Here is a 224,247-nt window from a genome sequence, read left to right on the forward strand (position 1 = left end):
CGATTGCCTATTTGTTTAACGAAAACGATGTCGCGTTGCCTGATTTAGGCGGCATCCAGAAAACGCTGGATAAGCGGATGCGTCACCGCCGTGCGTTGATGCGCATGCTGTTTGAGCATCACGAGACAGAACGTCTGGTTGTCTGCCTTGATCCTGCGAGCATTGAGTTACTGGACGACTTTTATGCCGATCGAAGCACCACAAAGCTGCTTGAGTTGGAGTGTGAATTTAGTGACGATTATCTGCGTGGTCATGCGCAGCGCGTAGGGCTTGCGGGTGCGGATACGTCTGATGACACAATGAAAACTTTGTTGCCGACGATCCGCTATGATGTGACGTTTGAAAGCGAACAGATCAACGACCGCGGCTATCCCAATCACTTCAAGTTTGCCCAAGATCATTCAACGCAGAAAAATGCGGATGCGCTTGCAGCGTTCTTAGGTATACCTATGGCTGACGCTGCGAAAATTGCCGAAACTGAACATTTGTTCGTTGATTAGGTCGCGGCTTAGACTGGCAAACAATGAGGTGCACCGATGGCTTATGTGTATGACGATCAAAATATCTTCGCCAAGATTTTGCGCGGAGAAATCCCGAACACAACTGTCCATGAGACCGAACATACCTTGGCGTTTCGGGATGTTGCGCCCCAAGCCCCCGAGCACGTGCTGATTATCCCCAAAGGGGCTTATGTGACTTACGATCACTTTGCTTCTGAGGCGTCAGATGCTGAAATTGTTGATTTCACACGCGCAGTTGCTGATGTGTGCAATGCATTGGGTGTGTGCCCGGGCTCTGCTGGTTCTGGCTATCGTTTGGTTTCAAACGCTGGACAGGACGGCAATCAAGAAGTCCCGCACATGCACGTTCATGTGGTGGCAGGGCGCGGGCTTGGCGGGCTTTTGCCGCAGGCCTAAGCGCTTTTGGTGAGGGCCAAAAACACTTCTTCTAAGTCCGCTTCTTCGGTGCGCACGTCTGCGATTTTGACGCCCGCCGCGCGCACCGCATCAAGGACTGCATCGGCTGGTGTGATTTTGCGGTTGTAACTGAACGCGATCTGGCCGCCGTCGCGTACGCTCATCTCTACGCCCTGTGGCAGATCAATCGTACTTGGATCACCCTCAGACGGTGTAATCAAAAGCGTTTTTGCATCGACCCGTCCCAATAGGTTTTGCGTGGTGTCCTGCGCAACTTTCTCGCCGTGGTTGATGATGGCGATTTCGTCACACATTTCTTCAGCTTCTTCGAGGTAGTGCGTAGTCAGGATAATCGTCATGCCCTGTTCATTCAGCTTACGCACATTCTCCCAAAGCATATTACGCAGCTCAATATCAACGCCTGCTGTTGGCTCGTCCAGAACCAGCACGTTGGGCGCGTGAACCAATGCTTTACCAAGCAACAGCCGTCGGCGCATGCCACCAGAAAGCGAACGCGCGTAGGCATCGCCTTTGTCTGCAAGGCCGATGATATCAAGGATCTGATCCGTGCGCCGCTCGGCCTTTGGGACGCCGTAAAGCCCTGCCTGCATTTCCATTGCGCCGCGAGGTGTAAAGAATGGATCGAGGTTAAGCTCTTGGGGCATCACACCAATGCTGGCGCGCGATTGCCTTGGGTTGATGTCTTGATCAAACCCCCAAATCTTTACGTTACCTGATGATTTAAGCACCAAGCCCGCTAGAATATTGATGAGAGTCGACTTGCCAGCACCGTTTGGCCCCAAAAGCCCAAAGATGGAGCCCTTAGGGATGGTTAGGTCGATGCCTTTCAAGGCCTCATGCCCGCTGGCATAGGTCTTGCGCAGTCCGGTGATTTCTATGGCGGATTGGTCCATGTCGGTCTTGCCCCTGCGCGTGTCATGTATATCTTAGGGTCAGACTTAGAGCGGGCGACGCCCCGCGACAACCAAGGACATTGCATCATGGCAACACAAGCCCCTGAAACACGTATCGTCGAGCAATACCGCGTGGCCTGTGATGGCGGTGAGGGCGCGCTTGGCCACCCTCGCGTTTGGCTGCAAATCCCGCAAGAGCACGGTTGGGTTGAATGCCCCTACTGTGACTGCAAAATGATCCATCAGGATCACCAAGACAAAGCGTAAACCACCGCTGCGGCGCTGTGATCTTTTGGTGGCGCTTACTTAATCTGGAGCGACCCCTATGACTTTTGGACCCGGCTGCCATCTGCACCTTATCGACGGATCCGCATTTATCTTCCGTGCCTATCACGCGTTGCCACCGCTGACCCGCAAGTCAGACGGGCTGCCGATTGGTGCAGTATCGGGCTTTTGCAACATGTTGCAGCGGTACGTTGAGGGCAACACGGGCAGTGATGTAACCCATTTGGCCGTCATCTTTGACAAGGGCAGTCATACGTTCCGCAACGATATGTATGATCTTTACAAGGCCAATCGCGATGCGATGCCCGAGGACCTACGTCCACAAATTCCACTAACCCGCAAAGCGACCGAAGCGTTTAACATCGCGTGCAAAGAGCAGGCTGGCTATGAGGCGGATGATATCATCGCAACGCTTGCGCGCATGGCGCGTGAAGCGGGTGGGCGCTGCACGATCATTTCAAGCGATAAAGATCTGATGCAGCTTGTCGGTGGCGGTGTTGAGATGTTCGACGCCATGAAAAACAATCTGATTGATAGCGAAGGGGTTGAGGCAAAGTTTGGTGTTGGCCCGGAGCGTGTTGTGGATGTGCAGGCGCTTGCGGGCGATAGCGTTGATAACGTGCCGGGCGCGCCGGGTATTGGCGTGAAAACTGCTGCGTTGTTGATCAATGAGTATGGCGATCTTGAAACGTTGCTGGACCGCGCGTCTGAGATTAAACAGCCCAAACGCCGTGAAACGCTGATTAATCACCGCGAACAAATTGAGCTGTCAAAACGCCTTGTGACCCTCGATGATCAGACGCCGTTGGATTATGGCCTTGATGATTTGGAAGTTCGCGACCCTGATCCGGAACAGCTTCTGGCCTTCTTGGCTGAGATGGAGTTCCGCACCCTGACGCGGCGCATTGCTGATACTTTGGGCGCAGAGGCTCCCACCATTGAAGATACGCCTGCGGCCAGTGCAGATGCGCCCGAAGCCGAAGCGGTGCCTTTTGATGCAGCCGCTTATGAATGGGTGAAAACCCCAGAGGCCCTTCAGTTGTGGATCGACCGTATTTATGCCCGTGGCTATGTGGCAGTGGATACGGAGACAACTGGCCTGAACGAGATGATTGCCGATCTGGTGGGCGTTTCTTTATGCGTGGATGCGGGCAAGGCCTGCTATATTCCGCTGACCCATAAAGGTGGCGATGCGGATGATTTGTTTGGGGATGATACGCTGGCCGAGGGGCAAATGGATTTTGCCACTTGCTTGAATATGCTCAAGCCAATGCTTGAAGACCCGAGCATCTTGAAAATCGGCCAGAACATGAAATACGATGCTAAGATTTTTGCTAATGAAGGCATCGCCGTGCACCCGATTGATGACACGATGTTGATGTCTTACGCCATGAACGCCGGTTTGCATAACCACGGTATGGATGCGCTGTCGGATCGGTATTTGAGCCATACACCAATCCCAATTAAGCCGCTTTTGGGCACAGGTAAATCAGCGCGCACCTTTGACCGCGTCCCTGTTGAGGAGGCGGTGCCTTATGCGGCAGAGGATGCGGATATTACGCTTCGCCTGTGGCAGTACTTCAAGCCACGGTTGCACCGCAGCCAAGTCACCAAAGTCTATGAAACGCTTGAGCGTCCCTTGGTGCCTGTGTTGGCCCAGATGGAGCGGACAGGTGTGCAAGTTGACCGCGATACTCTGAGCCGGATGTCGAACGCCTTTGCCCAGAAAATGGCAGGGCTTGAGGACGAAATTCACCAGCTGGCAGGACGTAGCTTTAACGTAGGCTCCCCTAAACAACTTGGGGAAATCCTATTTGATGAGATGGGTATCGAGGGTGGCAAGAAGGGCAAAACTGGTGCGTATGCAACGGGTGCGGAAGTGCTTGAGGACCTTGCAACAGAGCATGACCTGCCGGCCCGTGTTTTGGATTGGCGGCAGTTGAGCAAGCTGAAATCGACCTACACAGACGCGCTGCAAGATCACATCAATCCACATACGGGCCGCGTTCACACAAGCTATTCAATCGCTGGTGCCAATACTGGCCGCCTTGCCTCTACAGATCCGAATTTGCAAAACATTCCAATTCGTTCTGAAGAGGGCCGCCGCATTCGTGAGGCGTTTGTAGCCCCTGAAGGTAAAGTGCTTGTGGCGTTGGATTACAGTCAGATTGAGCTGCGGATATTGGCCCATATGGCTGATATTGCGGAGCTAAAGCAGGCATTTAAGGACGGTTTGGATATTCACGCGCTAACTGCATCCGAGATGTTCGATGTCCCCCTTGATGAGATGACACCTGACGTGCGCCGCCAGGCAAAGGCCATCAATTTCGGAGTGATCTACGGCATTAGTGGCTTTGGTCTTGCGCGCAACCTGCGCATTCCGCGTGCTGAGGCGCAGGGCTTTATTGACCGGTATTTTGAGCGGTTCCCCGGCATCAAAGATTACATGACCGAGACGAAAGCCTTTGCAAAAGAGCACCTGTACGTTGAGACGCTTTTCGGACGTAAAATCAACACGCCAGAGATTGCCGCCAAAGGTCCGCGGGCTGGCTTTGCGCAACGAGCCGCCATCAACGCCCCCATTCAGGGCACTGCGGCGGATGTCATTCGTCGCGCGATGATCCGGATGCCGGAAGCCATTGCTGATTTGCCTGCCAAAATGCTTCTGCAGGTACATGACGAGCTGTTGTTCGAAGTAGATGCGGACGCCGCTGACGCACTAACGGCTGTGGCCAAAGAGGTGATGGAAAACGCGGCCAACCCAGCGGTACACCTTGATGTGCCGTTGATTGTTGATGCGGGTCGCGGAGCAAACTGGGCTGAGGCGCACTAGCGCGGCTCAGGCCTCCAAATCAGCCGAGCGGATGAGTGGAAAGAAACTTCCCTGAGAGGTGACACCAAACCATTTTGCGCCGTCGTGGTCTTGGTGGTGCCCGATATCAGCAAGCCGGTAGAATGACTTGCGATCAATCAACGCCTCAAGATTGCTTCGTACCAAAATATAGGGTGAGGGTTCGCCTGCATCGCTATAACTGACGCGAATGGGGTGATCTGGGCCAGCTACGACCACATCACCTACGTTCGTGTGAAACGTCAGCCCGCGTTGCGTTTCGTCAAAATCAATTGCCACAAACGGCGCGTCCACCACCCGAAGACCTACTTTTTCGACTGGCGTGACCAAAAAGTATTTGTCGCCCTCGCGTTTCAAAATCGTTGAAAACAATCGCACGAGCGGTTGCCTGCCGATGGGGGTGCCTTGGTAAAACCATGTGCCATCGCGTTTGATTTCCATGTCTAAATCGCCACAAAAGGGCGGATTCCACAGATGAACCGGCGGTAAACCTTTGCCTTTTTGTGCGGCTTGCGCGGATGCAGCGATGCCTTCTGCGGACGGGGGCACATTGATGTGATCGCTCATTGTTTTGTCATTTGCCCTTTGCGTTTTACATGGTTTGATAACGATATATGCGGTTAAGGGGATTTGTCATGGCCGAAGCAGAAATGGTGGCGCAAATAGATGCGCTGGGCGTGAAACTGGCGGCGGCCAAAACGAGCATTACCAAACGGTTTATCGGCCAAGAGCGTGTAGTCGAGCTGTGTCTCGCGGCGCTATTATCTGGCGGCCATGGCCTGTTGGTTGGTCTGCCGGGGTTGGGCAAAACGCGGCTTGTTGATACGCTCGGTACTGTCATGGGGCTTGATCAGCGCCGTGTGCAATTTACACCTGATCTGATGCCCGCCGACATTATTGGGTCCGAAATTCTTGATGATGTCGATGGAAAGCGCGCGTTCCGATTCATCGAAGGCCCTATTTTTTGCCAGCTTTTGATGGCGGACGAGATCAACCGCGCCAGCCCGCGCACTCAATCGGCCTTGCTGCAAGCCATGCAGGAACGTGAAGTCAGTGTGGCTGGTGAACAGCGCGCTTTGGGTGATCCGTTCCACGTGTTGGCCACGCAAAACCCTATTGAGCAGGAAGGTACATACCCGTTGCCAGAGGCCCAGCTGGACCGTTTTTTGGTGCAAATTGACGTGAAAAACCCGGATCGCAGCACGGAACGTGACATCCTGTTGGCAACAACAGGCGCCGAAGATGCGGTGTCTGAGCAGGTTTTTGACGCCACAGAGTTACGCGATGCCCAACGGCTCGTGCGCCGAATGCCTGTGGGCGATGCTGTGGTTGACGCGATTTTAGATTTAGTGCGTGCATGCCGACCTGACGAAGCCACAGCCTCAGAACAAGTCCGCGAAGCCGTTGCATGGGGGCCGGGTCCGCGTGCGGCACAGGCCTTGATGTTGACCGTTCGGGCGCGCGCACTGCTTGAGGGTCGCTTAGCGCCGTCCCTTGAAGACGTGGCCGCTATGGCCGTGCCGGTAATTAAGCATCGTATGGCGCTGTCATTCGCGGCGCGTGCGCAAGGCGTAGATCTTGAGGCGCTGATCTCATCTGTCGCTGCTGATTTGGGTGCGGGATCAAAAGCTGCGTAATGGTGGCATCGGCTCTCTCCATACGGCTAGGCGCCGAGAGTGAGGCAAGCAAGCTGCCTGCGTTGCAGGTGGCAGCAGAGCAGCTGGCCTCAACGGTGATGATGGGCGTGCATGGACGGCGCAGGGCCGGCATGGGCGAAGAGTTTTGGCAATATCGCCACCACCGCGCCGGAGATGAGCCGCGCATGATTGACTGGCGACGTTCGGCAAAATCCCCCGACATGCGATTTGTCCGCGAGTTGGAATGGCAAACGGCGCAGAATGTTTCAATGTGGGTCGACCCTGCGGCCTCCATGCGCTTTGCAAGCAAAGGTAATCCAACCAAATCAGAACGTGCACAGCTTTTGGGGCTTGCCTTGGCGGTCATTATGTTGCGTGGCGGAGAACGGATTGGGCTGATGGATGGTGACACTGTTCCGCGCGCCGGGATGGGGCAGTTGACGCGTGTTGCTGCGGCACTGTCGAAGGCCGAGATTGATGCGGACTTTTCTGCGCCTGATGCGCATCAGTTGGCAGCGCATTCAACGGCCGTTTTCATAAGTGATTTTCTGGGTGATCTTGCTGCGATTGAAGCCGCTGTTTCGGAAGCTGCCTCGCGCGGGGTGCGCGGTGTTTTGATCCAAACGCTGGACCCGCAAGAAGAAGTTTTTCCCTTTAAGGGGCGCACTATTTTTGAGAGTATTACCGGTGCGCTAAGCCACGAAACCAAGCGCGCGGGTGATCTGAGGGACCGCTATCTGGAACGACTTGCCGCGCGCAAAGCGGCCCTTTCGGGATTGGTAAGAGCGACAGGTTGGCAGTTTCACACGCACCACACGGATCAATCGCCGCAACAGGCGTTGCTTTGGGCTTATCAAGCCTTGGGCAGAACTTAGATGCCGGCTCTGTTCAACATCGCATTCGGTGCGCCATGGTTGTTGCTGGGTTTGCTGGTCCTGCCGGTTCTATGGTTTTTGCTGCGCGCCGTGCCGCCTGCGCCAATCAAACGCCGGTTTCCTGCAGTGTCACTCCTGCTTGGGCTTGAGGATACAGAGGTTGAGGCCGACAAAACGCCATGGTGGCTGATGTTGCTTCGAATGTTGGCCGTTGTGGCGGTAATTATCGGCTTTGCTGGCCCCGTTTTGAACCCTTCAGCGGATACGCAAAATACTAAGGGGCCTTTGGTCATTGTTATTGATGGCACTTGGGCCAGCGCACAAAATTGGCCAGCGCAACTGGACAGAATTGACAGTGCGTTAGAGGCAGCTTCCCGCCAAGGTCGGCGCGCTGCAGTAGTCCGTTTAACTGACCCTGCGGTTGGTCTTGAGTTTGCAGCGGCGGATGTTTGGCGCAGCCGTCTTGCGGGGCTTGGTCCCCAAGCTTGGGCGGCCATAAGCGGTCTCGATTGGGTGACGGATGTGCCTGACGGTGCGCAAGTTTTGTGGATGAGTGACGGCTTGGCGCGTGAGGGGCGTTTGCCTTTACTTGCAACACTTCAAGCCAATTCAAAGGTCACAATATTTGAGGAAAGCGCCCCGATTTTCGGCCTTACGCCCGCGGTTTTGCAAGATGGCGTTGTCATAGTTGAAGCACTGCGCAACAGATCCGGCACAGCACAAGACATAATCGTAAACGCGGTTGGTCGCGATCCTGCAGGCATTGCGCGCGTCCTAACGCAGGTGCCTCTCTCTTTTGCGGCCTCAGAAATGAGCGCGCAGGCAGAGATAGTCCTACCGGCTGAGCTGCGTAATCGTGTGAGCCGCTTTGAAATTGAAGGCATCGCAACCGCTGGTGCGGTCACCCTTTCTGATGACGGGCTACGGCGGCGTGAAATTGCGCTGATTGACGGGCGCAGTGCCGGTGAGGGCGCACAACTACTGTCTCAGCTTTATTATTTGGAACGTGCGCTGCGTCCTACTGCGGACCTTATCCAAGGCGCATTGCCGGATGCGTTGTTGGCTAATCCTGATGTGATTGTTTTAGCTGATGTGGCTAATTTAACCCAAGCAGAGACACAGGGGTTGACGGATTGGGTTGAAAGCGGCGGGCTGCTGTTGCGATTTTCTGGGCCGCGCCTTGCGGCCAGTGATGTGGCGCGAGGCGCACAAGACCCCCTTATGCCCGTACGCTTGCGGTCTGGTGGGCGTTCAGTTGGCGGTGCGATGTCGTGGGGCGAGCCGAAATCGCTCGCGCCATTTGCTGCTGATACACCGTTTTATGGCCTCGATGTTCCTGCGGATGTTGCGATCAACAGCCAGCTTGTTGCAGAGCCTGATCCGGATTTGGCACAGCGCGTTCTGGCTGAACTGAGCGATGGTACGCCGCTGGTCACACGCAAGGCACTTGGACAGGGGCAGGTTGTCTTGTTCCACATCACTGCAAACGCCGAGTGGTCTAACCTTCCGTTATCTGGCTTGTTTGTGCAGATGCTGGAACGGCTTTCAATCAGCGCACGCGGACAAGGTGATGCGGCGGGTGATTTGCAGGGAACCACTTGGCAGTTAACGGCAGAACTCGGCGCGGATGGGCGGCTTGAAGCCGTGAACACGCAAGCGGGCCTAAGCGGCGAGCAAGTTGAATTAGTCCTCACTGATGGTGGCGTGAATGATCAAGTGCGTCCCGGGATTTACGCCAGCGATGCGCGCAGTCTGGCGCTTAATGTGTTAGGCAGTGATGCGCGCCTTGCAGCGCCTGATTGGCCAAGCAGTGTCGTGGTTGAGGGGCTTAGCCTACCCGCAGAACAACCGCTAAAAGGCTGGCTTTTGAGCGCCGCTTTGGCATTTCTGTCAGTCGACATTATCGCATCCCTTTGGCTTGCGGGGCGTCTTTTGGGACCAAGCGTCGCGGCAGTTTTCCTCGGGGCTCTTTTGCCCACTTTATTTATCGATCCGGCCTATGCGCAGGGTGGGCAGCCCAATGATATCCGCGCGATTGAGGCGACGGCAGAGGTCTCGCTTACTCATGTTTTGACGGGTGATGCGCGTGTGGATGAAATGGCGCTTGCGGGTCTGCGCGGGCTCTCGGATGTGCTTTTTCGGCGCACATCGGTTGAGCCAACGGTGCCCACATCCATTGATTTGGAAACTGATGAGCTTGCGTTTTTTCCGTTTCTCTACTGGCCAATTACCGCGAACCAGCCCCTGCCGTCGGCGGATGCTTACGCCAAGCTGAACAACTATTTGCGCACTGGCGGTATGATCCTTTTTGACACGCGGGACGGCAGCACAGCCTCGTTCGGTGCAAACAGCCCCGAAGGAAAACGCCTGCAGTTGATTGCGGCACCGCTTGATATTCCCGCGCTGGAGCCGCTTCCGCGCGGGCATGTTCTAACGCGGTCGTTTTATTTGCTGCAGGACTTTCCCGGACGTCATACCAGTCGTGATGTGTGGGTGGAGGTGTCGCGCAGTGATGTTGGCGACGGTACTGATTTATTCGCTCAAAACCGCAATGACGGTGTGAGCCCCGTGGTGATCGGCGGCAATGACTGGGCGGCGGCGTGGGCTGTAAGTCCGTCTGGTGGACCTATGGCGCCAATCGGTCGTGGGCGTGCAGGGGAGCGGCAACGCGAGATTGCTTACCGGTTTGGGGTGAACCTGATCATGTATGTTTTGACGGGCAATTATAAGGCGGACCAAGTGCATGTTCCCGCCTTGCTTGAACGGTTGGGGCAGTGACGCGGTGAATGAGGTGTTGATCAATCCGTTGGTACCGTTGCCCGTCATTTTGTTGGCGGGTGCGATCTGTGCCCTGTTATTGGCGTTCGCGTTGTGGCGCGGGCTTTCGGGTGTTTGGTTGCGGGCCTTGGCTGCGGCTTGCGTATTGTCAGCACTGACCAACCCTTCGCTGCAACGTGAAACTCGTGAGCCGTTGAATGACATTGTGATCGTCGCGCTTGATCAGTCTGCCAGCCAAGATATTGCTGATCGTTCCACACAAGCGACGCAGGCACTTGATGCAATTGTGACGGCTGTGCAGGCGCGGCCAAACACGGACTTACGCGTGATAGATGTGCCAGACAGTGCCGATGATCAGGGCACTAAATTGATGAGCAGCTTGTCGCAAGTCCTTGCCGAAGAGCCCCGTGCACGTGTTGCTGGAATTGTGGCGATTACAGATGGTGTGGTTCATGATCTATCCGCCACCCCAGATTTTCCGGCACCGTTTCATGTCTTTTTGACAGGACGCGCCCAAGATTGGGACAGGAAGCTGACGGTCCAAGACGCCCCTGCTTTTGCGATTTTGGGCGAAGAGGTTTTGCTGGGTTTGCGTTTGGACGATGTGGGTGCTGTCCCGAGTACGTTGGCCAATGGTAGGGCGGTTTTGGACATTTCGATTGACGGTGGCGCGCCCCGTCGCTTTGAGGTCCCAGTGGGTGAAGACCTGCAACTGCCGGTGACGCTGCCTCACGGGGGTATGAATGTGCTGCAGTTTTCAACGCCGGAATTGGATGGTGAGCTAACAGCCCGCAACAACACGTCAGTCGTTCAGATCAACGGTGTGCGGGACCGTTTGCGCGTGTTGTTGGTCAGCGGAGAACCCCACGCCGGCGAGCGGACTTGGCGCAACCTTTTGAAGTCCGACAGCAGCGTGGATTTAGTTCACTTCACAATCCTTCGTCCCCTTGAAAAGCAAGACGGCGTGCCCATTGACGAGTTGTCGTTGATTGCTTTCCCGACGCGCGAGCTTTTCTTGGAAAAGATCGATGAGTTCGATTTGATTATCTTTGATCGATACAAACGGCGGGGCATTTTGCCCACGGCCTATATCGATAGCATCCGCACCTACGTTGAGCAGGGCGGTGCGGTTTTGATTGCAGCGGGTCCTGACTTTGCTTCGGCAGATTCTATTTACCGTTCTCCGCTGGCCGATGTTTTGCCTGCGCGGCCCACAGCGCGGGTGATTGAACAGGGATATTTACCGAAGGTTTCAGAGCTTGGCGCAAAGCATCCGGTCACCCGCGGGTTAACTGGTGCAAATAAGGGCGAGCAGCCACCTACTTGGGGGCGTTGGTTCCGACAAATAGAGGTTGAGGCTGAGCGGGGACAAGTTGTGATGACAGGCGTGGATGATCAGCCACTTCTGGTGCTGGACCGCGCGGGTGAGGGGCGTGTGGCGCAGCTTGCATCAGATCAGGCATGGCTGTGGGATCGTGGTTTTGAAGGTGGTGGTCCGCAGCTTGAACTGTTGCGACGCCTTGCGCACTGGATGATGAAAGAGCCCGAGCTTGAGGAAGAAACGCTTACCGCCGAACAAGATGGGGATATGCTTGTCATCACTCGGCGTACTTTGTCTGATGACGTGTCCGATGTAGTTGTAACGACGCCCGATGGTGCGGAGCAAACGATTACCCTGAGCGAGGTTGCACCGGGGCAATTTGAGGCGGTGCTTGAGGCGGATGAAATGGGTCTTTACCGCCTGAGTGATGGTAAAATTGACGCTGTGAAAGCGATTGGCCCCGCCGCGCCGCGAGAATTTGCTGATACTATTGCCATCCCTGACTCATTGGCCCCCGCCGTGGAGAAAACGCAGGGCGGTATTGTCCCTATAATCGATGGTGTGCCGCGTTTGCGGGACGTGCGTGTGGGCCGGCCGGCATCCGGTCGGGGATGGATCGGTCTAACACCGCGAGGAGTGTATCAAACGACGGACGTGGTCCTAACGTCGCTGGTCCCTGCGTGGCTGTTTTTGCTTCTTGCGGCAGGGCTAAGTGTTGCAGCTTGGTTGCGGGAAGGACGGCGCGCCTAGAGCCGCAAGGCTTAGAAAGGTTTGACCACGACCAGCCACAAAACACCAATTGCGCCGAAGACGCTCACTTCATTGAAAACTCGTAGCCAGCGGTCAGAACGTGGGAATTGGCCTTGCTTGGCAGCTGAAACCATCTTGCCGGTGTAAGCGTAATGAGCAGCTAGGCACGCCACAACAACCAGTTTCCACCAAACCCATTGCGGGAAGCCCCAAAGGCTTGCCAGCCAGATACCAGTGAAGATTGCGATCACTGCAAGGCCTGCGGAAAAACGATACAGTCGGTACGTTAGATCGCCTAAATCACCGTTAACACCGTGTTTATCAAAGTCGCGCTTCCAATAGATGAGCGCGCGGGGAACGGCGAAGATGGACGTCATCCAGCCCATAACGCACAGAATATGTATGATTTTGATCCAGTCCATACGCCTTGGGTGAACCTTGCTGCGGCGTTTTGCAAGATGGGAATCCTTGCCTCAGCGTGAAATTGGTTATATTCTCTTACCAATCGTATCAAGCTGGAGCGTTTATCATGGAAATGCCTGTCCCGAATACTGCTGTGTTGTCTAAAAAAGCAGCTGTTGTGCGTCGGTTGAGCGAGGTTTTGCCCTCGGACGCGGTGATCCATGAAGAGCGCGAGGTGAAGGCGTATGAATGCGATGCGCTCACCGCTTACAAGTGCCCACCGCTTGCCGCAGTATTGCCAAGCACAACTGAACAGGTCGCGGCGGTTTTGAAAATTTGCCACGAAGAAAACGTCCCCGTGGTGCCGCGCGGCTCTGGCACGTCGCTTGCTGGTGGTGCTTTGCCCACTGCGGATTGTGTGATCCTTGGGGTGTCGCGCATGAATGAAGTTCTTGAGACGAACTACGATGACCGCTACGTGCGGGTCCAATCTGGCCGAACTAATTTGAGTGTGACCGGGGCCGTTGAAGAGAACGATTTCTTTTACGCACCTGATCCCTCCAGCCAGCTTGCATGCGCGATTGCTGGTAACATCGCTATGAACTCGGGCGGTGCGCATTGTCTGAAATATGGTGTGACGACCAACAATTTGATGGGCGTCAAGATGGTCACGATGGAGGGTGAAATCCTCGAGATCGGAGGTGCGCATCTGGATGCTGCAGGGCTTGATCTGCTTGGGCTTATTTGTGGGTCGGAAGGTCAGCTTGGTGTTGTCACCGAAGCGACCCTGCGGATTTTGCGTAAACCCGAAGGCGCGCGCCCGGTGTTGGTGGCCTTTAACGATAATGAAGTCGCTGGCGCCTGTGTCGCAGACATTATCAAGGCGGGCGTTCTGCCCGTGGCGATTGAATTTATGGACCGGCTTTGCATCGAGACAACAGAAAATTTTGCCCAAGCTGGCTACCCTGATTGTAATGCGCTGTTGATCATTGAGGTCGAAGGGTCTGACGCCGAGATTGATATGCAGCTTGATCTGATTGCCAAGATCGCAGCCAAGCACGATCCAATTGAAGTGCGCCAAAGCAAAAGCGCCGAAGAAAGTGCCGCGATTTGGTTGGGTAGAAAATCTGCGTTTGGCGCGATTGGCCAGATTAGCGATTACATGTGTCTTGACGGAACAATCCCTGTTTCTGCGCTGCCCCAAGTGCTTGGTCGGATTGGTGAGTTGTCAGAGCAATATGGCTTGCAGGTTGGCAATGTGTTCCATGCAGGCGACGGCAATATGCACCCGCTGATCCTTTATAATGCGAACAAAGACGGTGATTTGGAGCTGTGCGAGCAGATGGGCGCAGATATTTTGCGTTTGTGTGTCGAAGTGGGAGGGTGCCTGACGGGTGAGCATGGTGTCGGCATTGAGAAGCGCGATTTGATGGTCGATCAATACGCCCCTGATGATCTGGACATTCAGATGTCAGTCAAAGATGTGTTTGACCCCAAGTGGCTTTTGAACCCTGCAAAAGTGTTCCCGCTTGCCTCATCTGATGCGCGCCGCGTGAGTAGTATCGCGGCGGAATAAGCGCCTCTTTTTGGATATTTAGAAACAAAAGAAGTTATCATGAGACCTGAAACTGAAGCGGCGTTAGCCGAAAATATTGCGGCTGCTCGTGGTCCATTGCGTATTGTTGGCGGTGGCACCCGCGATATTGGCGCCCCTGTCGCGGGGGAGTTGGTTGAGACAGCTGGCATGTCGGGGATCACGCTTTATGAGCCCGGTGCGCTGACGCTTGTGGCCAAAGCTGGAACGCCTTTGTCAGAGATTGAGGCGGCAGTTGCCGTGGAAAACCAACGCCTTGCATTTGAACCGATGGATCACCGCGGCCTGCTTGGCACATCTGGCACATCGACGATTGGTGGTTGTGTTGCTGCAAACGTAAGTGGCCCGCGCCGCATCTCGGTGGGTGCCTGCCGCGATCATATGCTGGGCGTGCGTATGGTTGATGGGGCTGGCCGCATTTTGAAAAATGGTGGCCGTGTGATGAAGAATGTCACAGGGTACGATCTTGTGAAATTGATGTCCGGCAGCTTTGGAACTTTGGGTGTTCTGACGGAGGTGTCGCTTAAGGTCCTTCCCGTTGCGCAGACCCAAGCCACAATCATTTTGCATGATGTAGATGCAGTGCGCGCAGTTGAGGCTCTGTCCGCCGGTCTGGGCAGCCCCTATGAAGTTACAGGCGCCGCCTATGATCCAGCGCTGCGTGAGGCTTACCTGCGCATCGAAGGATTTGAATACAGCGTGACGTATCGCACTGGTGAATTGAAAAAGGTGCTGGCTGGTTTTGGTGAGATGAGCGTTTCCGATGACGTGACCTTGTGGGAAGGCATTCGGGATGTGTCCGTGTTCCACGGTAAAGAAGGCGATGTTTGGCGTATTTCTGTCCGTCCTTCTGACGCGCCTGCAGTCTTGGAAGCGGCTGGTGCGGATGCAGCGTTGTTGGATTGGGGTGGCGGTTTGATTTGGCTGCGCGTTGCAGAGGGGCGTGACGTGCGCACCGCGTTACAGGGTATTGCGGGCCACGCCACGTTGGTGCGCGCCTCTGCGCAAACGCGTGCATCCTTGCCTGTGTTCCATCCGGAAGTTGCAGAAGTGCGCCGCTTGAGTGACGCGTTGCGGGCCAAATTTGACCCACGCGGCATTTTGAATACAGGATTGATGGGGTAGGCCATGCGTACTGAATTTACCGAAGAACAATTGTTGGATCCGGCCACGGCACGCTCGAACAAGATCCTACGAACTTGTGTGCACTGCGGCTTTTGTACTGCGACGTGCCCTACGTATCAGGTTTTGGGGGATGAATTGGACAGCCCTCGCGGGCGGATTTACCTGATCAAAGATATGCTGGAAAATAATCGTGCGCCTGACCCAGATACGGTCAAGCACGTTGATCGATGCTTGTCATGTTTGGCATGTATGTCGACCTGTCCTAGCGGTGTGCATTACATGCATTTGGTTGACCATGCGCGCGAGTACATCGAACAGAATTATAAACGCCGTTGGGATGATCGCGTGTTGCGGTGGGTGCTGTCGAAAATATTGCCTTATCCCATGCGTTTTCGGTGGGCGCTTGCAGGTGCAAAATTAGGGCGTCCGTTCGCAAAGTTGATGCCTGATGCGCGGCTTCGGGCGATGCTTGAGATGGCGCCTAAAACGATACCGCCGGTTAGCCGCAACGATGATCCGCAAACATTTGCGCCGAAAGCCGAAAAGAAAATGCGCGTGGCATTGATGACGGGCTGTGCGCAAAAGGCGCTTAACACTGACATTAACGACGCCACTATCCGGCTTTTGACCCGACTGGGGTGCGAGGTGGTTGTGGCCGAGGGTGTGGGTTGTTGTGGGGCGCTGACCCATCACATGGGCAAAACGTCTGAAAGTCATTCGGCGGCGGGTGCCAACATCAAAGCGTGGATGAAGCATGTAAATGGTGATGGTCTTGATGCTGTTGTCATCAACACAAGTGGATGCGGCACCACGATCAAAGATTACGGCCATATGTTTGAGGGCACTGATCTTGCGAGTGATGCCAAAACAATCGCAGGCCTTGCGATGGATGTATCTGAGGTTTTGATGAAGCTTGATATGCCACCGCTGCCTGAACAAAACATGACTGTGGCGTATCACGCAGCTTGCTCGTTGCAGCATGGCCAACAGATCAAGACGTTTCCCAAAGACCTTTTGCGAAACGCGGGTTTTGACGTTGTGGAACCGGCGGATAGCCATCTGTGTTGTGGGTCTGCGGGGACGTACAACTTGATGCAGCCTGCCATTTCAAAGCAACTTAAGGACCGGAAAGTAAGAACCCTTGAGGCCAAGAACCCAGATGTGATTGCGGCTGGTAACATCGGCTGCATGATGCAAATTGGCTCTGCCGCAAGTGTGCCAATTGTTCATACAGTTGAGCTGTTGGATTGGGCAACAGGTGGTCCTTTGCCTCCTGCGTTTGAGCGCGACGCGAGTGCGCCGCAGGTTCCTATCTTGCGTTAGGTGCTAAAGGCGGCCAAAGTTTAGCTTCAAACTTTGGTAGAAAAATCTATGCGCTTTGCCTTTCTCTTGGTGTCGTTTTTTCTTTCGCCGACGTTTTTGTTGGCGGAAGACACGCGGCTTAGCCAGTTTCAAACAGGTGATGACAACCGTGGTTTTGAAGGTGTGGGTCAGCTCGATATTGCTGGGACGGGCTTTTGCACTGGTGCGCTTATCACGCCGCAGGTGGTGCTGACCGCTGCGCATTGTTTGTTTGACAAAAACAGCGGCACGCGGATTGATCATCGTACGATCCGGTTTCTGGCAGGGCTGCGCAATGGGCGCGCGCAGAGTTACCGTCAGGTCACACGCGCTGTTGTCGCCGAAGGGTATGATTATTCCAACGCCACTCCTACGACACGCATCCGCATGGACATTGCTTTGTTGGAACTTGAGCGACCGATCCGTGACACAAGAGTGAAACCTTTTTTGACGGACCGTTTGCCCAAGCGGGGGGATAATGTTGGTGTTGTTTCATACGCACATGACCGTGCAAGTGCCGCCTCAATCCAAGAGGTATGTGCAGTTTTGGGCAAGCAAGCCGGTGCGCTTGTGCTTTCCTGTGAGGTGGATTTCGGCAGTTCAGGAGCGCCGATTTTTCAGTTTCAAAATGGTGTCGCAAAGATTGTTTCTGTTGTGTCTGCTAAGGCGGAAATGGATGGGCAGGGCGTTTCTTTGGGGGCAAACCTTCAACAAAACCTGGAAGGTCTTGCCAGCCGTCTGAACGCAGGCGAAGGGCAATGGAAGGGGCAATCCGGTGCGCGCAGCAAAACAATTTTAAGTGGCCAACGGTCCGAGACTGGCGCGAAGTTTATCAAACCCTAACTGCGTACGATCTGAGGGGCTTGAAACGCTGCAAAGCCGTTCCCAACTATATTTCACGGTCGCCAACACTGGGGCCGTCGAACTATTGGACCATGCCCAATCGGGATGGCCGCACACCTATCGCTTCTAGGAGGATACCCATGCGAACTCTTGATATGTCACCGCTTTACCGCGCCACTGTTGGCTTTGATCAGATTGCTGATTTGATGGACCGTGTCATGACGAATGACGCAGGCACACAAAGCTACCCACCCTATAACATTGAGAAAACCGACGAAGATGGATACCGGATTTCCATCGCAGTTGCAGGCTTTTCTGAAGATGATCTTGAGGTCGAGGTAAAGGAAAATGCTCTGCACATCACCGCCAGCAAACCCCAAGAAACCGCAAAGCGCACCTATCTGCATCGCGGGATTGCGACCCGTGCGTTTTCGCGGCGGTTCCATCTGGCAGATCATGTCCGTGTAACAGGTGCGGTTCACAAGGACGGCATGCTGCACATTGATTTGCTGCGCGAAGTGCCCGAAGCGTTGAAACCGCGCCAAATCCCCATTCAAAGCCAGCCGCCGGTTACGTCTAACGTGGTGGACGCGAAGGCTGTAAATTAAACCACGCTATCAATCCCGCTGAACAATAAAAAAGGCGCGGCATTTATATGTGCCGCGCCTTCGTTTTGCCTGTCATGTCGTCGGTTAGACGGACATGCACATGTATTTCAGCTCAAGATATTCTTCGATGCCGTGGTGGCTGCCTTCGCGGCCAAGGCCGGATTGCTTGATGCCACCAAAGGGGGCGTTCTCGGTGCTGATGATGCCTGTGTTGATGCCAACGATGCCGTATTCCAGCGCCTCTGCTACTTTGTAAACGCGGCTCAGGTCTTTGGCGTAGAAGTAGCAGGCAAGACCAAAGATCGTATCGTTTGCCATCTCAATCACCTCATCTTCGTTCTCAAATTTGAACAAAGGTGCCATCGGCCCAAAGGTTTCTTCTTGGCTGACTTTCATCTCTTGGGTCACGTCGGTCAAAATGGTGGGCGCAAAAAACAGCGGTCCAGTGTTGTCACGTGAGCCGCCCATCAGCACTGACGCGCCTTTGGATGTGGCATCTGCGATATGATCTTCAACTTTTTCAACGGCTTTGGGCGAAATCAACGGGCCAAGATCTGCGCCGTCAAAACCACTACCGATTTTCAATTTTGCCACTGCTGCTGCAAATTTCTGGGCAAAGGCGTCATAGACGCCGGCCTGCACATAAATGCGATTTGCACAGACGCATGTCTGGCCGTTGTTGCGGAATTTGCACGCAATCGCGCCAATCACAGCTTCATCCAAATCGGCGTCATCAAACACGATGAACGGTGCGTTTCCACCCAGCTCCATAGAGCACTTCATCACTTGATCGGCGGCCTGAGATAGCAAAATGCGCCCCACAGCGGTTGAACCGGTGAATGTCAATTTGCGTACAGTCAGATTTTCGCAGAACTCTTTGCCCGTTGATGAGGCGTCAGATGTGGTCACCACTTGGAACAAGCCTGCAGGCAGTCCGGCACGGGTGGCCAATTCACCGATAGCCAAGGCAGACAGCGGTGTAAGCTCGGACGGACGGGCTACAAATGCGCAGCCTGCTGCCAACGCAGGCGCTGCTTTGCGGGTGATCATTGCATTGGGGAAGTTCCACGGGGTGATCGATGCGGCAACGCCGATGGGTTGTTTGATCACTGTGATGCGCTTGTCCGCTTGGTGTCCGGGGATTGTCTCACCGTAGATGCGTTTGGCTTGCTCTGCGAAGAATTCCACAAATGAAGCACCATATCCGATCTCGCCGCGTGCCTCGGCAAGTGGTTTGCCCATTTCTGCGGTAAGAATGATTGCGAGGTCTTCTTGCGCGGCCATCATCAAATCAAACCATTTCCGCAGGACCTGCGAGCGTTCCTTGGCGGCCAGTTTTGCCCATGCCTTTTGTGCGCTTTGTGCGTGCTCAATTGCGGCTGCAACTTGGGCGCGCGACAGATCTGCGACTTGGGCCACCACATCCCCCGTGGCAGGGTCGGTCACATCAAACGTGCCTTCATCGCCATCCACCCATTCGCCGTTAACATAGGCTTGGGTGCGCAATAAAGCGGTGTCATTCAGGCGTGAAATCAGGTCTTGTGTCCCCATTGGGAAAACTCCTCGTTCGTTTTTCTTGTTTGATGACATGGCGCGCGTAACCTGTCTAGCAACCATGGGTGTGCGTGAAGAAGGTATAAGGACATGACGGTAAACAGCGCGCGATATCTTTGGAGATGGATGAGGTCGTCAGGCTTGGTGCGCAAGGTACTCATGCAATGAGTTTGGGAGTGCTGTATTGGCTGGGTGCCGCGGTGCTGGCCGCATATGTCGGTTGGAAAAGTCTTGCGGATGATGTCACCCAACTTCGCAGTGTTGTGCAGACGTTAGGTGTCACACTTTTGTGGCTGGCAGGGTGGCAAACCCTTCTTGCCCTGGCCTACCTTGGATTGCGGACGCAGGGCGCAGTTTTGTATGAGCTTCAAGTTGTCCTCTTGTTGAGTGCCACTGCGGCAATTATCTGGGTGCCAGTAGGCGTGATCGCATATCTCGGACGCGCGCTGCGCGAACGGCGGTAACAGAAAAAGGGCGGATTGAACGATGTGGCGTATTTTAGTCTTGTTTCTTCTGGTGCTGAGCGCGCTGTATGTGTGTCTGTTGATGTATTTTCGCACAGCACACCGCGAACGGCTGATCGCCAGATGGGCCTCCGAATTACGGGTAGGTGACCGCGACGCCTTCATCAATGAAGAGATGACCGGCTATATGAAGTCGCTCAAGCTGTGGTTGGCCGTGGTGATCTACATCGTCCCAATTGGTGTCGGTGCGACGCTGATTTACGTCCAGAACTTTATGTAGAAAAGAGCCTGTCCGATGCGTTTCATTAAGTGGTCGATCATTACCGTATTTTGGCTGAGCGTCGGCTCGGTTCTGTATTACAGTCTGCCACAGCGCGACATCGTTCAGATCAAAGGGACCGAGATTTTGCGCGCTGATTTGTCCGGCTGGAACCGCGTGTTCTATGCGCAATCCGACAGCGGCAATGACGCGACCCTGCAAAACCGTGATTTGCGGTTGATCAACACGCGCACGGCCCGCGAGCGGCCTTATGTATTTCGTAACGAAGATACGGGCTTTGGCTGGCCATTTTATTTCAAACTCGACAGCTCAAACCTACAGGCTGAAGCCCAGTCTGTTGAACGTGATGAGTGGTACGCTGTTACCCATTACGGTTTGCGCAGCGAGTTTCTTTCGATCTATCCAAACGCGATCAGTATCAAGCGTGTCACAGGGCCGGATGTCCAGCTTATCCCGTGGTTCAACATCGTTTTTCTGACCATACTCGCAGCGGTCTTTTGGGCCGTTTGGGTGCGGTGGCGTAGGTTCCGCGTTGCCAAGATTGATCCCCTCTGGGACGAGGTCGATGAAAGCCTTGATGGAACACGCACGCGCATTCGTGGCTGGCTTGGTCGTTAAACCAAGCCGCTTTATTCGCCGTAGGGCACCCAGATATTTTTCACTTGGGTGGCATGCGCCAGCATTTGTTTCGTCTGGTCACGGCTCCAGTCTGTTTCTAGCCCGTTGTTGACCCATGTGCGTTTTAGATTGCCCACGGACGCGATTTCGACAGCCTTAGATACATCTGCACTGCCGAAACTCCAACAGGCCTCAATGCTCATGTGACCTGCAAGATGTGGCGCCAGTTCACTATGCGAGCCGGTTAAAATATTCACGACGCCCGCAGGGATGTCTGACGTTTCCAACACTTGGATCAGATCTGTTGCGGCCAATGGAAAAGGCTCTGAGGCGCACAAGATAATGCGGTTCCCCATCGCCAATGCAGGGGCCAGCGTGCTGATCAGACCCAACAGAGGTGCCTCATTGGGCGCGATAATCCCGATGGTGCCGATTGGTTCGTGCATTGCCATTGCCACGCCGCGCATGGGTACATCATGGATATTGCCGTCGTATTTATCTGCCCAAGCTGCCGCACTAAACAGGCGATCAAGGGACGCTGCGACTTCGGTGGCTCCGCCTTTGCCGCCCTGCATGGCGTCAAGGCGCGCGGCAAATTCATCGCTGCGCGCTGCCAAGTTCTCGGCAAGATAGTATAGAATTTGCGCGCGCAGGTGGCCTGTTGTTGCGGACCATGATTTTGCGGCTTGGGTGGCTTCGGCGGCGTTGCGAATATCTTTGCGGCTTGCCAAGCTGACATGCCCCAAAAGGTCGCCCTTTTTGCCAAAAATAGCCTTTGAATATCCGCTGTCTGGACGTGCGTGTTTGCCGCCGATGTAAAGCTTGGCCGTACGGTCTATCGCGTCAGCGGGGGCTGCATCACCGGTATAGGCGGTCAGGGTGCCAAGCGGTTTGCGTACAGTTTTCGGCTTTGTGTAAGCGCTGAGCCCTTCCCATCCGCCTTCGCGCCCAAAGCCGCTTTCGCGTACGCCGCCAAAGCCGCTGGCTGCGTCCATCATGTTCGTGCCGTTGATCCAGACGATGCCGCTGACAAGCTTGGGGGCGATGTCTAGTGCGAGGTTGATGTTCTCTGACCACACCGAGGCGGCCAAGCCGTAACGGGTATTGTTAGCAACCTCCACAGCCTCTGCGGGGGTGCGGAATGTCGTTGCGCACAGCACAGGGCCAAAAATTTCCCGCTGCATCAAATCATCTGCCGGATGCAGGCCCGTGATGAGTGTTGGGGGGTAAAAGCACCCGTCGGGGGCTGATGTTTGGAACAGTTCACCATCTTCGTTGGAAGCCACAAGTGACGTGATTGTCTCAAGCTGCACTGGATCAACGATTGCACCCACGTCGATTGATTTATCAAGAGGATCGCCCACGCGGAGCGCTTTCATGCGGGTTTTGAGGCGTGCATAAACATCATCTGCGATGCCTTCTTGAACCAACAGGCGCGAGCCTGCGCAGCACACTTGGCCTTGGTTGAACCAAATCGCATCGACCAGCCCTTCAACAGCGCTGTCGATATCGGCGTCGTCGAAAATAATGTAAGGGGACTTGCCCCCCAACTCGAGGGTCAAGGCTTTGCCGGTGCCTGATGTGGCCTCGCGGATGATCCGCCCAACTTGGGTTGAGCCAGTGAATGCAATTTTGTCTACGTCCGCCGCCACGATCATTTCGCCTACCGCGGCATCACCAGTCACAATGTTCACAACGCCCTTGGGAACGCCGGCTTGTTGACAGATTTGGGCAAACAACAATGCGGTGAGCGATGTGTATTCTGCAGGCTTCAGCACAACTGTGTTGCCCATTGCCAGTGCCGGCGCGATCTTCCAGGCCAACATCAATAGCGGAAAGTTCCACGGGATGATCTGACCGCAAACACCAAGTGCTTCTGCGTCAGGCAACTCGCTGCGCATCAGTTGCGCCATGCCCGCGTGGTAATAGAAATGGCGCTGCGCCAAGGGCACATCAATGTCGCGGCTCTCGCGGATTGGTTTGCCATTATCGAGCGTTTCAAGAACAGCAAAAAGACGGCTGTGTTTTTGTAAAAGGCGTGCAATCGCATAAAGCACTTTTGCACGAGGGTGACCGTCTTTGGCCCATTTTGGTTGCGCCTTGCGGGCGGCTTTCACGGCGGCATCTACATCTGATTGATGAGCCTGACTGATCTTTGCGAGTGCCTCGCCGGTAGCGGGGTTGTTGCTTACAAAGCCATTGCTATGCGTGGTGAACGCCCCGTCAATGAAATGTCCGAATGCCGCGTTATGTTTGGCCAGCCACGCCATGGCTTCTGATGTGCTTTCAGGCGCGGTTCCGTAATCCATCGTTTCGAAAATGTCTTTTACTGTCATAAGTTATCCAATCGGATGGCGGTGGGTGGCGGAGTAGCGCCCCGTTAGATGATGTTCGAGTTGGCGCTCGATGTCGCCAAGAAGAGAGGAAGCCCCAAAGCGGAACAGATCGGGCTGTAGCCAGCGGTCACCAAGTTCCTCTTTGATCATCGCAAGATAGGTGATTGCATCCTTGGCCTTTGAAATACCGCCTGCAGGTTTGTAGCCCACCATGAGGCCCGTTCTGGCGTGATAGGCCCGAATTGCCCGCAGCATCGTCAGGGTCACTGGTAGGGTCGCATTAACCGGCTCTTTGCCGGTGGATGTCTTGATGAAGTCAGAGCCTGCCATCATGCACACCAAACTGGCGCGGGCAACATTGCGTAACGTGCCCAACTCGCCTGTTGCAAGAATGGCTTTCATGTGGGCTGGCCCACAAGCTTCACGCATGGCCTTTGTCTCATCATAAAGCGCCTGCCAGTTGCCTGTAAGGGCGTGACGGCGCGAGATGACGATATCGATTTCACAGGCCCCCGCCTTTACGCTTTCGCGGATTTCTTCAAGCCTTAGGTGCAGTGGGGATAGGCCCGCTGGAAAGCCAGTTGAAACAGCCGCCACTGGAATGCCAGTGCCTTCAAGGGCTTTCACGGCGGTTTGAATCATGTCGTGGTACACACATACTGCGCCCGTCGTCAGGTTTGGCAGGCCGAAAATATCTAATGTTTGGGATGCAACGGGCTGTTTGGCCTTGGCGCACAGCCTGCGAACGCGCCCCTGCGTATCATCACCGGATAGGGTGGTCAGATCGATGCATGAAACTGCTTTCAGCAACCAAGCGGCTTGATGGTCTTTCTTGACCGAACGCCGCGCGGGAAGCGTTTTGGCGCGTCGCTCAATCGCTGAGGTGTTGGCCTGAACGCTTGCGACCCAATCAAGATCAAGTGGGATGCCATCGTTGCGCGGCAGCGTGACAGAGGGAAGTTGAGACAAGGTTTGCATAAATTTACGATGACGCCTTTGCCGAATTGGTGCAAGATTTGCCTCACCGATACACCCAAAGTGAAACGGTGCAAAGCGCGGCGATTACTGGCTGTGCGACAAATCCTAGCCAAAAGGGTTCGGGGGCGCTAAGAGCTTGCCAAACCCAAGCTGGAGACGCTGCCCAATGTCATTTGATCGCTCACTGAAAATCGCCCCGTCCATTTTGTCTGCGGATTTTGCCAATTTTGGTGCAGAGTGTGAGGCCGTTGAGGCGCAAGGCGCTGATTGGGTTCATGTGGATGTAATGGACGGTCATTTCGTGCCTAACATCACTTTTGGTCCCAGCACCTGCAAAGCGATCCGTCCGCACATCAAAGGCGTGATGGACGTACACTTGATGATTGCGCCGGTTGATCCCTACATCGAAGCATTTGCCGAAAGCGGCGCAGATTTCATCACGGCCCACGTTGAGGCCGGCCCGCATATCCACCGGACTTTGCAGGCGATCCGTGGTGCGGGTGCCAAAGCGGGCGTTGCGTTGAACCCCGCGACCCCTGCCAGTGCGGTAGAAGAGTTGCTCGATATGGTTGATTTGGTCTGTGTTATGACCGTGAACCCGGGTTTTGGAGGGCAGTCGTTTATCGACATGACCGCAAAAGTTGCCAAGCTGCGCGCAATGATCGGTGACCGCCCAATTCATATCGAAATCGACGGCGGCGTGACCCCTGCTACGGCACCTCTGGTTGCCAATGCTGGGGCTGATGTGTTGGTGGCGGGTTCTGCAGTTTTCCGTGGTGGATCAGTTTCAAACCCCGCACCTTACGGCGAAAACATTCGTGCGATCCGAGACGCCTGCGCCTAAGCCTCAGTGCTGGGTGTCTTGACGCTCGACAGTGAAGAAAAAGTCGTCTGGATGGTCTTGAAAAACCACGTCATTAGGCACGGTTTCAGGGCCGCCTAGAAACACGTTGGCCCCGAAGTGTCTGTGCAGCCGGCCCAGACGTTCCATGCGTGGGCTGGTGATTTCGGTGTAGAACTTTTCGAAAGTATCCGACTTTCGGAGCGCTTTAATTTTGTCGCGGTGCGCATGAACGCATGCGACGTGCTGCGCCGAAATTTCGGGGTCCGACAGCATCTGCGCAAGCTCCGCTTTGAGGCGGGGCACCATGCGCAGGATTGAGGTGTCTTCCTCTTCGTTGTTATTCATTCGGAACCAATAGGCGAGGCCCTGATCGCGATCGACATGATTGACGCGGCCGCGGTCGCGTTTGACCAAAAAGCTTTCAGCGGATCGCACCGCATAGTGGTTCAAGGATACCAGATCATACCCATAGGTATCGGACGTTGAGCGCCATGCGTTGCGAAAACTGTCCTGTGGCATCGGGCGGCCCGAGCCGTTCACCCACCGCAAATTGTCTTTGAGTTGTGGCCGCAATCCTTTGGGGCGGTGAACACCAAGCTTTTTGAAAATACCGTCTTGGCGAAAAAGGGTTTTGAATCCCCACGCTTGGTGCGGTTTATTGGCAAATTCGCGCGCACATCTGGTGTAGTTTTCGGTAAGTAGATGATCCTCAAATTCATGGATTTCAGCGTTGCCAAACAAGCGCCATGTCATGCTGATCATGTTCGCATCAGGCACCGCGTCAAACAACGCGCCAAGTGTGCCGTCACCGGTGTGAACACAAATGAACTCGTCCACATCCATTGATACGGCCCACGCAGAGTTTTGAACAATCGCTTCTTTTTCCGATGCAGCAAGGGCCGCGTGCTGTGGCTTTAGATCAGTGCCCTTGAACGGATTTTCGCGGTGCTGCAGATAGCCCTTTGCTTGGAGCAGATCCAGAAATGTGTCCGTTCCATCATCACAATTGTTGGTGTAGACAATGAAATTCTCAACGCCGATTGCGCGGTGATAAGCGATCCATTCAAGAATAAATGGCCCTTCGTTTTTCATGCAGGTTACGATCACCGTAGATCGATCGTTCGGATCCCTCTTACGCAGTTTTTCGGCAGGGACGCGGACAGGGGACGCCCCCCAAGCCTGCCGTGATAAAGCCAATAAATGTGGGTCTTCAACCAGCGAGGTTTTGGGCACGATCGCGCTGATGTTTTGGTGACGATGGCGCATATTCATGCAATTGTAATAGAGCATCGCCTGCGCGGGGTCTGCATCTGCGCCGACAACGCGGATCATCCGCCAGACTGTATCGGGACCGGTTATTGATGGCGCGACACACCAGCGTTTCTTGGCTTTGTTGGTATCAAATTGCACGCAGGTATGATCGCTAAAATGGGGGGCGTTGCCCTGGCGAACCCGCCACGGAAAACATCGCCGCCCCGCCAAGGTAATGACACCACCTTGCGCTGATACGGTCGCGTCGAAAATGTTCTTGCCATCAACGGGCGCTAGCAGATCGCAAACTTCAATGTTTGCGACAGCCCGTGCATTGGCCAGAAAGCGTATCTTGGCTATTTCATAGATCAACAGCTCTCCAAGTGGGCTATCCCAAGGCGACGGCGGCGGAACTTTCATCCGGTCTTTGCCAGGGGCCGTTGGCGCGCAATAAGGGTGAGTTTCTGACGGCAGGGTCGCGTCACCCAAAGGCAGCGGGCTGCGTAGGATCACAATGCGGATCAAACCCACTACTGAGCGCAAAGCGTCATCAAGAAGTGGGTCATTGGGCGCGCGGTCAACGATCAGGGCCGCTTGTGCGCCGTGGTGTTCATGGTGATAGGTAAGCCAGTCGACTACGTCTTGCGGGCTTTCGCCGTTGCGTACTGAAAGCAATGTATTGAGGCCATCAAAGAGATCAGTTTCAACTTTAGATGGCGTGAAACGTGGTGAGCCCAACAGGGGTAGGGTGTTGCTATAGCTGGTGCCGCGCACCAACAGCCCTTCGCCTATGCTGCGCACTTCGTCGATAGGATACTCAGGCGTTGAAATCACGGTTTCCACGTTGGTGCCGCGGGCGAGATACGTGCGAGAAACACCATCGTCGATCACTTGATCCAACACGCGAACAGTCCCGCTTGGTATAGGAACATCCGTCACGGGTAGGGTGCGAAACAGAAGGTCAGTCATTTTGATAGGCCTGCTGTAAACGGTGTAAATGGGCTTGTGCCATTTCGGCCGTCGGTGCTGATGAACTGCCCGCAAGCATCAACTGCCAATATCGTTGCACTGCGTCCGCGTCCTGCATCAATTTCTCAAAAGTACGCCGGTGCCAATTTTGTGCACGCGTCTCTATGTTCGAAATCTCTGGGGTCTCAATTGCGCTTCTGTCTGGAGGCGGAAGTGGATCATGGGTTTCGTCGTTCCAATTGCGGCTGACCCAATAACCAACATCAATATCACGCTCCATCTTGTTTGGCAGGCCGCGTTGCGCCTTGAGCATGAACTCTGCGGTTGAGCGAATTGAATAATGGTTCAGTTGCACAAGCGGGCGCGGGCAATCGTTGCCGAATAAATTGATCCTTCCGTTTGATGTTACGAATTGATTGGGCAACGGGTTTAGGCCGTTGTCTACCCATGTCGCAGTCTTGTTTTTGATCGGTTTGGGCCGGTGGATGCCCGCCTCACGAAAAGCACTGCGCCGGAAGAGAGTTTTGAAAAAATGTGCAAGAGGTAGCGCGATGTCGCGCGGTGCGGATTGCGTAAAGCGGGTCGTTACCGGTTCAAACGATATGTCGTGCCGCCCTGCGTTTCCAAACAGGCGCCAAGGCATGGCGATTGCGTCCGCACCGTCTGCGCGTTGGATCAAATCCCGCAGGTTTGTGACCCCTTTGGAAAGGCAGACATACTCATCAACGTCGATGAACATGATCCAGTCGGCAGCATGATACGCAGGGTCCTGTGCGGCGGTTTTCAGCGCTTGCCATTGAAGTGTTCGCACGCCCTCGTGTGTTTGTCGGTGATGGGTCAGCCAATCCTGAGTGGCACATGCATCAAGAAGCTGATCCGTGCCATCGTCGCAATCGTTTGAGAACGCCAGAACGTGGTCAATCCCAATGGCGCGCAGATGTGCCAGCCAGTCAACAAGGTACGGCCCCTCGTTCTTGACGCATGTAATTGCGAGTATGTTCATAGAATGCCTTCGTGGCTTGCTGCTCGTTACTGCCATGATGATAGCGAACCTTGCTGCAAAACGACAACCTTTGTTCCTTAAAATGCCAGCTAAATGCCTTGCTTTGGTAACAAACAGTTGGTGAAGTGGCGGTAGTTGATGAGTACCCACGTATGAAAAGCGCCACAGGGGCGCTGGCTTCAGTGGGCGAGGTGGTGTGATGTCCAAACTTCCTAAAATAGCCAGCCTGTGGATTGGCGGCCGTCTTTCATGGCTTGAACAGCTGTGCCTGAAAAGCTTTGCAGATGCGGGGCATGAGACTACTTTATATAGTTACAGCCCCATTGAGAACGTGCCCGACGGTGTGAAGGCTGCCGATGCGGAAGAAATTTTCCCGGCTGAGCCGATGTACCGCCATGCGCGCACAGGATCCCCCGCGATCCATGCGGATTTGTGGCGGCTGAATATGATTAAGCAAACCGGTCAAGTGTGGGTTGACGCGGATATGTATTGCTGGCGTCCTTTTGACATTGCGGGCGGGCATATTTTTGGCTGGGAGAAGCCCAATCTTGTGTGCAACGCGGTGTTGGGCCTGCCGCAAGACAGCCCCGCGCTTGATCTGATGTTGGCGTTTTTCAAAGATGAATATGCGATTGGTCCGTGGCTTAAGCCGTGGCAGCAAAAAGAGTTGCAGGCAGAAAAAGATGCGGGCCGACCTGTTCATATGACAGAACAAAATTGGGGCTTTACCGGACCTGCGGCAGTGACATATTTCCTCAACCAGACCGGTGAAATTGACAAAGCCCAGCCTGAGACAGGCTTTTATCCAATCAGTTTTCCGGATCGAAATCATATGATCATGTCGCGGTTCAATATTGAAGAGCGTCTCACAGAAGGTACTTACGGGGTGCACTTTTGGGCCCGCCGTATGAAGCCACGGCTTGAGGAAAAAGAGGGTGGCATTCCCCGCAGGGGAAGCTTTATGGCGGGTTTGATCGACAAGCATGCGATCAAACCGGATGACGCGCCAATCCCAACGAAGATTGTGACTGCACCGGCCATCGCGAGCGACCCTGATGGATGTGCACAGATTGCTTTGGCTGCACTTGCCAAAGATGCCTCAATCGATGCGCTAAGTCGTAAATACCGCGTTGAAAAGTCCTTCATCAAAGAATGCCGAGACACGCTTGTGCGCGGCGCGCCATCACTTTTCAAAACGGGATCGTGATAATGGCGGATGATTTGAAGCCGCCGCAAGAACCTGAAGTAAGCAAAGGTGATTGGCGCGCAGAGCTGGCGCGTGTGGGTGAGCAACGTGGTTTTTACGAAGAGATCGGTGCTGAGCATACCAGCCTGTTTGTTCGTGGCGAAGGTGCAGGGGCCAAGACGTTAATCGTTACTTTCGAAAACCTTGACCATGTATTTGAAGGCGCCGATGACCGCATGCCATGGGGCTATGATTTTGTGACATCACGGGGGTGGTCGATGCTTGGGATGATGGCCCATAGTTGGACATGGTACCGCGATGAGCATGTGTTTGACTTCTTTGACCGACTTCAGGCCGAAGGCTTTTTCGAACAGTTCGATAATGTCGTGTTTTACGGCGCATCCATGGGGGCCTATGCTGCATCGGTGTTTTGCGCGGCCGCGCCGGGCTCAACAGCGATTTTGCTCAGCCCACAAGCAACGCTGTCGCGCGATGTTGCGCCGTGGGAAACGCGGTACCGTAAAGCATGGGCACGCAGCTATTCCGGGCGGTACGCCTATGGTCCGGATCAAGTAGAAAATGCGAACCGTGTGCATCTTTTTTATGACCCCCGAGAACCGCTTGATGCGATGCATGCGGCACTTTTTCAGGGGCGCAACATCACCAAGTACCACTGTCGGTTCATGGGTCATCGTATCGCGTCACTTTGGATGCGGATGGGTGTTTTGAAGCAGGTTGTGATGGGCTGTGTAGACGGCACGATGAACCGGCAAATGTTTTATAAATTGATGCGCGCCCGCCTGCTGACTGTGCGGTACCAACAAGAGATGCTGCGGCGTTTGCAAAAGCTTGACCGGCCTTGGCTCATCGCAAATTACACCCGTGCAGTGCTTAATACCCGCAGAGGCCCCAAGTTTCGCCGCGCGCTTGCAAAGGCCGAAGCGCAGCTGACTGCCCAAAAACAAGGCAAATAATCCTGCTTTACGCTTTGGTCCAAAAAGCTTGGACCTATCGTAAGCTTGCCTGTTGCCAAATGCGGGCAAACAAGTTTCACTCTTACTTCGTCGTCATTGACATGACCGTTTTTGGGAGGAAACAAGATGAATAAATTACTACAACGTACCGCGATCGCAGCCCTGTCACTGGCATTTGCTGGTGAGGCTCTTGCGACTGAATGGAATGTCTCGCTGTGGGGTAAACGCCGCGCCTTTACCGAGCATGTCGAAAAGCTTGCTGAATTAGTAAGCGAGAAAACCGGCGGTGAGTTTACACTCAACATCAGCTACGGTGGCTTGTCTAAGAACCGCGAAAACCTTGACGGCATCAGCATCGGTGCATTCGAAATGGCGCAATTCTGTGCCGGCTATCACCGCGATAAAAACCCATCGATCACTGTTTTGGAATTGCCGTTTCTGGGCGTAAGTAGCCTTGAGCAAGAGCGCGAAATTTCGCAAGCGCTCTATCAACAGCCTGCGGTCCAAGAGGATTTGGCCCGTTGGAATGCGACCCTTTTGATGCCCTCGCCACTGCCACAGTACAACATTGTGGGTGTCGGTGATGCGCCAACAACACTTGCGGCCTATGAAGGTCTGAGTGTTCGCGCCACGGGCGGGATCGGCAAAGCCATGGAAGCCGTTGGTGCTGTGCCCACATCTATGTCAGCGACCGAAGTGCGTCAGGCCATGGACAGCGGCGTCGTCAAGGCGGTCAGCTTTGCGCCCCACGCGCATATGTCATTTGGCACCATTGAAAACGCCAAGTGGTGGACCACAAACCTGAACCCCGGCACAGTTAACTGCCCAGTGGTTGCAAATACCGATGCGCTGAATGATTTGTCTGATGCGCACCGCGCGGCACTTTTGGGCTCGATCGACGAGGCGCTTGATCACTACATCGCCACATACAACGGTGCGACAATGGACGCTTGGGGTCCTGCCTTGGATGAGCGCGGCATCGAGCGCGTGACCTATTCCGACAGCGAATTGGCGGCGTTCAAAGACAAAGTGGCAGGCCCCGCGGCGGCAGCTTGGGTTGCGGATAACACCGCCAAAGGCTTGCCCGCGCAGGAGTTGCTCGACTTTGTGTCAGGCATGATTTCAAGCGGTAGCTAAGCGCGAAGTATGAGCTAAGCACCTCGCGCAGAATACCCGCGCGGGGTGCATTTTTGCCGGACATTACAGCTGGCAGTTATTTCAAGAATTTTATCCGCTGAGGGAGATACCGATGGCTGGCGCAGCAAATGTGACAACCGACACTTCCGTTTTGAGCCGCCTTGATCAGCAGCTTTTGAAAGTTGAGCGGGTCTTGGCCTTGTGCAGCGGTCTGGCCGTATTTGGCCTTATGGTGCTGGCTGTTGTTTCGGTCAGCGGACGGAATTTCTTCAATGCGCCCGTACCGGGCTACGTTGATTATATTGAGCAAGCCATGCCGCTAATCGCGTTCATGGGGGTCGCCTACACACAGCGCGACGGCGGCCACATCCGGATGGATATGTTGGTCGGCGCGTTGAAGGGGCGGCTTCTTTATGCGGTTGAGTTAATCACGACGCTACTGATTTTTATCCTGATGGTCCTGTTGGTTTGGGGCACTTGGGCGCACTTCCAACGCAGTTTTGATTTCGGATCCCCGATGTGGAGCCGCGACAGCTCAATGGATATTGCGCTCCCTATTTGGCCTGCGAAACTTTTGGCGCCGGTTGCCTTTTCGGTTCTGTCAGTGCGTTTGGCGCTTCAGGTGTGGGGGTATGGCCGCGCGGTTGTGACAGGGCACGCGGTGGCGGTGCCACTTCCGATTGATGCGGCGACGGCTGCCGCACTTGAAGCAAAAGCCGTTGAGGCGAACGACCGTAAGGAGGCCGCACATGGAATCGATTGAGATCGGCCTTTGGGTCACGGGTGCAATGCTGGTGGTGGTACTGCTTGGCATGCGGGTTGCGTTTGCTGCTGCCATGGCGGGCATGGTTGGGCTTGTTTGGATATTCTGGGCCAAGAAAGGCATGGCGCCAGATCAATTCATGTGGGCGTTGCAGGTTGCTGCCAAAACTGCGGGTCAAGTGCCGCATTCAAAAGTCAGCTCGCAGGCGCTTAGCCTCATTCCTACATTCATCATGATTGGCTATTTGGCGTATCACGCAGGCCTTACCAAGGCGCTTTTTGAGGCAGCCAAGCGGTGGATCGCATGGGTGCCCGGTGGCCTAGCCGTGTCCACCATCTTTGCCACAGCTGGCTTTGCTGCCGTATCTGGTGCGTCGGTTGCGACTGCGGCGGTTTTTGCGCGGATCGCCATCCCAGAAATGCTCAAAATCGGTTATGACAAACGTTTTGCTGCTGGTGTGGTGGCTGCGGGTGGCACGTTGGCCAGCCTCATTCCGCCTTCCGCCATTTTGGTGATTTACGCGATTATTGTTGAACAGGACGTAGGTAAGTTGTTACTTGCAGGCTTTATCCCCGGCGTCTTTAGCGCGATTGTATATGCTATTTTGATCATCGGTATGGCGCTAACGATCAAAGGGTTCGGCCCGCCAGTACGCGGCTTTACGTGGGGCCAGCGTTTTGCGTCATTGCCACCGGCCTTGCCGATTATCTTCGTCGTCGTGATCATCATTATGTTCGTCTACAACCCGTTCGGCGGCGATGCTTGGGGGACGCCAACCGAAGGCGGTGCAATTGGCGCGTTTGTTGTGTTCCTCATGGCCGTTTATCGCGGGATGCGCTGGCCCGAGTTGAAGGCGGCGCTGTTGGAAACGGCAAAGCTGAGCGTGATGATCTTTACCATTATTTGGGGCGTTTTGATCTATGTCCGCTTTCTTGGGTTTGCGGATTTGCCCGGCGCGTTTGCGGACTGGATTACCAGTTTGCCTTACGAGCCGATGGCGATTTTGATCTGTATTTTGCTGGCCTATGCGGTGTTGGGCATGTTCATGGATGCGATCGGGATGCTTTTGTTGACGCTGCCCGTTGTTTATCCAGCTGTGATGGCCCTGAACGGCGGCGAAGCGGTTTCTGCAGCTGACAGTGCGTTTGGCATGTCTGGGCCGATGTGCGCGATTTGGTTCGGAATTTTGGTGGTGAAAATGGCCGAATTTTGCCTGATCACGCCGCCCATTGGTTTGAACTGCTTTGTGGTTGCGGGAGTGCGTGACGACATCAGCGTGCAAGATGTTTTCAAGGGCGTTACCCCGTTCTTCATCGCTGATGCCATCACAATTGGCTTGCTGGTCACCTTCCCGTGGATTGTGCTGTGGCTGCCTTCATTGGCATAGGGTCACGGGGCAAATGCCTTAGAGCCCTTCGCTAATTTGAAGTGCCTTCAAAGCAGCTCGCCATTGCATCCGCGATGTTGGCGATAAGGTCCGTATAGGCCATTTCAGGTGTGCCGAGCGGATCAGCTGTAGCAAAGCGTACCTCAAGCCCTTCCGTGGCCACGCCAAGCAAACGCGTATCTGCTGCGGGTTCCGCGAAGGTGCATGTGACGTTTGCTTCGGTGAGTGTTGCACGCAGGCTCGCAATATGTGCGGGACTTGGGCTTTGCGCATCGGTCAGGGTGATTGCTCCGGCGGGTTCAAGGCCAAACCGAGTTTCAAAATACGCAAATGCGTCGTGCAAAACAGCGTAAGGTGCGTCTTTGTGCGGGGCCATTCTGAAGTCAATTGCTGACATGGTTTGCACTATTTCAGCCGCCGTCGTTGCCGCGTTTTGCTCGTAAGTTGCTTGGTTTTCGGGATCCACCTTCGACAGAGCCGCCGCAATTACATCTAACCACGCAATGGCATTGCTTGGGTCAAGCCACGCGTGTGGGTCAACAAGATTGCCCTGTGCATCTGTGTGATTGTGCTCGTCATGGCCATGGTCGTCTTGTTCTTTTTCGTGCTCATGCTCGTCGTGATCGTGGTCTTTATGTTCATCATGGCCATGGTCGTCATGTTCTTCCTCATGATCGTGCTCGTCATGGGCATGCTCTTTTTCGTGCTCATGATCATCATGTTCGTCGTGTTTGTCCGCGCCGTGATCATGATGCTCGTGCCCAAGATCACGCGGCTCGATCAGTTTTGTCGCTTCCGCATTCAAAAGGGATACATGCTCTGCGTTTTTGCTGAGTGTCTCAAGGGGTGCCTCTAGCCACGGGGTAAGTGCACCGCCGATCCAGAACACTACATCCGCATCGCGTAATGCGCGGGCATCGGACGGGCGCAGGGCGTAATCATGTGGCGATGCGCCGGGTTTGATCAAGTTGCGCGGTGTGCCCAAATCACCCATCACATGTGCGGCAAGGCTTGCGACAGGGGCGATGTCGGTGACCACGTTTGGCGTTTGTGCAGCAGCAGGAAGCGCTGCCAGTGTGGTGGTTGTCAGCAGGGCTGTGAAACGGGAAGAAAACATGAGAAGGACCTTGGGAGTGTTATAATATCACGCGGGTTGATATATGTTATAGTATATCATAACAAGTCCAAAATGCGTCGGACTTTGCGGCGTGTTGCAGGAGGTGCGCTGATGCAGCCAATCGGATTTAAATCCCATGATCACGGAACGTGCATCGCGCACAGCGTGACATCTGTGCAAAAGCAATGCGCTGAGCGGGGCCTTCAACTCACGCCCGTACGTCAACGTGTGCTGGAAATCTTGTTGGCAAAACATCAAGCCATGGGCGCATATGATATTCTCGCCGTTCTCAAAGCTGAAGGTTTTAGTGCGCAGCCACCAGTTGCGTATCGCGCGCTCGACTTTCTTGTAGGCAATGGCTTTGCTCATAAGATCGAACGATTAAACGCGTTTGTCGCCTGTTCGCACCCGTCGTCCGAACATGTTCCGGCATTTTTGATTTGCCGTGTTTGCGAAAACGTCGCCGAAGGAATTGCGAACTTGTCCGAGGATACCGTTGCGGCATCTGCAAGAGATGCTGGATTTATCATTGAACGCGCAGTAGTCGAGGCCGAAGGCGTTTGCCCAAACTGTGACGGAGCGCAACCGTGAAGACTTTGCTTGAAGCCCGCGATGTAGATGTTCGCATCGGCGCATTACGCGTTCTGGACCGTGTGAACTTTCGTCTTGAGGCGGGCGAAATCGTCACAATTGTAGGACCCAACGGCTCTGGCAAGTCGACATTTCTGCGCACACTGATTGGGGCGCATCAGCCGACGTCTGGCACAGTTACCCGCGCTGATGGCTTGCGCATCGGCTATATCCCGCAAAAACTACAGATCGACAGCACGCTGCCCATCACCGTTGCGCGATTCTTGAACCTGCCTTCGCGGGTTGGGGCCACCAAAGTGCGTGAAGCACTGGCTCAGGCGGGTGTGAGCGATTTGGCACAACGGCCGATGGTGGGTTTGTCCGGCGGTCAGTTTCAACGGGTCTTGTTGGCGCGTGCGCTTTTGGCGTCACCTGACGTGTTGGTCCTTGATGAGGCAACTCAGGGGCTTGATCAAACGGGGTCGGCGTCATTCTACCGCCAGATTGAAGAGGTGCGTCAAACCCTCGGATGCGCTGTGTTGATGGTCAGCCATGAGTTGCATGTTGTCATGGCCGCCTCGGACCGCGTGATTTGCCTGAATGGCCATGTGTGTTGCGAAGGCGCACCAGAACACGTGGCCTCAGCGCCAGAATACCGCGCACTTTTCGGCACAGGCACCCAAGGTGCACTGGCTCTTTATCGCCACGATCATGACCACGCGCATGATGAGGCCGGAAACTGTGTTCACGACCATCACGAGGCCCAGGGATGAGCTACCTAGATGACTTTTTGGTTCGCGCAGCACTTGCTGGGATTGGTGTTGCGCTGGCGGCAGGGCCGCTTGGATGTTTTGTCGTATGGCGCCGCATGGCCTACATTGGTGACGCGACAGCGCATGCAGCCATCCTTGGGGTGGCGCTTGCACTTGCGTTGAGTATTTCGGTCTCTGCTGGGATCATGGTGGTTTGCCTTCTCATGGCCACAGCTGTTTCAGGGATGAGCGGCAGAGGGCTGTCTGGGGATGCGCTTCTTGGCGTGATGGCCCACGGCACTTTGGCGTTCGGGTTGGTTGGGGTGTCGTTCCTGCAAGGTAATCGCATTGATCTGAACAGCTATCTTTTCGGTGATATTCTTGCTGTCAGCCCAACTGATCTTGGAGTGATTTGGGGTGGCGTGCTTATCATCTTGGGACTGCTCTGGTGGCGCTGGTCCGCGCTGCTGACATCAACCATGAGCGAAGATTTGGCGTTTGCGGCGGGTATCAATCCGCGCCGCGAGCAGTTTGTTTTGACGGTCGCCTTGGCATTAGTTGTAGCGGTGGCAATCAAAGTTGTCGGCGCGCTGTTGATTGCGGCCTTGCTCATCATTCCGGCGGCAACCGCACGTGCACTTGCCCGTAGTCCGGAAACCATGGCCGTTTTGGCGGCCTTAATTGGGGCGGCAAGCGCGCTTGGTGGTTTGGGGGCTGCGTTCGCTTTTGATACACCAACGGGTCCAACCATCGTCAGCCTTGCTGCGGTCTTCTTTAGCGTGTCGGCGATGACCCGTTTGGCATGGGGCGTGCGGGGGACTTAGTCGTCCCAGCTGATGTCAAACTTTGTGACGACTTGTGCAATTTGATCAGTCGTAAGGCCGTTTGGGTGCATGCCGCGCGTCATCATCGCAAGCCGCGCGCCGTCTTCCAATTCTTCGATCGCGTTGCAGGCCGCTTCAACGTCTTTGCCAGCCACCACAGGGCCGTGATTGGCCAGCATGACTGCACTTCGCTTGCCTGCTAAGCTGCGCACCGCTTCGCCCATGGCGGGATCGCCGGGAAGGAAAAATGGTAAAAGTTTGACGCGGCCCAGTTTCATAATACCGTAGGGCGTCAGTGGTGGGATGAAATTATCTGTGTCTGCGTCAGGCATCATCGAAAGGGCGACGGAATGGCATGAATGCAAATGCACCACGGCGCCTGCAGTGCTGCGCGTGTCATAAAATGCAGTATGCAAAGGCATTTCTTTGGTGGGGCTGTCACCGCCAACATGGTGCCCGTTCACGTCGAAACGGCTAAGCCGTGCGGGATCAAGGCGACCAAAACTTGTACCCGTGGGAGACACCAAAAGGCCACCGTCTTCGGTACGCGCAGAAATATTGCCGGTGCTGCCATGCGTCAGACCGCGATCAAAGAGCGATTTAGCGAGCATGCAGATTTGCTCTCTGAGGTGGGTGTCACTCATGCCGAGCCACCCAAGACGCCCGCCGCTTTTTCAAAGAAATCAGGTGCACCAAAATTGCCGGACTTAAGCGCGAGCGTCAGGTCTTTGCTGGTGCGCAATGCGGGTACACCGGGGTCAATTTCAGGGCCGATTTCAAGCTGGGCAAGCTTTAGGCCTTCTACAACCGCGCCTGATGTCTCACCGCCCGCGGTTAACAAGCGGGTCACACCGCCCGCAACCAGCATGGCCGCAACATCAGAAAAGAGCGTTTCAATGGCCTGCGATGACTGCTCAAGGCCATATTCACTTTGGACCGACTTAATGACCTCAGGATCAGCCGAACTGTACGCGAGCGGGATGCCATCAGCCTGCAGCGCCCATGACGTGATGTCTTGGGCGGTTTGGCGGCCCTCGATCACATCGGCAGCAATAATCTCAAGGCTGGGGTGTTTTTCTTTGTGGCGTGCCACTTGCTCGCGGGTCGCGACCGAGCATGATCCAGACAGGGCCACACATTTGCCGTCCTGACCGGCCCAGTTGGGGCGGCTTGGGCTGCAGCCAAAATTCGCAGGTAGACCAAGCGCCACGCCAGACCCACCCGTAACTAGCGGCAGATCGGCGGCAGCTTTGCCGATGGCCATTAGATCTTCGTCGCGGATTGCATCAACAATGATGTGGGTTTTCCCAAGGGCGTGCTGCGCGTCAAGCTCGGCTGAAATCGCGTCAGCGCCCGCGAACACTGTTGGCGCTACAACATGCCCGACCGAATGGTGAGTTTGCAAGCCCAACCAACGGCGCAGATCAGGGTCAGTCATTGGCGTGAGAGGGTGATGGCGCATGCCACTATCACTTAGTAGCTGATCTTGGACAAACAGATGCCCCTGATAAACTGAGCGGCCCGTTGTTGGAAAAGCAGGGCAGGCGATCACGCGTGTGGCGTTAAGCCGCGCGGCTAGTGCATCCATGACAGGACCAATGTTACCGTCGGGCGTGCTGTCAAACGTTGAGCAATATTTGAAAAATATCTGCGTGCAACCTTGGGCCAACAACCAATCAAGCGCCGCAAGAGACTGCTCAACAGCTTGGGCCACGAGAACGGATCGTGACTTAAGCGCAACCACACCGGCCTCAACATCAACAGATGCAGGGCCAGATGGAACCCCAGTGTATTGCGTAACGCGCATCCCGCCTTTGGCCAGCGTGTTTGCGAGGTCACTTGATCCAGTAAAATCATCACCAATACAGCCGAGTTTCATGCGCTATCCGCCTGTTCATGTCGTTGACGTAAGGGATAGCGGCTGGTCCGACAGATTGTCTAGGGGTATGTCCCAACACCCTTCGCTGTGAGCGGCAGGCTCTCTTCCGATATGCCTGATTGTATTGCGTTTGACGGAAATAGCAGTATCAGGTATGCACGAAACAATCGAGTAGACCGCATGAGCCAAAACGCCGACGAAAGCCTGCCGACACAAATGGTGGGACCCGCCAGAGATTGGCTTAAAACCTTGGGCAAATACCGCGAACCGGATACGTGGCGCAGCAGCTTTGAAATTGCTGTGACGCTTTGCCCGTTTGTGGTCCTGTGGGCCTGTGCGTGGTGGGCGTTGTCGGTGTCTTGGATCTTGGCGCTTTTCCTTTCGGTCATCAATGCCGCGTTCCTTTTGCGCCTTTTTTGTATCCAGCATGATTGTGGCCACGGTGCGTTTTTCAAAAACCGCGCGGTCAGTGATTGGGTCGGACGCGGTTTGGGTGTTTTGACCCTTACACCCTACGATGTCTGGCGTCGCTCGCATGCAATTCATCACGGCGCTGCTGGTGACTTGGGCCGGCGCGGTATTGGTGATGTGCAAACGCTGACCGTGTCAGAATATCGCGCTTTGTCGTGGGGTGGGCGGTTAAAGTATCGGGCCTACCGAAATCCGATCGTGATGTTTGGTTTGGGGCCTGGCTATTTGTTTTTGCTCCAAAACCGTCTGCCTTTGGGCTTTATGTCACAAGCGCGCTTTTGGGTAAGCGCCATGCTGACAAATGTTGTTATTCTCTGTGCGCTTGGCGCGATCGTTTACTTCAAGGGTCTGCAGCCAATTTTGTTGATCTTTATGCCAACCACATTGGTGGCGGCGACCATTGGTGTTTGGTTGTTTTACGTGCAGCATCAATTTGAGAACACGTATTGGGAAGAAACACCCGACTGGGATTTGCATGACGCAGCTTTTCATGGAAGCTCGCACTATGTGCTGCCGCCTGTGCTGCAATGGCTCACCGCAAATATCGGGATTCATCACATTCACCATCTTTACAGCCGCATTCCATTCTACCGGTTGCCGCAAGTGTTGGTCGACTGCCCTGCTCTTGGGACTATGAACCGGCTGACCATACGCGAGAGCTTTGCCCAAGCGCGGCTGCATCTGTGGGATGAGGAAAGAAAACGTTTGGTCGCATTTTCTCAAATTAGAACACCTGCAACCAGCGCTGTGCCAAGCTAAGCCATTTTTCTCACACTTGCAGGGCGCGCGGCGCAGGCTACCTACGGTCGACACGATCCAAATTGTATCACCGGCTCATGGCCGCTGGAGTAAGAAAACATGATTATTCTTGATGGCGGCATGGGGCAGGAACTTGTCAAACGTGCCGGGCGGGCAACAGACCTGTGGTCGATGCAGGCGCTGTTGGATGCGCCGCAGACGGTTCGTGAGGTGCATGACGAGTATTTTGCTGCCGGAGCGTCAATTGCTACGACGAATACCTATTCAATACTGCCAGATCGGTTGTTGTCCAAAGGGTTGGGGGATCAATTGACCCCTATGACCAAAACGGCCTGCGAAATGGCTGTGGCTGCACGTGATGCGCACGGATCGGGACTGGTTGCGGGGTCGTTGGGGCCGCAAGGGTTTTCATACCAACCGGACCAATGCCCACCTGCGGAACAGGCGGCCGAGGTTTATGCGGACCTTGCGAGATTGCACGCAAATTATGTGGACTTTCATTTGCTGGAAACGATGTCCTCTGTCGATCAGGCACGCGGCGGGTTGATGGGGGCACAGGTCACTGGGCTGCCTGTTTGGGTCGCGTTCTCAGTCAGTGACGATGACGGCCGTTTGCTGCGCTCTGGAGAGCCTTTGGCAGATGTGTTGCCACTTCTCAAAGAGTATCGCCCCGACGCGGTCTTGATCAATTGCTCATCACCCGAGGCGGTTTCAGACGGTCTGAGCAGTTTGGTAGGTCATGATTTCAAAGTTGGAGCCTACGCAAATGGGTTCACCAAAATTCATGCAGACTTCAATTCGATCAACGCAACAGTTGATTTGTTGGAAGCGCGCACGGATCTGGGGCCAGATGCGTATTTGACGTTTGCAAAAGGTTGGGCCGCAACCGGCGCATCAATCATCGGCGGTTGTTGTGAAGTAGGGCCAAAGCATATCGAGGCACTGGCGGAGTATTTCGCATAAGTGCGGGAACCTTGGCACATTTACGCCAAGGCTGGATTTAATGGTCGAAATGCGGCCCTAGGCGTAGGCCGCGTCAACGATGAACTCGACCTTTAGCTCAGGACGCGCAAGCTTGGCTTCCCCGCACGCGCGTGTAGGTGCATGGCCGGCGGGGACCCAAGCGTTCCATACTTCGTTGAGGCCTGCGAAATCACTCATGTCGGCCAGCCAGATCGTGACACGCAGCATGTCGTTGCGCGATGAACCCGCCTTGATCAACAGCGCGTCGATTTTCTCTAGGCACGCGCGTACTTGCTCTTGGATTGTGTCACCCTCGGCAACCTGACCGGTTAGATACGCCACGCCGTTGTGCTTCACGATTTTGGACGAGCGTTCGCCTGTTTCAATGCGTTCAATCATGGTGGGGCTCCTATGGCAGCAGTGTCTATCGTTCAGGGCATATAATGCGCTTTGGTCAGTGGGGTACAGAGGGGAAGCTGGCGGGGTATAAGTTGGCCTGCCACGACATGTTTGGTCAACACGTTGATTGCCGACCTCATTAGTTACTAGGCTGAAGCTAGACTAGTTTATGGTCGGCTCAAAAGCCGCGCGCAGTATCATAAAAAGGAAATGGTGGACCCTAGCGGGATCGAACCGCTGACCTCCTGCATGCCATGCAGGCGCTCTCCCAGCTGAGCTAAGGGCCCTTTGGTGCGGCTAAGTAGCCGCGTGGTGAGGGGAGTTCAAGAGAAAAACACCCCCCACATTCGCTAATTAATTGTCGTCGTCGCCTTCGGCAGCAACATCGGCGATTTCGTCCAAAGAAACGTTATCTTCGTCGTCATCATCGTCGAGCACATCATCACCCAGATCGACTTCGAGATCATCCTCATCATCGAGTACGAGCTCTTCGCCGTCTGCTTCTGTATCTTCAGCTTTTGCGGCTGCTGGATCAGCTTTGTCGGCGACCATTGTGCGGTTCTTGTTGACATCAACGGTAACTTCTTCACCCGTGTATGGGCTCACGATTGGCGTACGGCCAAGATCGTAGAAGCGTTTACCGGTGGTTGGGCAAAGGCGTTTGACGCCCCATTCGTCCTTAGGCATATCGGATCCCTTGGGTAATCGAGGGTTGAAACTATCTCACAGGCACGCCCTAATGGCATCGCTTGCGATGTGTATCGCTGGCAGGTGCCACACTCAGGCGGCTCTGTCAAAGTGATTCCGTCGCAATGTAGCTAGGATGGGCAGAATTCAGGCAATGACGACACTTGTTTTGGAAGGTGATCCTGTTGTGCGGGTCCATTTGCGGCGCTCTGCGCAGGCACGGCGGCTGTCACTTCGGGTCTCTCGATTGGATGGTAAGGTAAGCCTGACAGTGCCGACACGCGCGCCTGAGCGTGAAGCACTGGCCTTTCTGCGCGAAAAAGAACGCTGGTTGCGGCATCAATTGGCGGACCAACCGGTTGAGCAAATTGTTGGGATGGGTGCGCAAGTCCCGCTTGGCGGTCAACTATTTGAGATCGTTCAGGGGCAGGGCCGTAGGATTAGTATTCAGGGTACCCAATTGCAGGTGCCTGGACGCGCCGAAACGGCCGGTGCGCGTGTGCAGGGGTATCTCAAGGCGCAGGCGCGGCTGGTCCTGCACCGCGAAGTTGAGCAATTTGCGACCGCCTTAGGTAAGCCGTTTGGCCGCATCACGTTGCGCGATACCAGATCACGTTGGGGATCATGCTCGTCCACTGGGAATTTGAATTTCAGTTGGCGCTTGGTTATGGCACCGCCGAATGTGTTGTCATACGTGGCAGCCCATGAAGTGGCGCATCTTGCACAGATGAACCATTCCGAGCGTTTCTGGCGGGTTTGCGAAGAACTCTTCGGTCCCTACAAGGCTGAACGCGCATGGTTGCGGACCGAGGGGTCCGCATTGCACCGATACCGATTTGGATGATTGACGAAGGCTGACTTTGTGATCACAAATAACACATGTTGATACAAACCCGGCAAGATGCCTCCCCCACTGCGGCCCATGACCGTCTCTACCGCTCGCTGAGAACGCGCATCATGCATGGTGAGTTGTTGCCAGGCCAAGCGTTGACCCTGCGCGGGGTTGGCAAGGAATACGAGATGTCGATGACGCCCGTGCGTGAGGCAATGCGCCGTTTGGTAGCGGAAGGCGCGTTGTCTTTGTCATCGTCAGGTCGGATCACCACGCCAGAGTTAAGCAATGAGCGGATTGAGGAGCTTGCAGCCATTCGTGCACTGTTGGAGCCAGAGTTAGCCAGCCGTGCACTGCCGCGGGCGCATATGGCGCTTATTGAGCGGCTTGAGGCGATCAATGGACAGATTGATCAGGTGATCGCTCGTTCGGATGCGGTGGGGTATCTCAAGCACAACCTTGAATTTCATCGCACGCTTTACCTGCGCGCCCAAGCCCCTGCGATGCTCGCATTGGCTGAAACGGTTTGGCTGCAATTAGGGCCGACAATGCGCAAGCTTTATGGCCGGTTGCGCCGTACAGAAAGCCCGCGCAATCACAGGCTTATTCTGGCAGCCCTAAAAGCCGGTGATGACCCGGGCCTGCGTATTGCGCTTCGCTCGGATGTTACAAGCGGTTTGCGGATGCTCAAGCAATAGGTCTAAGAACAAAAAAGCGGGCCCCAGAAGACGCCCGCTTTTCCAAACTAATATATGCCGCAGGATTAGGCGTGGATTGCGCCGTCACCACAAGCTAGTGCCGCTTCGCGCACAGCTTCAGAGTAGGTGGGGTGTGCGTGGCAGGTACGTGCAAGGTCTTCTGCAGCCGCACCAAATTCCATGGCTACGCAAATTTCGTGCAACAAATCACCAGCCATTGGCCCAATGATGTGCGCGCCCAAAATGCGATCTGTTTGTGCATCAGCCAGAATTTTCACAAAGCCATCGGCTGCAAAGTTTGCTTTTGCACGACCGTTGCCCATGAAGCTGAACTTGCCCGCTTTGTAGCTGCGACCTTGCTCCTTCAGGCTCTCTTCGGTTTCGCCGACTGAAGCCACTTCAGGGTGAGTGTAAATCACACCTGGGATGACGTTGTAGTTCACGTGCGGGTGCTGACCGGCAAGCCCTTCTGCGACTGCCATGCCTTCATCTTCCGCTTTGTGCGCAAGCATCGGGCCTTCGATGGCGTCACCAATTGCATAGATGCCTGCGACATTGGTGGCGTAGTTAGCGTTCGTTTTGATCTGGCCACGGTCACTCATTTCAACGCCGAGCGCTTCCAGCCCCAAACCATCGGTGAACGGCTTACGGCCCGTTGCCACAAGTACCGTATCCGCGTCGATCGTTGTTTCGCTGTCGTCTTTGCGGGATTTGTAGGTGACTTTCGCCTTGTTGCCTTTGACCTCAACACCTTGAACGGCAGCACCCAGTGTGAAGGAGATGCCCTGCTTGGTCAGCAGTTTTTGGAAGGTGCGCTGGACCTCGGCGTCCATGCCGGGTGTGATGACGTCAAGGAACTCAACAACTTCAACTTCTGCGCCAAGGCGGGCGTAGACAGAGCCCAGCTCAAGCCCGATGACACCTGCGCCAATCACAACAAGCTTTTTCGGGATTTTGGGCAGTTCAAGCGCGCCAGTGCTGTCGACAACGATCTTTTGGTCAACTTCGATACCGGGCAGGGCCGATGGTACGGAGCCTGACGCGATGATGATATTTTTGGCGCTATGCACCTCGTCACCAACTTTTACCTGACCGGCTGCAGGAATGCTGCCCCAGCCTTTGAGCCAATCGATTTTGTTCTTTTTGAACAAGAACTCGATGCCTTTGGTGTTGGTTTCGATTGTGTCGCTTTTGTAGGACTGCATCTGCTTCCAATCAACGGAAGGTGCTTTGCCCTTAAGGCCCATAGCCGCAAAGTTGTGCTCTGCTTCGTGCAGCATATGTGACGCGTGCAGCAGGGCCTTTGACGGGATGCAGCCAACGTTGAGGCACGTGCCGCCAAGCGTATCGCGGCCTTCAACAACAGCAGTTTTGAGGCCCAATTGGGCACAGCGGATTGCACAGACATAGCCGCCGGGGCCGCTGCCGATTACGATGACGTCATAGTTGGCCATGGGGGTCTCCTTGGTATTAAATGAGGGCAGCGATTAGCATCGCAACAGTTGCGCCAAAACCAACCACCCAGATGTAGCTGCGCCACGGCACAAGGCCCTGAACATAGGCAGGCACATAGAGCAGGCGAGCGATCAGATAGATGTGCGCGCAGGCTTCTGTGAATGGGCTAGATTGATCCGAGAGCGTCACCACAACCACAGCGATGGTGAACATGATCAACCCTTCGAAGTGGTTGTTCATGGCGCGTTGCAGACGCCCTGCGGTGCCTTGCAGTTCAACTTTCTTGTCGCGCGGTGACATGGCGGCTTTTGTGCCGACCTGCATTTGCGCTGTGATTGAATAGAGCGTGAACTGAACAACCTGCAAAAGGGCCGCGAGGGTGAGGACGTAAATCTCTGTAGTCATTTTAGCGTGCCTTTAATTGCAGCAAGTGTCGAAGCGGCCCGCGCGGTCAAAAGTGACCTGCGGGCCACGTCATGGATTACAGATCCATCAGTAGGCGACGTGGGTCTTCCAGCGCTTCTTTGACGCGCACAAGGAACGTCACCGCACCTTTGCCGTCAACGATACGGTGATCGTAGGACAACGCCAGATACATCATCGGACGGATCACCACTTGACCATTGATCGCCATTGGACGGTCTTGGATTTTGTGCATGCCCAAGATGCCTGATTGTGGGGGGTTCAAGATGGGCGAAGACATCAGCGAGCCGTAGACACCACCGTTCGAGATGGTGAACGTGCCGCCTTGCATTTCGGCCATGCTCAGCTTGCCGTCACGGGCGCGCGCCCCTTTTTCAGCAATCGCTTTCTCGATGCCTGCAAAGCTCATGGCGTCTGCATCGCGGATAACGGGTACAACCAAACCAGTTGGCGTACCTGCAGCAATGCCCATGTGGACGAAGTTTTTGTAGACGATGTCTGTGCCGTCAATTTCTGCGTTCACTTCAGGCACTTCGCGCAGGGCGTGGATACAGGCTTTGGTAAAGAACGACATAAAGCCAAGTTTTACACCGTGCTTTTTCAAGAACAGGTCTTTGTATTCGTTGCGCAGCGCCATCACCTCGGTCATGTCGACCTCGTTATAGGTGGTCAGCATCGCGGCGGTGTTCTGGCTGTCTTTCAAACGCTTTGCGATGGTCTGACGCAGGCGTGTCATCTTCACGCGTTCTTCGCGGGATGCGTCGTCCGCTGAAACCGGTGCGCGTGGCGCGGATGGGGCGGCCGCAGTGGCGGCTGGTGCAGATGCGATTGCTTTCATAACATCTTCTTTCATAATCCGTCCGTCGCGGCCTGAGCCGGTCACTTGGTCTGCAGACATGCCTTTTTCGGCCATCAGTTTTTTGGCAGAGGGCGCGTCTTCAACGTCTTTGTCAGATGCGGCTGGCGCAGGAGATGCTTCGGTTTTGGCTGCGGGCGCAGATGAAGCAGCACCTGAGGCGCCACCGATCACGGCCAGTTTCGCCGTTGCATCCACAGTTGTGCCTTCGGTTGCGACGATTTCTGACAACACACCCGCGGCAGGGCTTGGAACTTCGACGCTGACTTTGTCTGTTTCCAGCTCACAAAGCATCTCGTCTTGCGCGACAGTGTCGCCCACTTTTTTGAACCATGTCGACACAGTCGCCTCGGTCACGCTTTCGCCCAATGTGGGCACCATGACGTCAACGGCTTGTGCTGCGTCACCTGCGTCGGCCTTGGGTGCAGCGTCCGCCTTTGGGGCGTCCGTATCGCCCGATGGCTTGGCATCGTCCGCGCTGATCTGTGCGAGCAGCGCATCGACACCAACTGTTTCACCTTCAGATGCCACAATCTCGGACAATGTGCCTGCAGCGGGGCTTGGTACTTCGACGGTCACTTTGTCTGTTTCCAGCTCGCACAGCATTTCGTCAACGGCCACCGCGTCGCCCGGCTTTTTGAACCAGGTCGCAACAGTTGCTTCGGTGACTGATTCACCCAGTGTAGGAACACGAACTTCGGTCATTATTTCTTTCCTTTGATCGTCAGGGCTTCGTCCACAAGGGCGGCCTGTTGTGCTTTGTGCGCGCTTGCCAAACCTGTGGCTGGCGATGCGGATGTTGCGCGGCCAACATAGGCCGGACGTTTCGATTTTGCGCCAATCCGGTCAAGGACCCACTCAATGTTGGGCTCGATGAATGACCATGCGCCTTGGTTCTTGGGCTCTTCCTGACACCAAACCATGTCAGCGCCTTTGAAGCGCTCCAGTTCTTTGACCAGCGACATCGCGGGGAACGGATAGAACTGCTCAATGCGCAATAGATACACATCATCAAGACCGCGCGCGTCGCGTTCCTCAAGCAGGTCAAAGTAGACTTTGCCTGAACACATCACCACGCGCTTGATCTTATCATCAGCGGCCAGTGTCAGCTCAGAGTTGCCTTGTTGCGCATCATCCCAAAGTACGCGGTGGAAGGACGAGCCGGTCGTAAAGTCCTCGCGTGTGCTGACAGCCATTTTGTGGCGCAACAGCGATTTCGGCGTCATCATCACCAGCGGCTTGCGGAAGTCACGGTGCAGCTGACGGCGCAGGATGTGGAAATAGTTGGCCGGTGTGGTACAGTTTGCCACGATCCAGTTGTCACCGCCGCACATCTGCAAGAACCGCTCAAGACGCGCCGAGGAGTGCTCGGGGCCTTGGCCTTCATAGCCGTGTGGCAACAACATAACGAGGCCGGACATCCGCAGCCACTTGCTTTCGCCAGAGCTGATAAACTGATCGAACATGATCTGGGCGCCGTTGGCGAAATCGCCAAATTGTGCTTCCCAAAGTGTCAGCGCGTTAGGCTCCGCCAAAGAGTAGCCGTATTCAAAGCCAAGCACCGCGTATTCAGACAGCATCGAGTCGATCACTTCGTACTGTGATTGGCCCTCGCGAATGTTGTTCAGCGGGTAGTAGCGATCCTCGGTGTCTTGGTTGATCAGGCCAGAGTGGCGGTGGCTAAATGTCCCACGTGTACTGTCTTGGCCAGATAAACGAACAGGGAAGCCTTCGGTAAGCAAAGAACCAAACGCAAGCGCTTCACCGGTTGCCCAATCAATGCCTTTGCCTGCACCAAGTGCCTTCTTTTTGGCATCCAGCATACGTTGCACAGTCTTATGAAGCGGATAGCCCTCGGGCGCGTGTGTCAGCGCGTTTGCTACTTCATCAAAAGTCTCATCCGCGATGCCTGTAGTGCCGCGCTGATAGTCATCACCATCGCGACGATCGAGGTGCGACCAGCGGCCATCAAGCCAATCTGCTTTGTTCGGTTTAAAGTCTTTTCCGGCCTCAAACTCGGTGTTGAGCATGGACTGGAACGCGGCTTTCATATCCTCGATTTCGCCTTCGGGGATGAGGCCGTCTTTTACCAAACGGTCCGTATAAAGCGTCAGAGTTGTCTTCTGCTTTTTGATCTTTTTGTACATCAGCGGGTTTGTGAACATGGGCTCGTCGCCCTCGTTATGTCCGAACCGGCGATAGCAAATAATGTCGAGAACCACGTCCTTGTGGAACTTCTGGCGGAACTCTGTTGCCACTTTCGCGGCGTGGACCACTGCCTCTGGGTCGTCGCCGTTCACGTGGAAAATCGGCGCTTCAACCATCAACGCAATGTCGGTGGGGTACGGCGATGAGCGGCTAAAGTGCGGCGCAGTTGTGAAACCAATCTGGTTATTCACAACGATGTGCATCGTGCCGCCTGTGCGGTGGCCGCGCAGACCAGAAAGGCCAAATCCTTCGGCTACAACACCCTGACCGGCAAATGCCGCATCACCGTGCAGCAAGATGCCCATGACGGCTGTGCGGTCTGTGTCGTTCAGTTGGTCCTGCTTGGCACGCACTTTGCCCAAAACAACGGGGTTCACGGCTTCAAGGTGCGAGGGGTTTGCGGTCAGTGACAAGTGCACATCATTGCCGTCAAAGGACCGGTCGGATGATGCACCAAGGTGATACTTAACGTCACCTGAACCGTCCACGTCCTCGGGCTTGAAGCTGCCGCCTTGGAATTCGTTGAAAATGGCGCGGTAAGGTTTGCTCATGACATTTGCCAAAACAGACAAACGGCCACGGTGTGGCATGCCAACAATGATTTCGCGCAGGCCCAGTTGGCCGCCGCGCTTGATGATTTGCTCCATCGCGGGGATCAAGCTTTCACCGCCATCAAGGCCAAAACGCTTGGTGCCCATGTATTTCACATGCAGGAATTTCTCAAAACCCTCGGCCTCAACCAACTTGTTAAGGATCGCTTTACGGCCTTCGCGGGTGAACTGGATTTCTTTGCCCAGACCCTCGATGCGCTCTTTTAGCCAGCTCGACTCTTCGGGGTTTGAAATGTGCATATACTGCAGCGCAAAAGTGCCACAGTAGGTCCGCTTCACGATATCAACGATCTGACGCATGGTTGCGATTTGCAGACCAAGAACGTTGTCGATGAAAATCGGGCGGTCCATATCGGCGTCAGTGAAGCCGTAGGATTTCGGGTCAAGCTCTGGGTGCGCGGTTGTCTCGCGCATGCCGAGCGGATCAAGATCAGCGGCAAGGTGGCCGCGGATACGGTAGGCACGGATCAGCATTAGCGCGCGAATGCTGTCTAAAACTGCGCGCTGGATGGCGTCATTGCTGACTTCAACACCCGCGTCGGCGGCCTTGTCTGTGATTTTTTTAGCTGCTGTTTTCGCTTCGGCAGGCGCTGGATACTCGCCGGTGATCGCAGAAGTCAGATCATCGTGCGGCATGGGGGGCCAGTCTGCACGCGCCCATGATGGTCCGCTTGCTTCGGCTTTTACATCAAGTTCCGCATCGCCAAGTGCGCGAAAGAATTCCTGCCACGCTTCGTCCACTGCGTTGGGATCGTTGGCATATTGAGCGTAGAGCTGCTCGAGATATTCCGCATTGTGCCCCTGCATAAACGAGGATGCATGGAATTGATCATTCGCGGGGTGGTCGGTCATGTGTTTGGCCTCATGGCAAGGAAGGACGAGCGAAAAATAAGGATGGGGCGCGGCAGGGAGGTGCCGCGCCCTTTAGGTGTTAGCCGATGGCTTCTTTAACGGCTTCGCCCAAAGTCGCGGGGCTGTCCGCAACGATGATACCCGCAGATTTCATGGCTTCGATTTTGCTTTCCGCATCACCTTGGCCACCAGCAACAATCGCGCCAGCGTGGCCCATGCGACGGCCGGGAGGTGCCGTGCGGCCAGCAATAAAGCCAGCGGTTGGTTTCCAGCGGCCTTTCTTGCGTTGCTCTGCAAGGAACTCGGCTGCTTCTTCTTCGGCTGTACCGCCGATTTCACCGATCATGATGATTGAGTGCGTCTCATCGTCATCAAGGAACATGTCCAGTACGTCGATGTGCTCGGTGCCTTTGATGGGGTCACCACCGATGCCAACAGCCGTAGATTGGCCGAGGCCCATATCGGTTGTTTGCTTCACGGCTTCATATGTGAGCGTGCCAGAGCGTGACACAACACCCACGCTGCCGCGACGGTGGATATGGCCGGGCATGATGCCGATTTTGCAAGCGTCCGGAGTGATCACACCAGGGCAGTTGGGGCCAACAAGACGTGATGTTGATCCCTCAAGGGCACGCTTGACGCGCATCATATCAAGCACAGGAATGCCTTCGGTGATGCAAACGATCAGCGGCATATTTGCGTCAATTGCTTCCAAAATACTGTCTGCCGCAAAGGGGGGCGGCACATAGATCACGGATGCGTTTGCTTCTGTGACGTGCATTGCTTCGTGCACAGAGTTGAAGATCGGCAGGTCAAGATGCGACTGACCACCTTTGCCGGGTGTTACGCCACCAACCATTTTGGTGCCGTAAGCAATTGCCTGCTCGGAGTGGAAAGTACCTTGGCTGCCGGTCAAACCCTGACAGATGACTTTTGTGTTTTCGTTAATAAGGACGGCCATTTTGCGTCTCCTTAAATGTTGTGCGCGGGCGGTGTCGCCTCGGGCGCGAAGAGGTTGCGAATGGGCGAGGGCCTTAGCCCTTCACCGCCTTAACGATTTTCTGAGCACCATCTTTGAGGTCGTCAGCAGCAATCACATCAACGTCTGAGTTGTTGATGATCGCCTTGCCTTGCTCAACGTTGGTTCCTTCAAGACGCACAACCAGCGGTACTTTCAGGCCAACCTCTTTCACGGCTGCAACAACGCCTTCCGCGATAACATCGCAGCGCATGATGCCGCCAAAGATGTTGACCAAGATGCCTTTGACGTTCGGGTCAGATGTGATGATCTTGAACGCTTCGGTAACTTTCTCTTGGGTAGCGCCGCCACCTACGTCAAGGAAGTTTGCAGGCTCTGCGCCGTAAAGCTTGATGATGTCCATCGTTGCCATGGCAAGACCAGCGCCGTTAACCATACAACCGATTTCACCGTCGAGTGCGATGTAGTTGAGGTCAAACTTGGACGCGGCCAGCTCTTTGGGGTCTTCTTCAGTTTCATCACGAAGGGCCGCGATATCAGCGTGGCGATAGATCGCGTTGCCGTCAAAGCTTACCTTGGCATCAAGCACTTTGAGGTCACCGGCATCAGTTACGATCAGCGGGTTGATCTCAAGCATCTCCATGTCTTTTTCCATGAAGGCTGTGTAAAGCTGGCCCATCAATTTGACGCACTGCTTAACCTGCTGACCTGTAAGGCCGAGTGTGAATGCGATACGGCGGCCGTGATACGCTTGGAAACCTGTTGCAGGATCAACGCTGAACGACAGGATTTTTTCAGGGGTCGCTGCTGCTACTTCCTCAATGTCCATACCACCTTCGGTTGAGCACACGAATGATACGCGGCTTGTTTGGCGGTCAACGAGCAGGGCAAGATACATTTCTGTTTCAATGCCGGAACCATCTTCGATGTAGATGCGGTTTACTTGCTTACCTGCGGGGCCTGTTTGGTGTGTCACCAATGTGCGGCCCAACATGCGTTTTGCTTCTTGTGCTGCTTCTTCAGCAGATTTGGCCAAACGTACACCGCCAGCTTCGCCAGCGTCGGCTTCGACAAATTTACCTTTGCCGCGTCCGCCTGCGTGAATTTGTGCTTTTACAACCCAAAGCGGGCCGTCCATTTCACCTGCGGCTGTCTTTGCGTCTTCGGCTTTGAGAACGGCACGGCCATCGCTCACTGGGGCACCGTAAGTGCGCAACAAGGCTTTGGCCTGATATTCGTGGATATTCATGGAAAATATGTCCCGTTTGGCTGCAATTAGAGCACCCTAAGCACGAAGCGCGCTTAAATAAGAGTAACTTTTTGCGCAGATTGGGAAAAAAGCGACATTTGTGATCACAGCTGAAAAAAGTGTGATCACAAATTTGGGGGCCGAAGTGATTTCTGTGACTAGTTTCACACATCAGCGAATCTTGAATATAAAAAGGCGCCCCGAAACGGAGCGCCTTAAAGACTGTCTAATTGGTAGTTTAAGCCAGTGAGTTGTCGATCTCTTTACAGGCAGACACGAGGCCCTTCACTGCGTTGATCGACTTGTCGAACATATCTTGCTCGTCTTTGTTCATCTTGATCTCGACGACGCGCTCAACACCTTCGGCGCCGATTACTGTTGGAACACCGACGTAGAACCCATTAAGGCCGTAGTTGCCATCAACGTACGCTGCACATGGCAGAACGCGCTTTTGGTCTTTGAGGTAAGCTTCGGCCATTTCAATCGCTGATGTGGCCGGTGCATAGAAAGCAGAACCATTGCCAAGCAAGCCAACGATCTCTGCGCCACCATCACGTGTGCGTTGAACGATCGCGTCCATCTTTTCTTGTGTCGTCCAGCCCATGTCGATCAAATCGGGGAGAGGAACGCCTGCAACAGTTGAATAGCGTACCAGCGGAACCATTGTGTCGCCGTGACCGCCCAGAACGAACGCTGTGACGTCTTTCATAGAGACGTTGAACTCGAGGCTCAGGAAGTGACGGAACCGCGCGCTGTCCAGAACACCAGCCATGCCGCATACTTTGTTGTGGGGCAGACCAGAGAATTCACGAAGCGCCCAAACCATCGCATCAAGCGGGTTAGTGATGCAGATAACAAAGGCATTTGGTGCGTGGGCTGCAATGCCTTCACCAACAGACTTCATTACTTTCAAGTTGATACCCAAAAGATCATCACGGCTCATACCAGGCTTGCGCGGTACACCAGCTGTTACGATGCAAACATCAGCGCCTGCGATGTCGGCATAGTCAGTCGTGCCCTTCATTGTGGCGTCGAAACCTTCGGACGGACCAGCTTCAGCAATATCGAGTGCTTTGCCTTGTGGTGTACCATCAGCAATGTCGAACAGAACAACGTCGCCAAGCTCTTTCAGCGCTACGAGGTGAGCGAGCGTGCCGCCAATTTGTCCAGCGCCGATAAGGGCAATTTTAGGTCTGGCCATGTGAGTATCTCCGGTCAGGTGAGTTGTGGGGGTCGTGTTTCAAGGGCGGTGCCTAGACCCAAAGTATGTTGCTTGCAAGGTTTTGAATGGATGCGCACCCTTGCTGAGCTAACCTGCGCTGACGTAAAGAAATGGCAATGCGACAATTTTCAAAGGCTTAGCCGCGATGGATCTGACATTTTCGTTTTTCGCTCTCGCGGTGCCTGCAGTGATCTTTGCGGGGATTTCAAAAGCCGGATTTGGCTCGGGTGCGGCCTTTGCGGCTGCATCGATTCTCGCGCTTGTGCTTGATCCGGCGATGGCGCTTGGAATCATGTTGCCGTTGTTAATGCTCATCGATGTCGCGGCACTTCGGGCTTATTGGGGGAAATGGGATTGGCAAGAAGCCCGCCGTCTTATTATCGGTAGTTTACCGGGGATCGCTGTGGCGATTTGGTTGTATCAGGTGGCAGACGCTGATGTGTTTCGCTTTTTGATCGGCGCGGTTTCTTTGTTGTTTGTTGCGTTTCAGTTGGCCAAGGCGCGCAACCTAATCACGAGCCGTGAGAAGGCATATCCGGGGTGGGCCGGAGTTTTATCTGGCTGTGTCGCAGGCTTCACAAGCTTTGTTAGTCACGCAGGCGGGCCTCCCGTGGCTGTGTATTTGCTTGCGCAACGGCTCGATAAAATGACCTATCAAGCGACCACGGTTCTTACATTCTGGGCGATCAATGCGCTCAAATCGCTTCCTTACGCCATTTTGGGCGTTTTTACGTGGCAAACCCTTTATATTGACCTGCTGCTCGCGCCGTTTGCGTTGATCGGGGCGTGGCTTGGTGTTCGGGCGCATCGCATCATCTCCGAGCGCGCATTCTTCATGCTGACCTATGTTTTGTTGGTCATTACTGGCAGCAAGCTGATCTGGGATGCACTAACTTAAATGCTTTTGCCGGTCACGCTTAGCTGACCTGTCTTTTCAAATGCACGGCCCGAAGCAACAAGGCAGGTGGGGCCGCCTGCTTTAGTTACGGTAATTGTCCAGCTGCCCGTAGCGTTTGAGGCGAATATCTCGACCAAAGCGTTATCAGCGCCAAGGCCAACAGATTGTCGTGTCTCACCATATTTCGTGGAAAGGTTATCCACAATCGTCGCTCGGTTTCCGCATTGGGCCAAATGCTGACTGGACGCAGTTAACGTCATTGCGGCTAGCAATAAATTCATACCAAAATTCCTCGTAAACAAACACGCGCCATATATCCCATACTAACCTTTTCATTTGGTTAACTTGGGTCAAGCGCTGCATCGCAGCAATTCGTACTTGTAATCATCGCATGAATAATGCGATGTCTGCGCAAGATAATTACTCAACCGAGGTAAGAAGATGTCTCAGCGCCCCGTCCGTTCCGTCCTTTATATTCCGGCTTCAAAAGAGCGTGCCCTTGAAAAGGCCAAAGGTTTGGCGTGCGACGCGATCATTTTCGATCTTGAGGACGCAGTTGCCATCGACGAAAAAGTGCCTGCGCGTACTTTGCTGGCCGAAACACTTCCGACAGCCGATTATGGTGCGCGTTTGCGGATTGTACGTGTGAACGGGCTTGATACGACTTGGGGCCGTGACGATGTTTTGAGTGTTTTAGATGCAGATGCGGTTCTGCTTCCCAAAGTGAACTCCGCCGCAGATGTAGATGCCATTGCGGCATTAACGACCTTGCCGATTTGGGCGATGATGGAAACACCTTTGGGTATTCTTAACGCCGCTGAAATTGCCGCTCACCCCCGCCTTGAGGGGATGGTTATGGGCACCAACGATTTGGCAAAAGATCTCAATACGCGTCACCGGCCGGATCGTGAACCGCTGCTTACGTCGCTGCAGATGTGCCTGCTTGCAGCGCGTGCCCACGGGGTCACTATTGTCGATGGGGTTTACAATGCCTTTAAGGATGATGCGGGCCTGAAGATAGAATGTGACCAAGGTCGTGACATGGGATTTGAGGGCAAAACCTTGATTCATCCTGCCCAGCTGGAGGTTGCTAATGCCGCCTTTGCGCCGTCAGAGGCCGACATTGATCTGTCGAAGCGTCAAATCGAAGCGTTTGAACAGGCAGAGCGCGACGGGCAGGGTGTTGCTGTTGTGGACGGAAAGATCGTAGAAAACCTTCATATCGTAACGGCGCGCGCGACACTTGCAAAAGCGCACGCCATTGAGGCAATGAAGGATTAAATAATGGGTCTTCTAATCGCAGGTGTTATTTTGTGGAGTGCTGCGCACTTCTTTAAACGGTTAGCGCCCGCAGCGCGGGCAGCGCTGGGCGATAAAGGACGCCTTTTGGTGACTGCGGCTTTGGGCGCAAGCTTGCTCATGATGATTTTCGGCTACCGAATGGCGGACTTCATCCCTGTTTATACGCCACCGGAGTGGGCGCGCGGTGTGAACAACCTCGCCATGATTGCAGCATTTTATGTTTTTGGGGCGTCTGCCGCAAAGCCCGCGAAAGTCTGGCTTGGTACGAAACTTCGCCACCCACAACTTGCTGCAGTGGCGATTTGGGCGGTGGCACATTTACTGGTCAATGGTGATGCGGCTTCTTTGGTGTTGTTCGGCGGACTGCTGGCATGGGCCCTTGGCGCCATGGCTTTGATCAATCGCGCAGAAGGGCCGTGGGACGTGCCTGCTCAGGCACCAGTGAAAAAGGAAATCACCCTCATCGTGATTACGGTGGTTCTTTATAGTCTTGTTGCGGCTATTCACATCTGGCTGGGTGTGAACCCGTTCGTTTAATTGAAGGTGAAAGCTATGAAACTGTATCGATTTTTGTCCGAAGATGACACGTCTGACTTCTGCCACAAGGTGACAGATGCCTTGAATAAAGGATGGGAGCTTTACGACGGCCCGACCCAAGCATGGGATGCCGCAAACGGAGTGATGCGCTGTGGTCAGGCCGTCACCAAAGAGGTTGAGGGCACATATACGCGCGACACAAAGCTTGGCGAACATTAAGACCAGAAAGGCACTTACATGACCTCAAACAAAACAAACACAGGCCGCTTTTTTGAAGACTATGCGGTCGGTGATGTGATCCGTCATGCGGTGCCTCGAACGCTATCCGGGGGGGAGCGCGCAGTTTACCACGCGCTCTATCCTGCGCGTCACGCGCTTTATTCTTCTGACCAGTTTGCACAATCGTGTGGGCTGCGCGGTAGCCCCATCGATGACATGATCGTTTTTCATACGGTCTTTGGCAAAACCGTACCTGATATCTCTTTGAATGCAGTCGCAAATTTGGGGTATGCTGAGGCATGTTTTTTGAAGCCTGTTTGGGCTGGTGATACGCTGCGGTCTACATCAGAGGTGATCGGCGTTAAGCAAAATTCCAATGGCAAAACTGGTGTGGTCTGGGTCCGTACACGCGGCTTGAACCAGCATGATGATGTTGTGCTGGAATACGTGCGTTGGGTCATGGTGCGCAAAAATAACCTTGATGCACCCGCACCGCAGGCAGTGATACCCGAACTGAGTGATGTCGTCCCAGCAAGCGAGTTGAACGTACCAGCAGGGCTTGATTTCAACGCCTATGATACGGAACTGGCTGGTGAAGCGCACCGGCTTGGTGATTATGCCGTCGGTGAGATCATTGATCACGTTGATGGGGTCACTGTTGAAGAAGCCGAGCATATGCTTGCGACGCGTCTTTGGCAAAACACCGCAAAGGTTCATTTTGACGCCACCAACCGGCCAGATGGTAAGCGGTTGATTTACGGCGGTCACGTCATCTCAATGGCGCGCGCTTTGTCATTTAACGGACTAGCAAATGCGCAAATCATAGCGGGCATCAACTCTGGTGCCCATGCGAATCCGTGTTTTGCAGGCGATACAATACGTGCGTGGTCAGAAGTCTTGGACATCGCACAAACCGCCGTGCAGGGTGTTGGTGCGATCCGGTTAAGGCTTGTGGCTACAAAGGGTGATGCAGGAATTCTACGTGGCGACGACGGGAAATATGCACCAGACGTGCTGCTTGATCTGGATTATTGGGCGCTGATGCCGACTTAGGCGTCTATGAAACCAGAAGCCCCTAAATGTGATCACAGATTTTTCGTGTGTGATCACATTTTTCGAAAAAGATGCGAATTAGGACAATTCGAAGCAGTTTTTCTCCATCTGCGCGCGTGACTCACATTCAAAAAGAGATACAAAGGGGTTAGCCCAGCCGTGCGACCTTTTTTAAGGTGCGCATTGCAAGCCAACGAAGGGAACACCTATGGCCGATGTAAACCGTGGCAATCGCCCGCTTTCGCCGCATTTGGCAATTTACCGTCCTCAGTTGACGTCAATGACGTCGATCCTGACGCGGATTACTGGCAATGCACTTTTGATCTCAACTTTGCTTGTCGTGTGGTGGTTTTTGTCTGCTGCTATTTCCCCAGAGTACTTTGCGTACGCTGACGGTGTTCTGACCAGCTGGTTTGGCGACATTGTGTTGACGCTTTCTGTGTTGGGTCTTTGGTACCACACGCTGGCCGGCCTGCGTCATCTTATCTGGGATATGGGATACGGCCTTGAGGTGGAGCAGGCTGAAAAAATGGGCATCGTCTGCCTCGTTGGATCAGTTGTTCTGACCCTTATCACCGTCCTCGTTGTTTAATCGGAGCGCACAGACATGGCTTATTTGACAGATCGTAAACGCGCCGCTGGACTTGGGGCTGCGAAGACAGGCACAGAACATCATTGGTCCATGATGGTGTCCTCTGTGGCGCTGCTTTTGCTGGTCCCACTATTCGTTTTCACCGTTGGTCCCGTAATCGGCAGTAGCCACGGCGAAATGGTCGCATATTTTGCAAAACCTTTCCCTGCTATTGTAGCAGCACTCACACTAACCGTGGGTTTGATGCACTTTAAGAATGGCGCACAGACCCTTATCGAAGACTACGTACACGGCCCCGCTAAGAAGCTGACAATCATTGGTGTGATTTGTCTCAGCTACGCGGCCGCCGGAACTGCCCTTTTCTCAATCGCGCGCATCGCGCTGTAATATCGGAGCACACTCATGACTGCATACGATTACGAAACACACGAATATGACGTAGTTGTCGTTGGCGCCGGTGGCGCCGGCCTGCGTGCAACGCTTGGTATGGCCGAGCAGGGCCTGCGTACGGCCTGTGTAACCAAGGTTTTCCCAACCCGCTCGCACACAGTTGCAGCGCAGGGTGGCATTGCGGCCTCTTTGTCTAACATGGGTCCTGATAACTGGCAGTGGCATATGTATGACACCGTCAAAGGATCTGACTGGCTGGGTGATACGGATGCGATGGAGTATCTGGCGCGCGAAGCACCCAAGGCCGTTTATGAGCTTGAGCACTACGGTGTGCCTTTCTCACGGACCGAAGAAGGTAAAATTTACCAACGCCCCTTTGGTGGTCACACAACCGAATTCGGTGAAGGCCCGCCCGTGCAGCGTACCTGTGCGGCCGCCGACCGTACTGGTCACGCGATCTTGCACACGCTTTACGGTCAAAGTCTGAAGAACAACGCCGAGTTCTACATTGAGTATTTCGCAATTGACTTGATCATGTCCGATGACGGTCAGTGTCAGGGTGTTCTGTGCTGGAAGCTTGACGACGGAACACTGCACCTGTTCAGCGCGAAGATGGTCGTTCTGGCCACTGGCGGTTATGGCCGTGCATACTTCAGCGCAACGTCTGCCCACACTTGCACTGGTGATGGTGGCGGTATGGTTGCTCGTGCTGGTCTGCCTCTACAGGACATGGAATTTGTTCAATTCCACCCAACTGGTATCTACGGTGCAGGTTGCCTCATCACAGAAGGTGCGCGCGGCGAGGGTGGTTATTTGACCAACTCCGAGGGCGAGCGCTTTATGGAGCGTTACGCGCCAACTTACAAAGACCTTGCCAGCCGTGATGTTGTTTCGCGCTGCATGACGATGGAAATTCGTGAAGGCCGCGGTGTTGGGGCAGAAGGCGATCACATCCACCTTCACCTGAACCACTTGCCAAAAGAAACGCTTGATCTGCGCTTGCCCGGTATTTCGGAATCGGCGCGGATTTTTGCAGGCGTTGACCTGACCAAAGAGCCGATCCCAGTGCTTCCAACTGTGCACTATAATATGGGCGGTATTCCAACGAACTATTGGGGTGAAGTTCTTGCCCCGACCAAAGATAATCCTGACAACGTGGCACCGGGCCTTATGGCCGTTGGTGAAGCAGGTTGTGCGAGTGTTCACGGTGCAAACCGTTTGGGGTCAAACTCACTGATCGACTTGGTTGTGTTCGGTCGTGCCGCTGCGATCCGCGCGGCGGAAGTTGTTGACCCGAAAACGCCTGTCCCAACGCCGAACCAACGTTCTGTAGAAGCTGCGATCAGCCGCTTTGACGGGTTGCGTTATGCCAAAGGTCACGTGCCAACTGCTGAGCTTCGTCTTGATATGCAAAAGACAATGCAGTCAGACGCAGCCGTGTTCCGTACAGACAAAACTCTGGCGGAGGGTGTTGAGAAGATGAACGACGTCGCCGCACGCATGAGCGATGTTCAGGTGACCGATACATCAATGGTTTGGAACTCAGACCTGATGGAAACGCTTGAGCTTGGTAACCTTCTGCCAAACGCAGTTGCTACTGTTGTGGCCGCTGAGGCGCGCAAGGAATCACGCGGTGCACACGCCCACGAAGATTATCCAGATCGTGATGACGAGAACTGGCGCAAGCACAGCCTCGTTTGGTTCGAGGGTATGAAGGCGGGCTTGGGTTATCGCGGTGTTCACCTGAACCCATTGACCAGCCACAACGACGGCGGCATCGACCTGAAGAAAATCGCGCCAAAGGCACGTGTCTACTAATGGTGCGCAGCTTTGCGATAACTTCATTGGCAGGAGGGTCAGCATGATCCGTGCTGCGCTTTGCCTTTCTGCGGTGCTGGCCCTTGGTGCCTGTGACAAAGCCGAGCAGGCCGTCGATAAAGCGGCGCGCACAACGGCCAAAGCCGCTGTGGATGAGGTCCTCGTCACGCAGTTTCTGTTTATCCCGAAGAACCAGATCACCCCCTATTCTGACTGTGTGATCGATAGTGCATCATCTGGTGAAATTCTGTCACTGACCCGCGACGCGATTGGTCAAATCAGTCAGAGCACTTTGAACACGGTTCAAACCATCCTCACACGACCCGAAGCGATTAAGTGTATCGCCGAAGCGGGTCTGACAACTCAAGGCTAAGGAGAAATTCCATGGTTCAACTACGCCTCCCTAAAAACAGCCGCATGACCGCAGGCAAGACTTGGCCCAAGCCTGAAGGCGTGACCAACCTGCGCAAAGTTCAAGTGTACCGTTGGTCGCCTGATGACGATAAAAACCCCGCACTTGATACGTATTGGGTTGATATGGACACCTGTGGACCGATGGTTCTGGATGTTCTGATCAAAATCAAAAACGAGATTGACCCGACACTAGCGTTCCGCCGGTCATGCCGCGAGGGCATCTGTGGATCGTGCGCCATGAACATTGATGGCATCAACACACTTGCGTGTATCTACGGTGCCGATGAAGTGAAGGGTGACATTAAGATTTACCCTCTGCCGCACATGCCTGTTATCCGCGATTTGATCCCTGACCTGACGCACTTTTATGCGCAGCACGCAAGCATCATGCCGTGGCTCGAAACAAAGACGAACCGCCCTGCAAAAGAGTGGCGCCAGTCGATTGAAGACCGCAAGAAGTTGGATGGTTTGTATGAATGCGTAATGTGCGCGTCATGTTCAACCTCGTGCCCATCTTACTGGTGGAACGGCGACAAATACCTTGGGCCAGCAGCATTGTTGCACGCGTATCGCTGGATCATTGATAGCCGCGATGAAGCGACGGGCGAGCGCTTGGATGATCTTGAGGATCCGTTCAAGCTGTACCGCTGCCACACCATTATGAACTGTGCAAAGACCTGCCCGAAGGGGTTGAACCCAGCGAAGGCCATTGCGTCTATTAAGCAAATGATGGTGGAGCGCACCGTCTAGGGTGTCCGTTCAGACTGAGGCAAATAATCAAAAAGCCCCGCCAATTGGTGGGGCTTTTTCTATGTGGTGGCTAAGCTAACGCGTTAGTTGGGAAATGCAGCCTCAAGCGCGATTTCCACCATTTCCCCAAAGCTGCTTTGACGTTCATCAGCAGGAATAGCATCGCCTGTTAGCAGGTGGTCTGACACAGTCATAACGGCCAGTGCCTTACGGCCAAACCGCGCTGCCAAGTTGTAAAGCTCGGCCGCTTCCATTTCGACTGCCAGAATACCGTGGCGTGTCAGCATTTCATTCAGATCAGGGCGCTCGTCGTAGAAGACATCCGACGAGTAGATATTGCCTACATGCACGTTAGAGCCTTTGGCCTGCGCGGCTGTAACCGCCTGTGACAACAGCCCATAGTCTGCGCAGGGGGCAAAGTTCACCTCTTTGAAGACGCCTGTGGACGGGGTGGAAATGGATGAGGCGGTCATCGCTATCACAACGTCACGGATACCAACGTGATGCTGCATTGATCCGGTTGAACCGATGCGGATCAGGTTTTGCACATTATATTCGTTAATCAATTCATGGGCATAGATCGATAGGGATGGCATGCCCATCCCCGAGCCGTGGATCGTAACACGGTTGCCTTTCCACATGCCTGTAAAGCCAAGCATGCCGCGGATTTCGTTGATGCACTTCACGTCATCAAGAAACGTCTCAGCGGCCCATTTGGCGCGCAGTGGATCACCGGGCATCAAAACAGTTTCAGCAATGTCGCCTTTTTGTGCGCCAATATGGTGGGTCATGGTCGTGCTCCGCGTTTGGGTATTTGGCGTTAAACTGCCTTTGCACGCGCTGCTCTACAAGCCCCTCTATTGTGCGGTTATTGTGCCGCGACGTCTTGTGGCTCAACCAACTCTACCAAATCCGTCATAATGCGGTTCAGCTCGAAGTCTTTTGGTGTGTAGACTTTAGCAACACCCATTGCGCGTAAGCGGTCTGCGTCATCCTCTGGAATAATGCCGCCAACGACGACGGGGATGTGCGCAAGTCCGGCGGTGCGTAGCTTCTCCATCAAGTCACCCATAAGCGGAATGTGACTACCAGACAGGATCGACAGACCAATCACATGGGCGTCATCTTCCAAAGCGGCTGACACAATCTCATCAGGGGTGAGGCGGATCCCTTCATAGCTAATGTCCATTCCGCAATCACGGGCGCGTGCTGCGATTTGTTCGGCGCCGTTTGAATGTCCATCAAGACCAGGCTTGCCCACAAGAAACTTAAGGCGGCGGCCCAGTTTGTCACTGACCGCGTCAACGGCGGCACGGATATTCTCAAGGCCTTCGGTCCGGTTGGAGGGGTTTTTGGACACACCAGTGGGCCCGCGGTACTGCCCAAAGGCGGTGCGGACAACATTGCCCCATTCGCCTGTGGTTGCACCGGCTTTGGCCGCTTTGATCGAGGCAGGCATCACGTTGATACCTGTCGCGGCCGCTTGGCGCAGCTCATCAAGTGCTTCTTTAACGGCGCTCTCGTCACGCTCGCTGCGCCATGTATTCAGCCGTTCAATCTGATCCCGCTCTGCGTCCGCATCCGCCACCATAATTGCCTCATCGCCGGCGGTCAGGGGCGAGGGCTCTCCGGTTGTGAATCTGTTGACGCCAACCACAGTGGTTTCGCCTTGCTCAATATCGCCAATCCGTTCTGCGTTGGCTTCGACAAGACGTGACTTCATGTATTCGATCGCTTCAACAGCCCCGCCCATGCCGTCAATCGTCGCAAGTTCTGCGCGGGCGCCCTCTTTCAGGCTTTCCACCTTCCGGTCAACTGCTGGGTTACCGTCAAACAGATCGTCGTATTCCAGAAGGTCCGTTTCAAAGGCCATGATCTGCTGCATGCGCAAAGACCATTGTTGGTCCCAAGGGCGTGGCAGGCCCAATGCTTCGTTCCAAGCGGGCAGTTGAACCGCGCGGGCGCGTGCTTTCTTGGAAAGGGTCACCGCAAGCATTTCTACCAAGATACGGTAGACGTTGTTTTCGGGCTGTTGCTCGGTCAGACCGAGAGAATTCACCTGAACGCCGTACCGGAAACGGCGGAACTTTGGGTCCTCCACGCCGTAACGCTCGCGGCAAATTTCGTCCCACAGGTCTACAAACGCGCGCATCTTGCACATCTCGGTTACAAATCGGATGCCTGCGTTTACGAAAAAGCTGATCCGGCCAACCATGGCGGGGAAGTGTTCGGCGGGGACTTTACCTTTGAGATCGTCAAGTACAGCGGTTGCCGTAGCAAGCGCAAAGGCGAGTTCTTGCTCTGGTGTCGCACCAGCCTCTTGGAGGTGGTATGAGCAAATGTTCATTGGGTTCCATTTTGGCAGATGCTCGCGGGTATAGGCGGCAACATCTGTAATCATACGCATGGAGGGTTTGGGTGGGCAGACGTATGTGCCGCGTGACAGATACTCTTTGATGATATCGTTTTGTACTGTGCCTTGCAGCGCGGAGATGTCCGCGCCTTGTTCTTCCGCAACCGCGATATAGAGCGCCAACAACCACGGTGCCGTGGCGTTGATCGTCATCGATGTGTTCATCTGATCTAGCGGGATATCATCAAACAGGGCACGCATGTCCCCAAGATGGGCCACTGGCACGCCAACTTTGCCAACTTCGCCCCGGGACAGTTCGTGGTCACTATCATACCCTGTTTGTGTCGGCAGATCGAAAGCAACAGAAAGCCCCGTCTGTCCTTTTGCCAAGTTCCCACGGTACAGCGCATTAGATGCTTTTGCCGTTGAGTGGCCTGCATATGTCCTGAACAGCCAAGGGCGATCTTTGGTTCTGTCTTGAGTGGCGTTGGTCATGGCAGGCTCCACAGTTGGCTGTTGGCCCAAAGGGGCCGAATCTAGTTGCGCAATAAAATTACACACATGTGGGGTTTATCGGACACAATATACTTCTGTCAATCCGCTGCGCCGCAGCATGTGGGCATTTACCCCGCCGCAGCAACATGCGAGTTATAGATATGTTTGAAACAGTTGCTCTGCCCGCTTGGGTTCTCGTTCTGATCGGCATCGCAGCTGCTATCTCTATCGGAGAGCGGCTCCTGTTTCCTTCTGTTCGGTGGTTTTTGCGCAAACGTGCAGAGCGGGTTGTAGCGAAAGTAAACGAGCGGCTGACCCGCCCTATCCAACCTTTCAAGCTGGCGCGCCGCGCTGATATGATCCAACGGCTGACGTATGATCGTGATGTATTGGCGGCTGTGTCAGAATATGCCTCTGAGGAAGGGATGCCTGATGAGGTGGCCTTAGAAATGGCCCGCAGATACGCCCGCGAAATTGTTCCCTCATTCAGTGCGACAGCGTATTTTGGTGTGGGCATTCGGGTGGCACGTTGGCTTGGCAATACGCTGTATCACGTACGTCTTGGCCATGTTGAGCGCGCTGAGATTGATCAGGACGCTACGGTCGTGTTCATCATGAACCACCGCTCCAACATGGATTACATGCTGGTCACTTACTTGGCGGCTGATGCTTCTGCGTTGTCTTATGCGGTCGGTGAGTGGGCGCGCGTCTGGCCCCTGTCACGACTAATCCGTTCAATGGGTGCGTATTTTATCCGGCGCCGTTCACGTAATGCGCTCTACCGGCGCGTTCTTGCGCGGTATGTGCAAATGGCTACGGAGAATGGTGTGACGCAGGCAGTGTTTCCTGAGGGCGGTCTAAGCCTTGATGGGAAAGTGGCGGCGCCCAAGCTGGGGCTGTTGAACTACATTATTGAAGGGTGGACCCCCGAAAGCCGTGATGTGGTTTTTGTACCGGTTGCGTTGAATTACGACCGGATACTTGAGGACCGCATTCTTATTTCAGCGGGCCAACGGGGTGACCGTAAGTTTAACGCCCGCATGTCCGTAGTGGGTGGCTTCATTTTAAAGCACGTATGGCTTCGTATTTGTCGGCGCGCGTATAAATTTGGTGTTGCGAGCGTCAGCTTTGGCAAGCCGCTGTCTTTGCGTGAATTTGCAACACATCATGCGGAGTTGCCGCGTACATTGGGCCGCGAACTGATGACGCGGATTGAAAACGTAATGCCTGTCCTTCCGATCCCTGTCTTGAGCACTGTCTTGCTGGAGGTCACGGATGGTGCAACCCGTGCTGAACTTGAGCTGGCCGTCACCAAATACTTTGCAGGCCTTGATGCTGACACCGCGCACAACGTGTCCTGTGGTGATGCAGCGTCAATTGTTGCTGAAGGCTTGAAGGTCATGACGGCCCGCCGCTTGATTACACAGACTGGTACAATCGTCCGAGTGAAAGACGATCAACGCCATATTCTTGAGTATTATGCGAACTCTATCGTGCATGTGCAGCGTAGAAATGTAGGAAATGCTGCGACTGCTGGGTTATAAAATTACCAATATATATAAAAAATAGTTGCTATATTACCTTTGCGATCATATTCAAAGGGGTGTCGACAGTGATTCTGCGCTGCGGCACCTGACATTTGGAACGGAGACCGCGCAATGGCTTTGGATACTAACAGCAACTTGATTTCATATGATGCGGTCGAGAAAGAGCTCTACGAAGTGGGTGAAATCCCCCCGATGGGCTTTGTTCCGCCAAAGATGTACTCATGGGCTATTCGTCGCGAACGTCACGGCAACCCTGATAGCGCGATGCTTCAGGAAGTGGTCGATGTCCCCACGCTGGATAGCAACGAAGTGTTGGTTCTCGTGATGGCTGCCGGCATTAACTACAACGGTGTCTGGGCCGCCCTCGGCGTGCCAATCAGCCCGTTTGATGGTCACAACCAGCCCTATCATATTGCGGGTTCTGATGCGTCGGGCATTGTTTGGGCTGTGGGTGATAAAGTGACGCGCTGGAAAGTTGGCGACGAAGTTGTGATCCATTGCAACCAAGATGATGGCGATGATGAGGAGTGTAACGGCGGTGATCCGATGTACTCGCAAAGCCAACGGATTTGGGGATATGAGACACCTGACGGCTCGTTCAGCCAGTTCACGCGGGTGCAATCGCAACAATTGATGCCGCGTCCAAAGCATCTGACGTGGGAGGAAAGCGCTTGCTACACTCTTACGCTTGCCACTGCGTACCGGATGCTGTTTGGCCACGCGCCTCATGATCTTAAGCCGGGTCAGAACGTTCTTGTTTGGGGCGCATCTGGTGGGCTTGGATCCTACGCGATCCAACTAATTAAGACTGCTGGTGCCAACGCAATCGGCGTTATCTCGGACGAAAGTAAACGCGATTTCGTGATGTCACTGGGTGCCAAGGGCGTTTTGAATCGCAATGACTTTGATTGCTGGGGCCAGATGCCAACAGTTAACACACCTGAATATGCCGAGTGGTTCCGTGCCGCGCGTAAGTTTGGTGCTGCGATTTGGCAGATTACCGGCAAAGGTAACAACGTAGATATGGTGTTCGAGCACCCTGGTGAGTCCACCTTCCCGGTCTCGACCTTCGTGTGCAAGAAAGGTGGTATGGTCGTGATTTGTGCTGGCACGACTGGCTTCAACATGACCTTTGACGTCCGTTATATGTGGATGCACCAAAAGCGTCTTCAGGGCTCGCACTTTGCGCACCTCAAGCAAGCGGCTGCAGCGAACCAATTGATGGTAGAGGAACGTCTTGACCCTTGCATGTCGGAAGTTTTTGAATGGAACGACCTGCCAGAGGCGCACATGAAAATGCTCCGGAACGAGCATAAGCCGGGCAATATGTCCGTATTGGTTCAAGCGCCAAAGACCGGTCTGCGGACGCTGATCGATACGGTTGAGGCCGGAAAGTAACCTTTATAGCGGTTTGCAGGCTCCCCCTGCGCGCCGAATCGAAGCCCAATGCCATGAAGGTGTTGGGCTTCTTTCGTTTTGAACGACTTAGATTTAACTGCCTCACTATATCTGGGGAGCTAGGATGCGCGAATTTCATATAAAATAAATACAAGTTAAAGTTGTGTTTATGTGAGATTAACTATTTTAGGATGAGTGTAGATGCAGAATGAATGGATATTAGACGTCCTCGTAGATCTTCGTGTTTTCGCCCGTTCCAATGGTTTGGGGCGCTTGGCTGAGCATCTTGATGACGTCGCTTTGATTGCGGCAAGTGACATCTTGGCCGCCAGGGGAGACGCACTCAATGAGTGGGGCACTGGAGAGTATCGTGAACGACCTCGAGCAAGCGAACACGCTTGAGGATTTTCAACGGATTACCGAGAACCTTCGGGATTATTACAAATTAGATCATTTTATTTACCATTGGGTTAATTCGGTTGGTGAGCGCTTTGGAGCAGGCACCTACAGTACCGAGTGGGTCGATCGGTACGTCGAAAAGGACTACCTGCGGATGGACCCCGTTATCCTTGGCGCGCTACAGCGATTTCATCCGCTAAATTGGAAAGACCTTGATTGGTCCAGTAAGGGGGCCAAAGCGTTTTTGCGCGAGGCCATTGAATACGGTGTAGGCAATCAAGGGCTGTCCGTTCCGGTGCGTGGGCCGTCTGGTCAGTTTGCTTTATTGTCGTGCAACGCGAACACCAACGATGAGGCATGGGCAGAATTTATTGATTTAAATCAGCAGTCTCTGATCATTATCGCCCATAAGTTTAATGAGCGTGCCCTCGATTTTGACACAGGCTTTGATAACACAATCGTAAATCTTTCGCCCCGTGAACTTTCAGCGATGGCGCTGCTTGCAAGGGGATACTCACGCTCTCAGGCGGCTCATGATTTGCAGATTTCAGAGCACACGCTTCGGGTCTATGTTGAGGGCGCGCGTCATAAACTGGGGGCGCTTAACACCACCCATGCGGTTGCTCGTGCGCTGACCAAAGGATTGATCGTCGTATAGCGCAAACACGCCCTTTGGTGTTGCGTTCGGCGCTCTGCCGCCGCGCGTTGGCGTAAGCAGCCTTTAACAGGCCTAAACACATGATGAGGCGATCTTCCTGTCCGGTTTGCGACAGGAGCCACCTTCATCATTGATAGGACGCCCGCATGCTTCGCTACATCTACGCAGATCAGCTCGACCAATTTCCACGCCTTGCACAGACCATGTTCCGGGATAGGGCGGTTCAGTTCAAAGACCGTCTTGGATGGGAAGTAAGCGTCGATCATAACGGGCATGAGCGTGACGAGTACGACGACATGTGCCCGCTCTATGTCATTTGGGAACTGCCCGATGGCACCCACGGGGGCTCAATGCGGTTCTTGCCGACAACAGGCCGGACCATGGTGCATGACCATTTTGCCCACCTTACCGGTGGAGTGCATATCGAAAGCCCGCTTATTTGGGAATGTACGCGGTTCTGCATCAGCCCGCGCGCAGATGACACGCGTTCCTGTGCGGCGGCATTGGTGCTTGGGGCAGGCGAGGTCATGCAACGCTTTTCTTTGCGCCACTACATTGGTGTTTTTGACCCGCGGATGGCGCGGATTTATCGTTTATACGGTGTAAGCCCTGATATCATCGGGCAGGCGGGCTCGGGTGCGGGCGAAATTTGCGTAGGCCTTTGGCAGATGCAAGATGAGGCCTGGGCAAAGACGTATGCACGCTTGGGCATTGAGGCAGCAACGTCGGCTCAGTGGTTCAAGGCGTCTTTGCAAACGTTAAATGCAAAAACTCCAGCCCAAGCTGAGACAGCCACTGGCAGCGACTGGTGCGCCGATATAGTGTCGCGGCATGAGCACACCCAGCATCCAGTTTTCTGAAGACCAAGCCCACGCATTTGACAGCATTTCTGATCTGTTGAAGCGCGTGGGCGTCGATATTGAAAACGATGTGGTGCTGCCGCCACAAGACAGTAAATCCAGCGTGATGGCCGTGATCGGCAAGGCTGGCAGCGGTAAAACACTGCTGCTGGCCGAATTGTACCGTGCCATTGAAGCCGCCGGTGTTGAGGTTGTTTCAGGCGATTACGAGTCCCGTAAATCAAAAGACAAACGCACGCTGGCCATTCTTGCCCCCACCAACAAAGCTGCAAGTGTGCTACGTAACCGCGGTGTTCCCGCAACGACGATCCACCGGATCTTGTACACGCCCATGTATGATCCGGAGTATGAAAAAATTGCTGAATGGTTGGCAGGCAACACGCTTGAGCGGCCTGACGTAGAAGACCTGACGGATTTGGCGCTTGATCGCGCGTGGGCATATTATCAGACCAACAAATCAATACCGGGTGCGCTTGCTGCGGCGGGCTTGCGCGGATCTGATTTTATTACGGGCTGGAAACGGCGTGAGAACCCCCTTGATATTGGGTTCATCGATGAATCTTCGATGTTGGACGCTAAGCAGTACGAAGACCTTCAGGAAATTTTCCCAACGCTTGTGTTGTTTGGCGATCCCGCACAGCTTGCACCCGTTAATCAGTCTGGTGGGATGGTGTTTGATGGTCTTAAGGGGCCACGCAAGCTTGAGCTGAGCCGTGTCCACCGGCAAACTAAAGACAATCCCATTCTTGATTTGGCCCATGCGCTGGCGGACCCGTCGCTTGAGTTTCATCACTTTGAACAGATGGTGAAAGACGCCTCCCAAAAAGATGATCGGGTCGTATGGGCCGAGCGGGTGAATTGCGATTTGATGGCTCGCTCGCCGTGTCTTGTGTGGCGTAACGCGACGCGGATCAAACTGATCAATGCGTTTCGCGGCGCTTACAGCGCGCCCGAAGAAGAGCTGCTGGAAGGTGAGCCGCTTATTTGTGATGGTATTGAATTGCCCATGAAGCACCGCAAAAAGCGGCTCGATCTTGAGGCGCGAGGTCTGATTAAGGGCGCGCAGGTCATCTATATGGGCCTTGGCCGCAAGCCTGGCTTTTCACGCCTGCACGTCATGGGGGCAGAGGACCCGCAGGTGAGTGCCGCGTCAATTATGAAGTTAGAAAAGCCCGGCGAGGAAGAACCTGTCATTCCGTTTGCTGCCCGCATGGGCGCTACTTTTCTCCACGGTGCTGCGGTGACAATTCACAAGGCGCAGGGCTCGCAATGGGATGAAGTGCAGGTGTTTGCGCCAGATATTTTTGTTGCCGCGCGCATGGGCCGTTCTGAGGCGGGGCAGCCGCTGTGGAAGCGCTTGGCATATGTTGCAATCACGCGTGCAGAGACTCGCCTCCATTGGTGTGTACGTGCTGCGTTGGCCCGTCCCAAGGGGCCGCTGATCATTGATGATTTGCCGAGCAAGCCCGCACCGCTTACCCTTGAAGCTGAACCTTTGGAGGCAAACTCATGAAGTCGATTATCATTACTGGTGCGAGCAGCGGCATTGGCGCAGTAACAGCACGCTATTTCTTGCAGAACGGTTGGCGCGTTGGTCTGATGGCGCGTACGGTATCTGCATTGGAAGGCATAGCAGATGGCCATGAGAACGCCGTTTGTCTACCGTGTAGCGTGACTGATGAAGCAGCGGTTGATGCTGCGTTTGAAACCTTTTTAGGCAATCACCGTTTAGATGTTTTGTTCAATAACGCGGGCCAGTTTGGGCCGCAAATGAGCATTGATGAAATCCAGCTGGCCGATTGGCAGGCGACCGTTGATGTGAACTTAACGGGGATGTTTTTGTGTGCCCGTGCTGCGTTTCGAACCATGCGGCACCAATCCGATCAGGGCGGTCGGATCATCAACAACGGCTCGATCAGTGCGCATACCCCGCGCGAAGGGTCGACGTGTTACACGACAACAAAACACGGCGTTTCTGGTCTGACCAAGACGATCACGCTTGATGGGCGTCCGTTTGGCATTGCTTGCGGTCAAATTGATATTGGTAATGCCCGTACAGATTTAGTGGCGAACCTTGAAGTAAAGCGCGCGGCCGAAGGCTTGCCACCATTGCCGACAATGGCAGTTGAAGATGTGGCGAAGTCCGTCTTTCACATGGCCAGTTTGCCAGAGGAAGCCAACGTCCAAACCATGATGGTGATGGCCAGCGCAATGCCTCATATCGGGCGCGGCTGACGATATTGGATACCGTTTTCTTATCGTTGGAACACACGGAAAATTGCTGATGCACCCCAGCCGGCACTGATTGCAATGATCAGCGACAAGATGCCGTAGTAGAACGGTTGTTGGCGTGACAGGTTGTACATCCAACGTTCAAGCCCCGCTTTGCGCACATCAAGAACAGTGCTGTAGGTTGAGATGACTTTTTTGTCTTTCAACAGAAAAACGCTGACTTCGTAGGCACCTTCAACAAGGTTGGCGGGCAACTCAACGTCTGTGCGGAACAACGTATTGTCGATTAGTGCGGCATCCCATTCGCGCAATTGGTATTTGTTGGCGTCTTGGCGGATGCGCATCAAAGCTTCGGTGAATAGCGCCACATCGTTTTCGCCATGGCCCTCTGCGCTTGGCTTGATGACGCGGGGTAGGGTGATCTCGTAATAGCGATCGGCCTCTTCACCCAAGATATCTGCGATGGGGCGCGTTGTTTCGATCGCGTAAAACGATGGCGCTGCGTCGACCTCAACGGTTGCGGCGTTCACCCATATGCCAAAGCGGCGGTCTTTGCGGTAAACTGTGGTTGCTTGATCGGGGCCCTTTACGGTGACGATCAAGTCAAGCTTGGCTTCTTGCGTCACCGCACTTTCGTGCTTGATTGCACCAAAAACCAAAATGTCTGAGCCATCGAAGGTTGTTGTAATGGCCACTTCGCTCTCGGACAGGCCAAGTACTAAGTTCTGCGCAGCGGCCGGTGTCGCCAGCAAAAGCGCGATGAGAAAAGCACGTAGCATCTAGTGCCCTCCCAAGCCGATAGAATACAGTTCCGACGGGGTCAGCAGAAGATCCAGTGCAAGCTTGGAACAGACGCCAAGCACCATCAGTGCTAGCAAAATACGCAGCTGCTCTGCCTTCATCTTGGCGCCGATCCGCGTGCCGATCTGTGCGCCGATAACGCCGCCGACCAACAGCAAAACCGCCAGCATCATATCCACGGTATAGTTTGTTGTGGCGTGCAACATTGTGGTGAACGCGGTTACAAAGATAATCTGAAAAAGGGATGTACCCACAACGACTTTGGTAGGCATGCCAAGCAGATAAATCATCGCAGGCACCATGATAAAGCCACCGCCAACACCCATGATTGCTGCCAGAATACCCACGACAACACCAACGATCACAGGCGGGATCACACTAATATAGAGGCCCGAGACGCGGAACTTCATCTTGAACGGCAGCGCGTGAATCCACGTGTGGTTCTTACGTTTGCGCGGTGCCGTACCCGCAGGGGCGTTGGTGCGGCGGATTGCGTTGAGGCTTTCGATAAACATCAAGCCGCCAACAACGCCCAAAAAGACGACGTAGCAAAGCTTTACCAGCAGATCGACTTGTCCCAAGGACTTCAGGTAGTTGAAAACAACCACACCCAGTGCAGCGCCGATCAGGCCACCCACAAGCAGTACGGTGCCCATCCTGAAATCAACGGTTTTTCGTTTGAAATGCGCAAGCACACCAGAGAACGACGAGGCTACAATCTGGTTTGCTTCAGTGGCCACAGCAACTGCGGGCGGGATGCCGATAAAGAACAGCAAGGGGGTCATCAGAAAACCACCACCCACGCCAAACATCCCTGACAAGATACCGACGATGCCGCCGAGACCTAACAACAGAAATGCGTTAACGGAAACTTCCGCGATGGGCAGGTAGATTTGCATGGCTTCCCTTCAACCTATTCTGGCCTGACTTCAACCGCCAAATTGAAAGGCACTATGAGTCCAGTTGTCTTACCGCTCTTTCACATATGGCGCGCCGCCAGCCCGTGGGGGAATGGCTTTGCCCACAAATCCGGCCAAGATCACGACTGTCAAAATGTACGGTAATGCGTCAAGCAATTGGATTTGCACTTTGAACCCAAACGCAGCGGTCAAAAGATCAGGACGCAAGGCGATCGCTTGTAGATAGCCAAACAGCAGACACGCGGCCAATGCGTACCACGGCCGCCACTTGGCAAAGATCAGCGCGGCAAGGGCGATGTAGCCACGACCTGCGGTCATATCTTTGACGAAACCTGCCTGCAGCGCTGTCGCCAAATAGGCACCCGCAAGCCCGCACAAGACACCGCAAATCAGGACTGCCGCATAGCGCAGACCAACCACGGAAACGCCTGCAGTATCGACCGCGGCGGGGTTCTCGCCGACGGCGCGTAGGCGCAGGCCGAAGCGTGTGCGAAACAGGACCCACCAGGTCAGGGGCACCATTGCGATTGCCACATAAACCAACAGAGCGTGCCCGCCGATTAGGCTAGCGTAGACCGGTCCTGCAACGGGCACGGGCATGAAGGTTTCGGCGAATGGAAATTCAATTGGGTTGAACCGCGCAGCGCCCTCAAGCTGGGGCGTACGCCCGCCTTGTTTGAACCAGCTTTGCGCAATTAAAACGGTCATGCCTGCAGCGAGAAAATTGATTGCCACGCCAGAGATCAGTTGGTTGCCACGGAATGTGATCGAGGCCAGCCCGTGGATGATCGACAAGGTGACTGAGGCCAAAATACCGGCCCCAAGCCCAAGCCACACAGAGCCTGTGTTGAAGCTGATCGCGGCAGAAAAGAACGCGGCAATCAACATTTTGCCTTCAAGGCCGATGTCAAAAATACCCGCACGTTCGCTGAACAGTCCTGCAAGGCACGCCAACAACAAGGGTGTGGCCAAGCGGATTGATGTCTCAAGAACGGGGACGGAAAAGAGGTTCAGAAAATCCCACATTATGCTGCTCCCTCTTTGCGCATCATCAAGAATATTTTCTCAAGGGGCATGCGGATCATGTTGTCGAGCGCCCCTGTGAACATGATGACTAGGGCCTGAATGACGATGATCAACTCACGGGGGATGTTCGTCCAAAGCGCCAGTTCTGCACCCCCCTGATACAAAAAGCCAAACAAGATCGCGGCAAGAAGCACCCCAAGCGGGTGGCTGCGGCCCATCAATGCCACCGCGATGCCGATGAAACCTGCGCCCTCGACACTGCCTAACACCAGACGCTCTGCCTCGCCCATGACGTTGTTGATCGCCATGCAGCCCGCCAATGCGCCCGAGATGATCATTGAGATCATGATAATTTTGGTGGGGCTGATACCCGCGTATTTCGCAGCGCTTTCGCTTTCGCCGTAGGCGCGAATTTCAAAGCCCAGACGGGTCCGCCAGATCAAGAACCAAACGGCGACGCAGGCCAGCAAACTGACGAAAAAGCTGACGTTTGCGGGTGCGCCACGGAACACTGGCTTTTCACCCCAGCTGAACAAATCTTGGAAGGTCGGAAGGTGCGTAGTGGCTGCAAACTTTGCGGTTGCCGGATCCATCGCACCTGAGGGTTTGAGCATACCCACCAACAGGTAGTTCAAAAGCGCTGCTGCAATGAAGTTGAACATGATTGTGGTGATAACAATGTGGCTGCCCCGTTTGGCCTGTAAATATGCTGGGATCGCGGCCCAAATTGCGGCAAAGGCAGCAGCGCCGATAATCGCTACGGGCAAAGCCAGTGCCCAGTGCGGGAACGGAATATAAAGACATACCAATGCCACGCCCAAACCGCCAAGCATGGCCTGTCCCTCGCCGCCAATGTTGAACATGCGCGCATGAAACGCGACCGATACGGCAAGGCCTGTGAAAATAAAGTTGGTCGCGTAATAAAGCGTGTAGCCCCAGCCGTAGGTCGAACCAATAGCGCCTTCGACCATGAGCTTTGCAGCCGCAACAGGGTCCTCACCGATGGCAAGGATCACAAGCGCCGAAAGTACTGCGGCAAGAATAAGTGAAATAAGAGGGACCAAAACCGCGTCGGCCCACTTTGGGATCACATCCATGCTCTAGCCCTCCTGTGCTGCGTTTTGAGGCTGCATGGCGGCTGCCTCACGAGTCATGCCAGCCATCATCAGGCCCAGCTCTTTTTCGTCTGTCTCATCGGGCAAACGTTCGCCCATTATTTGGCCGTCAAACATGACAGCAATCCGGTCAGATAGCGCGAGGATTTCCTCCAACTCGACCGAGACCAGCAAGATCGCTTTGCCTTGATCGCGCAGGGCGACGATTTGTTGGTGGATGAATTCGATTGCACCAATGTCCACACCGCGGGTGGGTTGACCGATCAGCAACAAGTCCGGGTTGCGCTCAATCTCGCGGGCCAGAACGATTTTTTGTTGGTTGCCTCCCGAAAAGGATTTGGCCGCCAGCTTTGGATTGGGCGGGCGCACGTCGAAGCGGTCCATCTTTTCTTCAGTGTCTTGGCGTAGTGCGGCGTTGTCCATCATCAGGCGGCTGCGGTTGTAGCGGTCATCGTGATGATACCCGAAGCCGGTGTTTTCCCACGCGGCAAAATTCATAATTAGGCCTTCGCGTTGCCTGTCTTCGGGAACGTGCGCAATGCCCCGTGCGCGCCGTGACTGTCCGTCTGAATGGCGTCCCGTCAGATCAATTTCAGCGCCGTTCAGTTTGACTGAACCTTCGCCGGATTGGATGCCGCCCAAGACTTCAAGCAACTCTGACTGTCCGTTGCCAGCCACGCCAGCAATGCCCAATACCTCGCCTGCGCGCACAGTCAAATCAATGCCCTTGAGGCGATGAACGCCTTTGTCATCTGTGACGTTAAGGCCTTTTACTTCAAGGACAGCCTCGCGCGGTTTTGCGGGTGTTTTATCAACGCGCAGCAACACTTTGCGGCCTACCATCAGCTCGGCCAGTTGTTGCGGGCTTGTCTCAGATGTCTTGACCGTGGCGGTCATTTCACCGCGCCGCATCACGCTGACGGTATCGGTGACATCCATAATTTCACGCAGCTTGTGTGTGATGAGGATAATCGTTTTTCCTTCGGCCTTCAGGCGCTGCAGAATGCGGAAAAGCTGATCTGCCTCTGCGGGGGTTAGCACACCCGTTGGCTCATCAAGGATCAAAATGTCCGCTTGCCGGTAAAGCGCCTTAAGGATTTCCACGCGCTGCTGCATCCCCACGCCGATTTCTTCAATCAAGGCATCAGGATCCACGTTCAAGCCGTATTCATCCGCAAGGTTAATCAGCTCTTTGCGCGCTTTGCGCAGTGACGGGCCAAGGCTCCAGCCATCTTCTGCGCCCAATACAACATTCTCAAGAACTGTAAAATTTTCAACGAGTTTAAAGTGCTGGAACACCATCCCAATGCCTGCGGCAATCGCGGCTTGGCTGTCAGGAATTTCTGTTTTTCGGCCGCTGATGAAAACCTCGCCTTTGTCGGCTTTGTAAAAGCCGTAAAGGATGCTCATCAGAGTTGATTTGCCTGCGCCATTTTCACCGATAATCCCGTGGATTGTGCCGGGCATTACGCGAATTGAAATGTCTTTGTTGGCTTGCACCGGTCCAAAGGCTTTTGAGATGCCCTTAAGTTCGATGGCGGGAGCAATATCAGTCATCAGAAATGAACGCCTGCGTTGTCTGAATAGGAAAGGGCCGCGCAGATTGTCTTCCGCGCGGCCCGATAGGTATTACGTCTTAGAAGTCCAGCGCAGGGCAGGATTCGTCTGACATGTAGTCATGCACTTTGATGTCGCCGCTTATGATTTTGTCAGCCGCTGCATATGTCTCAGACAGCATCGCGTAAGTTACGAGGCCTTCGTTGTTCTCATCGAGCGCAACGCCAACACCACGGTTTGACAGGTCCATGACATTGAAGCCTGTTTCCATGTCTGTGCCGTCAAGCATCGCGTTGTAGACAGCATTGTCCACGCGCTTGAGCATTGATGTAAGAACTTTTCCTGGGTGCAGGTAGTTTTGGTTGCTGTCCACGCCGATAGACAAAATGCCTTCGTCAGCTGCGGTCTGCAGAACACCCAGACCGGTGCCGCCTGCCGCTGCATAAACAACGTCAGAACCTTGGCTGATTTGCGCTTTGGTCAGCTCGGAACCTTTTACCGGATCGTTCCACGCCGCACCAGTTGTGCCGGTCATGTTGGAGATCACTGTGATGTCAGCGTTTGCTGCTTTTGCGCCTTGCGCATAGCCACACGCAAAGCGGCGGATCAGCGGAATGTCCATGCCACCGATGAATGAAACTGTGCCAGTTTCAGATGCGTTCGCCGCCATGATGCCCGCAAGGTATGAACCTTCGTGCTCGTTGAATACAACAGAGCGAACGTTTGGCTGGTCTACAACCATGTCGATGATCGCAAATTTTGTGTCAGGGTAGTCAGGTGCAACTTCGCTTAGTGCTGAGCCGAACGCGAAACCTGCCATGACGATTGGGTTAGCACCGGATTCCGCAAAGCGGCGCAGAGCTTGCTCGCGCTGTGCGTCTGACTGCAATTCGATCTCTTTGAATGTGCCACCAGTTTCTTCGGCCCAACGTGATGCGCCATTGAACGCAGCTTCGTTGAACGATTTGTCGAACTTGCCGCCCAAATCGAAAATGATCGCAGGATCAGCAACAGCAGCAGTTGCGGTCAGAGCAAGACCAGTTGCGGCGCTCATCAGTTTCGTCATGATTGTCATGAGTATCTCCCCAAGGATTTCTAAATCGAGACGAGGCACGCCAAATCGCAGATTTCATTGTCGCCCTCGCAGAGCGCAGGCCATGCCAAATTGGCAACCCACACCCTTATGAGCGACAGTAAGCGGCAGGGCGCGCGGGGGGTCAAGTGCGATTCATATTTCCGTAACGTGTAGCCGCAGCTAGCGCATAAAAATGTGCGTTAAATAGGCAATTTACGCTGCATTACGATAGCATCGAGAGCCTCACCACCAGATGTTGGGGTGTAGTAGGCTTTGCGGCGACCAACATGCAGGTAGCCGAGGCTTTCATACAGCGCCAACGCGCCTAGATTCGGTGCAGCCACTTCAAGAAATATCTGCACTGCGCCGCGCGTTTGCAATTGAGAATGAAGGCTGTCCATCACGGCTTTGGCGTGGCCTTGTCGTAGGTGATCCGGATGGGTCGCGATGGTCAAAAGTTCCGCCTCATCTGCGATGATCCGAGAAAGGGCAAAACACTGCGCGTCGCCGACCACAAAACAAGTGGGGCTTTCAATCAGGTCAGAAAACTCATGTGCCGACCACGGACGGGTTAACTCAAAAGCCGCGGCGTGCGTTTGGGCCATGGCCTCTGGCGTAAGTTGGGTTTTGGGGGATACAGGCGTCGTCATTGCCTATGCCAAAATGCGCGGGGGCGTGTCTCGTGAGGGGGCGGCATCAGCTGGGCGCATATAAAATGGCTTCGGCGGGGCGTCTTGGGGCGATTTCGCAGCGGTAAGCTTTGCGATTGCCACAGCAATTTGATGCGCTGCAGTCTGCGCCGTAACAGTTGCGATTCCATCTGGGTTCGCGCCTTGGGCATCCGTGAAAACTGGTTCTGTTGGATCTGTGTCAAAGCGCTGGGCGTAGACGTTGCCGCGCTTTGCATCCACAAGCGACACAAATGGCTGCGGGGCATCAAGCGCGTAGGCTTCAAGCGCGGTCACGCCAATTGCTGGAACCCCAAGCGACAACGCCAAACCGCGCGCTGCAGAAACGGAAATGCGAATGCCCGTGAAATTTCCGGGCCCCGTGCCCACGCCTATACGTGTGATGTCGGCATAGGTCGCGCCGGCCTCTGCAAGCGCGTCCTCAATCTTGGGAAATAGCTGTTCGGCTTGGCCTTTTGCCATTTCGTCGAACGAGGCGGCACAAACGGTATCGCCGTCCAAAAGGCAGACGGCGATATGTGGGCCAGAGGTGTCGAAGGCGAGGATCACGCGGCGACTGGGCGCACTTCTATCACCTCGGGGATATAGTGGCGCAACAAGTTCTCAATGCCCATTTTAAGGGTCAGCGTAGATGATGGGCATCCCGCGCAAGCACCTTGCATGTGCAGATATACGATGCCGCGATCAAAGCCGTGGAACGTAATATCACCACCATCTTGGGCAACTGCCGGACGCACGCGCGTGTCGAGAAGTTCCTTAATCTGGCCAACAATCTCGCCGTCTTCGCCAGTATGTTCAGCGTGACCAGACGAGGTGTTTTCGCCTTCCATAACAGGTTGACCGGACTGGAAATGCTCCATGATCGCGCCAAGAAGGGCTGGCTTCAGGTGATCCCACTCGGCGTCATCAGCTTTGGTCACTGTCACAAAGTCCAGACCGAAGAACACAGCCGTTACACCTTGCACCGCGAAAAGACGCGTGGCCAGCGGCGATGAGGCCGCGGCTTCTGGGGTCGTGAAATCTGCCGTACCCATATCGAGCACTTCTTGTCCCGGGAGGAACTTCAACGTGGCAGGGTTTGGCGTAGACTCGGTTTGAATGAACATCGGAAAGGTCTCCTTTGCATCAGATATGCGATCGCTGCGCCATTTAGTCAATAGTTTAGAATGGTTCTAAAACGTAATTTAAGTGATCGCTTCCAGCTTTTCTTTGCTGATGTCGCCGGGAACAATCGTCATTGGCACGGGAAGCGCGCCTGCGTTTTTGGTCATTTGCGTGACAAGCGGGCCAGGGCCTTTTTTGTCTGTCGCTGCGCCCAACACCAAAATACCGACTTCTGGATCATCCATAATCTGCTGGACGATTTCTTCGGACGGGCGGCCTTCACGGATCACCAATTCTGGCTCAATCGAGAGTTTGTCGCGCATCCATTTGGCGTAGACCTCAAAATGCACTTCGATCCGCTCGCGGGCTTCGGCGCGCATGATGTCGGCAACACCGATCCAGTGGTTGAACTCCTCTGGTGGAATGACCGAGAGGATTTCCACGCCGCCACCAGTTTTGGACGCACGCATGGCCGCAAACCGCATTGCGTTGAGGCATTCGCGACTGTCGTCCAAGACAACAAGGAACTTACGCATAATCTTTCCCCTCCCTCGGGATGCTAACCGATGCGATCATGACCGCAGTGCACGTCGCTGGCAATCGAAAGATGTGACTATTTGTAATGCGCGCGCCGATCACCAAAGGTGCGTACCCTTTTTCGCCACGTGCGGTAGCTTGATGTTTTGAGGTTTGAGCGCATCAACGCTTTGACCTCTTTGTCCTTCAGACCGTATTCGCGTTCGATATCGGCAAATGCAGTGTGATCGGAGAGGGCCATTTCAATGATGGCGCTGATGTCGGCTTCGGAAAGGTCTGTCATGAAGCCAGACATAAGGCGCCTGTTCCATGTGCCAAGGGGGTGGTGTGCGTTAGCGGACCATCCCCACAATTTCGAGTGTTTTTGCAAGAATTGGCGCTGCAATCTCACGGCCCCGTTCTGCACCGCGGGCCAGAATGCGGTCGATCTCGGCTTGGTCTTCCATCAATCGTGACATTTCAGTGCCGATGGGGGCAAGCTTTTCAACAGCCAGATCGGCCAGCACAGGCTTGAACGTGCCAAACTGAGAGCCAGCATGCTGGTCCAGCACCTGCTGTGGGGTGATTTCGGCCAAAGCGGCATAGATGTTCACAAGATTGCGCGCATCTGGGCGCTCGTCCAACCCATCAAGCGCTTCGGGAAGCGGTTCGGGATCTGTTTTGGCCTTGCGGATCTTTTTGGCAATCGCGTCGGCGGTATCTGTCATGTTGATCCGGCTCAGGTCAGACGGGTCAGACTTTGACATTTTCTTGGTGCCATCGCGCAATGACATCACACGGGTGGCGGCCCCTTCAATCACCGGTTCGGTGATTGGGAAAAAGTCGACGCCGTAGTCGTGGTTAAATTTGGCGGCAATGTCGCGGGTCAGCTCAAGGTGTTGTTTTTGATCTTCGCCCACAGGCACGTGCGTGGCGTGATAAACCAGAATATCTGCGGCCATCAGGGCAGGGTAGGCAAACAACCCAAGCGAGGCTTGTTCTGCGTTTTTGCCCGCTTTGTCTTTCCACTGGGTCATGCGGCCCATCCAGCCCATGCGCGCCACGCAGTTGAAAATCCATCCCAGTTGCGCGTGCTCGGGGACTTGGGATTGGTTGAACAAAACGGATTTCTCGGGATCAATGCCGCTGGCGATGAAGCCTGCGCAAAGCTCGCGTGTGTTATGAGCAAGATCTTTGGGGTCTTGGGCGACAGTGATCGCGTGCAAATCCACCATGCAGTAAATCGTTTCGTGGGTGCCGGCGTCTTGCATGTCCACAAAGCGTTTCATCGCGCCAAGGTAGTTGCCAAGGGTCAACCCACCAGATGGCTGGATGCCGGAAAAGACGCGTGGGGTGAACTGTGACGTGCTCATGACTGACATTCCATCTGGTGCAAAACTGTCGCAGCGATTACCTATGACACAGCAATCCGTCAAGGAGCCGACAAGATGAACCAACAACCTGTTGTCCACCCTCTGCACCCCGTTGTGCTTTTGCTTACTGCGGGATTTGTGATCCCCGAGTTGATGTTTGCGCTTGGGGGGACTGGTTTCGTAGGTGGCCCTGAGGCGTCAGGTTGGCGGCTGGCTGCGATCCAAGACTACGGCTTTTACGGCCAGATCATAGATGATGGTCTTGAGCGCGGAATTTGGACGCTGGACCGATTGAAGCGGTTTCTTACTTACCCCTTCGTGCACCTTTCCCTGACGCAGGCCCTCTTTGCGGGGGTGTTCGTGTTGGCGCTTGGCAAATCTGTGTCCGATGCGTTTGGCGGTGTTGCGGCGTTTTTGGTGTTCTTCGTCTCATCCATCGTGGGTGCTTTGGCTTTTGGGCTGGCATTTGATGATCCGTCGCCACTGGTGGGAGGCTATCCCGGTGCGTACGGTCTTATTGGCGCGTTCACGTATTTATTGGCGGCACAGCTTGCGGCGCGCGGCGAGCCACAAGTGCGCGCGTTCATGTTGATCGGGTTCTTGCTGGGCATTCAGCTGCTTTTTGCCTTGTTGTTCGGATCTAACAGCACATGGATTGCGGATGCAGTTGGCTTTGGAGCAGGTTTTTTGCTTAGCGGAATTGTGCGCCCCGGTGGTTGGGCTGGCATTTTGGCACGCATTCGCCGCAACTGATTTATCTGCGCAGTGCCTGCCGGAAATCCTGCATTTTGAAGGCGCCTAAAATTTGCCCTGCAACGCCGTACACAACGATCCCTGTGGCGCAAAGCGCAAGCAGCCCAAGCCCGCGCCACGGGCTGTCATAAAGGACTGGTGTCAGCGTGCTTGCAACGCCCCATAGGCTGGCACCCATAATACCTGAGGCTGCAATGATCCGCGGCAGGCGTATTTTGAAGCGGGCGTCAAAACCGGCCGCATCGCCCATAGGTTTGGTTTTGATCCATAGTAGTGCCGCCATGCCCCATCCCGCCAGAGACGTGCCCCACGCGGCGGCTGTAAATCCGATAAGCGGCGAAAGCCCCACCGCCACCACGGCATTGATGAACAGGGAGACCAGCGCAAAATAGAAAGGTCGCTTTGTGTCGTGACGGGCAAAGAAAAGCGGCTGCAGCGTTTTTTGAAGCACAAACGCAGGAAGCCCAAGCCCGTAGATTGCCACAGCCCACGCGGTTGCTTGGGCATCAGTGAAAGCAAATGCGCCGCGTTGAAAGAGCACACTGATCAGTGGCAGTGGGATGACGATAAGGGCGACGGATGCGGGAACCGTCAGCGCAAGGCTTAGTTCTGTTGCGCGGTTGAACGCATCACGGCCACCAACGGTATCATTGGCCTCCAGCTTGCGACTGAGGTCCGGCAAAAGCACCACACCGATGGCAATGGCGACAACACCAAGGGGCAGCTGATAAAGGCGGTCTGCGTAATTTAGCCACGCGATTGCACCGTCAAATTGGCTGGCGATCTGCCGCCCGATCAAAAGGTTGATCTGAACCACACCGCCTGCAAGCATCGCGGGCCCCATGACCAGCATCAGCCGCTTTAGTTCGGGCGTCATGCGCGATCTGGCGGGTGTGATCCTAAAGCCAGCCCGCGCAGCGGCACTCCAGACCAAAGCGAATTGTGCAATGCCCGCAGTGGGCACGGCCCACGCCAATGTAAGCCCCATGTCCCAGCCCATTTGATAGGCCAGCATCAGTGCCGCGATGAAGACAACGTTTAACAACGCAGGTGCTGCGGCTGCCGCTACAAAACGGCCTGTGGCGTTAAGCACCCCTGACAAAAGAGCGGCCAGCGAAATGAAGATGATATAGGCAAAAGCAATACGTCCGAAGTTTACCGCAAGATCGAAGCGGGCGTCGCCTGCGAACCCCGCGGCCATGGCGTAAACAAGCGCGGGCATTGCAAACAGGGCTATCAGGGTCAGTCCGATCAATACCGCAGCCAGCCCCGTGAACGCATCACGGGCGAAAGGCAGGGCGCCGTCATTTGCTTCGAGCTTTTTGGAGAACATGGGCACGAAGGCCATGTTAAACGCCCCTTCGGCAAAGAAACGGCGGAACATATTGGGCAGTGAAAATGCGATCAGGAACGCTTCGGCCACAGGGCCCGCACCCAAAAATGCCGCAATGGTAATGTCGCGCACAAACCCCAAAATGCGGCTGAGCAACGTCCAGCCCCCCACAGTGAGCATGCCTGAGATGAGACGTATGCGTTTCATGCCTCGGCTGCACGCTCCACGCCGCGCTCAATGGCGTCGCGCAAATTCCGCTCAAGGCTTTTTTGTTTGCTCTCGGAGTAGAACTTAAGGCCGAACATATCTTTGACGTAGAAGGCATCCACGACCTGTTCGCCGTAGGTGGCGATGATCGCGCTGCCGATGTTGATATTGGCGGCTGCCAGCGCGCGGGTCAGATCATGAAGCAGGCCTGGGCGGTCACGGGTGTCGACCTCAATGATTGTGTAAATATCCGAGCCGTCGTTATCGAAAGTGATTGTTGTCGGCACGCGGAACGCTTTTTCGCGCTTCTTGATTTTGTCTTTTGGCGCAAGCGCGTCGCGGGTGATGACTTCACCGCGCAGGGTCTTGCCGATCATTTGTTCAAGACGGGGCAGGCGGCTGGCCTCAAAGGGGGTCTCATTGGCGTCTTGCACCCAAAACGCGGCTGTTGCGTAGCCGTCTTTGGTGGTGAACGTCCGTGCATCCACAATGTTTGCGCCGACCAAGGCCAATGCGCCTGCGATGCGGCTGAAAATGCCTGGGTGATCGGCCATGACACAAACCGCGCGGGTGGCGTCGCGGTCTTCATCCATGGTCAGTTTGACGCGAATGTCCGTATCGCCAATGCCGCGCAACAGATGCGCAACATCAACGTGGGCTGTTACGTGCAAGCCTTGCCAATACGGAGGGTAATGCCGGTTTGTCTCAACCCGAAGATCCTTTGTGCCCCAATCCGGAAGTGCCGCGCGCAACGCCTTTTTCGCCTCTGCACCGCGGGTTTCACGGTTCAGCGCCTCCATGCCGCCTTCAAGGGCGCGGCGGGTCTGGCGGTAAAGCGCGCGCAACAGCGAGGCTTTCCAGTTGTTCCACGTGTCAGGACCCACGCCGCGAATGTCACACACAGTGACAAGCAACAACAAATCCAGCCGCCCAACAGATTTCACTGCCTTGGCAAAGTCGCGCACCGTGCGCGGATCAGCAATATCGCGTTTTTGTGCCGTGTCTGACATCAGCAAGTGGTAGCGCACCAGCCACTCGACGGTTTCACATTCTGATTTGCTCAGCCCCAAACGTGGGCAAACTTTTCGCGCGATTTGTGCACCAAGGATTGAGTGGTCCTCGGGTCGTCCTTTGCCGATGTCGTGCAGCAATAGTGCTACGTAAAGTACCTTGCGGTTGATGCCGCTTTGAATGATGTCAGACGCCACGGGTAGGTCTTCAAGCAGCTCACCTTTTTCAATGCGGTGCAGATGGCTGATCGTTTGGATGGTGTGCTCATCAACAGTGTAGCTGTGATACATGTTGAACTGCATCATTGCGACGATCGGCTCAAATTCGGGAATGAATGCGGAAAGCACCCCAAGCTCGTTCATTCGACGCAGCGAGCGTTCGGGATTGTCGTGTTTGAGAAGCAAGTCGAGAAAGATGCGCTTGGCCTCGGGGGTGCTGCGCAAGTTATTATCGACCAGTGGAATGTTGGCGGCCAAAAGCCGCATCGCGTTGGGATGGATCAAAGTACCTGTGCGCAGTGCTTCTTCAAAGATGCGCAGCATATTCACGGGCGTTTCAACGAACACCTCTGGGTCAGGCACCGTGATGCGGTTTTGCTCAATGGCAAAGGGCGCACGTACCCGTGGTTTGCGTTTGAAAATACGCATCAACATAGGCTCAGATTTGAGGTGGTCGTTCTCAAGGGCCGTCAAGAATATGCGGGTTAGCTCACCAACAGAAGTGGCGTGACGGAAGTAGGCCTGCATGAAATGTTCAACGCCGCGACGCCCCGAATGATCGGTGTAGCCCATCGCATCAGCCACCTCGACTTGCATATCAAACGTCAGCTGATCCACGGGGCGTGAAGCTACCAAATGCAGATGGCACCGCGTTGCCCACAAAAAGTCTTCTGCACGCAGAAAAGTCTCGAACTCGTCATCGGTGAAAACGCCAAGCTCAACAAGATTGCCGGGGTCATCAACGCCGTGCAGGTATTTGTTCATCCAAAAGAGTGACTGCAGATCGCGCAGACCGCCTTTGCCTTCTTTTACATTTGGCTCAACCATGTAGCGCTGTCCGCCTTGCTTGCGGTGCCGCTCGGCGCGTTCCTCAAGTTTGGCCTCAATGAATTCGGACGCCGTGGACTGAAAGAGGTCGGTCCAAAGTTGGTCGCGTAATTCATCGCCCAACGTCTGATCTCCGCAGATATAGCGTTGCTCAACAAGCGAGGTACGGATGGTGAAATCTTCGCGGCCAAGTCTGATACAATCCGCGATGGTCCGGCTGGCTTGGCCAACTTTCAGACGCAAATCCCACAGCATGTAGAGCATCGATTCAATCGTGCTCTCGGCCCAAGCTGTGATTTTGGTGGGGGTGAGAAACAGCAAGTCCACGTCTGAATGTGGCGCCATTTCTGCGCGGCCATAGCCACCCACGGCAATAACGGCAAGTCGCTCACCTTTGGTGGGATTGCTGTTGCGGTGTAGATACGTCTCGGCAACCCAATGCACTGTGCGCACAAGTCCGTCCGTCAAAAATGCATAGGCTGATGTTGTAGGGCGCGCGTGGGTTGGTTCGGCCAGAAACGCCTCTTTGATGACGGCGCGGCCCTTGGCATTTGCGTCTTTAAGATAGTCTACGGTTGCGGCACGGATGGCTTTTGCGTCCGCACAGTCATCAAGGATGCGCGTCAGGTCGTCTTGGGCTGCGGCTTGATCGAAAACGACAAAGGCCGGCGCCACAAGGGGCTCCGGACCTTCGTGTTCAAAATCGTCGGCGTCAGAAACCAGCGCCGCTGAAGTTTTTGGGAGCTGGGTCAAGGATTGCCACCTGATTGTTTTCAATTTTCGCGACAGCAAGGCCGCGCTCGTTTGTGCCGTCGGGCAGAAGGCGGAAGATGCCTTGGGTGCCGACAAATCCCGATTGGCGGGTAAGGCTTGGTGAAGTCAGGGCGTCAGAACGGCCTTGGGCCAAAAGTGCGCCGATTGCAGCGATGCCGTCATAGGAAAGACCTGCGATGGGGTGCGGGCGTTCGGAATATTCCGCTTGGTAGCGGGCGGCGAAGTTACGCTCAAGTGCTTGGTCGGGTAGTGTGAACACACCACCTTGCAGGCCTGGCAGGACAAGTGACTGTGGCTGTGAGCTCCACCGTGTCAGTCCCATCAGCTGAATATCCATCCCAAGGCCACGCTCGGGCAGGGCTGTCATCAAAAACGGCAAGTCGGACTCAGGGCCCGCTGTCACAAACAAGGTATCGGCACCGGTTTCCTTGACTGTCGCGCTGATGCGGCGGGCGGCGTTGTTGATGCCGTCTTGGCTGAACGGATAGCTTTCAACGCCCGTAATCGTAGCCCCATTGCGATTTGCTGCACTGATGATGGCGTCTCGGCCAACTTGCCCTGCGAGTTCGTCTGCATGGGCGATCAAAATGTTGGTTTTGCCAATTTGACGGCCATAATTCACCAAACGGTTTGCTGTATTCTCAAATGTTGGCCCCAGAATGAAAAGGTTACCACCGGCGATAGATGCGTTGTTGGAGAAGGCCAAGACATTTGTGTTTGTGCCAGCGATGGCCACTGCCGCTGCGTTTGCAGCCTCTGCATAAAGTGGCCCAAGGATAATTTTGGCGCCGTCATTTACGGCGGCGATTGCGGCGTTTGAAGCCTGCTGCGGGGTTCCTGCCGTGTCGTAAACGCGTAGGTCAATCTTGGCATTCGTCTGATCCGCAATGGCAAGACGCGCAGCGTTTTCAAGGTTGCGTGCCAAAAGTGCATCGCTTTCGCGGCCTGACCCGTTTGGCACCAACAGCGCGATTTGGACCGTTTTGTTTGGGTTCACGCTTTGCCCTGACAGGCCGCCCACGGAAGTTGGGTTGCAAGCGGCAAGGGCAAGCAACGCAGCTGCCCCCACAAGGCGCAGTGCTGCACGGCGCGGGTTGAAAGTGATACGATTGCGTGTACGCGTAACCATGGTAAACCAAAACTCCCTCGTGGTGGGCCAACCTTTGGACCCTTGCTGCGTATCATAGATATATCACTAGGCGGGTCTAGGCATGAATCATTCCCAAGTTCACCGTGTTGAGCGTTTGGCAGCGGGCCTTTATTTTGTGGCGACCCCAATTGGTACAGCGCGTGATATTACGTTGCGGGCGCTCGATATATTGGCCTCTGCGGATGTGATTGCAGCGGAAGACACGCGAAACACACGTAAATTGATGGATATTCACGGGATCGCGCTCGGGGATCGCCAGCTTGTGTCCTATCACGATCATAACGGTGAAAAAGTCCGCCCGAAATTGATTGCTGCGATAGAGGCGGGCAAATCTGTGGCCTATGCGTCTGATGCGGGAACGCCTTTGGTGGCCGATCCGGGTTATGGATTGATGCGCGGTGCGATTGAGGCCGATGTTTTGGTTACCTCTGCGCCCGGACCGTCTGCGGTGCTTGCGGCGGTTACGGTTGCAGGTTTGCCGAATGACCGTTTCACATTTGCGGGTTTTGTGCCGAACGCGAAGGGGGCGCGGCGCGCTTTCTTGTCGGGCATTGCGAAAAGTGATGGAACAATGATCGTTTTCGAAAGCCCCAAACGCATTAAGGCAATGTTAGAAGATTTAAGCGATATCGTTGAACCAGAACGCCAGATAGCGGTTGCAAGAGAGTTAACCAAAAGGTTCGAAGAGGTTTTGCGCGGGACTGTATCTGAGGTACAAGCCCTGGCAGAAGGGCGCACGTTCAAGGGTGAGATGGTGGTTATGCTAGACAAAGCGCCCGTCGGCTCGGCAACAGATGAAGATGTTGAGGCAGCTTTGAAGGATGCTTTGACAGAACATTCGGTGAAAGACGCCGCAGCAATCGTTGCGGATATGTATGGCAGGCCAAAGCGTGAAATTTACCAACAAGCGTTAGCTTTGCATAAGGCTACGGGCTGAGTGAAACCAAACGTTGTTATAGCTGTGTTAGAGAGAAGGGATTGTTAAATGTTAGAACTGGTTCTTGAACGTCCTACGGCTGTTACTGCCAAGCAGCACAGGGGCCAAACATCTTACCACGCAGGTCTTGCTGCAGAAGGTGCCGCTGCACGACATTATCAACGCGCTGGCAAAATGATATTGCAGCAAAGATATCGTGGCCGTGCAGGTGAAATCGATTTGGTTGTGCGCGACGCGGATGAGTTGGTTTTTGTCGAGGTTAAGAAAAGCAAGACACATGCCCAAGCAGCACAGCGCCTCTCGCGCCGTCAAATGGACCGCATCTGCAGAACAGCGCTGGAATATGTGGGCTCTGAGCCGATGGGTCTGTTGACCCCAATGCGCTTTGACGTGGCATTGGTGGATCAATACGGCGCAATCGATGTGATCGAAAATGCTTTTGGCGGGTATTGATCGGCTCCGTTCTTGTGCCCATTGCCTTACCAGCATCTGTGCCCCATGTATGACGCAGTGAGTAAAGGAATGCGCCATGAGCTTGAAAATTGCTTTTCAGATGGACCCAATTGGCCCAATCGATATTGATGCTGACAGCACGTTTCGCATCGCCGAAGAGGCGCAATTGCGCGGGCATGAGCTGTTTTATTACACGCCCGATATGCTTGCGTACCAAGAGGGCCGGATCACCGCCACCGGTTGGCCGCTCACAGTAAAACGTGAAAAAGGAAATCACTTCAGCTTAGGTGAAAAAACCGAAGTTAATCTTGCAGAGATGGATGTGGTTTGGCTGCGCCAAGATCCGCCTTTTGATATGGGGTATATCACAACGACCCACCTGCTAGACCGCATTCATCCGGACACGCTTGTGGTTAACGATCCTTTCTGGGTGAGAAATTATCCCGAAAAGCTGTTGGTTTTGGATTTCCCCGATCTCACGCCCCCAACCACTGTTGCTCGTGACTTGGAGACGATTAAATCGTTCAAAGCGAAACATGGCACCGTTATCCTCAAGCCTCTTTACGGAAATGGTGGCGCGGGTGTGTTCAAGCTGACCGAAGCAGACAACAACATCACTTCTTTGCACGAACTTTTCAGCGGCATTAATCGCGAGCCGCTCATTGTGCAGAAATTTTTACCTGACGTTTCCAATGGCGATAAACGCGTGATCCTTGTGGATGGTGAGCCCGTAGGTGCGATTAACCGCGTACCTGCTAAAGGCGAAACACGCAGCAACATGCACGTAGGCGGCCGACCTGAAAAAGTAGCGCTGACCGCGCGGGATATTGAGATTTGTGAGCGTATTGGGTCGCTTTTGCGCGAAAAGGGGCAGGTTTTTGTAGGTATCGATGTGATTGGTGACTATTTGACCGAAATCAACGTGACGTCTCCGACGGGCATTCAGGAATTGGAACGGTTTGACGGAACTAACGTTGCAGAGAAAATTTGGCAAGCAATTGAAGCTAAGCGCGCCTGAATAGCCTTCCGCTTCACGGCGTGAAGCCTGCCATCCGAAAGCCAAGTGCCTCGGCGATGTGATGGCGGGCAATGTTTTCACAGCCATCAAGATCCGCAATTGTTCGCGCCACGCGCAGGACGCGGTGGTACCCGCGGGCGCTAAGTCCAAACCGATCTGCGGCGCGCAACAACAACGTGCGTCCGTCGGGACAAGGTGCAGCTATTCGCTCCAATGTAGCGCCGTCTACATCAGCATTTACGCGAAATTCGGATCCTGCAAAGCGCGCGATTTGAATGTCGCGCGCGGCCTTTACACGTGCCGCAACGACAGCCGAACTTTCGCCGGCGGATGGCGCATCAAGATCTTGAAATCGGACCGGTGGCAAATCAACGCGTAAGTCAAATCTGTCCAACAGGGGGCCCGATAGTTTGCCCAAATAATCGTCTCCGCATTTTGGCGCTTTGGCGCATGCGCGTGCGGCATCTGAGAGATAGCCACATCGACAGGGGTTTGCAGCAGCGAGCAATATGAACTTGCAGGGATAGCGCACATGAGCGTTTGCGCGTGCGACCATCACCTCGCCTGTCTCCAAGGGCTGCCGTAGTGTTTCCAGTACAGATCGTGAAAACTCTGGCAACTCATCCAAGAACAAAACGCCGTTGTGGGCCAAAGAGATTTGGCCAGGTTTTGCGCCGCGTCCGCCTCCAACGATTGCCGGTTTTGAAGCCGTATGATGCGGGTCCCAAAAGGGTCCTTGCCGCGAAATTCCGCCCTCGCGTAATAATCCTGCAAGCGACTGGATCATTGATGTCTCAAGGGCCTCTGTGGGTGAAAGTAGCGGCAGAATGGATGGCATGCGTGCGGCCAGCATAGATTTTCCAGACCCCGGTGTGCCGACCATTAATAAATTGTGACGTCCTGCTGCCGCGATTTCGAGCGCGCGTTTAGCGTGTTCCTGTCCTTTGACTTCGGCCAGGTCTTTTTGGTGCGCTGGGCTGGAGACCTCACCGGGTTGGGCGGGTTCGATGATGCTTTGCCCGCTTAGATGCCGCAGTGTTTCGTTTAGCGAAGATGGGGCAATGACTTTTGCGCCTCCAACCCAAGCCGCTTCCGCTCCGCATGGTGAGGGGCAGATGAATGTGCGTTCGTTCTCTGCAGCTGTCATCGCCGCGGGTAAGGCCCCCGATACGGCAATTAAGCTACCGTCGAGGGATAATTCGCCAATGGAAACGATTGCTTCAGCTGTATCGTCGGGAATAATTCCAATGGCGGTTAGTAGCGCGATGGCGATGGGTAGGTCTAAATGAGAGCCTTCCTTAGGAAGGTCAGCCGGTGATAAGTTGATGGTGATCTTGCGCGATGGCAGTGCAATGGCGAGTTCAGCAAGCGCGGAACGGACGCGTTCTTTGGCTTCGGAAACGGCTTTGTCTGGCAGTCCAACAACGGAGAACGATGGCATGCCTGCCGTCACAGCGCATTGCACCTCAACGAGTCGCCCTTCGACACCTTCAAATGCAACCGTGTAAGTGCGCGCAACCATTTCGTTACCGTTATACTTGTTAACCAAATGCGCACCACGTACCGGCAGCGCGCTTATGTTTAGGTATGTGCGGTTAATAGTTTACGATTGGTAAATTCCCATGAACTCTGGCCACGCTTCGGGATCATACATGGTTTTGTCGCGGCACATTGCATTGCAAAATCCGTATGTATGATCACCAAGCCGCATAAAGTGTTCAACGGGCCTGCCAGAATAGGGGCAATGCGTATTCACAGTTTGCGAACCGTCTTGTGTCGCGGTTCCGATCTGTGGGGGCACGAAAGGCCAAGGTGCCCTTTCAAAGTCCCGTTCACAGTCCTGAACCACTGCACCTTTCGCAAGACCCGCCGCCCGTAACCGGCGCAGGGCAGGGTCGCTCAAATGTGCACTGACATACGCCTGTGATGTTGGGCCAAGCCCAAAACCATAAGTGGTGAGCCGCGTTGCCATCGGCGCATAGATCGCATCTGCGATACTATATTTACCACACAACCACGGCGTCTGGCTGCCCGTTGTTTGACGCGCGTGTGTCCAGATCAGCTCAAGCCGGTCCAGTTCGGCTTGGACATCCTCAGGGGCGGTTAACCCTTTGTAACTATGCCGCAGGTTCACAGGCCAGCTGCTTCGCAATGCCCCAAAGCTGGAGTGCATCTCGTTTGCCAAGTAGCGCGCAATCGCGCGGGCCTTGGGGTCGTGGGGCCACATGTTGCGGTCTGGATGACGGCTGGCCAGCTCTTCTGCTATGGCCATCGAGTCCCCAAGCTGCGTTCCGCAGGGAAGTGTCAAAGTCGGCAAAGTGCGCGCAGGCGCCAGATGTGGGATGCGTGGTCTCACGTCTGCTTCATGGTCGGGGTAGACAGTGGTTATGTCGACCAACTCCATCAATCCCGCGTGTTCGATCATCATTACGGCCGCGATGGACCAGCTAAAATACAGGCGATTGCCGATGGTGAGCTGATATTTCATCCCATAACTCTACGGGGTTTGCATGGTTATGCCAGTGGCAATTATTCCGCTCATAGACGCAATTTCAGCTGGGATAACTTAGGGACAGAAATTGATAACGGGTGCAGCTTCATCGTCGATGTGGGTCACAGACAGGTTGTCTATCCTGTGCCCGAACGCCTCGTAGGCGGAGATTCCAAGAGCCCGCTGAACTTGGGTCAGGATCACCCCAAAGTGGCACACCACAATCAAATCGCCGTGCGGGCGAAGTGCGTCGATTGAGGCCGTGACACGGCGGTAAACCGCGTTCCAGCTTTCACCGTTTGGTGGCGCGATGCTGCCGGGGTTTTCCCAATACTGACGGATGTGATCTTGGTCTTCTATCTCGTCAAAGCGCTTCATATCCCAATCGCCAAAGTCAATCTCGCGTAATCCTTGGTCATGGGGAAGACGTGTGCGGCTGGCTTGAATGGCATCCGCAGTTGCACTTGCGCGCACTAGGTCCGATGAAATGACAGGCACGTCTGGCAAATAATCGGACAACCGCTTGAGGGCGGCGGTATCGCTCAGATCAGCGGGAATATCCGCGTGGCCAACCATGGTTTTTGCGTGGGTAGGACCGTGCCGCACCATATAAAGGGTCATAGGGCGCCTTTCAGAATTTGCGGCAAACCTGCGATCACGTTCACCACGGTGTCTGCGCGTGCTGCGACTGCTTGGTTGAGCTTGCCTTGCGCGTTGCGAAACCGGCGGGACAGCGCGTTTTCGGGGACAATGCCTTGGCCGACTTCATTACTGACAAACACAATATGTGCAGCACAGTCAGCCAGCGCCGTTTCAACTTGGGCCCAGGGTGCGCGCCAACTGTCGGGACTATCGTCGTCCATCATGATGTTGTTGAGCCACATGGTCAGGCAATCAACCAACACAACACTGCCCGCAGGTGCTGCCAGCAGCGCCTTTGCAATATCGCGCGGCTCTTCGATGGTTTGCCAATCAGCACCGCGCTGGATTTTGTGTGCTTCCATTTTTGCACGCATTTCATCATCCCAAATCAGGGATGTCGCCAGATAAATCCGCGTTAACCCACTGTTAACAAATAGGGTTTCTGCAAAGATAGATTTTCCTGAAGCTGCTCCGCCTAGGACAAAAGTTATTTTTGACAAGTTTTTCTGCACCATTAGTGATCCAACCCTGAATGCCCCGCGTAATCAGTACAATAGCAGCGGATCAAGCCGCCGCACAGACTGCAAAACAGGGGTTAAGACATGGCATTTGATGGCTACGCGGATCAATCCTTTTCTCGCCGTGCGATGAAAGCAGAACTACTCGATGCTGAGACGGAATTGCGTCTGGCATATGCATGGCGCGATCAGCGCTGCGAAAAGTCTCTTCACCGTTTGATTACTGCTTATATGCGGCTGGCCATTTCGATGGCGTCAAAGTTCAAGCGCTACGGCGCGCCGATGAATGATCTGATCCAAGAAGCGTCTCTTGGTTTGATGAAGGCTGCAGATAAATTCGATCCTGACCGCGGCGTGCGCTTTTCAACCTATGCTGTTTGGTGGATCAAGGCGTCTATTCAGGATCATGTGATGCGGAACTGGTCCATGGTGCGGACGGGGTCAACAAGCAGTCAAAAGTCACTGTTTTTCAACATGCGCCGTGTGCAAGCCCGTCTTGAGCGTGAAGCGGCTGCGGTCGGTGAAAAGCTTGAAGGGCACACATTGCGTGCCATGATTGCGACCGAAGTTGGAGTGCCACTCCACGACGTAGAGATGATGCAGGGACGCTTGTCCGGTTCTGATTTTTCGCTCAACGCTACGCAATCTACAGAAGATGAGGGACGCGAGTGGATTGATGCGCTTGAAGACGACAGCCCTCAAGCGGCTGAGCGGGTGGAATATGAGCACGATATGAGCTGCATGCGCACGTGGCTTATGGAGGCCATGAGCGCGCTGAATGAGCGCGAGCAGTTCATCGTGCGTGAACGCAAGTTGCGTGATGATCCGCGCACGTTGGAAAGCCTCGGCACCGAGCTGAGCCTGTCAAAAGAACGCGTACGGCAGCTTGAAGCGGCGGCATTTGGTAAGATGCGCAAGTCGCTTGAAGCAAAAAGCGGAGAGGTTGCTGCCTTTTTGATGTGATGTCAGGGTCCCGTCTTTAAGGCTAAAGCAAGAGCGCTCAGTCACGCGGTGACTGGGCGCTTTTGCTGTTTTGGGTTTGTCACTTTGTGGCGCTATGGCTACATCTGTTGCCAAAGGGAGGCCGCCTATGCTGTCTGGACGTCATATTCTGTTGATCATCGGTGGTGGGATTGCCGCCTATAAATCGCTTGAGTTGATCCGGCGTTACCAAGATGCGGGTGCGCAGGTCACGCCTGTTTTGACACGCGCAGGTAGCGAATTTGTAACGCCTCTAAGCGTGTCAGCGCTTGCAGGGCGCAAAGTGCACCAAGACTTATTTGATCTGACGGCCGAAGCCGAGATGGGTCATATTGAGTTGTCACGGGCTGCGGATTTGGTGGTGGTTGCACCGGCGACAGCTGATTTGATGGGCAAAATGGCGGCGGGATTGGCCAATGATTTGGCCTCAACTTTGTTGATGGCTACGGACAAGCCCGTGCTCCTTGCCCCTGCAATGAACGTGAAAATGTGGGAGCACCCGGCCACGAAGCGAAATTTGTCGACGTTGAAAACTGACGGCATTCTGTTTGTGGGGCCTGAGGAAGGTGGCATGGCATGTGGCGAATTTGGCGCGGGCCGCATGGCAGAGGTGCCGCAGATTATTGAGGCCACGGCCAGCGCGTTTGCAGATGGACCAATGTCGGGAAAACACGTCATTGTCACTTCGGGTCCGACCAACGAGCCGATTGATCCTGTCCGCTATATTGCCAACCGTTCAAGCGGTGCGCAGGGCACAGCGATTGCGCGCGCCTTGGCAGCCCTTGGCGCGGATGTGACATTTATCACAGGGCCCGCAGATGTACCGGCACCGGAAGGTGTCCGTGTAGTTGCGGTCACCACTGCAAGCGAAATGGTAGATGCGGTGGATGCAGCGTTGCCAGCACAGGCAGCGGTGTTTGCCGCAGCCGTCGCGGATTGGAGGGTCGCTTCCGCGAGCAACAGGAAAATTAAGAAAAATGCTGGTGGTCTTCCGGTATTGGAGTTTGCAGAGAACACAGACATTCTGGCACGTGTTTCACAGATGACTGAGGGGCGGCCAGCCCTTGTTGTGGGGTTCGCGGCGGAAACAGATGATGTGATTGCCAATGCAACGGCAAAACGGGCGCGCAAAATGTGCGACTGGATCATCGCCAATGATGTGTCACCGGAGACAGGCATCATGGGAGGCGGTGAAAACGCTGTGACCGTGATTTCTGAGAATGGTGCAGATAGCTGGCCGCGGATGGATAAGACGCAAGTTGCACGGCGTCTCGCCCAGCTAATGAGTGATGCTTTGGCTTAACACCGTGCCGTTTGGGTATTTTTGAACAAAAGAAGAGCGGGCTTCGTTAGTACCCTGCTGTTCTGTCCACAAGGCCGATAGGCGTTTGGCCATTTTCGATACGAACGATATTGCGTGCGATCGCATCCGCAGCCGTGGCCGCGCGTGTGACGCTGGCGATATGAGGCGTGACAGTTACTTGGCGGTGGGCCCAATATGGGTGATCCGTTGGCAACGGTTCTGTGTTGAACACATCAAGGGTCGCATGCGCGATATTTTTGTCCAGTGCAGCGAGCAGCGCCTCGTCATCGATCAAGGGCCCGCGGCCGGGGTTCAGCAGGAACGCACCGTCTGGCAGCAGAGCTAGTTTTTCTGCGTCCAGAAGATTGTTCGTTTCATTTGTGAGGGGCAGAAGGAGGACAAGAATATCAGCGGTGCGAAGTGCTTGATCCAGTCCCGCATCACCTGAAAGGCAATTTATACCATCGATGGTTTTTTGTGTACGGCTCCAACCGGTGACGGGAAACCCAATTGACCGTAAAGCTTGGGCACAGGCCGTTCCCAACGCCCCCATGCCAAGAACTGTGACGCGGCGTGTCTCAACCAAGGGCGGCCAACTTGTGTTGCGCCATGTCCCGTCTTGGCCGTGAATATGAGCGTCCATTCCTACGTGATAACGCAGGCTATGGGCGCTGACCCATTCTACCATGCCTTGGGTTAGACCGTGATCAATCATCCGCACCAGCGGTTGGGTCAGAGTTGCATTGCCAACAATCGTTTCGACACCGGCCCAAAGGTTCAGGACGGCCTTAGTTTTCGTGTAGGGTGTGAAGTCACTTAATGGCCCATTGGGTGCGAAAATGATGTAGTCTGCGTTATGGGTTTCAAGATCACGGGTGATTGACGCATCAATTTCTGCGCGTTTGAAGGCCGCCGGTAGGGTGGTTTGATAGTGGCTCCAATGGTCGTCAGTACCTGCAAAGATGATCTTCATTTATCGTGCCCTGTGTACGTGTGCGGATTGCACAATTCCGAATGCGACGAGCAGCACTAACATGGCTGATCCGCCGTAGCTTACCAACGGTAACGGGACGCCGACCACTGGTGCAAGCCCCATCACCATCGCCATGTTAACGGCGAAAAACAAAAAGAACGTACCGGCAATTCCAAGGCTGACCAACTGTGCAAAACGGTCTTTTGTTTTGGCTGCTGAGACCACACAAAAAATAACAATCAGCCCGTAGAGCAGTAGCAATGAAAACGCGCCTACAAAGCCGAACTCTTCGGCCAGTGTCGTGAAAATAAAGTCTGTGTGTTTTTCAGGCAAAAAGTTAAGCCGCGATTGGGTGCCTTGCATAAAGCCCCGTCCGGTCCAGCCGCCAGACCCAAGAGCAATTTTGGACTGGGTGATGTGGTATCCGGTGCCAAGTGGGTTAGATGAAGGGTCCAGAAATGTATCAATACGGTCATATTGGTAGTTTTTCAAAAGCTGCCAATCAGTGCCGCGTGATTGGAAAACAGCAAATACGACCCCAACTGAGCTGCTGATCACAGCTGCAAAATATCCCCAGTGCACACCAGCAAACCACATCATCATACCGCCGCCCATGATCAACAAAAGCGATGTTCCGAGGTCGGGTTGTCGCAACACCAAAAAGACCGGTAGCATTATGAAAAAGAGGGGTACGACAATCCAAAATGGCCGTGAGGTTTTTTCTCGCGGTAGCCAGTCATAGTAGGCGGCAAGCAACATCACGAGGGTGATTTTGGCAAGTTCCGAGGGTTGCAGCCGCATAAAGCCAAGATCGATCCAGCGTTGTGATCCGCCACCGACGTCGCCCAAAAACTCGACGATCAAGAGCAACACTAGCGTTCCCGCAAATGCCAATCCTGCGGTATTGCGCCAAAACCAAATGGGAACCATGGCGACAATGAACATCAAGGTCATGCCCAAGGCGAAGCGCTGAACTTGGGCCATTGCCCAAGGTGTCCACGACCCACCAGCCACCGAATAAAGCATCAAGAAACCGATGCTCGCGACGGCTGTGATCATCAGAACCAAAGGCCAGTTCAGATACAGCAATTTGCGCGGACCTGTGGGAATTTGGCGCACGGAGTACTCAAGATAGCTCATGCTTTTGTCCCCTGATTGCGGTCGCTATCAAGGCTGCGCAAAAGCGCCTCCATCTGACGGAACGTGTTGCGCACATCTGCGCGGGCCGCATTAGGGTAGGCGCTGAGCGGCGGTGTGTCTCCGTAAAGCGCACGCAGAGTGATATCGCGGCCAATTGGTGCGGCCGCAGTTGACCCGCCACCGCCGTGTTCCACGATCACGCTGACAGCGATCCGAGGGTTATCAAAAGGCGCATAATTGACCCAAAGCGCGTGGTCACGCCGTTCCCATGGCAAGTCTTGGTTACGCGTGACGCCCCGTGCCCGTTCCGCCGCAGTGATCCGCCGGACCTGACTTGTGCCGGTTTTTCCAGCCATTTTGAACGCAGCATTGACAGTTCTTGAGCGGTATCCGGTCCCACGGCGCTCGTTTGAAACAGCATACATGGACCGGCGAATTGTATCGAGGGTACTGCCCGTGATGCCAAGGTCCTGCCCGCCTGAGATATCTGTCTCAACGCCGTCACGGGATTTGATCAATCGTGGCTCAACACTTTTGCCCGTTGCAAGGCGCGCTGTCATAACTGCCAATTGCAGCGGGGAAGACAAGACATACCCTTGCCCGATTGAGGCGTTGACCGTGTCGCCGATGCGCCAATCTTGATCGCGCACTTCTCGCTTCCACGCTTTGTCAGGTGCCAGCCCGCTGGCAACCGCAGACATCGGGATATCATGACGGACACCAACCCCAAGTTTGCGCGCCATCTCGGCGATGTTGTCGATGCCCACCCGAAGAGCCAGATCGTAGTAGTAGACGTCACAGCTTTCGGTGATTGATTTGAACAAATCCACATTGCCATGGCCCGCGCGCTTCCAGCAATGAAACCGTGTATCCGCAACTTCTTTATGCCCGACGCAGCGCACAGTTTCATTGGCATCCACGAGCCCCGCTTCAAAAGCGGCAAGGGCAGTGATCATTTTGAACGTGGACCCTGGTGGGTAAATGTCTTGAACCGCTTTCGATCTGAACGGGCGGTAGGGATCATTCAGCAGGGCATTGTAGTCGGTGGTGGAAATCCCGCGAACAAACAAGTTGGGGTCAAACGTGGGCGCAGAGCCAATTGCCAATAAATCGCCGGTCTGCACATCCATAATGACTGCGGATGCGGCCTCTCCGGCGAGGCGCGCTTGCACCCAATTTTGAAGCTCTGTGTCGATGGTCAGCTGTATGTCTTGTCCCGCAAGCGCTTCTTCGCGGTCCAACTCACGGATCACACGGCCCACGGCGTTAACTTCGATGCGTTTGGTGCCGGCTTTACCGCGCAGCTCACGCTCTTCTTTTAACTCAACACCCGTTTTGCCAATCTGGAAACGCGGGATCTGCAACAGCGGATCAGGGTCCTCAATGCGGTTAAGGTCAACGTCCGACACAGGACCAACGTAGCCAATCACATGGGCAAAATCGGCCCCCATAGGGTATGCACGCGAAAGGCCCAAATCAGCGGTAACACCGGGCAAAGCAGGCGCGTTTGCGGAAACCTCGGCCACGTCATCCCAGCTTAGCCGGTCCAGAATTGTCACCGGCACAAACGGAGAGCGGCGCTTTAGCTCGGCTTTGGTCTCATCAATTTTCTCGGGGCTGAGTGATACGATCCGTGAAAGCCGATACAGCACTTCGTCGATGTCGCCTGCATCTTCGCGCACGATCGTGATGCGGTAGTTCGGCTCATTCACTGCGATCGGAAAGCCCGTGCGGTCAAATATCTGGCCGCGTGCGGGGGGCAAAAGCCGAATATTGATGCGGTTTTCTTCGGCCAAAAGACGATATTGATCCGCCTGTTTGACCTGTAACTCTCGCATCCTCAGGCCCAAAACGCCCATAACGGCCAGTTGCGCGCCACCCATGATGACGGCCCGCCGGGTGGTGAGACCGGTATTCTCGGACGGATCTTTACGGGGCTTCTTCATTGGGTCGCCCCCTCCATCCGCACATCAGAGGGTGATTGAAACCGCAGTTTCAGGGCAAAGTGGCAAAACGCAGCAACGGCGGGGTAGGCCAGCAAAGTGATCACAAGCTGGGTCAGCGTAAGGCGGAGCGGATTGGTGTCGACCAAAGTGATGTTGAGCAGCACGCGCTCAAAAAGCACAGCGGCGGTAAGCGCAAGCGCAACATATGCCCATTCAACGGTAAATGTGCCTGTGCTGATGTCTGCGGCACGACTGCGCAAAAACTCATTGGCGATCAGAAAAGCTGCTGCAAAAAGACCCGGTGGGCGTTGCAGGATCATGTCCGCGCTGAATGCGATCAAAGCGACCAAGATCGTTGGGGCATAACTTGGGCGGCGCAGGGTCCACGCAAATATCAGGCACGCGATTAAATCAGGCGCACCCCATGCCCGTGGCGCTGTGTTGATTGGCAAAAGGTTCAAAAACAGAATGACTGCGCACAACAGTAAAAGCAAAAACCGATAGCCCCATTTAGGATTGAGCAAAACATCAGCCATCTGTGGCCCCCGTTTGTGCATCTGCCTTTTCATCGCTCTGCTGCATTTGGGGGCCAGCCAACAGGGTGCCTTGGTCCTCGATCAGTTCCCCGTCATGACTGCGCAAGACGCGTAGAAACTTCAGCCGTTCATAATCTGCTGCAAGCCGCGCCCGTAAACGGCGGTCGGGGCTTTGAGCAACTTGACCTACCAGCAAGCCGGCAGGGAAAACTTTGCCGTCGCCGCTTGTTACAACGCGATCACCTGGGCGCACCAGATCGCGGTTTTCGATCAACTCAAGAGTTGGCGCTGCCTCATTATCGCCCACCAGAATGGCGCGTTGTCCTGACGGCTGGACTGTCACGGGAATGCGGCTGTTGGTGTCTGTCAACAAAATCACCCGCGACGTGTTTTGGCCAACGCCGTTGATCCGCCCAACAAGGCCAATGCCGTCCATCGTGGCCCAGCCGTCCATAATGCCATCGCGCGCCCCAACGTTCAGCAGCACGGATTGGCGAAACGGCGAGCCGCTATCGGCGGTGACAACTCCTGTCACATGGGTCAGCTTTGCATCAATACGGACTTTGTTCAGATCAAGCAGGCGGGCGTTTTCTTGCTCAAGCTGCAACGCGGCCTCACGCCACGCTTTCATCTGCTGCAATTCACGGCGCAGGTCTTGGTTTTGCTCATAGATACGGGTGTAGCTTTGAAAATCCCGCGCAATATTGGTAAGCCCCGTCACCGGTGCCATGGCCCAATCCATCGATGGTACAAAACGGTCGATCATCGCGATGCGCAGCCGTTCAACACGCGGACTATCAATGCGCCACAGCAAATACATCCCAAGCAACAACACCACCAAAATCCCCACAAGCATACGCCGGAGGGGGCGGGAATAATCGTCAGCCGTGGTGCGGTCTCGTGCCAAGGGTCACCCCTTTGGTGATGAAGAATTAGCTATCGTAATCAATGACGTGGCGTAGCTTGTGCTCATATTCAAGCGCCTTACCAGTGCCTAGCGCCACACAGTTCAGACTTTCATCGGCGACAGAAATAGCCAGTCCCGTTTGCTCACGCAGTGCAAGATCCAGCTCACCCAAAAGGGCACCACCTCCAGTCAGCATCACGCCGCGGTCGACAATGTCTGCTGCCAGATCGGGGGGGGTTGCTTCAAGGGCGGTCATGACGCTGTCGCAGATTTGTTGCACGGGCTCAGCCAGCGCTTCGGCGACTTGTGCCTGAGAAATCTCAATTTCTTTGGGCACACCGTTCAGCAAGTCGCGTCCGCGAATTGGGATCGACTGGCCGCGCCCGTCATCAGGCATCCGCGCGGTACCAATGGTTGTTTTGATGCGCTCAGCAGTTGCCTCACCGATCAAAAGGTTTTGCTGTCGGCGCAGGTAGTTGATGATTGCCTCGTCCATACGGTCACCGCCAACGCGCACAGAGCGGGCGTAAACGATGTCACCCAGCGACAGAACCGCAACCTCGGTCGTTCCACCACCGATGTCGACAACCATGTTGCCTGTCGGGTCCGTAATGGGCATGCCTGCACCGATAGCGGCGGCGATAGGCTCGGCAATCAGACCTGCGCGGCGTGCGCCTGCAGACAAAACTGACTGGCGAATTGCACGTTTCTCAACAGGCGTAGCGCCATGCGGAACGCAGACAATAATCTTTGGTTTGGAAAGGGTCGAGCGTTTGTGAACTTTGCGAATGAAGTGCTTAATCATTTCCTCGGCCACATCAAAATCGGCAATTACACCGTCCCGCATGGGGCGAATGGCCTCAATCGAGCCGGGCGTACGACCCAGCATAAGTTTGGCGTCTTCGCCAACTGCCAACACTTTCTTAACACCGTCTTTGACTTGGTAGGCCACAACAGAAGGCTCAGACAAGATAACACCCTTGCCTTTGACATAGACCAGCGTGTTAGCAGTGCCCAAATCGATCGCCATATCCGACGAAAACACACTTAATCCAAACATATATCGACTTCCCTTATGTCGCGGCTCGCTGCACGCGGTGCGACTCGGCCTCATCATCCACTTTTGACAGTTATATGCGCGTCCCCTCGCAGGATAAAGAGGGGAAGGCCTGCGCCGTCCCCTCTGTGTGTGCCCTGTCGTGGGCCCACTCTCAAGCGTGTGATGATGTGCCTAAGCAGGAAGCCGCCGCTTAGGATTGGTCTTTGTAGCTGACGCCCTTGGTGTCATAGCCCGGCTCGTCTTGGCCACGCCGTGCAATCAAGCGGTTCAGTGCCATGATATAGGCTTTTGCAGAGGCTACGACGGTGTCCGTGTCTGCGGATTGGCCCGTGGCGATCCGGCCTTCTTCTTCCATCCGTACAGAGACTGTTGCCTGTGCGTCAGTGCCTTCGGTCACCGCTTGGACTTGGTAAAGCTGCAAGCGCGCGCGGTGCGGGGACAGTTCTTTGACCGCGTTGAATGTAGCGTCAACTGGGCCGTCACCTGTGGCTGTTACCTCTTTGTCGGTGCCTTCAACATTCAGGACCATCGTGGCTTCTTGCGGACCGTCTGTGCCGCAAACAACCTTGAGCGAGACCAATTCAAGCGCGTTATTTCCCGCAGTGGCGCTGGTCTGCATCAACGCAATCAGGTCTTCGTCGTAGATTTCTTTCTTGCGATCAGCGAGCGCTTTGAACCGTACGAACACGTCCTTCAGCTCGTTATCGGCCAACTCAAATCCCAAATCCGCAAGTTTGGAGCGCAACGCAGCGCGGCCAGAGTGTTTGCCCATGACGATGTTTGTCTCGGCCAAACCCACATCCGCGGGGCGCATGATCTCAAAAGTCTCAGCGTTTTTCAGCATGCCATCTTGGTGGATGCCAGATTCATGCGCAAACGCGTTTTTGCCAACGATTGCTTTGTTAGGCTGCACCATAAAGCCCGATACCGCGGAGACGCGGCGCGACAAGTTCATGATCTTGGTGCTGTCGATCCCTGTGGTGTAGGGCATGATGTCGTTGCGGACTTTCATGGCCATCACAACTTCTTCGAGGGCCGTGTTGCCCGCACGCTCGCCCAGACCGTTGATTGTACATTCGATCTGACGCGCACCGCCTTCAACGGCTGCTAACGCGTTCGCGGTCGCCATGCCCAAATCATTGTGGCAGTGGGTCGCAAAGATAACCTCGTCGGCGCCGGGCACCGTGGCGATCAAGCGCGTAATCAAATCAGCACTTTCGCGTGGTGCGGTGTAGCCAACGGTATCGGGGATGTTGATTGTTGTGGCACCCGCCTTGATTGCGATCTCAACAACGCGGCACAGGTAATCCCACTCGGTACGTGTGGCATCCATAGGCGACCATTGCACATTGTCGGTGAGATTGCGCGCGTGTGTCACGGTATCGTGGATACGCTCGGCCATTTCGTCTTTGGTCAGGTTTGGAATGGCCCTGTGCAAAGGTGAGGTGCCAATGAACGTGTGGATGCGCGGTTGTGCGGCATGTTTCACAGCCTCATGGCAGCGGTCGATATCTTTGAAATTGGCGCGTGCCAATCCGCAAATTACAGAGTTTTTAGAATTCTTGGCAATCTCGCTGACAGCGGCGAAATCACCCTCAGAAGCGATTGGAAAACCCGCCTCAATGATGTCGACGCCCATATCATCGAGCAAGCCTGCAATCTCGAGCTTTTCTTCATGGGTCATGGTCGCGCCAGGAGACTGTTCTCCGTCGCGCAAAGTTGTGTCAAAAATTACTACGCGGTCTTGTGCCATCGTCTTGGTCCTATTTGGTGTTTTGGAAAAGTGTCGGTGACGAACCCTGCTGAGCGGGCGCACCGACAGGCACGCTCAGCGCAGGCTAAGACGTAGTAGGTCTAGAAGGATGTTCGATCGTGTCATCATGGTCATCGTTATAAACGGGGACGCGCGATTGTGAAGTGTGTTTTGGAAAATCATCAAAATTGTCAAAAAGGCGATGGGCAGATTTTGGATTGGCCCTAGGTGATGGCTCATGAAAAAAGCATTGATCATTGGGGCGTCTGGCGGCATTGGCCGCGCGCTGACGAAACATTTTGAAGCGCAAGGCGTGCAGGTTACGGGACTGTCGCGCAGTGCTGATGGCTTGGATTTGCGTGATGAGCCAAGTGTGGCCCGCGTTTTGGGTGCCCTTGAGGGGACGTTTGATACAATCATTGTGGCAACAGGCGCGCTGAACATCGACGGCGCTGAGCCGGAAAAGCAGTTAGCGGCGATTGAGGCCTCGGCCATGGCGGATCAATTTGCGGTTAACGCCATCGGGCCTGCGCTGTGCTTGAAATACGCCAGTCACCTTCTGCCCAAAACTGGCCGGTCTGTCTTTGCGGTTCTTACCGCGCGGGTGGGCTCAATTGGTGATAACCGGATGGGTGGCTGGTACAGCTACCGCGCTGCCAAAGCAGCGGCCAACCAGATTGTGCATACTGCCGCCATCGAAATTGCACGCAAACGCAAGGACGCAATCGTCGTGGCTTTGCATCCGGGCACCGTGGCCACGCCGTTTACCGCCAAATACGCAGGCCGTCACGCAACAGTACCGCCAGCCGAGGCCGCATCAAACATTGCCGCCGTTCTGGATGCGCTTAGCCCCGCACAGACGGGCGAATTTTTCGATTGGGCCGGAGAAACAGTGCCATGGTAAATCTCGTTCTTGTTCTGGCAGATCAGTTGACGCACACGCTTTCCGCCCTTGAACACGCGGATAAAGCAGATGATGTGATCGTGATGGCCGAGGTGGCTGACGAGGCGAGTTATGTGCGCCACCACCCCAAGAAAATCGCATTTTTGTTTAGTGCGATGCGCCATTTCGCCCATGAGTTGCGCGAGGCGGGTTGGACTGTTCGTTACGCTGCGCTTGATGATGCTGAAAACACCGGTTCGATCGTAGGGGAGTTGCTACGTGCGGCCTCTGATACCGGCGCGAGCCGCGTTCTTAGCACTGAGTGTGGCGAGTGGCGATTGATCAGCGCTCTTGAGGACGCACCGCTTGAAGTGACGGTTTTACCTGACACGCGTTTCATCGCATCGCACAAGCGCTTCGAGGATTGGGCCGAGGGACGCAAGCAGCTGCGGATGGAATATTTCTACCGCGAAATGCGCCGTGACACGGGGCTGTTGATGGAAGGTGACAAACCTGTCGGCGGCAAGTGGAATTTCGATCATGACAACCGCAAGCCAGCCCCTGATGAGGTGACGTTTGATGGGCCGTTACGGTTTGAGCCCGATGAAATCACGGAGGATGTTTTAGCGTTGGTGAAGTCGCGCTTTGATAATCATTTCGGCGATCTTGAGCCATTTTGGTTTGCGGTCACCCGTGATCAGGCATTGCAGCAGCTTCATCACTTCGTAGCGCTCGGTTTGCCAAAGTTCGGTGATTTTCAAGACGCGATGATGAGCGATGAGCCATTTTTGTATCACGGGCTGATCTCGTTTTATTTGAACGCTGGCTTGCTGACCCCGCTTGAAATCTGTCGTGCGGCTGAGCAGGCATTTACGGATGGTGATGCGCCAATCAACGCGGTTGAAGGGTTCATTCGCCAGATTCTGGGGTGGCGCGAATATGTGCGCGGCATCTATTTTCTGGAAGGCCCTTCGTACACCTCGCGCAATTACCTTGAACACTCGCGCGTGCTGCCTGAGTTTTATTGGGGCGGTGAAACCCGCATGCGGTGCGTGTCAAAAGCGGTCGAGCAAACGGGGCGGGACGCCTATGCGCACCATATTCAACGCCTTATGGTCACGGGGAATTTCGCCTTGCTCGCGGGCATCGATCCCCATCAGGTCCATGAATGGTATCTTGCTGTTTACGCCGACGCTTATGAATGGGTTGAAGCGCCCAATGTGATCGGGATGTCGCAATTTGCGGACGGCGGGATCATCGCAAGTAAGCCCTATGTTTCAAGCGGTTCCTACATCAACAAAATGAGTGATTACTGTAAAGGCTGTCATTATAAAGTCACAGCCAAAACTGGTGAGACAGCCTGTCCGTTTAACGTTCTTTACTGGGACTTTTTGATCCGTCACGAAGAACGGTTTCGCGGTAATCCGCGGATGGGCCAAATGTACCGTGTGTGGGAGCGGATGGACGAAGAACGGCGCGACACTGTGCTGTCAGATGCCGCAGAGGTATTGGCAAAGCTGGACCGTGGTGAGGTGATTTAAGCGGGACGCGTTAGTCTATGATCTCGGCGCGCTCGACACCCCAGAACGATGATTTCGGTGCCCAACCACGGTAGCCATCTGCCCGCATCGAGCACCAGTCTGCGGTGCATTCATTAAGACGTGCTACGACGCCGCGCTCAAGCATCGCGGCAATGGGGGCATCGGTCATTGGCTTGCGACGCAGCTCAACAGCGTCTTCGTCAATGATCACTGTTCTGACGCCGGAAATAAGTGAGTAGTGCAGCCAACCGCCGACGCCGTCGCGGTCTTCTACACGGCGCCAATGGCCATGTTCCGCGATGACACGAAGCGGCATATCGCGGCGTTTGAAAATCCAATCAATGCGATGTGTTTTGGACGGACCACGGCGCACATTTGCTTCACTCGCTTTCAGTGACACAAAGCGCGGCATTGGAAGGCCCGTGACAGGGCCCACGTCTGCACTCGCAGTTTGACCTGCCAGTTGAATGGACAAAAGAAGTGCTGTGATCAGCAAAACTGACTTCATTATCTACGGCCTGCGTGGTTATCCGTTTCAGCGCGGTGATCGCTGAAAATGGAATGGTGAAATTCAAGGTCTTGTGCCTTGCTTGCTCTGACTGCACTCTAGGGTGAAAGCGGTGTCTGGGCAAAGTGGGAGATTTGGTCGATGTCACGAAAACGGTTGAGTGTTGTCGTTACGCGACGGTTGCCCGCAGCCGTGGAGCACCGCATGTCAGAGTTGTTCGACGTAACAGTGCGCGACAGCGATGCACCTATGAGCCGCGATGAACTGATTGCAGCGATGCAAGACGTTGATGTTTTGGTTCCCACGGTGAACGACCGTCTTGATGCTGCTGTTTTTGAACAGGCCGGCGAGCGTTTGAAACTGGTGGCAAATTACGGCGCAGGGACGGATCACATTGACGTAAATGCGGCCCACGCAAACGGGATTATGGTCAGCAATACCCCAGGCGTGGGGGCGGAAGATACTGCGGACATGACGCTGGCGCTGATGTTATCTGTGACGCGCCGCATCCCCGAGGGTTTGTCAGTCATGCAAACGGGTGATTGGGACGGTTGGTCGCCGACTGCACTGTTAGGCGGCAAAATTGGCGGGCGTTCTCTTGGTATTTTGGGCATGGGCCGTATTGGGCAGGCTGTTGCGCGACGCGCCCGCGCGTTTGGGATGCAGGTGCACTATCACAACCGTAATCGCCTGCGCCCCGAGACTGAAGCCGATCTTGGCGCAAAGTACTGGAGCAGTCTCAACCAGATGTTGGCGCAGGTCGATATTTTGACCATTCACTGTCCGCATACCCCAAGCACCTACCACATTATGAATGCGCGGCGTTTGGCGTTGATGAAACCCAGTGCGGTTATTGTAAACACCTCACGCGGTGATGTGATCGACGAGAACGCCCTTACGCGGATGCTTCGGTCGGGTGAGATTGCGGGTGCGGGCCTTGATGTTTACGAGGGTGGCGCAGAGCCAAACCCACGCCTTCGCGCGCTTAAGAACGTTGTTTTGCTGCCCCATATGGCCTCTGCCACAGTGGAAGGCCGTGAGGAAATGGGCGCGCGTGTCATGCTTAATATTTCCACCCATGCGGATGGGTTCCGCCCCCCGGATATGGTGATTCCGTCCAGCTTGTAGTGGCCGTTTTGCTGCGTCTGATGTGTCTTGCTGATGTTGGGCAGGTCGGTTTTGGCGCGTGTTCGGTCGGCTGGATTGCGCCGCGTTCGCATCAGATGAGCGAAGGTAATCCCAAGACACGTCCAAGGAGGTCGGACATATGAAAACCCACGTCAAAGCACTTGTTGTTGGAGGCGGCGCCGTTGGCACGTCTATCGCTTATCATTTGGGTAAGGCGGGGTGGGACACGCTTCTGCTTGAGCGGGACGAGCTGACATCCGGCTCAACTTGGCACGCAGCGGGCTTGTTGCCGTATTTCAACATGTCATATGCCACCACGCATATTCACGACTATTCCATCAAGTTCTACAAAACCCTTGAGGAAGAGACTGGCCTGAATGCGGGTTTCTCGGTGTGCGGTAACTTGCGGATGGCGCAATCCAAAGAGCGTATGGACGAGTATATGCTGTACGCCAGCACCGCTGAGACCTGCGGTGTGCCTTACGAATGGATGAGCCCCGATCAGATCAAAGAGCGTTTTCCGCTGGTGCGCACCGAGGACCTTGTTGGTGCGATTTATCACCCGACCGATGGTTATATTAACCCCGCGGACGTCACTATGGCGATGGCCAAAGGCGCGCGGCAACACGGCGTGACGATTGAACGAAAATGGCAGGTCGACAGCTATCATTGGAACGGCCACGAGTGGGAAGTGACCTGCACGCGCACGGCTGACAAAGGTGGCAATTTGATCTCAACGGATGAGACAATGGTCATCCACGCCGAGCACGTTGTGACGGCCACTGGCAATCACGCGCAACGCACCGCAAAGCTGTTGGGTATCAAAATTCCGGCGATCCCTGTCGAGCACCAGTTTATTGTAACCGAGCCCGACCCGATGTTGGTGGAGTGGCGCAAAAACAACCCAGAACACCCTGTTTTGCGCGACGCAGACGCCAAATGGTATGTGCGCGAAGAGCGTGGTGGTTGGATTTTGGGGCCATATGAGCGCAACGCCCCAGCACGTTTCGAGTTTGGCGTGCCTGATAGCTTCCGCGCCGATCTATTCCCGCTTGATCTTGAGCGGATCGAAGAAGAATATATGAGCTTCATCCACCGTATTCCGTCCAGCGAAGAAGTCGGCCTAAAGGATGATTTCAACGGCCCGATTTGCTATACACCAGATGGCAACCCGCTGGTTGGTCCTGCTCCAGGGCTGCGTAACATGTGGCTGGCGGAAGGGTTCAGCTTTGGCATTACTGCTGCTGGTGGCACGGGTCATTACATGGCGCAGATGATGGTTGAGGGCGAGGCCGAGATTGACATGGCCTCACTTGATCCCAAGCGCTACGGCAGCTGGATGACCACAGAATATGCGGCGCGCAAGAATGAAGAAAGCTATGAGCACGTCTACATTCTGCACCACCCGGACGAAGAACGCGAAGTGGCCCGTCCGCTGCGTACTGCTCCGTGTTATGACCGGATGGCGGCGCGCGGCGCACAGTTTGGTGTTGTGAATGGCTTTGAGCGTCCGAACTACTTTGGCCCCACACCTGAGGAAGGCGGCTTTGACGATCATGCATCGCGCAGCTTCCGCCGCGGTGGTTGGTGGAAATACGCAGTTGAAGAAGCGAATGCCGTGCGCAATGACGTCGGTCTTTTGGATGCATCGGCGTTTACCAAGCACGAAGTTAAGGGCCCCGGTGCGACTGCTTTCCTTGATTGGTTCACTTGTAACAAGCTGCCGCGCGTTGGTCGGATCAATCTGACCTATGCCCTGACAAGTCATGGAACGACGCGGACTGAATACACCATCGTTCGTATGGCTGAGGATCACTACTATTTGGTCAGTGCGGGTGCCTGGACAGATTACGATAGTGATTATTTGCGCAAAGCCGCAGAGGATAAAATCCCTGAGGTTGGTTATGTGGCGATTAATGATGTCACCACGAAATACGGTGTTTTCGCTTTGGCAGGCCCGAAGTCCCGTGATCTTTTGAAAGAGATCATCAAGGATGCTGACCCTGAAACAGCACTGTGCAACAAGCGCTTTCCGTGGCTTAGCATGAAGCATATTGAGCTTGGCATGGTGCCGGTGATGGCAATCCGTGTGGCTTACACAGGTGAGCTGGGTTGGGAATTGCACCACCCGATTGAAATGCAAAACCACTTGTTTGATCTGCTTGAGAAAGCCGGCGAAAAGCACGGCCTCAAGATGGTCGGCGGACGCGCCCAAAACTGGCTTCGTCAGGAGAAATCTTACCGGGCCTTTGGTAATGAGCTTGGTCGTGATGCGACCCCACTTGAGGCTGACTTGCCGCGTTTCATTGACCTTGAGAAAGATTTCTTTGGCAAAGACGCCTTGGTGAAAACTGGTGTGCGCAGCAAATGCGTTACCTTCCTTATCGATGGGCCAGACGACGCTGACCCGTGGGGCCGCGAGGCGCTTTATGCCGGTGATCTGCGGGTCGGGCGTTTGACCTCGGGCGGATATTCCGTTCACTTCGGCAAGTCGATCGGCATGGGCTACGTCAAGCCAGAGCACGCTGAAGTTGGTACTGTTCTGAAGGTCAAAATGTTTGATCAGCTTTGGGACGCGACCATCGTTGAAGACAGCCCCTATGATCCGAAAAACGCAACTATTCGGGTGGACGGTTAAGTCACTAGGCTGCGGCGGGCGCTGAAGAAACAGCGGCCGTCGCGTATGCAACCGTAACAAGCGAGACAAGGGCGGCTGCCAACACAAAAGGTGCTGCCTGCCACAGCGAAAGCGGCAGTATCATGATGGCTATTGCCCCGCCAAGACGTGCCGCAATAATATCGGCACTTGCGATTGTGCCATGGGCGGTTTTGGGAGTCAGGCGGAAAGCTAGATCTGTTGTAGGTGCGTTGCACAGTGCCATCGACAACCCAACAGCCACGCATGAAATCACTAGTGGGGCGTCGCTTTGGCTAAACCATAAAAGTGCCATCACCCCGTTTAAGACAACGGATGCGTAGAGTAGGAGTTGTGGCGGGAGGCGTTTGTTCAGCTTTGCCACGCCGAAATTTCCGATCGCAAAAACGGACCAGATAACAAACATATAAAGACCTACTGTTGTGGTAGGGGCCGCGATCTTGTCAGATAGCGCAATCGTCACGATGAACCATGTGGAGATGCCGTAGCTGATGAGGATGAAACCCAGCACGGACAGCACTGGTAAAGTTAATATGCGGCGGATCGAAGGTGCGCTGGCTTTGGTTTTAAGATGCGCGCGACCTCGGGGTTTTGGCGGGCGCAGGACCGCGATTGCAGTCACAATAGGGACGATCATCCAGCCATATCGCCAACTGAATGTTTCCGTCAAAAACGCCGCCCCAAATGGATAAAGGGCTGCGACGGCTCCGGTAATCATCCCCCAATAGCTTAGCGCCCTGAGCGTGTTACGCGGGCGGTTCGCTGCCAAAAGTGCGGGGATCATCGGTGAAAATAGTCCGGCACCTGCACCTTGGAATAGTCTTAGAATAATCATCTGTTCGCCGGTTCTGGCGAAAAGCAGTAGAACCGAAGCTGCACAAAAGAGAAACGCGCCTGAGGTGAAGACGCGTTCTTTGCCAATTTTGTCACCCGCTGCACCGCTGACAAATAGGGCGATGATGAGCGTGATTTTGTATCCTGATATCAACCAAAGCGCTTGGTCTGTGCCCAATTCTAAGTCGATTCTTAGGGCTTTGACGATGATCGGAAATGTTGAAATTTCAATAACATAGGCAACGCTGGCCGCGTAAATCGCAAACGTGTTTGCATTACGAAGGTGCACGATCGTCACTTTTCCTACGTTTGCGCGATTGGGTTGCATACTCACCAACAACACGCTTTTCACCAACGCGCTCTACGATTGTGGCGCGGTACTCTGCCCAATCATCGTCGGTCATATCAGCCATTGCCGCAACCTTAATTGTCGATTTTTGGACTTGTGCGCTAAGCATGGTGCGATGGATCGGTTGGATTGTGAACATGGGGTGGTCGCGCTTAAACTCCACAGGGCAATCGGTCTTGGTGATCCGAATATTGGTAAACAGGGGACCAAACCAGCGGTCCGTTTCGATCACGCCTTCATAGCTTTCCATGTGCTGCGTGCGCGGCAGGTTGGCAGGTTCGCGGACCAGAACACACCAATCCGCGGCGGTCTTTGCAATAAGCCCCGACCAGATTTGTACGACACCCGGTTGCAAAACGGAGGCGAGAAAAGGGGGTGAGTAGCCCTTCACATCATCCGGCGCATCCGCATCAAATTGTGCCGCGTAATTTGGGAATTGAGCTGCATCCAGTGGCATCCAATCCGGTGCCTCCGGATAGCGCCAAAGCACACGGGTGCCGTCCCACATCAGAGAAAAATCCATGGGTGCGAACACGTACCACCCCAATTGCGATGCGACGCGGATCGGCTCGCAATATCTGTAGGCGCGCAGTGGCAGGGTGCCGCCTGCTGCGGCGTCGGCGGGGACGGGCAGGCTGACCTCGGGGATCATTCGGTAGAACTTCGCCAACGCACCAAGGGCGGATGCGTCGGCTTGAAGTGGGGATTGGAAATCAAGCATCTGCCGACCTACGCGACAGCCGTTTTGAACGCTGGTGATTTGTTGGCGATGTGCACAGTTCCGGTGTCGGCAACGTCCGTTGCGAAGGCAGGTGACTTATTAGCGATTGGTACATTTCCGGCATCACGCGTATCAGCAAAATCTGTTTTGAAGGACGGTGATTTGTTGGCGATGTGAACGCGGCCTGCGTCGGTTACGTGGTCGAAATCTGGTGCAAATGCAGGTGCTTTGTTTGCGAAGTGAACGAGGCCATTGTCTGCTGTGGAACGTGTCATGTGGGTAACTCCTGAACTGGTTGATGACTGTGACCTGACGCTTGCTGAACAATCTATGCGTGTCAAAAGCTAAAAGTGAGGAGGTGCCATATTTACTACATGTGGTGTACGCGGGGGAATTCACACATTATATGCTGTGGATAACCGGGTCACATTCAAAGGTATGAGTTCATGTATGGTTTACACATTTGACAAATTACGAAAGGTGTAATTCCCGTTTAAATTGTGTTCATGAAAATGATTCGAAAGAAAATGCCGCTTCGGGCGGGGCAAACTGGCCATAAAAAAACCCGGCTCAAAGGCCGGGTTTCTTCGTCTTGAAAGAACGTGCCGCTTATTGCGGGATGTCGCCTGTCAGACCTTCAATGTAGAAGCTCATGCCAGCCAATGTGCCGTCATCCGCTACTTCGCCGTCAGCCAACCAAGGTGTTCCATCTTGCTTGTTGATGGGGCCTGTGAACGGGTGGTAGGCGCCTGTGCGCATCGCTTCGATCATCGCTTCGGCTTCTGCTTTGATGTCGGCTGGTACGCGGTCGGTGATCTCACCGATTTCAACCATACCTGTGTCGATGCCGTCCCAAGTTTGGACAGTTTCCCATGTGCCGTCCATGACTGCTTTCACGCGGTCGATGTAGTAGGGCGCCCAGTTGTCGATGATGGACGAAACGCGCGGTCCGTCTTTGAACTGAGCCATGTCTGAGGCTTGGCCGAATCCGATGACGCCTTCGTTTTCAGCAGCAACTGTCAAAGGTGCAGTCGTGTCTGTGTGTTGCAAGATCACGTCTGCGCCTTGCTCGATCAGTGTTTTTGCAGCGTCTGCTTCTTTCGCAGGGTCTTCCCATGTGAAAGCCCAGATGATGTTGAATTCTACATCGGGGTTAACGCGCTTGGCGTGCAGGTAGGCTGAGTTGATGCCACGGATAACTTCCGGGATTGGGAAAGATGCGATGTACCCAATTTTGTTGGTTTTGGTCATCTTGCCTGCGATGTGACCTTGGACGGCGCGGCCTTCGTAGAAACGCGCAGAGTAGGTCGACACGTTATCGGCTGTTTTGTAGCCAGTTGCGTGCTCAAATTTCACGTCCGGGAATTTGGCCGCAACATTGATCGTTGGGTCCATGTAACCAAAAGAGGTCGTGAAGATAAGCTTGGCACCGGAAAGCGCCATCTGTGTCATCACGCGCTCGGCGTCCGCACCTTCTGGAACGCTTTCTTGGTAGATAGTTTCAACTTTGTCGCCGAATGCTTCGTCAACGGCGAGGCGGCTTTGGTTGTGCTCATATGTCCAGCCACCGTCACCGATGGAGCCCACGTAAACAAAGCCCACTTTGAGCTTTTCATGGCCGTCGGCGAATGCGCCTGAGGTGAGTGCTAGTGCAGTGGCAGCTGCTGCCAGGAGTGTGCGTCGTAGGATCATGATGGTCCCCCCATTGGTTAACGCGTGAAAGCCCCCACGGCTGTGAAGGCGGGTGAAGCTGCCTCTAATTAGAGGCGTGAAACGAACGGCCGAGCATGGCAGGTGCCTGTGCACGGCTGATGCCGTATTTGTGGAGCGCCGATAGCAAGACCAGCACGAAGATGGTGATCACATACGGCGACATAGACAAGTATTCCACCGGAATTGTACTGCCCGCCGCCTGTAGGTTGAGTTGTAAAATGGCAATGCCGCCGAAAATATAGGCACCTAGAATAACCAACAGCGGGCGCCAGCTTGCAAAAACCACAAGTGCCAGCGCGATCCAACCGGCACCCGTGGTCATGCCTTCGGTCCACTGCGGTACGCGTACCAGCGACAGATACGCCCCACCAAGACCCGCACATGCGCCACCAAACACGATGGCACCAAAGCGGATCCACATCACTTTATAACCCAATGCATGTGCAGCGTTATGATCTTCGCCGACCGCGCGTAAAATTAGGCCCAATCGGCTAAAACGTAAAACCGCCCATACAGCCACGGGGATCGCCAGTCCGATGTAAAGCATCGCGTCATGGCCCAGAACGATACGCTCAAACGCATTCAGCTCAGCGCCGCTCATCAGTTGTGGCATCTTTGGCGGGACGATTCCCACGTAGCTTTGCCCGACCATGGCGGAAGCGCCTAAGCCGAATAGGGTAAGCGCAAGGCCCGTGGGCACTTGGCTGGTCAAAAAGAACTGGGTTAAAACAGCAAAGACTACGGACAGGGCTGCACCACCAAGTGCGCCACCAACAAACCCCAATGAAGGCGATCCGGTTTCAACTGCTGTGATGAACCCACAGACTGCGCCAATGATCATCATGCCTTCGACGCCAAGGTTCAGAACGCCGGTTTTCTCAACGACCAACTCACCGATTGCTGCAAGTAAAAGCGGGGTTGCAGCAACCATGACCGAGGCCACATAAAACGCAGGGTTAATCGCTGACCAATCCATTATGCGGCTTCCTTTACGGTGCGCGGTGCGGCGCGGCGAATGCGGTAATTCACCAGCAGTTCACCTGCCAGCAAGAAAAAGAGCAGCATCCCTTGGAAAGCTGAGATTGCCGAAGCCGGCAGGCCAATGATGAATTGTGCAAGCTCACCGCCGATGTAGGTCAGCGACATTAACAAGCCTGCGGCCAAAATACCCCACGGGTTCAGACGCCCCAAGAAGGCGACGATGATCGCGGTGAACCCGTAGCCTGATGCGAAATCAATGCTGACTTGTCCTGCTGGGCCTGCCACCTCAAACATACCGGCCATGCCCGCCAACGCGCCGGAAATACCAAGGCACACCGCCGTGATTACGTGGGGGTTCACACCTGCAAACCGCGCAGCTTTGGGCGCAGCACCCGCAAGCTTGATCTGAAAGCCCAGACGGTGCTTGGACATCAACACATAGGCCAGCACAACTGCGCTGAACGCTGCGACAACGCCCCAGTGGACAGAACTGCCTTGCCAAATTTCTGCGTTATGAGCGGAAGCATATTGTTGCAGGTTGCGTGATCCCGGAAAACCGTTGCCATCAGGGTTGCGGAGTACGCCAACGGACATCGAAGACAGCAGTTCAAGCGCAACATAGACCAGCATCAGCGAGACCAGGATTTCATTGGTGCCCAGCTTGATTTTTAGCATGGCGGGGATCATGGCCCAAATAAACCCGCCAACTGCCCCAGCAATGACCATAGCGGGGAAAATCCACCATGCCTCAAGCGGATAAGCAGCCAGTGCTACCGCCGCACCACACAACGCGCCAATGACATATTGCCCTTCTGCGCCAATGTTCCAAACGCCTGCCTTAAAGCCGATGGACAGACCAATCGCGATCAAGATCAGGGGCGCTGCTTTCACCAACAACTGCGGGCGTGAGTAGGCCGCGAATTGCTCGTTAAAGAGCGGGTCCCAGAAGATCGTACGGATCGCATCAACGGGGGGCTTGCCTAGCATCCAAAACATAATGCCACCGGCAATCATGGTGGCAATAAGTGCTAGAAACGGCGTGAGATAAGCCCAAAGGTTCGAAGGGTTCGGGCGCTTTTCAAGCTTATACATTGGCCGTCTCCAAGTCATGCGCGCCGCCCAACATCAGGCCAATTTTCTCCACGCTCAATTCGGTCGTGGGCACTGACGCGGACAGACGTCCTTCGTTCAGCGCACAAAAGCGGTCGGTGATTTCAAGAAGCTCATCAAGGTCTTGGCTGATCACAACAACCGCTTTACCCGCATCGGCCATATCCAGAAGCGCCTGGCGGATGGCGGCGGCGGCACTTGCATCAACGCCCCACGTGGGCTGGTTGACCACCAACACATCGGGGTCTTGTAGAATTTCGCGGCCTACTACGAATTTTTGCAGGTTGCCGCCAGATAACGCACGCGCGGCCACTTGGTTGTTCGGAGTGCGCACATCAAAACGGGCAATGATCTCATCCGCATAGCCACGGGTCTTGCCCCAATTGGCGAACCCAAGCGAGGTCAGTGCCTTGCGTGTTGCGGCGGACAGAAACGCATTTTCCATCAGCGACATATCTGGCGCAGCGGCGTGGCCCAAACGTTCCTCGGGGGCGGAAAGGGTGCCAAGAGCGCGCCGTGAGGTCGGCGGTAGATGCCCGACATCGCGACCATCAAGGCTGATCATCCCGCGCTTTGTGCGAATTTCACCAGATAGGGCGGCCAACAGCTCGTCCTGACCGTTGCCTGCGACACCGCCGATACCCAGAATTTCACCTTTGCAAACGCTCAGTGAGACATCTTTGAGGCTGGTGCCGAACGCACTGTGCGACGCGGCACTTAGGTTTGTGACGTCTAACACGGTGGCGCCTTTGGGCCGGTCGCGCCGTTCGGGATCATGAAGGCGGCTGCCGACCATCAGCTCTGCCATATCGCGGGCCGAGGTGTCGCGCGGCACACATGTGCCCACGTTCTTGCCGCGGCGTAGGACAGTTGCCGTATCACAAAGCGCGCGGATTTCTTCGAGTTTGTGGGAAATATAAAGTATAGAGGTCCCTGCATCACGCAGCTTGCGAAGGGTCTCAAATAGAACATCGACCTCTTGCGGCGTTAGAACTGATGTCGGCTCATCCATGATCAGTAGCTTAGGGTCCTGCAAAAGACACCGGATGATCTCAACGCGCTGGCGCTCACCGGCGGACAGATCCCCAACAATTCGGGATGGATCAAGCGGCAGGCCAAATTGATCGGACACCTTACTGATCTGCTGGGCAAGCGCGCGCATTTTTGGCGGATTTTCCATGCCAAGTGCGATGTTTTCCGCAACGCTCAGGGCGCCAAAAAGACTAAAGTGCTGAAACACCATCGCGATGCCTGCGGTGCGTGCTGTGCTTGGTTTGTCTGGCGAAAACGCCTTGCCGTTCAACACCATTTGGCCCGCATCCGGCGTGACAAGGCCGTAGATCATTTTGACCAGTGTAGATTTCCCCGCCCCATTTTCACCGAGCAAAGCATGCACTTCGCCTCGGGCGATTGTCAGGCTCACGTCTTCGTTAGCGACCACGCCGGGATAGGATTTGGTTAACCCGGTGAGTGTCAGCAAAGGGGGTGTCATAAGGGCAATAATGTCTCGGTGAGGGAATCGCGGTTATGGCGCGACACAATGGCGATTAAGCGCTGAAAGGCAATGGCCGGGCGTAGTTTTTGCATGGAATTCTAGCATATTTGCCCCTTTATCCGCCTCGCGCCCCCACATATGCTGTCCCAATGAGCACACAGCCCCGATTCATCCACCTTCGCACCCACACCGAGTACTCTCTTTTGGAGGGGGCTTTGGCGACCAAGAAACTGCCGCAGATGTGCGCAGACCTTGGTATGCCTGCAGTGGCGGTGACTGATACCAACAACATGTTTAACGCGCTGGAGTTTTCCGAAGGTGCGATCAAGGCAGGGGTGCAACCCATCATCGGCTGTCAGGTTGATCTGGAATTTGATCCCGCTCCCTTGGGCGAGCGGCCCCGCCCCCCTGCGCCGTTGGTGTTGTTGGCGCAAACCGAGCGCGGCTATGAAAATTTGATGCGTCTCAATACGTGCCTTTATATTGCACATTCGGATCAGGTCCCACACGTCACGCTGGATGAATTGGAGAAAAACAGCGCTGATGTGATTTGTCTCACAGGCGGGCCTGATGGGCCGGTTGGGCGTTTGTTGCGCGCAGGTCAGCAGCCCAAAGCGCAGGCTTTGATGGAACGGTTAAGCGCCATTTTCGCCGATCGTCTTTATGTGGAATTGCAGCGCCATCCAGAAGATGGCGGTTTGCCCGACGCCGAGCGACAGACAGAACGCGGCTTGATCGAAATGGCCTACGGGATGGATATTCCGCTGGTGGCCACGAACGATTGCTACTTTCCCAAGGCGTCAATGTATGAAGCCCATGACGCGCTTCTGTGTATTGCTGATGGCGCTTATGTGGATCAGCAAGAGCCGCGCCGCCGTTTAACGCCCGAGCATTATTTCAAGTCCCAAGCCGAGATGGCAACCCTGTTTGCCGACCTGCCAGAAGCACTTGAGAACACCGTTGAGATCGCCCGCCGCTGTGCGTTTCGCGCCTACAAGCGCGATCCGATTTTGCCGAAGTTTGCGGATGACGAGATTGAAGAATTGCGCCGTCAATCCAACGAAGGTTTGCAGCAGCGTCTAAAAGTGATTGAGCATGCAGATACCGTTGAGGCCTATCAAGAACGTCTCGATTTTGAGTTGGGCATTATTGAGGGTATGGGGTTCCCGGGCTATTTCTTGATTGTCGCGGATTTCATCAAATGGGCGAAAGATCACAATATTCCCGTGGGGCCGGGGCGTGGTTCTGGTGCGGGCAGTCTGGTGGCCTATGCGCTAACCATCACGGATCTTGATCCGCTGCGCTATAGCTTGCTGTTTGAGCGGTTCTTGAACCCCGAACGTGTCAGCATGCCTGACTTTGATATCGACTTTTGCATGGACCGCCGCGAGGAAGTCATCCGTTATGTCCAAGAGAAATATGGCCGCGACAAAGTAGGCCAGATCATCACGTTTGGTGCGCTTTTGTCCAAGGCCGCGGTGCGCGATATCGGTCGTGTTTTGCAAATGCCATACGGGCAGGTAGATCGGCTGTCCAAGATGATTCCCGTTGAAGGTGTAAAGCCCGTCAGCATCGAAAAAGCACTGGCTGATGAGCCGCGTTTGCGGGAAGAGGCCAAGAACGAAGAGGTCGTTGAGCGTCTTTTGACTTATGGCCAACAGGTCGAAGGTTTGCTGCGTAACGCATCTACACACGCGGCGGGCGTAGTTATTGGTGACAGGCCTCTTGATGCGCTTGTCCCGCTCTATCAAGACCCGCGATCGGACATGCCGGCCACTCAGTTCAATATGAAATGGGTAGAGCAGGCGGGCTTGGTCAAGTTTGACTTTTTGGGGCTGAAAACCCTGACGGTTGTGCAAAACGCCGTAGACCTGATTTTGAAGTCAGGACGTGATTTGCACATCGCGGCAGACGGCACACAGCTTTATGAACCCGCTGAAGGCACGCTGAACGATATCAACGCGATCCCGCTCGATGATCCGGCAAGCTATGATCTGTATGCCGCCGCTAAAACTGTAGCGGTGTTTCAGGTGGAAAGCTCGGGCATGATGGACGCGCTCAAGCGCATGAAGCCCACGTGTATTGAAGATATTGTTGCGCTTGTGGCGCTGTACCGTCCTGGCCCGATGGAAAATATCCCGCAGTATTGTGACGTGAAAAACGGCCGTGCTGAGCGTGAGAAGCTGCACCCCACGATTGACCACATTCTCGATGAGACCCAAGGCATTATCGTTTACCAAGAGCAGGTTATGCAGATCGCCCAAGAGATGGCGAACTATTCGCTTGGTGGTGCGGATTTGCTGCGCCGTGCGATGGGTAAGAAAATTCAAGAAGCGATGGATGCAGAGCGCCCGAAATTCCTTGAGGGTTCAAAGAAAAACGGTGTCGGCGCAAAGAAAGCCACAGAGGTTTGGAATCTTCTGGATAAATTTGCCAACTACGGTTTTAACAAATCCCACGCGGCGGCCTACGCGGTGGTCAGTTATCAAACCGCATGGCTGAAGGCGAACCATCCGGTTGAGTTTATGGCCGGTGTTATGAACTGCGATATCCATTTGACGGATAAGCTGGCGGTGTATTTCGAGGAGGTCAAAAAAGGCCTTAAGCTGGATTATGTCCCGCCTTGCATCAACCGCTCTTTGGCGACGTTCGATGTGCAGGATCAAGCGTTGGTTTATGCGCTTGGCGGGCTCAAGAATGTCGGCGTTGAGGCGATGCGTCTGATTGAGCAGGGTCGCAAAGTAGACGGAGTTGATAAGCCGTTTGTGACGGTCTTTGATTTTGCCCGCCGTGTTGATCTGAAGCGGATTGGTAAGCGCCCGATGGAGATGCTGGCCCGCGCCGGTGCGTTTGATCAATTGGATGCCAACCGTCGCAAAATGTTCGACAGCCTTGATGCGCTTGTGGGCTACTCCGCCGCCATTCATGAGCAGCGCGCATCAAATCAGGTTAGCTTGTTCGGGGAGGCTGGAGACGATTTGCCAGAACCGCGCCTTAGTCCCGTGTCTGATTGGTTGCCAGCCGAAAAACTGGATGAAGAAGCCAAGGCGATTGGCTTTTATTTGTCTGGTCACCCGCTTGAAGATTACGCCGCTGCCCTTAAACGCAAAGGCGTTCTGACCCTTGATGAGGTGACTGAGAAAGCATCATCAGGGGCGTGTATCGCCAAACTTGCAGGCCGCATCAGTGGCGTTCAGGAGCGTAAGTCAGCCAAGGGCAACCGCTTTGCTTTTGTGCAGCTGTCTGACCCAACGGGTGCTTATGAGACCACAATGTTCAGCGACACGCTTGATAAATGCCGTGATCAGCTTTCAACCGGCGCCAAAGTTGTTGTTACCGTTGAGGCCACAATGGAGAGCGAACAGCTCAAGCTTTTGGCCCGCTCGGTCGTGCCCATTGATAGCGTGGTGGCGGATGTTGGAGGGGCGGGCCTTAAGGTATTTGTTGAGGACCAGTCTGCCATTCCGACTGTTGCAACGGTGCTGAGAGACGCGCCGAAAGCGGGCGCTGGCAAAGGACCGATTGTGTTTTGTTTGATGGCAGAGGGCTTGCCTGGCGAGGTCGAGATTGATCTGAACCGTGATTTCCCTGTGTCACCCCAAATCAAAGGGGCGATTAAGTCGCTACCGGGTGTTTTGACGGTTGAAGATTTTTAGGGGTCAACGCCCAACCATTTACCAACTCAAATTTACCAGTGGGGGGGGCGTTGATCCGCAAGGGGGACTGAGCCGCCTTGATCAAATTCACGGGCCGCTTCGCGTTCCATCAGCATCTGCGCGCGCCGCTGCAACACATCAATGTCGCGTGATTGCTTGGCCACAATATCCGAAAGCTCATCGACGGTTTTCGTCAAATGCGCGATCTTTTCTTCAAGCTGGGTCAGGGTTGGTTGGGTCATAGGGGTGACATACGCCACTCATTCGGGAATTGCTACTGCGCGCATGGTTGCCCACGGCAATGCATCGGGGTAAGTGGGCCGTGCATTTCTTTTGGAGGCCCGCTGTCATGGCCAAAGTGAAAAAACAACCCAAACCAAAGGCGCTCCCGCCCAAAGGTTTCCGCGATTACTTCGGCGCTGAGGTCACAGACCGCGCACATATGTTGGAGCAAATCGCTGGGGTGTATCATCGCTATGGCTTTGATGCGTTGGAAAGCTCTGCGGTGGAAACTGTGGAAGCCCTAGGAAAGTTTTTGCCAGACGTGGACCGCCCCAACGAAGGTGTGTTTGCTTGGCAAGAAGATGAGGACGCAAATTGGCTGGCGCTGCGCTATGATCTGACTGCACCACTTGCACGGGTTTACGCCCAACACCGCAACGATTTGCCGACGCCTTACCGCCGCTATGCGATGGGACCTGTGTGGCGCAATGAAAAGCCGGGCCCTGGCCGCTACCGTCAGTTTTATCAATGTGATGCGGACACAGTTGGAACGGCGTCAATGGCCGCTGATGCAGAGATTTGCGCGCTGCTGTCAGATACGCTTGAGGCCGTGGGTATCCCGCGCGGCGACTACATTCTGCGCGTGAACAACCGCAAAGTTTTGAACGGTGTGATGGAAGTTGCTGGTCTTGCCGGTGACGACAAAACCTCTGAACGCGGCATTGTTTTGCGCGCCATCGATAAATTGGATCGGCTTGGCGTTGAAGGCGTGCGCGCTTTGCTTGGGGCAGGGCGCGAAGATGCGTCAGGTGATTTCACCAAAGGTGCGGGGCTTGATGACGCCGCAGCCGATGTGGTGATGGGCTTCATGGATGCCAAACGTGCCACGGGCCGTGAGACAACTGCGCGGCTGCGCGAGTTGGTTGCGGGCTCTGAGGTGGGGCTACAAGGCGTGGACGAGCTTGACACGATTGCGGATCTGCTCGAAGCGGGCGGATACGGCGCAGATCGCATTGAACTTGATCCGGCGGTTGTGCGCGGTCTGGGTTATTACACCGGCCCCGTTTTTGAAGCTGAGCTGACATTTGAAATTCTTGATGAAAAAGGCCGTCCCCGCCAATTCGGCTCTGTGGCAGGTGGTGGTCGATACGACGATCTGGTCAAGCGCTTTACGGGCCAAGAAGTGCCGGCTGTGGGTGTTTCAATTGGCGTTGACCGTCTGTTGGCGGCGCTGCGCGAAAAGGGACGCATGACAGCAACACACGCAGGTCCGGTTGTTGTGACCGTGATGGACCGTGACCGTCTTGCGGATTACCAATCTATGGTGACCGAACTGCGCAATGCTGGCATTCGCGCCGAGATGTTCATGGGCAACCCCAAGAACTTTGGTAACCAGCTGAAATACGCAGACAAGCGCGCCAGCCCATGTGCAGTGATCCAAGGCAGCGATGAGGCAGACAACGGCATCGTTCAAATCAAAGACCTGATCCTTGGAGCCAAGCTTGCTGAAAACGCGACGTTGGATGAATGGCGAGACCGGCCGCAACAATTCGAAGTGCCGCGCGATCAGCTGGTCGCCAAAGTGCGCGAGATCATCGAAAGCTATTCATAATGGTTGAAAAAGCAGCTTCACGCGCGCTGGCTCAGGGGCTTTTGGCCCAATTCGAAGGGGCGGGCGCACAGCTTGTCGAAGCTGATATTTTGCAACCTGCGGATTTGTTGTTGGACCTTTACGGCGAAGATATTCGCGCGCGAGCCTACACCACATCAGACCCGCTGCGCGGTGAGCAAATGCTGCGTCCCGATTTCACTGTGCCTGTTGTCCAGATGCACATGGACGGCGGGGCAGAGCCTGCGCGTTATGCCTACATGGGTGAAGTTTTTCGCCGTCAAGACACGGATGCGGAACGTGCCTGCGAGTATATGCAAGTGGGCTACGAGGCTTTTGACCGCGACGGCGCCGCAGCCGATGCAGAGGTTTTCGGCCTATTCAGCCGTGTGCTTACCCCTTACGGGTTGGCCGCAGTAACAGGCGACATTGGTCTGGTGACGGCCGCGGTGCAGTCCCTTAACACAAGCGCGCGGCGCAAAGCGGCGCTGATGCGTCACGTATGGCGGCCACGCCGTTTTAGACAGCTTCTTGAACGCTACAGCGGCGCACTTCCTGTAAGCGATGCGCGCGCGAAATTACTTGCCTCTGACCAGCCGTTCAAAAATGCAGGGCCGTTGATCGGCAAACGTTCGGCTGCACAGATCGAGGCACGCCTTGATGTGCTGCGCCAAGATGCGGCTACGGCGCCCATTGGTGCCGGTGAGGTTGAGTTGCTCAACGCGTTGCTTAATTTGCGTGAGACATGCCCTAATGCACTTTCCGCGCTGCGTGATTTTGCCGTTGATTTCCCGCTTCTTGCACCGGCTGTTCAGCAATTTGATGCCCGCCTTGATGCTTTGTCTACCGCAGGTGTTGGTGTCGATGACTTACCGTTCGAGGCAAGTTTCGGACGCACATCGATGGAATACTATGATGGTTTTGTCTTCGGGTTCCGCTCAACGTCACGTCCGGATTTGCCGCCTATAGCAACAGGTGGTCGCTATGATGCGCTGACGGAACGGTTGGGCAACGGACGAACTATTCCTGCAGTCGGCGGTGTCATCCGTCCGGGGCTTTTGTTGGAGGTGGCGCAATGATCAAGTTGGGTGTGCCGTCCAAAGGGCGCTTGATGGAAAAGACGTTTGATTGGTTTGGACAGCGGGGTGTGACGCTGTCGCGCTCTGGCGCTGAGCGGGAGTACGCGGGCCAGGTTGAGGGCGTTGAGGGACTTGAGTTGGTTCTTTTGTCCGCAGGTGAAATCCCGCGTGAGCTGGCCGCTGGCCGCATCAACCTTGGGGTTACGGGCAGTGATCTGGTGCGCGAAAAGCTGGCGAATTGGGATACCCACGTCAGCGAGTTAGCTCTGCTTGGTTTTGGCCACGCCGATCTGATTATTGCGGTGCCAGACGTGTGGGTCGATGTTGAAACGCTTGATGATCTGGATGCAGTTGCGGCGCAGTTTCGGGCTGATCACGGCCATCGTTTGCGGATTGCGACCAAATACCACCGGCTTGTGCGCGAACACCTTCGCGACACCGGTGTTGCGGACTACCAACTGGTAGATAGCCAAGGCGCCACAGAAGGTACGGTCAAGAACGAGACGGCCGAGGCTGTTGCCGACATTACTTCAACGGGTGAAACACTTCGAGCCAACCACTTGCGGGTGTTGTCGGGTGAGCCGGTGCACCGGTCTCAGGCCACGCTCTTTAGATCCCTAAGTGCGCCGATGACCAAAGCGGACCGCACAAATCTTGCTCAGCTTGTGGATGTGCTGAGGCTGCAGGACGCGCGCTAGGCCGTCCATTTAGTTGCGAGTCAACGCACGCCTAACGCACGCCAATGTCGGCCAATGCAGCGCTTAGGTCCGCTGGCAGCGCCTCTTCATTTGCGCGGGCATCCGACAGGTCAGCCGGACTATCTTCTGGTTTAAGGTATCGCCAGCCTTGGAATGGCCGCTTGAGGGCGGTTTCCGTCCGGTGCATTTCAGGATCGACAACAATGGCGCAGCGGCGAATGCCATCACCGGCGATGTATTCATCAAGGCGCAAAATACGTTGCCGGCACTGGATAACGCCTTTGATCACCCAAAAGATTGAGCCGCCATTGAGGATTTCCTCCTCACGTTTCGGCCACATACGGGTAATGTGCTGCGGTTTATTATCGCGGGTGCGCGCGCGAGGCAGGGCCTGCCAAGCCAGTAATTGTTCAACGTTTTCAGTTCCAACTGATAGTTTGATTAAATTAATTATCTTTTCCACAGGCCGACCCTCAAAATTATCAATCAATGGTAGTAGAAATCAGTGCACCATCAAGCTATTGTGTGGGTCTGCCATTGAACATCGAAATAGGAAACCCGCTATGAGCCGATTCACTGCCCCCATTGCTGAGCAAATCTGGGACATGAAATACCGTTTCAAGGAAGCTGATGGAACACCCATCGATACCACTGTCGAGGACACGTGGCGCCGGATTGCGCGCTCGCTCGCGTCGGTAGAAAAGGACCCCGCCCATTGGGAGGAGCGGTTCTACAGCGCGCTTGAGGATTTCAAATATCTGCCAGCGGGCCGCATTACTGCGGGTGCCGGAACCGAGCGGTCTGTTACGTTGTTCAACTGCTTTGTTATGGGCACGATCCCTGACAGCATGGGCGGCATTTTTGAGATGCTCAAAGAAGCAGCGCTTACGATGCAGCAAGGCGGTGGCATCGGGTACGACTTTTCCACCATTCGCCCCAAAGGTGCTGGTGTAAAGGGGGTGGCGGCAGATGCCTCAGGTCCTCTGTCGTTCATGGATGTGTGGGATGCGATGTGCCGCACAATTATGTCCGCGGGCTCGCGCCGTGGTGCGATGATGGCGACAATGCGCTGTGACCACCCTGACATCGAAGACTTCATTACGGCAAAATCTGACGCGGCGCGTTTGCGGATGTTTAACGTTTCCGTTTTGATCACTGACCCCTTTATGGAGGCAGTGAAGGCAGGCTCAACTTGGGATCTGAAGTTCGATGGCGTGACGCATAAAACGGTTAACGCCCGCGAGTTGTGGGACCAGATCATGCAGTCCACGTATGATTACGCAGAGCCCGGTGTCATCTTTATCGACCGCATCAATGCGATGAATAACCTCAACTATTGTGAAAGCATCGCGGCCACCAACCCATGTGGTGAGCAGCCACTGCCACCCTATGGCGCGTGTCTGCTTGGCTCGATCAACATGGCCAAATTGGTTGAGAACGCTTTTGAAGAGGGCGCGCATCTTGATGTTGCCAAAATGACAGAGCTGGTCGCGACCGCTGTGCGCATGATGGACAACGTCGTGGACGCATCACGCTTCCCGCTTGAGGCACAGGCGCAAGAGGCCCAAGCTAAGCGCCGCATCGGCCTTGGTGTGACAGGTCTTGCGGATGCGCTGTTGATGGTTGGTCTGCGTTACGGCTCCGTTGAGGCGGCTGAGCAAACAGACGCATGGATGAAAGCCATCGCAAACGCGTCCTATATGGCATCTGTCGATCTGGCCAAGGAGAAGGGTGCGTTCCCGCTCTTTGATGCAGAAAAATACTTGGCCAGCGGTGCAATGGCGACCATGGACAAAGAAGTCACAGATGCCATTCGCAAGCACGGTATTCGTAACGCGCTTCTGACATCCATCGCGCCAACAGGCACCATCAGCCTTTACGCGGGTAACGTGTCATCAGGCATCGAGCCGGTATTTGCATATGCTTACAAACGTAAGGTTTTGCAGAAAGACGGCAGCCGTACTGAAGAAGAAGTCGTAGATTACGCAGTACAGATGTGGCGCGAAAAGTTCGGCGATGCTGAGCTGCCTGACTATTTCGTCAACGCACAGACACTTGCGCCGCTTGATCACGTTCGGATGCAATCTGCGGCTCAAAAGTGGATCGACAGCTCCATTTCCAAAACCATCAACTGCCCAGAAGACATCAGCTTTGAGGCATTTAAAGAAGTCTACATGGAAGCGTGGGACACGGGCTGTAAGGGCTGCACAACCTACCGTCCAAATGATGTGACGGGTTCTGTTCTGTCTGTTTCGGAAAGCAGCGAAAGCGCACCTGAGGCGGATACCGGTGCAGATGTTGTTTACTTGTCAGAGCCGCTTGACCGCCCACAAGAGCTTGAAGGCACAACTTATAAGTTGAAATGGCCCGACAGCGAGCACGCGATCTACATCACCGTCAATGATGTGATGGTTGGCCAACAGCGTCGTCCGTTTGAAGTGTTTATCAACTCTAAAAATATGGAGCATTTCGCATGGACAGTGGCACTTACACGCATGATCTCGGCGGTCTTCCGTCGTGGTGGAGATGTGTCGTTTGTTGTTGAAGAACTGAAAGCGGTCTTTGATCCGCGCGGTGGTGCATGGATTCAAGGCCGTTATGTTCCGTCGATTTTGGCGGCGATCGGTCAAGTGATCGAAAAGCACATGATCTCTATCGGCATGATCGAAGGTGAAGGCATGGGCCTCAAAAGCGATCCGCAGCAACAAGTCGTGAACCTTCACGAAAGCCGTGGAAAAGCTTGCCCAAGCTGTGGTCAATATAGCCTGCAAATGCGTGAAGGCTGCATGACATGCTCGGACTGTGGTCACTCAAAGTGCGGCTAGCCTAGTCTAGAGGTGCATTTTTTGTGTATTGCGAAACACCCGCGGTGATGCTGCGGGTGTTTTTTATTTTGGCACCGGATTTGCTGTTGAAGATAGACGTTTGATAGTCACCCACATCCCGCAAGAACTGGGTCGCCTTCTGCTACCCTGTGCAGTTAGATAGCAATGTAAATACTTATTACAGGTGCTTTGATGGGCAAACCGACTTCTCCCGTTGTGGACCTGAATGCCGCACTTTTGCTGCTTTTGTTGGCGGCTGTTTGGGGTGGGTCTTTCTTTTTCGCCGAGGTTGCTTTGCGTGAGTTGCCGCCGCTTGTCATCACGTTGTTCAGGGTATCGCTGGCGGTTCCGGTTTTGCTTATGGTTGTGGTTTTGCGCGGTGTCCCCATCACGCGCAGCTTGCGGGTTTGGCGCGCTTATCTGGTGATGGGCGCGCTCAACAATGCGATACCGTTTTCGCTCATATTCTGGGGCCAGACCCAAATCGAGAGCGGGCTTGCCTCAATCTTGAACGGGACGACAGCGATGTTTGGCGCGCTGATTGCTGGGCTTTTGCTGCCCGATGAGCCGCTGCGCGCCAACAAATTGATCGGCGCGGCCCTGGGTCTTGCGGGGGTTGCTTTCATCATGGGGCCTGATGCGTTGCAGGATTTCAACCTAACCAATCTGGCACAACTGGCCATTCTGGGCGCGACGTTGTCGTATGCCTTTGCGAGTGTATGGGGCAAAACCACGCTTGCCGGTCAGCCACCTTTGATGAATGCGCTTGGTATGGTGGTGTGCAGCAGCGTGTTAATGCTGCCCATCGTATGGTTTGCCCACGGTGCCCCGTCATTCGCATTTCAGCCTGCAACATGGGGCGCGCTTTTGGGGCTGGCGGTGCTGTCAACGGCGCTCGCCTATTTGCTCTACTTTGCGATTTTGGCGCGCGCAGGGGCGGCCAACTTGATGCTGGTCACGTTGTTGATCCCGCCGTTTGCCATCACGCTTGGGGCGTTGTTCTTGTCTGAACGGATCGGAATTCAGGCGTTTGCGGGCTTTGCTGTGATCGCCATTGGTTTTGCGGTTACCGATGGGCGGCTCTTTGCCCGTTTGCGTCAACGCCGTTGACAAAATAGCGTGTAAATTGAACCGTTGCGCTAAGGTAATTTTGATTGGATCAGCTTATGAGATTTTTGAGTTTTGCCGCTTTCACTTTGGCATGCACCACGGCTCTTCATGCCTCTGACACCCGCCAGCTTGGCGCCCACGAACACGGGGTGGGGCAGTTAAACATTGCCGTCGATGGTGGGCAGGTTGCGATGGAATTTCATGCGCCGGGTGCTGATATTGTGGGCTTTGAGTATGTGGCAAGCAGTGATGTGGATCGAGCGGCTATTGCTGACGGGGTCGCAGCGCTTGCGCGTCCGCTAGATTTGTTCGTGTTGTCTGCCGAGGCTGGCTGCAATGTCGTGCGCGCCGCGGCAGAGCTTGAAGCGGATGAGGGGCACGTTCAAGGCCAAGATGCGCATGATCACGATACCCACAATCACGATGAACACAATCACGATGAGCACGCCCATGACGCGCACGCGGACGGGGACAGTCACGCAGAGTTTCACGCAGAGTATCTGTTGGAGTGCGCATCACCTGACGCGCTCAGCACTGTTGAGTTTGCTTATTTTGGCCACTTCGAAAATGCCCGCGAAGTCGATGTGCAAATCCTAAGCGATGCAGGCGCGATCCGCTTCAAAGTTACCCGCAGCGAGCCTGTTCTCGACTTGCGCGGCATGTTCTGAGAAAGCCGCAGCCCGTGACGCGCCCAGATCAGGTTTTGTCCATGACGGATGTGTCGTACCGTTGGGGGCGTGCGGGGTTTGGCCTTGCGGTGCCACAGCTACAGGTCGCGGCAGGCGAAACAGTGCTTTTGTTAGGGCGAAGCGGGTCAGGTAAATCCACGTTGCTGTCGCTGATCTGCGGCACCGTTATGCCAGATCAGGGGCGCATCGATGTCGGTGGTGCTGATCTTTGCACCCTATCTGCGGCGCGGCGGGATCGACACAGGGCCGAACATATTGGCCTCATTTTCCAACAATTCAATTTGCTGCCCTACGCAAGTGTCACGGACAACATTTTGCTACCATTGCGGTTTGCGCCCAAGCGACGTGGCCGCGTTTCGGGGCCGCTGCATGAGGCCGCACGGCTGTGTGCAGCGCTTGGGATTGATGAGGCGCTACTGGCTGCGCGGGCGGGAAGTTTGAGTGTGGGCCAACAACAGCGCGTCGCCGCTGCCCGTGCGCTTATCGGGTTCCCGCCGCTAATCATCGCAGACGAGCCAACCTCTGCGCTTGATGCCGCCACCCAAGAGACTTTTCTTAGCCTGTTATTCGATCAGGCCCGCACGCATAATTCTGCCGTGATGATGGTTAGCCATGACGCGCGCCTTGCGCCGATGTTTGATCGGGTTCTGCAGATGGACGACATTGCTCAAACGTTGCCTCCGCCACCGCAAAAAATGCGGTCTGCCACCAAAACGGAGCACAGCGCATGATTATCCGACTGGCCTTGGGATCATTGCGCGCCCGTGCAGTCACGGTGGTTATGACTGTCTTGGCCATCGCGCTGTCGGTCATGTTGTTCTTGGGTGTTGAGAAAGTGCGCACCGGCGCCAAGGCCAGCTTTGCCGACACCATATCGGGGACGGACTTGATCGTGGGTGCACGTTCCGGATCGGTTCAGCTTTTGCTTTATTCGGTTTTTAGGATTGGGAACGCCACCAACAATATGACGTGGCAAAGCTACCAAGACATTTTGGCCCGCCCCGAAGTTGATTGGATCGTGCCCATCTCTTTGGGTGATAGTCACCGACAGTTTCGTGTGATGGGCACCACGGATGCGTTTTTTCAGCGTTACAAATATCGCTCGGGCAGGGGGCTTGAGTTGGCAAAAGGTACGTTGATGGGGGATCTGTTTGATACGGTTCTTGGCGCGGATGTTGCTGACGCATTAGGCTATGACATAGGCGACCCGATTGTCGTGTCACATGGGCTGGCATCGTTTAGCGATCATGATGATCTGCCGTTTCGTGTGTCGGGCATTTTGCAGAAAACAGGCACCCCTGTTGACCGGACTGTCATCGTTGGACTGCGCGCGATTGAGGCCATTCATGTTGACTGGCAAAGCGGCGCGCGTACGTCTTTGGCCACCACGCCCGAGGCAGTGATCCGCCAGATGGAGCTGGAACCCAAGGCAATCACCGCGGCACTTATCGGCACCAACAGCCGTCTTCAGGTTTTTGGCCTGCAGCGCGCCATTAATGAATATCCCCAAGAACCGCTTCTGGCGATTTTGCCGGGCGTGGCACTTCAGGAACTTTGGCAAATCGTGGGCATCGCGGAAACGGCGCTACTGGCAGTTTCAGCGATGGTCATTGTCACCGCGTTGATCGGGATGATGGCAACGCTTTTTTCAAGCCTGTCAGAAAGGCGACGCGAAATGGCAATTTTCCGGGCAATGGGCGCGCGGCCACGGGTCATCGTGGGGCTGTTGGTGTTGGAAGCTTCGTTGATGTCCGCTGTGGGCGCGGCGCTTGGGGTGGTGATGCTGTACGGCGGGCTTGTGGTGGCGCAACCGATGATTGACGCGGCCTTTGGCCTTTGGTTGGCAATTGAGCCGCCCACGTTTCGTGAGGGAATTGTGGTGCTGTGTGTCGTAATTGCTGGCGCAATTGTGAGCGCCGTTCCCGCGATCAGGGCCTATCGCGCGTCTGTTGCGGACGGTATGATAGTGAAGATTTAGGAGCACTGTTTGATGAAAACCCCGTCTCGCCGTCAGATGTTAGGCATGGTCGCCGCCAGTGCGGTGATGCCAAGCGCGGTGCGTGCGGCAGCGGCCCGTGAAATCATGTGGGAAGAACTTATCCCGCCCGGGGTGCCTTATTCGGAGATCATCGGGGAAGGCGACATTGATCCGGTAAACGACACATGGCAGCCGGTTTTTGATGGCAACGCAACCAAGCTAAACCCCGCCCTTGATGGCGCCTATATCCGTATGCCCGGCTATATTATCCCGTTGGAATTTGGCACCGGTGGGGTGCGTGAATTTGTTCTTGTTCCTTATGTGGGCGCGTGCATCCACGTGCCGCCGCCGCCGCCTAACCAGTTGGTGTTTGTGACAGCGCAGGACCCTTGGCCCAACGATGATTTGTGGGAAGCCGTTTGGGTCACCGGCGAGATCAGCCACGCCATTCAACAGACCGAAGTGGCGCAAACGGGCTACGCGCTATTGGCTGATGCGATGGAGGTGTACCAATGGTAAATGGCCGCACGAACCGGCGCGCTGTGATCGCAGCACTTGCCAGTTTGCCACTTGGGGCGCGTGCGGCTCTGGCGGCCGAGTATATCGATCTGGAATGGCGCGATCTGTTGCCCAAAGGCCAAATGGCCATTCCGCCAGTGGTGCAAAACCTGATCGATCATGACGAGATGGCCACAAGCGCCATGCAACCAAAATCCAGCGGTGTGCGCACGGATTGGAACGGCCAGATCGTGCGCATTCCGGGCTTCATCGTGCCGATTGAATATTCGGGCAGTGGGGTGTCTGCATTTATTCTGGTGCCTTTCGTGGGCGCTTGCATCCATGTGCCGCCGCCCCCTGCCAATCAACTGGTTTTTGTGACCACGCCTGAACCTTACGAAAGCTCGGGGCTGTATGAGGCAGTCAACGTGATCGGTATGTTTGGAACGGCCTCTATGTCGACCCAACTGGCCGATATTGCCTATGCGCTGTCAGCAGAAAAAATTGTGCCTTTTTCCGTCTAGGACAGCTTTGATTGTCAGGTGTCTTTGGTATCTGATTTATCTTCCGTGCACACGCGGCTTGTGGTAATCTTAATAAATAATAAAAAACGAGTTGAGGCAGAGTAACGAGTTATGGGAACGAGCTTTCGAGGCGCGTTCGTAATCTCTTGGGCTCAGACAGAAGTAGATGGATTGCCGGACGCACCTGCGGCCGAATTGCATGTGGGGTCCGCATGGGCGTGGTCTGGCGAGGCAGTGCGCGTGGACGGCCCCCGTGATGTCCTACTTTTGAACGAGGCCGAAGGGCAGGCGGATTTACACGCGCGTGCGTCCAAAATGGCGCGCAAACTAGTCGGTGCTGCGTTGGGGTCTTCTACGATCGGCAGCAATGCGCGGCTCCCTTTGAGTGGGGTCGATGACAGGGCGCGGGATGCTCATTTTATCCTGACCAATGGCACACACAGATACACGGCAATTGAAATCCCCACCGGTCACAAAGATGATGGCACGCCGCGTGCGCCATTATTGCTGTTTGTGAATGAACTGCCCCCGCCGCGCGCAGAACTTTGGGTTGTGGCGCGTCATACCCCATCGCGCAGTTTCAACCGTGTGAGTGACACAGCCGATGCGGTCATTTGCTTTACCAACGGCACATTGATCGACACGCCAACTGGTCCCGTACCGGTTGAACATCTGGGCGAGGGGGATTGGGTGCAGACCAAAGACAATGGCCCGCAACCTATTGTGTGGCGTGGGGGGCGGCGCATTTCAGGGGCACGAATGTTTGCCATGCCCCATCTGCGGCCAGTCAGGATACGCGCGTATGCCGTGTTCGATGATGTTCCGGATTGCGATTTGCTTGTCTCGCCAGATCATCAACTGGTTTTGCGTGGGGCCGCCGCGCGCCGTCTTTTCAACACGCCCGAGGTGCTGGTGCCCGCCAAAGAACTGCTCAACGGGCGCAAGATTTTCATAGATCATACCGTGCGCGAGGTTTTTTATAATCACCTGATGTTTGAGCAGCATCAGATCATTTGGGCAAACGGGCTTGAGGTGGAAAGCTTTCACCCTGCGCAAACAGACCTCAACGAGATCGCGCAAGACCAGCGTGACGTGCTTTTTGACCGCTTTGCTGAACTGCGTGATACCCCCGAAAATTATGGCCCATCAGCGCGCCGTTGTTTAAGCCGCTCTGACGTTGCGGTGTTAAGCCACGACATCGCCAAACGCGCATAGCACACAGGCCCGTGCGAAGGTGTTGACAGCTCCGTTCACTGCCGTATAAGCGCGGCTTCATTGGTGTTGGTGGCCCTCGCAAGGGGATGCCTGTCGGGAAGCCCAAATGGGTGACCAAAGGACAACGCCCTTCACGCGCGCAAGCGCTACAACCGAAGGAGAACAGCCGTGACCAAACGCACGTCTGCCAAGTACAAAATCGATCGCCGCATGGGCGAAAACATCTGGGGCCGCGCAAAATCCCCCGTTAACCGTCGTGAATATGGCCCTGGCCAGCACGGTCAACGCCGTAAGGGTAAACTGTCTGACTTCGGTCTTCAGTTGCGCGCCAAGCAAAAACTGAAAGGTTACTACGGCGACCTGACAGAAAAGCAATTCAAACGCATCTACGTTGAAGCTGCACGTGTAAAAGGCGACACAGGCGAAAACCTGATCGGCCTTCTCGAGCGCCGCTTGGATGCAGTTGTGTATCGCGCGAAATTCGTAGCGACCGTTTTTGCTGCACGCCAGTTCGTGAACCACGGCCACGTCCGTGTGAACGGCAAAAAAGTGAACATCCCTTCCTACCGCGTTAAAGAAGGTGACGTGATCGAAGTGCGTGATCGTTCCAAGCAAATGGTTGCCTTGCTCGAAGCTGTTGCTTTGACCGAGCGTGATGTTCCTGACTACATGGACGTTGATCATACAAAAATGACTGCAACATTCGTGCGCACACCTGGCCTGTCTGACGTGCCATATCCAGTGCAAATGGAACCAAACCTCGTTATCGAATACTACGCACAGAACTAATTCTGACGCATATTCATTCGAAAGGCCGCGGGGGACATCCTCCGCGGCCTTTTTGTTTTTGCACAGTCGACTTAGCCCCGCTATCACTGCCTCGAAGGAGACACGGCCATGACAGATTTGACGCCACAACAAGGGATTATGGACATCGCTTTGTATCAAGGCGGCGCTTCACATGTTGAAGGGCTTAGCAATGTGGTAAAGCTGTCATCAAACGAAAATCCCTTTGGTCCGCCCGACAGCGCCCGCGAGGCATTGGTCCGCGAGGCAGGCAATCTGCACCGCTACCCGTCTACGGATCACGCCAGCCTGCGCAACGCCATCGCCGAAGTGCATCAGCTTGAGGCAGAGCAGATCATTTGTGGTGTGGGCAGTGACGAGATTATCAGCTTTTTGTGCAACGCCTACGCCGGTCCCGGCGACGAGGTGCTGTATACGGAGCACGGCTTTTCCATGTACCGCATCAGCGCACTTGCTGCCGGCGCGACCCCCGTGGAAGTGGCCGAGCGTGAGCGTGTTACAGATGTGGATGCGCTTTTGGCGGGGATCACCCCGCGCACGCGGCTTGTATTTATCGCAAATCCGAACAACCCCACCGGCACAATGATTTCCGAGGCGGAAGTCCGCCGGCTTGCAGATGGCATCCCGTCGAATTGTTTGCTGGTGCTTGACGGAGCCTATGCCGAATATGTTGAGGGCTATGACGGCGGTGCCGCGCTTGCGGCGACGCGGACAAATGTCTTCATGACTCGCACTTTTTCAAAGCTTTATGGCCTGGGTGGATTGCGTGTGGGTTGGGGGTACGGCCCGAAAGAAATTATTGATGTACTGAACCGTGTGCGTGGCCCTTTCAATTTGTCTAACCCTGCGCTTGCCGCCGCCGAGGCTGCTGTGCGTGATGTGGAATATGTTGAGAAATGCCGCACCGAAAATACCAAGTGGCGTGCTTGGTTGGCTGAAGGTTTGGCCGAGTTGGGCGTGCCCTCTGATACATCGACTGCGAACTTCGTGCTGGCGCGCTTTGCTTCGGAGGCCGAGGCGAACGCGTGTGATGATTATCTGAAATCCCAAGGTTTGTTGGTGCGTCGCGTAGCAGGGTACAAGCTGCCCAACTGTTTGCGCATTACCGTAGGTGATGAGGCTTCGTGCCGCCGTGTTGTCCATGCGGTGCGCGCATTCAAGGACGCTTCCCAATGAGCGGCCCCGTCTACAACCGTGTGGCGCTGATCGGCTTGGGCCTGATCGCATCGTCTATGTTTTGGGCGATGAAACGCAGTGGACTTGCCGGTGAGGTAACGGGCTACGCGCGCTCAGCCAAGACCCGTGATACGGCCCGCGAGATTGGTCTGTGTGACCGCGTGTGCGACAGCGCAGCCGAGGCCGTTAAGGACGCGGATCTGGTTGTTTTATGTGTTCCAGTCGGCGCGATGGAGCAGGTGACCAAAGACATCGCCCCCCATTTGATGGCTGGCGCAACAGTCAGTGACGTGGGTTCAGTCAAGCGCGCGGTTATTGATGCAGTTGGTCCGCACTTGCCAAGCAATGTCCACTTTGTGCCTGCCCACCCGTTGGCTGGAACGGAGCGGTCTGGCCCTACATCAGGGTTTGCCGAACTTTTTGACAACCGTTGGTGTTTGATTGTGCCCGCGGATGAAAATACCGATGCAGATGCGGTGGCAAAGCTGTCTGAGCTTTGGGAAAAGATGGGTAGTAAAGTCGACACGATGGATGCAGATCACCATGATTTGGTTCTCTGCGTCACGTCCCATGCGCCGCACTTGATTGCTTACACGATGGTCGGCGTGGCCGATGATTTGCAACGCGTGTCCGAACAGGAAGTGATCAATTACTCAGCCACGGGTTTTCGGGATTTCACACGGATCGCGGCCTCTGATCCGACCATGTGGCGGGACGTTTTTTTGAACAACAAAGAAGCCACACTAGAGATTTTGGGCCGCTTTACCGAAGAGCTTTTCGCCCTTCAGCGCGCAATTCGTACGGGTGACGGCGATCATTTGCACGACTATTTCACGCGTACGCGTGCGATCCGCCGTGGTATTTTGGAAGCGGGCCAAGACGTGGATGTCCCGAACTTTGGACGCAACGCGACTAAGGATTAAGCCGCGCTGCGTTTGTTTTGCACCCGTTTCATGGGCCGTCTAGCGCAGCCTGATGCGCGGGGCAGGTCCGATGGGGAAGGGGCCGATGGCCATGTTTCCGTTACGGAATGTCACGGGTACATCGAGCGTTGCGGTATTACCTGACAGCCCCGCAAGCATCTCAAGACCCCGCTCGATAAACGGCAACACACCTTGTGGCACCATGTCAGAGTTCTCGGCCACTTTCAGCATTTCGCGCCAGTTGGTCGCCTTCAGCTGTATCTCACCGGTCGGAACGCCGTTACCATCAAGGGTCACATCACCCGCCGCCCGCAGATCAAGCCCGCCCCAACTTGCCGCCAACAGGTTCAGGTCAATTGAGGTCGGCTGTGGACGCGCTTGTTCAATTGCAAAGCGGTTCCATTCGGCGTCAAAACTGGCAGTCACATCGATGGTTAGCCCTTCGATGATTTGCGGTAAAACATCCGCAGGGTCCAATTGTGCCCGCAGGGCATCAGGCAGGGTGACGCCCTTGAGTTGCGCATAAAAATCACGGGTAAGTTCCGCGTTCGCCGCGCGCCGCACAGATACGGTGCCGTTGGTGATCTGCGTTACGGCACCGCCGTTGCCCGTTGCTTCAAGTCCTTCAAAGGTGAAAGTCGCACTGTCGAGCGTAAGGGCTGTATCAGGCAAAAAGACGGCACTTGCGCGCATGTCCTCGGCGGTGATGTTTGCGCGCGCCAACGGCGTTGCGATGGTTTGCTCATTCGGCCAAACGGCGATGATGTGGTTGGGTTTGTAGGACAGGGCAAACACCTGAAAGAACGGGGCACTCCATGCCCAGCCGGTGCGCGGATCAGCTAGTTCAAGTGCATTGATCGTTGTGTCAAAGCGAGACGGAAACCCGCGGGTTTCGATGCTGTCATAGTCGGCCACCCAACCTTGGGCACTGCGATCTGCGAACCATGCTTTGGCGCCGCGTTCTGCCGCGGTTGATCCAACAAACCAATAGCCTGCCCACAATATGGCCGCCGCAAGACAGGCCCCAATAATCCAACGCATCTTATGTTCCCTTCGTTGCATCTTGTGCTGTGCCAGTGTTTACAGAGCCAACACGAAAAGGGCTAGGCATGATGAACGACGACGCGCTTTGGGTTTTTGCATACGGGTCACTTGTGTGGAACCCGGGCTTTAACGTGGCTGAACAACACATCGGACAGGTGGCGGGGTTTGCGCGGTCGTTTTGTATGTCGTCAATTCATCACCGTGGCACCGTTGAACAGCCAGGTCTTGTCTTGGCACTTGATGCAAAGGACGGGGCAAGCTGCGAAGGCGTTGCGCTGCGCTCGGCGGACCCAAGTGATGTGGTTTTGGACATGCTGCGCGAACGCGAGTTGGTCAGTTCGGCCTATTATGAGGACTGGATCGAAGTCACGCTGCGGGACGGGCGCACGGTCAAGGCGGTTAGCTACATCATCGATCCGACCCACGTACAATATTGTGCCGATCTAAGCCTTGAGACCCAAGCGCAGATCATCGCTCGCAGCACGGGCGGTCGTGGCCCGAATTGTGAGTATTTGCATAACACCTACAGTCATCTCGAAAGCCTTGGTTTGCGTGATGAGGACCTAAAATGGCTTTCTGCACGTGTCCGCGAGATTAAGGGTTAACACTTTGCTTTACCCTTTTGGCAGGTCTATGATCAGGCTCAAGAGCCGCAAATGGTCAGGGACAGGCACATGGATATCTCAACCCGCCAAGTAACGCCGTATTTCAGCCAGCCGTTCCGGCAGGTCATGATGATGCTGATTGCACTGGGTCTGGTGGGCGTTGGTCTTTATCTGGCACTGCCGCGCATTTTGCCGGTGTTCTTATCGAACCTCTACCTTAACGGCTTCATCCTGTTGGTCTTTGTTGTGGGTGTGTTTGCCTGTTTTTATCAAGTCTACCAACTGGCCGCCTCCGTGCGGTTTATCGAAGGTTTTGCGCAGAACCTCCCTGGCGCAAACATCGCCAAGCCGCCTTTGCTGATGGCCCCTTTGGCGGCTCTGTTGGGCTCGCGCAAAGCGGAAACGAGCATTTCAACCACGTCTGCGCGCTCTATTTTGGATTCCGTCGAAAGCCGCATTGGCGAAGAGCGGGAGATGACCCGCTACATCACCAACACATTGATTTTCCTTGGTCTTTTGGGGACGTTTTACGGTCTCGCGACCACCGTACCTGCGTTGGTTGAGACAATTCGCGGTCTGCAACCGACCGAGGGCGAGGCAGGCGTTGATATGTTCAACCGCTTGATGTCAGGCCTTGATAGTCAATTGTCCGGCATGGGCGTGGCGTTTGCGTCTTCGCTTTTGGGCCTGGGCGGATCCCTGATTGTGGGGCTGCTGGAGCTTTTTGCCAGTCACGGTCAGAACCGCTTTTACCGCGAGCTTGAGGAATGGCTGTCATCGATCACACGTCTGTCGTTTTCCGCCGCAGACGGTGACAGCAGCGCCGAGCAAAACTTCATGGCCGGTGTGCTTGAACACATGTCTGATCAGATGGACGGTTTGCGAGAGTTGATGGCAGGCTCTGAGGCCAGCCGCAAAACGCTTGAAGGACAGATCGGCGATCTGGCCACAACAATGACGAACCTCGCTACCCGCATGGAAACCGGCGACGATACCCGTGATGCTCTTTTGCGTGTGGCGGATGGCCAAGATCGCCTTCTGGCGCAACTTGCCCAAGGGGGCGGCGGTGGTGACGGCCTTGATGCTGAGGCACGGATGCGCTTGCGCTCGATTGATGTACAACTGTTGCGGTTGGTTGAAGAAATGGCCGCGGGTCGTCTTGAAACAACAGCTGAAATTCGTGGTGATCTGGCGCGTTTGACCAACACTATCGCGCGTGCCATCGCTGCTGAGGACGGCGCGTAAATATGGCGCTGGCGCAACGCAGAAACGGTATCCAAGCCTCGATCTGGCCGGGGTTCGTTGATGCGATGACGGCGCTGCTGCTTGTGTTGATGTTCGTGCTGACCATTTTTATGGTGGTCCAAGCGGTCCTGCGCGAAACGATTACAGGCCAAGAAAACGAACTTAATGAATTGGGCGCAGAAGTTGGCGCGTTGTCGGCGGCTTTGGGTCTGGCGACCAGTCAGCGCGATGATCTGCGTGTTGAGTTGGGGAGCTTGCGCGCCACACTTTCCCAAGCTGAAGATGACATCGACGCCCGCGATGCGCGCATCCGTGATTTTGAGGCCCAAGTTGCCGCCCTTTTGGTGCAGCAGTCTCAGACACAGGCGCAAATTACCGCACTTCAGGGCGAAAACGCGCAAATTCTGTCAGATAAAGAAGCGCTTGATCTGGCATTGGCTGCGGCGCGTGATGAAATCAGCGCAGGTGAGCAGGCCGCCCGTTTGGCCGCTGCGCGCCGTGAAGCTCTCGAAGCGTTAATCGCCGATTTGCGCGCCGAAAACACCGAAACGACAGCCCTGCTCAGCCAGACCGAACAGGCCCTAACGGATGCACAGCAGGAATTAAGCGATGCCGAAATTGCCCGTATCGCAGATGCGCAGGCGGCAGCGGCGCTGCGTGCACGGCTTGAAGCGGCACGAGACGAGTTAACCGCAACCACATTGGCCCTTGAGGCCAAGCGCCAAGAGGCCGAAGACACCCTGACAGTGCTGGCCGCGACGCAAGAGACCCGCGACGATCTGAACGCGCGCTTGGCCCAAGCTTTGCTTGATCTGGAACAAACGGATGCAGAACTGGGTGCGCTGCAGGACCGTGTGGACGCGGATACTGCTTCTGTGCAAGCAGAGCTAAGCGCGCTTTTGGCGGCCAAACTTGCGGCTGAAAACCAAGCAGCCCTTCGCCTGACGGAGGCGCAACAACGCGCCGCTCTTTTGGCCGAAGCCAACGAGGAGCTTTCAGTTGTTGAGGCGCAGTCTGCTGAAGACCAACGCAAAATTACGCTACTCAACCAGCAAATTGGTGAGCTGCGCAGTCAGCTTTCTTCGTTGCAGGGTATTCTTGATGCGGCCGCAGAAGCCGATGCGCAGGCCGATATTCAAATTCAAACGTTGGGCCAAAACCTGAACGCAGCACTCGCCCGCGCCGCCACTGAGGAGCGCAAGCGCCGCCGTCTTGAAGAGGCTGAACGCAAACGTCTTGAGGCCGAGGCCGTTGATCTTGCCAAATACCGGTCGGACTTTTTTGCGCAGCTTCGCGACCTTCTTGACGGTCAGGATGGCGTGCGCATCGAAGGGGACCGTTTTGTGTTTTCGTCTGAGGTGCTGTTCGCCCAAGGCCAAGCGGATTTGTCAGCGGACGGCGAGGCCGAGATAGCCAAAGTTGCGCGCATCCTTCGTGACATTGCGGGCGACATCCCTGATGGGATTGATTGGGTGATCCGCGTCGATGGGCACACAGATGACACCCCACTTTCTGGGCTGGGCGAATTCCGCAACAACTGGGAACTCAGTCAAGCACGCGCCTTGTCCGTGGTGCTTTATATGGTGAACTTTCTGGGCCTGCCACCGGACCGTTTGGCGGCCAATGGCTTTGGACAATACCAGCCCGTGAACCCCGCTGACACAGATGCGGCGCGCGCGCAGAACCGCCGGATTGAACTGAAGCTTACTGAAAAATAACCGTCTATTCGACGCGCATTTGCGTAACGGTTTCCTGAATGACGCGGCCAGCGCGGGTAAGTGTCACGGTCCCTTCATAGCTGCCACGTGGCCAGCCAACACCGCGCAGCGGTTTGCCAGCCGCGCGCATCGCTTGGGCTTGGGCGCGTTTGAACAGCGTGGTGTGGTCCAAGATTTCACCTGCGGGGCCAGTGATATTCAGGGCCATCACATCGCCGCGCTTAACCCCAAAAGCAAACCCCCAAAGCACGATGGCCTCTTGGGTGATGCTGAAGTCTGTTTGTGCGGCATTCCCCGCTTTGACGGCGTCATAGTCGGGTAACCCGCCCAAAAAACCCGCGTTGATCAAACCGGCGGGTTCATAGGTGGGGGCGTCGCGCCACAGGGTTTTTGCGGGTGTCTGTGTGCATGCCGTGTCGAGTGTGTTTGCAGTTTGTGCATCAAACGGATCAATAACCTGCCCATCTTTGCGAACCGAGAAATGCAGGTGCGGGAATTGCGTGTTGCCGCTTAGCCCCACTTGCCCAACGACGGTACCTGCATCAACGGCGTCGCCTTCGCGCACGTCAAGCGAGCCACGTTTTAGGTGACAATACTGCGTGCTCCACCCGTTTTGATGCTGAATAACCACGCCGTTGCCGCATTCACGGTCCGCAAACGCGGCGCTGTTTTCTGCCGTGGCAATCTGATCTGGCATCCCGTCACGCACACCTTGGACACGGCCGGCAGCAGCGGCCAAAACATCTACGCCGCCTGCCATGTCGCGCAATGTGGGCAGTGCGAAATCCGTACCTTTGTGTGTGTCATAACTCAGGCTACCACAGGTGAAATCCATGACTTCGTCGCTTGGGTCGCGGTCAACGAATTGTTGGATATAACAGTCCTCACCCAAGGTGCAGGCGATCGGTAAATCGATCATGAACTCACCTGCGGCGTCGCTTGCTATGGCAAGTGATGCGGCGCAAACGAAAGGGGCCGCGTGTGCAGCCCCTTTCAGGTAACGTATCATAGATGGCGTCATGTGGCCCTCAATCTGGTCGTGTGCGCAAATGTGGCGCGCTTAGTCTGCGGTCAGAAGAGGCGGCTTTTTACTGCCAATCTGCGCTTTTGCGGGCTCTTCGATGCGAATGTCCAACTCGCCTTTCTTGACGCCAACTTTCACGACGCCGCCTTTCAGCAGCTTGCCAAACAGCAACTCCTCGGCGAGGGGCTTTTTGATGTGCTCTTGGATCACACGGCCAAGCGGACGCGCGCCCATCTTCTCATCATAGCCTTTGTCGCCCAACCATTCAGCCGCCGCGGGGGTCAGCTCAATCGTCACGTTGCGGTCCATCAGCTGAGCCTCAAGTTGCAGCACAAACTTCTCAACCACTTGGCTAATCACTTCTTTGCCAAGTGGCGCGAAGGCCACTACCGCGTCAAGGCGGTTGCGGAATTCAGGCGTGAACATCCGTTCGATTGCTGCGGTGTCCTCGCCCTCGCGGCGATCACGACCAAAGCCCATCGGCGCGCGCGCCTGATCTGACGCACCCGCGTTGGATGTCATGATCAAGATCACGTTGCGGAAGTCTGTCGCGCGGCCGTTGTGGTCCGTCAATTTGCCGTGGTCCATGACCTGTAGCAAAATGTTGAACACATCGGGGTGCGCTTTTTCGATCTCATCAAGCAGCAACACGCAGTGCGGGTTTTGATCCACGCCATCTGTCAGCATGCCGCCCTGATCGAAGCCCACGTATCCTGGAGGCGCGCCGATAAGGCGGGAAATCGCGTGTTTCTCCATGTACTCAGACATGTCAAAGCGCAGCATCTCAACGCCTAAGGTATCCGCCAATTGGCGTGCAACTTCGGTTTTACCAACGCCTGTTGGACCCGCAAAGAGATAGTTACCAATAGGTTTTTCAGGCTCGCGCAGACCCGCACGGGCCAGTTTGATAGCCGACGAAAGCGCCTCGATGGCGGTATCTTGGCCGAAGACAACGCGTTTCAGCGATGTCTCGAGATCTTTCAGCACTTCTGCGTCGTCCTTGCTGACGTTCTTTGGCGGGATGCGCGCGATCTTGGCCACAACGGCCTCAATCTCTTTGGCGCCAATTGTTTTGCGCTTTTTGCTTTCCGCCAACAAGTGCTGTGCCGCACCCGCTTCATCAATCACATCAATCGCTTTATCGGGTAGTTTGCGGTCATTTATATAGCGCGCAGACAGCTCAACCGCTGATTTGATCGCCTCGGATGTGTATTTGATGGCGTGGTGATCCTCGAAGTATGGCTTGATGCCCTTCAGGATTTTGATCGCATCTTCCACGCTCGGCTCGTTCACATCGATTTTCTGGAACCGGCGCGACAAAGCGCGGTCCTTTTCAAAGTGCTGACGGAATTCTTTGTAGGTCGTTGATCCCATGCAGCGCAATTTGCCGCCTGCAAGCGCAGGTTTAAGCAAGTTTGACGCATCCATCGCACCGCCCGAAGTCGCGCCCGCGCCGATAATTGTGTGGATTTCATCGATAAACAGCACTGCATCATCGTGATCTTCCAGCTCGCTCATCACGGCCTTCAGACGCTCTTCAAAGTCGCCACGGTAGCGTGTGCCCGCAAGCAGCGCGCCCATATCAAGCGAATAGATAATCGTGTTCGACAACACATCCGGTGTCTCACCGCTGACAATCTTATAGGCCAAGCCTTCTGCAATGGCCGTTTTACCAACGCCCGGATCGCCCACCAACAAAGGGTTGTTCTTGCGGCGGCGGCACAACACCTGAATGCAGCGCTCAACTTCGTGGGCGCGTCCGATCAGCGGATCAACATCGCCTTTGCGCGACTTCACGTTCAAATCCACGCAGTATTTATCAAGCGCACTTTCTTTGGTGTCGCCATCTGTGACGCCCTGGGCTTCTTCTTCCAAATCGGTCGAGCCTTTGGGACCGCGGTCCTCGCCGTAGGCAGGGTCTTTTGCAACACCGTGTGCGATGAAGTTCACCGCGTCGTAGCGTGTCATGTCCTGGGCCTGCAGGAAGTAGGCGGCGTTGCTTTCGCGTTCTGCAAAAATCGCCACCAAAACATTGGCACCTGTCACTTCGGTCCGGCCCGATGATTGCACATGGATCGCCGCGCGCTGGATCACCCGCTGAAACGCGGCTGTCGGCACGGCCTCGGAACCTTCAACATCTGTGACAAGGGTCGACAGGTCGTCGTCAATAAAATCAGTGAGCGTTTTGCTGAGCGCTTCGAGGTCCACACTGCACGCCTTCATGACCTTCGCGGCGTCCGGCTCGTCCACAAGTGCCAACAACAAGTGCTCAAGGGTGGCCAACTCGTGGTTGTTCGCGTTGGCCGTGGCCAGCGCCTGATGGATTGCTTGCTCAAGAGAGGTCGAAAATGATGGCACGTTCGTGTCCTTTCGGTCTTCTAGGGTCAGACTGGATACGTCGGGAATACGCGCACCCACATCTTGCCGTGGCCTAATACTGTTAAAGTTCGCTTGATTTTACGAACCTTCAAGGAGTTTCTTTCACTTTTTGCTCAGATTTCACGAAATTTACTGAAATCGGCACGATTTGGCGGCAATTCGTCAGTCGGGCACAGCCCAACGCAGTGCTCCGCGAAAAACCAAGTGGGTTAACGGGGTGGGGTGGTTAAAAGTTATCTTTGCGTTGGCGCACTTCTGCGAAGACGTCCGCCGCTGCTGCTCCAGTCATATTTATGGCGCGGGCCAAGACTTGCAAGTCCGCGCGTAGATATGGATTGGTCTCTTTTTCCTCACTTAAACGTGATGGTACGGTGGGCAGTCCCTTTGCACGCTTTGCACCGACCCGCTCGGCAAGGGCGTGAAGCGCTTCGTTTTCGGGCTCAATGGTCAGGGCAAAAGCCAGATTGGCTTGCGTATATTCATGGCCTGAACAAACCCACGTGTGATCTGGAAGTGTGCGCAGGCGTTGCATGCTGTCCCACATCTGCGCGGGCGTTCCTTCAAACAGACGTCCACAGCCCAACGTCATTAAACTATCGGCAGTAAAGACGCATTCAGCGTCCGGTGCGTGAATGGCGATGTGCCCCACGGTGTGACCGGGGACATTAATGATGTGACACGGCGTGTCAGACAACATGATCTCTGCGCCCGCGTTAACGGCAATATCAAGGGGTGGCAGGCGGTACGCATCATCGGCGTTGCCCACTACTTTACTGCCAAAGGCGGCTACGAGTTCGGCCAGCCCGTCCACATGATCGTTGTGGTGGTGTGTGATCACAATATGCTCAAGCCCCCACCCACGGTCGTTCAAAACAGTCATAATGGGCGCGGCTTCGGGCGCATCAATAAGCGTGGTGCTGCCGGTGACGGCGTTATGGATCAAAAACGCATAGTTATCATTGACGCGAAACACGCTTGGGTCGACCCGCGTGTGGATCATCACAACTTCCAACGCGCCGCGTGTGGTGACATGAAAAGCGATTTCGTTGGATGGCTGGTTTTTGGTCATAATATCTGTAACTCTCGCAGGTAGCTTATTCGTGAGGGCAGGGCCGCTGGTCTGCCTAACGTATCTTTCAGAGGCCGCGCTGCAATGCATTTAGACGTGCTTGATCTGAAAACCTTTTATTACCGCAGCCAGTTGGGGCGCGCGGCGCAGGCCGCTGTGCGGGGCAAGCTGCTCCAAATGTGGCCCGAGGCCGAACGTCAAACTGTTGTGGGCTTTGGCTTTGCGGTGCCTTTGTTGCGTCCGTATCTAGCGGATGCGCGCCGCGTGATTGGCCTGATGCCCGGTCCGCAGGGGGTGATGGCGTGGCCGGCCGGCATGCCCAACGTGTCTGTGCTGTGTGACGAAACGGCTTGGCCCTTGGATACCGGCGTTGCTGATAAGCTGGTGATGATGCACGGGCTTGAAACATCCGAACGTCCGTCAGAATTGCTCCAAGAAGCGCACCGCGTGTTGGGGCCGGGGGGGCGGATGATCTTGGTGGTGCCCAATCGTGCGGGGCTTTGGTCGCGCCGTGACCGCACACCGTTCGGCTATGGGCGGCCCTACACGCTTGGTCAGCTTGAGGCGCAGGTCAAACAGCACGGCTTTGTACCAGAGCGTCACCTGACTACTCTTTACCAACCGCCGTCGGCCAAACGGGTCTGGCGCAAGACCGCGCCCGTGTTTGAGCGCATCGGAAGTCAGATGCCCGTGGGCATGGCAGGCGGGGCGATCATGTTGGAGGTATCAAAGCAGGTTTATGCACCGCGCGGCACGGCCACAAAAGACAAAGTGAAATCGCGTCTCAAGGCGTTAGATGGAATCGCTCGACCCGTCCCGAAGCCCGTATAAACGACTTTGCGGCGTCGGATGCCGACAAATTCCGGCCCGAACTACCCAAAAACACCGATAAATCCGCTAAAATGTTAACGCGAACATTCGCCGCAGGGGTGCCGTCTTTGGCTAAGTCGTTGAAATATATAGATATGCTTGTTTTTCATTGATCGCCGAGAGGTGTTGCGAGGTGTGAGAGGCTCTGCTATCCCCCCGCTTGATTTCTGGGTGTGCCACATGGTGCGCCATCAATCGCTGCCTGGGGTGTGGAGCTTCCACCGAATAGGCGGCCTAAGACATCGGAAGGGTGGACGTGTCAGAACCAGCTTCGATCTCAATGGGTATTGCAGACCGCTATGCCACGGCAGTTTTTGAAATTGCCAAAGAGGGTAAGAAAGTTAAAGCACTCGAAACCGACCTTGCATCGCTGACAGATGCGCTGGCGGTAGACGACTTTAGCAACCTTATCTCCTCGCCCATGATCAGCCGCGAAGAGCAGGCAGGCGCCATTGTTGCCCTTGCCAAGAAAATGAAATTGTCTCCAACAGTGTCCAACACGTTGAACTTGATGGCCACTAAGCGCCGTTTGTTCGTGTTGCCACAATTGGTGACCCGCCTGCGCGAAATCATCGCGCAAGACAAAGGCGAAGTGACCGCCGAGGTTGTTACAGCGAAAGCTTTGACAAAAACCCAAGCGGACAAACTTGCGAAAACGCTGAAAGCCAGCGTTGGTAAGACTGTCACACTCAATGCGACCGTTGATGAAAGCCTCATCGGCGGTCTTGTCGTTAAAGTGGGCTCGAAGATGATCGACACGTCGGTCAAATCCAAGCTCGATGCACTCCAAAACTCCATGAAAGAGGTCGGATAAATGGGTATCCAAGCTGCAGAAATCTCTGCGATCCTGAAGGACCAGATCAAGAACTTTGGTCAAGAAGCAGAAGTGGCCGAAGTTGGCCGTGTTCTTTCCGTAGGTGACGGTATTGCCCGCGTCTATGGTCTGGACAACGTTCAATCCGGTGAGATGGTTGAATTCCCAGGTAACATCATGGGGATGGCTCTGAACCTTGAAGCAGACAATGTTGGTGTTGTTATCTTCGGTTCTGACCGTGACATTAAAGAAGGCGACACTGTTAAGCGCACAAAGTCCATCGTGGACGTGCCTGCCGGTGACGCACTGCTTGGCCGCGTTGTTGACGCGCTTGGCAACCCACTTGACGGCAAAGGCCCGATCAAAGGCTCTGAGCGCCGCGTTGCGGACGTAAAAGCGCCTGGCATTATCCCACGTAAATCAGTTCACGAGCCAATGGCGACTGGTCTGAAATCTGTGGATGCGATGATCCCGATCGGCCGTGGCCAGCGCGAGCTGATCATTGGTGACCGTCAGACAGGTAAAACAGCTGTCGCTCTCGACGCTGTTCTGAACCAAAAAGTTTACAACGACGCCGCAAAAGACGACAGCGAGAAGCTCTTCTGCATCTACGTTGCTGTTGGTCAAAAGCGTTCAACAGTTGCTCAGCTTGTTAAGAAGCTCGAAGAAACTGGTGCGATCGAATATTCTATCGTTGTTGCGTCAACTGCGTCCGAGCCTGCTCCAATGCAGTTCCTTGCACCGTATGCTGCGACTGCGATGGCAGAATACTTCCGTGATAACGGCAAGCACGCGCTGATCATCTATGATGATTTGTCCAAGCAAGCTGTGTCATACCGTCAAATGTCACTTCTTCTTCGCCGTCCACCAGGACGTGAAGCGTACCCAGGTGACGTTTTCTACCTTCACTCCCGTCTGCTCGAGCGTTCATGCAAATTGAACGAAGACAACGGTTCAGGTTCTTTGACGGCGCTGCCGATCATTGAAACCCAAGGTGGTGACGTTTCTGCGTTTATTCCAACCAACGTGATTTCCATCACCGACGGTCAGATCTTCCTTGAAACAGACTTGTTCTTCCAAGGTATTCGCCCTGCGGTTAATACCGGTCTTTCCGTGTCTCGTGTTGGTTCATCTGCGCAAACAAACGCAATGAAATCAGTTGCTGGTCCGGTTAAACTCGAGCTTGCTCAGTACCGTGAAATGGCAGCCTTCGCACAGTTCGGTTCCGATCTGGATGCGGCCACACAGCAGTTGCTGAACCGTGGTGCACGCCTGACCGAGCTGATGAAGCAACCGCAGTACGCACCTTTGACGAACGCCGAAATCGTCTGCGTCATCTTCGCAGGTACCAAAGGCTACCTCGATAAAGTTGCTGTCAAAGATGTTGGTCGTTACGAGGCAGGCCTTTTGGCTTACCTGCGCAGCGAAAAAGCTGACTTGCTAGACTGGATCACAAAAGAAGATCCAAAAATCAAAGGTGAAGCTGCGGACAAAATCAGCGCCGCACTCGACGCTTACGCCGCTGACTTCGCTTAAGGAGAGACAAGGCAATGCCAAGTCTTAAGGACCTTAAAAACAGGATCGAGTCGGTCAAATCGACCCGCAAGATCACAAAGGCTATGCAAATGGTGGCCGCCGCAAAACTGCGGCGGGCCCAAGAAGCAGCCGAAGCCTCGCGCCCCTACACAGAACGGTTTAACGCCGTGATGGCAGGGCTCGCGGCATCCGTGGGTGGCTCTGATAGTGCGCCCAAGCTGCTGTCTGGCACCGGAAGCGATCAAACCCACCTGTTGGTGGTGATGACGGCTGAACGTGGCCTGTGCGGTGGATTTAACGGGAACATCTCAAAACTGGCGCGCGGTCACGCACAAAAGCTGGTTGCTGAGGGCAAAACCGTTAAAATCCTGACCGTTGGTAAAAAAGGGCGTGACGCTCTGAAACGTGATTTGGGTGATCATTTCGTGGGCCACGTTGACTTGTCTGAAGTCAAACGCGTGGGCTACGGCGATGCTCAAGGCGTTGCACAAGACATTCTGACACGCTTTGACGCGGGTGAGTTTGACGTTGCAACGATCTTCTTCGCGGAATTCCAAAACGTCGTCACACAAATCCCTACGGCGCAACAAATCATCCCCGCTTCTTTTGACGCAGCGGATGAGGCGGGCGGCGATGCAACGCTCTATGACTACGAACCCTCAGAAGAAGCCATCTTGGCCGACCTTCTGCCTCGTGGTGTGGCAACTGCTATCTTCAGCGCTTTGCTGGAAAATGGCGCGTCAGAGCAAGGTGCGCGGATGTCCGCAATGGACAACGCAACCCGCAACGCCGGCGAGATGATCGACAAACTGACCATTCAGTTCAACCGATCACGCCAAGCTGTGATTACCAATGAATTGATCGAAATTATTTCGGGCGCGGAAGCGCTCTAAGAACCGGAGAATAGACACATGGCAAATGCAAAAGGCAAAATCACGCAGGTGATTGGCGCCGTTGTCGACGTGCAGTTTGAGGACGCTCTTCCCCAGATCCTCAACGCGCTGGAAACAGACAACAACGGCAAGACGCTGGTCCTCGAAGTGGCTCAGCACCTTGGTGAAAACACAGTGCGCACCATCGCGATGGACGCAACAGAAGGCCTCGTTCGTGGCCAGGCCGTTACCGACTCAGGTGCGTCCATTGTTGTGCCCGTAGGCGACGCAACACTTGGCCGCATCATGAACGTTGTGGGCGAGCCAATCGACGAAAAAGGCCCAATTGGTGCCTCTGAAACACGTTCCATCCACGCTGAAGCGCCCGAGTTCTCCGAGCAGTCAACAGCGTCGGAAATTCTTGTGACAGGCATCAAGGTCATCGACCTTCTGGCGCCATACTCCAAGGGTGGTAAAATTGGTCTGTTCGGCGGTGCGGGTGTTGGTAAAACAGTTCTCATCCAAGAGCTCATCAACAACATCGCGAAAGTGCACTCTGGCTACTCCGTGTTTGCGGGTGTGGGCGAGCGTACTCGTGAAGGTAACGACCTTTACTACGAATTCATCGAATCCGGCGTTATCAACGCAGACGATCTGACGAAGTCCAAAGTGGCCCTCGTTTACGGTCAAATGAACGAGCCTCCCGGTGCGCGTATGCGTGTTGCCCTGTCAGGTTTGACAATGGCCGAGCAGTTCCGTGACCAATCCGGTACAGACGTTCTGTTCTTCGTCGACAACATCTTCCGCTTTACACAAGCGGGTTCCGAGGTGTCTGCGCTTCTGGGCCGTATTCCTTCCGCGGTGGGCTACCAGCCAACACTCGCAACTGACATGGGTCAGATGCAGGAACGCATTACGTCAACCAAATCAGGCTCAATTACGTCTGTGCAAGCGATTTACGTGCCTGCGGATGACCTTACCGACCCTGCGCCGGCGACGTCATTTGCTCACCTTGACGCGACTACGGTTCTTAACCGCGCGATCTCGGAAAAAGGCATCTATCCTGCGGTTGACCCGCTCGACTCCACATCACGTATCCTTGACCCTGCTGTTGTAGGCGAAGAGCACTACGCGGTTGCAGCCGAAGTGCAGCAAACCCTACAACGCTACAAAGCGCTGCAAGACATCATCGCGATTCTCGGCATGGACGAGCTTTCCGAAGACGACAAACTGACTGTTGCACGTGCCCGTAAGATCGAGCGCTTCTTGTCACAGCCATTCGACGTTGCGGAAGTGTTCACCGGTTCACCCGGTGTTCAGGTGCCGCTCGAAGACACAATCTCGTCGTTCAAAGCGGTTGTTGCCGGTGAATACGACCACTTGCCAGAAGGCGCCTTCTACATGGTTGGCGGCATCGACGAAGTGATCGCAAAAGCCGAAAAAATGGCAGCAGAGGCGGCCTAAGATATGGCAGACACCATGCAATTCGACCTGGTCAGCCCCGAACGTCGCCTCGCGTCGTTCGGTGTGACCGAGGTCCAGATCCCAGGTGCGGATGGGGACATGACGGTTATGGCCGATCACGCCTCAACCATCACCTCTCTGCGCCCCGGTGTTCTGACAGCCACGGGTCCCGAAGGGACACGCCAATACCTCGTGACTGGCGGTTTCGCCGAGATTTCACCCAACGGCACATCCGTGCTGGCGGAACGTGCGATCTTGCGTGAGGACGTCACACAAGCAGACATCGACGGCATGGTTGCAGACGCAACCGCGGCCCGCGATGCTGCTGGCCCGGATGCAACTGATGCCGCTGCCAAAACACTGGCAGACATCATCGCAATGGGTGGCGAGATCGGCATCACAGCAAGCTGATCACAGCGACGACAAAATGATCAAAGGCCTCGCATTTGGTTGCGGGGCCTTTTTCGTTTTCCTATTGTTTACCCATAGCCCGTATTTTCGGCGGACCAGCCGAACCCGTTAACGAAAGCAGCCCATGAAACGCCTCGACAGCCATACACTTGGGATAGAACAGGGCGAGCTTGTCTTGTTCTCTGACTTTCAGGCCGGTGGTGATATGTGGACGGGCAAGGGCGACCGTATCGTGCGCCGCCGCGTGGAGTTCTCGGAGGCCTTCCGCAAAGCCCCAAGCGTCATGGTTAACCTCAGCATGTGGGACACGGATCATGCCACGAACACCCGCATGGACCTACGCGCTGATGATATAACCGAACGTGGCTTTGACGTGGTGTTCCAAACATGGGGCGACACGCGCGTTGCTCGTATCCGCGTGGGCTGGACCGCCATGGGCATGCTTCACGAAGACGACGATTGGGAACTTTATTAACCCTACCGTGCGCCCAAAATTATTTGGGGCAACACCCCGATAGCCCGTGATATACCTTAGGACGCTAGCACATAACGGATCGGATCCTCGCGCCGCTTTACTCTTGCGCGTGTGAGGTCAGACCAAGAAGACAGCCCCCGCTCGGGCATATTGGGCCAAAGGTCGTTATCCAAACCATCCTTGATGGCGCCATCATTTCCGGCTTTTCAAGCGTAGATGCGAGCCAGATATCTCGCACTTAGCTACCACCAGACATGAAAAAACGCCCCGCCAAATTGGCTGGGGCGCTTCTTGTGCTACCAAAATACCGGCGTGTGTGCGCGGCGTCTTTGGGCTTAGTCTGTTGAGTATAGACCTTCGTAGATTGGGCCCAAGGTATTGGTTTCGAACAAAGAACTCACGCTTGTACCGCTCCAGATGTTCAAGATCGCCTGCGCGAAAATTGGCGCTGTCGGCACGATCCGGATGTTGGGGCAATTCTTGACCGCTTCTGTCGGCTGAATTGAATCCGTGATCACCAATGATTTCATGACCGAGTTGCTGACCCGCTCAATCGCAGGGCCGCTCAACACACCGTGGGTGATATAGCTGTGTACTTCTGTGGCACCGTGCTCAAGCAGCACTTCCGCCGCTTTGCACAAAGTTCCGGCCGTGTCACAGATGTCGTCCACGATGATACAGCGTTTACCGGTTACATCCCCGATCACTGTCATCTCAGCCACTTCACCGGCTTTCTCGCGGCGCTTATCCACAATCGCCATGGGCGCGCCGATGCGTTTTGCCAATTCGCGCGCACGGGACACACCGCCCACGTCAGGCGAGATCACCATCACGTCGCTCAAATCGCCAAATTGCGATTTCACGTCCAGCGCAAAAACAGGGCTGGCATAAAGGTTGTCCACGGGAATATCGAAAAAGCCCTGAATTTGTGTGGCGTGCAGATCAAGGGTCAGAATGCGCTCAATCCCCGCGCCGGTCAGCATATTCGCAACCAGTTTGGCCGAGATCGGCGTGCGGGCTTTCATGCGGCGGTCTTGGCGCGCATAGCCGAAGTAGGGGATCACGGCAGTGATGCGTTGCGCAGATGAACGGCGCAGCGCGTCGGCGATGATCAGCAGCTCCATCAGGTTGTCATTGGCCGGACGGGATGTGCTTTGCAGGATGAACATATCCTCGCCGCGCACGTTCTCGAAAACTTCTACAAAAACCTCACCATCGTTAAAGCGTTCTACCCGTGCATCTACGGGCTTTACGTTCATTCCGCGGTGCATCGACATTCGGCGCGCAACCGCGTCGGCCAGCGGTTTGTTGGCGTTCCCCGAGATCAGTTTGGGTTCAGTAATATTGGGCATGGTGTTTGGTCCTGTGGAGCAGCTTTATGACAGAATCGTGACATTGCGCACCTCCTAACATGTCACTACGGTCGCGCATAGTTTCATACGTCAAACAACAGGATATCCTATGGCTCATATTGACTACTATCTGGCGACGATTTCTCCTTTCACATACATGAATGGCACCCGCGTCGAGCAGATTGCAAAAGCACATGGTGCGACGCTGACATATAAGCCGCTTGATATCATGGGTCTTTTCGGCGCCACCGGTGGCACGCCGCCCAAAGACCGCCACATCAACCGTCAGGAATACCGCCTGCAAGACATGGCGCGCCGCGCTAAGCTGGCGGGTCTGCCGCTGAACCTTAAGCCTGCCCATTGGCCCACAAACATGGCGCCAAGTTCTTATGCGATCATCGCAGCACAAAACGCAGGCGGCGGCGATCTGGGTGCATTCGTTCACGCGCTGACACGCTCTTGCTGGGCCGATGAAAAAGATATTTCGCAAACAGACGTTATTGCTGCGTGCCTGACCGAAGCGGGCTTTGACGCAGGTCTGGCAGAAGCAGACATGGTGAACAGTGCCGACACATACGCGCGCAACCTCGAAGAGGGCGTGGCAGCTGGCGTCTTTGGCGCGCCGTTCTTTATTGTCGACGGCACCGAGCGTTTCTGGGGCCAAGATCGTCTTGATGATCTGGACGCATTTCTTGCAGGCAAACTCTGATCGGCCATTGGCTGTGACGTGGTTGTCCTTGAGGCGGCCCAATTAATAAAGAAAGCCCCCCGCCTTGGATATCAGGCGGGGGGCTTTTGTTTGAGAAGACTGATTGCGATCTGCTTGCTGTTAGCCGCCGCTGATCAGTTCAAGAAACGTATCAACGTCGCGCTCGGTGGTGGACCATGACGCCACAGCCCGCGCGCCCAACAGCGCATCGGGGTCGCCTGCAAGATCGTGATCAAATGGCCAGAAATAATACGCAGCACCTGCCTCATGGGCCTTTTGGTGTCCCTTGCGCGGCCAGCGGGCAAACACTTGGTTGGCGTCCGTGGGGTGCAGTAACTCACCACCTTCAATGTTCAAAATACCATCACTGAGCCGCTTGCCCATGGCGTTCGCGTGACGCGCCATTTCAAGCCATAGATCGTCTTTCAGATAGGCATTCATCTGCGCGCTCAGATAGCGGTGTTTGGAGAAAAGATGCCCGCCCCGTTTGCGCCGCAACTCGAATTCCCACGCCACTTTGGGGTCAAACAGGATAACCGCTTCCACGCCCAAACAGCCGTTCTTGGTGCCGCCAAAAGACACTGCATCCACGCCTGCTTTCCACGTCATTTCAGCCGCGCTCGCACCGGTGGCCACAAGCGCGTTGGTAAAGCGTGCGCCGTCCATATGCACCCCAACGCCAAAGCTGTGGGCCACATCTGCAAGGGCGCGCACTTCGGCGGGGGTGTAGGCCGCGCCCGCTTCGGTCAGGTTCGTCAGGCTCAGGGGGCCGCGCTGTGGGTTGTGCACCCCAAGTTGGCCGGTTTTCTCAATGGCGGCGTGCAACGCGGCGGGGCTCAGTTTGGCGTCATTCCCGTCGATCAATTCAATCTTGGCACCGCCTGTGTAAAACATCGGCGCGCCGCATTCATCGACTTCGATGTGGGCTTCGCGGTGGGCAAAAATAGTTTGCCACGGCTGGCACATACACGCCAGCGCCAGCGCATTTGCCGCAGATCCCGTGGCCACCAAATAAACGGCAGCCTCAGGGGCCTCAAAGATGTCGCGGATTTGTTGGCGCACTTCTTCCATGATCGGGTCCGAGCCATAGGGCATCGCGTAATCGGCATTGGCCTTTTGGACGGCTTCCATGATCTTGGGGTGCGCGCCGCTTGAGTTGTCTGATGCGAAATACATGAAAGCATTACCTTTCTGGCTGTGATGCGGTGTTGCGGGGCGGTTTTGTGAAGCGGCGCGCTTTGGCCGCTACGTCTCCGCCATACATATTGCGTTAAGTGCTACCTGAGCGGCAAATCTACTCGGGGTCAATGATGTGGTCTTCCCACTCGTCCTCGTGGACCTCGTTTTCAGGCACGGTCCACCCCTGCACGGACACGCCTGCGTCATGCACGGTTTGCGCGCTGCCGCTGATCAACGGGTGCCAGTCATAGAGTGGGGCCCCTTGGGCGCGCAGCTTATAGGCGCAGGTGCGCGGCAACCAATACATGTGGTCTTCGATGGTTTTGGGCGTCAGCACGATGCATTCGGGCACAAACTGGTGGCGGATGTCGTACTGGCTGCATTGGCAGGTTTCCCCGTCAAGCAAGCGGCACGCCACGCGGGTGGTCACCACTTGGCCGGTGTCTTCGTCTTCAAGTTTGTTCAGACAGCATTTACCGCAACCGTCACACAGCGCTTCCCATTCTTTGGGGCTGAGCGCGGTCAGCGGCTTTTCCCAAAACGGCTTAGACATCGGCCAGAATTTCGCGGGCTTTGGCGCAATCTGCGTCCATTTGGGTGATCAACGCCTCAAGGCTGTCGAACTTCAATTCGGGGCGCAAGAAATCCACCAAGGCCACGGAAATTTCCGCGCCGTATAAATCACCCTTAAAGTCAAAAATGAATGTCTCGCAATTTGGCACGTTCTCGCCAAACATGGGGCGCACGCCGATGCTGGCGGCCCCTGTGTAGCTGCCCGCGTGCGGACCGTTCAGAACGTCTGCCTTGACAGCGTAGACCCCAAATTTGGGCGGGTGGCGGCCGTCGATGGACATGTTTGCGGTAGGGTAGCCAAGGTCGCGGCCACGCTGATCGCCGCGGATTACCTCGCCCACGATCCGGTGCCAGTGCCCCAACATTTCAGCGGCCACGCGCGGGCGGCCATCGGCAAGGGCGGCGCGGATGTTTGTGCTTGAAACTTCGCCTGCATCAAGTGCCACCATCTGTGCGATTGTCACACCAAAACCCATTTCCGCGCCAAACGCCTTGAGGGTTTCTGCGTTGCCGCTGCGGCCTTTGCCAAAGCAAAAATCCTGCCCCACGACCACATGATCAAGGCCAAGCTGATCGCAGATCACCGTCTGTGCAAAAGCCCGGGCGTCCAGCTCGGCCAAGGCTTTGTTGAATGGCACTTCGAACAGACGTTCGACCCCCAGTTTATCCAAGCGGTTTGCCTTGGCCTCGGCGTTCATTAGGCGGAACGCGGGCGTTGTGGGGGCAAAGAAATTGCGTGGATGCGGCTCAAACGTCATGATCCCAAGGGGCACGCCGCGGCGTGTGGCCTCGGCGCGGGCAATGTCGATCACCGCTTGGTGGCCAAGGTGCACCCCGTCGAAATTACCGATGGCAGCCACGCCGCCACGGTTGTCGGGATCAATGAAATGAGTGTCTCGGATGATGCGCATGAGCCAAGGCGTAGCGCCCGTGCGCGCGCTGCGCAAGCGCTAGTCGAACTTGCGGCTTGGGGCCATGACAACGGCTTCGCCTTTGAGGACTTTCTTGCCGTTGATTTCGCAGTGGGTCTCCATGGTGACGCGGCGTTTGGGGATGTCCATGTCGGTCACAGTAACCACAGCGTTGACCATATCGCCCGGGCGAACGGGGGCCAAAAACTTAAGTGTCTGGCCAAGATAGACCGTGCCGTGGCCCGGAAGCTGTTCGCCGATGACCGCACTGATAAGGCCCGCAGTCAGCATCCCGTGGGCAATGCGCCCCTCAAAAATGGTGTCGTTGGCATAGTCGTCATCGAGGTGGACCGGATTATGATCCGTCGAGACTTCGGCAAACATCTCAATATCGCGGTCAGTAATGACTTTGCGCAAATTGCGGCTCATGCCGATTTCGATGTCTTCGATACAGATCGTGCCGCGGGGTGCGTTATCCAACATTGCGAGTATCCCAAAGTAACAATTGCGCTATTCGAGATAAATACACGCAATAAAATTACTTTGCAACTGCAGAATAATTTATATGCAATTTATCGCAGGTATCCGATGGTGTAGCTGGGATTGACCATTTCGCCTTGTAAATAGGCTTCAAGGGCGGTCGCGTCTGGCTGAGTGTCTGTTTTGGTCTCGGCTTTGGCCAAGCCACCGCTGATGAACAAACAGTCAAGATCTTCGCCCATGGCACCGGTAACGTCGGTGATGATTCCATCGCCAATGGCCAGAATACTGCTGTCGGACACGTTGGGACGCAGGGCCGCAAGGCGGCGGCGCGCAAGATCGTAGATGGGCGGGTGCGGTTTGCCGAAATAGAGGCTCTCGCCGCCCATTTCCGTGTAAAGAGCAGCCAGCGCACCGGCGCACCACTCGCGACGTTCGCCGCGGTCCACCACGATATCGGGGTTGGCACAAAGCAGCTTCATGCCCTTTTGTTTGGCGTAGAGAAATTCGGGGCGCATCACGGACGGATCAGCCGTGGGGTCCATGGGGCCACAGCACACGATGCCATCGGCTTGATCCAGCGGGACTTGGGTGATGGTGACGGGCGCGTCGATGACGTTGAGCGGTCTGAAGAACGACTGGTCGTGATCTTCGCCGATGAAATAGACTTTTTCGCCCACAACACCGCGGAACATTGCGGCGCGCGCACTGTCGCCTGAGGTGGCGATATCGTCCCAACAATCCCGCGGCAGGCCCATGCCATCAAGTTGATCCGCCACAGAGGCGCGCGGGCGCGGAGAGTTGGTGACCATGATTACCGTGCCGCCTTGCGCCTTGAACGCCTGAAGGGCGGCGACCGCTTCGGGGAAAGGGGTGATGCCGTTGTGCACACAGCCCCAGAGATCGCAAAACACCGCTGAATACTGATCGGAAATTTCGGACAACTGCGTAACGATCTGGGACATGGGATGTCTTTCTGGCGGTGTGGCCGTGACGGGGGGCTGGAGAGGGGACGGGTAGTGAGGTGTGGAGCGGGAACATGTGCTGGCGCGCAAGGTCGGTTCCCTGCGCGCCAAGGTGGGGGATTAAGCCAGCTTGAGGTTCGGGATGATCTGCTTTTTGCGGCTCATCACGCCCGGCAGAACCACGCTGTCACCAGTGACCGTTGCGCCGAATGATGCCTCTGCCACAGATTTTGTCAGCGCGTTGGGCACCAGCATGGTGGCTTCTTCGTTCAGGATGTCGACCACAAAGAGCAGCACCTGATCCACACCGTCTTCGCTTGCCACAGTTGTCATGCTGTCCATCAAAGACGCCGCACGGTCCAGCACGATGGCGGGCTTTGTGGTTTCCAGAACAGACACGCGGAATTTAGTGCCGTCCACGGCGTATTCTTTGCTGTCCATGCGCAACAACTCGGCGTCGCTAAAGGCGCTGACGTCTGATTTGGCGGCGAACATTTCATCGGCGTAGGCGTCAAGATCAAGGCCCAGATCGGCGGCCAAAGCGCGGGCCAGATCCGTGTCCGTCTGTGTGGTTGTTGGCGAGCGGAACGCCAGCGTGTCTGACAAGATACACGACAGCATCAGGCCTTTGATCTGCTCGGGCATTTCGGCGGCGTGTGCGCCCATCAGATCGTGCATGATCGTGGCGGTGCACGCCAGCGGGCGGATGGTGATGTCGATGGGGCCTGCAGTTTCCAGACCACCCACAAGTTTGTGGTGATCGATGATGGCCGTGATGTTGAGCGCGTTGATGTTGGCGGGCAACTCGGCGGGGTTGTTGGTGTCCACAACAATGCAGTCCTGACCGTCTTCAAAAGCGTCGACGATCTGGGGTTTGGTTGCATTCCAACGGGTTAGGACAAATGCGGCCTCTGTGTTCGGCTCGCCCAGAAGAACGGCGCGCGCATCGCCGCCGGTGTGGTTGATGAACCATTCCCAGATCAGCGGAGCGCCGGTGCTGTCTGTGTCGGGGGATTTGTGGCCGAAAATCAAGGTCGTCATTGGAGGGTCTACCCTTTAAAAATGGAGTGCTTTTGAGGGCGTTATAGGCCCAAGCAATGGCCTTGTCACCCGCCCGCATCGATGGCTAGGATGCGGCGTTATGAGCACCAGCAGCACCCCCGCGAAAATCAAGGAAACGGACCTTTACGGGCCGGTCAAAGCGTTCCTTGAAGGGCAGGGCTACGAGGTGAAGGGTGAGATTGGCGCAGTGGATGTTCTGGCGCTGGGCGGTGAGGGGCAAAGCGGCGAGCCGTTGATCGTGGAATTAAAAACTGCCTTCTCATTATCGCTTTTTCATCAAGGAGTTGCGCGATTATCTGTTAGTGATCTTGTGTATGTTGCGGTGCCCTTTCAAAGCGGTAAACGCTGGCGCGCGGGGCTGAAGGCGAACGTGACGCTGGCGCGTAGGATCGGGCTTGGCATCATGACCGTGCGTCTTGAGGACGGGTTGGTGCAGGTGCATTGTGATCCGGTGCCGTATGCGCCGCGCAAAAATGCCAAGCGCAAGACGGCTTTGTTAAAGGAGTTTGCCAAGCGCAGCGGTGATCCCAGCAAAGGCGGGGCGACGCGGGCGGGCTTGGTGACCGCTTACCGGCAGGACGCCATCAAAATTGCGGCACATCTGGCGGGCCACGGAGCATGCCGCGGCGCAGATGTGCGCGATGCGACAGGAGTGGCGCGCGCTACAACTATGATGCGCGACAACCACTATGGGTGGTTCGAAAAAGTGACGACCGGTGTTTACGACCTAAGCGATACGGGCCGCGCGGCGGTAGAAGGTTAAGGCTACAGCGCCCATGTTGGCGGGGTTGCCGTGCTTACTGGCCGGTGCCTTCAGGGGCAGCGCCATTGCCGTAAAGCAGATCAACAGTTGACTGGGGCACAGAAACTTCGACGGCGTTATCGGCTGAACTGTCCCCGATGAAACCCGAACAGCCCGACAAGGCAGTGACCGCAAGCAGACAAAATGTAGAGAGTAAACGCATAGACTTATCCTCGAACCAATTAAGAATCTGCACACAGCCTGTGTGCTTGTCCGCTTTTGGACAACAAAAAACCTAATAATTGATGAATTTGGGCTTAATTCGCGCCTTAATTGCTAAAATTGGCAATATTTTGTGAACAGTAGCGCGTGAATCTTAGGAATTGTTTTACCTTCGCATGGGCATTTAACCCCAAGGCGTTGTGTTTGGCTGTTGTAAAGCTTGGTTTTTGTAGGGGAATTTTAGTCCGTGATTGAGCTGTAATTTTAGCAAAATGGGCGGTGTTTGACCGTCTGAATTTTAGTGCAAAAGAATCTTGGGAGGGGCTGTTGACACCTTCATGGACGCTGCCTAACTATCGCTCGTTAGCACTCGCCCTGAGTGAGTGACAAGAATTGAAACTTGAAGCTAAGGAGCTGCACAGATGGCACTTAAACCACTTCATGACCGTGTATTGGTCGAGCGCGTGGAAAGCGAAGAAAAAACAGCGGGTGGCTTGATCATCCCTGAGTCCGCAAAAGAAAAGCCTGCGGAAGGTGTGATTGTTGCTGCTGGTGAAGGCGCACGTAAGGACAGCGGTGAGCTGATCCCAATGGCCGTCAAAGAAGGCGACAAAGTTCTGTTCGGCAAATGGTCCGGCACAGAAGTGACTGTCGACGGCAAAGAGCTGTTGATCATGAAAGAAAGCGACGTTCTGGGCATCCTGTCCTAAGCGCTTCTCTTTTAAGTTCATATAAATACACAAGATTTTAAGGAGCATTTGAAATGGCTGCTAAAGACGTCAAATTCGACACAGACGCCCGCGACCGTATGCTGCGCGGCGTAAACACGCTTGCAAACGCGGTTAAAGTTACGCTCGGCCCCAAAGGTCGCAACGTAGTTTTGGACAAATCATTCGGCGCACCGCGCATCACCAAAGACGGTGTATCTGTTGCCAAAGAGATCGAGCTTGAAGACAAGTTTGAGAACATGGGCGCGCAGATGGTCAAAGAAGTGGCCTCACGCACCAATGACGAAGCTGGTGACGGCACAACAACTGCTACAGTACTTGCACAAGCCATCGTTAAAGAAGGCATGAAGTCTGTTGCAGCTGGCATGAACCCAATGGACCTGAAGCGCGGCATCGACCTTGCAACTGCTAAAGTTGTAGACGCGATCAAAGCGGCAGCACGCCCTGTTTCTGACAGCGACGAAGTTGCACAAGTTGGTACCATCTCTGCAAACGGCGAAATTGAAATTGGCCGTCAAATCGCGGACGCGATGCAAAAAGTGGGCAACGAAGGCGTTATCACTGTTGAAGAGAACAAAGGTCTGGAAACAGAAACCGATGTTGTTGAAGGCATGCAGTTCGACCGCGGTTACCTTTCACCTTACTTCGTGACCAACCCAGACAAAATGACAACCGAGCTGGAAGATTGCTTGATCTTGCTGCACGAGAAGAAATTGTCTTCACTTCAGCCAATGGTTCCACTGCTCGAAACAGTGATCCAGTCCGGCAAGCCACTTCTGATCATCGCAGAAGACGTAGAAGGTGAGGCGCTTGCCACACTCGTCGTCAACAAACTGCGCGGTGGTCTGAAAATTGCGGCTGTTAAGGCACCTGGTTTCGGCGATCGTCGTAAAGCCATGTTGCAAGACATCGCGATCCTGACTGGCGGCCAAGTGATTTCCGAAGATCTGGGCATGAAGCTTGAGTCGGTCACAATGGACATGCTGGGCACAGCCAAGCGCGTTGCGATCACCAAAGACGAAACAACAATCGTTGACGGTGCTGGTTCCAAGCCAGAAATCGAAGCTCGCGTGACACAAATCCGTCAGCAGATCCAAGAAACAGACAGCGACTACGACCGTGAGAAGCTGCAAGAGCGCGTTGCCAAACTGGCAGGCGGTGTTGCTGTTATCCGCGTCGGCGGCATGTCAGAAGTAGAAGTAAAAGAGCGCAAAGACCGCGTTGATGATGCCCTGAACGCGACACGTGCCGCTGTTCAAGAAGGTATCGTTGTTGGTGGTGGTGTTGCTCTGGTACAGGCTGGCAAATCGCTTGACGGTCTCGAAGGTGCAAACAACGATCAAAACGTTGGTATTTCGATTGTGCGTAAAGCCATCGAAGCGCCACTGCGTCAGATTGCTGAAAACGCCGGTGTTGACGGTGCAGTTGTTGCGGGCAAAATCCGCGAGAGCGATGACAAATCGTTCGGTTTCAACGCACAAACTGAAGAATATGGCGACATGTTCAAGTTCGGCGTCATCGACCCAGCAAAAGTATGCCGCACCGCGTTGCAAGATGCAGCGTCTGTTGCATCGCTTCTGATCACAACCGAAGCAATGGTTGCTGATAAGCCAGCGAAAGACGGCGGCGCACCAGCAGGCGGCATGCCTGACATGGGCGGCATGGGCGGCATGATGTAATCACCCACAGTTTCCCGGTTTCGGGAAATGGGTGACGCATCTGCGTTCACGAAAATTGGGGCCTCTCCTGTGTTGGAGGGGCCCTTTTTGTTTGCCTGACGTGTTCTGGTGTCAGATCGTCTTGTGACGCAGGACGCGGCGCAAGGCATGTGATGCTGGCGGTGTGGGGGAAGATACCGTAGGCATATCGGAGAAAATGAAAGTGACCGCCTGATGCGCCTGATCCTGTTGATATGCCTAACGATGCTTGCGTTTGCGGCGAACTCTTTGCTGACGCGCGCGGGTGTTGTGGCCGGTGCAGACCCGATGCAGTTTGCGGTGCTGCGGGTTGTGGCAGGGGCGGTTACGTTGTGCGGATTGGTTGCGCTGCGCGGGCGGAATGCGGGCGGTGGTTTTCAGCTTTTTGCGGCTCAGCGCGTGTTTGGCGCGCTTGCTTTGGTGACGTATCTGATTGGGTTTTCCCTCGCGTACCGTGTTCTTGATGCGGGGCTTGGCGCGCTCATTTTGTTTGGTGTCGTGCAGATAGGATTGTTCGGTTATGCCCTTGCGCGCCGACAACCGGTTAGCATTTTTCGTTGGAGCGGCATGGGGTTGGCCATGGTTGGCCTTGCGTGGTTGGTCTGGCCTGTGCCCGCTGCTGCGGGGGAAACGGTGGTGCGTGTTGATCTTTGGGGGGCTGTGTTGATGGCTGTCGCGGGTCTTGCCTGGGCGGCCTACACAGTTAACGGGCAGGGCGCGCGCGACCCGTTGGGCGCATCAGCAGGTAACTTCGCATGGGCAGCCGTTGGGATGTTGCCGGTGTTGTTTTTGGTGCCAAGCGGTGGGATGCCGCTGATTGGCGCGCTTAGCGCAATCGCGTCCGGGGCCATCGCTTCTGGTTTGGGGTATGCGCTTTGGTTCAAAGTGTTGCCGCAGATCCAGACAACCACCGCCGGCATCGCACAGCTAAGCGTGCCGGTCATTGCCCTTGTTTTGGGCGCTGTCCTTTTGAGCGAAGTACCGGATGTTCGCGCGATGCTTGCGGCGTCTGTGGTCATCGCAGGCATCGGGGTTGCGATGATCCCAAGTAGGGCGCGGGCCTAGCCGTTCGTTACGGTGTGATGAAGTTAACGTGGCCCATTTTGCGGCCCGTTTTGACGTCTGCTTTGCCGTAAAGATGCACCGCCGCGTTTGAGCCAAGCAAGGCTGGCAGCCGGTCCATATCATCCCCGATCAGGTTTTCCATCCGCACGTCGCTGTGGCGTGTGCCGTCGCCCAATGGCCATCCGGCGATGGCGCGGATGTGCTGTTCAAACTGGCATGTGGTGCAGCCGTTTTGCGTCCAGTGACCAGAGTTGTGCACGCGCGGGGCGATCTCGTTTACGACCAAGCCTGTGGGTGTCACAAAAAGCTCAAGGCCCATGACGCCTACGTATTCAAGGGCGTTCAGGATTTTCGCGGCCATCAAAACCGCGTCCATCCGCTGGGGCGCGGGCACAGTTGAGGGCACCGTGGTGGTGCGCAAAATACCGTCTGAATGCACGTTTTCGCCCGGATCATAACAGACCACTTCGCCTGATGGGCTTCGCGCGGCGATGACGCTGATCTCGCAGCTGAACGGAACAAATCCTTCTAGAACACAAGGCGCGCCTTGGACCGCTTCAAGGGCGGCGGCGGCTTCAGAGATGTCGTTGATGCGGACTTGGCCCTTGCCGTCATAGCCAAAGCGGCGGGTTTTCAAGATCGCTGGCGTGCCGAAAGTTTCGAGCGCTTTGGTTAATGATGCCAGATCGGTGATGTCCGCATAAGGCGCAGTGCGCAGGCCCAAGCCGCTGAGGAAGTCTTTTTCGGTTAGGCGATCTTGGCTGGTTGAAAGCGCTGCGCGGCCAGGCCGGATTGTGCTGTGATCCTGGATCAGATCAAGCGCCGCCGTGGGAATGTTTTCAAACTCATAGCTGACCACATCAACAGAGCGCGCAAAATTCAACAGCGCGTCAGCGTCGTCATAGGCAGCTTTGAAATGGTAATTGGCCACGTGCGAGGCAGGGCAGTCACCAGCGGGTTCAAAGATGCAGGTCTTGAAGCCAAGGCGCGAGGCCGCAACAGACAACATCCGCCCAAGTTGACCGCCGCCCAAAATGCCGATTGTCGCGCCTTGGGGCAATGCGCCCGCGGGCAGTGTCGCGGTGTCAGTCATCTGTTGGCTCCTGCGGGATGGATGCGGATAAGTCAGCGCGCCATTTATCGAGGCGTGCGGCCAGCGCATCATCAGATGTGGCCAAAATACCGGCGGCCATCAGACCTGCGTTTGCAGCGCCTGCTGCGCCAATCGCCATGGTCGCAACCGGATATCCTTTGGGCATTTGCAGGATAGAATAAAGGCTGTCCACACCCGAAAGCGCCTTGGTTTGAACCGGCACACCAACTACTGGCACGCGGGTTTTGGACGCCATCATACCGGGCAAATGGGCAGCACCACCGGCACCTGCGATAATCACTTTGAGGCCACGCTCAGCGGCAGTTTTGCCGTATTCCCAAAGCCGGTCAGGGGTGCGGTGCGCCGAGACGATCTTGGTCTCATAGGCGATGCCTAATTCATCGAGGATTGTTGCTGCGTTTTTCATGGTGGGCCAATCGCTTTGGCTGCCCATGATGATACCGACTGTGATGGACATGGCGCGTCCCTTTTCGTGGTGTTGATCGCGCGGGGCGGTCGTTGTTGAGGTCGTTATAACGCCGCTGGCCTGTTACGCAATCGGCGCGCCGAAATTGAACGTGGCTGCGGGCAGGGTGGCCGAATTTCAGGCGATAATATCAGGGGTGATGCGGTCTTCGAGTTGCGCGATGCGATCTTTCAGGCCGAGTTTTTGTTTTTTCAGACGCTGCAACGTGAGCCGGTCAAAGGGGCTGTCCGTCAGTGCTTCGATCGCGGTGTCGAGGTCACGGTGCTCTTGGCGCAAAACTTCAAGTTTGATGCGCAACACATCTTCGCTTGGCATCTCCATTTGCGCGTTCATTTGCAGTCCTCTGTCTGGGCTTTTGCCGATGTATCTGGGTACCAGTCACCGATCTGTTCCACTTAACTACCTGATTCTAGCCTATTTCACCTAGGAAAACCTTGCGAAGCCGTAAACGCGCCCCCATATTTTATCCTATGAAGCGCATTGCCTTGATTTGGGGTGCGCCTTGATACCGTCGCTTGACTGAAAAGGACGAACAGATGACGAAATTAACCTTGGGGACCCATCCATATTTGTTGGGGTTTGAGCAGCTTGAGCGCTTGGTTGAGCGCAGCGCAAAGACCGGAAACGATGGATACCCGCCCTATAATATCGAACAAACCAGTGACACATCTTACCGCATTACGCTTGCGGTGGCGGGATTTGGCGATGATGATTTAAGTATCACCGTGGAAGACAGCCAACTGGTGATCCGCGGCCGGCAAACCGATGATAGTGAGGGCCGCGTGTTTCTGCACCGCGGAATCGCAGCGCGGCAGTTCCAAAAGTCTTTTGTGCTGGCGGATGGCGTCGAAGTGGGGGCCGCACGCATCGAGAACGGGCTGCTGCACGTTGATCTGAACCGCGCCGTGCCAGACCGGATCATCCAGAAAATCGAAATTTCAAAAGGGTAAGTTGGGGGAATTGATATGAAAAATAACGTTTCAAATACAGCAGATACGCGTTTTGGTGACAACAGTAAGCTTGTTTATGTAAAGCCAATTGCCCTTGATGAATTACCCGATGAAGTGCGTGAAAAAGTGAACGGGCAGGGCCCATTGTTTGCGGTGCACAATGATGCGGGCCAACAATTGGCGCTTGTGGCTGGACGGCGTTTGGCGTTTGAGTTGGCGCGCGAGAACGATTTACAGCCAGTAACCGTTCATTAACTGTCACAGAAGCAGTAAATGGCGCAGCAGACAAAAGTGAGACCCTGATGATGCGTGCGCCATTTGAGATTGCAGGCCGTGAAATTGCGGCGGGCAGCAGACAAACTGTTGAGTTGCCCGTCAGCGTGATGGCTGACAACACGCCCGTGGGCTTGAACGTTCATGTGATCCACGGGGCAGATGAGGGCCCCGTTTCTTTCGTTAGTGCGGCCGTGCACGGCGACGAAGTGGTTGGCGTTGAGATTTGTCGCCGTCTTTTGGCCAGTGTTGATCCCGAATTGTTGCGCGGCACGCTGCTTGTGGTGCCGATTGTAAATGCGTTCGGATTTCTGAACCGGTCACGATACCTGCCGGATCGGCGGGATTTGAACCGATCATTTCCTGGCTCATCCAAGGGGTCTTTAGCGTCGCGTTTGGCCCAGATATTTTTGCGCGACGTTGTTGAGCGGTGCAGCTTTGGGGTGGATTTACACTCGGCTGCGATCCACCGGACAAACTTGCCTCAGTGCCGCGTGTCGGCGGGCAATGCGCGTACGCTGGCTATGGCGCGGACATTTGGGGCGCCTGTCATTTTGACATCAGATTTGCGCGAAGGTTCGTTAAGATCAGAGGCGGCAGAGCGCGGGGTTGATGTGCTTTTGTATGAAGCTGGCGAAGGGCTTCGGTTTGATGAGTTTGCCGTGCGCGCGGGCGTGATGGGCATCATGCGTGTGTTGCATGGCGCTGACATGGTGGATGATACGGACTTTGATCCGGTCGTCACACCGTCCCTTTTGTGCAGCTCAAGCCAGTGGGTGCGGGCGCCCGCAGGTGGCTTGCTGCGCGCGTTCAAAGGGGATGGTGATGTGGTCGAAGAAGGTGATTTACTGGCCGCGGTGAGCGATCCGTTTGGCGCAGAAGAGTATGAAATTCTGGCCCCAGCCCCCGGGATTGTGGTGGGCCGCGCGGTGTTGCCCGTGGTGAACGAAGGGGACGCGGTGTTTCATTTGGCGGCCGTGCGCCAAGGAGATGCGGAAGCGACCGTGGAAGAAATCGCTGCGCAGCTGGATGCTTCACCGCTGTTTGATGAAGATGAAATTATTTAGACAGGTTATGAAAAAGGCAGGGTGTGTACCCTGCCTTTGTGCGTTTTCTGATATATCTTCGATCAGAAGTTAGGCGCGGATTAGGCCGAGGCTTTCAAGTTTAAGAAGTACTTGGTGGGCGCAGTTGTCGACATCTACGTTTTCGGTTTCAACACGCAATTCAGGGTTTTCAGGAATGTCGTAAGGGTCTGAAATGCCTGTGAATTCCTTGATCTTACCTTCGCGCGCAAGCTTGTAGAGGCCCTTGCGATCACGGCGCTCGCATTCCTCGATTGACGTGGCTACGTGGACTTCGATGAAGGCGCCAAACTGTTCAATATCTTCGCGTACGGCGCGCCGTGTCGTGGCATAGGGCGCGATTGGTGCGCAAATGGCGATGCCGCCGTTTTTGGTAATTTCGGATGCAACATAGCCGATGCGGCGGATGTTCAGATCGCGGTGCTCTTTCGAAAAGCCAAGCTCAGAGCTGAGGTTTTTGCGCACGATATCGCCGTCAAGTAAGGTCACGGGACGTCCGCCCATTTCCATCAGCTTCACCATAAGCGCGTTTGCGATGGTGGATTTGCCAGAACCCGAATAGCCCGTGAACAGCACTGTAAATCCTTGCTGCGCACGCGGCGGACGGGTCTTGCGCAGCTCGTTCACGACGGCCGGAAATGAGAACCACTCCGGGATTTCTAACCCTTCGGACAGGCGGCGGCGCAATTCGGTGCCTGAGATGTTCAGGATTGTGACGTCATCTTTGTCGGCGATTTCATCAGCGGGTTCGTATTGGGCGCGGTCTTGGACGTAGACCATATGTTTGAAATCGACCATTTCGATGCCCATTTCCGCTTGGTGTTCGCGGAACAGGTCTTGGGCGTCGTAGGGGCCGTAGAAATCCTCACCGGCCGAGTTTGCGCCGGGTCCCGCGTGGTCGCGGCCAACGATGAAATGTGTGCATCCGTGGTTTTTACGGATGAGCCCGTGCCAAACCGCCTCGCGAGGGCCTGCCATGCGCATCGCAAGGTTCAACAGCGACATGGTTGTGGTGGCTTGCGGGTACTGATCAAGCACCGCCTCGTAGCAGCGCACCCGCGTGAAGTGATCAATGTCACCGGGCTTTGTAAGTCCCACAACGGGATGAATGAGCAAGTTGGCTTGCGCTTCTTTTGCAGCGCGGAACGTCAGTTCTTGGTGGGCGCGGTGCAGCGGGTTGCGCGTTTGAAAAGCGACCACTTTGCGCCATCCAAGCTTGCGAAAATAGGCGCGCATTTCATTTGGGGTGTCTCGCCGCGCTTTGAAATCATAGTGAACAGGCTGCTGAATGCCTGTGACGGGACCGCCCAGATAAACCTGGCCTGCAGTGTTATGAAGATAGTTAACGGCAGGGTGTGCGCTGTCGTCTGCGCCAAAAACCTGTTTGGCTTCGTGGGCTTTGTCTGGTGTCCAGCGGTCTGTGACAGTCATGGTGGCGAGGATGACGCCCTCTTGATCGCGCAGGGCGATGTCTTGGCCAATTTCCAAGCCTTTGGCGTAATCTTCGGAAACATCAAGGGTGATTGGCATAGGCCAAAGGGTGCCGTCTGCAAGGCGCATCGTGTCCACGACGCTGTTGTAATCGTCTTGGGACAAGAACCCCTTCAGCGGGTTGAAACCACCGTTCATCAAAAGCTCTAGATCGCAGATCTGGCGTGGTGTCAGATCGTGACTAATCAGATCGCCTGCATCGGCCTTAAGCTTTTGCGCGCTTTCATAACTGACATAGAGTTCGGGGATTGGGGTGAGGTTGGCTGCCATTGTCATCGGATTACTCATTTGGGGTATATCGGTCCTAGGTGGCTTCCGGTTACGCAAGCAATGTGGCGAAAATCGTGCAATGGCGCGGCAATCACACCCAAACCGCGCATAACTGTAATTAAACGCAGTTCGGGTGCATGATTGGGTTATTCGCCCGCCAAAAAGCGTTCGGCTTCAAGGGCGGCCATGCAGCCCATGCCGGCGGATGTGACCGCTTGACGGTATTTGTGGTCCGTCAAGTCACCCGCGGCGAAGATGCCCGGGATGCTGGTTTCGGTGCTGTCTGGTTTGGTCACCACATAGCCGCCCATGTGCGTTTCAAGCACGTCTTTCACCAATTCGTTCGATGGGGCGTGGCCGATCGCCACGAAGACACCCTTGCAGGCGATGTCCTGTGTCTCGCCTGTTTTGACGTTGCGCACGGTGATGCCTTCCACGCCGAGAGGTGTGTCTGTGCCAGTGACCTCAACCATCTCATGATCCCACAGTGGGACGATTTTTTCGTTCTTCATCAGGCGATCGATAAGGATTTTTTCAGCGCGCAGCATGTCACGGCGGTGCACCAGCGTAACTTTTGAAGCAAAGTTGGTCAGAAACAAGGCCTCTTCAACAGCTGTATTGCCGCCACCGATCACCACGATTTCCTGACCGCGGTAGAAAAAGCCGTCACAAGTGGCACAGGCCGATACGCCAAAGCCCTTGAATTTTTCTTCGCTCTCAAGGCCCAACCACTTGGCCCGCGCGCCTGTTGCCAGAATAACCGCGTCGGCGGTGTAGGTCGTGCCGCTGTCGCCGTGGGCGGTGAAGGGGCGGGAGGTTGTGTCGAGCTTGGTGATGATATCACCGATGATCTCGGTACCCATCGCGGTGGCGTGATCCTGCATGCGGACCATCAAATCAGGGCCCTGAACTTCCGTATCACCAGGCCAATTTTCGACTTCGGTTGTGGTGGTAAGCTGGCCGCCCGGCTCAATACCCTGAACCAAGATTGGGTTCAGCATGGCACGACTTGCATAGACGGCGGCGGTATAGCCAGCAGGGCCAGAACCGATGATGAGAACTTTGGTGTGGCGTATGTCGGCCATGGCGGGCTTCCCTTTATGGTGCGGCTTTTGAGGCCGTGAATGAGGTGGCAGAAGACTGCGGTCAGCGAAAAGATATAAACAGCATTTTCAGGGGTTGAAAGGGGGCGGCTGAGCGAATAGCTGCGCATAATTATTGCGCAATGTTGAAATATTGTTGCGCGCTCAAAACGGCTAACGTAAGAAAGGCGCTGAACTTTATGGGGATACTTTAATGGCTGGTGCAAAACTGGACCCGATTGACCGGATGATTTTGGCCGAACTTCAAGCGGATGGCCGCATGACAAACGTGGAATTGGCCAAGCGCGTGGGTATTTCTGCGCCGCCGTGTTTGCGCCGTGTGCGCACGCTTGAGGATGCAGGCTACATCAAAGGTTATCACGCTCAGGTTGATGCGCGCGAGCTTGGTTTTGAAGTGCAGGTGTTTGCGATGGTGGGTTTGCAGTCTCAGGCGGAAAATGATCTGCGCGAGTTTGAGCAGCGTTGCGAAGGGTGGCCGTTGGTGCGCGAGTGTCACATGTTGAACGGTGAAGTTGATTTCATTTTGAAATGTGTGGCCCCTGATCTGAGTAGTTTTCAGTCGTTTTTGACTGGCGAGTTGTTGACCGCGCCAAATGTTGGCAGCGTTAAAACATCGTTAGTCATTCGCGGCGCCAAAAATGAGCCGGGTGTGCCGTTTGACGTGTTAGAAAGTCGTCTCAACACTGAGGCGTAAGTCGGTAATACTCTGCGGGCCTAGGCGATTTGCTTGTCCGGGCTATGGCCGTCACTGACGATGCGCGGATAGGCCAGAGGGCCGAAATCACTGACACGTGTGATATGCGGAAAAAACGATAAGTAGAGTTCAAGCATCTGCGCATTTGTTTGCGCGGTTGCCTGCTGGCCCGGGTGATATGTCTCGATACCCATACCGTTTGCGAAGATCACAGCGTGTCGCTTTAGCGCAATATGATAGACTTGAACGGGGCTTGGCGGCGTGACCTCAATGACATTCATGCCGTCGATAAGCGCGCGCACAGGCACCAAAGCGCCGTCTGTGCCCAACGTATCTGTGCAATTTTGCCCGCGTTGCAAGACGCGCGCTTTTGGTCCCAGCATGAGATCCGGAGCAGGCCTGCCCATTCCGAAACTGTCCATGGGTAACCGCGTGAGGCGACCCATTTCAGGGGATTGGCGCGGTGCATTTGGAACCAGCGTCAGTGTGCCTTTCCAAAGAACGGTCTTTTGGGTGGTGCGGCTGTTGTGAGAAGTCGTGATTACATCTCCGGGCCAAAGATCTTCAATCGCGCGTGGGCCGTCTGGTGTTGCGATGAGTGTTCCACGTGCAATCGCCGCAAAGGCGCTTTCGAATAAATCGGATGCGGGTGCGAGTTGTGAGATATCTGCGATCGTGCCGTCAGGCCGCAGGAAGCTGGCCTCGTACTTGCGCAGCAACGGCTTGTTGGGCTGGCGTGGCGGTTGTGCCGTAAGCGTGCGTGCGGACACGGCTGTTGGCTTTTTTGAACCTACTTGGGTTATGGGGCGTGGTGGATAATACATCGGCACCTCAAGGTGTTGTTTACGCGGCAGTTTTCGTAGGTTCAGACGCCAGCGAAGATGATGTGGGTGTGGCTTGGCGCGGCTCGCCTAAGAGTGCTTTCTTGCTGCTGCGTGACCACGGCATTTGGTGGTGTTGCGCAGTTTCGGATGCTGCAATTAGGCGTTTTATCCATTTGGGGTGCGCGGTCATGGCAGGCTCCGTACTCATTAAAGTTTGAACCAACCTGCACGGCCAATGCGGCGCGAATACGGACGAAATTGCATCAATTGGGGTATGTTTGGGGCAGGCTGATGGATAATTTACGCCTGCAACATGGTTTCGCCGCAATAGTTAACGGCAAAAAACGCAAGCAGCTTATAAAGTAATGGCCGAGATCAACCGCCCGTAGTCAGCTTCGTTCTGATGACAGCTGCGACGATAGCTAAAGAAGCGTGCTGGATCGGCATAGGTACAATGACGTGTCCATTCTGCGTGTCCAACGCCAGCGTCACGCAGTAGTTTTAGGCCAAAAGATGGTAAGTCAAATTGGTACTTTTTGGGGGTATTGCCGCCAGCAAAAAAACGCGCGTTTTCAGCGTCATGATCCATGAATTCTTCGAGAAACTCTTGGCCGACCTCGTAGTTCTCTTGACTGATGCTGGGCCCGATTATGGCTGTGATATTATGCCGGACCGCGCCAAGTTTTTCCATTTGCGAGATGGTGTTTTCTAAAACGCCTGCCATTGCGCCGCGCCAGCCTGCGTGGGTCGCACCTATGACACCCGCCTCCGGATCGCTGAATAAAACGGGCTGACAATCCGCAGTCAAAATGCCCAATACGGCCCCTTTGGCGTTTGTGACCATCGCATCCGCGCGCGTTCGGGCCTCGGCTGCGTGGGGCGATGTGATCACATGAACGTCGGCTGAGTGGTGTTGGAAAACCGTGTGTAACTGTGTGACCGGGACACCAAAATGTGCGGCGACGCGGCTTCGGTTGATCGCAACGGCTTGGGATTGATCGCTGCTGCCTTGTCCGCAGTTCAGGCCGTGAAATACACCCGATGAAGCGCCACCAACGCGGGTGAAAAACCCGTGGCGACAATCGCGCAGTGCGTCAGATGTGATGACATCAAGGGCCATGAGGTATTAAAACTCCAGTCCGGCAATGGGGTGTGCGTCGTGCGGCGTGATGCCCAACACTTTGAATAGAGTTCCCATTTCATCAGGGTGGGTCAAGCGCTTATGCGCGGCGATATGCTGCTCAAGGGCGGTGCCGCTGAGTTTGCCAGCAAGGCTTTGGGCGCGCGCAGTGATGCCAAGACGTTCCAGAAAGACACCTTGGGGCGTCATCAAAGATGGCGTTGCACCACTGGCTTTGGCGGCATCTGCCAAGGCCTCAAAATCAACATGGGCAGTGAGATCAGCGATGCCAAGATGGGTCAATGGATCAACGGGTTTGTGGTTTGATAGGGCCTGAAATGTATCGCCGTTGCTGCGCCAATCACCGTAGTCGATCACCAAGCCCGCGCCGCCGTTTTGCGCGATATGCTCGGCAAGGTGGGACATGATTGCAGTGGCCTGTGGGCAGCTCTCTATGCGCATGTCGGGGGTCGTGTCATCCAAGCGATGTTCCAGTGCGGCGATCGGGGCGGCATCTGACAGGCCCATGATGAGGGTGCCATCTTGTGCTGCGATCAAATGCTCGCGCCAGCCGTCTTTGTCACGGGTGAACTGACGGATAGGAAGTGCATCGAAGAACTCGTTTGCGACTGCGAAAAGCGGCAGTTTGGGCAGATCTGTCACCGTTGTGTGGTGGGAGACGTTGAACCCTGAAAGGATGTCTAGCTGGGCCTTTTGCAGCACTGGTGATGCTTCGATGAGATGAATTTCGGCTGCGTCATGAAAGCCTTTAACCCCTTTTGTGGCGCGTAAAATATCGGCCATTAGGGTTCCGCGGCCCGGGCCCAGCTCGGCCAGCGTAAAGCGGGTTGGTGCCCCTTGATCCATCCACGTTTGGGCAAGCGCGAGGCCGATGACCTCACCAAACATTTGACTGATTTCAGGGGCTGTTATGAAGTCACCAGTCACGCCCAAAGGATCGCGGGTTGTGTAGTATCCCAGCGTAGGATGTAGCAGGCAGGTCTGCATGAATTGCGCAATGCTCAGGGGACCTGTTGCTTTGATCTGTGCAAGCATATGATCTTTGAGAGTGAGCTCCCGGGCGCCTTGTTCTTCCGTCATCGGAAAGCGCGCCGGATCAAAAAGAGCCCTACAAAGATCATGGGCAAAGACAGAAACTGCCCCATGGTCAGCCCGTATCCGTTGACCTGCCATGCCAGCCCGAGCGGGTTGTTAAGCGTCACAAATTGCGCGTCAGGCTGGCGGACAAATTCGACCGCAAAGCGCGCCATTCCGTACCCTGCAAAGAAGATGCCTGTCGCAGCGCCTTGGCGTTTGAGTAGGCCGCGGCGGAAGGCGAAATAAAGCAGAACCGCTCCCAAAATGAGACCTTCAAGAGCGGCTTCATAGAGCTGTGAGGGGTGGCGCGCACATGCGCCGATAATTCCCGCACAGGCTTGGGCGGCCTCACCCGGGAAGATCACCCCCCAAGGCGCGTCTGTCGGGCGGCCCCAAAGTTCGGCGTTGATGAAGTTTGAAACGCGGCCAAGAAGTAACGCGGGTGGGACAGCAATTGCCAAGCTATCAGCAAGTGGCCAGAGGGCGACCTTGTTGCGGTGGGTCCAGATGTAGGCCAATAAAACAACGCCCAAAAAGCCCCCGTGAAACGACATGCCGCCGGTCCAGATGGCGGGAATTTCAAGTGGGTTCTGCAGGTAATAGGCAGGCTGATAGAAAAAGACATATCCCAATCGCCCACCCAAAATAACACCAACCACGATCCATGTTAGAAGGTCCTCGGCCTGTTCTGGGCTGAATGGGCTTGTGTCTTTTGACCACAAAGCGGGACGGCGCAAAGCGGCGACAATGATGCGCCAACCGATGATGATGCCGACGATGTAAGCCATTGCATACCAGCGAAGGGCGAATTCCATGCCAAACAGAGAGATGCTGAAAATGTTTGGCGACAAATTAGGAAAAGGGATCGCGGCGAGCATAAATAGGACCTCCGGCGGTTGTGTCGCGTGTGCGGCCCTTGAGGCTGACCGCAATTCTGCCCATATAGGATGTAACAGTTAGCGAAAAGGCCAGACCAAATGCAAACGCGTAACAAAATTATGGACGACATCAGCCAGCTTATGACCAACGCCATGGGTGTAGCCCAAGGTGCCAAGGACGAAGCAGAAAACGCAATGAAATCAATGATGGACCGCTGGTTGGCGGACCGTGAATTGGTAACGCGCGAAGAATTTGACGCCGTGCGCGCGATGGCTGTGAAAGCCCGCGAAGAGAACGCGGCCTTGCTTGCCCGGCTTGAGGCGCTTGAAGCTAAGGGCAAGAAAAAGGGTTAAACTCGCTCCCTTGTTTTAACCAGATTTCGAAATTTGAGCCGGCTCTTCTTTGTGAAGGGCCGGTTTTTTCGTGGTTAATTATTACGATTGCCGATTAAGCGCCAAAAATAGTGGTAAATGCCATCTTACCCACAAGTTATTGAGGTTATCCCCAAATATTGTCTTTACAGGCCCCCATGCGATGGCACAGCATGTAGCTAAGGGGCGAGGGGCAACCACACCCCCTTGAGTAGGTACCCTAGCGCTAGGTCGACTGCCATCGACGGCGCCAACACCTGAAAGGCCACAAAATGGCACTCTCTGAGCAGTATTTGGACGCCGAAGACCTTCATCCAATTGATATCGTTGAACATCTTGCTGAACATCATGACTGGCAGTTTGATCGCATTCATGATGATCAGATTGCAATGGCGGTTGAGGGGCAGTGGCGGACGTATTCAATTACGCTGGCTTGGGTCGCATCCGATGAGACGTTGCGGTTGATTTGCACGTTCGACATGGAGCCGCCGAAAGACCGGATGCCTGCGTTGATGGAGGCCCTGAATGCGGTGAATGACCGGTGTTGGGCCGGGGCGTTTTCGTATTGGGAAGAGCAAAAGCTGATGGTGTTCCGATACGGGTTGATCCTTGCGGGTGGGCAGATTGCCAGCCCCGAGCAGATTGATACGGCAATTAATGCAGCAGTTATGTCCGCTGAAAGATATTACCCCGCGTTTCAGCTTGCGACATGGGGCGACACCAGTGTTGAGGCTGCCTTACAAACGGCCATTGCGGAAGCTTACGGGCGCGCCTAACTTGCCTTGAAAACGGCAGGGGGCGTCTATGAATTTAGGACAGATTGAACAGCGCGGCATGGTTTTGTTGGGCTGCGGAAAAATGGGTTCGGCAATGTTGCGTGGGTGGCTTGCCGACGGGCTTTCGACGCAAGCCGTGAGCGTGATTGATCCGTTTCCAAGCGCGTGGCTGAGCGAATGTGGCGTGCGCGTTAATCAAGAATTGCCTGCTAATCCTGCGCTCGTTCTGATCGCCGTGAAGCCGCAAATGATGGGTGATGCGCTGCCGCAAATGCAAGCGCTCGGCAACGGTGACACTGTCTTTTTGTCAGTCGCCGCGGGGGTGACCTTGGCGAATTTGTCCAATGTTTTGGGGGCGAAAACGCCAATCATTCGAGCCATGCCAAACACGCCGGCCGCCGTTGGGGCGGGCATCACGGCGTTGATCGGAAATGCCGAGGCAACGCCCGATCATTTAGACATGGCAGAGGCCTTGTTGCGTGCCGTGGGGCAGGTGGTGCGTCTGGACAACGAAGATCAGATGGACGCGGTTACGGGGGTGTCTGGGTCCGGTCCGGCGTATGTTTTCAATATGATTGAGGCGCTGGCAGCGGCGGGCCAAGCCCAAGGGTTGGGTGCGGATTTGGCGATGCAGCTTGCAAAAGCCACGGTTGCAGGGGCGGGGCAATTGGCGGCGGCATCAGAAGAAACCCCATCCGAGTTAAGGGTCAATGTGACATCCCCTAATGGAACCACCCAAGCGGGACTGGAGGTTTTGATGGATGGGAAAGACGGCCTTGCACCCTTGATGAGCAAAACAGTGGCTGCTGCAACCGCGCGTTCAAAGGAACTGGCAAATGGCTAAGATTTCTTTTGATGATTTTATGAAAGTGGACATCCGTGCAGGCAAAGTTGTGCGTGCGGAACCATATCCTGAAGCGCGCAAACCGGCGATCAAACTTTTGATCGATTTCGGGGGCGACATTGGCGAAAAACGCTCCAGTGCGCAGGTTACCGATCATTATTCGCCCGAGGGGCTTGTGGGTAAAACGGTGATGGCGGTGGTGAATTTTCCACCACGCCAGATCGGTAAATTCATGTCTGAAGTGCTGGTGTTGGGCGTGAGTGATGCGCAAGGGGGGATTGTGTTGATTTCGCCCGATCAAGATGTGCCAATTGGGGGGCGACTACATTGACTAAGCTATTGATTACACGAAACTTACCACAAGACGTGCTTGAGGCAGCAAAGGCGGTAGCTGATGTAACGGTCCGCGAAGATCAGTCCCCAATGTCCGCGCAAGAGGCGGCTGAAATGCTGCAAGCGTATGATGTGATCCTGCCCACGTTAGGCGATCAATTCAGCGCTGCGGCTTTTGGTGCGGCGCCAAATCCGCGTTGTAAAATGCTCGCAAATTTTGGGGTGGGTTATAATCACATTGATGTTTTGGCGGCCCAAAAGGCAGGTGTTTCAGTTTCCAATACCCCTGGTGCGGTGACTGATGCGACTGCTGATATTGCGATGTCGTTGATCTTGATGAGTTGTCGTCGGCTTGGCGAAGGTGAGCGGATGGTTCGTGCAAACGCATGGGATGGATGGCATCCCACACAACTGTTGGGCATGCATATTGGCGGCAAAACCCTTGGGATCATCGGTATGGGGCGGATCGGCAAAGCAATCGCCCGCCGCGCAGCCGCTGGTTTCGGAATGAATGTAATATTCTACAACCGCTCAACGGTTGACGCGCCTGAACATGGCACACAGGTACCCGAGATTTCACAGGTGTTAGGGGCGTCGGATGTGGTTGTACTGGCCGTGCCGGCAACGCCGCAAACCCACCGTTTGATGAACGCTGAGCGATTTGCGCAGATGCAGCCCCATGCACATTTGATCAATATCGCGCGTGGCGATGTGGTGGATGAGGCGGCCTTGGTCGATGCGCTGCAAAGTGGTCAAATCGCCGGTGCGGGCCTTGATGTATATGAGCGCGAGCCAGTTGTGTCAGAGGCGCTTTTGCAGATGGAAAACGTGGCGCTGCTGCCGCATCTTGGCACCGCGGCCCTTGAGGTGCGCGTTGATATGGGACTGATGGCGGTGCGCAATGTTGCCGCGCATATCAACGGCGCGCCACTGCCTAATCTGGTTCTGCCATGAGCTGCGCTGCTAGCTGACTGCTTCGCGCCAATGACGGCGGCAGAGCGAGACATATGTCTCATTGCCGCCAATTTGCACTTGGGCGCCGTCTTTTAGGGCCTGCCCGCTTTCATCTTGACGCACGACCATGGTCGCCTTGCGCCCGCAGTGACAGATTGTGCGGACTTCGCGCATCTCATCCGCAAGGGCCAGCAACGCCGCAGAGCCGGGGAAAAGTTCGCCGCGAAAGTCTACGCGCAAACCGTATGCCATGATGGGCACGTTGAGGTCATCTACCGCGCGGGCCAGTCCCCAAACTTGCTCTTTGGTTAGAAACTGCGCCTCGTCGATGAACACGCACGCACACGGACCGGCCTCAAGGCGCGCTGAAATTTTGGCAAAAAGATCGTCGGTTTCGTCGAATGTGTCGGCCTCAACGCCGATGCCAATACGGCTGGCGATGCGGCCTTCACCGGCGCGGCGATCAAAGCGGGCGGTTAGCAAATAGGTCTGCATGCCGCGCTCGATATAGTTGTGAGACGCCTGCAACAGCACCGTGGATTTGCCCGCGTTCATTGTAGAGTAATGAAAGTAAAGTTTTGCCATAGGGTCTGCTACCCCAAGGATTGTCTGAACTGCAAGATGCAAGACGCGCCAAGTGAGATTTGGCCTTGAAGCGGCGTTATGAATGCGGGACGCTTTGGGCAAATGCCGGTTGGCACAGGTTTATTCAGGAAAGCGCTCAGATGTCTGACACATCTCTTTTTGATCCCGCACAGCTTCATTCAATTTCGCCCAACGGTTTGGTGGGGCAGGGCGATGACGGTCATCCGCCGCGTATTTTGATGCTCTACGGATCGGTGCGCCCGCAAAGTTATTCTCGTGCCGCCGCCCAAGAAGGGGCGCGCGTTCTTGAGGCGCTTGGAGCGGACGTTCGGTCCTTTGACCCCTCCGGTCTGCCCCTTCCTGATGATGCGGCACCGGAGCATCCCAAAGTGGCGGAGCTACGGGAGCTTGCCCTGTGGTCCGAGGGGATGGTCTGGTCCAGTCCCGAGAGGCATGGCGCGATGACGGCGATCATGAAAGCCCAAATTGACTGGCTGCCTTTGTCGGCGATTGGCGGCATTCGCCCAACCCAAGGTAAAACACTGGCGTTGATGCAGGTGTCCGGTGGCTCGCAAAGTTTCAACACAGTGAACCAAATGCGCATCTTGGGCCGTTGGATGCGGATGATAACAATCCCGAACCAGTCAAGCATTCCCAAGGCGTGGCTTGAATTTGAAGAAGGCCGGATGAAACCAAGCGCACTTTATAATCGGATTGTCGATGTGATGGAGGAACTGGTTAAGTTCACCTACATGACGCGCGGCCGTTCTGCGTATTTGACGGACCGGTATTCAGAGCGGGTTGAAACGGCCGAGGCAGTGCACAAGCGCGTGTCACAAAAAGACTAACCTGCTTTTCGCAAAATAACGCTGCCCACGGAATACCCCGCGCCGAAACTACAAATCAGACCGTGATCACCGGCTACCATGTCATCAGAGTGCTGTGAAAAAGCGATGATGCTGCCCGCACTTGAGGTGTTGGCGTAGTCTTGCAGAATGTTGGGTTGCTCGCCATTTTCGGGCACACGGCCAAGGACCTTTTTGCCGATGTAGTCATTCATGGTTTTGTTGGCTTGGTGTAACCAAAGGCGCTTCAGCTCATCCGCGGCGATGTTCTGAGCGGTCATGTGATCAGCGATATGTTTGCTGACAAGCGGCAGAACTTCTTTGAAAACTTTGCGGCCATTTTGCATGAACTGCATGTCGCGGCGATCGTCCATGTGATCATGGGTGCGGCGCAAAAATCCGTTGTTGTTACGGATATTGTTTGAAAACGACGTGGCGCATAGGGTTGAGGTGATCTCAAAATGCGGGCCTTTGGCATCCTCGGCGCGTTCGATCAAAACTGCCGTTGCCACATCGCCAAAAATGAAATGGCAGTCCCGGTCGCGCCATTCCAGATGAGCGGAACAAATTTCGGGACAGATCACAAGAGCCGAGCGGATCGAGCCGGACTTAATCATATCGGCGGCGGCCTGAATGCCAAACGTGGCCGATGAGCAGGCGACGTTCATATCAAAAGCAAAGCCACCGGCCCCGATAAGGTCCTGAATTTCGATGGCAATTGCGGGGTAGGCGCGCTCGTGGTTTGAGGCAGCGCATAGAATGGCGTCCACATCCATGGCGGATTTCCCCGCCATATCCAGTGCCTTTTTCGCGGCTTTCATCCCCATTTCCGCCATCAAAGAGGGGGCATCATCAGCGCGTGCGTCAAGTTTGGGATACATGCGCGCGGGGTCCAGAACGCCCTCTTTATCCATCACATAGCGGTTCTCGATGCCCGATGCGTTGTGAATGAATTCCGCTGAGGAATGCGCCTTTGCGGTCACTTCGCCACTTTCGATTTTGGCTGCGTTTTCGGTGTTAAAGCGGTCCACATAGGCGTTGAACGCGACAACAAGCTCATCATTGGTGATGATGTTTTCCGGTGTGAAGACCCCGTGGCCTGTGATTGCTGCTGCGTGCATAATATGTCCCTTTGGCTTGGGGTATTTTTGCGGACACTCAATGGGTTAGGTCAAGCGCTACGTTACGGCGCTTTGGTACGGTTCGCGTGTGAAGTTTGATTTTTCAGCACGCTTCAGAAACGAAAAAGCCCGCCTAGAACCAATGGTCAGGCGGGCTTTTGTCGTACATTAGCGCTGATTGAAGGCTTAGCTTTCTTGCAGCGCTTTCACTTCGATTTCACCACCCGCGCGTGCGCGCATGGCAAGGGCAGCAGCGTGTGATGCGGCGGCTGTCGTGAAGTAGGGGATCTTGTCATAAAGAGCGACTTTGCGAATTTCACGACTGTCCTCAATGGCTTGCGCCCCTTCTGTCGTATTGAGAACCAAGCTGATTGCGCCGTCTTTCAGTTGGTCCACCACGTTCGGGCGGCCCTCATAGACTTTGTTGACCAACTCCACGCTAAGGCCTGCGTCTGTCAGGAATTTCGCAGTACCGCTGGTGGCCATCAACGTGTGCCCCAACTCAAGAAGCACAGTGGCGGCTTCTATCATTGCAGGCGTTTTGTCGCTGTCTTTGATTGAGAAGAACACTTTGCCTTCACCGCCTTGTGGAAGCTCGGTGCCAGCGCCCATTTGCGCTTTGAGGAAGGCCATGTGGAAGTCTTTGTCAGACCCCATCACCTCGCCTGTAGAGCGCATTTCTGGCCCAAGAATCGTGTCCACACCGGGGAAGCGTGCAAACGGAAGCACTGCTTCTTTGACCGCGTAGGTGTCGATTTCAGGATCAACCAGATCGAAGTCTGCCAGCTTTGCACCGGCCATGATTTGCGCGGCGATTGAGGCGATTGGGCTGTTCACAGCTTTGGCCACAAATGGCACTGTCCGTGAGGCGCGTGGGTTTACCTCGATCAGGTAGATGTCACCGTCTTTCACCGCGAACTGGATGTTCATCAGACCGACAACGTTGAGGCCCCGCGCAAGCGCTTCTGTCTGGCGGCGCAGCTCTTTGATCGTATCAGCAGTCAGTGAGTAGGGTGGCAGCGAACAGGCACTGTCACCTGAGTGTACGCCGGCTTCTTCGATGTGCTGCATGATGCCTGCGACGTGCACATCTGTGCCGTCGCTTAGCGCGTCAACGTCGATCTCAACGGCACCGGACAAGTAGCTGTCCAGCAGCACTGGGCTGTCGCCAGAGACCACGACGGCCTCGTTAATGTAGCGGGTCAAGTGTGCGTCGTCGCGAACGATTTCCATCGCGCGGCCACCCAAAACATAAGACGGGCGGATCACCAACGGATAGCCAACGTCTTGGGCGATCGACATGGCTTCAGCGTCAGAATGTGCAATGCCATTCTTGGGTTGCTTCAGCTCAAGACGCTCAACAAGGGCTTGGAAACGCTCACGATCTTCTGCCAGATCAATCGCGTCGGGGGATGTACCGAGGATCGGGATACCAGCGGCTTCAAGACCATTTGCAAGCTTCAGCGGGGTCTGTCCGCCGAATTGAACGATCACACCGTGCAGGGTGCCGTTCTCTTGCTCAACGCGCAGGATTTCCATGACATGTTCAAATGTCAGCGGCTCAAAATAGAGGCGATCCGACGTGTCATAATCCGTTGAGACAGTCTCGGGGTTGCAGTTGATCATGATGGTTTCATAGCCCGCGTCGGTCAGCGCGTAGCACGCGTGGCAACAGCAGTAATCAAACTCAATGCCTTGGCCGATCCGGTTTGGACCACCACCCAGAATGACAACTTTCTTACGCTCGGATGGGCGCGCCTCACATTCGGGCGTACCCATGATGGGCGCTTCGTAAGTGGAGTACATGTAAGGCGTTTGCGCCTCAAATTCGGCAGCACAGGTATCGATACGCTTGAACTGTGCGACCACGCCAAGGTTCTGGCGGGCGCGGCGTACGTTGTCTTCGTCCCGGCCCGTCAGAGTGGCAAGACGCGCATCTGTAAAGCCCAGCATTTTGATTTTGCGCAGGGCGTGTTCGTTGGTGGGTAGACCGTTCTTGCGAATGTCTGCCTCGGCGTCGATGATTTCGCGGATACGCGCAAGGAACCAAGGGTCGAACGCAGTTGCTGCGTGAATTTCGTCGTCGCTGAGACCTTCGCGCATGGCTTGGGCAATTACGCGGATCCGGTCCGGTGTTTGTTTTGCCAGCGCTTTTACCACTGCTGATTTCTCAGGCGCGCCTTCGATTTTGATCTCGTCAAAGCCAGTCAGACCCGATTCCATCGAGGCCAACGCTTTCTGCATCGATTCGTGGATGGTCCGGCCAATGGCCATCGCCTCGCCCACGGATTTCATCGCGGTGGTCAAATAAGGCTCAGAGCCGGGGAATTTCTCAAAGGCAAACTTTGGAATCTTGGTGACCACATAGTCGATTGTGGGTTCAAAGCTGGCGGGTGTGACGCGAGTGATGTCGTTGTCCAACTCATCAAGCGTGTAGCCCACGGCCAGTTTGGCGGCAATTTTTGCAATCGGGAAACCGGTCGCCTTGGAGGCCAGCGCGGAAGAGCGTGACACACGCGGGTTCATCTCAATGACAACCATGCGGCCGTCTTTGGGGTTCACCGCCCATTGTACGTTTGACCCACCTGTTTCAACGCCAATTTCGCGCAAAACGTTGATGCTGTGTGTGCGCATCAGTTGGTATTCTTTGTCCGTCAGGGTCAGCGCAGGAGCAACCGTGATACTGTCGCCTGTGTGCACGCCCATCGGATCAATATTCTCGATTGAGCACACGATGATGGCGTTGTCTGCTGTGTCGCGCACAACTTCCATCTCGAACTCTTTCCAGCCCAAAAGTGATTCATCAATCAGGATTTGATTGACGGGCGATGCATCAAGGCCGGTTTTGCAGAAGTGTTCATAGTCATCGCGGTTATACGCAACGCCGCCGCCGGTGCCGCCCATCGTGAAAGCAGGGCGGATAATCGCGGGCAGGCCGATATCTTCGAGGGCGGCCATACATTCGTCCATTGTGTTGGCGATTGTGGCGCGCGGGTTTTCGATGTTCAGGCGGTCCATCGCCTCACGGAACAGCTTACGGTCTTCGGCCATTTCGATGGCTTCGCGTTTGGCGCCGATCAGCTCAACGTTGAATTTCTCAAGCACGCCCATGTCATCAAGAGCCAGCGAGGTATTCAGGCCCGTTTGACCGCCCATTGTGGGCAACAGCGCGTCGGGGCGCTCTTTCTCGATGATCTTGGAAACGACCTCTGGGGTGATCGGCTCGATGTAGGTTGCATCGGCAAGGCCGGGGTCTGTCATGATGGTGGCAGGGTTCGAGTTAACCAAGATAACCCGGTACCCTTCTTCGCGCAGTGCCTTACAGGCTTGGGCGCCAGAGTAGTCGAACTCACAAGCTTGGCCAATCACAATAGGCCCCGCTCCGATGATCATGATTGACTTGATATCAGTGCGCTTTGGCATGGCAGTGCCCTCGGTTGTGATTGCAAATTGTCGTGCGTTATAGGCATCGCGCGGCGCGGTGCAAGGGGATTGGCACGCTGATCTATAAAACAATGCAGCACCGCGTGCACGCGCGCATTTTCCTTGTGCCTTTTGCGGCTGGTTTGCATGCGGCATCCGCGCGATAGGCCTGTTTGGGGCGTCATGGTCCTGCAATGGGGCTAAATGCGGGTAATTATGGGAGATTGGCGTTGGAATTGGGCGCTTTCCCTTGACTTTACGGGGTAGGCGCGGTGTATCGCGTCAGACCTGATATTCATGGGAAAGAGCCGATTATGCACGCCTACCGCAGCCACACTTGCGCCGATCTAAACAAATCAAACGTGGGCGAGACCGTTCGCCTGTCCGGTTGGGTGCACCGCGTGCGTGATCACGGCGGGTTGTTGTTCATCGATTTGCGCGACCACTACGGCATCACGCAAGTCATGGCCGATCCCGACAGCCCCGTATTTTCCGAGATTGAGAAAGTCCGCAGCGAATGGTGTATCCGCATTGATGGCAATGTCATGGCGCGGGACGAAAGCCTTGTGAACCCCAAGATCCCAACTGGTGAAATTGAGGTGTTCATTCGTGACATCGAAGTGCTGGGCGCGTCTGCTGAACTGCCCTTGATGGTGTTCGGTGAGCAGGAATACCCCGAAGAAACCCGCCTGAAGTACCGCTACCTCGATCTGCGCCGCGAAAAATTGCAGCGTAACATGGCGATGCGCTCAGACGTGGTGGCATCCATGCGCAAGCGGATGTGGGACTTAAACTTCCGCGAATATCAAACGCCGATCATCACAGCCTCAAGCCCAGAGGGCGCCCGTGATTTCTTGGTGCCCTCACGTCTGCACCCGGGTAAATTCTATGCGCTGCCCCAAGCGCCACAGCAGTTCAAACAGCTGATCATGGTGTCCGGCTATGATAAATATTTCCAGATCGCGCCGTGTTTCCGCGACGAAGATCCCCGTGCGGACCGCTCGCCTACTGATTTCTACCAGCTTGACCTTGAGATGTCGTTTGTTGAGCAGCAGGACGTCTTTGATACGATCCAACCAGTCCTAACAGGTGTTTTTGAGGAGTTCGGTGGTGGACGCGCTGTTGATCAGGAGTGGCCGCAGATTTCATATAAAGATGCAGCCCTTTGGTACGGCACCGACAAGCCTGACTTGCGTAACCCGATTAAAATGCAGGTTGTGTCCGATCATTTCCGTGGATCAGGTTTTGCTATTTTCGCCAAATTGCTTGAGCAAGAAGGCACTGAAATTCGCGCGATCCCTGCGCCAAAAGGTGGATCACGTAAGTTCTGTGACCGTATGAATGCCTTTGCGCAAAAAGAAGGTCTGCCTGGGATGGGCTACATCTTCTGGCGCGACCAAGGCGAGGGCATGGAGGCCGCGGGTCCGCTTGCCAAAAACATCGGTCCCGAGCGCACAGAAGCAATTCGTCAGCAACTGGGTCTTGGCGTTGGCGATGCTGCATTCTTCTTGGGCGGTAAGCCGAAGGCGTTTGAAGGCGTGGCTGGCAAAGCGCGCGTTGAAATTGGCAACGAGCTTGGCCTGACCGACCTGAACCGTTTTGCGTTCGCTTGGATCGTGGATTTCCCGATCTATGAGCGTGATGAGGAAACTGGCAAAATCGATTTTGAGCACAACCCGTTCTCAATGCCCCAAGGCGGCATGGATGCACTGGATGGCAATCCCGAAGATGTGCTGGGCTACCAATATGACTTGGCCTGTAACGGCTATGAGTTGGTGTCCGGTGCGATCCGGAATCACCGCCCAGAGATTATGTTCAAAGCGTTCGAGATTGCGGGTTACGGCAAAGACGAAGTCGAAAAACGTTTTGGTGGCATGGTTAACGCGTTCCAATACGGCGCGCCTCCCCACGGTGGATGTGCGGCGGGTATCGACCGGATTGTGATGCTTTTGGCGGATGAGGCAAACATTCGTGAAGTGATCATGTTCCCGATGAACCAACGCGCCGAAGATCTGATGATGGGCGCGCCGAACGATCCGATGAACGAACAGCTGCGCGAGTTGTCGCTGCGTGTGATTGATCCCGAATGAGCCTAGACGCGTGGCGCCCTGTTGCTCTGCCTGAACGGGTAGAATTGCGTGGGCGCTACGTTACGCTTGAGCCTTTATCTACCGATCATGAAGACGGCTTGATTGCTGCCTTCTCCGAAGACATTGGCGGTAAGATGTGGGACTGGTTGCCTACTGGGCCCTTCGCAGGAAGCCAGTATCGGGCGTGGCTTGATGCCGCCCGTATCACTAATGACCCGCTGCATTTTGCTGTGCGTATGGAAGATGGGCGTCTTGGCGGTACTTTGTCATTGATGCGTATCGATCCCAAGAACGGCGTTGCCGAAGTCGGTTGGGTGACGTTTGCGCCAAGATTGCAACGCACCCGTGAAGCGACAGAAGCAGTGTATCTGTTGATCAAATGGGCGTTTGAGGCTGGCTATCGCCGGTTTGAATGGAAGTGCAACAGCCGCAACCTCGGATCACGCCGCGCTGCGGAAAGGTTTGGCTTTTCCTATGAAGGCATTTTCCGCCAAGCAGTTGTCGTCAAAGGCCGCAACCGCGATACGGTTTGGTACGCGATGATTGACGGTGAATGGCCACAGTTGCGCGATGCATTCGAGACTTGGCTTAATGCGGACAACTTTGATGCGGACGGTCATCAGATTAAACCGTTACGCGACCTGACCGCGCCAGTTTTGGTAAGCCGAGATCCTGCTCTTTAGAAATTATTCTGGCTGGACCTAACCCGCAAAGGCACGCCCGAATGTTGTGTGGCTTTTTGCTAAATTGGCTGGGTAAAGCTTGGGTCTGTCTCGATCACGGTGTCACGGGCGAAATCTGTGGACGCGCCAATAAGTGAGGCAAGGATGCCAACGGCCAAGAATGTGGCGCCCGTGGTTAACACGATCCAATCCACAGTCCCCTTTGAGCGCGTATCTGCGTTTGCCCACAACTTTTGTGCCAGTCTTTCCATCTTGAACACCCCACAATTAAACAACCATCATGCTGATACGTTTGCTGCGTAAATGTGGCAGGTGTTTGGTGTCCTCGTGCCGATAAGATGAATTTACGTTTCAGTTACATCTTTTTGCCGCGCTAAATTACGGCGCGCGCGTTGAGGCGGTCTTGGACAAGTCCCGAAAGAGCCGCGATCGCGTTTGGGAGGTGGTGACCCTCGGTACGTGCGTCGATCAAATTATCCACAGCAATGCTAAGCTCGCGGTCCGAGGCCGTGCGTGCCACGCCTCCGGTGAATTGTGTGATGTAGTCGAGCACACGCGCGTCCGTCTCAGCACCAAGTACATCAGCGATGTGCGCCATATCATTCTGGTAAGCAATCCTGTCGGGTACGATAATTTCATCATTTACACTGCGCGGACCAGAGGGGCGCCTGTCATCGGGCAAGTGGCTGAGCACCGCGTCTTGAAAGGCTGCAAGACTGGTCAGCGGTTTTTCCAAAAAGCCATCCGCACCCGCTGCCAGAGCCATATCTTGGCCGTTTGGATCACCGCTGGTGCCCAAAATGACATCCACGCGTGGGCTCGCATTCGCCAGATCTTCAAGCAGGTCGGCACCGCTTCCATCGGGAAGGCCGATATCAATGACGATCACCGATGGTCTGTAAACTTTAAGATGGCGGCGCGCTGAAGTCAGGCAATCCGCCATCCTGATGCGCGCGCCTGAACGCAGGCACATCAACCGAAGGGCCTCACAGGCGTAGCGGCTGTCTTCGACAACAAGAATGGTTTGCCCCAGAAGAGGGCGGTCGTTGGTGGCTTTGGGGGTGGTGAGATAGTCATCAAGGCTGGGCATGGCAGTGCTCCGCTGCGGTTACTGTTGAACGATTTACGCCTTCAGAAATACGGGCGCATGCCTAACAGCGGGTTAATGTGCCGCGCTTGTGATGACTTGTTTCTGGCGGCTCATCCGCCCATAAACAGGCCAAATACTGACTGGAGACCCCACTATGATTGGCCGCCTGAACCATATCGCCATCGCCGTTCCTGACCTTGGGGCTGCGTGCGATCAATACCGCAATACGCTTGGCGCCAATGTAGGCGCGCCGCAGGATGAGCCGGATCACGGGGTGACTGTTGTGTTCATCGAGCTGCCGAACACCAAAGTGGAGTTGCTGTATCCCTTGGGCGAAGATAGTCCGATCAGAGGGTTTTTGGACAAAAATCCCGTCGGGGGCATCCATCACATGTGTTATGAAGTCGACGATATCTTGGTCGCCCGTGACAGACTAAAAGCAGATGGCATGCGTGTTCTGGGCACAGGTGAGCCGAAAATTGGCGCACACGGAAAGCCGGTTTTGTTTTTGCACCCCAAAGACTTTAACGGCTGCCTTGTCGAGCTAGAACAAGTCTAAGTGATTTAGAAAGGCCTGCCCATGTCCATCACCTCTGCTATCGTTTTGTTTGCCGTGATCTGGTTCATGGTATTTTTTTGCGTGCTGCCTTTGCGCATGGTTACCCAAGGCGACACAGGCGAAATCGTGCCTGGCACACATGCCTCTTCGCCGGCGGATGCGCAGATTAAACGGAAAGCCAAGATCACGACTTATTGGGCGATTGGCCTGTGGATTGTCATTGCGAGCACGTTGGTGTCGGGTCTTTTGACAGTTGAAAGCATCGATATGTTCAACCGTATGGGGCCCGGATCCGGCTTGCCACAAGCGGCGGGCTAAGCGCGGCTTTGCAGGGTGTGAAAAAGGTTTGTAAAGGTCGCTGCGCCCAGAATTGGGACCAGTAAGTTCAACATTGGCACGGATAAGACAACGGCCATCACACCGCCTGCCAGCCAAATTCTAAGCGCATGTTTGCGCCGCAGTTGCTTTGCTTCTTTGAGACCGACACGCCGCGCGGCCACAAGTTGGAAATATTCCCGCCCCAGTAAAAAGCCGTTTAGTCCCCAAAAGATTAGCGGTGCGAAGGGCAAAAAGATCAGATATAGCACTAAGGCCAGAAGATTAGCGCCTGCCATCACGGTTAAAAACCCAAGCGAGTCCCGCAGTGTTTGTGCAATCCCGAGGGCTGTCGCAGGGGGTAAATGTGGGAAGTGGCGGGCCTCAACAGCATCGGCAACATCCTCAAGAAAAAGCCCTGTCACTGCGGATGCAACAGGCACCATCAGAAACACTGACAGGACCGCCATCAATGGGACCGCTGCCCAGCTAATGGCGTTTTCCACCCACGTAACCGTGCCGATCCACGGAAGGTTGATCTGATCAGGTAGCAGCCAGCCGATGCCCCAGATCACAGCCGCCCCAAGGCCAATGAGTGTCACAATCGTGAGAGCAATCGCTTTGGCAGCAACGCTCCAAAAAGCAGGATCAGAGAATTGCGCCGCAGCAAGTAGCACCGCCTGAAGGATCACGATGCGACCCAAGTGGTTATGCTGTCCACGTCGGGACGCGGGCGTTCGGGTGGTGGATTGGTTTCTGTGCCCAAATGGATCAACCCCGCGATGCGCTCGTGTGGTGCAAGCCCCAGATGTGTCTGCGTAAACTCTGCGTCATGACTGGCCGGCCCCGACAGCCAGTTTGCCCCCCAGCCAGATGCAAGCGCACCATTGAGCAGCGCCAGACAAACAGCACCCGCTGAATAGGTTTGCTCCAGAGGCGGAATTTTTGGGGATGGTTTGGGGCTTTCAACAACAGCTACTGCAAGATGCGCATTTGCATATTGCGCGGTTTGTTTGGCAATGATGGCGGTGTCATCGGTGCGCGCGCTTACAAATTTTTCAACCTCGGCCGCGAGGCGCAGCAATGCGGGCCGCTGCAACACGATAAAGCGCCACGGCTCAAGCTTGCCATGATCGGGCGTGCGCGCAGCGATGGTCAAAAGGGCGCGCAGATTATCGTCGCCGGGAACCGGAGTGGTAAGGGTCTTTGCTGGACGTGAGCGGCGCGATTGCAAAAAAGCCAAAGCGGCGGTGTTCGGTGCGGGCATGACGGATCCTTTATAGCGCCTTCGCCCCTATGTTGCGGTTTGCGCGCGTAGGTTCAAGATGCAGCGCGCGCTTGGCGCCTTTTGTGCATGCCGAACAGCAGTGGTGCGAGTATCCGATCATAGACAAAAACTGCTATTGGGTGGATGACGGGCAGGGCCACCAAACGTGCAAGCCAGCGGAAACGCGGCATTTCCCCCCACAAAATAACAAAGGCATCCACACCGGCCACAAGTTTTCCCTCATGCAGCACATGAAGGCGCTTGGCCGCTTCATCAGGTGTCAAGCCAAGGGCATCAAGGTCCGTCGCCGTCAGGTCCGTGAATGTCAGCGGCAGGGCCTTAGCTTGCGCATAGCGGGCGTATCCGTTGACCTCGCGCGAGCAAATTGGGCACGAGCCGTTGTATATGATCTCTGTCTTTTCCATATTTCGTAGGTAGTCTTGGCTTTTGGTTTTGACAGGGGGTGCGGCGAAAGGGGCTGGCTCTTTTTGTGGCGCTGCTGATAATGGGCGGGACAGTTTTGGGACGTAAAGGACGTTTGAGTATGCGTGTTTGGTTGGTTTTTGCACTTATGTTTTTGGCTGCGTGCCAACCGTCTGGGGTAGATAGTAGTAAGCCCACTTCCGAAGGTATTCCTGCGCAAACTGCTCAAAGCAATGATGGCTCAGCCCTTGGGTTGCGCGCGGGCACACAAGCGTTTGCGCGCGCGGTAGCGCGGGTTGAACCTGTTGCAGAACGGATGTGCGCGCGTTCCACCAAGGGACTGAATTGCGATTTCAAAATCCTGCTTGATGACAATCCGCGCAAGCCGCCGAATGCGTTTCAAACTCTTGAGCGCTCAGGCAGACCTGTCATTGTGTTTACGGCGTCCCTGTTGGCCCGTGCCCATAATGATGATGAGATTGCCTTTGTCTTGGGGCATGAAGCGGCGCATCACATCAAAAACCATCTGGTACGACAGCGCACCAATGCCATCGCGGGAGCGGTGCTTTTGGGTAACTTGGCTACCCTGACGGGCGCGGGTGCCATTGGTGTTCAAACGGCTCAGGAACTTGGGGCGGCTGTGGGCGCGCGCAGCTATTCCAAAGATTTTGAGTTGGAAGCAGACCGTCTGGGCACAGCGATCACTGCACGTGCGGGGTATGACCCTGTGCTTGGCTCTAAGTTTTTCACGCGCATTCCTGACCCGGGGGACCGCTTTTTGGGAACGCACCCGCCGAACGCGGACCGTGTTAAGGCCGTGCGTGATACCGCCGCTAAACTGTAAGGTGTGGCTGACTTAGCGTGTGTTCACAGCACCCCAAAGGTCGTACTCAGACGCCTCATCCACGGTCACGGATACGATTTCGCCAACTTGTAGGTCGCTGGTGTTTTCGTCGATGAAAAGGTTGCCATCAATCTCGGGGGCATCGGCTTTGGTCCGGCATGTGGCCACGCCGTCCTCATCGATGTCATCAATGATCACATCCATTGTGTGCCCCACTTTTGCGGCAAGCTTTTGGGCGGAAATGGCTTGGGCTTTTTCCATGAAACGGTTCCAGCGGTCTTGTTTAACTTCTGCCGGCACATGGTCTGGCAACGCGTTTGATCGCGCACCGTCCACGTTTTCATATTGAAAACATCCGACACGATCGAGCTGTGCTTCATCAAGCCAATCGAGCAACGTCTGGAACTCGGCCTCGGTCTCGCCCGGATAGCCCACAATAAACGTAGAGCGCAGCGTGATGTCGGGGCAGGTCGCCCGCCAAGCTGCGATTTCGTCTAAGGTTTTTGAGGCCGCAGCGGGACGCGCCATGCGTTTTAGAACATCAGGGTGCGCATGCTGAAACGGAATATCAAGATAGGGCAGAACACCACTTGTAGGGTCCGCCATCAAGGGGATCATGTCGCGCACGTGTGGGTACGGATAGACATAATGCAGACGGATCCACGCGCCAAGTGTTCCCAAATCACGGGCTAAATCAGTGATATGCGCGCGGTGACCGCGATCTTCGGAATGTTTTATGTCAACGCCGTAGGCCGATGTGTCCTGACTAATGACCAGTAGTTCACGTACTCCTGCATCGACCAGCTTTTCGGCCTCACGGATCACCGCATGGGCAGGGCGGCTTACAAGGCGACCGCGCATGTCAGGGATGATGCAGAACTTACACTTGTGGTTACAGCCTTCGGAAATTTTCAGGTAGCTGTAGTGGCGCGGTGTCAGGCTGACGCCGGTCGCGGGCAGCAGATCAATGAAGGGATCAGGCGCGGGTGGCACAGCCGCATGAACTGCGTCCAGAACCTGTTCATACTGATGGGGGCCAGTGACGGCTAAAATATTGGGGTGATGTTCGCGGATATAATCGGGCTCCGCGCCCAAACAGCCGGTGACAATCACCTTACCGTTTTCAACCAATGCCTCGCCGATGGCATCAAGGCTTTCGGCCTTGGCGCTGTCTAGAAAACCACAGGTGTTCACAATGACAGCATCCGCACCGGTATAATCAGGACTGATGGCATAACCTTCTGCACGCAGGCGAGTAAGGATCCGTTCACTATCAACCAGCGCTTTCGGACAGCCAAGAGACACCATTCCAAGGGTAGGCTGGCCACTGCGTGGTTGCTCACCAAAGCGCGCTTGTGGCGCCAGATCGGGACGAATGTTTGGAGGGTTCTCAGCCATTTGACGCTCTTTCATAAAAAGAGGCGCGTCCTTGTGAAACGCGCCGCCCTTTGGTCTTTCGTGTTCTTTTGTTCAAAAATATCCCCGCCGGAGGCATGTGCCACGGGGCACATTATATTACCGACGGCGATCGCGGCGCGATGACATGGGTTGAAATGCTACGCCGACGTGCGCCTCGCAGTAGGGCTTGCCGGCTTTCACGGGAAGTCCGCAGAACCAGAAATCTTCGGTCGCAGGGTCACCAACCGGCCACTTGCACGTGCGTTCGGTCAATTCCATCAAGCCAATCTTCTTGGATTTTTTCTCGATTTCGTTGACCTTGGCGAGAGCCTCTGGGCTAATCTCATTCGCGGACGGCTGAGGTGGTAAGGGCTGACCTGCGGGAATAATTGCACGGCGACCAGCAACTTTGGGCTGCGGGGGCGGTGCAGCACTCTCGGTCTTTGGTTGTGGTTTCGCTGCGGGCGCCGGCGCGGGTTTCTTGGCCTCCGCTTTGGGCGCTTTTTCTTTTGCGGCGGCTTTCGCACCTGCACTCCCTGCACGATTTGACAGGCCAAGGCGGTGCACCTTGCCAATAACAGCGTTACGGGTCACGCCGCCAAGCTCTTTTGCGATTTGGCTGGCCGATTGTCCCTCGCCCCACATTTTCTTCAGGATTTCGACGCGTTCATCGGTCCAGGACATTCAATGTTCCACTTTATGTTAGAGCCCGTTAGGGAGGGGCTTGAGTTCTCTGCCACAGCACTATTCTAGTCAGGCAGACCAGCAGATACAACCAACCAAGGTGCCTTTTCAATGACTGATCGCAACCTGAGTTTAGGGCAGATGGGCGCACGCCGTTTTGGACGGGTCAATTGGCTCGGTACGCGCACGTTGGCTGAACGCGAAATTCGGCGCTTTTTGAACGTTTGGACCCAGACTTTGATGGCCCCAATGATCACGGCAGGCCTGTTTTTATTGGTGTTCAACTTGGCGGTGGGGCCACGGCGCGGGGACGTGATGGGAATGCCCTTCATGGTGTTTATCACGCCGGGTGTTTTGATGATGACCGTGATCCAAAATGCATTTGCAAATACATCAAGTTCAATCTTGGTGGCGAAAGTTCAGGGAAATATTGTTGATACCTTGATGCCGCCACTGTCTGCGGCAGAGATGGTGTTGGGGTATGTGGCTGGTGCGGTCGTGCGCGGGCTGATCGTAGCGGTTTGCATTGCTATTGTGGGTCTTGGGTATTTTGGCGTGTGGCCTGCGCACCCGCTTTGGGCTTTGATGTTCGTTGTGCTGGGCGGTGCTTTGATGGGCGGTCTTGGCATTATCGCCGGTACTTTCGCCAACAAATTTGATCAAATGGCAGCGATCACCAATTTCATTGTGACGCCGTTGGCGTTCTTGTCCGGTACTTTCTATTCGGTCAGTGACCTGCCACGGGTGATGTATGTGTTAAGCCACGCAAATCCGTTTTTCTACCTAATCGATGGTGTCAGATACGGTGTGTTGGGTATTTCTGACAGCTCCCCTTGGCTTGGTCTTGGCGTATGTTTGGCAACGACTGCCCTTATTTTAGGTGTCTGTTGGTGGTGGTTTCGTACGGGCTACCGGATCAAAGCTTAGCCCGGCCTTCGCGCCATGCCAAAAGAAGCGCGCCCGTAAGAATTGTGATGGCACCTAGGATTGAGATTGCGTCCGGCATGACGTCGAAAATTACCAAGTCGTAAATGGTTGCAAAAACCAGTGTGCTGTAGCTGAACACAACAATGAAGCTGGCCTCTGCGCGCTTCATAGCGTTCACAAAACATGTCTGGGCGCAGGCCATAAGTGCGCCAAGCGCTGCAAGCGCAATCCATTGCTGGACTGTTGGCGGCTGCCAAAACGCGATGACTGCAACTGATGCTACGATGCATCCGATAAAATTATTGGTCAGCAGAATTTGAAACATCGGCTCGCGTCCCGACAGCCGTTTGATGAAAATCAATTCAACACCCAGAAAAAACGCGGCCCCAAGCGCCAAAAGTGCAGCTGGCTGAAAACTATCCGGTCCCGGGCGTAACAATATGAACGCGCCGGTAAGGGCGATTGCTGCCGCACTCCAACGCCATGGCCCAACTTTTTCACCCAGTAGTAACGCGGCCAAAGCCATACCAAACACTGGGTTGAGGAAGCTAATGGCCGTCGCGTCCGAGAGTGGGATATAGGCAACAGCAGCAAACATCAGGCACACCCCACTGCCACCAAGGCTGGTCCGGCCAATGTGAAGTCCAATGTTTGGCTTTGTGTTTAGGTGCTGCCAAAATGCCGGCAACGTCATGCAAAGTGCCAAGAATGCAAACACAAAACGACCATGGGTAATTTGTACCGGGTGCAGTGGTGCCCCAAGAGAAGTTGTTCCAAGCGCTTTGGCCAGCACGGTGGTTGCCGCTATAAACATCGTGGCCGTTATCATCAAAACAACAGCCACCAAGTTTGAGCCATTCACCTCAGGAAGGGGGGGAGGGATGACCTGATTTGCGCTTGGGGATGTGTTTGATGTCATGCCATGGGGCTTGTCGCTTTTTGCCAGACCTGTCCACATTTTTGTTTGGCTGTCTCGGATTGTTTGCACGAGGTGTCGCAACGGAGGGACCAACCGTGCCTTTTCCCACGCGCACGGTGGCTACAGGCCGGTCTGCAGAGCGAGGCAGTTCACGGGGGTCCGGATCATAAGGGGCACTTTGATGCAGGGCCGCGCGCATCATGCCGCGGCGGCGCACCCACAAGGCGAAACAAATTCCAACAAAGGTCGCGATGAAATACGTCATGCGCCTCGATAGCATGCCATTGATTAAGAAATCGTTTGCCTAAGTTTTACTCAGATCTGCGTAGGATAGCCTGCATTAATCATGTCTAACTTGACAGGTTCGCGGGCTTAGCCCATCCCTTGGCACTCGCATAATTCAAAAGGACGCTATGCTATGATCCCGTCTATTCTTCCCACCTATAATCGTGCCCCTTTGACGTTTGTCAAAGGTGAAGGCTCTTGGTTAGTGGAAGCTGACGGCCGACGCTTTTTGGATATGGCGGCGGGTATTGCGGTGATGTCTTTGGGACACGGCCATCCAGCGGTTGTTTCAGCGCTTTGTAATCAGGCTGAAAACCTGTGGCACACATCAAACCTGTATCAGATCGAGGGGCAGCAGACCCTCGCCGATAAGCTTGTTGCGCATACATTCGCGGACACTGTTTTCTTCACGAACTCAGGAACCGAAAGCTGTGAGCTGGCTGTCAAAATGGCCCGTAAGTATTTTCACGCCCGTGGTGAGGATCGGACAGAAATCATTGCGTTCAACGGCTCTTTTCATGGCCGCTCAAGCGCTGGCATCGCGGCAGCAGGTTCTGCAAAAATGACCGAAGGCTTCGGTCCTCTTTTGCCAGGATTTACCCACTTGGACATTGGCGATCATGACGGCTTACGCGCGGCAATTACAGACAAGACATGTGCCGTAATCGTTGAGCCTGTTTTGGGTGAGGGCGGGATCATTCCGGTCCCTGAACAATGCCTAAAGGGCCTGCGTGACCTGTGCGATGCCACTGGTACGTTGCTTATTTTGGACGAAGTCCAATGCGGTGTCGGTCGTACTGGTAAGCTTTTTGCGCATGAATGGTCCGGTATTTCACCTGATATCATGATGGTCGCAAAAGGTATCGGTTCCGGATTTCCGCTGGGCTGTGTGCTGGCGACGGAAAATGCAGCAAGCGGCATGAGTGCGGGAACCCACGGCAGCACGTACGGTGGCAACCCGCTTGGGTGTGCGGTCGGCAATGCTGTGATGGATATTATCGCGCAAAGCGACTTTCTTGATGACGTAGAGCGCAAAGGTACCCTTCTGAAGAGCTTGCTTGATGATCTTGTGGCGAAACATAGCGCTGTTTTTGAACTGGCGCGTGGGGCAGGCCTCATGGCGGGTCTTAAATGTCGATTGCCTGTTGGTGATGTGCTTAGCGCCAGCTACGCCCAAGAGCTTTTGGTGGTGCCAGCAGGCGACAACACATTGCGACTTCTTCCGGCGTTAACCGTAACTGACACAGAGCTTAAGGATGCCGTCGCACGCCTTGATCGCGTAGCGGCCAGTCTGTCGGCCTAGCTTCTTTTGTTTTCAAATATATCCCGGGGGACCGGGGGCAGCGCCCCCGTTTCGCCACTTACAAGGGGAAAACCCATGAACCACTTTCTTGATATCCACAAAACATCCGTTGAAGATTTGCGCGTGATGATCGACGGCGCAAAATCGGTGAAATCGGCGCGCGCTGGGCTGCCCAAAGCCGCACCTGATCAGGATTTGCCCCTCAAAGACCGGATGGTGGCGTTGATTTTTGAAAAGCCATCAACACGGACCCGTGTCAGCTTTGACGTAGGCGTGCGCCAAATGGGCGGCCAAACAATGGTGCTGTCAGGGACGGATATGCAGCTTGGTCATGGTGAAAGCATCGCGGATACCGCGCGTGTTTTGTCCCGTTACGTCGACATGATTATGATCCGCACGTTTGAGGAAACAACCCTTTTGGAGTTGGCCGAGCACGCCAGTGTTCCCGTGATAAACGGGCTTACAAACCGGACACACCCCTGCCAGATCATGGCAGATATCCAAACATTTGAAGAGCATCGCGGCTCCATCAAAGGTAAGAAAGTCGTCTGGTGTGGTGACGGAAATAACGTTTGCGCATCGTTCTTGCACGCGGCAGGTCAATTCGGATTTGACCTTACTTTCACGGGCCCTGAGCCGCTTGATCCTGAGGCTGAGTTTGTTGATCTTGCGCGCGCCAATGGCAGCACGGTTGAGATCATTCGCGACCCGATTGAAGCGGTTCAAGGCGCCGATTTGGTGGTGGCTGACACATGGGTTTCGATGCATGACAGCCAAACCACAAAAGAACGCCGCCACAATCAGTTGCGCGGGTATCAGGTTAACGATGCGTTGATGTCACATGCTAAAGACGATGCATTGTTCATGCACTGCTTGCCTGCCCACCGCGAGGAAGAAGCAACATCTTCGGTGATGGACGGAAAGCATTCGGTCATTTTTGACGAGGCTGAAAACCGGCTACATGCGCAAAAAGCGGTCATGCGCTGGTGCATGCAAGGGTAAGCGGCGTCGCTTACCTTTTGCGAGGCTTTGCGCGCAGGGTTGGCTCTGCTTGGGTCGGGTCTTCGGGCCACGGATGTTTGGGATATCTTGCGCGCATGTCTTTACGGACATCCGCGTAGGAGCCTGCCCAAAACCCCGGAATATCCATTGTGGTTTGCAAAGGTTTTCGCGCAGGTGACAAGACAGTCACCTTTAGAGGCTTGCCGCCGACAGTTGGATGTTTAGTAACACCGAACAACTCTTGCAGCCTGACTTCAATTTCCGGATCAGCCTGCGAATAATCGATGGGCCGGCGGTCACCAAGCGGCGTTGTGAAATGCGACGGTACAAGCTGGTCAAGCGCTTGGGTTTGCTCCCAATTCAAACAATTCCGCAATGCTTCAAGCGGGTCAAACCCCTTCCAATCCGCACTTGTGCGCACGCTGCCAAGGTAAGGAGCAAGCCAGTCCTCAAGGGTGCCGAGCAAGGCGCTGTCACTCAGGTCTGGAAATGCGCTCTCGCTATTTTCGCGGGCCAAAATCACGCGGGCTTGAAACCGCTTCGCAGCTGCGGGCAGGTTCAGACCGATCATTCGAATACCGTCGCACATCGCGCGGTTCATCTGTGCCACGTCTGCGTTTTTCCAAGCGCGATCCTCAAGGATACAGGCCCCAAGTCTCAGTTGTTCGCGCGCCATCACGCGGCTTTCTCTGCGGGACCACTCACACACTGTATGCCACACGAATTGCTCGGGCATGATTGCGCGCAGTTCGCTTTCGCTGATCGCAATGGCTTGGCGTGTCTTTGCATCGCGCGGGTTACCATCGGTATCTGTCACCACGATCAGCCTCTGTGTGCCGATGGGGTCACTGTCAGAAACAACAGCGCCCTTGCCACCAGACAAGACAAACCTGTGGGCTTGCCCCGCACGCCGCAGGCCGATGCGATCGGGATAGGCGAGTGCGGCCATTTGCGCAGCCGACAGCCCTTGATCCGGACCCGCAAGCCGCGCAAGGCGTTTGGCCTCAAGCCGTGCGGTGGCCAGCGCGCTTTGGTTAACAGTTCGGGCGTCTGATCCTTTGGGGTCGCTTAGTGCGCGAATGCGTAGAGTAAGGTCAGCGCCCGCACCATTAAAACCGTTCATCAGTATATCGCGCCCTGATAGTAGTGCAGCAATGGGCGCTGCACCTTTGCCCGCGCGCGCCACCATATGGGCCAGCCGCGGGTGCACTGGTAGACGCAACAGCGCGCGGCCATGATCTGTAATCCGTCCGCTTTTTAGGGCGCCAAGCGATGTCAAAAGAGCCTGTGCTTCGGCAAGCGCACCCTGAGGGGGCGGCGTGAGAAAAGCCATATCTTCGGGGGATGACCCCCACGCGGCCAACTCAAGAGCGAGGCCAGCAAGATCGGCGGCTTCAATTTCAGCAGGCGGAAACCCAGCAAGCGCGCCGTGCTCCCCTTTGGTCCAAAGTTTGTAGGCCACCCCTTCGGCGACGCGTCCCGCACGGCCGGCCCGTTGTGTGGCTTCGGCCCGTGTGACGCGCTCGGTCACCAATCGCGACATGCCAGACGCGGGGTCAAAACGTGCGCGCCTTGAGCGGCCTGCATCAACAACCGTGCGCACGTCTTCGATGGTCAGCGACGTTTCTGCAATGGACGTTGCCAGCACAATCTTGCGCCCTGTTTCGGCGGGCATGATTGCGGCGCGCTGCGCTTTGAAATCCATTGCCCCGTAAAGTTTGTGCACCGCACAGCTTTTGTCCAACCGGCCTTCAAGGGCGCGGGCGACGCGTGTGATCTCGCCCTGACCGGGCAAAAACACTAGCACACCGCCCTCAGGTTGCTCGGTCACCGCCTGCACGATTAGATCAGCACAGGCCAGCTCAAGCTTTTTGTCTTTCTTCAGCGGGGCACCCAGCCAACGATTTTCCACGTCAAAGGCGCGCCCTTGCGAGGTAATGATCGGTGCGCCCAGCATTTTTGCCACGGGCTCTGCATCAAGCGTGGCAGACATCACGACCAGTTTGAGGTCTGGCCGTAGTGCCGTGCGGCTTTCGTGCGCAAGGGCCAAGCCAAGGTCCGCGTTGAGAGACCGCTCGTGGAATTCATCGAAGATCAGCGCGCCAACGCCCTCAAGGCTGGGGTCTGATTGGATCATGCGGGTTAGAATACCCTCTGTCACCACTTCGATACGGGTGTTCGGGCCTGCTTTTGCCTCGCCGCGCATCCTGTAGCCGACCTGCTCGCCCACGGGTTCGCCAAGGGTGTCTGCCATACGCTCTGCGGCGGCGCGGGCGGCAAGGCGGCGGGGTTCAAGCATGATGAGCTTTCCCTCAAACGCACCGCGTTGCAACAGGGCCAAGGGAACCCGCGTGGTCTTGCCCGCCCCGGGGGGCGCCTGCAAAACAAGCTGGCCGTGCTGTGCGATGGCGGCGATCACATCGCTGATAACGTCTTCGATGGGTAGTCTCATGCAGACTGGTTTACGGGGCAGGGCGGTGGGGCCACAACCTCAAACTCGCGTGGGCCGCAGTGTTGGCAGGCGCTAGACATAGGCGGCGCGTCGGGCCATGAACGGCGTATGGATTTGATAGCTGAACTTCCCAAAGGCAATCGGCGCGCGTTGGCGCGGGCGATTACGCTGGTTGAAAGCACACGGGTGCAGGACCGCGATGCGGCTTCGGAGTTGATGGCGCAACTGCCTCGTGACCGCCAAGCGCTGCGCATTGGTTTGTCGGGCACGCCTGGTGTCGGCAAGTCGACCTTCATCGAAAGCTTCGGCTTGCATTTAACGGCGCAGGGTTTGCGTGTGGCTGTGCTTGCGGTTGATCCCAGCTCGGCGCGGTCAGGCGGTTCGATTCTTGGCGACAAGACCCGCATGGAGCAATTGTCCCGTGATCCGAACGCCTTTATCCGCCCTTCGCCGAGCCAAACCCAATTGGGTGGTGTTGCGCGCCGCACCCGCGAGGTTGTGCGATTATGCGAGGCTGCGGGCTTTGATGTGGTGTTGATCGAGACAGTAGGCGTCGGGCAATCCGAGACGATGGTCGCGGATATATCGGATGTGTTTGCGCTTTTGATGGCACCAGCGGGGGGCGATGAATTGCAGGGCGTAAAGCGCGGCATCATGGAAATTGCTGATCTGGTGATTGTGAATAAAGCCGACGGTGATTTGAAGGCGGCAGCGACCCGCACCTGCGCAGATTATGCGGGCGCGCTTCGGCTTTTGCGCAAGCGAAGTGGGGACCCAGTTGGATTTCCTAAAGCTTCGATGGTGTCAGCACTTACCGCCCATGGATTAGATGAGGTCTGGGCCGATATCAAAGCCCTGAGCGATTTCAGGCAGCAGTCTGGATTTTGGCAAACGCGGCGTCAGGACCAAGATCAGCGGTGGTTCGACCAAGAGTTGCATTTTGGCTTGCTTGAACTTTTACACTCTGACCCAAAATCAGCCCAAATTGTTGAAGAGGCGCGTGAAGCGATTCACCAAGGAACCCGCACACCGGTGCGCGCCGCTGCACAGATTCTGGCCAGCTTTCGCAAAACCTAGCGTAGCTTGGGCGAAATAAGCCACCACATTCGGGGTAAAGGGTGGATTCAAGTCTTGACGCTTGGGTCGCAGGCTTTTATTGCAAGCCAATCGAATTTGACGGCCCGCTGCCATGCGCGGGTCTTATCCGTTTAAGAAGGGGATATCCCATGTCTCGCGTTTGCGAATTCACAGCTAAAGGCCCGATGACTGGCAACAACGTCAGCCACGCCAAAAACCGTACGCGTCGTCGGTTCCTTCCAAACCTTCAGGACGTGACACTGCGCTCTGAAACACTTGGTCGCGACTTCAAATTCCGCGTCAGCGCTGCTGCTCTGCGCACCGTTGATCACCGCGGTGGTCTGGATGCGTTCATGGCAAAAGCAAAAGACGCTGAGCTTTCTGCAAGCGCGTTGAAGCTCAAAAAAGAAATCATGAAAGCCACGGCAGCAGCCTAAGCTATTTATTTTGATGAATTTAGCCTCGCATGGGTTCCATGCGGGGCTTTTTCTTTGCGCCATTGCCTGAACATGCAAGATCTCGATTGTACTGTTACTGCCTGCGATGTGCGCTTTTGCCCCTTTTGAGGGCAGTCCAACATTGCTATTCACCACCTTATGAGACCTATTTCCGCCCTTTTGTTGAGCCTGCTGCTGCTGGTCGCTGCCCAAAGCAGTGCCTTTGCGCATGGTCGTATGATTGTCGCGGATCAATTCGTCATTTGCTCGGGTCAGACACTTCGCGTTGTGAATGTGGATGCGCACGGCAACGAAGTAAGCGTTCGTGATGTATGCCCTGATTGCGTCCAGCTAAGTGCGGCCAGCATACCGGTTGCGCCTGAGGTAGGTTTTAACGCTGACGTTTGGCCCGTCAAAGTAGTCGCCGTGCGGCCACTAGCGGTTTCAAAAGTGGCCCCTAAACGGAACAGGACCCGCGGCCCGCCTTTTGTGGTGTGAATTTTCCAGCAAATTTACATCTATAAGGACGACTGAAATGAAAAAGACACTTTTGACCACAGCTCTGCTGTCTTTGATGGCGACCGCCTCGCACGCGCATATGATGATTGAGGATGCCTATGCTCTTGCGGCTTCACCAAATGCCAAGGCGGGCGCTGCGTTCATGGAAATCACAAACCACAGCGAAACAGCTGACCGGTTGGTGGCAGCCAGCAGCGACGTGGCAGCCCGCGTGGAATTGCACACTCACATCGAAAAAGACGGGGTGATGCGTATGACCGAATTGGAAGATGGCATCCCGTTGGAAGCGGATGAAACGGTCTTGCTAAAACGCGGCGGAATGCACGTGATGTTCATGGGGCTGAACCGCTCGTTGAACGATGGGGACTTGATTGAGGTCACGCTATCGTTTGAAAATGCGGGTGATGTGATAATCGAAGTGCCGGTAGATTTGAACCGCAAACCGGATCCAGATGCCCATGGTGCGGGTCATTCGGGTCACAACCATTAAGCCCATCGCGGTACGGTTACTGACTAAATAAAAAAGGCGGGCCTGTGCGGTCCGCCTTTTGCCATTACGTAAGAGGGGTGCTGGTGCTTTATGAGCAGTACGCCTCAGCCGTTTCGCCAAAGCGTTTGTATTTTTGCCAAAAACTTTCGTGTGTGCTGCGGTCTGATTGGCGCACGTCTTGAGCGCGCTGTGGATCATCAAAGAATTTGGCCGCCTGCCGTTGGTCGCGCCGTGTCAGTGTGATGTCCGCCGCACTTTGGATGCAGCCACACAATTTATAGGACACCGCCTCACGGGCTGATTGAAGGCACGCGTTCTGGATGGGTTTCGCTAAAACTGGTGCGGCCATACCAACAGGCAACGTCGCCGTCAGAGCTATGATCAGCAATAGGTGTTTCATCTGTCTGCCTCGATCCAAACCGAGCGCCGTGATGTTTCACTATCCGCCCGAAAGGTTAATTCGTGAAGTCCAATTGCCACGTTTTTCGCTAATTTTCAAATCACGATTGCACCCGCCCCTGCGGCACGTGGTCAAGGCGCATCAATTGCCATTGACCCACCTGTCATTCCGGCACATATCCTTTTGCCATGAGCACAGATTTGTCACACATCCGCAACTTTTCGATCGTGGCCCACATCGACCACGGTAAATCAACTTTGGCCGACCGTTTGATCCAAGAGACGGGCACGGTGCAAGATCGCGATATGAAAGCGCAGCTACTCGACTCAATGGATATTGAGCGCGAGCGCGGCATCACGATCAAGGCCAACACAGTACGGATCGAGTACAAAGCGAACGATGGTGAAAACTACGTGCTCAACTTGATCGACACCCCCGGTCACGTTGATTTCGCCTATGAGGTTTCCCGTTCCATGCGCGCTGTTGAAGGCTCGCTTCTTGTTGTGGACAGCACCCAAGGTGTGGAAGCGCAAACCTTGGCCAACGTGTATCACGCGATTGAAGCGGATCACGAGTTGGTGCCTGTGCTGAACAAGATTGACCTGCCCGCGTCTGACCTGGACCGCGTTGCAGAGCAAATTGAAGACGTGATTGGCATTGATGCCTCTGGCGCCATCGCTGTGTCTGCCAAGACCGGACAAGGCATCCGTGAGACGCTTGAGGCCATTGTGACCCGCCTGCCGTCGCCGAAGGGTAATCCTGATGGCACGCTGAAGGCGATGCTGGTGGATTCGTGGTATGATGCGTATCTGGGCGTGATCGTGTTGGTTCGCGTTATCGATGGCCGCCTGAAAAAGGGCGACCGTATTAAGTTCCTTTCAAACGGCACCACCCACCACGTTGACCGTGTTGGCGTGTTCCGCCCTGAAATGGAGCCTTTTGACAGCCTCGGTCCGGGCGAGATTGGCTTTTTGACAGCTTCGATTAAGCAGGTCCGCGACACGCGCGTGGGTGATACGATCACCCATGATAAGAAAGAAGTTGAGGCGTTGCCGGGCTTCAAACCTGCGCAGCCCGTGGTTTTCTGTGGGCTTTTCCCTGTTGATAATGCTGAGTTTGAAGACCTGCGCGATGCGATTGAAAAGCTTGCGCTGAATGACGCGTCTTTCTCGTTTGAGATGGAAACATCTGCCGCATTGGGCTTTGGTTTCCGATGTGGGTTCCTTGGATTGCTGCACCTTGAGGTCATCCGTGACCGCATTGAGCGCGAGTATGACATTGAGCTGATCACCACCGCGCCGTCGGTTATTTATCATGTGTACGGGCGTGATGGCTCTATGATTGAGCTGCATAACCCCGCTGACATGCCCGATCCCGCCACAATCGATCACATCGAAGAGCCGCGCATCAAGGCGACCATTTTGGTGCCAGACGAGTATCTGGGCGATGTGCTAAAGCTGTGCCAAGATCGCCGCGGTGTTCAGCAAGACCTGACCTATGCGGGCTCGCGCGCAATGGTTGTGTATGATCTGCCGCTCAACGAAGTGGTGTTTGATTTCTATGATCGCCTTAAGTCAGTGACTAAGGGCTATGCCTCGTTCGACTATCAGATGATCGGGTACCAGACGGACCGTCTGGTGAAAATGTCGGTGTTGGTAAACGACGAACCTGTAGATGCGCTTTCAACCATGGTGCACACGGACCGCGCAGAACAGCGTGGGCGCGCTATGTGCGAAAAACTCAAGGATTTGATTCCGCGCCATATGTTCAAAATCCCGATTCAAGCAGCAATTGGTGGCCGTGTGATTGCGCGCGAAACCCTGTCTGCGATGCGCAAAGACGTCACTGCTAAATGTTACGGCGGCGATGCGACGCGTAAGAAAAAGCTGCTTGAAAAGCAGAAAGCGGGTAAGAAAAAGATGCGTCAGTTCGGCAAAGTCGATATCCCGCAAGAGGCGTTTATTTCCGCCCTTAAAATGGACAACTAGACGCCAGTGCGGTTTTGCCATGCGGGTAGCACGTCGCCCGCAGCAGGTTTTGCTTCATAAACGGCTCGTGCGATTGCGCGGCTCAAACACAGCGCCGCGGCTTGTCCGATTTCAAAAAGCGCCATGTCATCAAGACTGGCGCTTTTTTCATGTCCGGTTGATACACCAAACACCAAGTCCCCATCAAAGGTGCTATGCGCGGGCACAATCGCGCGCGCGATCCCATCGTGGGCCGCGACAGCCATGCGGTGACATTGCGCTTTGCTGAGCGGTGCATCCGTTGCAACGATGGCGATCGTTGTATTGCCGCGCGCGTCGGGCGGGGTGAGCTTGTGACTTTGGAAAAGCTCATGGCCTTGCGCATCGGGTCCCATACCCAAGCCGCCAAACTCGCCGCCGATCTCGAAAGGTGCGGCCCAGAAATGTGGCCCCTCTGGGACGGTAACGGAGCCAACAGGATTTGCTGCGACCAACGCGCCCACGGTGAAGGGGCCACTTGCCCCTTCGATAATCATACTGGCTGAGCCAAGCCCGCCTTTTTCGCGTCCCGTCAGGGCACCCGTGCCGGCACCAACGCTGCCTAATGCGAAAGACGTTGATGCATTTGCATAGGCTTCTTGGCCCAATGACCGGTAGGGGTTGCCGGCCCAGTTTTTGTCGCCGCCGTTAAGTAAATCAAATAGGATCGCCCCAGGCACAAGAGGGACGCGCGCATCCCCGACTGCGTATCCGCGACCGTCCGCATAAAGTGCGTCCATCACCCCCGAACACGCATCCAAACCAAAAGCAGACCCGCCCGACAAAACCAACGCATCCACCGCAACCACAGTTTTATCAGGTGCAAGAAGGTCCGTTTCACGCGTGCCAGGTGCACCGCCCATCACATGCACAGACGCAGTGAACGGTGCATCCGCGCAAAGCACTGTGCTTCCTGATTTAAGGGTGTGATCTTGGGCGTTGCCGACTTTTAGGCCAGCCACATCGGTGATCAGATTAAGGGGACCGGTCTGCATGTTTCGCCTCATTTGATGTGCGGGAAGGAAGGGTGGGCGCAGCGGCCAGTAACGCCCGGGTGTAGGGGTGTTTGGGGGACGTATAGACGTTTTCTGTCATGCCTTGTTCTACAATTTTACCGTTTTTCATCACCATCACGCGGTCCGTAATTGTCCGAACAACCGATAGATCGTGGCTGATGAAAAGATAGGCCAAATCGCGCGTGCGGCATAGATCGGCCAATAGATCAAGCACCTGCGCGCGGACGGACACATCCAGCGCCGAGACGGCCTCATCGAAAATGATCAATTCGGGCTCAATAATTAGCGCGCGAGCGATTGCCAAACGCTGACGCTGCCCGCCTGAAAATTCGTGAATGTATTTCTGCGCATCGTCGGGGGCCAGACCCACATCGGTGAGGGCTTTGGTAACTGCCGTCTCGCGGGCTTTTCCGACCGGAGGGTGGTCCAGCAGGTGAAATGGCTCGGTGATCAGACGCTCTACTTTGTGGCGGGGATTAAAGCTGCCGTAGGGATCTTGAAAGACCACCTGCATTTTGCGCCGGACCTTATGGTGAGGAGACTTGCCCGCAAAAACAGGCTCCCCGTCGAGGGTGATCCGTCCTGACTGCACATCCTCCAAGCCCAATATGGCGCGGGTCAGGGTGGACTTGCCGCACCCGCTTTCACCAACGAGCCCAACTCTTTCGCCGCGGTTCAATTGAAAACTTACATCGCTTACAGCGCGGTGCTGGCCGCGCTTTCCGAACAGTCCTGTGCGGGCGATAGGATAGTCGCGGACAACGCCTTCGACTGACAAAAGTGGTTGTGTTTTCTGCAAAGCAGGCAGGTTAACCTGATGGGTAGAGGCGGCAAAAAGCGCTTTGGTGTAGGGGTGCTGCATGTGTTGGAAAATGCTTTGCGTTTCACCCGCCTCAACAACTCGCCCGTTTTGCGTGACAATAATCTGGTCAGCCATATTCGCGACCACGGCCAGATCATGGGTGATCATCATCAGCCCCATGCCAAACTCATCCACCAAGCCTTTGAGCAGCTCTAGAATGGTCGCCTGAGTGGTTACATCAAGCGCGGTGGTAGGCTCGTCCGCGATCAGGAGTTTAGGCCGCAGAGCGATGGCCATCGCGATGACAACACGCTGGCGCTGCCCGCCGGATAACTCATGCGGGTAGCGTGTTAGCGGAAATTGGTCATTGGGCAGGCCGACGCGTTCAAGGGTTTGTGCCGCGCGTCGGTAAGCGTCGTGGCGCGTGGTTTTCTCGTGAATACGGATAGTCTCGCTGACTTGTGCGCCGATGGTTTGAACCGGATTAAGGGCTGTCGTCGGCTCTTGAAAAACCATGCCAATCTCGTTGCCACGTAGGGTGCAAAGCTCAGCCTCAGGCGTTTGCAGAAGGTCACGGTCCCCAAACTTAATCTGACCAGTTGTGTCAGCGCCCTGCGGCAACAGCCCCATAACGGCGAGGCTTGTGAGGGACTTTCCAGAACCACTTTCACCGGTAAGGGCCACAATTTCACCGGCCTCAATCTTTAACGCGACATCGTCCAAGATCGGGGTGCCGTTGATCGATAGGTTTAGGTTTTCAATTGCAAGCAGGCTCATGACCGCCCAACCCGAATACGTGGATCAAGCAGGTCGCGCAGGCCGTCTCCCATCAGGTTTAGCCCCAAAACAGTCAGCACAATTGCTCCGCCCGGTATCAGTGCCGTGTGCGGTGCGATGCTGACGAGGGTTTGCGCATCAGCTAACATTCGCCCCCAAGAAGCGGTGGGTGGCTGTGCGCCCAGACCGATATAGGACAGGGCTGCTTCGGCCAGAATTCCGAGGCTGAATTGAATGGTGCATTGTACGATCAGCAAGTTGGCCAAGTTGGGCAAAATATGCTCAAGCGAGATACGCGCGGCGGATTTACCACTGACGCGGGCGGCCAGAATGAAGTCTCGCTCCCACAGGCTAAGCGCGCCACCGCGGGTGAGGCGGGCAAAAACAGGGATGTTGAAAATGCCGATGGCGATGATTGCGTTGACCGCTGATGCGCCAAACACGGCTGTGATCAAAATGGCGATGACAAGGGATGGAAATGCGAAAATCAGGTCGTTTCCGCGCATGATAAACTCATCGATGAAATGACCACGCCGTGCGGCGGCCCACAACCCAAGGGGCACGCCCAAAACCATGCCGATGCCCACTGCCACAAGCGCCACAGCGATGGATGTTCGTGCGCCCATCATGATCATCGATAAGATGTCGCGCCCGAAGTGATCTGTGCCGAGCCAGTTTGCCGCGTTTGGGGTTTTGAGTTTGTTACCCACATCGAGGCTCAAAATGTCGTAGGGTGTCCACAGGAACGACAGTGCTGCCGCAATCACAAAAATACCGCTGAGAACGGCGCCAATGATTAGCCCCCTCATGATCGCTGCCTTAGGCGCGGATCAACGGCGGCATAGGTCAAATCCACCAAGAAATTCACGATGATGACTGAAAACACCAGCAGCATCACAACACCTTCGACAACGATCAAATCCCGCGCAGATATGGCTTGGAAGATCAGCCGACCCAAGCCAGGCAAGAAGAACACTTGTTCGATTACGATGCCACCTGCCAGCAAGAAGGAAAACTGAAGCCCCAAGATTGTCAGCACAGGAATTAGCGCGTTTCGAACTGCGTGGCGCCAAAGTGCCTGGCGTTTGCTGAGGCCCTTGGCGCGGGCCGTCCGGATGAAATCTTCGCCTAACATATCGAGTAATGACGATCGCATCACGCGCGCAAGGATTGCCGCTTGGGGTAGGGCCAGTGCAATTGCTGGCAAGGTCAAGGATTTCAGTCCAAGCCAAAACCCCTTGTCCCACCCCACAAAACCGCCTGCGGAAAACCACCGCAAATTGATTGCAAAGATCAAGACGAGGATCATCGCAAACCAGAAATTTGGAATGGCGACGCCAAGTTGTGTTGCGCCCATGATTGCCGTGTCACCTGCACCGCCGCGGCGCGATGCTGCAAAGATGCCTGCGGGGAATGCGATGAGTGTCGATAGAACCAGCGCGTAAACAGCGAGTGGCAGCGACACCCAAATACGATCAGCGATCAAATCAGATACCGGCGCGCGGTAGGTGTAAGAGGTGCCAAAGTCACCCTGCAACATCCCGCTAACCCACGTTAAATAGCGTTCTGGCGCAGATGCGTTTAGCCCTAACTGGGCGCGCAGTGCCTCCACAGCCTCGGGTTGCGCGTTGAGGCCCAGCATGAATGCAGCAGGATCGCCGGGCACGATCTCGATGATCAAAAAGATAACTATGCTGGCCACGATCAAGCTGATCACGAGAGAGGCGCAACGGGAGAGGGCATAGCGAAGCATGGTGTAGGCGGGGCCTCAATTCAGGCATAGAAAGCGGGGCCGCACAGATCTACGCGGCCCCGTTTGAAGTTTAGTTGGTCCAGCTAAGACCGGTCAGGTCAACCGCAGCGGTTGGTTGATTTTCCCACATGCCCTGCAAACCTGCTTTTGCAATTGTGGGATAGGCCAATTCAAAAAGATAGCCGTTCACGTAGTCCTCCGAGATGATGGTCTGTGCCTGCGCCATCAACGCGGCGCGCTCACCGGGGTCTGTTGCTTTGTTCAGATCATCCATCAGCGCTTGGAACGCAGGGTTGTCGTACTGGAAGTAATAGTCGGGGTTGGCGTAAATTCCGATGTCCATCGGCTCGGTATGGCTCACGATTGATAGGCCAAAGTCTTTGCCGCGGAACACTTCTTCAAGCCACTGCGCCCATTCAAGGTTGCTGATTTGCGCATCAATACCCACCTCGCGCAATTGTGCCGCGATGATCTCACCGCCGCGCCGCGCGTATGAGGGGGGGGGCAGTTTGAGGGTTGTGGTAAAGCCATCGGCAAAACCTGCCTCGGCCAGCAGTTTTTTGGACAGCTCTGGATCGTATTGCGAGTTGCCAGTCAGATCGACGTAGTTAGGGTTGTGCGGAGCGAAGTGCGTGCCGATGGGCGTACCGAGCCCAAACATCGCCCCATCAATAATGGCTTGGCGGTCAATTGCGTGCGCAACTGCCTTGCGGACCAGCTTATTGTCAAAGGGCGGCATTTTGTTGTTGGTCGACAGAATTGTCTCGCCTTCGGTGTTGCCCTTAAGGACCTGAAAGCGTGGGTCTGCTTCAAATTGCGGGATGTTTTCGGGCGCAGGGAAACCTGCAAAAGCATCGACATCTTCTGCCATTACGGCGGCGAATGCGGCTGTTGGGTCAGAAATGAAACGGAAAGTTGCGTTCTGAATGGCGGGTGCGTCGCCCCAATAATCAGCGTTACGGGTCAACTCAAGGCGGTCACCCTGCACCCAGTCCACAAAGCGGTATGCCCCGGTGCCTACGGGTGCGGTTGCGTTTGTCTCGGCACTTTCGGGCGCCACGATTACCGCATCACCCCACGCCATGTTGAACAGGAAATTGCCTGTCGGCTGGCTCAGCGTGACTTTGACTGTAGCGGCATCAATCACGTCAACCGCAGCGATATTGGCAAACAGCCCTTTTTGGGCGTTAGTGCTGTCCTCGGCGCGGGCGCGGTCGAGGCTGAATTTCACGTCCTCTGCATCCATCGTCGTGCCGTCGTGAAATGTCACACCCGTTTGCAGGTTGAACGTATAGCTGAGCCCATCTGCTGAAATGTCCCATGATTTGGCAAGGCCGGGTACAACTGCCCCATCCGACATGAACCGTGTCAGCCCTTCAAAAACGTTGGAATACATGACGCTGTCAATGGCTTGAGCAGCGGCACCTGTGGGGTCGAGGTTCGGTGGCTCAAGCTGAATCGCGATGGTCACGTTGTCTTGCGCATTTGCCAAACTCGCCATCAGCGCGAATGCGCTAACGGTAATCAAGCCCTTGTTAAAGATGGTCATGTGTCTCTCCCCATGCTGGTTAATTTGCCCGTTGACGGGGCTTAGTCATCTTTTGGCAACAACAGCGCGGCCAAACTGCGCGCCATCACCTTAATACTATCGATCATATCATCAACGCCTACGTATTCGTCCGGCTTGTGCGCCAGATCCAGAATCCCGGGGCCGTATGCGACACAGTTTTTCAGTTTGCCGATCCGGTCGATGTGCTTTTGGTCGTATGTGCCGGGCGAGGCGACAAACTCGGCGGGTTTGCCCATCACATGCGCAATTTCAGCAGCCACGGTCGCGGCTACGGGCGCATCACGGTCTGTCATCGAGGGTAGGACATGGTTCAGCTCGCGTATAGCGTAGTCAAAATCGGGCCGGTCGCGGCGCAGTCCTTCTAGCAGTCCTTTCACTTCACCGCGCACCTGATCCAGCGGTTCCTCAACCAAAAAACGGCGGTCAATGACGATGCGGCAACTGTCGGGCACGCAGTGGCTGGGCAGAGCGGTGCTATCTTTTAGTGTCTCGGCTTGGCCGCCGTGAATGGAGTTGATGTTCATCGTCGATGACCGGGCACCTTCGGGCACCACGGGCATATCGGTGCGGCGTGCAGCCATGGCAGGGAACAGATCGCTTTCAAATTTGTCGAGCACAGCGCCCATGTGGCGCACGGCGCAATCGCCCAAGAACGGCATAGCGCCATGGGCAATCTCGCCAAATGTTTCGATTTCGGCCCACCAGCCGCCGCGATGCCCTAGGCATACGCGGTCTTTATTCAGCGGTTCTGGGATGATGACGTGCTGCACCCGCTCTGGGGTGAAGTACCCTTTTTCGGCCAGATACGCGACGCCGCCATAGCCGCCTGATTCCTCATCGGCAGTGCCAGAGATTTCAATCGCCCCGTGAAAATCCGGAAACACTTCGATGAAAGCTTCCGCTGCGATGATTGAAGCGGCTAGTCCGCCTTTCATGTCGCATGCACCCCGCCCATAGATTTTGCCGTCGATATGTGCACCGCCAAAGGGGTCTTGGGTCCATCCTTTGCCGACCTCGACGACGTCCGTGTGCGAGTTGAAATGAACGCAGTCGCCTGTGTGTTTTCCATCCCGTCGGGCAATTATGTTCCAGCGCGGATAGGCCTCACAATCGCCGGGGGTGCCGTGGGCGCGGATCAGCTCAACGTCAAACCCCGAGGCGCGTAGACGGGTTGCTAAAAACTCACAAATATTGCGGTAGTTTTCACCGGGTGGGTTTAGCGTGGGGATGCGGATAAGATCGCCTGTCAGTTGGATCAGATCGTCACGCTTGCCCTCGATAACTTGGGTAAGTTGGGATAGTGATTTGCTTTGCTGATCCATTCTTTAAGTATGACAGCAAAAAACACGGTATCAATACCGTATAAATACGGGTAGCTAAAAAACATGCATAGCGCTGACATTCAAATTGCTTTTGATGCCGCTCCCATCGGGCTGGTGCTGTCTGAGGGGCGTGTCATTCGTGCGTGCAATGAAGCCTTTGCCACACTTGTAGGGTATTCCAAAAATAGCTTGGTGGGCCAGTCTTTTCGTATGTTTTACGGCTCAGACGCCGAGTTTGAGGCGATCCGTGATATTGGTCTTGCCGCGTTGCAAACAAGCGGTACGTACAGCGATGAACGTCTCGTGCTCCACAAGGATGGTCACACGGTTTGGAGCCGTTTTCGTGCTCGCAGCCTGACGCCAGATGATCCGCTTGCGCGGCTGGTGCTGAGTTATGCTGCCATAAGTGAGCGTTCTGATTTGGTGCAACTCACCCCGCGTGAGCGGCAGGTTTTGGGTTTCATGGGGCAGGGGATGACCAGCAAGGAAATTGCAAAGACCCTAGAGCTATCGCCGCGCACAATCGAGGATATCCGTGCCCGAATGATCAAACGTCACGGGGTTAAACGTGCTTCTGAATTGGTCGCCCGCATGATGATGCGCGGTAAATAGGGCCGTAATTTTCGACCTTCTCAAAACACATTTTTGCTAACGTGAAATGAGCCGCTGCAGGGAAGGTTTTGCTTGCGCTTGGGCTGAAACATAACGCCCTATAGCGTCAAATTACGTATTCCCTAAATGCTGAAGGACCCGACAAAAATGGCGCGCGACTATTTGAAAAAAGCCGATAAAACTGCGGAAACTGGGGCGTCTGACGTACGCGATACGGTTCAGGAAATTCTGGCAAATATCGAGGCCGGTGGTGATGCGGCTGCTTTGGAATATGCGGCCAAATTTGACAATTATGATGGCCCTGTTTTGCTTAGCGAAGAAGATATTGCGGCAGCCTGCGCCAAGGTTTCTCAAAAGCTGAAAGATGACATTGCGTTTGCTTATGAGAACGTGCGCCGTTTCGCTGAAACACAAAAAAGCACAATGAAAGACGTCGAACTTGAGGTGCGCCCTGGCTTGATCGCGGGTCAAAAGGCCATTCCGGTCAACACTGCTGGCTGCTACGTACCGGGCGGGCGTTATAGCCACATCGCAAGTGCGATCATGACCGTGACAACCGCAAGCGTGGCTGGATGCAAAAACATTACTGTTTGTTCGCCGCCCCGCCCCAATGAAGGCATTGCACCTGCTATTATTTACGCGGCCCAACTGTGTGGTGCGACGCGCATTCTATCAATGGGTGGCGTGCAGGGTGTGGCAGCAATGACGTTTGGCCTTTTTGGTTTGCCAAAGGCTGACATTTTGGTTGGTCCCGGCAATCAGTTCGTGGCTGAAGCCAAACGCATTTTGTTTGGTCGCGTGGGCATCGATATGATTGCAGGCCCGACAGATAGTTTGATCTTGGCCGATGAAACTGCTGATCCGTTTATCGTGGCGACAGACTTGGTGTCACAGGCCGAACACGGGTATAACTCGCCGGTTTGGTTGGTCACAGACAGTCGCGAACTGGCGTATAAAGTGATGGATTTGGTGCCGGGTCTTATTGAGGATTTGCCAGAGCTTAACCGCGATAACGCCTTTGCGGCGTGGCGTGATTATGCCGAAGTGATCGTGTGTGATGATCGCGAAGAAATGGCGGCAACATCCGATGCTTACGCGCCTGAACACCTGACGGTACAGGCTGCTGACATTGATTGGTGGCTTGATCGGCTAACGTGCTATGGATCGCTCTTTTTGGGAGAGGAGACGACTGTTTCGTTCGGCGATAAAGCATCAGGAACCAATCACGTTTTGCCCACTTCTGGAGCCGCGAAATATACAGGTGGGCTGTCCGTTCATAAGTACATGAAGATCGTCACATGGCAGCGTTCAACCCGTGAGGGTGCCAAGGACGTTGCGATCGCGACAGCACGAATTTCACGGCTTGAGGGAATGGAAGGGCACGCGCGGTCTGCGGACGTACGCCTTCAGAAGTATTTCCCCGAGCAAAACTTTGACCTATCCGCGCAGGATTGAGCGCGCTAGCGTAGCACCAACGCTGGGCATTTAATTGTCCACAACATCTGGTGATCTGGGGGCAGGGGTGATGAAAGCATTGGTCTACGAAGGTGTTGAAACTGTCGCTATGCATCAGGTCCCCACCCCTGTTGCTACCGCTGGTGATGCCTTGATCAAAGTTGCGGCATGTGGGCTGTGTGGCTCGGATATGCATGCGTATCTGGGCCATGATGCGCGCCGCCCCGCACCGTTGATCCTTGGGCATGAAGTAGCGGGCACTGTTGTTGATGGTGACATGGATGGGCGGCGTGTGACGGTAAACCCGCTGGTCACATGTGGTGCGTGTGAGGCGTGCCACAGTGGGCGGACTAATCTATGCGCTGAACGTCAGATCATTTCCATGCCACCCCGCCAAGGTGGGTTTGCTGAGTGGTTGACGATGCCCGCGCAAAATCTGATTACAGTACCTGATCATGTAAGCCTTCCCGTGGCCTCGCTGGTAGAGCCGCTTGCGTGTGGTTGGCATGGTGTACGGCTCGCCGCCGAGGCGTTGGGCCGTAATCCTGAGACAGGTTGCAAGGGTCTTCGCGCGGCCGTGTTGGGCGGTGGTGCGATTGGCGTTGGTACTGCGCTGGCATTGCACGCTTGGGGTGTTCGCGACATTACCGTGGTTGAGCCGAATGCAATGCGCCGCAGCGTTTTGAAGAATCATTTATTCGACATGACGGTTGAGTCTTCTGCAAATGATGTGGGCGATGTGGATATTGTGCTTGATGCCGTTGGTTTCGCGGCAACGCGCGCCACGGCTTGCGCGATTGCGCGGCCCGGTGGCGTGATCATTCACATCGGGTTGGGCGAAGACACCGGCGGTCTTGATGTGCGGCGTCTGACGCTTCAAGAAATCCGCTTTATTGGGACTTACACCTATACCGCTGCGGATTTTGAGGCCACGGCCGAGGCACTTTTTGCGGGCCGTTTGGGTGATTGTTCATGGGTTGAGACACGGGGCTTGGCCGATGGTGCCGCGGCGTTTGCTGATTTGCGTGCGGGCAAAGTTGCTGCGCCTAAAATTGTGCTTATCCCATGATGGACCAAACTGTTCACAGTTATGAAGACGCCCGCAGGATGGCTCGCAAACGTCTGCCTTGGATGGTTTTTGACTATATTGATGGCGCTGCGGGCAATGGTGAGGGCGAGGCGTCTAACCGCCGTGCTATGGCAGATATCCACCTACAGTCACGTGTGCTGCGCGATGTCCGTCACCGTGATTTAAGCACCACTGTCTTTGATCAACGGGCCGAGGTTCCCTTCGGCATCGCTCCGATGGGCATGTGTAATTTATCCGCGCCTAAGGCTGATGTTTTTCTTGCCCGTCAAGCCGCCAAAAGTTGCGTTCCGATTGGTGTTTCTACTGTTGCTTCAACAGATATGGAGACAATGCTGACACTGTCAGAAGGGCACGCGTGGTTTCAGCTCTATTACAGCGGCGATGGCTCTGGGACTATGGCGCTGGTCGATCGAGCGAAGGCAGCGGGATATCAAACTTTGGTGCTGACCCTTGATGTGCCAGAGGTTGGCCGCCGTCCGCGCGAGTTGCGCCGCGGTTTCAAGATGCCGTTCAAAATTGGCGCATCGCAGTTCATTGATTTCGCGCTGCACCCACGGTGGTCAATCTCAACGTTAATCCATGGCCGTCCCGAAATGGCTAATTTTCAACGGGATGGGTTTACATTTGATCGCACCGAAAGCCGCGCGGGGGCTGATTGGGAAACACTTAAAAAAGTGCGCGACGCGTGGCCGGGTAGGCTGGTGGCCAAAGGTGTCGTCAGCGTTGAGGATGCCGTTGCTTTGAAGGCGGCGGGTGTCGATGCGGTCCAAGTTTCGTCACACGGGGGGCGTCAGCTGAACGGCGGTGTGCCGCCCATTTTGGCCCTTAAGGCCATTCGCGACGCTGTGGGGCCTGCGTACCCGCTCTTTTATGACAGCGGCGTGCGATCGGGCGAAGATGTGGCCAAAGCGTTGCAGCAGGGCGCTGATTTCGTTTTCTTTGGCCGTGCAATGCAATTTGCAATTGCCGCAAACGGAGAAGCAGGGTTGCAGCAGTTTTGGGCCGGTGTCAGTAGCGATTTATCCAGCGCAATGGCGCAGATGGGTCACTGTGACATTGCATCCCTCAAGGCCAGATAGCTTGCTTTTGGCGTACGCTCCAGCGTGTCAAAATCCACATGAACAAGTCCGAAGCGCTCTGCATATCCAAAGGCCCATTCGTAGTTATCCATCAAAGACCAAAACGTGTAACCGCCAAGAGGAACACCTTGTTCCATTGCTGATTTTGCGGCCAACACATGCCCGTTTAAGTAAGCAACACGGTCTTGGTCGTTAAGCGTGTGTTCGCCCGCCATGCCATTTTCGGTCACATAAAGCGGTAGGTCTTTGGTATAGGTATCCGCGATCCATTTCAGCAGTTTGGTCAGGTGGTCGGGGTGGATTTCCCAGTTCATGTGGGTTTTATCCGCGCCTGTGCTAACGGCTTCACAAGATGGCCACGGCCCGTCTGTTTCGCGAAATGCTTTGGCGGTGTAATAGTTGACGCCGACCCAATCGAGAGGTTGTTGAATGAGAGCCATATCGTCTTGCCAGCCTGCGGGCAGATGCGGCCCAAGACCTTCCAAAACTTCTTCGGGGTACGTCCCCTCAAAAATGCCCTGCAGGAAAAAGCGGTTGTAAATTGCCTCATACCGCGAGGCGGCACGGGCACTTTCAACGCTGTCGTCTGCGGGCATTGTACCTTCAAAGTTGAACACAATTCCTACGTCTTTGACGCCGTTTTGTCGCAGCACCTGCACGGATTTGCCATGTGCCTTCAGCACGTGGTGCATAGCGCGCGCGGTTGCCTTTATATCTTGCAAGCCCGGCGCGTGGTGCCCTTCAAAATGGGACAGCCAACTGACGCACCACGGCTCATTGATGGTGGCTGTCGAAAACAACCTGTCGCCCAAGCGCTTTGCGATGACGTCGGTGAACTCCGCGAACCAGTCCGCGACGTCAGCATTTTGCCAGCCGCCCAATGCGTCAAGGGCAGCAGGCATTTCCCAATGATAGAGGGTCGCCATGGGTTTGATGCCGCGCGCCAGCATGCCGTCGACCAAGCGCTCATAAAAGTCCAAGCCTTCTTGGTTTACCGTACCGCGCCCCTCGGGCATGACGCGCGCCCAACTGGTGGAAAAGCGATAGCTGTCAAAGCCCGCAGCTTTGATCAGATCAAGGTCTTCTTGCCAGCGATTGTAGTGGTCACATGCAATGGCTCCGTCGGTGCCATCGAGGATTTTGCCGGGCTTTGCGGCAAAGGTGTCCCAGTGGGTCGGGCCAGCGCCGCCGAAGCTGTGACCTTCAATTTGATAGGATGAGGTTGCAGTTCCGAAAATAAAATCTTGCGGAAAGTCAGAGCGTTTGAATTTCATCATCTTTTAAGCCTCGCGGCGGGGCATGCCCGCCAAATTAGGTCCCGTTGATCCGCCGACAACCAGTTCGGCTTCCCATAATTCTGTGACGACTGGCGCATCATCTGCGGCTTCAATCCGGTCGATTAAAAGCGTGCCACAGCGCCGTCCCGCATCGCGCACAGACGAACGGGTTGCGGTGAACAAGGGTGCGCCGCTGCCGTTTGGAAAGTATGACAGGGCGTCATCAAAACAAATAACGGAAAGGTCTCGTCCGATTTTGAGGCTCAGCTCATGTGCGGCCCGTTGTATTCCCAACGCGGGGATCAACGCCGATGCCACAATTGCTGTAGGCGGTGCGTCCAGCGTCATAAGCTGCCGTGTGGTTTCAAAGCCGTAAGGTTCTGACATCTCATTGCTGTGCATAAGCGACGGATCAATTTCCAGTCCGCGCTGCTCGTGGGCGAGGGTGAAACCTTCGCGTCGGCGGATCGCAAAATCCATATTTTCGTCACCGTTCAAAAGCGCAACGCGTGTATGCCCCAAATCTAGCAGCAAATCCGTCGCACGCTTAAAGGCACTGCGGTTGTTCACATCAAGCCAGCTGTAGGGCTGTTCGCAATCGCTTGAGCGGCCATGCACGATAAACGGTACATTGAGATCATTTAGCAACTGAATGCGCTGATCATCCCGTGAGGGGCCGTGCAGCATAAAGCCATCAACTGCGCCATTACTGGCCAGCCTTTCGTAGGTTGCAAATTCGTCTGCGTCCTCGACTGTTACCATGCGCAGGTCATAGCCTCGCTCCGAGTAAGCCTCACCTGCACCTGCGATAAAATCTGCGAAAATCGCGTTGACCAATTCGTGCCGCGCGGTGCGGGGAATAACGTGCCCGATAGACATAGCGCGGCCTGTTGCAAGCGCTTTTGCGCGCGAGTTGGGCAGGTAGTTATGCTCTTTGGCTGCGGCAATAACGCGTGCGCGGGTGGATGCTTTCACATCCGAATACCCGTTCAATGCGCGGCTTACAGTTGTTTGTGACAGGCCCAGAAGGTCCGACAGTTGTTTGAGGTTCATGGGCTACTATTTTCCAAAAGCGCTTTGGTAAACAATAGGCAATTTCTTTCCGTGACGTCAAAGCCAATAATTGGGCTTAGCTGAAAAGGATATGTTTACTTGACATATTTTTACACTTAAGTGACCCTCGACAAATCCAAAGCGCTTTGGAAAAAGATTCGACAGCGCGATGGTTGGGCGTCTGGATGGGCGCTCAATTGGGAGAAGGGTGACCGCGAAGAGCCGCGAGCGCCAACACGTATTACATTTGGTGGGCCGCTACGGTCTGCCGCTCAGGGAGAGAAAAATGAAAACAGCACTTTATACATCAGCTGCTTTGCTTGCGTTGAGCACGGGAGCGTTTGCTGCCGGTCACTCCGCATTCAAAGTGGGCGAGGGTGATTTCTCGTGGGACAGCTACACCGCATGGGCTGCGCAAACAGACCTTGCTGGCGAAAGCGTCACAATTACGGGTCCATGGACGGGCGCGGAAAAAGAAAAAGTTGAGAAAGTCCTGGAGTTCTTCTCATCTGCTACGGGCGCTGAAGTCAGCTACTCTGGTTCTGACAGCTTTGAGCAAGACATCGTGGTTTCCGCAAAAGCCGGTTCAGCGCCAAACTTGGCAGTATTCCCACAGCCCGGTCTGGCGGCTGATTTGGCGGCGCAAGGTCTGTTGTCACCACTGCCAGCTGGTTCGGGTGACTGGATCAAAAAAAACTACGCAGCGGGTCAGTCGTGGGTTGATCTGGGCACATACGCAGATGCGAATGGCAACGATGAGCTGTTTGGCATGTTCTACCGTGTCGATCTGAAATCACTGGTTTGGTACTCACCGGATGCGTTTGATGAGGCGGGCTACGACATTCCACAATCAATGGAAGAGTTGAAAACACTTACAGATCAAATCGTAGCGGATGGCGGCACGCCTTGGTGTATTGGTCTGGGATCCGGTGCGGCTACTGGCTGGCCTGCGACAGACTGGGTTGAAGATATGATGCTTCGCACCACCTCGCCCGCAGATTACGACGCGTGGGTCGCAAACGAGATGAAGTTCGACGATCCAAAAGTCATCGCTGCTATGGATGAGTTCGGCTACTTCGCACGTAACGACGCCTACGTAGACGGCGGCGCCTCAGCGGTTGCCAACACAGACTTCCGCGACAGCCCCAAAGGCCTCTTCTCGATCCCGCCAAAGTGCTACATGCACCGTCAGGCATCATTCATTCCAGCGTTCTTCCCCGAAGGCACTGAAATGGGCGCAGATGCAGACTTCTTCTACTTCCCTGCGTACGCCGACAAAGACCTCGGCAAGCCAGTTCTGGGCGCGGGTACGCTCTTTGCGATTACAAACCCATCCGCTGGCGCAAACGCTTTGGTTGAGTTCCTTCAGTTGCCAGTCGCACACGAGTTGTGGATGGCACAGGGTGGTTTCTTGACGCCACACGCCGGTGTGAACACCGCCACATATCAAGACGATACGCTACGTGCGCAGGGTGACATCTTGTTGGGCGCGACCACATTCCGCTTCGATGCATCAGACCTGATGCCGGGCGAAATTGGTGCGGGTGCGTTCTGGACAGGTATGGTTGACTACACAACAGGCGCATCAGCCGCCGACGTTGCAAAAGGCATCCAGGATCGTTGGGACGCGATCCAGTAATACTACCGAGTGTGCTTGCCTATTTTTGAGCACAACTAAGAAGACTGGCGTCGGACTTACCTTGTCGTAGGGTCGACGCCAGTTCCCACTTTCTCCGCCACACATTTTCTTGGGATCCTCGCTATGACACCTGCGCTTCAAGGATTGCTTACAATTGCCATCGGCGTTGGTGGATGTGTTGGCTACTTCTTTTTATCGAACCTGCTTTTGGACCGTGTGATTTTTCCAGCCAAAGGTGCTGCGGCGGGGCGTAATATCACCCGCGCAAATCTGGTCCGCCCGTGGCTTTTCTTGATGCCAGCGTTGCTCGCCATGGGTCTTTACCTTGTCTATCCGGTCATCGGATCGTTCTATCGCTCAATGTTTAATCGGTTGGGTGATGAGTTCATCGGTTTTGGCAATTACCAAGTTATGTTTGCAGACAGCACGTTTCAGACGGCGTTGTTCAACAACTTCCTTTGGGTGTTGTTCGTGCCTGCTTCGGCCACATTCTTGGGGTTGTTGGTGGCGCAGCTGACGGATCGGCTGTCATGGGGCAATATCGCAAAATCGCTGATCTTCATGCCCATGGCGATTTCGTTCGTGGGAGCCTCGCTGATCTGGAAATTTGTCTATGCCAACAATCCCGACATTGGCCTGATCAATGCCATCCGTTTTGCATTCGGCGCGACCGAGGCGATGGATGTTTTGCAGCTCAACTTTTGGAACAACTTCTTTTTGATGATCATCTTGGTCTGGATCCAGACGGGTTTTGCGATGGTTATTTTGTCGGCGGCTTTGCGCGGCATTCCTGAGGAAACTATTGAGGCCGCCATTTTGGACGGGGCCAACCCGTTTCAGATTTTCTTCAAGATCAAGATTCCCCAAATCATGGGCACCATCGTCGTCGTCTGGACAACGATCACGATCCTTGTGCTTAAGGTTTTTGACATCGTTTACACTATGACAGGCGGTAACTTTGGCACAGAGATTTTGCCCAGTTACATGATGTCTTACATGTTCCGCGATGATGGTCGCGCTACGGCTGTGGCCTTTGTCATCATGCTGATCGTGTTGCCCGTGATGATCTGGAACATCCGCCAAGCACGGAAGGAAATGCAATGACCAGTATTGCCGGTTCACGTTCTGCCCTTGCTTGGGCGGTTAATATTTCTGTTGTTGCATTGGTTGTACTCTGGCTGATCCCGACGATTGGCCTGTTGGTATCGTCGTTCCGCGACCGCGATCAGATTAGTGTTTCTGCGTGGTGGAATGCGCCTTTTCCCGTTGAGCAAAATTATGCGGTAAAAGCTGACCTTGGCACAGCTACGCAAACCGACGCGGGCTTTGTTCTAAGCGGCAATGTTTTCGGCGAAGGGACGGGTACTGTCACACAATTTGGTGGGCGGCGTGCTGCACCAACCGCGTTTGATGTGGGCACTGTTGGGGATCTTCCCCGCGACCGCAAATTGCAGGTCAACGCTGATGGCTCGTTCGAATTCATATTCCCCGAGTTGCCGCGCCGTGATCCGTCGATCTATTTTGCAGCTGCGTCGCCGCCGTCTTTCTCGCTTGTGAATTATGACATGATCCTGAATTCGAATGGCATGGCGCAGGCGTTTATCAACACGCTGACCGTGACCATTCCCGCGACAATAATTCCAATCTTGATCGCAGCTTTTGCGGCGTATGCTTTGGCATGGATGGATTTTGCGGGCCGCGGATTTTTGATTGCGGTAATCGTCGGGCTGTTGGTTGTACCGCTGCAACTGGCGCTTGTGCCGCTGTTGCAACTACATAATCAAGTTGGCATCGGCCAAAGCTTTTTGGGCATATGGATGGCCCATACGGGCTTTGGGTTGCCGCTCGCGATTTATTTGCTGCGCAACTACATGGTTGGGTTGCCGCGCGACATTATTGAAAGCGCCAAAGTTGACGGCGCGACTGATTTCCAAGTGTTCACCAAGATTGTGCTGCCCCTGTCGTTTCCGGCGTTGGCCAGCTTTGCCATTTTCCAATTTCTGTGGACATGGAACGATCTGTTGGTGGCAAAAGTATTCTTGCCGTCCAATTCTGAATCT

217 protein-coding genes and 1 tRNA gene (2 of these 218 running past the window's edge) are annotated in these 224,247 nt (G+C 55.1%); 115 read left to right on the forward strand and 103 right to left on the reverse strand.

Features of this window, described 5'->3' with window-relative positions; genetic code table 11:
* Window positions 1–500 carry the final stretch of a DUF5928 domain-containing protein gene (locus NeNHUV3_RS09805; RefSeq protein ID WP_391481142.1) on the forward strand. It extends 1,078 nt beyond the left edge of the window, so 500 of the gene's 1,578 nt are visible here — the last part of the coding sequence; its start codon lies off the left edge, out of view; it ends in the stop codon at window positions 498–500.
* 36 nt (window positions 501–536) lie between these two features.
* Complete coding sequence (locus NeNHUV3_RS09810) at window positions 537–917, forward strand: HIT domain-containing protein (RefSeq protein ID WP_048599193.1); 381 nt, start codon at window positions 537–539, stop codon at window positions 915–917.
* Here the strand turns inward: NeNHUV3_RS09810 and NeNHUV3_RS09815 are convergent.
* Window positions 914–1,831, reverse strand: coding sequence for an ABC transporter ATP-binding protein (locus tag NeNHUV3_RS09815; RefSeq protein ID WP_391481145.1), 918 nt, complete (start codon window positions 1,829–1,831; stop codon window positions 914–916). The two genes, NeNHUV3_RS09810 and NeNHUV3_RS09815, sit on opposite strands and share 4 nt — an antisense overlap.
* An 87-nt stretch (window positions 1,832–1,918) precedes the next feature.
* Between NeNHUV3_RS09815 and NeNHUV3_RS09820 the strand changes: the two genes are divergently transcribed.
* Both NeNHUV3_RS09820 and polA read left to right on the forward strand, forming a co-directional pair.
* Window positions 1,919–2,098 carry a zinc-finger domain-containing protein gene (locus NeNHUV3_RS09820; RefSeq protein ID WP_048599195.1) on the forward strand — a complete coding sequence of 60 codons (180 nt, stop codon included), beginning with the start codon at window positions 1,919–1,921 and terminating at the stop codon, window positions 2,096–2,098.
* Window positions 2,099–2,156: 58 nt separating this feature from the next.
* Window positions 2,157–4,949 (forward strand): DNA polymerase I, encoded by a 2,793-nt coding sequence (polA, locus tag NeNHUV3_RS09825; protein ID WP_391481146.1) that lies wholly within the window; start codon window positions 2,157–2,159, stop codon window positions 4,947–4,949.
* 6 nt (window positions 4,950–4,955) lie between these two features.
* Here polA and NeNHUV3_RS09830 read toward each other — a convergent pair whose 3' ends face one another.
* The gene (locus tag NeNHUV3_RS09830) at window positions 4,956–5,534 is read right to left on the reverse strand and encodes a DUF1285 domain-containing protein (protein ID WP_391481148.1); all 579 of its coding nucleotides are present in this window, start codon (window positions 5,532–5,534) and stop codon (window positions 4,956–4,958) included.
* A gap of 68 nt (window positions 5,535–5,602) precedes the next feature.
* Here NeNHUV3_RS09830 and NeNHUV3_RS09835 point away from each other — a divergent pair, with 68 nt between their 5' ends.
* From NeNHUV3_RS09835 to NeNHUV3_RS09850, 4 genes are read left to right on the forward strand one after another with little or no spacing between them, the layout of a single operon-like run.
* The gene (locus NeNHUV3_RS09835) at window positions 5,603–6,604 is read left to right on the forward strand and encodes an AAA family ATPase (protein WP_391481149.1); all 1,002 of its coding nucleotides are present in this window, start codon (window positions 5,603–5,605) and stop codon (window positions 6,602–6,604) included.
* Window positions 6,605–6,606: 2 nt separating this feature from the next.
* Complete coding sequence (locus NeNHUV3_RS09840; protein ID WP_391483233.1) at window positions 6,607–7,479, forward strand: DUF58 domain-containing protein; 873 nt, start codon at window positions 6,607–6,609, stop codon at window positions 7,477–7,479.
* Entirely contained in the window at window positions 7,480–10,257 is a 2,778-nt protein-coding gene (locus tag NeNHUV3_RS09845) for a DUF4159 domain-containing protein (RefSeq protein ID WP_391481151.1), read from the forward strand.
* Window positions 10,223–12,328, forward strand: a complete 2,106-nt coding sequence (locus NeNHUV3_RS09850; RefSeq protein WP_391481152.1) for a hypothetical protein — start codon at window positions 10,223–10,225, stop codon at window positions 12,326–12,328. The genes NeNHUV3_RS09845 and NeNHUV3_RS09850 overlap by 35 nt, the downstream gene beginning before the upstream one ends.
* 11 nt (window positions 12,329–12,339) lie before the next feature.
* Here NeNHUV3_RS09850 and NeNHUV3_RS09855 read toward each other — a convergent pair whose 3' ends face one another.
* Window positions 12,340–12,750 (reverse strand): CopD family protein, encoded by a 411-nt coding sequence (locus NeNHUV3_RS09855; protein WP_341245775.1) that lies wholly within the window; start codon window positions 12,748–12,750, stop codon window positions 12,340–12,342.
* Between the two features lie 107 nt (window positions 12,751–12,857).
* On the opposite strand from NeNHUV3_RS09855, the gene NeNHUV3_RS09860 reads away from it, so the two are divergent.
* The 5 genes from NeNHUV3_RS09860 (at window position 12,858) to NeNHUV3_RS09880 (ending at window position 18,241) form a co-directional block, all read left to right on the forward strand.
* Window positions 12,858–14,306: an FAD-linked oxidase C-terminal domain-containing protein gene (locus NeNHUV3_RS09860; protein WP_391481154.1), complete on the forward strand. Its 1,449-nt coding sequence runs from the start codon at window positions 12,858–12,860 to the stop codon at window positions 14,304–14,306.
* A gap of 39 nt (window positions 14,307–14,345) precedes the next feature.
* The gene (gene glcE, locus NeNHUV3_RS09865; RefSeq protein ID WP_391481156.1) at window positions 14,346–15,449 is read left to right on the forward strand and encodes a glycolate oxidase subunit GlcE; all 1,104 of its coding nucleotides are present in this window, start codon (window positions 14,346–14,348) and stop codon (window positions 15,447–15,449) included.
* A gap of 3 nt (window positions 15,450–15,452) precedes the next feature.
* Window positions 15,453–16,772 (forward strand): glycolate oxidase subunit GlcF, encoded by a 1,320-nt coding sequence (gene glcF, locus NeNHUV3_RS09870; protein WP_391481157.1) that lies wholly within the window; start codon window positions 15,453–15,455, stop codon window positions 16,770–16,772.
* A 69-nt stretch (window positions 16,773–16,841) separates the two neighbouring features.
* A complete protein-coding gene (locus tag NeNHUV3_RS09875; RefSeq protein WP_391481159.1) occupies window positions 16,842–17,633 on the forward strand; it encodes a trypsin-like serine peptidase in 792 nt (263 codons plus the stop codon).
* Window positions 17,634–17,773: 140 nt separating this feature from the next.
* Window positions 17,774–18,241: an Hsp20 family protein gene (locus NeNHUV3_RS09880; RefSeq protein WP_391481161.1), complete on the forward strand. Its 468-nt coding sequence runs from the start codon at window positions 17,774–17,776 to the stop codon at window positions 18,239–18,241.
* An 84-nt stretch (window positions 18,242–18,325) separates the two neighbouring features.
* Here the strand turns inward: NeNHUV3_RS09880 and NeNHUV3_RS09885 are convergent, their stop codons facing one another.
* Window positions 18,326–19,792 (reverse strand): NAD-dependent succinate-semialdehyde dehydrogenase, encoded by a 1,467-nt coding sequence (locus NeNHUV3_RS09885; RefSeq protein ID WP_391481162.1) that lies wholly within the window; start codon window positions 19,790–19,792, stop codon window positions 18,326–18,328.
* A 167-nt stretch (window positions 19,793–19,959) separates the two neighbouring features.
* On the opposite strand from NeNHUV3_RS09885, the gene NeNHUV3_RS09890 reads away from it, so the two are divergent.
* From NeNHUV3_RS09890 to NeNHUV3_RS09900, 3 genes are read left to right on the forward strand one after another with little or no spacing between them, the layout of a single operon-like run.
* Window positions 19,960–20,259 (forward strand): hypothetical protein, encoded by a 300-nt coding sequence (locus NeNHUV3_RS09890; protein WP_391481164.1) that lies wholly within the window; start codon window positions 19,960–19,962, stop codon window positions 20,257–20,259.
* 22 nt (window positions 20,260–20,281) lie between these two features.
* Window positions 20,282–20,539 carry a hypothetical protein gene (locus NeNHUV3_RS09895; RefSeq protein WP_391481165.1) on the forward strand — a complete coding sequence of 86 codons (258 nt, stop codon included), beginning with the start codon at window positions 20,282–20,284 and terminating at the stop codon, window positions 20,537–20,539.
* A 15-nt stretch (window positions 20,540–20,554) separates the two neighbouring features.
* A complete protein-coding gene (locus tag NeNHUV3_RS09900) occupies window positions 20,555–21,157 on the forward strand; it encodes a DUF1523 family protein (protein WP_391481166.1) in 603 nt (200 codons plus the stop codon).
* An 11-nt stretch (window positions 21,158–21,168) separates the two neighbouring features.
* Here the strand turns inward: NeNHUV3_RS09900 and NeNHUV3_RS09905 are convergent, their stop codons facing one another.
* Window positions 21,169–23,493: an aldehyde dehydrogenase family protein gene (locus tag NeNHUV3_RS09905; protein ID WP_391481168.1), complete on the reverse strand. Its 2,325-nt coding sequence runs from the start codon at window positions 23,491–23,493 to the stop codon at window positions 21,169–21,171.
* A gap of 3 nt (window positions 23,494–23,496) precedes the next feature.
* Window positions 23,497–24,471, reverse strand: a complete 975-nt coding sequence (gene deoC, locus NeNHUV3_RS09910; protein WP_391481170.1) for a deoxyribose-phosphate aldolase — start codon at window positions 24,469–24,471, stop codon at window positions 23,497–23,499.
* A gap of 166 nt (window positions 24,472–24,637) precedes the next feature.
* Here deoC and rpe point away from each other — a divergent pair, with 166 nt between their 5' ends.
* Window positions 24,638–25,315, forward strand: a complete 678-nt coding sequence (rpe, locus tag NeNHUV3_RS09915) for a ribulose-phosphate 3-epimerase (protein ID WP_391481171.1) — start codon at window positions 24,638–24,640, stop codon at window positions 25,313–25,315.
* A 3-nt stretch (window positions 25,316–25,318) separates the two neighbouring features.
* Here rpe and NeNHUV3_RS09920 read toward each other — a convergent pair whose 3' ends face one another.
* Both NeNHUV3_RS09920 and NeNHUV3_RS09925 read right to left on the reverse strand, forming a co-directional pair.
* Window positions 25,319–27,535, reverse strand: coding sequence for a glycosyltransferase family 2 protein (locus NeNHUV3_RS09920; protein WP_391481173.1), 2,217 nt, complete (start codon window positions 27,533–27,535; stop codon window positions 25,319–25,321).
* Complete coding sequence (locus NeNHUV3_RS09925) at window positions 27,528–28,538, reverse strand: glycosyltransferase family 2 protein (protein ID WP_391481174.1); 1,011 nt, start codon at window positions 28,536–28,538, stop codon at window positions 27,528–27,530. The genes NeNHUV3_RS09920 and NeNHUV3_RS09925 overlap by 8 nt, the downstream gene beginning before the upstream one ends.
* 199 nt (window positions 28,539–28,737) lie before the next feature.
* On the opposite strand from NeNHUV3_RS09925, the gene NeNHUV3_RS09930 reads away from it, so the two are divergent.
* From NeNHUV3_RS09930 to NeNHUV3_RS09950, 5 genes are all read left to right on the forward strand, one after another.
* Complete coding sequence (locus NeNHUV3_RS09930; protein WP_391481176.1) at window positions 28,738–29,745, forward strand: hypothetical protein; 1,008 nt, start codon at window positions 28,738–28,740, stop codon at window positions 29,743–29,745.
* A 2-nt stretch (window positions 29,746–29,747) separates the two neighbouring features.
* Window positions 29,748–30,698 carry a hypothetical protein gene (locus tag NeNHUV3_RS09935; protein WP_391481178.1) on the forward strand — a complete coding sequence of 317 codons (951 nt, stop codon included), beginning with the start codon at window positions 29,748–29,750 and terminating at the stop codon, window positions 30,696–30,698.
* Window positions 30,699–30,824: 126 nt separating this feature from the next.
* The gene (gene dctP, locus NeNHUV3_RS09940) at window positions 30,825–31,835 is read left to right on the forward strand and encodes a TRAP transporter substrate-binding protein DctP (protein WP_048599216.1); all 1,011 of its coding nucleotides are present in this window, start codon (window positions 30,825–30,827) and stop codon (window positions 31,833–31,835) included.
* 112 nt (window positions 31,836–31,947) lie between these two features.
* The gene (locus tag NeNHUV3_RS09945; protein ID WP_391481180.1) at window positions 31,948–32,598 is read left to right on the forward strand and encodes a TRAP transporter small permease subunit; all 651 of its coding nucleotides are present in this window, start codon (window positions 31,948–31,950) and stop codon (window positions 32,596–32,598) included.
* Entirely contained in the window at window positions 32,585–33,985 is a 1,401-nt protein-coding gene (locus NeNHUV3_RS09950; protein ID WP_391481182.1) for a TRAP transporter large permease, read from the forward strand. Before NeNHUV3_RS09945 ends, NeNHUV3_RS09950 begins: the two co-directional genes overlap by 14 nt.
* A 31-nt stretch (window positions 33,986–34,016) precedes the next feature.
* Here the strand turns inward: NeNHUV3_RS09950 and NeNHUV3_RS09955 are convergent, their stop codons facing one another.
* Entirely contained in the window at window positions 34,017–35,102 is a 1,086-nt protein-coding gene (locus NeNHUV3_RS09955; RefSeq protein WP_391481183.1) for a zinc ABC transporter substrate-binding protein, read from the reverse strand.
* Between the two features lie 111 nt (window positions 35,103–35,213).
* On the opposite strand from NeNHUV3_RS09955, the gene NeNHUV3_RS09960 reads away from it, so the two are divergent.
* Genes NeNHUV3_RS09960 through NeNHUV3_RS09970 form a run of 3 tightly spaced genes read left to right on the forward strand, consistent with a single transcriptional unit; the run spans window position 35,214 to window position 37,248 of the window.
* Window positions 35,214–35,693 (forward strand): transcriptional repressor, encoded by a 480-nt coding sequence (locus NeNHUV3_RS09960; protein WP_391483235.1) that lies wholly within the window; start codon window positions 35,214–35,216, stop codon window positions 35,691–35,693.
* A complete protein-coding gene (locus NeNHUV3_RS09965) occupies window positions 35,690–36,445 on the forward strand; it encodes an ATP-binding cassette domain-containing protein (protein ID WP_391481185.1) in 756 nt (251 codons plus the stop codon). Before NeNHUV3_RS09960 ends, NeNHUV3_RS09965 begins: the two co-directional genes overlap by 4 nt.
* Window positions 36,442–37,248 (forward strand): metal ABC transporter permease, encoded by an 807-nt coding sequence (locus NeNHUV3_RS09970; RefSeq protein ID WP_391481187.1) that lies wholly within the window; start codon window positions 36,442–36,444, stop codon window positions 37,246–37,248. Before NeNHUV3_RS09965 ends, NeNHUV3_RS09970 begins: the two co-directional genes overlap by 4 nt.
* Here NeNHUV3_RS09970 and NeNHUV3_RS09975 read toward each other — a convergent pair.
* Window positions 37,245–37,892 (reverse strand): aldolase, encoded by a 648-nt coding sequence (locus NeNHUV3_RS09975; RefSeq protein WP_391481189.1) that lies wholly within the window; start codon window positions 37,890–37,892, stop codon window positions 37,245–37,247. The genes NeNHUV3_RS09970 and NeNHUV3_RS09975 overlap by 4 nt on opposite strands.
* Window positions 37,889–39,127 (reverse strand): 3-oxo-tetronate kinase, encoded by a 1,239-nt coding sequence (gene otnK / locus NeNHUV3_RS09980; RefSeq protein WP_391481190.1) that lies wholly within the window; start codon window positions 39,125–39,127, stop codon window positions 37,889–37,891. The genes NeNHUV3_RS09975 and otnK overlap by 4 nt, the downstream gene beginning before the upstream one ends.
* Before the next feature lie 180 nt (window positions 39,128–39,307).
* Here otnK and NeNHUV3_RS09985 point away from each other — a divergent pair, with 180 nt between their 5' ends.
* Together NeNHUV3_RS09985 and NeNHUV3_RS09990 are read left to right on the forward strand one after the other, a co-directional pair.
* Window positions 39,308–40,357: a fatty acid desaturase gene (locus NeNHUV3_RS09985; protein ID WP_391481192.1), complete on the forward strand. Its 1,050-nt coding sequence runs from the start codon at window positions 39,308–39,310 to the stop codon at window positions 40,355–40,357.
* Between the two features lie 99 nt (window positions 40,358–40,456).
* Entirely contained in the window at window positions 40,457–41,320 is an 864-nt protein-coding gene (locus NeNHUV3_RS09990) for a homocysteine S-methyltransferase family protein (protein ID WP_391481193.1), read from the forward strand.
* 57 nt (window positions 41,321–41,377) lie between these two features.
* Here NeNHUV3_RS09990 and NeNHUV3_RS09995 read toward each other — a convergent pair whose 3' ends face one another.
* From NeNHUV3_RS09995 to NeNHUV3_RS10005, 3 genes are all read right to left on the reverse strand, one after another.
* Window positions 41,378–41,719 carry a RidA family protein gene (locus tag NeNHUV3_RS09995; protein ID WP_341245800.1) on the reverse strand — a complete coding sequence of 114 codons (342 nt, stop codon included), beginning with the start codon at window positions 41,717–41,719 and terminating at the stop codon, window positions 41,378–41,380.
* Between the two features lie 211 nt (window positions 41,720–41,930).
* Window positions 41,931–42,006: transfer RNA gene (locus tag NeNHUV3_RS10000), tRNA-Ala, on the reverse strand.
* Between the two features lie 67 nt (window positions 42,007–42,073).
* On the reverse strand, window positions 42,074–42,406 hold the full coding sequence (locus NeNHUV3_RS10005) for a TIGR02300 family protein (RefSeq protein WP_048599228.1): 333 nt from the start codon (window positions 42,404–42,406) through the stop codon (window positions 42,074–42,076).
* A gap of 154 nt (window positions 42,407–42,560) precedes the next feature.
* Here NeNHUV3_RS10005 and NeNHUV3_RS10010 point away from each other — a divergent pair, with 154 nt between their 5' ends.
* Window positions 42,561–43,250, forward strand: coding sequence for a M48 family metallopeptidase (locus tag NeNHUV3_RS10010; RefSeq protein WP_391481195.1), 690 nt, complete (start codon window positions 42,561–42,563; stop codon window positions 43,248–43,250).
* 35 nt (window positions 43,251–43,285) lie between these two features.
* On the forward strand, window positions 43,286–43,936 hold the full coding sequence (locus NeNHUV3_RS10015; RefSeq protein WP_048599229.1) for a GntR family transcriptional regulator: 651 nt from the start codon (window positions 43,286–43,288) through the stop codon (window positions 43,934–43,936).
* Window positions 43,937–44,001: 65 nt separating this feature from the next.
* On the opposite strand, the gene lpdA is transcribed toward NeNHUV3_RS10015, so the two are convergent.
* The 7 genes from lpdA to mdh all read right to left on the reverse strand — a co-directional run bounded on the left by lpdA (window position 44,002) and on the right by mdh (window position 53,770).
* Complete coding sequence (gene lpdA / locus NeNHUV3_RS10020) at window positions 44,002–45,390, reverse strand: dihydrolipoyl dehydrogenase (RefSeq protein ID WP_341245802.1); 1,389 nt, start codon at window positions 45,388–45,390, stop codon at window positions 44,002–44,004.
* A gap of 16 nt (window positions 45,391–45,406) precedes the next feature.
* The gene (locus NeNHUV3_RS10025) at window positions 45,407–45,796 is read right to left on the reverse strand and encodes an MAPEG family protein (protein ID WP_048599231.1); all 390 of its coding nucleotides are present in this window, start codon (window positions 45,794–45,796) and stop codon (window positions 45,407–45,409) included.
* A gap of 76 nt (window positions 45,797–45,872) precedes the next feature.
* Window positions 45,873–47,378, reverse strand: a complete 1,506-nt coding sequence (odhB, locus tag NeNHUV3_RS10030; RefSeq protein ID WP_391483237.1) for a 2-oxoglutarate dehydrogenase complex dihydrolipoyllysine-residue succinyltransferase — start codon at window positions 47,376–47,378, stop codon at window positions 45,873–45,875.
* The gene (locus NeNHUV3_RS10035; RefSeq protein ID WP_391481197.1) at window positions 47,375–50,341 is read right to left on the reverse strand and encodes a 2-oxoglutarate dehydrogenase E1 component; all 2,967 of its coding nucleotides are present in this window, start codon (window positions 50,339–50,341) and stop codon (window positions 47,375–47,377) included. Before NeNHUV3_RS10035 ends, odhB begins: the two co-directional genes overlap by 4 nt.
* A gap of 79 nt (window positions 50,342–50,420) precedes the next feature.
* Window positions 50,421–51,302 carry a succinate--CoA ligase subunit alpha gene (gene sucD, locus NeNHUV3_RS10040; protein WP_048599234.1) on the reverse strand — a complete coding sequence of 294 codons (882 nt, stop codon included), beginning with the start codon at window positions 51,300–51,302 and terminating at the stop codon, window positions 50,421–50,423.
* Between the two features lie 73 nt (window positions 51,303–51,375).
* The gene (gene sucC / locus NeNHUV3_RS10045; RefSeq protein ID WP_048599235.1) at window positions 51,376–52,569 is read right to left on the reverse strand and encodes an ADP-forming succinate--CoA ligase subunit beta; all 1,194 of its coding nucleotides are present in this window, start codon (window positions 52,567–52,569) and stop codon (window positions 51,376–51,378) included.
* Window positions 52,570–52,807: 238 nt separating this feature from the next.
* Window positions 52,808–53,770 carry a malate dehydrogenase gene (gene mdh / locus NeNHUV3_RS10050; protein WP_391481199.1) on the reverse strand — a complete coding sequence of 321 codons (963 nt, stop codon included), beginning with the start codon at window positions 53,768–53,770 and terminating at the stop codon, window positions 52,808–52,810.
* Window positions 53,771–53,936: 166 nt separating this feature from the next.
* On the opposite strand from mdh, the gene NeNHUV3_RS10055 reads away from it, so the two are divergent.
* Window positions 53,937–54,689 (forward strand): sulfite exporter TauE/SafE family protein, encoded by a 753-nt coding sequence (locus NeNHUV3_RS10055; RefSeq protein ID WP_391481201.1) that lies wholly within the window; start codon window positions 53,937–53,939, stop codon window positions 54,687–54,689.
* Here the strand turns inward: NeNHUV3_RS10055 and NeNHUV3_RS10060 are convergent.
* Window positions 54,686–54,970, reverse strand: a complete 285-nt coding sequence (locus NeNHUV3_RS10060; protein WP_391481203.1) for a hypothetical protein — start codon at window positions 54,968–54,970, stop codon at window positions 54,686–54,688. The two genes, NeNHUV3_RS10055 and NeNHUV3_RS10060, sit on opposite strands and share 4 nt — an antisense overlap.
* Before the next feature lie 160 nt (window positions 54,971–55,130).
* Here NeNHUV3_RS10060 and NeNHUV3_RS10065 point away from each other — a divergent pair, with 160 nt between their 5' ends.
* From NeNHUV3_RS10065 to NeNHUV3_RS10105, 9 genes are all read left to right on the forward strand, one after another.
* The gene (locus NeNHUV3_RS10065; RefSeq protein WP_391481204.1) at window positions 55,131–55,970 is read left to right on the forward strand and encodes an HpcH/HpaI aldolase/citrate lyase family protein; all 840 of its coding nucleotides are present in this window, start codon (window positions 55,131–55,133) and stop codon (window positions 55,968–55,970) included.
* A 3-nt stretch (window positions 55,971–55,973) separates the two neighbouring features.
* The gene (locus NeNHUV3_RS10070; RefSeq protein ID WP_391481205.1) at window positions 55,974–56,528 is read left to right on the forward strand and encodes an NnrU family protein; all 555 of its coding nucleotides are present in this window, start codon (window positions 55,974–55,976) and stop codon (window positions 56,526–56,528) included.
* A 15-nt stretch (window positions 56,529–56,543) separates the two neighbouring features.
* Window positions 56,544–56,747 (forward strand): DUF1737 domain-containing protein, encoded by a 204-nt coding sequence (locus NeNHUV3_RS10075; RefSeq protein ID WP_391481206.1) that lies wholly within the window; start codon window positions 56,544–56,546, stop codon window positions 56,745–56,747.
* 18 nt (window positions 56,748–56,765) lie between these two features.
* On the forward strand, window positions 56,766–57,800 hold the full coding sequence (locus NeNHUV3_RS10080) for a MaoC family dehydratase (RefSeq protein ID WP_391481208.1): 1,035 nt from the start codon (window positions 56,766–56,768) through the stop codon (window positions 57,798–57,800).
* A 208-nt stretch (window positions 57,801–58,008) separates the two neighbouring features.
* Window positions 58,009–58,392, forward strand: a complete 384-nt coding sequence (gene sdhC, locus NeNHUV3_RS10085; RefSeq protein WP_048599243.1) for a succinate dehydrogenase, cytochrome b556 subunit — start codon at window positions 58,009–58,011, stop codon at window positions 58,390–58,392.
* 15 nt (window positions 58,393–58,407) lie between these two features.
* Window positions 58,408–58,779, forward strand: a complete 372-nt coding sequence (gene sdhD / locus NeNHUV3_RS10090) for a succinate dehydrogenase, hydrophobic membrane anchor protein (RefSeq protein ID WP_048599244.1) — start codon at window positions 58,408–58,410, stop codon at window positions 58,777–58,779.
* A 15-nt stretch (window positions 58,780–58,794) separates the two neighbouring features.
* Window positions 58,795–60,600, forward strand: coding sequence for a succinate dehydrogenase flavoprotein subunit (gene sdhA / locus NeNHUV3_RS10095; RefSeq protein WP_048599245.1), 1,806 nt, complete (start codon window positions 58,795–58,797; stop codon window positions 60,598–60,600).
* Between the two features lie 43 nt (window positions 60,601–60,643).
* Window positions 60,644–60,973: a hypothetical protein gene (locus tag NeNHUV3_RS10100; protein WP_391481209.1), complete on the forward strand. Its 330-nt coding sequence runs from the start codon at window positions 60,644–60,646 to the stop codon at window positions 60,971–60,973.
* A gap of 11 nt (window positions 60,974–60,984) precedes the next feature.
* A complete protein-coding gene (locus NeNHUV3_RS10105) occupies window positions 60,985–61,764 on the forward strand; it encodes a succinate dehydrogenase iron-sulfur subunit (protein ID WP_048599247.1) in 780 nt (259 codons plus the stop codon).
* Window positions 61,765–61,847: 83 nt separating this feature from the next.
* Here NeNHUV3_RS10105 and deoD read toward each other — a convergent pair whose 3' ends face one another.
* Both deoD and NeNHUV3_RS10115 read right to left on the reverse strand, forming a co-directional pair.
* On the reverse strand, window positions 61,848–62,555 hold the full coding sequence (gene deoD, locus NeNHUV3_RS10110) for a purine-nucleoside phosphorylase (RefSeq protein WP_391481211.1): 708 nt from the start codon (window positions 62,553–62,555) through the stop codon (window positions 61,848–61,850).
* A 77-nt stretch (window positions 62,556–62,632) separates the two neighbouring features.
* Window positions 62,633–64,642, reverse strand: a complete 2,010-nt coding sequence (locus NeNHUV3_RS10115) for a methylmalonyl-CoA mutase family protein (RefSeq protein WP_391483239.1) — start codon at window positions 64,640–64,642, stop codon at window positions 62,633–62,635.
* A gap of 131 nt (window positions 64,643–64,773) precedes the next feature.
* Between NeNHUV3_RS10115 and NeNHUV3_RS10120 the strand changes: the two genes are divergently transcribed.
* The 6 genes from NeNHUV3_RS10120 to NeNHUV3_RS10145 all read left to right on the forward strand — a co-directional run bounded on the left by NeNHUV3_RS10120 (window position 64,774) and on the right by NeNHUV3_RS10145 (window position 71,709).
* Window positions 64,774–66,156 carry a 1-acyl-sn-glycerol-3-phosphate acyltransferase gene (locus NeNHUV3_RS10120; protein WP_391481213.1) on the forward strand — a complete coding sequence of 461 codons (1,383 nt, stop codon included), beginning with the start codon at window positions 64,774–64,776 and terminating at the stop codon, window positions 66,154–66,156.
* A gap of 114 nt (window positions 66,157–66,270) precedes the next feature.
* Window positions 66,271–67,557, forward strand: a complete 1,287-nt coding sequence (gene ccrA / locus NeNHUV3_RS10125) for a crotonyl-CoA carboxylase/reductase (RefSeq protein ID WP_048599250.1) — start codon at window positions 66,271–66,273, stop codon at window positions 67,555–67,557.
* Between the two features lie 346 nt (window positions 67,558–67,903).
* On the forward strand, window positions 67,904–68,614 hold the full coding sequence (locus NeNHUV3_RS10130) for an autoinducer binding domain-containing protein (RefSeq protein ID WP_391481214.1): 711 nt from the start codon (window positions 67,904–67,906) through the stop codon (window positions 68,612–68,614).
* 146 nt (window positions 68,615–68,760) lie between these two features.
* Window positions 68,761–69,474: an acyl-homoserine-lactone synthase gene (locus tag NeNHUV3_RS10135; RefSeq protein ID WP_391481216.1), complete on the forward strand. Its 714-nt coding sequence runs from the start codon at window positions 68,761–68,763 to the stop codon at window positions 69,472–69,474.
* On the forward strand, window positions 69,446–70,987 hold the full coding sequence (locus NeNHUV3_RS10140) for an ATP-dependent RecD-like DNA helicase (protein WP_391481217.1): 1,542 nt from the start codon (window positions 69,446–69,448) through the stop codon (window positions 70,985–70,987). The genes NeNHUV3_RS10135 and NeNHUV3_RS10140 overlap by 29 nt, the downstream gene beginning before the upstream one ends.
* Complete coding sequence (locus NeNHUV3_RS10145; protein ID WP_391481219.1) at window positions 70,984–71,709, forward strand: SDR family oxidoreductase; 726 nt, start codon at window positions 70,984–70,986, stop codon at window positions 71,707–71,709. The genes NeNHUV3_RS10140 and NeNHUV3_RS10145 overlap by 4 nt, the downstream gene beginning before the upstream one ends.
* Window positions 71,710–71,729: 20 nt before the next feature.
* Here the strand turns inward: NeNHUV3_RS10145 and NeNHUV3_RS10150 are convergent, their stop codons facing one another.
* The 12 genes from NeNHUV3_RS10150 to trpS all read right to left on the reverse strand — a co-directional run bounded on the left by NeNHUV3_RS10150 (window position 71,730) and on the right by trpS (window position 81,882).
* On the reverse strand, window positions 71,730–72,485 hold the full coding sequence (locus NeNHUV3_RS10150; RefSeq protein ID WP_391481220.1) for a TIGR02186 family protein: 756 nt from the start codon (window positions 72,483–72,485) through the stop codon (window positions 71,730–71,732).
* The gene (locus tag NeNHUV3_RS10155) at window positions 72,486–73,406 is read right to left on the reverse strand and encodes a sulfite exporter TauE/SafE family protein (protein WP_048599255.1); all 921 of its coding nucleotides are present in this window, start codon (window positions 73,404–73,406) and stop codon (window positions 72,486–72,488) included.
* Between the two features lie 69 nt (window positions 73,407–73,475).
* Window positions 73,476–74,453 (reverse strand): ABC transporter permease, encoded by a 978-nt coding sequence (locus NeNHUV3_RS10160; protein ID WP_341245817.1) that lies wholly within the window; start codon window positions 74,451–74,453, stop codon window positions 73,476–73,478.
* Window positions 74,453–75,550: an ABC transporter permease gene (locus tag NeNHUV3_RS10165; RefSeq protein ID WP_341245818.1), complete on the reverse strand. Its 1,098-nt coding sequence runs from the start codon at window positions 75,548–75,550 to the stop codon at window positions 74,453–74,455. The genes NeNHUV3_RS10160 and NeNHUV3_RS10165 overlap by 1 nt, the downstream gene beginning before the upstream one ends.
* Window positions 75,551–75,553: 3 nt before the next feature.
* The gene (locus NeNHUV3_RS10170) at window positions 75,554–77,125 is read right to left on the reverse strand and encodes an ABC transporter ATP-binding protein (RefSeq protein WP_391481223.1); all 1,572 of its coding nucleotides are present in this window, start codon (window positions 77,123–77,125) and stop codon (window positions 75,554–75,556) included.
* A 79-nt stretch (window positions 77,126–77,204) separates the two neighbouring features.
* On the reverse strand, window positions 77,205–78,200 hold the full coding sequence (locus tag NeNHUV3_RS10175) for a BMP family protein (protein WP_391481225.1): 996 nt from the start codon (window positions 78,198–78,200) through the stop codon (window positions 77,205–77,207).
* A gap of 200 nt (window positions 78,201–78,400) precedes the next feature.
* Window positions 78,401–78,850, reverse strand: coding sequence for a GNAT family N-acetyltransferase (locus tag NeNHUV3_RS10180; protein WP_391481227.1), 450 nt, complete (start codon window positions 78,848–78,850; stop codon window positions 78,401–78,403).
* A 3-nt stretch (window positions 78,851–78,853) separates the two neighbouring features.
* The gene (tsaB, locus tag NeNHUV3_RS10185) at window positions 78,854–79,438 is read right to left on the reverse strand and encodes a tRNA (adenosine(37)-N6)-threonylcarbamoyltransferase complex dimerization subunit type 1 TsaB (protein ID WP_391481229.1); all 585 of its coding nucleotides are present in this window, start codon (window positions 79,436–79,438) and stop codon (window positions 78,854–78,856) included.
* The gene (locus tag NeNHUV3_RS10190) at window positions 79,435–79,995 is read right to left on the reverse strand and encodes a NifU family protein (RefSeq protein ID WP_048599260.1); all 561 of its coding nucleotides are present in this window, start codon (window positions 79,993–79,995) and stop codon (window positions 79,435–79,437) included. The genes tsaB and NeNHUV3_RS10190 overlap by 4 nt, the downstream gene beginning before the upstream one ends.
* Window positions 79,996–80,073: 78 nt before the next feature.
* Entirely contained in the window at window positions 80,074–80,529 is a 456-nt protein-coding gene (locus NeNHUV3_RS10195; protein WP_048599261.1) for a universal stress protein, read from the reverse strand.
* Between the two features lie 77 nt (window positions 80,530–80,606).
* Window positions 80,607–80,813, reverse strand: coding sequence for a TIGR03643 family protein (locus NeNHUV3_RS10200; RefSeq protein WP_048599284.1), 207 nt, complete (start codon window positions 80,811–80,813; stop codon window positions 80,607–80,609).
* A gap of 49 nt (window positions 80,814–80,862) precedes the next feature.
* Window positions 80,863–81,882: a tryptophan--tRNA ligase gene (trpS, locus tag NeNHUV3_RS10205; RefSeq protein WP_048599262.1), complete on the reverse strand. Its 1,020-nt coding sequence runs from the start codon at window positions 81,880–81,882 to the stop codon at window positions 80,863–80,865.
* A gap of 75 nt (window positions 81,883–81,957) precedes the next feature.
* Here trpS and NeNHUV3_RS10210 point away from each other — a divergent pair, with 75 nt between their 5' ends.
* Window positions 81,958–82,635 (forward strand): rhomboid family intramembrane serine protease, encoded by a 678-nt coding sequence (locus NeNHUV3_RS10210; RefSeq protein WP_391481231.1) that lies wholly within the window; start codon window positions 81,958–81,960, stop codon window positions 82,633–82,635.
* A gap of 1 nt (window position 82,636) precedes the next feature.
* Here the strand turns inward: NeNHUV3_RS10210 and murJ are convergent, their stop codons facing one another.
* The 3 genes from murJ to NeNHUV3_RS10225 are packed head-to-tail and all read right to left on the reverse strand — an operon-like array spanning window position 82,637 to window position 88,135.
* Window positions 82,637–84,175: a murein biosynthesis integral membrane protein MurJ gene (murJ, locus tag NeNHUV3_RS10215; RefSeq protein WP_391481233.1), complete on the reverse strand. Its 1,539-nt coding sequence runs from the start codon at window positions 84,173–84,175 to the stop codon at window positions 82,637–82,639.
* Entirely contained in the window at window positions 84,172–86,985 is a 2,814-nt protein-coding gene (locus NeNHUV3_RS10220; RefSeq protein WP_391481235.1) for a [protein-PII] uridylyltransferase, read from the reverse strand. The genes murJ and NeNHUV3_RS10220 overlap by 4 nt, the downstream gene beginning before the upstream one ends.
* Window positions 86,945–88,135 (reverse strand): penicillin-binding protein activator, encoded by a 1,191-nt coding sequence (locus tag NeNHUV3_RS10225; RefSeq protein WP_391481237.1) that lies wholly within the window; start codon window positions 88,133–88,135, stop codon window positions 86,945–86,947. The genes NeNHUV3_RS10220 and NeNHUV3_RS10225 overlap by 41 nt, the downstream gene beginning before the upstream one ends.
* Before the next feature lie 82 nt (window positions 88,136–88,217).
* Between NeNHUV3_RS10225 and rsmI the strand changes: the two genes are divergently transcribed.
* The 3 genes from rsmI (at window position 88,218) to gshB (ending at window position 90,564) form a co-directional block, all read left to right on the forward strand.
* The gene (gene rsmI / locus NeNHUV3_RS10230) at window positions 88,218–89,093 is read left to right on the forward strand and encodes a 16S rRNA (cytidine(1402)-2'-O)-methyltransferase (protein ID WP_391481238.1); all 876 of its coding nucleotides are present in this window, start codon (window positions 88,218–88,220) and stop codon (window positions 89,091–89,093) included.
* Window positions 89,094–89,141: 48 nt separating this feature from the next.
* Window positions 89,142–89,546, forward strand: a complete 405-nt coding sequence (locus tag NeNHUV3_RS10235; protein WP_391481240.1) for a YraN family protein — start codon at window positions 89,142–89,144, stop codon at window positions 89,544–89,546.
* Window positions 89,547–89,622: 76 nt separating this feature from the next.
* Entirely contained in the window at window positions 89,623–90,564 is a 942-nt protein-coding gene (gene gshB, locus NeNHUV3_RS10240; RefSeq protein ID WP_391481242.1) for a glutathione synthase, read from the forward strand.
* A gap of 13 nt (window positions 90,565–90,577) precedes the next feature.
* On the opposite strand, the gene NeNHUV3_RS10245 is transcribed toward gshB, so the two are convergent.
* From NeNHUV3_RS10245 to cobU, 4 genes are all read right to left on the reverse strand, one after another.
* A complete protein-coding gene (locus tag NeNHUV3_RS10245) occupies window positions 90,578–92,086 on the reverse strand; it encodes a YifB family Mg chelatase-like AAA ATPase (RefSeq protein WP_391481244.1) in 1,509 nt (502 codons plus the stop codon).
* An 81-nt stretch (window positions 92,087–92,167) separates the two neighbouring features.
* Complete coding sequence (locus tag NeNHUV3_RS10250) at window positions 92,168–93,052, reverse strand: glutathione S-transferase (RefSeq protein ID WP_391481246.1); 885 nt, start codon at window positions 93,050–93,052, stop codon at window positions 92,168–92,170.
* A gap of 78 nt (window positions 93,053–93,130) precedes the next feature.
* Window positions 93,131–93,676 carry a histidine phosphatase family protein gene (locus tag NeNHUV3_RS10255; RefSeq protein ID WP_391481247.1) on the reverse strand — a complete coding sequence of 182 codons (546 nt, stop codon included), beginning with the start codon at window positions 93,674–93,676 and terminating at the stop codon, window positions 93,131–93,133.
* Window positions 93,673–94,212, reverse strand: a complete 540-nt coding sequence (gene cobU / locus NeNHUV3_RS10260; RefSeq protein WP_391481249.1) for a bifunctional adenosylcobinamide kinase/adenosylcobinamide-phosphate guanylyltransferase — start codon at window positions 94,210–94,212, stop codon at window positions 93,673–93,675. The genes NeNHUV3_RS10255 and cobU overlap by 4 nt, the downstream gene beginning before the upstream one ends.
* A gap of 87 nt (window positions 94,213–94,299) precedes the next feature.
* Between cobU and NeNHUV3_RS10265 the strand changes: the two genes are divergently transcribed.
* Together NeNHUV3_RS10265 and coaBC are read left to right on the forward strand one after the other, a co-directional pair.
* Window positions 94,300–95,178 carry an RNA polymerase factor sigma-32 gene (locus NeNHUV3_RS10265; RefSeq protein WP_048599385.1) on the forward strand — a complete coding sequence of 293 codons (879 nt, stop codon included), beginning with the start codon at window positions 94,300–94,302 and terminating at the stop codon, window positions 95,176–95,178.
* Window positions 95,179–95,305: 127 nt separating this feature from the next.
* On the forward strand, window positions 95,306–96,499 hold the full coding sequence (gene coaBC / locus NeNHUV3_RS10270) for a bifunctional phosphopantothenoylcysteine decarboxylase/phosphopantothenate--cysteine ligase CoaBC (protein ID WP_391481250.1): 1,194 nt from the start codon (window positions 95,306–95,308) through the stop codon (window positions 96,497–96,499).
* 46 nt (window positions 96,500–96,545) lie between these two features.
* On the opposite strand, the gene NeNHUV3_RS10275 is transcribed toward coaBC, so the two are convergent.
* From NeNHUV3_RS10275 to NeNHUV3_RS10305, 7 genes are all read right to left on the reverse strand, one after another.
* Window positions 96,546–97,472 carry a 2-hydroxyacid dehydrogenase gene (locus NeNHUV3_RS10275; RefSeq protein ID WP_391481252.1) on the reverse strand — a complete coding sequence of 309 codons (927 nt, stop codon included), beginning with the start codon at window positions 97,470–97,472 and terminating at the stop codon, window positions 96,546–96,548.
* A complete protein-coding gene (gene rodA, locus NeNHUV3_RS10280; RefSeq protein ID WP_391481254.1) occupies window positions 97,473–98,612 on the reverse strand; it encodes a rod shape-determining protein RodA in 1,140 nt (379 codons plus the stop codon).
* Window positions 98,609–100,558: a penicillin-binding protein 2 gene (gene mrdA, locus NeNHUV3_RS10285; RefSeq protein ID WP_391481255.1), complete on the reverse strand. Its 1,950-nt coding sequence runs from the start codon at window positions 100,556–100,558 to the stop codon at window positions 98,609–98,611. The genes rodA and mrdA overlap by 4 nt, the downstream gene beginning before the upstream one ends.
* On the reverse strand, window positions 100,555–101,094 hold the full coding sequence (locus tag NeNHUV3_RS10290; protein WP_391481256.1) for a rod shape-determining protein MreD: 540 nt from the start codon (window positions 101,092–101,094) through the stop codon (window positions 100,555–100,557). Before NeNHUV3_RS10290 ends, mrdA begins: the two co-directional genes overlap by 4 nt.
* On the reverse strand, window positions 101,087–102,001 hold the full coding sequence (gene mreC / locus NeNHUV3_RS10295; protein ID WP_391481257.1) for a rod shape-determining protein MreC: 915 nt from the start codon (window positions 101,999–102,001) through the stop codon (window positions 101,087–101,089). The genes NeNHUV3_RS10290 and mreC overlap by 8 nt, the downstream gene beginning before the upstream one ends.
* A 25-nt stretch (window positions 102,002–102,026) precedes the next feature.
* Complete coding sequence (locus NeNHUV3_RS10300) at window positions 102,027–103,061, reverse strand: rod shape-determining protein (RefSeq protein ID WP_048599392.1); 1,035 nt, start codon at window positions 103,059–103,061, stop codon at window positions 102,027–102,029.
* 190 nt (window positions 103,062–103,251) lie between these two features.
* Complete coding sequence (locus NeNHUV3_RS10305; RefSeq protein WP_391481260.1) at window positions 103,252–104,814, reverse strand: 2-isopropylmalate synthase; 1,563 nt, start codon at window positions 104,812–104,814, stop codon at window positions 103,252–103,254.
* Between the two features lie 238 nt (window positions 104,815–105,052).
* Here NeNHUV3_RS10305 and NeNHUV3_RS10310 point away from each other — a divergent pair, with 238 nt between their 5' ends.
* Window positions 105,053–105,718, forward strand: a complete 666-nt coding sequence (locus NeNHUV3_RS10310; RefSeq protein WP_391481261.1) for an SDR family NAD(P)-dependent oxidoreductase — start codon at window positions 105,053–105,055, stop codon at window positions 105,716–105,718.
* The gene (locus NeNHUV3_RS10315; protein ID WP_391481262.1) at window positions 105,712–107,238 is read left to right on the forward strand and encodes a cryptochrome/photolyase family protein; all 1,527 of its coding nucleotides are present in this window, start codon (window positions 105,712–105,714) and stop codon (window positions 107,236–107,238) included. The genes NeNHUV3_RS10310 and NeNHUV3_RS10315 overlap by 7 nt, the downstream gene beginning before the upstream one ends.
* A 10-nt stretch (window positions 107,239–107,248) precedes the next feature.
* Here the strand turns inward: NeNHUV3_RS10315 and NeNHUV3_RS10320 are convergent, their stop codons facing one another.
* A complete protein-coding gene (locus NeNHUV3_RS10320) occupies window positions 107,249–107,746 on the reverse strand; it encodes an SH3 domain-containing protein (RefSeq protein ID WP_391481264.1) in 498 nt (165 codons plus the stop codon).
* Between the two features lie 141 nt (window positions 107,747–107,887).
* Between NeNHUV3_RS10320 and NeNHUV3_RS10325 the strand changes: the two genes are divergently transcribed.
* The gene (locus NeNHUV3_RS10325) at window positions 107,888–108,874 is read left to right on the forward strand and encodes a 2-hydroxyacid dehydrogenase (RefSeq protein WP_391481265.1); all 987 of its coding nucleotides are present in this window, start codon (window positions 107,888–107,890) and stop codon (window positions 108,872–108,874) included.
* A 139-nt stretch (window positions 108,875–109,013) separates the two neighbouring features.
* The gene (locus NeNHUV3_RS10330) at window positions 109,014–111,512 is read left to right on the forward strand and encodes an FAD-dependent oxidoreductase (protein WP_391481266.1); all 2,499 of its coding nucleotides are present in this window, start codon (window positions 109,014–109,016) and stop codon (window positions 111,510–111,512) included.
* Window positions 111,513–111,516: 4 nt separating this feature from the next.
* On the opposite strand, the gene NeNHUV3_RS10335 is transcribed toward NeNHUV3_RS10330, so the two are convergent.
* From NeNHUV3_RS10335 to NeNHUV3_RS10365, 7 genes are all read right to left on the reverse strand, one after another.
* Entirely contained in the window at window positions 111,517–112,692 is a 1,176-nt protein-coding gene (locus tag NeNHUV3_RS10335) for an MFS transporter (protein WP_391481268.1), read from the reverse strand.
* On the reverse strand, window positions 112,640–113,434 hold the full coding sequence (locus NeNHUV3_RS10340) for a DUF6065 family protein (protein WP_391481269.1): 795 nt from the start codon (window positions 113,432–113,434) through the stop codon (window positions 112,640–112,642). The genes NeNHUV3_RS10335 and NeNHUV3_RS10340 overlap by 53 nt, the downstream gene beginning before the upstream one ends.
* Window positions 113,435–113,442: 8 nt before the next feature.
* Window positions 113,443–113,709, reverse strand: coding sequence for a hypothetical protein (locus tag NeNHUV3_RS10345; protein WP_341245843.1), 267 nt, complete (start codon window positions 113,707–113,709; stop codon window positions 113,443–113,445).
* A 334-nt stretch (window positions 113,710–114,043) separates the two neighbouring features.
* Window positions 114,044–115,126 carry a BMP family ABC transporter substrate-binding protein gene (locus NeNHUV3_RS10350; RefSeq protein WP_048599402.1) on the reverse strand — a complete coding sequence of 361 codons (1,083 nt, stop codon included), beginning with the start codon at window positions 115,124–115,126 and terminating at the stop codon, window positions 114,044–114,046.
* A 64-nt stretch (window positions 115,127–115,190) separates the two neighbouring features.
* Entirely contained in the window at window positions 115,191–116,123 is a 933-nt protein-coding gene (locus NeNHUV3_RS10355) for an ABC transporter permease (protein WP_391481271.1), read from the reverse strand.
* Entirely contained in the window at window positions 116,123–117,220 is a 1,098-nt protein-coding gene (locus tag NeNHUV3_RS10360) for an ABC transporter permease (RefSeq protein WP_391481273.1), read from the reverse strand. Before NeNHUV3_RS10360 ends, NeNHUV3_RS10355 begins: the two co-directional genes overlap by 1 nt.
* Window positions 117,213–118,730: an ABC transporter ATP-binding protein gene (locus tag NeNHUV3_RS10365; RefSeq protein WP_391481275.1), complete on the reverse strand. Its 1,518-nt coding sequence runs from the start codon at window positions 118,728–118,730 to the stop codon at window positions 117,213–117,215. The genes NeNHUV3_RS10360 and NeNHUV3_RS10365 overlap by 8 nt, the downstream gene beginning before the upstream one ends.
* Before the next feature lie 152 nt (window positions 118,731–118,882).
* Here NeNHUV3_RS10365 and dnaE point away from each other — a divergent pair, with 152 nt between their 5' ends.
* Window positions 118,883–122,389, forward strand: coding sequence for a DNA polymerase III subunit alpha (dnaE, locus tag NeNHUV3_RS10370; RefSeq protein ID WP_391481277.1), 3,507 nt, complete (start codon window positions 118,883–118,885; stop codon window positions 122,387–122,389).
* Window positions 122,390–122,421: 32 nt separating this feature from the next.
* Here the strand turns inward: dnaE and NeNHUV3_RS10375 are convergent, their stop codons facing one another.
* Window positions 122,422–122,631 carry a SlyX family protein gene (locus NeNHUV3_RS10375; protein WP_048599407.1) on the reverse strand — a complete coding sequence of 70 codons (210 nt, stop codon included), beginning with the start codon at window positions 122,629–122,631 and terminating at the stop codon, window positions 122,422–122,424.
* Between the two features lie 107 nt (window positions 122,632–122,738).
* On the opposite strand from NeNHUV3_RS10375, the gene hisS reads away from it, so the two are divergent.
* The 3 genes from hisS to hisG are packed head-to-tail and all read left to right on the forward strand — an operon-like array spanning window position 122,739 to window position 125,997.
* Complete coding sequence (gene hisS, locus NeNHUV3_RS10380) at window positions 122,739–124,223, forward strand: histidine--tRNA ligase (RefSeq protein WP_391481279.1); 1,485 nt, start codon at window positions 122,739–122,741, stop codon at window positions 124,221–124,223.
* A complete protein-coding gene (locus NeNHUV3_RS10385) occupies window positions 124,223–125,299 on the forward strand; it encodes an ATP phosphoribosyltransferase regulatory subunit (RefSeq protein ID WP_391481280.1) in 1,077 nt (358 codons plus the stop codon). Before hisS ends, NeNHUV3_RS10385 begins: the two co-directional genes overlap by 1 nt.
* Window positions 125,296–125,997 (forward strand): ATP phosphoribosyltransferase, encoded by a 702-nt coding sequence (gene hisG, locus NeNHUV3_RS10390; protein WP_391481282.1) that lies wholly within the window; start codon window positions 125,296–125,298, stop codon window positions 125,995–125,997. The genes NeNHUV3_RS10385 and hisG overlap by 4 nt, the downstream gene beginning before the upstream one ends.
* A 31-nt stretch (window positions 125,998–126,028) precedes the next feature.
* Here the strand turns inward: hisG and NeNHUV3_RS10395 are convergent, their stop codons facing one another.
* On the reverse strand, window positions 126,029–126,460 hold the full coding sequence (locus NeNHUV3_RS10395; protein ID WP_048599411.1) for a DUF1489 family protein: 432 nt from the start codon (window positions 126,458–126,460) through the stop codon (window positions 126,029–126,031).
* 100 nt (window positions 126,461–126,560) lie between these two features.
* Between NeNHUV3_RS10395 and NeNHUV3_RS10400 the strand changes: the two genes are divergently transcribed.
* The 11 genes from NeNHUV3_RS10400 (at window position 126,561) to NeNHUV3_RS10450 (ending at window position 137,742) form a co-directional block, all read left to right on the forward strand.
* Window positions 126,561–128,822, forward strand: coding sequence for an adenosylcobalamin-dependent ribonucleoside-diphosphate reductase (locus NeNHUV3_RS10400; RefSeq protein ID WP_391481284.1), 2,262 nt, complete (start codon window positions 126,561–126,563; stop codon window positions 128,820–128,822).
* 192 nt (window positions 128,823–129,014) lie between these two features.
* A complete protein-coding gene (locus tag NeNHUV3_RS10405) occupies window positions 129,015–129,932 on the forward strand; it encodes a DMT family transporter (protein WP_391481285.1) in 918 nt (305 codons plus the stop codon).
* A 56-nt stretch (window positions 129,933–129,988) separates the two neighbouring features.
* Window positions 129,989–130,600 (forward strand): DUF2796 domain-containing protein, encoded by a 612-nt coding sequence (locus NeNHUV3_RS10410; protein WP_391481286.1) that lies wholly within the window; start codon window positions 129,989–129,991, stop codon window positions 130,598–130,600.
* Window positions 130,601–130,614: 14 nt separating this feature from the next.
* Entirely contained in the window at window positions 130,615–131,352 is a 738-nt protein-coding gene (locus tag NeNHUV3_RS10415; protein WP_391481288.1) for an ABC transporter ATP-binding protein, read from the forward strand.
* Entirely contained in the window at window positions 131,349–132,599 is a 1,251-nt protein-coding gene (locus NeNHUV3_RS10420; protein ID WP_391481290.1) for an ABC transporter permease, read from the forward strand. The genes NeNHUV3_RS10415 and NeNHUV3_RS10420 overlap by 4 nt, the downstream gene beginning before the upstream one ends.
* Before the next feature lie 12 nt (window positions 132,600–132,611).
* A complete protein-coding gene (locus NeNHUV3_RS10425) occupies window positions 132,612–133,118 on the forward strand; it encodes a DUF3299 domain-containing protein (protein ID WP_391481291.1) in 507 nt (168 codons plus the stop codon).
* Window positions 133,112–133,621, forward strand: coding sequence for a DUF3299 domain-containing protein (locus NeNHUV3_RS10430; RefSeq protein ID WP_391481292.1), 510 nt, complete (start codon window positions 133,112–133,114; stop codon window positions 133,619–133,621). Before NeNHUV3_RS10425 ends, NeNHUV3_RS10430 begins: the two co-directional genes overlap by 7 nt.
* Before the next feature lie 111 nt (window positions 133,622–133,732).
* Complete coding sequence (locus NeNHUV3_RS10435) at window positions 133,733–134,836, forward strand: Hint domain-containing protein (protein ID WP_391481294.1); 1,104 nt, start codon at window positions 133,733–133,735, stop codon at window positions 134,834–134,836.
* A 168-nt stretch (window positions 134,837–135,004) separates the two neighbouring features.
* Window positions 135,005–135,625: a 30S ribosomal protein S4 gene (gene rpsD, locus NeNHUV3_RS10440; protein ID WP_048599418.1), complete on the forward strand. Its 621-nt coding sequence runs from the start codon at window positions 135,005–135,007 to the stop codon at window positions 135,623–135,625.
* Window positions 135,626–135,733: 108 nt separating this feature from the next.
* Complete coding sequence (gene hisC, locus NeNHUV3_RS10445; RefSeq protein WP_391481295.1) at window positions 135,734–136,819, forward strand: histidinol-phosphate transaminase; 1,086 nt, start codon at window positions 135,734–135,736, stop codon at window positions 136,817–136,819.
* Window positions 136,816–137,742: a prephenate/arogenate dehydrogenase family protein gene (locus NeNHUV3_RS10450; protein WP_391481297.1), complete on the forward strand. Its 927-nt coding sequence runs from the start codon at window positions 136,816–136,818 to the stop codon at window positions 137,740–137,742. Before hisC ends, NeNHUV3_RS10450 begins: the two co-directional genes overlap by 4 nt.
* Window positions 137,743–137,781: 39 nt before the next feature.
* Here the strand turns inward: NeNHUV3_RS10450 and NeNHUV3_RS10455 are convergent, their stop codons facing one another.
* Complete coding sequence (locus tag NeNHUV3_RS10455) at window positions 137,782–138,783, reverse strand: DUF2125 domain-containing protein (protein ID WP_391481298.1); 1,002 nt, start codon at window positions 138,781–138,783, stop codon at window positions 137,782–137,784.
* 68 nt (window positions 138,784–138,851) lie between these two features.
* Here NeNHUV3_RS10455 and NeNHUV3_RS10460 point away from each other — a divergent pair, with 68 nt between their 5' ends.
* The 3 genes from NeNHUV3_RS10460 to NeNHUV3_RS10470 all read left to right on the forward strand — a co-directional run bounded on the left by NeNHUV3_RS10460 (window position 138,852) and on the right by NeNHUV3_RS10470 (window position 142,354).
* Window positions 138,852–139,391: a gamma-glutamylcyclotransferase gene (locus tag NeNHUV3_RS10460; RefSeq protein ID WP_391481300.1), complete on the forward strand. Its 540-nt coding sequence runs from the start codon at window positions 138,852–138,854 to the stop codon at window positions 139,389–139,391.
* Window positions 139,392–139,460: 69 nt separating this feature from the next.
* The gene (locus tag NeNHUV3_RS10465; RefSeq protein ID WP_391481301.1) at window positions 139,461–140,636 is read left to right on the forward strand and encodes a biopolymer transporter ExbB; all 1,176 of its coding nucleotides are present in this window, start codon (window positions 139,461–139,463) and stop codon (window positions 140,634–140,636) included.
* Between the two features lie 2 nt (window positions 140,637–140,638).
* Window positions 140,639–142,354: a peptidoglycan -binding protein gene (locus tag NeNHUV3_RS10470; protein WP_391481302.1), complete on the forward strand. Its 1,716-nt coding sequence runs from the start codon at window positions 140,639–140,641 to the stop codon at window positions 142,352–142,354.
* 4 nt (window positions 142,355–142,358) lie between these two features.
* Here NeNHUV3_RS10470 and NeNHUV3_RS10475 read toward each other — a convergent pair whose 3' ends face one another.
* The 3 genes from NeNHUV3_RS10475 to gloB all read right to left on the reverse strand — a co-directional run bounded on the left by NeNHUV3_RS10475 (window position 142,359) and on the right by gloB (window position 146,757).
* On the reverse strand, window positions 142,359–143,363 hold the full coding sequence (locus tag NeNHUV3_RS10475; protein WP_391481304.1) for a M23 family metallopeptidase: 1,005 nt from the start codon (window positions 143,361–143,363) through the stop codon (window positions 142,359–142,361).
* Window positions 143,364–143,414: 51 nt separating this feature from the next.
* Window positions 143,415–145,736, reverse strand: a complete 2,322-nt coding sequence (gene clpA, locus NeNHUV3_RS10480; protein WP_391481306.1) for an ATP-dependent Clp protease ATP-binding subunit ClpA — start codon at window positions 145,734–145,736, stop codon at window positions 143,415–143,417.
* A gap of 247 nt (window positions 145,737–145,983) precedes the next feature.
* Entirely contained in the window at window positions 145,984–146,757 is a 774-nt protein-coding gene (gene gloB / locus NeNHUV3_RS10485) for a hydroxyacylglutathione hydrolase (protein WP_391483241.1), read from the reverse strand.
* Between the two features lie 153 nt (window positions 146,758–146,910).
* Between gloB and NeNHUV3_RS10490 the strand changes: the two genes are divergently transcribed.
* From NeNHUV3_RS10490 to NeNHUV3_RS10520, 7 genes are all read left to right on the forward strand, one after another.
* Window positions 146,911–147,657 carry a class I SAM-dependent methyltransferase gene (locus NeNHUV3_RS10490; protein ID WP_048599425.1) on the forward strand — a complete coding sequence of 249 codons (747 nt, stop codon included), beginning with the start codon at window positions 146,911–146,913 and terminating at the stop codon, window positions 147,655–147,657.
* Window positions 147,658–147,952: 295 nt separating this feature from the next.
* On the forward strand, window positions 147,953–148,510 hold the full coding sequence (locus NeNHUV3_RS10495; protein WP_048599489.1) for a F0F1 ATP synthase subunit delta: 558 nt from the start codon (window positions 147,953–147,955) through the stop codon (window positions 148,508–148,510).
* Window positions 148,511–150,046 (forward strand): F0F1 ATP synthase subunit alpha, encoded by a 1,536-nt coding sequence (atpA, locus tag NeNHUV3_RS10500; RefSeq protein WP_048599426.1) that lies wholly within the window; start codon window positions 148,511–148,513, stop codon window positions 150,044–150,046. It abuts the gene before it with no gap.
* A 14-nt stretch (window positions 150,047–150,060) separates the two neighbouring features.
* A complete protein-coding gene (locus tag NeNHUV3_RS10505) occupies window positions 150,061–150,939 on the forward strand; it encodes a F0F1 ATP synthase subunit gamma (RefSeq protein WP_048599427.1) in 879 nt (292 codons plus the stop codon).
* A gap of 18 nt (window positions 150,940–150,957) precedes the next feature.
* On the forward strand, window positions 150,958–152,382 hold the full coding sequence (atpD, locus tag NeNHUV3_RS10510; protein ID WP_048599428.1) for a F0F1 ATP synthase subunit beta: 1,425 nt from the start codon (window positions 150,958–150,960) through the stop codon (window positions 152,380–152,382).
* Between the two features lie 3 nt (window positions 152,383–152,385).
* Window positions 152,386–152,793, forward strand: a complete 408-nt coding sequence (locus NeNHUV3_RS10515) for a F0F1 ATP synthase subunit epsilon (protein ID WP_048599429.1) — start codon at window positions 152,386–152,388, stop codon at window positions 152,791–152,793.
* 124 nt (window positions 152,794–152,917) lie between these two features.
* The gene (locus NeNHUV3_RS10520) at window positions 152,918–153,268 is read left to right on the forward strand and encodes an H-type lectin domain-containing protein (protein ID WP_341246286.1); all 351 of its coding nucleotides are present in this window, start codon (window positions 152,918–152,920) and stop codon (window positions 153,266–153,268) included.
* A gap of 335 nt (window positions 153,269–153,603) precedes the next feature.
* Here NeNHUV3_RS10520 and NeNHUV3_RS10525 read toward each other — a convergent pair whose 3' ends face one another.
* A complete protein-coding gene (locus NeNHUV3_RS10525; RefSeq protein ID WP_391481310.1) occupies window positions 153,604–154,620 on the reverse strand; it encodes a ribose-phosphate pyrophosphokinase in 1,017 nt (338 codons plus the stop codon).
* A 109-nt stretch (window positions 154,621–154,729) separates the two neighbouring features.
* Between NeNHUV3_RS10525 and NeNHUV3_RS10530 the strand changes: the two genes are divergently transcribed.
* Complete coding sequence (locus NeNHUV3_RS10530; RefSeq protein WP_048599432.1) at window positions 154,730–155,329, forward strand: 2-hydroxychromene-2-carboxylate isomerase; 600 nt, start codon at window positions 154,730–154,732, stop codon at window positions 155,327–155,329.
* Window positions 155,330–155,449: 120 nt separating this feature from the next.
* Here NeNHUV3_RS10530 and NeNHUV3_RS10535 read toward each other — a convergent pair whose 3' ends face one another.
* From NeNHUV3_RS10535 to NeNHUV3_RS10560, 6 genes are all read right to left on the reverse strand, one after another.
* Window positions 155,450–156,505 (reverse strand): threonine aldolase family protein, encoded by a 1,056-nt coding sequence (locus tag NeNHUV3_RS10535; protein WP_391481311.1) that lies wholly within the window; start codon window positions 156,503–156,505, stop codon window positions 155,450–155,452.
* Between the two features lie 118 nt (window positions 156,506–156,623).
* The gene (locus NeNHUV3_RS10540; RefSeq protein WP_341246284.1) at window positions 156,624–157,061 is read right to left on the reverse strand and encodes a YcgN family cysteine cluster protein; all 438 of its coding nucleotides are present in this window, start codon (window positions 157,059–157,061) and stop codon (window positions 156,624–156,626) included.
* Entirely contained in the window at window positions 157,054–157,992 is a 939-nt protein-coding gene (locus tag NeNHUV3_RS10545; RefSeq protein ID WP_391481313.1) for a bifunctional riboflavin kinase/FAD synthetase, read from the reverse strand. Before NeNHUV3_RS10545 ends, NeNHUV3_RS10540 begins: the two co-directional genes overlap by 8 nt.
* Before the next feature lie 39 nt (window positions 157,993–158,031).
* A complete protein-coding gene (locus NeNHUV3_RS10550) occupies window positions 158,032–158,475 on the reverse strand; it encodes a MaoC family dehydratase (RefSeq protein WP_048599436.1) in 444 nt (147 codons plus the stop codon).
* An 89-nt stretch (window positions 158,476–158,564) separates the two neighbouring features.
* Window positions 158,565–159,437 (reverse strand): TIGR01459 family HAD-type hydrolase, encoded by an 873-nt coding sequence (locus NeNHUV3_RS10555; protein WP_391481315.1) that lies wholly within the window; start codon window positions 159,435–159,437, stop codon window positions 158,565–158,567.
* Window positions 159,438–159,557: 120 nt separating this feature from the next.
* Window positions 159,558–160,478, reverse strand: coding sequence for a manganese-dependent inorganic pyrophosphatase (locus tag NeNHUV3_RS10560; protein ID WP_391481317.1), 921 nt, complete (start codon window positions 160,476–160,478; stop codon window positions 159,558–159,560).
* Between the two features lie 100 nt (window positions 160,479–160,578).
* Between NeNHUV3_RS10560 and NeNHUV3_RS10565 the strand changes: the two genes are divergently transcribed.
* A complete protein-coding gene (locus tag NeNHUV3_RS10565; protein WP_391481318.1) occupies window positions 160,579–161,262 on the forward strand; it encodes a DUF2161 domain-containing phosphodiesterase in 684 nt (227 codons plus the stop codon).
* 34 nt (window positions 161,263–161,296) lie between these two features.
* On the opposite strand, the gene NeNHUV3_RS10570 is transcribed toward NeNHUV3_RS10565, so the two are convergent.
* Window positions 161,297–161,464, reverse strand: a complete 168-nt coding sequence (locus NeNHUV3_RS10570; protein ID WP_391481319.1) for a hypothetical protein — start codon at window positions 161,462–161,464, stop codon at window positions 161,297–161,299.
* A gap of 421 nt (window positions 161,465–161,885) precedes the next feature.
* Here NeNHUV3_RS10570 and groES point away from each other — a divergent pair, with 421 nt between their 5' ends.
* From groES to NeNHUV3_RS10585, 3 genes are all read left to right on the forward strand, one after another.
* Window positions 161,886–162,173 carry a co-chaperone GroES gene (gene groES, locus NeNHUV3_RS10575; RefSeq protein ID WP_048599439.1) on the forward strand — a complete coding sequence of 96 codons (288 nt, stop codon included), beginning with the start codon at window positions 161,886–161,888 and terminating at the stop codon, window positions 162,171–162,173.
* A gap of 53 nt (window positions 162,174–162,226) precedes the next feature.
* A complete protein-coding gene (gene groL / locus NeNHUV3_RS10580; RefSeq protein WP_391481321.1) occupies window positions 162,227–163,870 on the forward strand; it encodes a chaperonin GroEL in 1,644 nt (547 codons plus the stop codon).
* A 213-nt stretch (window positions 163,871–164,083) separates the two neighbouring features.
* Window positions 164,084–164,953, forward strand: coding sequence for a DMT family transporter (locus tag NeNHUV3_RS10585; protein WP_391481323.1), 870 nt, complete (start codon window positions 164,084–164,086; stop codon window positions 164,951–164,953).
* Between the two features lie 7 nt (window positions 164,954–164,960).
* On the opposite strand, the gene NeNHUV3_RS10590 is transcribed toward NeNHUV3_RS10585, so the two are convergent.
* The 3 genes from NeNHUV3_RS10590 to NeNHUV3_RS10600 form a co-directional block, all read right to left on the reverse strand.
* Window positions 164,961–166,046 carry a 5-(carboxyamino)imidazole ribonucleotide synthase gene (locus NeNHUV3_RS10590; protein WP_341246278.1) on the reverse strand — a complete coding sequence of 362 codons (1,086 nt, stop codon included), beginning with the start codon at window positions 166,044–166,046 and terminating at the stop codon, window positions 164,961–164,963.
* Entirely contained in the window at window positions 166,039–166,524 is a 486-nt protein-coding gene (gene purE, locus NeNHUV3_RS10595; protein WP_341246277.1) for a 5-(carboxyamino)imidazole ribonucleotide mutase, read from the reverse strand. The genes NeNHUV3_RS10590 and purE overlap by 8 nt, the downstream gene beginning before the upstream one ends.
* Before the next feature lie 126 nt (window positions 166,525–166,650).
* Window positions 166,651–166,866 carry a YdcH family protein gene (locus tag NeNHUV3_RS10600; RefSeq protein ID WP_048599444.1) on the reverse strand — a complete coding sequence of 72 codons (216 nt, stop codon included), beginning with the start codon at window positions 166,864–166,866 and terminating at the stop codon, window positions 166,651–166,653.
* Between the two features lie 203 nt (window positions 166,867–167,069).
* Here NeNHUV3_RS10600 and NeNHUV3_RS10605 point away from each other — a divergent pair, with 203 nt between their 5' ends.
* The 3 genes from NeNHUV3_RS10605 to NeNHUV3_RS10615 are packed head-to-tail and all read left to right on the forward strand — an operon-like array spanning window position 167,070 to window position 168,823.
* Window positions 167,070–167,483 carry an Hsp20 family protein gene (locus NeNHUV3_RS10605; protein WP_048599445.1) on the forward strand — a complete coding sequence of 138 codons (414 nt, stop codon included), beginning with the start codon at window positions 167,070–167,072 and terminating at the stop codon, window positions 167,481–167,483.
* Window positions 167,484–167,498: 15 nt separating this feature from the next.
* Window positions 167,499–167,738, forward strand: coding sequence for a DUF1150 family protein (locus NeNHUV3_RS10610; protein ID WP_391481325.1), 240 nt, complete (start codon window positions 167,499–167,501; stop codon window positions 167,736–167,738).
* 44 nt (window positions 167,739–167,782) lie between these two features.
* On the forward strand, window positions 167,783–168,823 hold the full coding sequence (locus tag NeNHUV3_RS10615) for a succinylglutamate desuccinylase/aspartoacylase family protein (RefSeq protein WP_391483243.1): 1,041 nt from the start codon (window positions 167,783–167,785) through the stop codon (window positions 168,821–168,823).
* 69 nt (window positions 168,824–168,892) lie between these two features.
* Here the strand turns inward: NeNHUV3_RS10615 and NeNHUV3_RS10620 are convergent, their stop codons facing one another.
* Both NeNHUV3_RS10620 and trxB read right to left on the reverse strand, forming a co-directional pair.
* Window positions 168,893–170,608: a bifunctional sulfate adenylyltransferase/adenylylsulfate kinase gene (locus tag NeNHUV3_RS10620; protein WP_391481326.1), complete on the reverse strand. Its 1,716-nt coding sequence runs from the start codon at window positions 170,606–170,608 to the stop codon at window positions 168,893–168,895.
* A gap of 140 nt (window positions 170,609–170,748) precedes the next feature.
* On the reverse strand, window positions 170,749–171,687 hold the full coding sequence (trxB, locus tag NeNHUV3_RS10625; RefSeq protein ID WP_391481328.1) for a thioredoxin-disulfide reductase: 939 nt from the start codon (window positions 171,685–171,687) through the stop codon (window positions 170,749–170,751).
* 211 nt (window positions 171,688–171,898) lie between these two features.
* Here trxB and NeNHUV3_RS10630 point away from each other — a divergent pair, with 211 nt between their 5' ends.
* Window positions 171,899–172,399, forward strand: coding sequence for an Lrp/AsnC family transcriptional regulator (locus NeNHUV3_RS10630; RefSeq protein ID WP_048599450.1), 501 nt, complete (start codon window positions 171,899–171,901; stop codon window positions 172,397–172,399).
* A 20-nt stretch (window positions 172,400–172,419) separates the two neighbouring features.
* Here the strand turns inward: NeNHUV3_RS10630 and NeNHUV3_RS10635 are convergent, their stop codons facing one another.
* The 5 genes from NeNHUV3_RS10635 to lgt all read right to left on the reverse strand — a co-directional run bounded on the left by NeNHUV3_RS10635 (window position 172,420) and on the right by lgt (window position 176,319).
* A complete protein-coding gene (locus NeNHUV3_RS10635; protein ID WP_391481329.1) occupies window positions 172,420–173,223 on the reverse strand; it encodes a Hint domain-containing protein in 804 nt (267 codons plus the stop codon).
* Between the two features lie 19 nt (window positions 173,224–173,242).
* Entirely contained in the window at window positions 173,243–173,413 is a 171-nt protein-coding gene (locus tag NeNHUV3_RS10640) for a hypothetical protein (protein ID WP_391481331.1), read from the reverse strand.
* A gap of 165 nt (window positions 173,414–173,578) precedes the next feature.
* Window positions 173,579–174,343, reverse strand: coding sequence for a peptidoglycan editing factor PgeF (gene pgeF, locus NeNHUV3_RS10645; protein WP_391481332.1), 765 nt, complete (start codon window positions 174,341–174,343; stop codon window positions 173,579–173,581).
* Window positions 174,344–174,349: 6 nt separating this feature from the next.
* Window positions 174,350–175,444, reverse strand: a complete 1,095-nt coding sequence (locus NeNHUV3_RS10650) for a class I SAM-dependent methyltransferase (protein ID WP_391481334.1) — start codon at window positions 175,442–175,444, stop codon at window positions 174,350–174,352.
* Window positions 175,441–176,319 (reverse strand): prolipoprotein diacylglyceryl transferase, encoded by an 879-nt coding sequence (gene lgt / locus NeNHUV3_RS10655; RefSeq protein WP_391481336.1) that lies wholly within the window; start codon window positions 176,317–176,319, stop codon window positions 175,441–175,443. The genes NeNHUV3_RS10650 and lgt overlap by 4 nt, the downstream gene beginning before the upstream one ends.
* Before the next feature lie 99 nt (window positions 176,320–176,418).
* Here lgt and NeNHUV3_RS10660 point away from each other — a divergent pair, with 99 nt between their 5' ends.
* The 5 genes from NeNHUV3_RS10660 to NeNHUV3_RS10680 all read left to right on the forward strand — a co-directional run bounded on the left by NeNHUV3_RS10660 (window position 176,419) and on the right by NeNHUV3_RS10680 (window position 179,598).
* Window positions 176,419–176,673 carry an accessory factor UbiK family protein gene (locus NeNHUV3_RS10660; RefSeq protein ID WP_048599455.1) on the forward strand — a complete coding sequence of 85 codons (255 nt, stop codon included), beginning with the start codon at window positions 176,419–176,421 and terminating at the stop codon, window positions 176,671–176,673.
* Between the two features lie 290 nt (window positions 176,674–176,963).
* Window positions 176,964–177,467, forward strand: coding sequence for a YbjN domain-containing protein (locus NeNHUV3_RS10665; RefSeq protein ID WP_391481337.1), 504 nt, complete (start codon window positions 176,964–176,966; stop codon window positions 177,465–177,467).
* A gap of 28 nt (window positions 177,468–177,495) precedes the next feature.
* A complete protein-coding gene (gene proC, locus NeNHUV3_RS10670; RefSeq protein ID WP_391481338.1) occupies window positions 177,496–178,311 on the forward strand; it encodes a pyrroline-5-carboxylate reductase in 816 nt (271 codons plus the stop codon).
* The gene (locus tag NeNHUV3_RS10675; RefSeq protein WP_391481340.1) at window positions 178,304–178,642 is read left to right on the forward strand and encodes a tRNA-binding protein; all 339 of its coding nucleotides are present in this window, start codon (window positions 178,304–178,306) and stop codon (window positions 178,640–178,642) included. The genes proC and NeNHUV3_RS10675 overlap by 8 nt, the downstream gene beginning before the upstream one ends.
* Window positions 178,639–179,598, forward strand: coding sequence for a 2-hydroxyacid dehydrogenase (locus NeNHUV3_RS10680; protein WP_391481342.1), 960 nt, complete (start codon window positions 178,639–178,641; stop codon window positions 179,596–179,598). Before NeNHUV3_RS10675 ends, NeNHUV3_RS10680 begins: the two co-directional genes overlap by 4 nt.
* A gap of 9 nt (window positions 179,599–179,607) precedes the next feature.
* On the opposite strand, the gene NeNHUV3_RS10685 is transcribed toward NeNHUV3_RS10680, so the two are convergent.
* On the reverse strand, window positions 179,608–180,183 hold the full coding sequence (locus tag NeNHUV3_RS10685; protein ID WP_391481344.1) for a thymidine kinase: 576 nt from the start codon (window positions 180,181–180,183) through the stop codon (window positions 179,608–179,610).
* Between the two features lie 140 nt (window positions 180,184–180,323).
* Between NeNHUV3_RS10685 and arsH the strand changes: the two genes are divergently transcribed.
* Entirely contained in the window at window positions 180,324–181,031 is a 708-nt protein-coding gene (arsH, locus tag NeNHUV3_RS10690; RefSeq protein ID WP_391481345.1) for an arsenical resistance protein ArsH, read from the forward strand.
* On the opposite strand, the gene NeNHUV3_RS10695 is transcribed toward arsH, so the two are convergent.
* Both NeNHUV3_RS10695 and carB read right to left on the reverse strand, forming a co-directional pair.
* Window positions 181,028–182,149 carry a beta-ketoacyl-ACP synthase III gene (locus NeNHUV3_RS10695; RefSeq protein ID WP_391481347.1) on the reverse strand — a complete coding sequence of 374 codons (1,122 nt, stop codon included), beginning with the start codon at window positions 182,147–182,149 and terminating at the stop codon, window positions 181,028–181,030. The genes arsH and NeNHUV3_RS10695 overlap by 4 nt on opposite strands.
* 186 nt (window positions 182,150–182,335) lie before the next feature.
* Window positions 182,336–185,572, reverse strand: a complete 3,237-nt coding sequence (carB, locus tag NeNHUV3_RS10700; protein WP_391481348.1) for a carbamoyl-phosphate synthase large subunit — start codon at window positions 185,570–185,572, stop codon at window positions 182,336–182,338.
* 314 nt (window positions 185,573–185,886) lie between these two features.
* Between carB and aspS the strand changes: the two genes are divergently transcribed.
* Both aspS and NeNHUV3_RS10710 read left to right on the forward strand, forming a co-directional pair.
* Window positions 185,887–187,662, forward strand: coding sequence for an aspartate--tRNA ligase (aspS, locus tag NeNHUV3_RS10705; RefSeq protein ID WP_391481349.1), 1,776 nt, complete (start codon window positions 185,887–185,889; stop codon window positions 187,660–187,662).
* A complete protein-coding gene (locus tag NeNHUV3_RS10710; protein ID WP_391481351.1) occupies window positions 187,659–188,345 on the forward strand; it encodes a GNAT family N-acetyltransferase in 687 nt (228 codons plus the stop codon). Before aspS ends, NeNHUV3_RS10710 begins: the two co-directional genes overlap by 4 nt.
* Before the next feature lie 59 nt (window positions 188,346–188,404).
* On the opposite strand, the gene NeNHUV3_RS10715 is transcribed toward NeNHUV3_RS10710, so the two are convergent.
* On the reverse strand, window positions 188,405–188,596 hold the full coding sequence (locus tag NeNHUV3_RS10715) for a hypothetical protein (protein ID WP_391481353.1): 192 nt from the start codon (window positions 188,594–188,596) through the stop codon (window positions 188,405–188,407).
* A gap of 122 nt (window positions 188,597–188,718) precedes the next feature.
* Complete coding sequence (locus tag NeNHUV3_RS10720; RefSeq protein ID WP_391481354.1) at window positions 188,719–189,435, reverse strand: response regulator; 717 nt, start codon at window positions 189,433–189,435, stop codon at window positions 188,719–188,721.
* A 154-nt stretch (window positions 189,436–189,589) separates the two neighbouring features.
* On the opposite strand from NeNHUV3_RS10720, the gene mce reads away from it, so the two are divergent.
* Together mce and NeNHUV3_RS10730 are read left to right on the forward strand one after the other, a co-directional pair.
* Window positions 189,590–189,994 carry a methylmalonyl-CoA epimerase gene (mce, locus tag NeNHUV3_RS10725; RefSeq protein ID WP_391481356.1) on the forward strand — a complete coding sequence of 135 codons (405 nt, stop codon included), beginning with the start codon at window positions 189,590–189,592 and terminating at the stop codon, window positions 189,992–189,994.
* A 21-nt stretch (window positions 189,995–190,015) separates the two neighbouring features.
* Window positions 190,016–190,312 (forward strand): DUF1467 family protein, encoded by a 297-nt coding sequence (locus NeNHUV3_RS10730; protein WP_048599467.1) that lies wholly within the window; start codon window positions 190,016–190,018, stop codon window positions 190,310–190,312.
* On the opposite strand, the gene NeNHUV3_RS10735 is transcribed toward NeNHUV3_RS10730, so the two are convergent.
* The 3 genes from NeNHUV3_RS10735 to NeNHUV3_RS10745 are packed head-to-tail and all read right to left on the reverse strand — an operon-like array spanning window position 190,309 to window position 192,001.
* Window positions 190,309–191,001 carry an EI24 domain-containing protein gene (locus NeNHUV3_RS10735; protein WP_391481358.1) on the reverse strand — a complete coding sequence of 231 codons (693 nt, stop codon included), beginning with the start codon at window positions 190,999–191,001 and terminating at the stop codon, window positions 190,309–190,311. The genes NeNHUV3_RS10730 and NeNHUV3_RS10735 overlap by 4 nt on opposite strands.
* On the reverse strand, window positions 190,998–191,576 hold the full coding sequence (locus NeNHUV3_RS10740; RefSeq protein ID WP_391481360.1) for a nitroreductase: 579 nt from the start codon (window positions 191,574–191,576) through the stop codon (window positions 190,998–191,000). The genes NeNHUV3_RS10735 and NeNHUV3_RS10740 overlap by 4 nt, the downstream gene beginning before the upstream one ends.
* Before the next feature lie 53 nt (window positions 191,577–191,629).
* Window positions 191,630–192,001 (reverse strand): thiol-disulfide oxidoreductase DCC family protein, encoded by a 372-nt coding sequence (locus tag NeNHUV3_RS10745; protein WP_391481361.1) that lies wholly within the window; start codon window positions 191,999–192,001, stop codon window positions 191,630–191,632.
* 119 nt (window positions 192,002–192,120) lie between these two features.
* On the opposite strand from NeNHUV3_RS10745, the gene NeNHUV3_RS10750 reads away from it, so the two are divergent.
* Window positions 192,121–192,843, forward strand: coding sequence for a M48 family metallopeptidase (locus NeNHUV3_RS10750; RefSeq protein ID WP_391481363.1), 723 nt, complete (start codon window positions 192,121–192,123; stop codon window positions 192,841–192,843).
* Window positions 192,844–192,855: 12 nt separating this feature from the next.
* Here NeNHUV3_RS10750 and rimO read toward each other — a convergent pair whose 3' ends face one another.
* Together rimO and NeNHUV3_RS10760 are read right to left on the reverse strand one after the other, a co-directional pair.
* Entirely contained in the window at window positions 192,856–194,241 is a 1,386-nt protein-coding gene (gene rimO, locus NeNHUV3_RS10755; protein WP_391481365.1) for a 30S ribosomal protein S12 methylthiotransferase RimO, read from the reverse strand.
* 117 nt (window positions 194,242–194,358) lie between these two features.
* The gene (locus NeNHUV3_RS10760) at window positions 194,359–194,925 is read right to left on the reverse strand and encodes a GcrA family cell cycle regulator (protein WP_048599470.1); all 567 of its coding nucleotides are present in this window, start codon (window positions 194,923–194,925) and stop codon (window positions 194,359–194,361) included.
* A gap of 111 nt (window positions 194,926–195,036) precedes the next feature.
* Between NeNHUV3_RS10760 and NeNHUV3_RS10765 the strand changes: the two genes are divergently transcribed.
* Window positions 195,037–195,852, forward strand: coding sequence for an ABC transporter permease (locus NeNHUV3_RS10765; protein WP_391481367.1), 816 nt, complete (start codon window positions 195,037–195,039; stop codon window positions 195,850–195,852).
* Here the strand turns inward: NeNHUV3_RS10765 and NeNHUV3_RS10770 are convergent.
* Window positions 195,842–196,681 (reverse strand): DMT family transporter, encoded by an 840-nt coding sequence (locus NeNHUV3_RS10770; protein WP_391483244.1) that lies wholly within the window; start codon window positions 196,679–196,681, stop codon window positions 195,842–195,844. The two genes, NeNHUV3_RS10765 and NeNHUV3_RS10770, sit on opposite strands and share 11 nt — an antisense overlap.
* A 508-nt stretch (window positions 196,682–197,189) precedes the next feature.
* Here NeNHUV3_RS10770 and NeNHUV3_RS10775 point away from each other — a divergent pair.
* Complete coding sequence (locus NeNHUV3_RS10775; RefSeq protein WP_391481369.1) at window positions 197,190–198,359, forward strand: aspartate aminotransferase family protein; 1,170 nt, start codon at window positions 197,190–197,192, stop codon at window positions 198,357–198,359.
* Between the two features lie 75 nt (window positions 198,360–198,434).
* Window positions 198,435–199,361, forward strand: coding sequence for an ornithine carbamoyltransferase (argF, locus tag NeNHUV3_RS10780; protein WP_391481371.1), 927 nt, complete (start codon window positions 198,435–198,437; stop codon window positions 199,359–199,361).
* Window positions 199,362–199,371: 10 nt separating this feature from the next.
* On the opposite strand, the gene hrpB is transcribed toward argF, so the two are convergent.
* Window positions 199,372–201,813, reverse strand: coding sequence for an ATP-dependent helicase HrpB (gene hrpB, locus NeNHUV3_RS10785; protein WP_391481373.1), 2,442 nt, complete (start codon window positions 201,811–201,813; stop codon window positions 199,372–199,374).
* Between the two features lie 108 nt (window positions 201,814–201,921).
* On the opposite strand from hrpB, the gene meaB reads away from it, so the two are divergent.
* The 4 genes from meaB to NeNHUV3_RS10805 all read left to right on the forward strand — a co-directional run bounded on the left by meaB (window position 201,922) and on the right by NeNHUV3_RS10805 (window position 204,336).
* A complete protein-coding gene (meaB, locus tag NeNHUV3_RS10790; protein ID WP_391481375.1) occupies window positions 201,922–202,890 on the forward strand; it encodes a methylmalonyl Co-A mutase-associated GTPase MeaB in 969 nt (322 codons plus the stop codon).
* Window positions 202,891–203,039: 149 nt separating this feature from the next.
* Window positions 203,040–203,327, forward strand: a complete 288-nt coding sequence (gene rpmB / locus NeNHUV3_RS10795) for a 50S ribosomal protein L28 (protein ID WP_048599477.1) — start codon at window positions 203,040–203,042, stop codon at window positions 203,325–203,327.
* Window positions 203,328–203,486: 159 nt separating this feature from the next.
* A complete protein-coding gene (locus NeNHUV3_RS10800; protein WP_391481376.1) occupies window positions 203,487–203,825 on the forward strand; it encodes a hypothetical protein in 339 nt (112 codons plus the stop codon).
* 37 nt (window positions 203,826–203,862) lie between these two features.
* Entirely contained in the window at window positions 203,863–204,336 is a 474-nt protein-coding gene (locus tag NeNHUV3_RS10805) for a copper chaperone PCu(A)C (RefSeq protein ID WP_391481378.1), read from the forward strand.
* A gap of 88 nt (window positions 204,337–204,424) precedes the next feature.
* Here the strand turns inward: NeNHUV3_RS10805 and NeNHUV3_RS10810 are convergent, their stop codons facing one another.
* A complete protein-coding gene (locus NeNHUV3_RS10810) occupies window positions 204,425–204,736 on the reverse strand; it encodes a hypothetical protein (protein ID WP_391481380.1) in 312 nt (103 codons plus the stop codon).
* A 188-nt stretch (window positions 204,737–204,924) separates the two neighbouring features.
* Here NeNHUV3_RS10810 and lepA point away from each other — a divergent pair, with 188 nt between their 5' ends.
* A complete protein-coding gene (lepA, locus tag NeNHUV3_RS10815; protein WP_341246242.1) occupies window positions 204,925–206,724 on the forward strand; it encodes a translation elongation factor 4 in 1,800 nt (599 codons plus the stop codon).
* Here the strand turns inward: lepA and NeNHUV3_RS10820 are convergent.
* From NeNHUV3_RS10820 to NeNHUV3_RS10845, 6 genes are all read right to left on the reverse strand, one after another.
* Window positions 206,721–207,737, reverse strand: coding sequence for a P1 family peptidase (locus NeNHUV3_RS10820; protein WP_391481382.1), 1,017 nt, complete (start codon window positions 207,735–207,737; stop codon window positions 206,721–206,723). The genes lepA and NeNHUV3_RS10820 overlap by 4 nt on opposite strands.
* Entirely contained in the window at window positions 207,718–209,337 is a 1,620-nt protein-coding gene (locus tag NeNHUV3_RS10825; RefSeq protein ID WP_391481384.1) for an ABC transporter ATP-binding protein, read from the reverse strand. The genes NeNHUV3_RS10820 and NeNHUV3_RS10825 overlap by 20 nt, the downstream gene beginning before the upstream one ends.
* The gene (locus tag NeNHUV3_RS10830) at window positions 209,334–210,149 is read right to left on the reverse strand and encodes an ABC transporter permease (RefSeq protein ID WP_391483246.1); all 816 of its coding nucleotides are present in this window, start codon (window positions 210,147–210,149) and stop codon (window positions 209,334–209,336) included. The genes NeNHUV3_RS10825 and NeNHUV3_RS10830 overlap by 4 nt, the downstream gene beginning before the upstream one ends.
* Window positions 210,143–211,090: an ABC transporter permease gene (locus NeNHUV3_RS10835; protein WP_391481386.1), complete on the reverse strand. Its 948-nt coding sequence runs from the start codon at window positions 211,088–211,090 to the stop codon at window positions 210,143–210,145. Before NeNHUV3_RS10835 ends, NeNHUV3_RS10830 begins: the two co-directional genes overlap by 7 nt.
* 70 nt (window positions 211,091–211,160) lie before the next feature.
* Entirely contained in the window at window positions 211,161–212,639 is a 1,479-nt protein-coding gene (locus NeNHUV3_RS10840) for an ABC transporter substrate-binding protein (RefSeq protein ID WP_391481387.1), read from the reverse strand.
* A 41-nt stretch (window positions 212,640–212,680) separates the two neighbouring features.
* Window positions 212,681–213,982, reverse strand: coding sequence for an acetylornithine deacetylase/succinyl-diaminopimelate desuccinylase family protein (locus tag NeNHUV3_RS10845; RefSeq protein WP_391481389.1), 1,302 nt, complete (start codon window positions 213,980–213,982; stop codon window positions 212,681–212,683).
* A 63-nt stretch (window positions 213,983–214,045) separates the two neighbouring features.
* Between NeNHUV3_RS10845 and NeNHUV3_RS10850 the strand changes: the two genes are divergently transcribed.
* The 4 genes from NeNHUV3_RS10850 to NeNHUV3_RS10865 all read left to right on the forward strand — a co-directional run bounded on the left by NeNHUV3_RS10850 (window position 214,046) and on the right by NeNHUV3_RS10865 (window position 218,218).
* Window positions 214,046–214,594: a LuxR C-terminal-related transcriptional regulator gene (locus tag NeNHUV3_RS10850; RefSeq protein ID WP_391481391.1), complete on the forward strand. Its 549-nt coding sequence runs from the start codon at window positions 214,046–214,048 to the stop codon at window positions 214,592–214,594.
* 147 nt (window positions 214,595–214,741) lie between these two features.
* Window positions 214,742–216,049: a histidinol dehydrogenase gene (gene hisD, locus NeNHUV3_RS10855; RefSeq protein ID WP_391481392.1), complete on the forward strand. Its 1,308-nt coding sequence runs from the start codon at window positions 214,742–214,744 to the stop codon at window positions 216,047–216,049.
* Between the two features lie 70 nt (window positions 216,050–216,119).
* Entirely contained in the window at window positions 216,120–217,118 is a 999-nt protein-coding gene (locus NeNHUV3_RS10860; protein WP_391483248.1) for an alcohol dehydrogenase catalytic domain-containing protein, read from the forward strand.
* The gene (locus tag NeNHUV3_RS10865) at window positions 217,115–218,218 is read left to right on the forward strand and encodes an alpha-hydroxy acid oxidase (RefSeq protein WP_391481394.1); all 1,104 of its coding nucleotides are present in this window, start codon (window positions 217,115–217,117) and stop codon (window positions 218,216–218,218) included. Before NeNHUV3_RS10860 ends, NeNHUV3_RS10865 begins: the two co-directional genes overlap by 4 nt.
* Here NeNHUV3_RS10865 and NeNHUV3_RS10870 read toward each other — a convergent pair.
* Window positions 218,185–219,492: a GH1 family beta-glucosidase gene (locus NeNHUV3_RS10870; protein WP_391483249.1), complete on the reverse strand. Its 1,308-nt coding sequence runs from the start codon at window positions 219,490–219,492 to the stop codon at window positions 218,185–218,187. The two genes, NeNHUV3_RS10865 and NeNHUV3_RS10870, sit on opposite strands and share 34 nt — an antisense overlap.
* A 6-nt stretch (window positions 219,493–219,498) precedes the next feature.
* Window positions 219,499–220,548 (reverse strand): substrate-binding domain-containing protein, encoded by a 1,050-nt coding sequence (locus NeNHUV3_RS10875; protein ID WP_391481396.1) that lies wholly within the window; start codon window positions 220,546–220,548, stop codon window positions 219,499–219,501.
* Window positions 220,549–220,834: 286 nt separating this feature from the next.
* On the opposite strand from NeNHUV3_RS10875, the gene NeNHUV3_RS10880 reads away from it, so the two are divergent.
* The 3 genes from NeNHUV3_RS10880 to NeNHUV3_RS10890 all read left to right on the forward strand — a co-directional run.
* On the forward strand, window positions 220,835–222,187 hold the full coding sequence (locus NeNHUV3_RS10880; RefSeq protein ID WP_391481398.1) for an ABC transporter substrate-binding protein: 1,353 nt from the start codon (window positions 220,835–220,837) through the stop codon (window positions 222,185–222,187).
* A 123-nt stretch (window positions 222,188–222,310) separates the two neighbouring features.
* Window positions 222,311–223,291, forward strand: coding sequence for a sugar ABC transporter permease (locus NeNHUV3_RS10885; RefSeq protein WP_334066538.1), 981 nt, complete (start codon window positions 222,311–222,313; stop codon window positions 223,289–223,291).
* Window positions 223,288–224,247 carry the 5' portion of a carbohydrate ABC transporter permease gene (locus NeNHUV3_RS10890; protein ID WP_334066539.1) on the forward strand. The gene runs 165 nt beyond the window's last position, so only the first 960 of its 1,125 coding nucleotides appear in the window; its start codon is at window positions 223,288–223,290; its stop codon lies off the right edge, out of view. Before NeNHUV3_RS10885 ends, NeNHUV3_RS10890 begins: the two co-directional genes overlap by 4 nt.

The organism is Nereida sp. NH-UV-3, assembly GCF_042939535.1.
GTDB lineage: Bacteria > Pseudomonadota > Alphaproteobacteria > Rhodobacterales > Rhodobacteraceae > Nereida > Nereida ignava.

Excerpts from the sequence above, each read along its gene's own strand:
- NeNHUV3_RS10635 (WP_391481329.1), bottom strand. The coding sequence starts at position 173,223 with ATGTATTATCCACCACGCCCCATAACCCAAGTAGGTTCAAAAAAGCCA.
- NeNHUV3_RS10805 (WP_391481378.1), top strand. The coding sequence starts at position 203,863 with ATGAAAAAGACACTTTTGACCACAGCTCTGCTGTCTTTGATGGCGACC.
- NeNHUV3_RS10075 (WP_391481206.1), top strand. The coding sequence starts at position 56,544 with ATGAAACTGTATCGATTTTTGTCCGAAGATGACACGTCTGACTTCTGC.
- NeNHUV3_RS10620 (WP_391481326.1), bottom strand. The coding sequence starts at position 170,608 with ATGACAATGGCAGCCAACCTCACCCCAATCCCCGAACTCTATGTCAGT.
- NeNHUV3_RS09885 (WP_391481162.1), bottom strand. The coding sequence starts at position 19,792 with ATGGGGACACAAGACCTGATTTCACGCCTGAATGACACCGCTTTATTG.
- NeNHUV3_RS10055 (WP_391481201.1), top strand. The coding sequence starts at position 53,937 with ATGGATCTGACATTTTCGTTTTTCGCTCTCGCGGTGCCTGCAGTGATC.
- NeNHUV3_RS10660 (WP_048599455.1), top strand. The coding sequence starts at position 176,419 with ATGCAAACGCGTAACAAAATTATGGACGACATCAGCCAGCTTATGACC.
- NeNHUV3_RS10880 (WP_391481398.1), top strand. The coding sequence starts at position 220,835 with ATGAAAACAGCACTTTATACATCAGCTGCTTTGCTTGCGTTGAGCACG.
- meaB (WP_391481375.1), top strand. The coding sequence starts at position 201,922 with ATGGATTTGATAGCTGAACTTCCCAAAGGCAATCGGCGCGCGTTGGCG.
- NeNHUV3_RS10535 (WP_391481311.1), bottom strand. The coding sequence starts at position 156,505 with ATGTATTTCGCATCAGACAACTCAAGCGGCGCGCACCCCAAGATCATG.
- NeNHUV3_RS09955 (WP_391481183.1), bottom strand. The coding sequence starts at position 35,102 with ATGTTTTCTTCCCGTTTCACAGCCCTGCTGACAACCACCACACTGGCA.
- NeNHUV3_RS10545 (WP_391481313.1), bottom strand. The coding sequence starts at position 157,992 with ATGCGCATCATCCGAGACACTCATTTCATTGATCCCGACAACCGTGGC.
- NeNHUV3_RS10835 (WP_391481386.1), bottom strand. The coding sequence starts at position 211,090 with ATGCTTCGCTATGCCCTCTCCCGTTGCGCCTCTCTCGTGATCAGCTTG.
- NeNHUV3_RS10170 (WP_391481223.1), bottom strand. The coding sequence starts at position 77,125 with ATGACTGATATTGCTCCCGCCATCGAACTTAAGGGCATCTCAAAAGCC.
- NeNHUV3_RS10585 (WP_391481323.1), top strand. The coding sequence starts at position 164,084 with ATGCGCCTGATCCTGTTGATATGCCTAACGATGCTTGCGTTTGCGGCG.
- sdhA (WP_048599245.1), top strand. The coding sequence starts at position 58,795 with ATGACTGCATACGATTACGAAACACACGAATATGACGTAGTTGTCGTT.
- NeNHUV3_RS10080 (WP_391481208.1), top strand. The coding sequence starts at position 56,766 with ATGACCTCAAACAAAACAAACACAGGCCGCTTTTTTGAAGACTATGCG.
- NeNHUV3_RS10490 (WP_048599425.1), top strand. The coding sequence starts at position 146,911 with ATGCATTTAGACGTGCTTGATCTGAAAACCTTTTATTACCGCAGCCAG.
- NeNHUV3_RS10410 (WP_391481286.1), top strand. The coding sequence starts at position 129,989 with ATGAGATTTTTGAGTTTTGCCGCTTTCACTTTGGCATGCACCACGGCT.
- pgeF (WP_391481332.1), bottom strand. The coding sequence starts at position 174,343 with ATGGCCCTTGATGTCATCACATCTGACGCACTGCGCGATTGTCGCCAC.
- NeNHUV3_RS09930 (WP_391481176.1), top strand. The coding sequence starts at position 28,738 with ATGTCCAAACTTCCTAAAATAGCCAGCCTGTGGATTGGCGGCCGTCTT.
- cobU (WP_391481249.1), bottom strand. The coding sequence starts at position 94,212 with ATGGTGCAGAAAAACTTGTCAAAAATAACTTTTGTCCTAGGCGGAGCA.
- NeNHUV3_RS10540 (WP_341246284.1), bottom strand. The coding sequence starts at position 157,061 with ATGTCTAAGCCGTTTTGGGAAAAGCCGCTGACCGCGCTCAGCCCCAAA.
- hisD (WP_391481392.1), top strand. The coding sequence starts at position 214,742 with ATGGCGCGCGACTATTTGAAAAAAGCCGATAAAACTGCGGAAACTGGG.
- hrpB (WP_391481373.1), bottom strand. The coding sequence starts at position 201,813 with ATGAGACTACCCATCGAAGACGTTATCAGCGATGTGATCGCCGCCATC.
- NeNHUV3_RS09835 (WP_391481149.1), top strand. The coding sequence starts at position 5,603 with ATGGCCGAAGCAGAAATGGTGGCGCAAATAGATGCGCTGGGCGTGAAA.
- NeNHUV3_RS10775 (WP_391481369.1), top strand. The coding sequence starts at position 197,190 with ATGATCCCGTCTATTCTTCCCACCTATAATCGTGCCCCTTTGACGTTT.
- NeNHUV3_RS10190 (WP_048599260.1), bottom strand. The coding sequence starts at position 79,995 with ATGTTCATTCAAACCGAGTCTACGCCAAACCCTGCCACGTTGAAGTTC.
- NeNHUV3_RS09950 (WP_391481182.1), top strand. The coding sequence starts at position 32,585 with ATGGAATCGATTGAGATCGGCCTTTGGGTCACGGGTGCAATGCTGGTG.
- NeNHUV3_RS10320 (WP_391481264.1), bottom strand. The coding sequence starts at position 107,746 with ATGAAGTCAGTTTTGCTGATCACAGCACTTCTTTTGTCCATTCAACTG.
- NeNHUV3_RS09880 (WP_391481161.1), top strand. The coding sequence starts at position 17,774 with ATGCGAACTCTTGATATGTCACCGCTTTACCGCGCCACTGTTGGCTTT.
- NeNHUV3_RS10355 (WP_391481271.1), bottom strand. The coding sequence starts at position 116,123 with ATGGATTGGTCAGCGATTAACCCTGCGTTTTATGTGGCCTCGGTCATG.
- NeNHUV3_RS10345 (WP_341245843.1), bottom strand. The coding sequence starts at position 113,709 with ATGACACGTTCCACAGCAGACAATGGCCTCGTTCACTTCGCAAACAAA.
- NeNHUV3_RS09895 (WP_391481165.1), top strand. The coding sequence starts at position 20,282 with ATGTGGCGTATTTTAGTCTTGTTTCTTCTGGTGCTGAGCGCGCTGTAT.
- NeNHUV3_RS10250 (WP_391481246.1), bottom strand. The coding sequence starts at position 93,052 with ATGAAATATCAGCTCACCATCGGCAATCGCCTGTATTTTAGCTGGTCC.
- NeNHUV3_RS10765 (WP_391481367.1), top strand. The coding sequence starts at position 195,037 with ATGACTGATCGCAACCTGAGTTTAGGGCAGATGGGCGCACGCCGTTTT.
- NeNHUV3_RS10870 (WP_391483249.1), bottom strand. The coding sequence starts at position 219,492 with ATGAAATTCAAACGCTCTGACTTTCCGCAAGATTTTATTTTCGGAACT.
- trxB (WP_391481328.1), bottom strand. The coding sequence starts at position 171,687 with ATGGCCGACATACGCCACACCAAAGTTCTCATCATCGGTTCTGGCCCT.
- NeNHUV3_RS10825 (WP_391481384.1), bottom strand. The coding sequence starts at position 209,337 with ATGAGCCTGCTTGCAATTGAAAACCTAAACCTATCGATCAACGGCACC.
- NeNHUV3_RS10300 (WP_048599392.1), bottom strand. The coding sequence starts at position 103,061 with ATGTTTGGATTAAGTGTGTTTTCGTCGGATATGGCGATCGATTTGGGC.
- NeNHUV3_RS09995 (WP_341245800.1), bottom strand. The coding sequence starts at position 41,719 with ATGATTGAACGCATTGAAACAGGCGAACGCTCGTCCAAAATCGTGAAG.
- NeNHUV3_RS10180 (WP_391481227.1), bottom strand. The coding sequence starts at position 78,850 with ATGACGACGCCTGTATCCCCCAAAACCCAACTTACGCCAGAGGCCATG.
- rpmB (WP_048599477.1), top strand. The coding sequence starts at position 203,040 with ATGTCTCGCGTTTGCGAATTCACAGCTAAAGGCCCGATGACTGGCAAC.
- NeNHUV3_RS09900 (WP_391481166.1), top strand. The coding sequence starts at position 20,555 with ATGCGTTTCATTAAGTGGTCGATCATTACCGTATTTTGGCTGAGCGTC.
- NeNHUV3_RS10360 (WP_391481273.1), bottom strand. The coding sequence starts at position 117,220 with ATGTATAAGCTTGAAAAGCGCCCGAACCCTTCGAACCTTTGGGCTTAT.
- sucD (WP_048599234.1), bottom strand. The coding sequence starts at position 51,302 with ATGGCCGTCCTTATTAACGAAAACACAAAAGTCATCTGTCAGGGTTTG.
- NeNHUV3_RS10560 (WP_391481317.1), bottom strand. The coding sequence starts at position 160,478 with ATGACGACCTTGATTTTCGGCCACAAATCCCCCGACACAGACAGCACC.
- NeNHUV3_RS10605 (WP_048599445.1), top strand. The coding sequence starts at position 167,070 with ATGACGAAATTAACCTTGGGGACCCATCCATATTTGTTGGGGTTTGAG.
- NeNHUV3_RS10800 (WP_391481376.1), top strand. The coding sequence starts at position 203,487 with ATGAGACCTATTTCCGCCCTTTTGTTGAGCCTGCTGCTGCTGGTCGCT.
- NeNHUV3_RS10400 (WP_391481284.1), top strand. The coding sequence starts at position 126,561 with ATGAGCCGATTCACTGCCCCCATTGCTGAGCAAATCTGGGACATGAAA.
- NeNHUV3_RS10335 (WP_391481268.1), bottom strand. The coding sequence starts at position 112,692 with ATGCAACCCAATCGCGCAAACGTAGGAAAAGTGACGATCGTGCACCTT.
- NeNHUV3_RS10105 (WP_048599247.1), top strand. The coding sequence starts at position 60,985 with ATGGTTCAACTACGCCTCCCTAAAAACAGCCGCATGACCGCAGGCAAG.
- NeNHUV3_RS09920 (WP_391481173.1), bottom strand. The coding sequence starts at position 27,535 with ATGACTGACCTTCTGTTTCGCACCCTACCCGTGACGGATGTTCCTATA.
- NeNHUV3_RS10330 (WP_391481266.1), top strand. The coding sequence starts at position 109,014 with ATGAAAACCCACGTCAAAGCACTTGTTGTTGGAGGCGGCGCCGTTGGC.
- NeNHUV3_RS10025 (WP_048599231.1), bottom strand. The coding sequence starts at position 45,796 with ATGACTACAGAGATTTACGTCCTCACCCTCGCGGCCCTTTTGCAGGTT.
- NeNHUV3_RS09830 (WP_391481148.1), bottom strand. The coding sequence starts at position 5,534 with ATGAGCGATCACATCAATGTGCCCCCGTCCGCAGAAGGCATCGCTGCA.
- NeNHUV3_RS10665 (WP_391481337.1), top strand. The coding sequence starts at position 176,964 with ATGGCACTCTCTGAGCAGTATTTGGACGCCGAAGACCTTCATCCAATT.
- NeNHUV3_RS09860 (WP_391481154.1), top strand. The coding sequence starts at position 12,858 with ATGGAAATGCCTGTCCCGAATACTGCTGTGTTGTCTAAAAAAGCAGCT.
- NeNHUV3_RS10875 (WP_391481396.1), bottom strand. The coding sequence starts at position 220,548 with ATGAACCTCAAACAACTGTCGGACCTTCTGGGCCTGTCACAAACAACT.
- NeNHUV3_RS09935 (WP_391481178.1), top strand. The coding sequence starts at position 29,748 with ATGGCGGATGATTTGAAGCCGCCGCAAGAACCTGAAGTAAGCAAAGGT.
- NeNHUV3_RS09985 (WP_391481192.1), top strand. The coding sequence starts at position 39,308 with ATGAGCCAAAACGCCGACGAAAGCCTGCCGACACAAATGGTGGGACCC.
- NeNHUV3_RS09945 (WP_391481180.1), top strand. The coding sequence starts at position 31,948 with ATGGCTGGCGCAGCAAATGTGACAACCGACACTTCCGTTTTGAGCCGC.
- NeNHUV3_RS09890 (WP_391481164.1), top strand. The coding sequence starts at position 19,960 with ATGAGTTTGGGAGTGCTGTATTGGCTGGGTGCCGCGGTGCTGGCCGCA.
- NeNHUV3_RS10465 (WP_391481301.1), top strand. The coding sequence starts at position 139,461 with ATGGATATCTCAACCCGCCAAGTAACGCCGTATTTCAGCCAGCCGTTC.
- NeNHUV3_RS10730 (WP_048599467.1), top strand. The coding sequence starts at position 190,016 with ATGTCCATCACCTCTGCTATCGTTTTGTTTGCCGTGATCTGGTTCATG.
- NeNHUV3_RS10065 (WP_391481204.1), top strand. The coding sequence starts at position 55,131 with ATGTCTCAGCGCCCCGTCCGTTCCGTCCTTTATATTCCGGCTTCAAAA.
- murJ (WP_391481233.1), bottom strand. The coding sequence starts at position 84,175 with ATGAAACGCATACGTCTCATCTCAGGCATGCTCACTGTGGGGGGCTGG.
- NeNHUV3_RS10175 (WP_391481225.1), bottom strand. The coding sequence starts at position 78,200 with ATGACAATCATGACGAAACTGATGAGCGCCGCAACTGGTCTTGCTCTG.
- atpD (WP_048599428.1), top strand. The coding sequence starts at position 150,958 with ATGGCAAATGCAAAAGGCAAAATCACGCAGGTGATTGGCGCCGTTGTC.
- NeNHUV3_RS10275 (WP_391481252.1), bottom strand. The coding sequence starts at position 97,472 with ATGAAGATCATCTTTGCAGGTACTGACGACCATTGGAGCCACTATCAA.
- NeNHUV3_RS10820 (WP_391481382.1), bottom strand. The coding sequence starts at position 207,737 with ATGCAGACCGGTCCCCTTAATCTGATCACCGATGTGGCTGGCCTAAAA.
- argF (WP_391481371.1), top strand. The coding sequence starts at position 198,435 with ATGAACCACTTTCTTGATATCCACAAAACATCCGTTGAAGATTTGCGC.
- NeNHUV3_RS09905 (WP_391481168.1), bottom strand. The coding sequence starts at position 23,493 with ATGACAGTAAAAGACATTTTCGAAACGATGGATTACGGAACCGCGCCT.
- mrdA (WP_391481255.1), bottom strand. The coding sequence starts at position 100,558 with ATGAAGAAGCCCCGTAAAGATCCGTCCGAGAATACCGGTCTCACCACC.
- NeNHUV3_RS10650 (WP_391481334.1), bottom strand. The coding sequence starts at position 175,444 with ATGACGGAAGAACAAGGCGCCCGGGAGCTCACTCTCAAAGATCATATG.
- dnaE (WP_391481277.1), top strand. The coding sequence starts at position 118,883 with ATGAGCACACAGCCCCGATTCATCCACCTTCGCACCCACACCGAGTAC.
- NeNHUV3_RS10750 (WP_391481363.1), top strand. The coding sequence starts at position 192,121 with ATGCGTGTTTGGTTGGTTTTTGCACTTATGTTTTTGGCTGCGTGCCAA.
- NeNHUV3_RS10475 (WP_391481304.1), bottom strand. The coding sequence starts at position 143,363 with ATGATACGTTACCTGAAAGGGGCTGCACACGCGGCCCCTTTCGTTTGC.
- aspS (WP_391481349.1), top strand. The coding sequence starts at position 185,887 with ATGCACGCCTACCGCAGCCACACTTGCGCCGATCTAAACAAATCAAAC.
- NeNHUV3_RS10145 (WP_391481219.1), top strand. The coding sequence starts at position 70,984 with ATGAAGTCGATTATCATTACTGGTGCGAGCAGCGGCATTGGCGCAGTA.
- NeNHUV3_RS10555 (WP_391481315.1), bottom strand. The coding sequence starts at position 159,437 with ATGTCCCAGATCGTTACGCAGTTGTCCGAAATTTCCGATCAGTATTCA.
- NeNHUV3_RS10290 (WP_391481256.1), bottom strand. The coding sequence starts at position 101,094 with ATGGCTGATGTTTTGCTCAATCCTAAATGGGGCTATCGGTTTTTGCTT.
- dctP (WP_048599216.1), top strand. The coding sequence starts at position 30,825 with ATGAATAAATTACTACAACGTACCGCGATCGCAGCCCTGTCACTGGCA.
- NeNHUV3_RS10695 (WP_391481347.1), bottom strand. The coding sequence starts at position 182,149 with ATGCACGCAGCAGCAATCACAGGCCACGGGGTCTTCACACCGGAAAAC.
- NeNHUV3_RS10515 (WP_048599429.1), top strand. The coding sequence starts at position 152,386 with ATGGCAGACACCATGCAATTCGACCTGGTCAGCCCCGAACGTCGCCTC.
- NeNHUV3_RS09850 (WP_391481152.1), top strand. The coding sequence starts at position 10,223 with ATGTTCCCGCCTTGCTTGAACGGTTGGGGCAGTGACGCGGTGAATGAG.
- hisS (WP_391481279.1), top strand. The coding sequence starts at position 122,739 with ATGGCCAAAGTGAAAAAACAACCCAAACCAAAGGCGCTCCCGCCCAAA.
- NeNHUV3_RS10550 (WP_048599436.1), bottom strand. The coding sequence starts at position 158,475 with ATGTTGGATAACGCACCCCGCGGCACGATCTGTATCGAAGACATCGAA.
- lpdA (WP_341245802.1), bottom strand. The coding sequence starts at position 45,390 with ATGGCCAACTATGACGTCATCGTAATCGGCAGCGGCCCCGGCGGCTAT.
- NeNHUV3_RS10570 (WP_391481319.1), bottom strand. The coding sequence starts at position 161,464 with ATGCGTTTACTCTCTACATTTTGTCTGCTTGCGGTCACTGCCTTGTCG.
- NeNHUV3_RS10255 (WP_391481247.1), bottom strand. The coding sequence starts at position 93,676 with ATGACCCTTTATATGGTGCGGCACGGTCCTACCCACGCAAAAACCATG.
- NeNHUV3_RS10740 (WP_391481360.1), bottom strand. The coding sequence starts at position 191,576 with ATGCCCGCACCGAACACCGCCGCTTTGGCTTTTTTGCAATCGCGCCGC.
- atpA (WP_048599426.1), top strand. The coding sequence starts at position 148,511 with ATGGGTATCCAAGCTGCAGAAATCTCTGCGATCCTGAAGGACCAGATC.
- NeNHUV3_RS10100 (WP_391481209.1), top strand. The coding sequence starts at position 60,644 with ATGATCCGTGCTGCGCTTTGCCTTTCTGCGGTGCTGGCCCTTGGTGCC.
- rimO (WP_391481365.1), bottom strand. The coding sequence starts at position 194,241 with ATGGCTGAGAACCCTCCAAACATTCGTCCCGATCTGGCGCCACAAGCG.
- NeNHUV3_RS10530 (WP_048599432.1), top strand. The coding sequence starts at position 154,730 with ATGGCTCATATTGACTACTATCTGGCGACGATTTCTCCTTTCACATAC.
- NeNHUV3_RS10120 (WP_391481213.1), top strand. The coding sequence starts at position 64,774 with ATGTTTGAAACAGTTGCTCTGCCCGCTTGGGTTCTCGTTCTGATCGGC.
- groL (WP_391481321.1), top strand. The coding sequence starts at position 162,227 with ATGGCTGCTAAAGACGTCAAATTCGACACAGACGCCCGCGACCGTATG.
- NeNHUV3_RS10160 (WP_341245817.1), bottom strand. The coding sequence starts at position 74,453 with ATGTGGGATTTTCTGAACCTCTTTTCCGTCCCCGTTCTTGAGACATCA.
- gshB (WP_391481242.1), top strand. The coding sequence starts at position 89,623 with ATGAGCTTGAAAATTGCTTTTCAGATGGACCCAATTGGCCCAATCGAT.
- NeNHUV3_RS09820 (WP_048599195.1), top strand. The coding sequence starts at position 1,919 with ATGGCAACACAAGCCCCTGAAACACGTATCGTCGAGCAATACCGCGTG.
- NeNHUV3_RS09975 (WP_391481189.1), bottom strand. The coding sequence starts at position 37,892 with ATGAGTGACACCCACCTCAGAGAGCAAATCTGCATGCTCGCTAAATCG.
- NeNHUV3_RS10155 (WP_048599255.1), bottom strand. The coding sequence starts at position 73,406 with ATGCAAATCTACCTGCCCATCGCGGAAGTTTCCGTTAACGCATTTCTG.
- NeNHUV3_RS10715 (WP_391481353.1), bottom strand. The coding sequence starts at position 188,596 with ATGGAAAGACTGGCACAAAAGTTGTGGGCAAACGCAGATACGCGCTCA.
- NeNHUV3_RS09855 (WP_341245775.1), bottom strand. The coding sequence starts at position 12,750 with ATGGACTGGATCAAAATCATACATATTCTGTGCGTTATGGGCTGGATG.
- NeNHUV3_RS10420 (WP_391481290.1), top strand. The coding sequence starts at position 131,349 with ATGATTATCCGACTGGCCTTGGGATCATTGCGCGCCCGTGCAGTCACG.
- deoC (WP_391481170.1), bottom strand. The coding sequence starts at position 24,471 with ATGCAAACCTTGTCTCAACTTCCCTCTGTCACGCTGCCGCGCAACGAT.
- glcE (WP_391481156.1), top strand. The coding sequence starts at position 14,346 with ATGAGACCTGAAACTGAAGCGGCGTTAGCCGAAAATATTGCGGCTGCT.
- lepA (WP_341246242.1), top strand. The coding sequence starts at position 204,925 with ATGAGCACAGATTTGTCACACATCCGCAACTTTTCGATCGTGGCCCAC.
- NeNHUV3_RS10770 (WP_391483244.1), bottom strand. The coding sequence starts at position 196,681 with ATGATAACGGCCACGATGTTTATAGCGGCAACCACCGTGCTGGCCAAA.
- NeNHUV3_RS10860 (WP_391483248.1), top strand. The coding sequence starts at position 216,120 with ATGAAAGCATTGGTCTACGAAGGTGTTGAAACTGTCGCTATGCATCAG.
- NeNHUV3_RS09845 (WP_391481151.1), top strand. The coding sequence starts at position 7,480 with ATGCCGGCTCTGTTCAACATCGCATTCGGTGCGCCATGGTTGTTGCTG.
- NeNHUV3_RS10630 (WP_048599450.1), top strand. The coding sequence starts at position 171,899 with ATGGCTGGTGCAAAACTGGACCCGATTGACCGGATGATTTTGGCCGAA.
- NeNHUV3_RS10675 (WP_391481340.1), top strand. The coding sequence starts at position 178,304 with ATGGCTAAGATTTCTTTTGATGATTTTATGAAAGTGGACATCCGTGCA.
- NeNHUV3_RS10685 (WP_391481344.1), bottom strand. The coding sequence starts at position 180,183 with ATGGCAAAACTTTACTTTCATTACTCTACAATGAACGCGGGCAAATCC.
- NeNHUV3_RS10310 (WP_391481261.1), top strand. The coding sequence starts at position 105,053 with ATGAAAAAAGCATTGATCATTGGGGCGTCTGGCGGCATTGGCCGCGCG.
- NeNHUV3_RS10070 (WP_391481205.1), top strand. The coding sequence starts at position 55,974 with ATGGGTCTTCTAATCGCAGGTGTTATTTTGTGGAGTGCTGCGCACTTC.
- hisC (WP_391481295.1), top strand. The coding sequence starts at position 135,734 with ATGACAGATTTGACGCCACAACAAGGGATTATGGACATCGCTTTGTAT.
- NeNHUV3_RS10470 (WP_391481302.1), top strand. The coding sequence starts at position 140,639 with ATGGCGCTGGCGCAACGCAGAAACGGTATCCAAGCCTCGATCTGGCCG.
- NeNHUV3_RS09810 (WP_048599193.1), top strand. The coding sequence starts at position 537 with ATGGCTTATGTGTATGACGATCAAAATATCTTCGCCAAGATTTTGCGC.
- NeNHUV3_RS10130 (WP_391481214.1), top strand. The coding sequence starts at position 67,904 with ATGAGTGGGGCACTGGAGAGTATCGTGAACGACCTCGAGCAAGCGAAC.
- rodA (WP_391481254.1), bottom strand. The coding sequence starts at position 98,612 with ATGAGCTATCTTGAGTACTCCGTGCGCCAAATTCCCACAGGTCCGCGC.
- coaBC (WP_391481250.1), top strand. The coding sequence starts at position 95,306 with ATGCTGTCTGGACGTCATATTCTGTTGATCATCGGTGGTGGGATTGCC.
- NeNHUV3_RS10455 (WP_391481298.1), bottom strand. The coding sequence starts at position 138,783 with ATGCGTTGGATTATTGGGGCCTGTCTTGCGGCGGCCATATTGTGGGCA.
- NeNHUV3_RS10865 (WP_391481394.1), top strand. The coding sequence starts at position 217,115 with ATGATGGACCAAACTGTTCACAGTTATGAAGACGCCCGCAGGATGGCT.
- NeNHUV3_RS09990 (WP_391481193.1), top strand. The coding sequence starts at position 40,457 with ATGATTATTCTTGATGGCGGCATGGGGCAGGAACTTGTCAAACGTGCC.
- NeNHUV3_RS10315 (WP_391481262.1), top strand. The coding sequence starts at position 105,712 with ATGGTAAATCTCGTTCTTGTTCTGGCAGATCAGTTGACGCACACGCTT.
- rpe (WP_391481171.1), top strand. The coding sequence starts at position 24,638 with ATGTCATTTGATCGCTCACTGAAAATCGCCCCGTCCATTTTGTCTGCG.
- NeNHUV3_RS10165 (WP_341245818.1), bottom strand. The coding sequence starts at position 75,550 with ATGGATGTGATCCCAAAGTGGGCCGACGCGGTTTTGGTCCCTCTTATT.
- NeNHUV3_RS10150 (WP_391481220.1), bottom strand. The coding sequence starts at position 72,485 with ATGCTACGTGCTTTTCTCATCGCGCTTTTGCTGGCGACACCGGCCGCT.
- NeNHUV3_RS10245 (WP_391481244.1), bottom strand. The coding sequence starts at position 92,086 with ATGGTTGCGCGCACTTACACGGTTGCATTTGAAGGTGTCGAAGGGCGA.
- sucC (WP_048599235.1), bottom strand. The coding sequence starts at position 52,569 with ATGAATATCCACGAATATCAGGCCAAAGCCTTGTTGCGCACTTACGGT.
- NeNHUV3_RS10600 (WP_048599444.1), bottom strand. The coding sequence starts at position 166,866 with ATGAACGCGCAAATGGAGATGCCAAGCGAAGATGTGTTGCGCATCAAA.
- NeNHUV3_RS10840 (WP_391481387.1), bottom strand. The coding sequence starts at position 212,639 with ATGACCATCTTTAACAAGGGCTTGATTACCGTTAGCGCATTCGCGCTG.
- NeNHUV3_RS10140 (WP_391481217.1), top strand. The coding sequence starts at position 69,446 with ATGAGCACACCCAGCATCCAGTTTTCTGAAGACCAAGCCCACGCATTT.
- NeNHUV3_RS10235 (WP_391481240.1), top strand. The coding sequence starts at position 89,142 with ATGTTAGAACTGGTTCTTGAACGTCCTACGGCTGTTACTGCCAAGCAG.
- NeNHUV3_RS10305 (WP_391481260.1), bottom strand. The coding sequence starts at position 104,814 with ATGGCACAAGACCGCGTAGTAATTTTTGACACAACTTTGCGCGACGGA.
- proC (WP_391481338.1), top strand. The coding sequence starts at position 177,496 with ATGAATTTAGGACAGATTGAACAGCGCGGCATGGTTTTGTTGGGCTGC.
- NeNHUV3_RS10760 (WP_048599470.1), bottom strand. The coding sequence starts at position 194,925 with ATGTCCTGGACCGATGAACGCGTCGAAATCCTGAAGAAAATGTGGGGC.
- NeNHUV3_RS10745 (WP_391481361.1), bottom strand. The coding sequence starts at position 192,001 with ATGGAAAAGACAGAGATCATATACAACGGCTCGTGCCCAATTTGCTCG.
- NeNHUV3_RS10375 (WP_048599407.1), bottom strand. The coding sequence starts at position 122,631 with ATGACCCAACCAACCCTGACCCAGCTTGAAGAAAAGATCGCGCATTTG.
- NeNHUV3_RS10640 (WP_391481331.1), bottom strand. The coding sequence starts at position 173,413 with ATGACCGCGCACCCCAAATGGATAAAACGCCTAATTGCAGCATCCGAA.
- NeNHUV3_RS10035 (WP_391481197.1), bottom strand. The coding sequence starts at position 50,341 with ATGACCGACCACCCCGCGAATGATCAATTCCATGCATCCTCGTTTATG.
- polA (WP_391481146.1), top strand. The coding sequence starts at position 2,157 with ATGACTTTTGGACCCGGCTGCCATCTGCACCTTATCGACGGATCCGCA.
- gloB (WP_391483241.1), bottom strand. The coding sequence starts at position 146,757 with ATGATCCACACGCGGGTCGACCCAAGCGTGTTTCGCGTCAATGATAAC.
- NeNHUV3_RS10710 (WP_391481351.1), top strand. The coding sequence starts at position 187,659 with ATGAGCCTAGACGCGTGGCGCCCTGTTGCTCTGCCTGAACGGGTAGAA.
- NeNHUV3_RS10135 (WP_391481216.1), top strand. The coding sequence starts at position 68,761 with ATGCTTCGCTACATCTACGCAGATCAGCTCGACCAATTTCCACGCCTT.
- NeNHUV3_RS10325 (WP_391481265.1), top strand. The coding sequence starts at position 107,888 with ATGTCACGAAAACGGTTGAGTGTTGTCGTTACGCGACGGTTGCCCGCA.
- trpS (WP_048599262.1), bottom strand. The coding sequence starts at position 81,882 with ATGAGCACGTCACAGTTCACCCCACGCGTCTTTTCCGGCATCCAGCCA.
- NeNHUV3_RS10340 (WP_391481269.1), bottom strand. The coding sequence starts at position 113,434 with ATGCTTGATTTCCAATCCCCACTTCAAGCCGACGCATCCGCCCTTGGT.
- NeNHUV3_RS10720 (WP_391481354.1), bottom strand. The coding sequence starts at position 189,435 with ATGCCCAGCCTTGATGACTATCTCACCACCCCCAAAGCCACCAACGAC.
- NeNHUV3_RS10435 (WP_391481294.1), top strand. The coding sequence starts at position 133,733 with ATGGGAACGAGCTTTCGAGGCGCGTTCGTAATCTCTTGGGCTCAGACA.
- NeNHUV3_RS10005 (WP_048599228.1), bottom strand. The coding sequence starts at position 42,406 with ATGCCTAAGGACGAATGGGGCGTCAAACGCCTTTGCCCAACCACCGGT.
- NeNHUV3_RS10265 (WP_048599385.1), top strand. The coding sequence starts at position 94,300 with ATGGCATTTGATGGCTACGCGGATCAATCCTTTTCTCGCCGTGCGATG.
- NeNHUV3_RS10195 (WP_048599261.1), bottom strand. The coding sequence starts at position 80,529 with ATGCGTAAGTTCCTTGTTGTCTTGGACGACAGTCGCGAATGCCTCAAC.
- purE (WP_341246277.1), bottom strand. The coding sequence starts at position 166,524 with ATGTCCATCACAGTCGGTATCATCATGGGCAGCCAAAGCGATTGGCCC.
- NeNHUV3_RS10520 (WP_341246286.1), top strand. The coding sequence starts at position 152,918 with ATGAAACGCCTCGACAGCCATACACTTGGGATAGAACAGGGCGAGCTT.
- mce (WP_391481356.1), top strand. The coding sequence starts at position 189,590 with ATGATTGGCCGCCTGAACCATATCGCCATCGCCGTTCCTGACCTTGGG.
- carB (WP_391481348.1), bottom strand. The coding sequence starts at position 185,572 with ATGCCAAAGCGCACTGATATCAAGTCAATCATGATCATCGGAGCGGGG.
- sdhC (WP_048599243.1), top strand. The coding sequence starts at position 58,009 with ATGGCCGATGTAAACCGTGGCAATCGCCCGCTTTCGCCGCATTTGGCA.
- lgt (WP_391481336.1), bottom strand. The coding sequence starts at position 176,319 with ATGCTCGCCGCGATCCCTTTTCCTAATTTGTCGCCAAACATTTTCAGC.
- sdhD (WP_048599244.1), top strand. The coding sequence starts at position 58,408 with ATGGCTTATTTGACAGATCGTAAACGCGCCGCTGGACTTGGGGCTGCG.
- NeNHUV3_RS09815 (WP_391481145.1), bottom strand. The coding sequence starts at position 1,831 with ATGGACCAATCCGCCATAGAAATCACCGGACTGCGCAAGACCTATGCC.
- hisG (WP_391481282.1), top strand. The coding sequence starts at position 125,296 with ATGATCAAGTTGGGTGTGCCGTCCAAAGGGCGCTTGATGGAAAAGACG.
- NeNHUV3_RS09960 (WP_391483235.1), top strand. The coding sequence starts at position 35,214 with ATGCAGCCAATCGGATTTAAATCCCATGATCACGGAACGTGCATCGCG.
- NeNHUV3_RS10405 (WP_391481285.1), top strand. The coding sequence starts at position 129,015 with ATGGGCAAACCGACTTCTCCCGTTGTGGACCTGAATGCCGCACTTTTG.
- NeNHUV3_RS10385 (WP_391481280.1), top strand. The coding sequence starts at position 124,223 with ATGGTTGAAAAAGCAGCTTCACGCGCGCTGGCTCAGGGGCTTTTGGCC.
- ccrA (WP_048599250.1), top strand. The coding sequence starts at position 66,271 with ATGGCTTTGGATACTAACAGCAACTTGATTTCATATGATGCGGTCGAG.
- NeNHUV3_RS10200 (WP_048599284.1), bottom strand. The coding sequence starts at position 80,813 with ATGACAGACCTTTCCGAAGCCGACATCAGCGCCATCATTGAAATGGCC.
- NeNHUV3_RS10450 (WP_391481297.1), top strand. The coding sequence starts at position 136,816 with ATGAGCGGCCCCGTCTACAACCGTGTGGCGCTGATCGGCTTGGGCCTG.
- NeNHUV3_RS10460 (WP_391481300.1), top strand. The coding sequence starts at position 138,852 with ATGATGAACGACGACGCGCTTTGGGTTTTTGCATACGGGTCACTTGTG.
- NeNHUV3_RS10845 (WP_391481389.1), bottom strand. The coding sequence starts at position 213,982 with ATGGATCAGCAAAGCAAATCACTATCCCAACTTACCCAAGTTATCGAG.
- NeNHUV3_RS10425 (WP_391481291.1), top strand. The coding sequence starts at position 132,612 with ATGAAAACCCCGTCTCGCCGTCAGATGTTAGGCATGGTCGCCGCCAGT.
- NeNHUV3_RS10365 (WP_391481275.1), bottom strand. The coding sequence starts at position 118,730 with ATGACACCCCCTTTGCTGACACTCACCGGGTTAACCAAATCCTATCCC.
- NeNHUV3_RS10350 (WP_048599402.1), bottom strand. The coding sequence starts at position 115,126 with ATGATCCTACGACGCACACTCCTGGCAGCAGCTGCCACTGCACTAGCA.
- otnK (WP_391481190.1), bottom strand. The coding sequence starts at position 39,127 with ATGAAACTCGGCTGTATTGGTGATGATTTTACTGGATCAAGTGACCTC.
- NeNHUV3_RS09925 (WP_391481174.1), bottom strand. The coding sequence starts at position 28,538 with ATGAACATACTCGCAATTACATGCGTCAAGAACGAGGGGCCGTACCTT.
- NeNHUV3_RS10210 (WP_391481231.1), top strand. The coding sequence starts at position 81,958 with ATGAACCAACAACCTGTTGTCCACCCTCTGCACCCCGTTGTGCTTTTG.
- groES (WP_048599439.1), top strand. The coding sequence starts at position 161,886 with ATGGCACTTAAACCACTTCATGACCGTGTATTGGTCGAGCGCGTGGAA.
- NeNHUV3_RS10225 (WP_391481237.1), bottom strand. The coding sequence starts at position 88,135 with ATGGTTACGCGTACACGCAATCGTATCACTTTCAACCCGCGCCGTGCA.
- NeNHUV3_RS10505 (WP_048599427.1), top strand. The coding sequence starts at position 150,061 with ATGCCAAGTCTTAAGGACCTTAAAAACAGGATCGAGTCGGTCAAATCG.
- NeNHUV3_RS09970 (WP_391481187.1), top strand. The coding sequence starts at position 36,442 with ATGAGCTACCTAGATGACTTTTTGGTTCGCGCAGCACTTGCTGGGATT.
- deoD (WP_391481211.1), bottom strand. The coding sequence starts at position 62,555 with ATGACCCACCATATTGGCGCACAAAAAGGCGACATTGCTGAAACTGTT.
- NeNHUV3_RS10430 (WP_391481292.1), top strand. The coding sequence starts at position 133,112 with ATGGTAAATGGCCGCACGAACCGGCGCGCTGTGATCGCAGCACTTGCC.
- NeNHUV3_RS10010 (WP_391481195.1), top strand. The coding sequence starts at position 42,561 with ATGACGACACTTGTTTTGGAAGGTGATCCTGTTGTGCGGGTCCATTTG.
- mdh (WP_391481199.1), bottom strand. The coding sequence starts at position 53,770 with ATGGCCAGACCTAAAATTGCCCTTATCGGCGCTGGACAAATTGGCGGC.
- rsmI (WP_391481238.1), top strand. The coding sequence starts at position 88,218 with ATGAATCATTCCCAAGTTCACCGTGTTGAGCGTTTGGCAGCGGGCCTT.
- NeNHUV3_RS10060 (WP_391481203.1), bottom strand. The coding sequence starts at position 54,970 with ATGAATTTATTGCTAGCCGCAATGACGTTAACTGCGTCCAGTCAGCAT.
- NeNHUV3_RS10525 (WP_391481310.1), bottom strand. The coding sequence starts at position 154,620 with ATGCCCAATATTACTGAACCCAAACTGATCTCGGGGAACGCCAACAAA.
- NeNHUV3_RS10590 (WP_341246278.1), bottom strand. The coding sequence starts at position 166,046 with ATGACTGACACCGCGACACTGCCCGCGGGCGCATTGCCCCAAGGCGCG.
- NeNHUV3_RS10015 (WP_048599229.1), top strand. The coding sequence starts at position 43,286 with ATGTTGATACAAACCCGGCAAGATGCCTCCCCCACTGCGGCCCATGAC.
- NeNHUV3_RS10610 (WP_391481325.1), top strand. The coding sequence starts at position 167,499 with ATGAAAAATAACGTTTCAAATACAGCAGATACGCGTTTTGGTGACAAC.
- arsH (WP_391481345.1), top strand. The coding sequence starts at position 180,324 with ATGTCTGACACATCTCTTTTTGATCCCGCACAGCTTCATTCAATTTCG.
- NeNHUV3_RS10850 (WP_391481391.1), top strand. The coding sequence starts at position 214,046 with ATGCATAGCGCTGACATTCAAATTGCTTTTGATGCCGCTCCCATCGGG.
- NeNHUV3_RS10565 (WP_391481318.1), top strand. The coding sequence starts at position 160,579 with ATGAGCACCAGCAGCACCCCCGCGAAAATCAAGGAAACGGACCTTTAC.
- NeNHUV3_RS10885 (WP_334066538.1), top strand. The coding sequence starts at position 222,311 with ATGACACCTGCGCTTCAAGGATTGCTTACAATTGCCATCGGCGTTGGT.
- glcF (WP_391481157.1), top strand. The coding sequence starts at position 15,453 with ATGCGTACTGAATTTACCGAAGAACAATTGTTGGATCCGGCCACGGCA.
- NeNHUV3_RS10810 (WP_391481380.1), bottom strand. The coding sequence starts at position 204,736 with ATGAAACACCTATTGCTGATCATAGCTCTGACGGCGACGTTGCCTGTT.